We start from the raw sequence: 222,455 nt of genomic DNA, 5'->3' as shown, positions 1-222,455 counted from the left end.
GCTCGCGTCCAACCTGTTCGAGCGGCGGGCCGAAGCCGAGCACCGTGTACTCCGTCACGGACACCGTTCCTCTCCCGCCGGCGCCCTGCACGACCACCGCGCGCACGGCGCCGGCGCGATCGAATTTCAGCTGCGTGCCGACCGTGGCGTGACGCAGCGCCTCCAGTTCCTCGATCCGGGCGATCGCGAGCTTGCGCACCGCGCCGGACACGTACACCGGCAGGAACACCAGCGCGATGAAGATCGACACGGCTTCCTTCGACACGCTGTCCAGCACCGGCCGGCCCGACATCACGAGCGACAGCGACGTCGCGGCGACGCAGATCGCCAGCACGGTCGCACCGACGCCGAGCGACGCGAGCCGCTCGGCCGCCTTCTTCATGCGCGCCTTCACGAGCGCACGCGCGGTCGCGGACGTCACGAGCCATTCGCGCTGCGCGCCGTGGTAACCGGCGAAGCCGAGGAACAGCGTCGCGGCCGCGCTGACGGCGATGCTCGTGTACAGCGCGTCGACCATCATGCAGACGAATTCGAGCGCGAACACGATGACGAGCGGGACCAGCAGCAGACGGAACGAATAACCGTCGCGGCCGTGCCCGCGAATCCACCACCTCACCGGCGCAAGCTGCCAGAAGCGGCTTTCCGGGCGGAGCGAGAGTGCTTCGTTGTCGGTCAAGTTCCCCCCTGTCGGATGCTGCGCCGTGTCGGCGCGGGCCGTGGACCGGCACGGCCGCAACCGCATTCTCCCAGATGCGCGGCACGGCGAGAAAGGAACCACCGCCTGCCGCCCGGCTCCGGCCCGACTCCGGCATGCGCCTCGCCCGACCACCACATTTTGTGCATCGCACGACCGACCCTGAGCAAAAAGTATCGGTTTCCAAACTCTTTTGATGTGGTGATCGCATCGCCCGCGTCACACCATTGTTCCTGCCGTCATCGACGGCATTCGAACAAGCAGAATCAAGGAGACACGGGTGAACAAGATGCGAATCGTCGCAGCCGGCCTGCTGCTCGGCGCCTGTCTGCCGGGCGTCGCGGCCGCGCAAGCCTGCAAGGTGCCGACCCTTCGGGTGCTCGCGCAGAAGAGCCTCGGCCTGTCGGTGATGGAGAAGTCGCTGGCCGACTACGAGAAGAAGAGCGGCACCAGGGTCGAGATCAGCTATTTCGGCGAGAACGACCGTCGCGCGAAATCGCGGCTCGACGCGTCGACCGGCGCGGGTTCCTACCAGATCTACTACGTCGACGAAGCAAACGTCGCCGAATTCGCGTCGGCCAACTGGATCGTGCCGCTCCTCAAGTACTACCCGAAGGAATACGACTACGACGATTTCCTGCCCGGCCGCCGCGCGGTCGCGAGCTACAACGGCGTCGCGTACTTCGCGCCGCTGATCGGCGGCGGCGACTTCCTGTTCTACCGCCGCGACCTGCTCGACGCCGCGCACATCCCGGTGCCGAAGACGCTCGACCAGCTCGTCGCCGCGATCAAGAAGCTCAACGCGCCGCCGAAGCTGTACGGCTGGGTCGCGCGCGGCCAGCGCGGCTCGGGGATGAACGTGTGGCGCTGGTCGCCGTTCATGCTCGGGATGGGCGGCGCATGGACCGACAAGGGCGGCCAGCCCGCGTTCAACTCGCCGGCCGCCGTGAAGGCCACGCAGCTCTACAGCGACCTGTTCAAGTACGCGCCGCCGGGCGCCGCGACCTACGACTGGAGCAACGCGCTCGAAGCGTTCCGCTCGGGCAAGGTCGCGTTCATGATCGAATCGACGCCGTTCGCCGACTGGATGGAGGATGCGAGCAAGTCGAGCGTGGCCGGCAAGGTCGGCTACACGCGCCCGCCCGCGCCGCTGCCGTCGGCCGCGTACGGCCACGGCTTCGCGATCTCGGCGGTCGGCGCGAAGGACGACTGCACGCGGATGGCCGCCGGCCGCTTCATCGCGTGGGCGACCAGCAAGGACCAGGAACAGGCGCGGCTGCGCAACGGCGTGTTCAGCGACTACAACCGCTCGAGCACGATCGGCAGCCCGTACTTCAAGCAGCACGTCGCGCCGCAGATCCAGGCCGGACTGAACGACACCAACCCCGTCACGCAGGTGACGATCTGGCGCACGCCGCAGTGGCCGGACATCGGCGACAACCTCGGCATCGCGCTCGAACAGGTGTTCACCGGCACGCAGACGGATATCCGCGGCACGCTCGACGACGCGGCCCAGTACGCGAAGGATGCGCTCGACCATGGCGCTCGCAAATGACGGCGCGGGCGGGCGCGCGCTCGACGTCCGCCCTGCCCCTTACCCTCCTGCGGCCCGGCACGGCCGCGCGCGCCGCGACCGCACGAGCCTGCCGTGGGTATTCCTCGCGCCGACGCTCGCGCTGCTCGCGGTCCTGAGCCTCGTCCCGACCGTCGCCGCGATCAACCTCGCGCTGCGCAACCGCGTGCTGCGCTACCCGGACAGCGAATACGTCGGTCTGCGCAATTTCGTCCGGCTCGCGTCGGACCGCCGCTTCCTGAACGCGATCGAGGTGTCGGTGCTGTGGGAAGTCGTCACGGTCGCCGGCGCGGTGCTGGTCGGAATCGCGCTCGCCGTGTTCCTGTTCGAGCGCGTGCACGGCCGCTGGCGCCGTCTTGCGTCGCTGGTGCTAATCATGCCGGTGCTGCTGCCGCGCGTGTCGGCCGCGTTCATCTGGAAGTTCATGTACGCGCCGCTCACCGGCATCCTGAGCTGGCTGCTCGGCACGCTCGGCATCGAGAACACCGCGTTCCTCGCCGATCCGCATCTCGCGCTGTACGCGGTCGCGCTCGTCGACGTATGGCAATGGGGGCTGTTCTTCGCGGTCGTGATCCTGAAGCTGCTGGAGACGCTGCCGCCCGAGCCGCTCGAAGCCGCGCGGCTCGACTACGCGACGACGTGGCAGGTGCATGCGTACATCGCGCTGCCGATGCTGAAGGCGCCGCTCGTGAGCCTCGTGTTCATCAAGATGGTCGAGTCGCTGCGTTCGTTCGACCTGATCTACGTGATGACCAAGGGCGGCCCCGGCATCGCGACCGAGACGCTCGATCTCTACGCGTACCAGCAGGGCATCGGCCTCGCCGGCAAGGTGTCGTATGCGTCGGGCATGGCCGTGCTGATGATGGTCGCGACCACGCTCGTCTTCACGCTCATCTGGAAGAGGGTCAACAAATGGGACGACTGATGGCTCGCCGCGGCCCCGCCGCCGTTTCCACCGTCGCGATCGCCGGCGCGATCCTGCTCGTCGCCGCGTTTCCGCTGTTCTGGGCCGTGCTCAATTCGCTCAAGCACCTGCTCGACATCGTCACGCCGACGCCGCGCTTCATCTTCACGCCGACGCTCGCGAACTACGAGCAGGTGCTGTCGAGCCCGGAAGTGTTGATCGGGCTCGGCAACAGCATCGCGATCGTCGGCGCGGCCGTGCTGATCGGCGCGGTGCTCGGCGTGCCGGCCGCGTATGCAATCGCGCGCTACCCGGTACGCGGCAAGCGCGACATCCAGTTCTTCCTGCTGTCGCTGCGCTTTTTGCCGCCGGTCGCGGTCGCGCTGCCGCTGATCGCGATCTGGGTCGATCTCGGGCTGTACGACACGATGCTGTCGATGATCGTCACGTACCTGCTGGTCACGCTGTCGACCATCACGTGGCTGTCGATCCCGGTGTTCCGCCGGCTGCCGCGCGAGATCGAGGAAGCCGCCGCGCTCGACGGCTACGGCCCGTACGCGGTGTTCTGGCATATCGCGCTGCCGGTGTGCGCGAGCACGCTGCTCGGCGGCATCGTGTTCAGCTTCGTGCTGGTCTGGAACGAACTGATGATCGCGCTCGCGCTGACGTCGTCGCGCAGCGCGACGCTGCCGGTGGTCGCGTCCGCGTTCACGTCGCTCGGCCAGGAAGTGCCGTGGGGCGTGATCAATGCGTCGACGGTGCTGCTCGCGCTGCCGCCGCTCGTGTTCGTCGGCATGCTGAGCCGCCTGCTCAATTCGATGGTCAAGGGAAAATAAGGAGGAAACGTTGAAAGCGCTCGTACTCGAACGCACGCGCGAGCTCGCGCTGCGCGACATCGACCTGCCGCAACAGGTCGGCCCCGGCGATGTCCGGATCAAGGTGCATACGGTCGGCGTCTGCGGCAGCGACGTGCATTACTACGTTCACGGCGGCATCGGCCCGTTTCGCGTCGACGCGCCGATGGTGCTCGGCCACGAGGCGTCCGGCACCGTCGTCGAGACCGGCGCCGCCGTCACGCACCTGCGCGTCGGCGACCGCGTGTGCATGGAGCCCGGCGTGCCGCGCCTCGATTCGCCCGCGACGCTGCGCGGGTTCTACAACCTCGATCCCGACGTGCGCTTCTGGGCGACGCCGCCCGTCCACGGCTGCCTGACGCCGTTCGTCGTTCACCCGGCCGCGTTCACGTACCGGCTGCCCGACAACGTGTCGTTTGCCGAAGGCGCGATCGTCGAGCCGCTGTCGATCGGCCTGCAGGCCGCGAAGAAGGCGGCGATGAAGCCGGGCGACCTCGCGGTCGTGATCGGCGCCGGCACGATCGGCGCGATGACGGCGCTCGCCGCGCTCGCGGGCGGCGCCGCGCGCGTGATCCTCGCCGACGTCGTACCCGAGAAGCTCGCGCTGTTCGCCGGCAACCCGGCCGTCACGACCGTCGACGTGCGCACGCGGCCGCTTGCCGACGCGGTAGCGGAAGCCTCCGGCGGCTGGGGCGCGGACGTCGTGTTCGAGGCAAGCGGCAGCGCGAACGCCTATGCGGGCCTCGTCGACCTGATGTGCCCGGGCGGCTGCGCGGTGCTGATCGGCATGCCGGTCGCCCCCGTGCCGCTCGACGTGGTCGCGCTGCAGGCGAAGGAAGGCCGCATCGAATCGGTCTTCCGCTACGCGAACATCTTCCCGCGCGCACTGGCGCTGATCGCGTCCGGCGCGATCGACGTGAAGCCGTTCATCTCGCGCACGTTCCCGTTTTCCGAAGGCGTGCGCGCGTTCGAGGAAGCGGCGAGCGGCCAGCCGCGCGACGTCAAGATTCAGATCGAAATGGATTGAGCCATGGCCCAGATCACCTGCAAGGCTTTGTCGAAGCACTACGACGGCGGCCCCGCCGTGCTGCATCCGCTCGACCTCGAGATCGCCGACGGCGAATTCATCGTATTGCTCGGCCCGTCCGGCTGCGGCAAGTCGACGATGCTGCGGATGATCGCGGGCCTCGAGGCGATCACCGGCGGCGAACTCGTGATCGGCGATGCGGTCGTGAACGACCTGCCGTCGCGCGAGCGCAATGTCGCGATGGTGTTCCAGAACTACGCGCTGTACCCGCACATGACGGTGTACGACAACATCGCGTTCGGCCTGCGGCGCCTGAAGGTGCCGGCCGACGAGATCGACCGCCGCGTGCGCGACGTCGCGCGCATCCTGAGCCTCGACGCGCTGCTCGAGCGCCGCCCGCGCGCGATGTCGGGCGGCCAGCAGCAGCGCGCGGCGATCGCGCGCGCGATGATCAAGACGCCGGCCGTGTTCCTGTTCGACGAGCCGCTGTCGAACCTCGACGCGAAGCTGCGCACGCAGTTGCGCGGCGACATCAAGCGGCTGCACCGGCGGCTGAAGACGACGACGCTGTACGTCACGCACGACCAGCTCGAGGCAATGACGCTCGCGGACCGCGTCGTGCTGATGCGCGGCGGTCGCATCGAGCAGATCGGTACGCCGGCCGAGCTGTACGGCCAGCCGCATACCGTGTTCGCCGCCGGGTTCGTCGGCACGCCCGCGATGAACTTCGCGGACGGCACGATCGGGCGCCACGGCGCGACCGTGGTGCTCGACTGCAACGGCACGCGCTGGCCGCTCGCGTCGTCGCGCTTCGCGCGGCTGCAGGACGGCCAGCAGGTCAAGGCGGCGGTCCGCCCGAATCACCTGCGGCTCGTCGCCGAAAGCGATTCGACCCCCGGCACACACGCGCTGACCGGCACCGTGGAACTCGTCGAGCTGCTCGGCGCCGAGGCGCTCGTCACGCTCGACTGGCACGGCCAGCCGTGCGCGGCCCTCGTGCCGGCCCCGATGGCACCGGCCCCGGGCGCCGTGGTAGCGTTGCGCTTCGACGAAGCAGCCCTGCACCTGTTCGACGCCGGCACCGAGCGCAACGTCACGCTGCCCGACGCGAACCCGATCGCGCACGCGGCCCCGCCGGCGGCCGCGACGCGCGCCACGCCGCCTGCCGCGACGGGCTGGTCGATGTCCCGCTCGTAGCACGCCGGCACGCCCGACGGAGCACATGATGAACCCGGATCTCGAGATCGTTCCCACCCACCGCGACGAATCGTTCCGCGCGTGGGTCCACGACTATCCGCATTCGGTCGCGAAGTGGCACTTTCATCCCGAATACGAGATTCATCTGATCCAGGCGTCGCACGGCAAGGTGTTCGTCGGCGACCATATCGGCGATTTCGGCCCCGGCAACCTGATCGTCACCGGGCCGAACCTGCCGCACAACTGGGTCAGCGAACTCCCCGACGGCGAGCGTGTGCCGTCGCGCGACGTCGTGCTGCAGTTCTCGCGCGATGCGATCGAGAAGATGGTCGGCGCGTTCAGCGAGCTGCAGCCGGTGATCGACCTGATCGACGACGCGGCGCGCGGCGTGCAGTTTCCCGACCGCATCGGCATCGAGGTCGCGCCGCTGATGCTCGAGCTCGCGAACGCGCACGGCTGCCGGCGCGTCGAGATCCTGATGTCGCTGTTCGACCGGCTGTCGTCGTGCCGCGAGCGGCGCGTGCTCGCGGGCCCCGGCTACCGCAGCGACGCGCAGCACTACATGTCGTCGACCATCAACCAGGTGCTGTCGTACCTGCAGCAGAACCTGCCCGGCGTGCTGCGCGAGACCGACGTCGCCGCGTTCGCCGGCATGAGCGTCAGCACCTTCACGCGGTTCTTCCGCCGCCATACCGGCTCGTCGTTCGTGCGCTACCTGAACCGGCTGCGCATCAACGAGGCGTGCGAGCTGCTGATGTTTTCCGACCTGACGGTGACCGACATCTGCTACCGGGTCGGCTTCAACAACCTGTCGAACTTCAACCGTCAGTTTCTCGCGATGAAACAGGTGCCGCCGTCGAAGTTCCGCGCGCTGCATCGCCTCAACGAACCGCACGGCCGCGACGACGACGCGCCGCTCCCGCGACGCGCGCCGCCGCGCGCCCCAGACAGGACGCTTCATACGTGACATTTCTCGGCATCGACCTCGGCACGTCCGAGGTCAAGGTTCTCCTCACCGATTCCCGCTCGGTGCCCCTCGCGACCGGCTCGGCCACGCTGGCGATCAGCCGCCCGCATCCGCACTGGTCCGAACAGAGCCCGCAGGCGTGGTGGCACGCGATGCTCGATGCGATCGCGTCGGTGCGCGCCGCGCATCCGGCCGGCTTCGCCGCGCTGCGCGGCATCGCACTGTCCGGGCAGATGCACGGCGCGACGCTGATCGATCGCGCGGACCAGGTGCTGCGGCCCGCGATCCTGTGGAACGACACGCGCGCCGGCACCGAATGCGTCGAACTCGAGGCGCTGGTGCCGGAGTCGCGCGCGATCACCGGCAACATGGCGATGCCGGGCTTCACCGCGCCGAAACTGCTGTGGCTCGCGAAGTACGAGCCGGCCGTGTTCCGCGCGGTGCACAAGGTGCTGCTGCCGAAGGATTACCTGATCTGGCGCCTGTCCGGCGAATTCGTGTCCGACCTGTCCGATGCGTCGGGCACGCTGTGGCTCGACTGCGCGCGCCGCGACTGGTCCGACCGGATGCTCGCCGCGACCGAGCTGTCGCGCGCGCAGATGCCGCGCCTCGTCGAAGGCAATGCGCCGGCCGCGCAGCTGCGCGATGCGCTGCGGCGCGAATGGGGCATCGCGGGGCCCGTGACGATCGCCGGCGGGGCCGGCGACAACGCGGCGTCGGCGATCGGCATGGGCGTCACGGGCGCCGGCAGCGGCTTCCTGTCGCTCGGCACGTCCGGCGTGCTGTTCGCCGGCAACGACCGCTTCGCCCCGAACCCGGATGCGGCGGTGCACGCGTTCTGCCACTGCATCGAAGGACGCTGGCACCAGATGAGCGTGATCCTGTCGGCCGCCGCGAGCCTCGACTGGCTCGCGCGCGCGCACGGCACGACCGCCGGCGCGCTGGCCGCGCGCGCCGAGCACGCCGATCCGGCGCGTGCGCCGCTGTTCCTGCCGTATCTCGGCGGCGAGCGCACGCCGCACAACGACGCGCATGCGCGCGGCGTGTTCTTCGGGTTGGCCAACGAGCACGACGCGGACGACCTCGCCTATGCGGTGATGGAAGGTGTCGCGTTCGCGATGGCCGACGGCTACGACGCGCTGCGTGCGGCCGGCACGACGCTCGACACGGTGTCGTTCATCGGCGGCGGCTCGAAGAGCGCGTTCTGGGCGCGGCTGTGCGCGAATGCGACCGGGCTCGCGATGCAGCGTCATGCGGACGGTGCCGTCGGCGCGGCACTCGGCGCCGCGCGTCTGGCGCGACTGGCGGCGACGGGCGACCCGCTCGAGGCAGTCTGCGTCGCGCCGCCGGTGACGGAGACGGTCGCGCCCGATTCGGCGTCGGTCGATCGGCTGGCGGGGCGGCTCGCGCGGTATCGGCGGTTGTATCGGGCGTTGCGGGAGGAATTCGCGGCCGCCGACTGAGCGGCCGCGCCATCGCGCTTGACCCGGCCCTTGGGGTCGCCTTTATGCTGGACGCAACCAATCGACCGCAAAGAGGTGACGGATGGGTAGGTCCACGCCCCGTTTGAACGCATCCGCGGCCGCCGCGCAGCTTGGTGTTTCGACCAAGGCGCTGCGGCTGTATGAGCAGCATGGCCTCGTCATGCCGGAGCGCACGCCGGCCGGATACCGCGCGTACGGCCCGGACGACCTCGCCCGCGCCGCCGACATCGCGGCACTGCGCAAGCTCGGCCTCAGCCTCGCGCAGGTGGCGAACGTGCTCGACGGCGATGCGCGCAGCCTCGATGCCGCACTGGCGGCACACGAAGCCGCGCTCGATCGCGGCGTTCAGGATCTGGTGCGCAAGATGGACCGCGTGCGCGCGATCCGCGCCGGCCTCGCGCGCGGCCGGATGCCTGCCGGCGGCGAGCTGACGCGGCTGCTCGACGATTCGGGTACCGGCGTCGCGTTCAGCCTGCCGTGGCCGTGGGGCGGCGAGTGGTTCGAGTGTCGCGATATCCGGCCGCTGAACTACATCATCGGCTCGCTGGGAAGCGGCAAGACGCGGCTCGCGCTTCGGCTGGCCGACGCGCTGCCCGGTGCGGTGTTCGTGGGGCTCGATCGGCTGGAAAACGACTGTGCGGCGGCATGCGCGGCAGTGCGCGCCGATCCAGCGCTGAAGTCGTGCGTCGACCGCGCGCTGACCTCGCTTGCCGACAGGGGCGCCACGCCGTCGGCAGCGCTGACCGCACTGCTCGTCAACCTCGAAGCGGAAGGCCCGCGCACGCTGGTCGTCGACATGATCGAACAGGATCTCGACCGTTCCACGCAACTGGCCTTGATGGCCCATCTGCGTGAACGCGCCGCCGCCGGCAGGCGGCCGCTGTTCCTGCTCACGCGCTCGTCGGCGATCCTCGACCTGGCGGCCGTCGGCCCCGACGAAACCATCCTGTTGTGCCCGGCCAATCACAGCCCGCCTTCACGGGTGGCGCCTTACCCGGGCGCGCCCGGTTACGAGGCGGTGGCGACATGCCTGGCGTCGCCGGCGGTCCGCGAGCGGCTCGCCCGCCGGCCGGAAGCGGCGTGAGCAGGTATCAGGATTCCAGCCGCCCCAGCCTGCGCGCCATCGCCGGGCTCACCGCATGCACGGGATCGAAGCCGAAGAATTCGAGCACGTGCCGCGCGACGTCGTCGCGATCGTTGTCCGCGCAGATCATGTGATAGCTGTTTTCCAGCACGATACCGCGCGCGTCGGGCATCTTCTCCAGCAGGAAATCGGCCGAGCGCAGGCTCGTCAGTTCGTCCTCGCGCGCATGCAGCACGAGTGTCGGGCACGGCGTGCCTGGCGCGGCCTCGCGCACCCAGTCGCGCATCCGGTCGACCTGCCGCACGCACGCGAGCGGCACCCACGCATAGTGGAAACCGTCCTGCCGCTCGAACTTCTTCTTCACGATCGCGCGGATCGTCGCGTTCTTGATGCCGAACGGATCGCCTTCCTCGACGCGCATCCGTTCCGCCACCCCCGGCACGCGATACAGCACGTGCCGCAGCGACCGATACCACGGGGTCGACCAGCCGTCGATGAATACCGGCGCGGCCAGCAACGCGAGCCGGCCGCGCGCATGCTGCACGCGGTGGCACAGCAGCAGCGCGACCAGCGCGCCCATGCACATCCCCGCGACATGCAGCGTGTCGTACTCGCGTTCCAGCGCACGATACTGTTCGGTCACCGCGTCGAGCCACGCCTCCGCGCGCACGCCGACCAGATCCTCGGGGCGCGTGCCGTGCCCCGGCAGCGTGATCATGTGCGGGTCGGCGCCCGCGCGCCGCATCGCCTTGTGCAGCGAACCGAGATCGTATTGCGTGCCGCCGAGCCCATGGATCAGCAGGACGCCCGTACGCCCTGTCATGACGCGTGCCCGCTCATTCGTCCGCCGACCACACGCGCTCGATCTGCCAGACGCCCGCGACCACCGTCACGTCGACGTTCGAATCGAGCAGCGGCGCGCCGTGGTCGGTGATCGTCCGCGTGCCGCCGTCGCGCAGCACGATGCGCAGCGACAGCGACGCGCGGTCCTCGCCCGCGATCTCCGCGTTCCAGTAGTCGCTCAGTGCTTCGCGGTCGCCCGGCTGCACGCGTTCGAGCACGAGCGGCACGCTCGCGATCTGCGACGCGTCGACGCCGACGCCGAACACGCGCTCGACGTCGCCGCTCCAGTCGATCCGGCCCGACTCCGGATCGAGCACGTACGCGATCTGGCCGGCGCTCGCGAGCGCGAGCTCCATGTTGTTCTGCAGCACCGCCGCATGCTCGTGCACGCGTTCGCGGGTCGTCTTCAGCGTGCTGACCGCCAGCACCAGCAGCGATGCAACCGCGAGATAAAGCTGCGCTTCGAGCAGCGCGCTGCCGTAGTGTTCGTGGAACGACGAGAACGGGCCGTCGCCCTGCGCGGTCTGCTCGATCACGATCAGCGCGAGCACCAGCACCGACGACGAGCCCGCGCGGCCGCCGAGCAGCAGCGTGACCGCAACGGCCAGGAACAGCGGGACATAGGTGAGCGCGAAGCCGGCGCCCGTGCCGAATTTCCGCGACGTGTCGCCGTCGAAGATCGCGAGCGCGACGAGCGCGAGCAGCGCGAACGCGACGATGCCGAGCATCAGGTCGAAGCGCTCGTGGTCGCCGGAGCGGTGCGCGCGAAAGCGCGACCACGACGCGAGCACCGGCGTGACCAGCAGCACGCCGACGAAATCGGACGCGGCCCACACCGACCACACGTCGAAGAACGACGCGCCCTTGACCGTCGTGTACCACGCCGCGCCGCCGATCGCGCCGACGACGCCCGCGATCAGCCCGGCGAGGATCACCGAGCGCAGGAAGTACAGCCCTTCGAGCGAGAAGCGCACGCGCTGCACGAGCCAGACGGCCAGCGCGGCCGCGCCGACCTCGTCGACCGTGAACAGCACGGCGTTGACGAGGCTGCCGTGTTCGATCGCGGTCAGCGCGAGCTGGCCGACGAGGAACGCGCCGGCCAGCGTCAGCCAGTCGCGCACCGGGCGCAGCATGAACGCGCCGACCGTCACGCCGGCCGGCAGCCAGATATAGCCCGTCAGCCGGACGGGGCCGTTGAACTCGTGCGAGATGTAGCCGGTCGCGAGATACAGCGCCGCCCAGAGCAGCGCGGCGACGAGCCCCGGCCGCGATCGTTTGGTGTCCATCGAGAATCCCTGTATGCCGCGCCTGCGGCCTGCAGGTGCGCGATGTGCGAATGATATGCGGACGGCGCGGGCCGGGGAATACCGGGGGCCGGCGGCGCCGGCGTGCCCGCAAGCCGGCGGTTGTGACCGGGAAGATATCGGAAAAGTTCGCGGGTGGCCGGATGCTGTCGGGACACGTCCGCGTGTCCCCCTGGCCGAATGGCCAAATTCGCGCATGGCAGGTCGTTCACCCCCATCATGAAAGACATCCGGAAGCACTCGTTTCGGGTATCGTCCACCTTTCCAGCCCGCATTCGACATGACCACATGCAATGGAAACCGTCCCGGCCCGGCCGATCTCGGCCCCTTTGATGCCATGAGCCGATTTCGCGTCACGTACGACGGCCCCGCGCTCGAATCGTCCGAGATGGACGTGCGCGAACTCGCGCCCGCGCTGCTTGCATTCGGCGATTTGCTCGACGCGTCAACGCGTGCACTGTGCGGCGATCAGGTTCGGCCGCAAGTGAATGTGCGCGGCAGCTTCAAGACCGGCAGCTTCGGCATCGACTTCACGCTCGCGACCTCGCTGCTCGGCCGCATGCGCGACATGCTGAGCGGCAACGAAGGCACGGCGCTCGCCAATGCGGTCACGATCCTGGCGGCGCTCGGCATCGCCGCGCCCAAGGCGAGCAAGGGGCTTTTCGCCGTCCTCAAGTGGCAGCGCGGACGCGAGATCCGGCACGTGCGGGTGCAGGACCACGGCGCGGTGCTGCAGGTCGACGGCGACGAACTCGAGATCGACCTGCCCGTCCTCACGCTGTTGCGCGACGTCCGCGTTCGCCACGCAACCGCGCAGGTCCTTGCGCCGCTCGCGCACGAAGGCATCGAGATGTTCGCGGCCGGCACCGATACGCAAGTGTTCGAGACGGTCGCCCGCCACGAAATTGCGTGGTTTCACGCGCCCGAGCCAGCCGATGCGCTCCTGCTCGACGAGCATCGCAAGATGGCGTTCTCGATCGTGTCGCTCGCGTTCAAGGACGACAACAAATGGCGGCTGCACGACGGCACGTCGACGATTCATGCGGCGATCACGGATGCCGGCTTCCTGTCGCGCGTGAACAACAGCCAGATCAGTTTCAGCAAGGGGGACGTGCTCGTCTGCAATGTCCGCATGCAGCAATGGCAAACTTCGGACGGGGCAAAAACCGAATACGAAGTCACGGATGTCCTCGAACATCGTCCGGCCGGCCGGCAGATTCAGTTGCCCGGCCTGTGATCCGCGTCGCCGCTCCAATGCCCAACGCAATCCGTCATCCATCATGAAAACGGCGATCGATCTGCGTCCTGCCTCCGCCGCCGACCTCCCCTTCCTGCTGACGCTCCGTCGACTGACGATGACCGAGCACCTGCAGCGGGTCGGCGCGCCGACCGACGACGCAGCGCACGACCAGCGCATCCGCGCCCACTTCGAAGACGCGATGATCGTCTGCGAAGGTGCCGCCGCGATCGGCCTGCTGAAGGTGACGCGCACCGCCGTCGAGTGGCACGTCCACCAGATCCAGATCCTCCCCGCGCACCAGGGCCGCGGCATCGGCGAGGCCGTGCTGCGCGCCTTGCTGGCCGACGCCGCACGCGAGCACGTGCCGGTCTCGCTGAGCGTGCTGCACGGTAACCCGGCGCGAAGGCTCTACGAACGGCTCGGCTTCCGGCTCGCGTCGGAAACCGCCACGAGCGCGAATCTGATCTGGCGCGCATGACGCGCGCGATATCGCCGCCGCATTACTGCGTGATCTTCGCGTCCTTCAGCAGATCGCCGATCATCTGCGCGCTCGCCTTCTCGACCGCGATCGCCTGCAGCTGCTGCTGAAGTCCCGGCTTCGCGGCCTCGAAACCCGGCACCTGCGTCGGCCGCTTCGCATCCAGCTTCACGATCGCCCGCACACCGTCGACCGGAATCGAATCCTTGGTCGTCGCGCCGACGGCCAGTTTCTCGAGCGCCTGCGCGACCGGCAGCGGCAACCCGCCCGTCTTGCCTTCCGCCGCCGGCGTGTTGAAGCTCACCCAAGGCAGCTCGCCGCCGCTGTCGCGGCTCGGCGCCATGCTGTACTGCCGCGCGAGCCCGTCGAACGACTTGCCCGCTTTCAGTTCGCTCAGCACGGTCGCGGCCGTCACCGGATCCTTGACGACAATCACGCGCGGCTTGTATTCGCTCTTGCCGAGCATCGCGACGAGTGCGTCGTAGCGTGCCTTCACCTGCTCGTCGGTCACCGGCTCGGGCTTCACGTTGTCGCGCAGGTACAGCTGCACCTCGGCCGTCACCTTCGCCTGCTGCACCGCCGCCTTGACCTCGGGCTTGTCGCCGTAGTTCGCCTTTTCGGCGGCCTGTTGCACCAGCACGCGCGTGATCAGCTGGTTCTTGATCGCCTGCCGGACCTGCGGCGAGTCGGGTTGCCCGGACGCGCGCAGCAGCGTATCGACGTCGGCCTGCGTGATCGGCGTGCCGTTGACAGTCGCGACGGTCGCGGCCGTCTGCGCATGAACAGGGCCGCACAGTGCGCCGGCCAGCGCGGCAATCAGCACCAGGCGGTTCGGTGTCGTCTTCATCTTCATCGTTATCGTCGCTTCGAGCGTAAGAAGCGCGGCATGGAGCGCCGCGCCGGTTCATCGTGCACGCACACGCAGCGCCTGCGTGTGCCGCTGTCATTGTGCACGGAACCGCGTTTCCGCGTCGGGAGGTTGGGGAATGCCGCGCCGCGCAACGCGGCCGCACGCCCGGCACATCAAGGCGTCCAGCGGTACACGGTGATGCTGTTCCCCTTCACGTTGTTCTTCATCACCACGTACTCGCCGTTCGATCGACGGTACGCGCGGAGGCTGTACATCGCGTCGATCGCGCTGCTCGTATCGACCGTCGCGGGGCTCGCATTGACCAGCGTGGTGTCGAGATTGCCGGTGGCGAGGTTGAACGCGTCGACGTTCGGCCACAGCGGTCCGCTGCTGCTGAACCAGTAGCCGACGAACAGATGATTGCCGACCGCGTCGATCGATTTGGCGCCGCTGTGCGGCAGCGTGATCACCGGATCGGGCTTCGTCGTGTTGCCCGCGCTCCAGCCGTGGTACACCTCGATGCGCGTGCCGATCGACGTCCAGTCGTTGCTGCCGGGCGCACCCTGCGCGAGCACCATCGTGTCGCTGTCCGCGAGATAGACGATGCGCGTCAGCGGCAGGATGCTGACCGGAATGCGCGTCGCGACACCAGGCCCCCACGACGGCTTGCCGTTCGCGTCGAAGCCGGTCAGCGGGTAATGCGTGATCGCGCCGGTCTTGTCGAGGCCCGCCCACACGCCGCCCTTGCTGTCGATGCTGAAGCCGCTCGTCACGCGCTGCGTCGTGTTGAATGCGGGGCCCGGAATCGAGCCGTCCGGAATCGCGATATAGCCGTTCGCCGCGTTGAAATGGTAGAAGTAGAAGACCGGCGGATTCTGGCCGGCCGCGACGAGAATCCGGTTCGTGCCCACCGACGTGAGCAGACCGAAGTGTTCGTCGCGCTGCGTGTCGCTCATGTTGATGCGCGGGTCCGCCGGGTACGCGAACGGATCGACGGTGTTCGCGACGAACTTGCCGCCCGCGGTGCCGCTGTACACGTGCGTGCCGCCATAGAACAGCGCGCCGTCCGTGACGGGATCCGGCGCGGCGATGCCTTCGAAATTCAACGACTGCAGCGTATAACGCAGGCTCCCGGTGCTGCTGTACGCATGAATGTCGGTCGCGCCGTTGCGGCCGAGATCCCAGCTGCCGCCCCACGGATTGTTGAGCACGTACAGGTTGCCGCCGGTGTCCTTGCCGATCCCGACGATGCGCGTGAAGCGCTGCGCGCCGACCTGCCCCTTGATGCCCGTCGTCGTGTCGAGATAGCCGCCGCGCACGCCGAACGTGCCGGCCAGCGCCGGTCGGCCCGCCACCGTATAGCGCTTGATGTTCTGGTCGGGGCCTTCGTCGCCCGCCAGCAGCTGGCCGGCCGCCGCATCGAAATACAGCGCCGACGGCCGCGACCCGGCCGGCATCCGGATCGTGTTCAGCAACGCGCCCGCCGGGCTGAAGCCGACGATCGAGCCCGCGCTCTTCTGCGCGACCCACACGTTGCCCGCACCGTCCACCGCGAGCGCGCCCGGCGCCGACACGTCGATGTCCCGTTGCCACACGCCGTCGGTGGTGAATACGCGCACGCGATTGCCGTAGAAGTCGCTGGCATAGAGCAGCGAACCGGCCGTCGCGAGCCCGGTGACGACGTCGATGCGCGGCTGGTTGGTCGCCGCGCTGATCTGGATCACGCGGTCGCGATATTTCGTCGCGCGGTTGTAGCGCCCCACCGCGCCGCTGCCGTACGTCTTGCCGGGCTGCAGCGCGACGAAGAGCGACGTCGCGTTGCCGGTGATCGCGCTGCCCTGGAATTCCGAATGCGTGCCGATCGAGCCGATGCTCTTGCCGTTCTGGTAGATCGCCACACCGCCTTCATCCTCGTCCCACATCGACGCGGTATAGATCACGCCTTCGGGCGCGACCCACATCGCGCGCGCGACGTTGCCGACGTGCGCCGCGAGCGTACCGTAGGTGTTCGCCAGCCAGTCGGTGGTATTACCCGCGTGCGCGGCCGGCGCAATCGCGGTGATCGCCGCGGCAACAAGCGCAGCCTGGATTCGTTTGCTGGCGACCATGACGGTTGCTCTCCTGAATGATGCAGACATTCACCTGAGGGACCGGCCGGCCAGATGGCTTGAAATCCGCAATGCGTAAATTCTTCCCGTGAATCATCCGGCGCAATCGGTATTACGTACGGCATGCGTTCGATAATGAGCAGGGCGAGAATAGCGTTATATAAATCGAAAAAAATTGCGGTCCGCTCGTGCTTGCGGCAAGCACGAGTGCGCGACAGTGAATGTTCACTTACGCACCGGCACGGGAATGGGGAGAATCGGGCGTTCGCCTGCGGGAATATCGCCGCTCGTCCAGCGGCGACCGCTTGAAACGGCAAACGCTTTTAGCGGAGAATCGAAAAAGGCCGCCGAATGCGGCGCAAAATCATTGCACAAAACAAATCGCCGGCCAGAATCCGTCGCGAATCCTGGCCGGCGATTGTCATCGACTGCGGATCAGGCAACGCGTCGCCGCGCTGCCATGCATCATGCCGATGTCTCCCGCACTTTTACCTCGGTTACCGTGCCGCCGTCCGAATCATTGTCGTCGCGCGGTTCGCCGAGTTGCCCTTCCCACTTCGCGACCACCGCGGCCGCGATCGAGTTGCCGACCGCGTTGGTGGCCGAGCGCCCCATGTCGAGGAACATGTCGACGCCCATGATCAGCAGCAACCCGGCTTCGGGCAGGTTGAACTGGTTGAGCGTCGCCGCGATCACGACCAGCGACGCGCGCGGCACGCCGGCCATCCCCTTCGACGTCACCATCAGCATCAGCAGCATCGTGATCTGCGTGCCCAGCGGCAGATGAATGCCGTACACCTGGGCGATGAACAGCACCGCGAACGTGCAGTACATCATCGAGCCGTCGAGGTTGAACGAATACCCGATCGGCAGCACGAAGCTCGAGATCTTGCGGTTCACGCCGAAGCGGTCGAGCGCGTCCAGCAGCTTCGGATACGCGGCCTCGGAACTCGCCGTCGCGAACGACAGCAGGAACGGCTCGCGAATCAGCCGGATCAGCGTGAACGCACGCTTGCCGAGGAACGTCACGCCGGCGAGCGTCAGCACGCCCCACAGCAGCGCGAGCGCCAGATAGAAGCTCGCCATGAACTTCGCGAACGTCAGCAGGATGCCGAGCCCTTCGGTCGTGATCGTCGACGCGAGCGCCGCGAACACCGCGACCGGCGCAAACCACATCACCGCGCCCGTCACCTTCAGCATCACCTGCGCGAGATCCTCGATCACGCCAGTCAGGCGCTTGCCCGCGTCGCCGAGCGCGGACAGCGCGGTGCCAAAGAAGATCGAGAACACGACGATCTGCAGGATTTCGTTGTTCGCCATCGCCTCGGCGATCGACTTCGGCACCAGGTGGACCACGAAGTCCTTCAGCGTGAAGGCGCCCGTCTTCAGGTTGAGGGCCGCATCGGAAGGCGGCAGCGGCAGGCTCAGGTGGCTGCCCGGCTGCAGGATCGTCGCGGTCAGCAGGCCGAGCAGCAGCGACGTGAACGACGCGATGAAGAACCAGCCGAACGCCTTGACGCCCACACGGCCTACCGCGCTGCCGTCGCCCATCTGCGCAATGCCGACGGTCAGCGTCGCGAAGACCAGCGGTGCGATGATCATCTTGATCAAGCGCAGGAATACATCAGACAGCAACGACACGTAACCGGCGACTTCCTTCGCCATCTTCGGGTCGGGAAACGCGCTGTGGCATGCATAACCCACGGCGATACCAAGCATCATCGCAATGACGATGTACTTGGTAATGTTGTGCTTCTTCTTCATTAGTAATCCAAATCACAAAACGTATGTTGCTAACGGCTGGCAAATCATTCGCGTCCGGCTGCGAATCGGAACCTGTGTCGCCACGCGGGCGACCAGTCCGCCCTGGCGGTCGCCAGGGCGGACAAGGGGGGGGCATTCTAACGCAAATGGCGCACCGGCTTTCAAATCTGAAAGCGGCGCCGGTTGATCTGTGTCCGGATGTCGCCGGCAAAACAGGTTTTGTCGCGATCCAGCACACCCCTGGCGAGGGCCGGCCGGCGTGGAACAGCCCGGCCGGTCGGCGAGAAATCGGTCGGCGCCGCCGTGGCAAACGGGTTGCGCGCACGCACGCGTCAGCGCCACGCTCCGCGCAGGCGGCCGAGACGGTCAAGCGATCGCGACACATTCTCACAAAGATGCGCAGACCTCGACACTACGATACGTAAACGATATGTAATATTTGGAAATGATTCGCGTTGGCGCCATGCCCGGGCGTCGATCCGCGATCGCGAGCCGCAAACGCGGCACCGTGTTCGAGTCATTGCTCCCGACGGGTTGAGCCATTCATTTCATCAGTAGTCCTTTTAATGGACGATCGAGGAAAAGCGGCATCGTGATGAACATTCTGTACACCAACTTCCACGGCGACTACGGCGGCGGCCAGGATACCTACGTACGCGATCTCGCCGCCGCGATGAGCCGGCATCACCGCGTGACCGTCGCGTCGCCGGCGGGAAGCCGCCTGTCGCGTCTGTTGAAGGACAGCCCCGACGTGGCCATCTTCGACATGGAATTCAAGCCGCGCTGGAACCGGCTGTGCCAGGAAATCGTCCGGCTGCGCCGGCGCATCGTCGACGAGCGCTTCGACGTCCTCCACGTGAACGGGTCCGCCGACCACCGGCAGGTCATGCTCGCGCTGCTCGGGTGCCGCTACCGGCCCGCGGTCGTGCTCACCAAGCACAACACCTATCGGGCCGACAGTTTCGGCAACCTGCTGCGCGCACGGCTCGCCACCGACCACACCATCGCGGTCAGCGACTATGTCGCGAGCATGCTCGCGCTGCGTTCGCCGTATGGAAACGTCACGGTCGTGAAGCACGGCGTGCGCCGCCCGGCCGCCGAACGGCTGGCCGGCGACGAAATCCGCCGCCGCAAGATCGCGCTGTTCGGGCCGTCCGGCGCGGACGCAATCGTGCTGGGCAGCAGCGCCGGCACCGCGCCGGAGAAAGGCTGGATGGACCTGATCGCGGCGCTGGGCCGGCTGCCCGAAAGCGAGCGCGAGCGGTTTCGCGTGCTGCTGGTCGGCGCGGAGCCGTCCGGCGAGCAGCGCGAACAGATCGCGCGGCACAGCATGGCGTCGCGCACCGCGTTCACAGGTCGCCTCGACGACGTACGGGCGCCGTTCGCGATCGTCGACGTGTCGTTCGTGCTGTCGTACCACGAGAGCCTGTCGTACGCGTGCCGCGAAGCGATGTCGCTCGGCTGCCCCGCGATCGTCACACGCGTGGGCGGGCTGCCCGAGAACGTCGAGCCGGGCATCGACGGCTGGGTCGTCCCGCCGCGCGAGCCCGAAGCGATCGAGGCCATCCTGCGCGCGATCGTGCGCGAACCCGGCTGCGTCCGTTCGATGGGGCGCAGCGCGCGGCTGAAAGGCAAGCGCGAGTTCTCGTTCGACACCTTCGTCGACGCGACGCTGTCCGTCTATCAGAAATCGATTCGACACAACCCCTACCGCTGGGTGACATCCATGAGGTCCGCTTGATGGCAATGAATATCTGGAAGAAGTACTGGGATTTGCGGACGCAGGAATGTCCGTGCGACGTGCACTTCGTCGAATGGCTGGAATCCGTGCGTCTCAGGGGCGTGCGCATCTATCACTTCGGCACCGGCGGCCATCACCATGTCGGCATGGAATGCGCGCGGCCGCACCTGAACAACACCGTTTTCGGCGTGACGGCATCGCCGAAGGAATACAAGTCGTACGTCGAGCTCGTCACGCGGCAACCGGAGATCAGCAAGACCTACCTCGCGTATTTCGGCGACATCTATACGAGCAATTCGGGCCTGCTGCCGGCATTCGACGTCGTCACGCTGTTCCATCTGTGCGAATTCCGCGACGAGTCGAACAGCCGTTATGGCGCGAAAACGGACGAAGAAGTGCTCGACCTGTTCGCACGCCATACCGCGCCCAATGGTCACCTGTTGTTCTACAAGGGCTCGTCGGCATACCGCAAGGCCGAGCCGATCATCGCGCAGTGGGCGGCAAACGCCGATTTCGTCGAGATCGGCGACTTCAAGACCCTGCGGATCTTCCGCAAGGCCGCATAACGCCGCGTTTTTCCCGGGCTGCCGATGTTTCTTTCCGCCACGCGCCATCCGATCCTGATGTATCACCAGATACGCCCGTTGCCGCCGCCGGCCGACCGGCTACGCGGCCTGAGCGTCGCACCGGACGCGTTCCGCCGCCAGATGACGCTGTTCAAGCGGCTCGGCTACCGTGGGCTGAGCGTGCGTGAACTGCGGCCGTATCTGCGCGGCGAGCGCAGCGGCAAGGTCTTCGGCATTTCGTTCGACGACGGTTTTCGCAACGTACTGACCCATGCGATGCCGGTGCTCGACGCGCTCGGGTTCACCGCGACCTGCTATTTCGTCGCCGGCCGCTTCGGCGGCCAGAACGACTGGGATGCGGCTGACGACACCGCGCGCTCACCGCTGATGACATGCGAGGACATGCTCATGTGGCGCGACCATGGCCATGAAGTCGGCTCGCATACGCTCGATCACGTCGCGCTGTCGCAGGTGCCCGGGTTCGAGTCGGATCATCAGGTAAGCGAGTCGAAGCGGCGCCTCGAGGCATTGAGCGGCCAGCGCGTCGAATCGTTCTGCTACCCGTACGGCGACCTGGATGCGCGGGTACGCGACCAGGTCGCGGACGCCGGATACGACAATGCGACGACGACCCGGCGCGGATGTGCCGGCGCGGCCGACGATCCGTTCCTGCTGCCGCGGATTCCGGTCGCGGGCGGTGTCGGGGCCGCCCGGCTGTGGCTCAAGTGCGTGAAGGCGCGGGTCATCGCACGCGGGTAGCACGGCGCCGTCGCCGGCACCCGCATCGATACGCGAGCCGCTCACCACGACGGCGATCGGCCCGCCCATCCAACGCGTTCTTCACATGGACGGGCCTGCCGCCGGGTCAAACCGGCGAGCGAAACACACGCGTCGCGGAGGGTGCACGCACATGCTGCTTCAGGTACGCAAGCGCAGCGTCGATCGACAGCACGTGCTGCTCCCCGTTCCTCATCCGCAGCGACACCTCGCCGGCCAGCGCTTCCTTCCGCCCGGCCACCGCGACGATCGGCGCGGCGAGTTCCCGCGCGTCGAAGATCTTGCGCGGCAAGCGCTCGGCACGGAAATCCCGCAGCACCCGGCAACCGATGTCCTCGAACGCGAACGCCGTGTTGTCCGCAAATGCGCGTTCGTCCTGCCCGATGTTCGCGACGACGATCTGGTCGGGGGCCAGCCACGTCGGCAACCATCCCTCGTAATGCTCGAGCAGGATGCCGATGAACCGCTCGAGGCTGCCGAGCACCGCGTGATGCAGCATGACGGGCGTCGCGCGCACGCCGTCTTCCGCGACATAGGTTGCGCCAAGCCGCTCCGGCAACACGAAGTCGAGCTGGATCGTCCCGCACTGCCACTTCCGCCCCTGACGGTCGAGCAGGTGAAACTCGAGTTTGGGGCCGTAGAACGCGCCTTCCCCGGGCAGCATCGCGAAATCCAGGCCGGCCGCTCGGGCGGCGGACGCCAAAATCGCTTCCGCCCGATCCCAGACCGCATCGTCGCCCGCGCGAACCGCCGGCCTCGTCGACAGCGCGACGTCGAACCCGTCGAACCCGAAGTCCGCGTAGATCGTCTTCAGCAGCACGCAGAATCGCGCGACTTCGACCTCGACCTGATCGGGCAGGCACAGCACATGCGCATCGTCCTGCGTGAAGGCGCGGGCGCGCATCAGCCCGTGCAGCGCGCCCGACGGCTCCGCGCGGTGCACCGCGCCGAATTCCGCGTAGCGGACCGGCAGGTCGCGATACGAACGAACGCCCTTCCTGAAGAGCTGCACATGGCACGGGCAGCTCATCGGCTTGAGGCAGTATGGGTGGCTGTCGCTCTCGAGCGAGAACATGTTCTTCCCGAACTTCTCCCAGTGGCCGCTCTGCTCCCACAGGCCGCGCGACACGATCTGCGGTGTCCTGACTTCGGCGAAGCCGGCTTGCCGCATCCTGGCGCGGATGTATTCCTCGACGGTCCGGTAAAGGACCATGCCGCGCGGATGCCAGAAGATGGCGCCCGGACTTTCATCCTGCTGGTGAAACAGATCGAGTCTGCTGCCAAGCACTCGATGATCGAAATCGTCCATCACGTTCTCCGTTGACTGGGGTGCCGGTCGAACGGAGCATGAAAAAAGCCCCGTCCGTTGCCGGCGGGGCTCCTGGGGATGATGTGACGCATGAATCTACGACGTGCAACCTCCCCCCGGCCCGCCGTTGGCGGTCGTGGTGGTGGTCGTGGTGGTCGTGACGAAACGTGCGTTCATGGGGTGAATCTAGTCAACCTCGTGCGGCCTGTCAATCATGCGTTCGAATCGCGATGCGTTACGCGCGCCGCCCGCCGGTTCGGTATCGCGACAGCAAATCCTCACGCGCGTATGTTCGCCGCCTCACGACGACATGGCGGGCGGTAACCCCGATCGAGTGCCGGTTGCGTCTAATCCCGACCTCACTCGCAACGCAACGCCTCCCATGGATCTCCACCATTTCATGGCGGCGCTGCGCGGCCGCCTGGCATACCGGCATACACGCACCCGGCCGTACCCACACCATCGCGCGATCCACGGTCGACTCGATGCCGGCGTTCAACGCCACCGTCGAAACCGCACGCTTCAACCGCGAAGAAGCCGCTTTGCTCACGCGGCGTGCAGCGCGCGCAGCGCTTCGAACGTCACGATACGGCCGGCCAGCGCGCTCGCGGCAACCGTGTACGGACTGGCCAGCCATACGTCCCCGGGGCCGGAGCGCCCCGGAAAATTGCGGTTGATCGCACTGATCGTCACATCGTCCTTGGTGGCCGATTGACCCGGCCCGCAGTTCGCGCACGCACCGCAGCCCGGCATCACGAGCGTCACGCCGGCCTGCTCGAACGTGGGAAGATAGCCGCGTTCCGCGCAGTATTCGCGCACGTGCATCGTGCCGAACTGCAGGAACAAGCGTGTCGTCGGTGCCACGCGCATGCCGCGATCGACGCCCCACCGCAGCACTTCGTGATAAAAGTCGAAGTCCGCCTGCTTGCCGGCCGTGCACGATCCGCCGTAAGCCACGTCGATCGCGACGTTATCGGCCAGCCCGCTCACCGCGACACCGTTGCTCGGGTCGCCCGGCCGCGCCAGCATCGGCTCGATCTCGCGCGCATCGATGTGGATCACGTCGCGGTAGACGGCATCGGGGTCGCTTCTCATCCACGGCTCGAGCACGAAATCCACACCGCGACGTTCTTTCAGGAACGCAACGGTCCGCGCATCGGGTTCGACGATCCCCGTGAACCCGCCCAGTTCGGCGACCATGTTCGTCAGCGTCGCGCGCTCGTCGACCGGCAACGCGCGCACGGCTGAACCGCCGTATTCAAATACCAGGCCAATCGCGCCGCCGGAGCGGATCTCGTCCATCTGCAGCAGATAGAGCACGATGTCTTTCGCCGTCACGCCGGGACGCAGCGCGCCGTCAACCTCGATCCGCAACGTTTCCGGAATCCGGCAGCGAACATAACCCGTGACCCAACTGTTGGCGATCTCGGTGGCGCCGGCGCCGAATGCCAGGCTACCCAACGCACCCGCGTGCGGCGTATGCGAATCGGTGCCCGCGACGATCTGCCCCGGCAACGCGTACTGCTCCGCCATCATCGAATGGCAAATGCCTTCCGAGCCGGGCGCGTCCGGCAACGCACCGTGTGCGCGCACCGGGTAATCGCGTGCGAATTCGCTGTGCCCGGCGACGAGATTCGCGATCCCGGGCAGCAGCCCGTCTCTCACGTGCGGAATGCTCTGCCGCGCAAGTGCGAGATGATCGTGGAACGCGATGATGCGGTCCGGATCGTGCAGCTGCGCCGGTTTGCCGAACGCTCGGTGCATCAGATACGCACACATGCCGGTGAAGTAGTCGTGGCTGAAGCGCCAGTCCGCGGCGACGAAAACGCCGTCTCCTCGCGATGCCCCCTGCATTTCCGGATGAAGGTGGCGTGCGAGAATCTTCTCGACGAGCGTACGCGGCCCGTGCGCCGCGCCCGCGCCCGCGTCGGCCGGCACGGTGCGCTCGTCCGCGTTCGGCCATCGGACGGTCTTGCTGTAGGCGAGCAGCCCGCCGCTGCGGATAATCCGTTGCGTGAGCGCATCCCGGCCCTGCAGGAACACGTCGATCGGGATCGCTTCACCCGCGAGCAGGCGGTCCAGCACGGAGAAATCGGTCGTGGTGAGGATGCCGATGTTGTCGCAGTTCTGCTGGTAGATCCGCTCGAAGCTTTCCGCGACGATCAGGCGGATGCCGGCCGACAGTTCGGCCAGCGGTGCCGATTCGCGCGACGAGCCCTTGCCGTATCGCTTGCCGGCCACGGTCACCTGGAAGCCGCCGTCACGCACCGCGTGATTCCCGATCGGTAAGCGGCCGCCCGCCTTGAAGCCGACGTACGGAAACTCGCCGAGCCGCTCGTCGTAGGTCAGCATGACGGTGACCGGCGTGATCTCGTCGGTCGACACGTCATCGCGCAACGCACCGGCCTCCTGCCGCGTCAGCGCGCGCCCCGCGAACTGCGCATCGATCGTGTCCGGATCGCGAGTCAGGTACAACACCTTCCCCGTCAGTCGAAACGTATCTTCCATAAGTGCTCCTCGGTTGCATTCGGTCATCGGTGGCGCCGGGCAGTCCACGCTGTCGGCGGCGGTCGCTTACGGGTCGGCGTGGGGCAGGCGTACGGCAAGCCATGCCTGCACCATCGCGGCGATCCGGTCGGAATTGCGGTCCAGCATCAGCATGTGGGAGTTGCCATGGATACCGTGCGCGGGCAGCGACAGCGTTTCCAATCGCCCGCCCTGCTCCGCCAGCGCCCGCTCGTAGCGCAACGACACGCGGGTCAAACCACGCCAGAACGCCGATCCGTCCAGGTTGTCACCCCATACAAACAATTGCGGGATCGCGGCGATGGCGTGCAGGTCGGCCTGTTTCGTGTCGGGCATACCGGTCGGCTCGAGCGCGACGATGGCGCGGATCTTGTCGGGTGCGTGCAATGCGGCCACGAACGCAAAATTCGCGGCCTGGCTGTGCGCGATGACGACGCACGGGCATACGCGCTGCACGAGCGCGTCGTAGGCGGCCTGGGTCAATGCGTCGTTGGTGGCCCAGCGCGGCACGAACTGCTTGCTGAACGCATCGAAAGCGTCGACCGGAAACTGCGACTCCGGGTAGGCCGCGCGCGACGCTGGCGTATCCGAATAGGACGGCCCGATCCTGAAGAGCAGCCATGCTTCCCGCTTCGACCGGAAGAACGGCTCGTCCGGATAGAGATCCGGGTAACGCGCCCACGACGCCCGCCCGCGCTCCACGGCATCGCTGACATACACGTCGTAGCCCGCGCGCAGGAAGGCCATCTGCCAGCCGTCGCGCCCGTCCGGCGTCGTCTCCCAGTTCACGCCGGTCAGGCCGCCGCCGTGCCACAACAACACGGGCAACGCCTTGCGCGGATGGGCGAGCTTCACGTACTGCACATACATCTGGCCGACTTCGAACGTGCCGTTCGGGTCGACGACGGTCGGCGGCGCCCCGGGCGAGAATACGATGCTGCGCGACGGCAGGCCGGACAGCTCTGCCGCATGTCCGCCGATATGGAAACTGCCGATCGACGCGACCTCCAGCGTGCGCGCATCGCTGCGATACGTCGCCGTCGAATCGGCCGGCGTGTCGGCACAGCCCGTCAGCGTCAGACAGCCGGTCGCCGCGATCGACATCGCACCAAGCCACCGCATGCACGCGGCGAGCGCCGTTCGCATGCGGTGCGCCCGCCGGTCGATGTCGCCCCTGACGGGCACGCGCGCATGACTCACGGTGTGGCCTCGCCGGTGTCGACCGCCCGGTTCGCATGGAACAGCGCGCCCAGCGCAAGCAGGTACAGGCCGCTCAACCACAGCATCAGCGCCTGAAAGCCGGCATCGGCGAGCAGATAGGCACCGATCGCGAGCAATATCCCGTTGGCCACCCCGAAGTTGCGTTCCATGCGCGCAAACATCGCGACCCGCGCAAGCGGGTCGAGCGCCGACAGGTCGAGATTCGCCATCGTCGCCGGCCGCACGCCGCCCGAGCCGAGACCGAGCAGGCTGATGCCGACCAGCCCCGACACGAAATAGTCGATGCCGTGGTAGGCCAGCACGTCGCTGCACCCGAGCACGAGCATGGAGCTGAACATGCAGGCGAGCGTCGCGATCATCAGCGCTTTCACGCCGAAGCGTGCAATGAATCCGTTCACGGCCAGTGAAGTCGCGAACGCAGACAGCGTAAACAGGCCGAGCACGGCGCCGAACAGAAGCGGATCGACATCGACCATGATGAAATAGAACGGCAGGAAACCGACGAACGGTGCGAGGGTGAACGCGCGCGACAACGAGTAAAAGCCCATCCAGAAACGCTGTCTCGGGTCGAGCACGGCCGCCTCGGTCGCCGCTTCCGTTGCCGGCCGCGGCTCGGCCCGCGGCTCGCGAATCATCAGCACCAGCAGCGTCGACGCGATGCTTGCCGCGAGTGACGCATAGAACGGCCAGAACGGCTGATAGTCGAACAGGATGCTGCCGGTCGATCCCGCCACCAGCGTCGCGATGAACATCTGGCTTTGCGAGCGCGTCTGCGTGCGCATGAACAGCGTCGCGTCGCCGGCCGCGCCCGCCAGCGTGCGCAGCAGGCTTGAATCCGTCGACAACGCGACGCTGAATCCGGTGCCGCCGACGATCTGCGCCAGCACCAGCAGGTTCATGTCGACATCCGCGAGCCGCGTGCCGGCGAGCAACAGCACGATTCCGCCTGCCTTCATGGTTTCGCCGGCCGCCACGACTTTTTTTTCCGACATCACGCCGAGCAGCTTTCCGCCGAGCCCCGACGTGACGGTCGTCACCAGCCCGTAAATGGCCAGCAGTGCAATCACGCGATACAACCCGAGTTCCACCAGGTAAAGGTGGAGGAACAGCACCGGCAAATGGAAGTACAACCGCGAGACGACCCGGTACAGCACGAACAACCGGATGTCGCGGAGGCCGGGCGGCGGAGTCGGGACCGGATCGCTCATCGTCACGCGCAATCGCTAGGCGATCACGATGTCGCCCTGGCGCAGGACTTTCAGCGTACCGTCGAGCAGCGATACGATCGTGCTCGATTTCGTCGTCGTCGGCTTGCCGGGCGCCGGCGGGACAATGAAGTCGACCGCATCGGGAAAGGTCCGCGTGGCGAGATCGTAGTCGATCAGGCAATCGTGCTCGACGCCCGAGAGATTCGCGGAGGTCATCGCGAGCGGCCGTCCGAACGTTCCGATCAGTTCATTCAGCACCGGATTCCGGTTGCAGACGACCGAGATGGAATCCTCCTTCAGGTAGCGGTGATCCGGCGCGCGTGCCGACTTCGGCAACACGAAATTCAGCGGCCCCGGCCAGAACCGTTCCATCAGCGTGCGCACCGTATCGGCCTGCTCCGCTTCGAGACTCGCATATGCCCACAGCTCCTGCGGGTCGGACACGAAAAGCGTCAGCGGCTTCTTGACGTCGCGCTTCTTGATCTCGTACAGACGCGCGCAGGCGCGCTCGTTCCACGGATCCGCCGCGAACGCATAGTTCGTGTCGGTGGGCACCATCAATACGCCACCGTTTTTCAAGACCTGCGCGGCATGTGCGTTGGGTAACATGAATCCAGTCTCCTCTGGTTGAAGTCGTGGGCAGCGCGGCGACTCGCCGTCGCCGCGACATGCGCGTCAGATGCTCACCTCGACGCTGCGGCCGGCCAGGCAGTACTGGCTCGGCTGCAACGCCCGCTTCCAGTCGACCCGCACACGCACCGTGACCACCTTGACCGGCAGTTGCCGGCGAGCGATTTCGGGCGGCGGTGCCGCGACGTACTGGCCAACCGTCACGCGGCCGGAGCCTGACCGGACCGTCTCGATCACCCCCGTCCAATGTCGCGCATCGTGCGACAGCGACACCTTGACCGGCGCGCCGACCTTCAGGTCGCGCACGTCCGATTCGTCGAAAAACGCATCGACCCACACGTCGTTGCAGTCGATCAGTTGCATGATCGGCGCCCCCGCGGTCAGCGCTTCGCCGCTCTGCGCATCGAGCGACCAGACGACGCTCGGCCGGTCCGCGACGAGCGTTGCCATGCGCTGACGCGCGTATTCGGCGCTGACGCGGGCCAGCTCCTCGTTCGTCGACGCGCCAAGTGCCTTCGTTTCCTGCAACTGCTGACGCAGATCGACGAGTTCCAGCTCCAGTTGCCGGTTGCGCTGTTCGGGCTCGCTCAGCGCGCGCGGTCCGTCGAGTTGCAGGCCGACGCGTGCCGCGGCGTACGTGGCCTCGCTCTGGCTGACCTGTGCGCGCTGCGCCTGCACCTGCGCGACGCTCACCCGCGCATTCGCGATGCTGCGGTCGTATCCGGCGCGACTCAGGTAGCCTTTCTCGAACAACGCGGTGGCGCGGCGCATGTCGGCTTCCGACAACGCCGACATTGCATCGAGGCGAGAAAGCTCCGCATGCGCCTGCGCGATCTGCGCCCCCGCGTAGCGCGCCTGCAGCGTCTGCTGACTGCGGCTTTCGCTGCGGTACTGATCCTGCTGCTGTTGCCGATCCGCGATCCGCAAGGCGAGGCTGCGCTCGCGTTGCGCGAGATCGCTGCTCTGCACCTTCAGTTGCTGCTCGAGCACCCGCAACTCCGATGCACGCGGGTTCGACAGGTCGCCGGCAATCGTCGCGACCGGCTGCGACGCTTTCGCCAAATTGCCGACCTCGACACCGGGGACGAACGACAACGTCCCCGCAATCGGTGCCCGCACGACGATGACGGTGGCATTGATGAACGCCTGCTTGCTGGCTGGCCGCTTCAGCCACCACCAGCCTACCGCCAGGATCGCGACGATGATGGCGACCACGGGCAACGCACGCTTCCACGCCGCCCGGGCCGAATCGACGTGGAGCGCTACCCACGATTCGCGACGCATCGTGCTTCCCCTTTTTCTCTGGTTGGATTCCGTGCGATCGAGGCCCGGGCGCTCAACGTCCGTAGTAGGCGGTCGTCGACGCGCTGTCGATCGTGTTCGCGTGAATCAGGAACCGGGCGACCGCGTTCGGCGTGGTCCCGTCGATACCCAGCTTTTCGACGGACAACGCGTGCAGGGTGAACACGTATCGATGCGGTTCCGCGCCCGGCGGCGGGCATGCGCCGCCGAAGCCTTGAACGCCGTAGTCGTTCGTGCTCTGGATCGCGCCGGCCGGCAGCAGGCGGCCATCCTTCGCGCCGCTGTTGGCGGACAATCCTTCGGTATCCGGAGGAATGTCGAACGCAACCCAATGCCAGAACCCGCTGCCCGTCGGCGCGTCCGGATCGTACAGCGTGATCGCGAGACTCCGCGTGCCGGCGGGCACGCCAATCCAGCGCAAGGCCGGCGATCGGTTGTCGCCGTCACCGCCGAAATCGTTGTACTCGTGTGCCTTGGCGAGCTTGCCCTGCTCGGCGAATTCCGGCGAAGTAAGGCTGAACGTTGTCATTTTTCTGTCCTGTTCTAACGGTTGCGTACGGATTCGGATTCCGCCGGCGGCATCAGGCCAACGCGACGCGACGGGCCCGGCTTTCGATGCAGGGCCAAGATAGCACGCACCCGTTTTCCTTCGAACAATTGGATCGCCAGTACGTCGATTGTTTCTCCCAGAGGACAATCATTTCGCCAGGGAGTCAACGCTCGGCAGGCGCTGCAGGCTGTCCGTTCTGCGTTAGAGTCCGGAGCAAACGGCCCTCGAACGGTCGACGCTCAGGAGGCCTCATCGCATGACCGGACGACTCTCGACATCCCTGAAAGCCTGCGCGCTGCTCGTGCTGGGCGCGTGCGCGCAAGCCGCGTATGCGACCGACCTGATGAGCGCGTGGCAGGACGCGCAGGCGAGCGATCCTGGTTACGCCGCCGCGCGCGCTCAGCGAGCGGCGGGCGTCGAGGCGTTGCCGCAGGCACGCGCGGCGCTGTTGCCGCGCCTGCAGGCGGCGCTCGGCGTCGGATCGACCTGGGCGAGCGTGTCCGACCTGCCTCGCCAGGAATACACGACCAATGGCTATGGCGCGTCGCTCGTCGTACCGGTGTTCCACTGGGGCGACTGGCAGGGTTACGAGATCGGCAAGCTGAAGGTCGCGCGCAGCGAGATCGTGTTCGAGAAGGCCAGGCAAGCCCTGATGATCGACGTCGCGCGCGCGTACTTCGACGTGCTGCAAGCGCAGGATCAGCTCGCGTTTTCGCGCGCGCACGAGGCGGCACTCGATGAGCAGCTCAAGATCGCCCAGGCCGCCTTCGACGCGGGCACGCAGACAGTCGTGGATCTCGATCAGGCGCGTGCCGCGCTTGACCTCGCGCGGGCCGAGCGAGCCGGTGCGCTGAACGACTATCAGATCCGCACCGAACGCCTGAACAAGCTGGTCGGCCATCCGGTCGGTTCGCTGGCCGCATTGCCCGACGATGCGTCGGTATCGCCGCTCGCCGCGGCCGATCTCGACCAGTGGACCACGCTTGCGCGGCAACGCAACCTCGACGTCGCGACTTGCGAGATCGACAGCGAGATGGCCAGCCGCGAAACCCGCCGCGCGCAGTCCGCCGACCTGCCGACAGTCGATCTGATCGCCACCTTCAACCACAGCAGCCAGGGCAACTCGCGATACATGTACTCGGCGACGCTGCCCAGCCAGAACGGCATCGGTGTCGCGGGCGGCGCCGGCAACTCGTCGGTGATCGGCGTGCAGATCACGATCCCGATCTTCACCGGCGGCTACGTGCAGAGTCGCAAGCGCGAAACGCTTGCGCTCGAAAGCCGCGCCGGCAACGCGTTGCTCGATGCACGCGAAAACGCGGTCCTCGATGCACGGCAGACGTATCTGTCGTTGCTCAACGGGAGAGACATGATCGCGGCGCTGCGCTCGGCGGTCGTCTCGACCCGGACCTCGACCCGATCCGCGAAGACTGCCTACGAGATCGGCGATCGCACCAGCACCGACGTGCTCATCGCCGAGGACAAGCAGTATCGGTCGCGCACCGCATTCAGCCGCGCCCGCTACGACTACATGCTGCACTGGCTCGAACTCTCCCGTGCCGCCGGACAGTTGACCGACGCCGAACTCGCGAACGTCAACGCGCTGCTCACGACGTCGTTGCCGTCCGCGACGTCCGTCCGTTGAACCCGTCGGCGGCGCGGCCGGGTGACGCCCCCGCCCGACGCGTCACGCCGGTTCGAGCGAACGCGTACCAACCGAAACCCGACCCGTCAAACGAAAACGGCCGTCTGTCGTGCGGATGCATCGACAGACGGCCGGCGATCCGCCGGGCCGACGGCCCGGACGGATGGATCAGGCGGTTTCCGGCACGCGCGCCGGAATCTTGCCCACCAGGCGCGCGTAGGCGAACAATCCGCCCGCATCGACGATGTTGGCGAGCTCGCCGACCGGCTCGATCGGCGCACCCGGCCGGCCGTCGCCGATTCGGACGACCTGATCGTCGACCGAGATCTCGATGATGTCGCCGGTCCTGATCCGCTCGCACAGCCGTTCTTTCGACGCGACCGGCAGCAATTGCCCCGTCGATACGCAATTGCGGAAGAAGATCCGTGCGTACGACTGCGCGATCACGGCCCTGACACCGGCCGCGCCGAGCGTGACCACCGCATGCTCGCGCGACGAGCCGCAGCCGAAGTTCTGCCCGGCGACGACGATGCTGTACGGCGACTTGCCAAGCGCCGGATCGATGAACGGGATCGAACCTTCCGGCAGCCCGCACATCGCGAGCGACGCGAGTTGAGCGTACCCTTCCGCGCTAGACGGATTGATCTTCAGATACTCGGCCGTCAGGATCTGGTCGGTATCGATGTTGTCGCCGAGCACGTAGGCCATGCCCCGAATCGTTTTTTCGGTCATCTGTCGGGTCTCACAAAAATGCGTTGGGATTGACGAGCCGGCCGGCCACCGCGGCCGCGGCCACCGTATAGGGGGAACCGAGGTAGATATTGGCGCGCTTGTTGCCCATGCGGCCGACGAAGTTCCGGTTGGTGGTGGATGCCACCGACAGCGGTTCGTTGACGCGGCCGAACGTGTCGGCCGGGCCGCCGCAGCACGCCGCGCAACTCGGCTCGGATGAAAGCGTGACGCCCGAATCGGTCAGGATCGAGTAGATCGACGTGTCGCCGATCTGGGTCGTCACGATGCCATGGAAGACTTCCTTCGTCGCCGGCACGGCAAAAGTCGGCACGGCGACCTTGCGTCCTTTCAGCACCTTCGCAGCGGCGACGAAATCCTCGAGCTTGCCGCCCGTGCACGAACCGATGTACGCCTGCTCGATCCGGATATCGCCGACGTTGTCGACGCTGTCGACGTTGTCCGGCGAATGCGGTTTCGCGACGAGGGGCTGCAGCTTCGATACGTCGATGTCGAGTACGCGCGCATACCGTGCATTCGCGTCGGGCGTGATGACCTCGAACGGGATGTCGTTACGCGCGGCGAGATAGTCGAGCGTTGCCTGATTCGGCACCATGATCCCGTTCTTCGCACCGCATTCCACGACCATGTTGCAGAGTGTCATCCGCTCTTCGACCGACAGCGCATCGGTGACTTCACCGCCGAACTCGATCGCCTGATACGTCGCCCCGTCGATCGTCAGTTCGCCGAGCACGGCGAGAATCAGGTCTTTCGCGAGGACATGGCGCGGCAGTTCGCCGTGAAAGTTGACGCGGATCGTGTCGGGTACCTTCAACGGGATCTCGCCCGTGCCGAGCGCGAATGCGGCGTCCGTGATCCCGAGGCCGACCGCGAAGGTGCCGAACGCACCCGACGTGACCGTGTGCGAATCGGTGCCGAGCAACACTTCGCCCGGCCGGTTGTGGCCCCCTTCCGCGAGGCCGATATGGCAGACGCCGCGATACTTCGGCGTCCCGACGTCATAGAAATACTTGATCTGCTGCTCGCGCGCGAACTCCCGCATCACGCGGACGTTCTGGTTGGCAAGCACGTCGGCCGTATAGATGAAGTGATCCGGGATCATCACGAAGCGCGCCGGATCCCATACGCGCGCGTCGGCGCCGAACTCCTTCTTGAAGATGCTGATCACGCCCGGCGAACACGGGTCGTGCGACATCAGGATGTCCACCTTGGCCCAGATCACCTCTCCGGGCGTGATATGCGTCCGACCGCTCGCCTTCGCCAATACCTTCTGGCTCAATGTTTGTCCGTGGTTCATGCTCACCCTTTTTCTGGCATTGGGATATCGGCGCGGCCTCGATGAATGCATCGCCGTCGTATGCAAAAAAAGTAACACGGCACGCATACAGTCGAAAACAAATCGTTTATATTTCGAGCGTTTGTTTCCATGGAGAAACGAAGTGAATCAGCTCGATCAACTGAATTCGATGGCGATCTTCGCGAAGATCGTCGACACGTTGAGCTACACGGAGGCGGCGAAAGTGCTCGGCCTGTCCAAGTCGGCCGTCAGCAAGGAGATCAGCCGGCTGGAAACCGGGCTCGGGGTCACGCTGCTGAAACGTACGACCCGGCGTATCGAAGTCACGGAGGTCGGGCGCACCTATTACGCGTACTGTTCGCGATTGCTCGCGGAAGTGCGCGGCGCCGACGCGTTCGTGCGCCAGTATCACGAAGAGCCGATCGGCAATCTCCGTGTCGTCGCGCCGATGACCTTCGGCAATCACGCGATCGTGCCGACGCTGTGCCGTTTTATCTCGAACAACATCCACGTCCAGGTCGACCTCGAGCTGACCGACCGGATGGTCGATCTCGGCGAGCAGAACATCGACGTCGCGATCGTGATCAGCCGCGACAACCCGGAGCAGCCGGGCACCAACACGCACGCGTTGACCGACATCCATTGGGGCATCTATGCGTCACCGGATTACATCGCCGCACACCCGCCGGTCACGCGCCCGGAAGATCTCGCTCGACACCCGTTCCTGCTGTTTCGCGGCCCCGCGCACACGACCGCGCTGCAGTTGCGGCAGGGCAAGCGCCAGCTCGAGACGCGCGTGCGCTGCATCCTGCGCTCGAACAACAGCGTCGCGCTGCTGAACGCGGCCGTCGCCGGCGTCGGCGTCGCCTACCTGCCGCGCTACGTCGTGCGGGACGCCATCGCCAGCAACGAGCTGGTTCAGCTGCTGCCGAACTGGGCGTCCGAAGTGCGCACGGCCTACGTGCTGTATCGCGAAGACAATTTCCTGTCGCCTCGTGTCCGGATGTTCGTTCAGGATCTCACCCGCTTCTTCGCGACGGAAATGCGCGCGCTCGGCAACTAGTCACACGCCGGCCAATCGACGCCCGTCGCGCGTCGATTGGCGCCGCGCTGCCTCACGCTTCCCTGTCTCGCAGCCCCGCCTCAATCCCCCCTTCCTCGCATTCGCTCGTCCGGGTCGCTCGTCGATCAGGCATGCGTACGACTTTTCGTCGCGCCGATTCGGTTCAAGAGTTTCCCATTGGAAACAATTCAACGCCCACAAATGTTCGAGTAACGTCTCCAGCAATCCGGTGATAGTCTGAACTCCAATAAAGCGCGCCACGTCGTTGCGCACCAACCACCCACAATGGAACCTGAGAGATAAACCAGATGAAGACCATCAAACGGATCGAAACTTTACGATTCCATTAAAAAGCAGTCCTTAAATTATCAAATTTAAATATTCAATGTTTGTTTAAAAACAGACTGCTTTTGCACGCCTGTCGCCAGGAGAACGTTCCGTTGGCAAGGAACCGGCTCGCCTGCGACCAGAAATTCTCGAATACGGAAACAAAGAATTCGGTGCCCGTCATGAACCCTCATGCCGGGCGCGATGTAGTGTTCCCGCCCGGCCGGGCTGGAAATTCGCGTTGAAGTTTCTTACCTTATCGAGGATATTATGAAGTCGACGTTTGAATTTTCCGACCAAGAAAAAAGCGACCTATCGACCGCGCTACGAAAAATCGATAAAAGCCCCTACCAGGATTACTCGGGGTTTCATCGCGGTATCGGCGCCTTGGTCGAGAACGGCAGCATTCCGGTCTTCTTTCTGAACGTCTGCGAAACCATCCGCAACGAACGAACCGGCCAGAAGCGCTACGCGCATCTGCTGCGCAATGTCCCGCTCGACGACACGATTCCGGTCTTCGATCAGAATGATCCGGTCCAGGACAAGTACGCGAAGAAGAAATCCTACGTGGGCGAGGCGCTGCTCGAGTTGTTCGCCCAACTGACGCGGACCCCGCTGCTCGCGTACCAGACCCGCAACAACGGCGACTTCTTCCACGACGTCTACGCCCACAAGAAATATAGCCAGACCCAGACCCAGAAAACGGACGGCGAACTGTTCTTCCACAACGACCGCACGGCTCACCCGGTGCGGGCCGACTACCTCAGCCTGCTCGGCATGCGTTGCAACGACGCCAATCGCATCTACACGGGCTTCCTCGACGGCCGCGCGCTGCTCGATCACATCAGCGAGGCGCATCAGGCCTTGTTGCGCGAACCGCACTTCATCACGCCGTACGACGAATACTCCCGTGATTCGAACCTGAATCAGACGGTGTCGGACCGGCACGTGATCCTCGAGAACGCGCACAGCTTCCGTTATTACGACACGCGTACCACCTACGCCCCGGGCGCGCCGCTCGGCGCAATCGACGCACTGCTGTCGCTGAAAAACGCGATCGTGAAAGCCAACAAGGAACGCGTGCAGATCCGCACCGGCGACTTGTTCTCGTTCGCGAATCAGGATGCGCTCCACAACCGCGAACTGATCGAGGTCAACGATCACGAAGACGCGCTCAAGCGCTGGCTTCTGAAGACCTACAGCTTCCGCGACGACGCGAGCATGCACCGCTTCGACCACTACTTCGCGGAACAGCCCGGCCTCGTCCGGGAATCGGCCGCCCTCGCCTGATTTTCCAATCGACTGCCGTCGCGGTCGCACCCTGCCTTGCATCGCCAAGGCCGGAGTGGTTCGTCACGCGCGTACCGCGCGCGTGACGCAGCACGCCCTCGCCTATCCGGCGATCGGCGTCCCTGCCGCTCCTTCGTCCCACGCCAGTCCCCTCGGTCTTTCGTCATGCGTGACGCAGTAATCGTCACGCATGCCGCCAACGGCACAGGTCTCTCATCATGCATATCCTGATCATTCCCGGCGCGAATCGCGCCGCCCCGCTCGTCCGTCACGTGATCGCGCTGCTCGACGATCTCAAGTCGCGCAACGGCGCGCTCGACTACACGTGCGTCGACGCGGGCACGCCCGATGACGGCGCGTATTCGGCCTGTTTCGAATCGGACATCGTGCTTGCCACACCCGGCGCGAGACATGCGACGGCCGTCGCCGCATTCGCCAAGGTAGCCGGGCTGCATACCGAACTTCATGCGATCTCCATCCCGGCGGAGCTGAAGCGGTTTTCTCCCGTGTCCGCGCGGCATGCACGCGCAACGGATTGCCTGATTCTGGGCGATGCGTCGCGCGGCACGAAGAACACGCATACGAGCGGCGTCGTCGCGGGCGAACGCGAGCTCGTGGGCTGGTATACGCAGCGCTATACGGAGAGCGACATCCGTCGCCTCGCGCACCGGGCCTTCAGGCTGGCCGGCGCTCGCTCACGACGCCTGACCTCGGTCGACCGGTCGGATCGCCTGGACGTGATGGGGATGTGGCGCGACATCGTGTCCGAGACCGCGTTGCAGTACCCGGACGTTCAGCTCGAGCATCTGCTGGTCGAGCAGGCGATCGAGCGGTTCATCGTCGAGCCGGACGGCTTCGATACGGTCCTCGCAGGCGGCGACCTCGCGCCGCTGCTGGCCGCGCACGCGAGCGCACTGACCGGCTTTCCCGGTCTGCTCACCCGTGCCCGCGTGGGGGACGGCCCGGCCGTGCTGTACGAGATCGGCCTGCCGGTGCACATGGACCTGCCGGCCGGCCTCGAGGTCGACCTCGAGGCGCGCGCGGCTGCAAACGCGGTGTCGCTGCTGCTTCGCCACCCGCCGCAAGACGCGATGCCGGACCGTCCGGCGTACCCGCCGCAGATCCTCGACGCGATTCCGTCGCTACGCCACTGAATGCACGCGGCAACCGGTCACTTCCGGCCCGCTTCCTGCACGGAGAATTCGACATGTCCCCCGCCTTTTCATCATCGCCGACGCATCGGCCGGCCGCGCTCGAGCGCGCGTATCGAACCGCGACGCTACACATCATCCCGATCCTGTTCATCTGCTACATGTGCAACTATCTCGATCGCATCAACGTCGGCTTTGCCAAGCTGCAGATGCTCGATCAACTCCGAATGAGCAACACGGCGTTCGGGATCGGTGCCGGCGTATTCTTCGTCGGATATGTGTGTGCAGGCGTGCCGAGCAGCCTGGTATTGCGCCGCGTGTCGCCGCGCCGCTGGATGTGCATCCTGATGCTTTCATGGGGCACGCTGTCGGCCGCCCTGCTGTCGGTGAAGACACCCGCATCGTTCTATGCGCTGCGATTTCTGACCGGCGTGGCGGAAGCCGGCTTCTTTCCGAGCATCGTGCTGTATCTCGAGCAATGGTTCTCGACCAAGCATCGCGGCCGGGTATTGTCGCTGTTTCTGGTTTCGATTCCGGTGTCAGGCGCGGTCGGCGGACCGTTGTCCGGCTGGATGCTCGATTATTTCGCCGGCGGTCGCGCCGGCCTGTCCGCGTGGCAGTGGCTTTATCTGCTGCAGGGCGCGCCGACCGTCCTGTTCGGCATCCTGCTGCTGTTCGTGCTGCGTGATCGCGTCGAACAGGTGTCCTGGCTGACTGAGGCCGAAAAGCAGATGGTCCGCGAGGATCTCGACAGAGACGCGCGCACGCGTGCCCTGCCCGCACACCCGACAGGCTCGACGAGCCATGTGCTGTTCGACCGAACAGTCCTGTCGCTCGGCTTCGTGTACTTCTGCATCCAGATGGGCGCCTACGCGATGAACTTCTGGCTGCCGACGATCATTCACGCGCTCGGCGTCACGAAGCCGGGCCAGATCGGCCTCGCAAGCGCGGTGCCCTATCTTGCGGCGAGTATCTCGATGGTCGTCGTCGGCCGTTCCGCCGACTTCCGCCAGGAGCGCCGTCTGCATCTCGGGGTGCCGTTGTTGATCGGCTTTCTGGGACTCTTGCTCACGGGCGGCGCGGGCGGCGACATGATCCTGTCGATCGTCGGCCTGACGCTGGCGACCGCAGGCACGCTGACCGGCATCGCGATGTTCTGGCCATTCACGTCGTCGCTGCCCAATCGCCCACCCGCGGCCGGAGTCGCACTGATCAATTCGCTCGGGCAGATCGCCGGCTTCGTCAGTCCGTATTTCATCGGTTGGGTCCACGATACGATCCATTCGACGACGCCGGCACTCTATATGCTATCGAGCCTGATGGCGGCAGGTGCGCTGTTGATCGTGCTTCGACCGGGTCCCTCGCACGTCGTCCCCGGTGCGTCGACGCTGGAGACCGAATAGGCACGCGCGACCGGCGGGCCGACGTGAAAAAGTCGGGCCGGCGGCGGCGATCGGTCAACCGACGGCGGGCCGCATCTGGCCCGCCGTCGATAGCGAGATGCGCCAGCAACGCGATCTCGTCGAAACGATCCGGCGTGTGTCCGGGATCATCGCGGCCGCGTCGCGCGCGGTCGAGCTGACTACCCGACATGCTCTCGATCCTCGAGGCTGCTTGCCGGGCGGCCATTTACGGCCGCCCCGCCGCAGCAGGTCAGGCAGCGGGGTCCGGCAGGAAACCCGCATCGATCTCGATCTTCGACAGGTGCGCGACCGTGTTGACGAGCGTCTTGCCGGCCACGGCCATTGCAATCGCCACCGCCGCGCGGCGGTCGAAGCCCGCCGCCTTCAGCGCGTTCACGTCGCTATCCGATACCTGCGTGCGCTTCGATGCGATGGCTGTCGCGAACTGGCGCACCGCTTCGAGCTTCGGATCGGCAAGCGCGCTGCCGGTACGCAACGCGTCGACCACGTCCGCGGCGGCACCGAGCTTGCCGGCCAGTGTCGCGTGGACGGCCACGCCGTAGTCCGCGGCATTCACGCGGCTCGCGGCCGCCATTGCGACCTGCTGCGCCACCGCATCGAGGGGCGTCGCACCGAGAGCATGGAGCCACTGCAGGTAAGCCGACAGCACCGGCGGTTCGACCGCAAGCGCGTGGCCGAGATTCGGCACGAAACCGAATACGCCGCGCATCGCGTCGAACAGCGGCTGGGCCTCCGCCGACGCAGACACGTCGTCCAGTCCGCCAAACAGCGCCTGACCTTGTGCGACGTCCAGCGTGCGCGCGAAGAATGCGCGAATGATGCCGGCCACTTCGTCCAGATGCGACTCGAGCGGGAAATGACCGCCATCGACGAAATGCACCTCGGCATCGGGGATATCGCGCTTGAACGCCTCGGCTCCCGCCGGCAGGAAAAACGGATCGTTCTTGCCCCACACCGCCAGCGTCGGCGGACGATGCGTGCGGAAGTATTCGTGGAAGCGCGGATAGGCCGCGACGTTCGCCTTGTAGTCGGCGAACAGGTCGAGCTGGATCTCGTCGTTACCCGCGCGGTCGAGGAAGTGCTGGTCGAGCGTGTAGCTCTCCGGCGCAATGTGCGACGTATCCGCCTCGCCATGCCGGTACTGGAACTGCGTGGTGCCGGCCGTCAGGAAACCGCGCAGTTGCTCACGGTTCGCATCGGACGGGTTCTGCCAGTAAGCACGCATCGGATTCCAGCCGTCGCTCAGGCCTTCCTCGTACGCGTTGCCATTCTGCGAGACGAGTGCGGACACGCGATCCGGGCGCGACGCAGCCAGACGGAAGCCCACCGGCGCGCCGTAATCGAAAACGTACAGCGCGTAGCGCGTCAGGCCGAGCGTGTCGGTAAAGCGCTCGATCACTTCCGCGAGATGGTCGAAGGTGTAGCCGAACGCCTTCGCTTCCGGGGCGTCGGAGAAACCGAAACCGGGCAGGTCCGGCGCGATCACCCGGTACTTGTCGGCGAGACGCTCGATCAGCCCGCGATACTGATGGCTCGAAGTCGGGAAACCGTGCAGCAGCAGCACCGCGGGCGCGTCCTTCTGGCCGGCTTCCCGGTAGAACAGATTGAGGGCCGAGCCGGTACGACGATCGGCGACGGAGGCGGTTTGATAGGTCACGCGTGTGGACATCGAAAATCTCCTGGATCACGGAATGAGGCGTCGGCCTGAGTTTTCTGTACCGAACGATCGGTACAGTACATCCGGAAATGATGGTCGTCAAGGTTGATTTAACGAGCAAGGCAACTTACCCTTCCGCTTGTACCGAACGATCAGTACTTTTTTGGAAGCGAAAAGATCTATGGCCACCGCTCAGGCATCGAAAGACGAAATCATTGACCGGCTGTTCACGGTGTTCCGGGATCGCGGCTTCGACGGGGCGTCGATCGCCGATCTGTCGCGCGCAACCGGTCTCGGCAAGTCGAGCCTCTATCACCACTTCCCCGAGGGAAAGGAGCAGATGGCCGAGGCCGTGTTGGAGCGCGCGACAGCGGTAATCGACAGCGAAATCCTGAACGCGGCGCACTCGTCCGGCACGCTGAAAGCCCGCATTCGCAAAATCGTGGCCACGCTGGATCAGATGTACGTCGGTGGGCGCGCCCCCTGCGTGCTCGGTCAACTCGCCACGGCCAACATCGGCTCGGTTGCGAAACAGGGTTTGTTGCTGGCGTTTTCGCACTGGATCGACGCCATCGAAGCCCTGGCGCGTGAAAGTGGCATGTCGCCGGCGCGGGCGCGGCATTTCGCGGAGGACTGGGTCGCTCGCCTGCAAGGGGCACTCATCCTGCAGGCGGCAAACGGCGATCTCGGGCCGTACAAGCGGGCCATGGCCGCGTTGCTCGAACTTTCGAAGGAAGGCAGGGAACACGCTCCGGAGTAGGTCTCGTCGCCAGCTTCCGATGGCGTCTGGTGATTCCGGGGCGACATAGGGCATCGGCGGGCGAATCGCACGCATTGAACGGCCTTTTTCCATGCGCGGCATGTGACGCTCCGGCTTACCTTTCAGATATTTCCAGAATCAAACCGGACGACTCGCCCATGCCGCGTCGAGATAATCGTGTCCCGGTACATAAGGCCTCAGTAGAAAGGGATGACGCCGTGTCAGCCCGTCCGCGAAGAAGTACCAGTCGCCAATGGAGCGTTGATCCGCTTCGTACGTCTTGTCGCGGGGAACGCGTCGCTGGATCCGGGGCCACAGGTCGGCATGCAAATCGCGCCATCGCGACGGTCTGCCGTTGTCGATCGCCGGGATGAACGTCTTGATGCTGTAGCAGTCGTCTCGCACTTCGCCAACAAATACGCCTTCTTCGCACGCGAGCCCCAACTGCAACCATTTGTCCCGGTAGATCCACGGCTGCAACCAATAGATATTTGCCATGGCGGTATAGAGGCGTGTGCGGATCTCGTCCTCGCCGGTTCGGCCCGTCCGCTGAATGATCCGTTGCATTGCATGCTGGCTAACCTCGATCCGGTACATGAGACCGTCTTCCGGCCGCACAGCCGACGAACAGACGAAGAAGAAGAAATCCAGCCCGCCAGTGGCGCCACGTTGCTCGAACAATCCGCAGTACATGGTCATTTCGCCGAGGCGTATCAGCGGAAACGTGATCAGGTGCTTGTCGAGTTCCGGCTTCAGCACACGTTCCATGTAGCGGAATGCCTTCCTGCCGCTCATCCCGGGCCGCCACTGCTTTGATACCCGCTTTATCGCGCCATCAAATACCCTGGAAAACGCGAACTGAGACGTCGCATCTGAAATGACTCTTGCTCGTCCGTTCGCTATACGCGGATCAACGAAGCGCGGATGGTCCATGATTCATCGGGTCTCTGCTGCATGCAGTCGATCTGCCAGATCGGCCACAACGGGGAAGTCGATGTGGGTTTTTGCCACTTCGTCGAGGTCGTGGGTGAAGACATTCACGGCGGCGAGTGCAACGATTTCGACGCTCGGTGCGTCGTCGTAGCCCGCATGCCTCACTGCAGCGATGTCGGCATCGCCGAGATGACCAAGCTGCTTCGCTACCAGGCGCGACCATCCAGCGGATTGCATCAATAGAAGCGTTCCGACCAACCACGCGCGCATAGGGAATTGCGCGTGGCCAGAACGGAGCAGCCAGCCATCGAGGCCAGGCAGCCGGACGCTTCATAGGACGCCCGGACCACCCGGACTTCAGGCGGCCTGACGGGCCCGCGTCCGAAGCGGCGGGAACGTCGCGTCAATGTCGGTCTTGAACGTGTTGTTGAAGAGGTTGGTGATGAAGCTGAACGCGGTCTCGGCGACGATGTCGACGATCTGCTCGTCGGTGTAACCCGCGGCACGTACGGCTTCGACATCCGCGTCTTCGATGTGACCGCGCGACATGGCGATCTTGTAGGCGAACTGCAGCGCGGCGTCGGCCTTCGGATCGGTCGAATGGCCGTCGCGATTGAGCTCCATGTCTTCCGGCGTCAGCCCCTGCAGCTTGGCGCCGAGGTAGGTGTGGGCCGACAGGCAGTAGTTGCAGCCGTTCACTTCGGCGGTCATCACGTGGATGCGCTCCCGGGTCTTGTGACCGAGGCTCTTGCCGAGCGCGCCGTGCATGTCGGCGATCGCCTTCAGTGCGTCGGGGGATTGCGAGATCAGGGCGAAGAAGTTCGGGATCACACCGAGAACTTTCTCGTAGTTCGCGAGGATCGGTTGCGCTTTGGCGGGAGCGGCTTCTTTCGAGGGGATTGCAAGGCGGGCCATGAGATTTCTCCGTTAATCCGAGCCACCGTGGCTTCGGTAGGAGAGATAGTAGTGACTTCCACCCAAAACAATAATTGGCTATTTTCGAGAACCGACATTCCATCCAGTGAAAGTATTGAGGAATTGGAAAGAGCGCACTCCTTGGAGCGAACGCTCGTCAGGCCTTACCCAGCTCCGACATCGCCGAGCGCAACCGGTCGGTTGCGAAGTCGAGGAAGACTCTCATCTTGAGCGGCAACAGCCCGCGCTCTCCGTGGACGAGACTGACAGGAATCGACTCGACATCGAACTTCGGAAGGACGTGGACAAGCTCCCCGGTGCGGAGCGCGGCATCGCAGTGGTAGCGGTACACCCTCGTCAAACCGGTGTGACGGAGCGCCGCCTGTACCGCTGCCTCGGCGGTGGTCACGGACAGGCGCGGAGTGATGTTGACGTTGAAATCACGTTTGGTCGACGGATCCCGAAACCACCATGTTGCGGTGGAAGGGCCGGCGAAGACAACGCACGGAAGCTTTTCCAGATCGCTCGGGTGTTTTGGTTTGCCGTGCGCAGCCAGCAGGGCCGGCGAAGCGCACACGAGTGTATCCATGGCGCCGACACGCGTTGCAATCATGTTGCTGTCCGGCAGGGTGCCGATGCGAACTGCCATGTCAACGTGGTCATCGTAGAGATGAAGGTTCCGATCCGAGAGAACCAACCGGACGTTGATCTCGGGATAGGCAGCCAGGAAGTCCGTGACGATGGGCAAGATGTACACATGGCCGAACAGCACCGGCGCGGTGAGCACCAGCTCTCCCCGTGGAGTGGTGTACTCGCCAGCCGCGGCGCGTTCGGTTTCCTCGATGTCTTCCATGATGCGTCTGGCAGACGCGACGTATGCTTGGCCGGCATCGGTCAAGGTCAGCTTGCGCGTTGAACGATGCAGCAATTTCGTGCCGAGATACGCTTCGAGTTCCGTGACCTTCCGGCTCACGGTCGGCAGCGGCATATTCAAGGCTTTCGCGGCCGCAGTGAGGCTACCTTTTTCGATCGTGAGCAGCACGATCGACATTGCTTCCAGTTTGTCCACTTAATCTTCCACCCAATGAAAGATGATCTATGGATATGAAATTATCATTTTTCTGGGTGAAATATCGGAGAAGGCTCTGTCCACGCTGGCCGGGGCCGGACGAAGCCGCGTAGTCGGAGTAGATGCTGGCCATAAAAACGACATCGGGGGATGCACCGGAATCTCCTGGTTTTACAAACACGTGTGGGCTCTCAGAAAAGGTGTCTTTGGCCCCGAAATTCTCAGAAAAGTCGTCTTTGGGAATGTCACGGTCCTGCCTAGGCATCCCGATGGAACTTGGCGGCCAGCGGCGCCATGAACGGGCGTTTCGGCGGCCTGCACCGCCGACACTGCTCGTGCCATATGGGTTCAACCTTGCTAGATTGCACGCGACATGTGAACAGTCCAGCGGTCGCGACCAACATCAGCCGATGTGGCTTCAGGGTCGTCACAGCTGCCAGTGCGACTTTAAGTTGGCCGGTCCACAGGCTAAATTCGATAACCACCACCGCAGGTGGCTCACGTACCTTTATGTACGGAGCGAGTGGACAAGTAACGCAGGATTTCCGAGACTCCAGCGCCACATATGTGCTCAATGTGAACGCCGCCGGCCGTAATGCCGGCGCATCCCTGAACGGCACGGCCGTAGGTGCGTACCTCTACAACGCTTTCGGGCAGCGTGTGCAGAAGGTTGCCGGCGCAGACACAATCCAATTCGTTTATAACAGCGAGGGACATCTTCTGCTGGAGGCAAATACTGCGGGTGTTCCATTGCGAGAGTACATCTGGCTCGACGATACGCCAGTGGCAATGGTCGATTCGACTAAGGCAACTCCCGCTGTTTACTACATCATACCGATCAGTTGAGCACTCCCCGTCAGATGACCGATGCCTCAGCGAACGTTGTGTGGGATAACCTGTCTGATCCCTTCGGCAACCCTGTCGCGGTACAAGGTACGACATGGGCGAACGTCAACTGGAGAGGATCCAATTGGGCGTCGACTCAGACTTCGCTGAGCAGCATCCCATTTCCGGGACAGTATTTCGATTCGGAAACCGAACTAGCTCAAAATTGGTATCGGGACTACGATCTGTCTATTGGGCGCTACTTGCAATCGGACCCCATCGGACTAGCCGGTGGCATTAACACGTACGCGTATGTGGGCGGACAACCAACTCGGTACATTGACTCGACGGGGCTACAGGTGACTATACCGATGCCCGTGCCTCCCGCTTCTGGCGGCCCAGTTGGCTATCCGCGGCGACAAAATGGTGGTGTTGATCCGTTCCCTGGGGCATCAAACTCGCCATCGTCAAGGCCTTAAGTAAACATTCCGCCAACCGTCTGTATCATTATGCCGTGGGCCTGTGCGGCAGTCAGCGTTGCGGCGGGCGATCCACCAAAGGACGCATCCGATCCAAATGGCGCAAAGGCACCGGGAAAACCGGGCGAAGCAGAAGGATTTTGTGAACCCAAGAAAGGTCCAAGGTGGGGCAAGTCATCTAATGGTCGGGGCTCGGGTTGGGTTGATGCGGACGGTAATATATGGGTTCCCACCGGTTGGGGCTCTGGCGCTCACGGCGGGCCGCACTGGGATGTACAAGCACCGGATGGTAGCTATGAGAACGTCTACCCTGGCGGAAAGCGCCGATAGTTAGACGGAGAGACCAAATGAAAATAGATTTTGAGTTATCAAAATTTTATTCGCCCGGCGATGAGGCACGCTTCTTTTCCGGGCTCAGGGATATAAGGCCCGTGAAGGATGTGACTGGCGTTGGAAGAGGAATTCAAGTCTGTCTTGACGCTCGCCTACTGAGCAGAGATTCACTATGGGATTTGATTTCTTTGCTTTGGCGATATCAAATACCTCTTCGTCCGTTAGCTGTCTTGTCTAAGAGTAAAAAGTTTTTATGGATAAAAGGAAAGCAGTTCTATTGGCACGAAAGCATGTTTGAGAAAGAGGGGGTGGACCCGGGCATTAAGTGACGTGAAACGGCGATTGAGCGTCGTCAATGCGGCGACATCGATCTGACACCATCGACTAAACATTGCGTCGTAGGCCGTCATTGCAAAATATTCCCCCAATCATTTTCTGCCTATCCACACGGGTTACATTCCCAACGCATGAAAGGTAGCCAATTATTCAAAGACAACTTATTGAGACTGCGGACATCTTTTCTGAGAGCCAACAAACACGCACCACACCGAGCCCCCAAGCAGCCCCCCGTACCGGCATCCATCCACATAACTGTATCGGTACTGTACAGAAAACCGTCGCTAAACTGACCTCCATCCCAGTCCAGAACAGAAATGGAGAATCCGCGATGGAATTCCTCACCCTCAGCGCGTTGCCCGCCGGCATGCTGTTCGCGCTCGTCACGTCGATCACGCCCGGCCCGAACAACACGATGCTGCTCGCATCCGGCGTCAACTTCGGTTTCCGCCGCACGATGCCGCACCTGTTCGGCATCAGCATGGGCGTCGCAATCCTGATGCTCAGCGTCGGCTTCGGCCTCGGCGAGGCGTTCAAGCGCCTGCCGCTGCTGTATACGATCCTCGAGGCCGCCAGCGTCGCGTACCTGCTGTACCTCGCGTGGCGCATCGGCACGTCGGGCGAGGTGAAGGCGCACGGCGCCAAGCCGCGGCCGATGACGTTCGTCGAAGCCGCCGCGTTCCAGTGGGTCAACCCGAAAGCCTGGATGATGGTGCTGACCGCCGCGACGACGGTCCGCCTGTCCGCCGACTACGGGATGAACGCCGCATGGATGTCCGTCGTGTTCATCCTGATCGGCTTCCCGTGCATCTGCCTGTGGGCCGCGTTCGGCCTCGGCCTGCGCCGCTTCCTGTCGAATCCCCGCGCGCTGCGCATCTTCAACGTGACGATGGCCGTGCTGCTGATCCTGTCTCTGTATCCGCTCGTCGCGCACCTGCTGCCGCAGTAAGCGCTCACGGCGCGCCCGTTGAGATTCGCGCAAGGCAGGCGTACCCTTTTGGTACGGGCGCGCGCAACCGCTTCGCCGGTTGCGCCGCAGCTGTCGGGAGACAAGCCGATGAAGCCACTGCTGAGGGCGGGCGAACACATCGAGGGCGTGCACTGGATCGCCGAGTATCACCCGCTCACGCACGATATCCGCGTGCTGCGCGAGAACATCGAAGTCGGCACTTACTGCGCGCCGCCGACACTGTTCGGCGACGAGGAAGAGATGGGCGCCGCGAACCACGACGATCATCGCGGCCGGGAGGCCGCGCTGCGCGCGTATCTGCGCAATTTCGTCAAGGAACACGACGCGGAAGAATAGCGGCCCGAGCGGTGCCGCTGGAAGCGGGGCCGGCGCAACGCACCGGCCCTTGCGTCGCTCAATGCCCGAGCGACTCGATCTTGCCGGCCGGCTGCGCGACGCCATGCGGCCGCGCCGTCTGCTTGATCAGCAACGCGATGCACGCGAGCACGCCCGCAACGGCGATCGTCGCGAACACGCCCGCGAACGAGAAGTGCCGGCGCGTCAGTTCGGCGACGAGGAACGATCCCGCGATCCCGCCGAAGCGGCCGACGCCGAGCATCCACGCGACGCCCGTGCCGCGCCCTTCGGTCGGATAGAACGCGGCGGCCAGCGCCGGCATCGACGATTGCGCGGTGTTCATCAGCACGCCGGCCACGAACACGATCAGCACGAGCAGCCCGACGTTGCCGGCCGCCTGCCCGATCGCGTACACGCTCACCGCCGTCAGCGCGTAACACACGGCGATCACGCGGTTCGCGTTGAAGCGGTCCATCAGCACGCCGCACAGCACCGCGCCCACGCCGCCGAGCGGGAACAGTGCCGAGATCAGCGTCGCGCTCTTCGGCGTCAGCCCCGCATCCTTCAGCAGGATCGGCATCCAGTTGATCGACGCGTAGAAGATCACGAGGCCCATGAAGTACGCGAGCCACAGCATCACCGAGCCGACGATGTACGAGCGCGACAGCACGACGCCGAGGCCCTTGCTGCCGGTTTGCGGCGCGGCTTCGGTCATCGCGAACGAGCCGGCGTTCAGCGCGTCGCGCGAGATGCGCGCGAGCGTGGCGCGGATCCTGTCGATGGACTGACCGCTCGCGACCATGAAGCGCACCGATTCCGGCATCTTCAGCAGCAACAGCACGCCGAGCAGCAGCGGCGTCACGCCGCCGAGCACCAGCACGCTGCGCCAGCCGAAATGCGGAATCATCCACGCGGCCAGGAAGCCGCCGAACGCGGCGCCAAGCGGGAAGCCGCAGAACATCAGGTTGATCACGGTCGCACGGCGCTTGTCCGGGCAGAACTCGCCCATCATCGTGACCGCGTTCGGCATCGCCGCGCCGAGCCCGACGCCGGTGATGAAACGCAGGATCGTCAGATGCCCGATCGTGTTCGAGAAGGCGGACATCAGGCACGCGACGCCGAACAGGAACACCGAGCCGAGCAGCAGCGAGCGGCGCCCGAGCCGGTCGGACAGCGGGCCCGACACGAGCGCGCCGCACGCGAGGCCGAACAGCGCGGCACTCAGCACCGGGGCGAGATCGGGTTTGGTCAGGTTCCATTCGCCGAGCAGCGACGGCGCGATGAAACCGATCGCGGCCGTATCGAAGCCGTCGAGCAGCACGATCACGAAACACATGAGGAACACGAGCCATTGAAAGCCGCCGAACGGCTGCTCGTTGATGAAGGTCTGGACATCGACCACGGGTGCGCGATTCATCGCGAGTCTCCTGGATATAGGTACGAGCAAGACGGCATGAAGCCGTGCCCTTTCTTTGTTCGCGCACCGGCCATCCGGTGCGCCGCGTGCCGATGCTCTGCCGGCACGTTCATCGATCCCGTCGCGCGACCCGCTTGCGACAGCAGGCCGCGCGACGGCGGCCGGCCGCCCTCAGCCGGCCGCGCCTGACCGGCCGTCTTACGCGGCCGCGTCCTGTTCCTTGAAGATCTTGTCCGCGAGATGGAACGCGGAATTCGCGGCCGGCACGCCGCAATAGATCGCGGTCTGCAGCAGCACTTCCTTGATCTGGTCGCGCGTCACGCCGTTGTTGCGCGCGGCGCGCAGGTGCAGCGCCAGTTCCTCGCCGCGGTTCAGCGCGACCATCATCGCGATGGTCAGCAGGCTGCGCGTATGGCGCGGCAGGCCGTCGCGCGTCCAGATCTCGCCCCATGCATAGCGCGTGATCAGATTCTGGAATTCGTCTGTCACCTCGGTGCGGTTCTCGAGCGAACGGTCGACGTGCGCGTCGCCGAGCACCGCGCGGCGCACCTTCATCCCTGCTTCGTAACGTTCCTGGTCGTCCATCGTCGTTACCTCATGCGTTCAGGAAATCGAGCAGCGCACGGTTGAAGCCGTCGGTGCACTCGATGTTCGAAATGTGCGCGGCGTCGAATTCGACGTGCAGCGCACCGGGAATCGCGGCAGCAAGCGCGCGGCCCTGGTCGGGCGGCGTCGACATGTCCTTCGCGCCGGTCACGACGAGCACCGGCAGCGTGATGCCCTTCACCTCCTCGCGCAGGTCGGCGGCGTTCAGCGCGTCGCAGTTCGCCGCGTAGCCGTCCTTGTCGGTATGCACGAAGGTGTCACGGATCGCGTCGAACAGGCGCGGCTCGCGTTCGACGAATGCGTCGGTGAACCAGCGCGGCAGCACGGCGTCGGCGAGCGCGGCCATGCCTTCGGCACGCGCCTTCTGCGCACGCGGCACCCACACTTCCGGCGAACCGATCTTCGCGGCGGTATTCGACAGCACCGCGCGCACGATGCGTGACGGGTAGCGCGCGGCGAGCGCGGCGCCCGTCAGCCCGCCCATCGAAATCCCGCAGAAATGCGCGCAGTCGATGCCGACGTGGTCGAGCAGGCCGATCACGTCGCCGGCGAGCTGCTCGATCGTGTACGAACCGGCCGGCGCGTCGGAATGACCGTGGCCGCGCGTGTCGTAGCGCAGGATGTTGAAGTGCTGCGTGAGCGGGCGGATCTGCGGTGCCCACATCTGCAGGTCGGCGCCGAGCGAGTTCGAGAAGACGAGCCACGGCGCGTCGGCGCGCGCGGCACGGTCGATCCGGTAATGCAGTTTCACGCCGTTGACAGTGGCGAAAGGCATCAATGTTCTCCTGGTTGTTGCGCGCCCGCATGCAACGCGAGCACGGCGTCGACATAGGCCTGCGCCTCGCCGACGTAATGTGCGGGATCGAGCAGCCGCGCGAGCGCGTCGCGCGACAGGTGCGCCGACACGGTCGCATCGGCGGCGAGCACGTCGAACAGCGTCGCACCGGTGCGCACCGCTTCCTTCGACGCATGCTCGACGACATGGTGCGCATCGAGCCGGCCGATGCGGTCGCCGAGCGCGAGCATCACGGCTTCGCCGAGGATCAGCCCGTGCGTGAGGTCGAGGTTCGCGGCGAGGCGTTCGGTATTGACGTCGATCCCCGCGACGATCTGCGCGATCTGCGCGAGCGCGCCGCCCGTCAGGCGCGCGAGGTCGGGCAGCGCATCCCATTCGGCCTGCCAGCCGCCGAGCGCGCGCTCGTGCTCCTGCACCATCCCCGCGAACACGGTCGCGACGAGGCTCGGCGCGCGCACCGCGGCGGTCAGTACGGCCGCGCAGCCGACCGGGTTGCGCTTGTGCGGCATCGTCGACGAGCCGCCCTTGCCGGCGGCCGCCGGTTCGCCGAGCTCGCCGACTTCGGTCTGCATCTGCAGCGACACGTCGCGCGCGATCTTGCCGAGCGTGCCCGTCAGCATCCCGAAGCAGGACGCGGCTTCCGCGATGCGGTCGCGCTGCGTATGCCACGGCACGGCCGGCGCTTCAAGCCGCAGGTCGGCCGCAAGCGCGGCAGTGACGCCGCTCGCCTGCTCGCGCAGGCTCGCGAGCGTGCCGGCCGCGCCGCCGAACTGCAGCACGAGCGCCCGCGCGCGCAATTCGGCGAAGCGCGCGCGATGGCGCAGCAGCGCGTCGAGCCACTGGGCGAATTTCAGGCCGAGCGTGATCGGCAGCGCCTGCTGCAGCCACGTGCGGCCGATCATCGGCGTCGCGCGGTGCGTGCGCGCGAGCGCCGCGAGCGACGCGCACGCTTCGTCGAGCATCGGTTCGAGCACGTCGAGCGTGTCGCGCAGCTGCAGCACGGTCGCGGTATCGATGATGTCCTGGCTCGTTGCGCCCCAATGCACGAACTTCGCGGCCTCGGGGTCGTCGGCCTTCACCTGCGCGGTGAGCTGCTTGACGAGCGGAATCGCGAGATTGCCGCCGAGCGCCGCGCCATGCGCGAGCGCGTCGGCGTCGAGCCGGCCGGCGTCGCATGCGCGTTCGATCGGCGCGACCGCGGTGGCGGGAATCACCTGCCGCGCGGCGAGCGCGCGCGCGAGCGCGGCCTCGACGTCGAGCATCCGCTGGATCGTCGCGCGGGGCGACCAGATCCGGTTGAGCGGCTCGGTGCCGCAGATGAGGGAGGTCAGGCGGGCGCTGTCTTCAAGCATGGCATCGGATTGGGGAAACGGCGTGTGCCTATTGTCCACCCAAGCGGGCCGGCCTGCGCGCGAGCGCACGCGCCGGCACGTCGGCGGTTCAGGCAGCCGCCTTCTGCGTCGCGTCGATCAGCGGCACGCCGGTCAGCTTCTGCAGTTCGTCGAACGACAGGTCGGTGAAGATCTCGCTCACCGCGAGGCCGTCGGCCGTCACGTCGAGCACCGCGAGATCCGTATAGATACGGCTTACGCATTGCACGCCGGTGACCGGATACGAGCACTGCGCGACGATCTTGCTTTCGCCCTGCTTCGTCAGGTGCTCCATCATCACGAACACCTGCTTCGCGCCGATCGCGAGATCCATCGCGCCGCCGACGGCCGGAATCGCATCGGGTGCGCCCGTATGCCAGTTCGCGAGATCGCCGGTCGCCGACACCTGGAACGCGCCGAGCACGCAGTAGTCGAGATGGCCGCCGCGCATCATCGCGAACGAATCGGCGTGGTGGAAATACGCGCCGCCGGTGAGCAGCGTCACGTGCTGCTTGCCGGCATTGATCAGTTCGTCGTCTTCCTCGCCCGGCGCGGGCGCGGGGCCCATGCCGAGCAGGCCGTTCTCGCTGTGCAGGAAGATTTCCTTGCTCGGGTCGAGGTGGTTCGCCACCAGCGTCGGCACGCCGATACCGAGGTTCACGTACGCGCCTTCGGGGATGTCCTGGGCGACGCGCTTGGCCATTTCATCGCGGGTCAGTCGTTTCATGTCGGGTCTCCTGGCGACCGGGGCTGACGCTTCAGCGCTTGCTCCGGTCCCATACAAAGTTCGGTCAGGCAGCTTGCGAAGCGGCGTGTTCGGCGGCCAGCTCGGCCGCGTGCGCGGCCTGCGGCACCTCGACGACGCGCTGGACGAAAATGCCCGGCGTCACGATGTGTTCCGGGTTCAGCGCGCCGAGCGGCACGACTTCCGACACCTGCACGATCGCGACCTTCGCGGCGCTGGCCATGATCGGCCCGAAGTTGCGCGCGGTCTTGCGGTACACGAGGTTGCCCCAGCGATCGCCCTTGTACGCCTTCACGAGCGCGAAATCGGCGTGGATCGGCGTCTCGAACACGTACGGCTTGCCGTCGATCACACGCGTTTCCTTGCCTTCCGCGAGCTTGGTGCCGTAACCCGTCGGCGTGAAGAAGCCGCCGATGCCGGCGCCTGCCGCGCGGATGCGCTCCGCGAGGTTGCCCTGCGGCACGAGCTCCAGCTCGATCTCGCCCGCCCGGTACAGCCCGTCGAATACCTGCGAATCGCTCTGGCGCGGGAACGAGCAGATGATCTTGCGTACCTGCTTCGCCTTCAGCAGCGCCGCGAGGCCGGTCTCGCCGTTGCCCGCGTTGTTGTTGACGATCGTCAGGTCGCGCGCGCCCTGCTCGATCAGCGCGTCGATCAGCTCGGACGGCATGCCGGCCGTGCCGAAGCCGCCGATCATGATTGTCGCGCCATCGTGGATGTCGGCCACCGCCGACTGGAGCGATTCGAAAATCTTGTTGACCATGTCTCTTCCTGATACGAACCCGCGGCTCGATGCGCGGCCTGTCGAGGGGACACGCGCGTGCCGCGTGCCGCGCCGGGGCCGACGTCGATCCCGGCATTTGTTCGCTAATCGAACCTAGATTCGATTAGCGAACGATGGGCCGATCATAGAGGCGCGCACAGCGCGTTGTCAAGGCGGGTTCCCTCGGGGGCCGTCGCGTCGTCGAACGGCAATCCGACGTAGTTTTCGGCGAGCGACTGCGCGGCGGCCCGCGAGCGCGTCACGTATTTCAGTTCGGCAAACTTCAGGCGATTGACGAACGGCGAGTCGTCCGGCGACGCGTGCAGCATGTTCGTCATGAAGTACGAGAAGTGCTCGGCGCGCCACACGCGTTCGAGGCAGGTCGCCGAATAAGTGTCGAGCGGCGTCGCGTCGCCCGTCCGGTAGCGTGCGCCGAGCGCGCGAGACAGCGCGCGGACGTCGGCCACCGCGAGGTTCATCCCCTTCGCGCCGGTCGGCGGCACGATATGCGCGGCATCGCCGGCAAGAAACAGGCGCCCGTGCTGCATCGTCTCCGACACGAAGCTGCGCATCGGCGTCACGCTCTTCTGCGTGATCCGGCCCTCGGTCGGCGTCCAGCCCGTGTCGTTCGAGAAGCGCGTGTGCAGTTCGTCCCAGATCCGCGCGTCGGACCATTCGGCGAGATCCTCGTCGGGCTTGCATTGCAGGTACAGGCGCGTGACTGTCGGCGAGCGCATCGAGAACAGCGCGAAACCGTTGTCGTGATGGGCGTACACGAGCTCGTCGAGCGACGGCGCGGCGTCGGCGAGGATGCCGAGCCACGCGAACGGGTAGACACGCTCGAACGTCTTCAGCCGCTCCGCGGGAATCGTCTGGCGCGCGATGCCGTGGAAGCCGTCGCAGCCGGCGATGTAGTCGCAGTCGATGCGGTCCGCACGGCCGTCCGCATGCTTGAACGTGACGAACGGGTGCTCGCCTTCGACATCGTGCAGCGCGACGTCGCTGACCTCGAAGTGCATCGGGTGGCCGTGCTCGACGCCGGCCGCGATCAGGTCGCGCACGACTTCGTGCTGGCTGTAGACGGTGATCGCACGCCCGCCGGTCAGCTCGGACAGGTCGATGCGATGGCGCCGGCCGTCGAACAGGAGTTCGATGCCGTGATGTTCGAGCCCTTCGCGGCGCATCCGGTCGCCGAGGCCGGCTTCGTTCAGCGTGTCGACCGTACCCTGCTCGAGCACGCCGGCGCGGATGCGGTTCTCGCAGTATTCGCGCGAACGCGCTTCGACGAGGATGGAATCGACGCCTTGCAGGCGCAGCAGATGGGAAAGCAAAAGGCCGGACGGACCGGCGCCGATGATGGCGACCTGGGTGCGCATTGTTCGTCTCCTGAACATTGGTTCGAGTAATGGAACACATTTGAGCGCTTTCCCGACTATGCGGCAACGCGATTCAGGAGATATGTTGTATACGTTTTGACGATACTGGCCCGGCGATGGAAGCGCTCGATCTGAACCTGATTCCCTACCTCGTCGCGCTCGACGACACGCGCAACGTGAGCCGCGCGGGCGACCTGCTCGGCGTGAGCCAGCCGCGCGTGAGCACCGCGCTCGGGCGGCTGCGCGAGTATTTCGGCGATCCGCTGTTCGTGCGCACGTCGCGCGGGATGGAGCCGACGCCGCGCGCGCTCGCGCTGCTGCCGGCTGCTCGCGACGCGCTCGCGCAGATCGAGCGCGGCCTCGTCGCGCCGCACGACTTCGACCCGGCCGCGAGCACGCATACGTTCTCGATCGCGCTGTCGGACGTCGGCGAGATCGTGTTCCTGCCGAAGCTGCTGCAGGCGTTCGCGACGCGCGCGCCGTACGCGAACCTGCGTTCGGTCTCGCTCGCGCACGACGAAGTCGGGCGCGGCCTCGAAGCCGGGTCGATCGATCTCGCGGTCGGCTACTTTCCCGACCTCGACGGCAACAACTTCTTCCAGCAGCGGTTGTTCACGCACCGGTTCGTGTGCCTGATGCGGCGCGGTCATCCGTTCGAGCAGGCGCCGCCGTTCACGGTCGAGCAGTTCCTCACCTGCGGGCACGCGGTGGTGCGCGCCGAAGGCCGCAGCCAGGAGGTGCTCGAGAAATATCTCGCGAAGCAGCGCATGCAGCGCCGCGCGGTGCTCGAGACGCCGCACTTCATGAGCCTGCCGTTCATCCTGAGCCGCACCGACCTGATCGCGACGGTGCCGCATGCGATCGGCTATGCGTATGCGGCCGAGCACGCGTTCATCGTGCCCGTCGAGCCGCCGCTCGCGCTGCCGCGCTTCGACCTGAAGCAGCACTGGCACCGCAAGTACCACAACGATCCGCGCACCGCTTGGCTGCGCGGGGTCGTCGCGTCGCTGTTCAACGACGAGCAGGACGAATGGCCGAAGTGACGAAGGGTGAGCGCGGGGCCGCACGCACGACCCGCGAAAGCATGAAACAATGGCCGGATATCGGCCGCCGGAGGCGGCCTTCGATGGAGCCACTACATGGGTAAGGGAAAGAAAACCGTGCGGCCCGAGCCGGCCGTCACCCGGCCGAGCCGCGAAGAAGCGGAAGACGCCGTCCGCGTGCTGTTGCGCTGGGCCGGCGACGATCCCGCACGCGAAGGCCTGATCGATACGCCCGCGCGCGTCGTGCGCGCGTACGAGCAGTTCTTCGCCGGCTACGCGCTGGAGCCGCGCGACATCCTCGCGCGCACGTTCAGCGAAGTCGACGGCTACGACGAGATGATCGTGCTGAAGGACATCCGCTTCGAGAGCTACTGCGAGCACCACATGGTGCCGATCATCGGCCGCGCGCACGTCGCGTATCTGCCGAACCATCGCGTGGTCGGCATCTCGAAGCTCGCACGCCTCGTCGACGCATTCGCGAAGCGCCTGCAGATCCAGGAAAAGATGACCGTGCAGATCGCCGACACGCTGTTCGACGTGCTGCAGCCGAAGGGCGTCGGCGTGATCCTCGAAGCCGCGCACCAGTGCATCTCGACGCGCGGCGTGCACAAGCCGGGCGTCGAGATGGTCACGTCGCGCATGCTCGGCACGTTCCGCACCGATCCGTCGACGCGGCGCGAATTCCTGTCGATCGTCGCGAATCCTTCTTCAGTCAACCTCACGAATACCTGATGGCGCAGACGAAGCAAGCGGCGCACGCGCCCGTCGTGCTCGTGACCGGCGCCGCGCGCCGGGCCGGGCGCGCGTTCGCCGAGTATTTCGCGAAGCACGGCTATCGCACCGCGGTGCATTACGACCGCTCGGCCGATGCCGCGCAGGCAACCGCGCGCGCGATCGCCGAAAGCGGGCACGATGCGGCCGCGCTGCAGGCCGACTTGTCGGATGCCGCGCAGATCGCCGCGCTGATCGACCAGGTGTATGCGCGCTTCGGGCGCCTCGACGTACTGGTCAACAACGCGTCGGTGTTCTGGCAGGACCATTTCCCGAGCTTCGACCTCGCGGCGTTCGACCAGGCATGGGCCGTCAACTGCCGCGCGCCGATCCTGCTCACGCGGGCATTCTACGAACGGGCGCGCGCCGCCGGCACGCAGGGCGTCGTCGTGAACGTGGTCGACCAGAAGATCAAGGAAAACTTTCACCGCGACCACTTCAGCTACACGGTCGCGAAGGCCGCGCTCGGCAACCTCACGCAGATGCTCGCGCTGTCGTCCGCACCGGTGCTGCGCGTGAACGCGGTGTTCCCCGGGCTGATGCTGCCGAGCGACGACCAGACGCAGGCCGATTTCGAACACGCGAGCCGCGCGTCGACGCCGCTCGCGCGCATCGCCGGCCCCGACGACGTCGCGAGCGCGATCCTGCTGCTGACCGGCAATGCGTACAACGGCGTGGATTTCGTCGTCGATGCGGGACAGAACCTGATCCGCGTCGACCAGGACGTGCTGTACAAGCACCGCTCGCCGGACGGCAAGCACTGACGCACACGGCGCGCGCCCGTGCGAAGCGGGCGCGCCGCCGCCCGCCGCGTTACGGCTTCTCGGCGCTCCCGCCTTCGCGAACCTTGCCCTGCGCGACGCTGGTGCCAGGCGGCACGCTGTGCGTGAGCCACACGTTGCCGCCGATCACCGAGCCGCGCCCGATCGTCACGCGGCCGAGAATCGTCGCGCCCGCGTAGATCACCACGTCGTCCTCGACGATCGGGTGCCGCGCATTGCCCTTCACCAGCGCGCCTTCGCCATCGGCCGGGAAACTCTTCGCGCCGAGCGTGACGGCCTGGTACACGCGCACGCGCTCGCCGATGATCGCGGTTTCGCCGATCACCACGCCGGTGCCGTGGTCGATGAAGAAGCTCGGGCCGATCTGCGCGCCCGGGTGGATATCGATGCCGGTGGCCGAGTGCGCGATTTCATTGATGAAGCGCGCGAGCAGCGGCACGCCAAGCCGGTGCAGCGCGTGGGCGAGCCGATGGTGCATCATCGCGAACACGCCGGGGTAGCACAGCAGGATCTCGGTGATGTGCTGCGCGGCCGGATCGCCCGCATACGCGGCCTGGATGTCGCTGACGAGCAGCGCGCGGACCGCCGGCAACTGCCGGCCGAATTCGCGCGCGATCTCGAACGCGCGTTCGTCGAGCTCGGCGAACGGCGTATCGGCATGCTCGGGCAGGAACGGCAGCGCACGGCGAATCTGCTCGGCCAGGATGCGCAGCGTGCTTTCGAGCGTGTGGCCGACGTAATAATCGACGCTTTCGTCGGTCAGGTCCGGTGCGCCGTAGTGCGTCGGAAACATCGACGCGCGCAGGCCGGTCACAATCTTGCAGATCGCATCGCGCGACGGCAGTTCGCGGATGCCGCGCGGATGGCGCGTGCGATGGAGTTCCTCGCGCGACTCGCGCAAGCCGGCGACGATTTCTTCGAGGCCCCACTGACGGGCGGGTGATGTCGACATATGCCAATGCACGCGGCCGCGCTCGGTCGCACGGCCGCTAATAAAGTGACGGGTTCCGCAAGATTACCGCGTTTTTCGTCCGGGAGCGGGACACCGGGGCTCGACCGGACGGCCAGTGCTGCACCGGCGCGGCGGCGTCACATCGTGACGCTGCTCGCGTCGATCCATCGCACGGCCCAGTCGCGCGCGTGCGCGATCGCGTCGCCTTCGTCGTTGAACTGGAGCTCGATCGGAAAAAAACGGTTCGCAACGAGCTCCCCGTCGCTCGATCGGGAGATCACGACGTAGGGCTTGAACGACCCGTCGCTGGCGCGCGCGGGCGCGCAATTCAACAGATAACCGCGGTGCGTGAAGGCAGTAGTCGCTTGCATGAATCCGCCACCTCTAGTCCCTTGCTTTGTTGTTCACTACCCGTCTCCAAGGGGTGCGGCGGCGCCCCGGCGCGGGCAGAGGCGGCGCGTCTGCATCCCCTGTCGCCGCTTCGCAGGAAAAGAATCATACTCTGTAGAAAACGTGTCTTCTAGCTGAAATAAATCATGACAAATCAGTGCGCGCCGCGCGGCTGCGGCGGCCGCTCGCGCGCCTTTTCCCGTCGTGCCCGGAACGGGATTTGCTTCGATCCGGAGCGTTTCGCCGCCAGGAGAGCCGCGATGGAATCATCCGGTCAAACAGGTCGTGTGCATCCGCGCAGCATCGAGCTCGACAACGACGACACGCACGACAGCACGGTCGACACCGACGGCAAGAACCGCGAGGCGTCGCGCCTCGCCGGCGGCGGGCCGATCTCGCCCGACCAGATCACGCGCAGCAATGCGTCGCTCGTCAACGCGATGCCGGAAGCCGGCGACGGCTTCGCCGGGTTCGACAGCCGCCCCGGCGGCAACCACCCGGCATTCGCGCTGCGCGCGGGCTACATGGTGATCGAGAAAGGCTTCGACGCGCCGGCTCCGGGCGACGCGCCGTTCGGCCCCGTTCACAGGATGTACGGCAGCGCGTACTGGCCCGGCCATGGACGGCGGCCGGAACGCATCATCGAACTGACGGCCGTACCGCGATAGCCGGCGCGCCGTTTGAATCGATCGTTCGTTTGCGCAACGGCATCGGTCGGCGACCGGTGGCGGCGGACCGGCGTGCGCGACCGATGCTCGATTGAACGATTTCACGCATCGGCATCCACGGCTTCATGCACGCCGCGAATCGTGCCAATGCCCATGCGTTGATCGAAGTCATGTCGAAACGGCCCGGTTGCGATTGAATGGCGACACGGGCGGTGCATCGACGTGTCTGTCGCGCCCGGCTGGTGCATGTCCTCATGCGTTCCCGCCGCCGACGCGCGCGGCGGCCACGACCGAGCCGCACGCGACGCACCCCGCGTCGCGCGGTGCGGCATGCGCCGCGCGCCTGGCCGTTCGCCGCAGCGGCAGGCGCCGTGCGGCCGCGCGACCCGGCGGGCGCCGCACTGCAAAGTCCCCGCCGTTGGTTTACCCTGCCTCGCAGCATCGCGCATTGCCCAGCCCGATCGGCCATCCGGCCGACTTCGTTTCAACCCGCCATTCGGAGACACTATGTACAAGCGTATTCTGGTTGCCGTCGACGGCAGCGACACGTCCCGCCACGCGTTCGATGCCGCGCTGGCGCTTGCGAAAGCGCACGGCGCCGAGCTGCAACCGTTCTACGTCGTCGAGAACGCCGCGATCTACTACAACGTGCCCGGCTACGATCCGTCCGTGCTGCGCGATCAGCTCGTCGCGCAGGGCAACGCACTCGCGCAGGATTTCACGAAGCTGATGCAGGCCGCCGGCGTGAAAGGCGAAACACGGCAGAACGAAGCGACGTCGCTCAACGATGTCTCGTCGTTGATCCTCGATGGTGCAAAGGCGTTCGGCGCCGATCTGCTCGTGCTCGGCACGCATGGCCGCCGCGGCTTCCGCCGCCTCGTGCTCGGCAGCATCGCCGAACAATGCGTGCGGCACGCCACCGTGCCCGTGCTGCTGATCCCCGCGGCCGCGAACGTCGACGAACAGCCTGCCTGAAAGGTATCCGGCACGCGCCGCCGGTCGCGACGTTTTGTCACCCGACAGCGGCAACTTGCGGTGGGACAATGATTCCGTCGATCCAACGCCGGAGTAAACGATCATGCTGACGCCCGTCGCCACACGTCCCGCCGCCACGCCGCACACCGGTAGCTGGGCGCCTCGCCAGGCCGCGCACTGCTCGTCGTGCGCAATGCGGCACCTGTGCATGCCGCAGGGCCTGGCACCCGAAGCACTCAGCCGCCTCGAGTCGGTCATCTGCGCGGCACGCCCCGTCAAGCGCGGCGAAGCGCTGTTTCGCGAAGGCGACGCATTCGACAACCTGTACGCGGTGCGCTCGGGTTCGCTGAAAACCGTCGCGACCCGCCACGACGGCCGCGAACAGGTCACGGGCCTGCATCTCGCCGGTGAAGCGCTCGGCCTCGACGGCATCTGCGACGATACCCACCCGCGTACCGCGGTCGCGCTGGAAGACAGCTCCGTCTGCGTGATCCCGTACAGCGCGCTCAAGGCACTGTGCTCGGAAGCCGGCTCGATGCAGCTGCGCATGCACAAGCTGATGAGCGAACAGATCGTGCGCGAAACGTCGCAAACGATGCTGCTCGGTTCGCTGAATGCGGAAGAGCGCGTCGCCGCCTTCCTGCTCGACGTGTCGTCGCGCTACCTGAAGCGCGGCTACTCGCCGTCGGAATTCAACCTGCGGATGACGCGCGAAGACATCGGCAGCTATCTCGGCATGACGCTCGAAACGGTCAGCCGCACGCTGTCGAAGTTCCAGAAGCGCGGCTTGATCGAAATGCAGGGCCGCCACGTGCAGATCGTCGACTTCGACGGCCTGCAGCACGTCTGATCCCGCTCGGCGCGCACGGCTCGCGCGCCGCCGGCATCGCCTGCCGAATCAATCGAGAAACAGCGCGGCGCGCGTCTTCAGCGCCGCGCTGAAATCGTCGAGCCAGCCGATCGACAGGCGCCAGCTCTGCCAGTAGAGATCGATGTCGACGGTGCGCCCGCGCGACATGTCCACGAGCTCACCCGCCGCCAGCTGGCGATCGACCATCCGGTCCGGGCACATCCCCCATCCCAATCCCGTTTCGCACGCGCGCAGATAGCCTGCCACGTGCGGTATCCAGTGCTGCGGCGGATCGAGATCCGCGCGTGTCACGCGCCGAATGAAACGCGCCTGCAGCCCGTCCTTCGGATTGAACATCACGCACGGCGCGCGGCGCAGCGCGTCGCGCGTGATGCCCGCGCTGAAATAGCGGTCGTAAAACGCCGGCGAGCACACCGCGCGATAGCGGATGCGGCCGAGCCGTTCCGACCGGCATCCCTGGATCGGCTCGGCCTGCGCGGTCACGGCGCCCTGCACGCTGCCGTCGCGAATGCGCGACGCCGTGTAATCCTGGTCGTCGATCACGAGGTCGAGCAACGTCTCGCGCTCGGTGCAGAACGGCCCGACCGCATCGATGAACCACGTCGCGACGCTGTCGTCGTTGACGGCCACGCGCAGCGTCGGCCACGCGCTCGCGATCTGGCCCGGCAGCGCCGGCATCCGGCCGCCCAGTTCGGCCTCGAGCAACTGCACGCGTTCGGTATGCCGGCACAGCAGCGCGCCCGACGTCGTCGCGACGCACGGCTGCCCGCGCTTGACGAGCACGCTGCCGACGCGCTCCTCCAGCAGCTTCACGCGCTGCGACACGGCCGACGGCGTGACATTCAGCTCCTTGGCCGCCCGTTCGAACGAACCATGCCGGATCACGGCCGCGAGGGCATCGAGCAACGCGTAGTCGAGCATTAGATTTCCTTAATCCGCATTAGGTGAATTAGCTTCTCTTATCTTCATGCTGACCGCAGACTAGCGCTACCCGATTCATTCGTCTACTGCCCATCCCGCTGCCCATCATCATGAACTGGCTCGCTTTTTCCCACGGCGCCGCCCTGTGCGGATCGCTCATCGTCACCATCGGCGCGCAGAACGCGTTCGTCCTCCGTCAGGGCATCATGCGCGCGCACGTCGGCAAGATCGTGCTGCTGTGCGCGCTGTCCGACATGATCCTGATCGGCGCGGGCGTCGGCGGCGCATCGGTGCTCGTCGAACGCTATCCGGCCTTCGTCCATGCGGTGCTGTATGTCGGGCTCGCGTATCTCGCCTGGTTCGGCATCAACGCGCTGCGCCGCGCGTTCAAGCCGGGCCACGCCACGCTCGACGTGCGCGGCGACGCGGTCGCGCCGCCGTCGCAGGGCGGGCTCGCGATCGTGCTGATGACGCTCGCGTTCACGTGGCTCAACCCGCACGTGTATCTCGACACGTTCCTGCTGATCGGCACGGCCGGCGCACGCGAACCGGAAGGCGCACGGCTCGCGTTCGCGATCGGCGCGATGACGGTCAGCGTCGTGTGGTTCCTCGGGCTCGGCTACGGCGCGCGCCTGCTGGCGCCGTGGTTCCGCAAGGCCGTCGCGTGGCGCGTGCTGGACGGCGCGATCGGCAGCATGGTGCTGTTTCTCGCGGCGGTGCAGTTGCGCTGACGGCCCTCCCCGGACGGGCGGCCGACTGCCGCCCGTCCTTCCCACCGCGCCGGCACCCCGCCCGCGCAGCCTGCCTCCTCGTCGCACACGCCGCCGTAAAAAATTCGCTCCCGATCGAACGCAGCCGCACGAAACGCTCACGTAACGGACGGCGCATCCGCCATCTGCCGCGAGCCATCCATCATCGCGGCGACGCACCGGCTGCACGAACCGGAGCGATCGGCGAGAATGTCCGGTGTCCCGCGACAACGGCGGAACCGCATCGCGCACGCCGCCGTCCCGCCGCATTCGTATCGCCCCATCCGCAGTTCAATCCCGTCACCCGCAGTTATCGGAGAGGAACATGGCATACCGCACCCTCGGCACATCGACCATCCAGGTTTCGCCGCTCGCGTTCGGCGGCAACGTCTTCGGCTGGACCGTCGACGAAAGCACGTCGTTTTCGCTGCTCGACGCGCTCTCCGACACCGGCATCAACTTCATCGACACGGCCGACGTCTATTCGGCCTGGGTCCCCGGCAACAGCGGCGGCGAATCGGAAACCATCATCGGCAAGTGGCTCAAGCGCTCCGGCAAGCGCGAGCAGGTCGTGATCGCGACCAAGGTCGGCCTGCTGGCCGCGCGCGCGGGGCTGACGAAGGACAACATCCTGAAAGCCGTCGACGATTCGCTCGGCCGCCTGCAGACCGACTATATCGACCTGTATTTCTCGCATCGCGATCTCGCCGATACGGCCCCGCTCGAGGAGACGCTCGGCGCGTATCAGACGCTGATCGACGCCGGCAAGGTGCGCATCATCGGCGCGTCGAACTACAGCGGCGCGCGCCTGCGCGAAGCCGCCGCGATCAGCCAGCGCGACGGGCTGCCCGCATACCAGGTGATCCAGCCCGAGTACAACCTGATCGACCGCGCCGGTTACGAACGCGATCTCGAGCCGGTCGTGCGCGACCTGAAGCTCGGCGTCGTCAACTACTACGCGCTCGCGAGCGGCTTCCTGTCGGGCAAGTACCGCAGCGAGGCCGACCTGAAGAAGAGCGTGCGCGGGGATCGTGTCGCCGGCTATCTGAACGAACGCGGCCTGCGCATCCTCGCGGCACTCGACGCCGTGTCGGCGAAGCACCGCACGCAGCCGGCCGCGATCGCGCTCGCGTGGCAGATCGCGCGGCCGACGATCACCGCGCCGATCGCCAGCGCGACGTCGCTCGCGCAGCTCGACCTGCTCGGCGAGGCGATCCGCCTGCAACTCGATCAGGACGATATCCGCCAGATCGACGAGGCCAGCGCGCCCTGAGACCCGTCGCGGCAGCAGGCCGGCCGGAGAAGTCGCGCGATTCGCGCGGTTGCACGGCCGGCCTGTGTCATATGTACGCCGGTATCACCGTCCGCGCGGACACGGACAATCGCGGAATCACGGATGGATACAATGGCGAGCATCCCACGCACCCGGACCGCCGATGAACCGCATCCCGCGCCGCGCCCGATTCTCCCGCCCGCTCGCCGCGGCGATCGCCGCGCTGCTCGCCTGCGCGCCGGCCGTGTCCGTCGCCGGCTGGTACGAAATCGCGAACTACACGGGCACGATCGGCCACGCACCCGTTCACGTATCGCTGCAGACCTACGACGCCATCAACCGCAACGACGCAGGCCGCTGGCGCGTCGACGGCAGTTATTACTACGACGCGCACCGCAAGCCGATCCCGTTGCAGGGTCGGCGCACGCCCGACGGCCGCATGACGTTGTGCGAAGCATCGCAGCCCGCGTCGACGGCCGACTCGCCGGTCGTGCCGGCCGCGTCGCCGACGCGGCCGAAGCCTTGCCCGATCGCGCTGAACCTCGCCGGCAAAACGGTGACCGGCACGTGGGACGACGGCCGCCACACCTTCCCGATCACGCTGAACGAAGTCGGACGGCTGAACGACAACGACCAGGATCATCTCCAGCTCGACGGCGTGGTCGATATCCCGATGTGGTATCGCACCAGGACGCACATGCTGGTCGGTGTTTATGCGCTGTCCGACACGTGCGGCATCGCGATGCGGTCGCTGCGCGCCGTGAACATCGCGACCGGCCGCGCCGACCGCACGATCGCGCTCGGCTGCGACGCGGGGATGCTGATGACGTCGATCTACGCGAACGTCACCGACGCACGGCGTGCCGGCTACGTGAGCGTCGCGTTCCGCGGCGGCAAGATGGGTGACGAGCGGGACGTGCCGCTCGGGCTGCCCTCGTCTTCGTCGAAGTGAGCCCGCGCCGGCTGCCCGAAAATCACGGCCGTGTCTTGACTCGTACGGCCGCTTCCGTTGACTCGGCCGGACATCGATCGCGCAACCGCCCGCCGCGCCCCGCTGCAAGCGCGTGACGCGCCGGCCCCGGGTCTTTCACGGATTGACCGCGCCGTTCGACGTGCCCGAGACTGCGCCGCTCGGGCGGTCATTGGGAGAACGTCATGCCGGATACCAGCACGGAGATCGCCACGGTCTCGACGCGCGCCGTACGCGGTGCCGAGCGCGTCGACTTCTGGGTCGACCATGTCGCGCGCACGCTCGTGCGGATCGAATGCAGCGGAAAGTCGTCCGAAGGCATCGATGCGTCGATGCGCACGCGCGATCTCGGGCTGTTCCGCGCATGCGACATCGTCGCGAACCGGCATGCGGTCGTGCGCACGCCGCACAACATCCACACGGATCAGCGCGACGCCATCTTCATCTGCCTGATGCACGCGGGGCAGGGCTATACGTTCCAGGACGTCGACTGCATGCAGCACGCGCCCGGCGACCTCGTGCTGTACGACACGTCGATGCCGTACGGTCACGGCTTTCCGGCCGACATGGCGATGACCGTGCTCGACGTGCCGCGCGACGTGTTCGAAGCGCGCGTCGGCCCGTGGCGCTACCGCAGCCTCGTCAAGATCGATCGCGACGACGGCGTGACGTCGTGGGCCGTGCGGCAGGTGGTCGGGCTGCTCGCCGCGCCGCACGAGCCGACGCCCGACGCGCGCGAACGGCGCGCCGCCGCGCTCCTCGATCTCGTGCAGTCGATGCTGCGGCTACGCGACGGCGACACGTCGCCGACCAAGTCGACCGTCCACACGCTGTCGCGCGCGAAGGCCTTCATCGACAGCCATCTCGCCGACGACGATCTCGACAGCCAATCGGTGAGCCGTGCGATCAACCTGTCGCCGCGCCAGCTTGCGCGCGTGTTCGAGATCGAAGGGATGCCGCTCACGCGCTACATCCTCGCGCGGCGGCTCGAACGGTGCCGTGCCGACCTGCGCGACCGGTCGCTGAAGCACCTGACGGTCAGCGAAATCGCGTTCCGCTGGGGCTTCAATAACAGCGCGCACTTCAGCCGCAGCTACCGCGCGCGATTCGGCGAGACGCCGAGCGCGTCGCGCGCACCCGCCGACGCCCGCTAGCGCCCGTTCGCGCGCCGCCACCCGCCGCCGTGTCCGGGCGAGGCAAGCACGGCGGCCGTCCCGGTCAAATGGGGCCGCAACCCGTTCGCTAAGCTGGCTTCCTGCGCGGCGGCACGCGTTCCGCCGCCCGACAACAAGGAGAAGAAGCGGGATGGAGACGTACGACCACATCGTCGTCGGCGGCGGTTCGGCCGGCTGTACGGTCGCGCATCGGCTGGTGACGGCCGGCAGGCGCGTACTGCTGCTCGAGGACGGCCCGAAGGACGACAGCCTGTTCATCCGGATTCCGGCGACGTTCATCCGCGTGCTCGGCACACGGCGCACGGTCACGTTCGAGAGCGAGCCACAGCCCGGCGCGGCCGGCCGCAAGACCTATGTGCCGCAGGGCCGCACGCTCGGCGGCGGCAGTTCGGTCAACGCAATGCTGTACGTGCGCGGCACACGCGACGACTACGACGACTGGGCCGCGCTCGGCTGCACGGGCTGGAGCTGGGACGACGTGCTGCCCGTGTTCAAGCGCGCCGAATCGCACCTGCGGCTGTCCGAGCCGTTCCACGGCACCGACGGGCCGTTGAAAGTCGGCGACACGCGCTTCCGGCATCCGCTGAGCCTCGCGTTCGTGAAGGCGGCGCAGGAAACCGGCATCGCGTACAACGACGACTTCAACGGCGCCGCGCAGCACGGCGTCGGCTTCTATCACACGACGATCTTCGACGGGCAGCGCGGCAGCACCGCGGCCACCTATCTCGCCGAGGCGCTCGCCCATCCGAACCTGCGCGTGCTGACCGGCTGCCGCGTGACGCGCATCCGGTTCGACGGGCGGCGTGCCGCCGGCGTCGAATGGCGCACCGAAGGCGGCGCAACGGGCGCGGCCGCCGCACGCGCCGACGTCGTGCTCGCGGCCGGCGCGCTGAGCACGCCGAAGCTGCTGATGCTGTCGGGCATCGGGCCCGGCGCGCACCTGCGCGCGCACGGCATCGACGTGCTGCACGACAGCCGTGACGTCGGCGCGAACTATCAGGATCATCTCGAGGTGTCGATCTACGGCCGCAGCCACGCGCCGGTCAGCCTGCTCGGCGAGGATCGCGGGCTGAAGGCGCTGCGGCACGGACTGCAGTGGATGCTGTGCCGCACGGGCCTGCTGACGTCGAACGTGGTCGAATCGGGCGCGTTCGTCGATACGACGGGCGGCGGCCGCCCGGACATCCAGTTCCACGTGCTGCCGACGCTCGTCGGCGACGTCGACCGCGCGCCGCTGCCCGGCCACGGACTGTCGATCAACCCGTGCCTGCTCAGGCCGCGCTCGCGCGGCTCCGTGCAACTGCGCGGCAACGATCCGGCCGCGCCGATCCTGTTCGACAGCGGTGCGCTGTCGGATCCGGCCGATGTCGACGGCCTCATGCGCGGTGTCGCGCTCGCGCGGCGGATCATCCGCGCACCGTCGCTCTCGCGCATCGTCCGCGAAGCCGAGACGTTGAGCGACGCGACGCTCGCCGATTACGTGCGGCGCCGCGCGAAAACCGTCTATCACCCGGCCGGCACGTGCCGCATGGGGAACGACGACGAGGCGGTCGTCACGCCGCACCTCAACGTGCGGGGCGTCGACGGATTGCGGATCTGCGATGCCTCGGTGATGCCGCGCATCGTGTCCGGCAACACGAACGCGCCGACGATCATGATCGCGGAGCGCTGCGCCGAGTTCATGCTGGCGGAGTGACGCGGCGCGCGTGCGGCATGCGGCACCGCGCCGAAAGCAAAAGCGGCGCGTGACCCACGCGCCGCCGAACCTGCGAAAGCCGGGCCTCAGCCCCCGGCCGCACGCGCCGCATCGCGCAGCGCCATCGGCGACGCGCCGTAGCGCTCGCGGATCGCGCGGCTGAAGTGCGCCTGGCTCGAAAACCCCCAGCGAAACGCGATCTCGCCGATGCTCGTCTTGCGCAGCCGCGCGTCGGTCAGCTCGCGATGCGCGTGCGACAGCCGCTCCGACCAGATGTGCTGCGTGATCGACTCGCCTTCGGCCGCGAAGAGCCGGCCCAGATGCCGCAGCGACAGCCCGACCGCGTCCGCGACGGCCTGTGGCCCGAGTTCCGGCTCGCCGAGATGCGTCGCGATGTACTGCTTCGCGGTCAGCAGGTACGACAGCGACGCACGCGACGCGCCCGCGCCGTTGACTTCCGTGTCGATGAGTTCCGCGATCAGCGTGCGCGTATGCTCGACGAACCGCGCGGCATCGTGCGCCACCGGATCCTTCATGAAACGCTCGACGCTCGCGCGCAACGTCGCGCCGAGCATCGCGCCCGCGCCCGGTTTCGGCGCGATCCGCAGCGGCAGCGCGGCCAGCTCCGCGTCGAGCCGCTCGTCGAACGACGTGACTGGCATGTCGATCAGCAGCTGCCGCATCGGCGTCAGGAATCCGAACAGATAGGGCACGCGCGTGTCGTAGACGACGACATCGCCGGCTTCCGCGAGCAGGCACCGGTCGCGCTGGATGAAATACGCGCGCCCGCTCAGGATCTGGCACGCGAACAGCGATTCCTTCGGCAACTGGCGCACCAGCGCGGGGCTGCGCTCGATCACGTGATCCTGACCGCTGATGTCGGCGATGCCGAGGCCCGGCAGCGCGATGTCGGTCTTCTCGACCTCGAGCCCGGCCGGCGACAGCGACGAGCAGCGCAGCCCGACCAGCGTCGCCGCATTGAACGCATCCCAGTACGCCATCCTGTCGCGCGCCGGCACGTCGGCCGTCGAGCCTCGCGTGCGTGAAAAAACGGTCGAATTCGTCACGTCGCCTCCTGCGGGCGCCCGCCGCGCGGAGCGGCACGGATTGGGGGATGGTTCGTCTGGATTTTGGTGCGATGCAATGTCCGGCGCGGTCAAGCAATTCGTCCAGCCCAGTCAAGAGCGGCGCGCACCGGCTGGCTAAAGTCGAGCCCACGACAACCCATAGAAGGAGACAAACCGTGGTCGACCAAGCCGTATCCGAATTCTGGCAAAACATTCCGGCGATTGCCAATCCGTTCAAGCCCGATGCGCTGCCCGAAGCGTACATCCCGAACGCGGCCACCGACGACGAACGCTATTACGTTCCGTTCACCGAAACGGTTTCGTCCCGGCCGCTGTGGATCTCGCCGTCGCAGAACAAATGGTGCGACATCCTGATGGCCAAGGAAGCCGGGCTCGTGAACCGGCACTATCACCCGCACGAGGTGTTCGCGTACACGCTGTCCGGCAAATGGGGCTACCTGGAACACGAATGGACCGCGACGAAGGGCGACTTCGTGTACGAAACGCCCGGCGAAGGCCACACGCTCGTCGCGTTCGATCACCCCGAGCCGATGCGCGCGTTCTTCATCGTCAAGGGGCCGCTGATCTGGCTCGACGACGAAGGCAACCCCGACGGCTACTTCGACGTGCATTCGTACATCGCGATGTGCAAGGCGCATTACGAGAAGGTCGGCCTCGGCGCGAAAGCGATCGAGAAGCTGTTCCGCTGACGCACGACGAGGCGCCCCATGACATCCCCGTCCTCCTCCCGGTCCCCCTGGACGTACGAGAACAGGCTGCTGCTGATCCTGTTCATGACGTTCGGCTTCGTCTTCTTCGACCGCCTCGCGCTGTCGTTCCTGTTCCCGTTCATGTCGGCCGAGCTGCACCTGACGAACACGCAGCTCGGCATGGTGTCGTCCGCACTGGCGCTCACGTGGGCGCTGTCGGGCGCCGCGACCGGCGCATGGTCCGATGCGCGCGGCACGCGCAAGCCGCTGCTGATCGCCGCCGTGCTCGGCTTTTCCGTGTGCTCGGCTCTCTCCGGGCTCGTCGGCGGCTTCGCGAGCCTGATCGCGTTCCGCGCGCTGATGGGCATTGCGGAAGGCCCCGTGCTGCCGCTGTCGCAATCGCTGATGGTCGAAAGCTCGACGCCGAGCCGCCGCGGCTTGAACATGGGCCTGCTGCAGGGTTCGGCCGCCGGCCTGCTCGGCGCGATGATCGGCCCGCCGGTCGTGATCGGCATCGCCACCGCGTACGGCTGGCGCGAGGCGTTCTACGTGTCGTGCATCCCGGGCTTCCTGATCGCGTTCTGCATCTGGCGCTGGGTGCGCGAAGTGCCGCCCGGCGGCGCGCGGCACGTGCAGGCCGACGGCACCGGCGCGCCGGCCGCGAGCGGCGCGGCGATCAACCGCTGGGCGCTGCTGAAGGAACGCAACATCCTGCTCTGCGTGCTGATCAGCTGCTTCTTCCTCACGTGGTTCGTCGTGATCATCTCGTTCGCGCCCGTCTTCCTCGTGGAAAGCCGCCACCTGTCGCCGTCCGACATGGGCATCGTGATGACCTGCCTCGGCGCCGCGTGGGTGTTCTGGGGCTTCGCGGTGCCGGCGATCTCCGACCGGATCGGCCGCAAGCCGACGATGATCGTGTTCGCGCTGATCGCGGCCGTGTGCCCGCTGGTGATGATCCATGTCGGGTCGGTCTGGGCGCTCGGTGCGCTCGTGTTCGTCACCTATACCGGCCTCGGCTGCTTCACGCTGTTCATGGCGACGATCCCGGCCGAAACGGTGCCGCCGCGCGCGATCGCCAGCGCGCTCGGGCTGATCATGGGCGCCGGAGAGCTGATCGGCGGCTTCGTCGCGCCGACTGTCGCAGGCTTTGCCGCGGACAAGTATGGCCTGCAGTTCGCGATGTGGACGTCGGCGACCGGCGCGATCCTCGCATGCGTGCTGTCGTTCGGCCTCGTCGAAACCGCGCCGGCCGTGCTGCGCAAGCGCGCGCTCGCCGGTGCCGCCGCCAGCCGCCTCGACACGCCAAACCTCGGAGGGCGCTGACATGCGGGCACTTCAATGGCATGGCCCGCGCGACGTCCGTCTCGTCGACATCGACACGCCGCGCGTCGGCCCCGGCGACGTACGCATCGCGATCGCGTATTGCGGGATCTGCGGCAGCGACCTGCACGAATATGCGGACGGCCCCCACGCGATTCCCGTCGACGCGCCGCACCCGCTGTCGCGCCGCACCGCGCCGCTGACGCTCGGCCACGAGTTCTGCGGCACCGTCGTCGAAGTCGGCGAAGGCGTGACGGCGCTGCGCGCGGGCGACCGCGTCGCGGTCGAGCCCGAGTACCGCTGCAGCCAGTGCGCGTACTGTCGCACCGGGTCGTACAACCTGTGCGTGTCGATGGGCTTCGCCGGGCTGATGGGCGACGGCGGGATGGCCGACTTCGCGGTCGTGCCGGCCTACATGCTGCATCGCCTGCCCGACGGCGTGAGCCTCGAGCAGGCCGCCGTGATGGAGCCGGCCGCCGTCGCGCTGCATGCGCTGCGGCGCGGCGCACTGCGGCTCGGCGAGACCTGCGCGGTGTTCGGGCTCGGACCGATCGGCCTGCTGCTGATCATGCTCGCGAAGCTGCAGGGTGCGACGACGATCGTGGCCGTCGACGTGTCGCCCGAGCGGCTCGCGGCCGCCACGCGCGTGGGCGCGACGCATGCGTTCGACGCGCGTGCGCTCGACGCCGGCACGTTGCAGGATGCAATCCGCACGGCGACAGGCGGGCTCGGCGTCGATGCGAGTTTCGAGGCGGCCGGGCTGCCGGCCACGTTCGAGTCGGCGATGCAGGCGCTACGCAAGGGCGGCCGCCTCGTGATGGTCGGCCTGATGCCGCATGCGGGCTTCGACGCGTTCCGCGCGGTCAACGACGAGCTGACGTTCACCGCGAGCGTCGGTTACCGACACGCGTACGAAGACCTGCTGCGCATCGTCGCGTCGGGCGCGCTCGATCTCACGTCGATCGTCACGCGCACGGTGTCGCTCGAGGACGCCGTCGCCGACGGCTTCGATGCGCTGCTCGCAGACCGCACGCAGATCAAGATCCTCGTTTCACCCGCGCAACGGCCCGCCCGTCGCGCCCAACTCACCGGGAGTGCCGAGCATGAGTCGTCAGTGGGCGTTTGAAGGCCAGTCCGTCGTCGTGACGGGCGGCACGTCGGGCATCGGCGCGCGCACCGCGTTGCGGTTCGCGCAAGCCGGCGCGTCGGTCGTCGCACTCGGGCTCGACGCCGCCGGCCCGCATGCGCCCGTGCATGCGGGCATCCGCTGCGTGGCGCTCGACGTGACCGACAGCGATGCGCTCGCGCGTACGATCGCGGCGCTGCCGCGGCTCGACGTGCTCGTCAACGGCGTCGGCATCAGCCGGCACGCGGACGAATACCGGATGGACCAGTTCGAGCTCGTGCTGAACGTGAACCTGACGTCGGTGATGCGCGCGTCCGACGCCGCCCGGCCGGCGCTGTCGGCACACGGCGGCAGCATCGTCAATATCGCGTCGATGTACACGTACTTCGGCAGCAAGGACCGGCCCGCGTACAGCGCGAGCAAGGGCGGCATCGCGCAGCTCACGCGCTCGCTCGCGCAGGCGTGGGCCGATCGCGGCATCCGCGTGAACGCGGTCGCGCCCGGCTGGATCGACACGCCGCTCAGTACCGGCCTGAAGGCCGACGCGCAAGCGTCGCGCCGCATCCTCGAGCGCACGCCGCTCGGGCGCTGGGGCACGGCCGACGAGGTCGCGGAAGTGATCCTGTTCCTCTGCTCGCCCGGCGCGTCGTTCGTGACCGGCGCGGTCGTGCCGGTGGACGGCGGGTACTCGACGGTCTAGCGCTCGGCGCGCGGGGTATCGGCGGATTCGCGAAACCCGCCGATACCCGTCGCGCGGCCGGCTCTCTTCCGTTGCCGCCGAACCGGGATTCTCCCGGTTCGGGTTTGTTCATATCAATCAGTAGTCCGATCAAAAAAATATCCGATCCGGTCGGAAACATGTGAGGAGCACATTGGAGATGACGAAAAAGACCTTACTGGCACTCGCGGCCTGCACGCTTCCGGCTGCGGCGTTTGCACAGAGCAGCGTGACGATGTTCGGGCTGATGGACGCCGGCATCAGCTATGTCAGCAATCAAGGCGGCCACGGCGCCGCGAAATTCGACGACAACATCTTCTTTCCGAACCTGCTCGGCTTCGAGGGCAAGGAGGATCTCGGTGCGGGCACGCGCGCGATCTTCCGGCTCGTGAACCAGTATTCGCTCGGCAACGGCTCGATCATCGGCGGCGGGCTGTTCGCGCGCACCGCCTACGTCGGGCTGCAGAACGACCGGTACGGCACGCTGACGCTGGGCAACCAGTACGAGTTCATGGTCGATTCGCTGGCCGCCAGCGGCAACGAGATCGCGCAGGATCTCGTCGGCCTGTACGGCTTCCGCAACGGACCGTTCGACAAGCTCGCGCTGCCGAACAACCCGACGGGCGCGTTCGACTGGGACCGCGTCGCGGGCAGCAATCGCGTCGCGAATTCGGTCAAGTACACGAGCCCGTCGCTGTCGGGCCTGACCTTCGGTGCGCTGTACGGCTTCGGGAACGTCGCGGGGTCGATCGGCGCGAACAACACGGTCAGCGTCGGTGCGAGCTACGACAACGGCCCGTTCGGCGCGGGCGCGGCCTATACGAACCAGAAATACGGCGCCGTCGGCGGACTGCCGCCCACCAGCGTGCGCAACTGGGGTGCGGGCCTGCATTACACGGTCGGCACGGTCACGGGGAAGGCGCTCTTCACGACCGTGCACAACGCGCAGAACGGCGCGGGCGCATGGTCCGCCGAAGCCGGTGCCGCATGGCACCCGTCGCCCGCCTGGGTCGTCGGCGCGAGCTATACCTACATGAAGGGCAACGACACGCTCGACAACGCGCATGCGCATCAATTCCTGGCCGCCGTCCAGTACTGGCTGTCGAAGCGCACGATGGTGTATGTCGCCGGCGTGCATCAGCGCACCGGCCACAGCAGCAACGCGCAGATCAACGGCGTGATGGATGCGGACGGCGCATCGAGCGGCGCCCGGCAGTCGATCGCGCGGATCGGGTTCAGTACGCGGTTCTGACAGCGGGGGCTGGAGGGGGGAAGCTGCCCCTTCCGTCTGCCGTGAAAATACGGTGCAACGGCAAGCGACGCATGCATCGGGAATAAATCCGGCCCGGTCCCGGTCCATCGGGTGTCGCCACGCCGTTCGCTGCGCCGGACGCGCGGGTGCGCGGCACCCTACCCGAATCTGCGAGACCGCTCATGTCACAGCCCAACCACGCCGCCTACGCACGCTTCGCGATCGCCATGCACGGGTCGATCGCGATCCTGATCCTGTTGAACCTCTCGATCGGGCTCTACATGGATACGTTTCCGCACAACTCGCCGCAGTTCAACGGCATCCTGTTCTATCACGCGTCGATCGGCAGCCTGATCTTCATGCTGACCGTGCCGCGCCTCGCCTGGCGCGCGACGCACACCCCGCCGCCGCTGCCGGACAACGTCCCGGCCTGGCAGGCGCGGATCGCCGGTGCGTTGCACGGCGTGCTGTACCTGCTGCTGCTTCTCGTGCCGCTGACCGGCTACGTGCACCGCCTCGCCGGTGCGCACGCGGTCAGCTTCTTCGGCATCACGGACCTGCCGATGCTCGTCGGCCGCGACGAACCGTTGCGACTCCTGACCGATACGCTGCATCGCGCGCTGGTGCTGACGCTCGGCCTGCTGCTGGCCCTGCACGTCGGCGCCGCGATGAAGCACAAGTTCGTGGATCGCGACGGGGTGGCGGAGCGGATGGGCATCTGAAGGAAACGGGCACACGCGCCGGCCCGCGGCGCGTCGTTCGGCTGCCGCTCACCGCGCACCGCAGCGATTCCGGTGGACGATCTCGGGATCGACGCTCACGCGCCCCGGCGAAATCCGCATCATCACCAGCTTGGCATCGCCGCCCGGCGTCGACCACAGGCTCACCTGCGTCAGGTCGGTCCCGTTCGACGACCTCAGCCAGCGCACCATGCGGACCTGATCGGGAAAGCAGGTCGTCGCGCCTTCGTTGTCTTCGACGATGGTCCCGTACGCTTTCAGCGTCGCACGCATCGCGTCGACGGCCTGCGCGCGTGATACGGTCGCGCGCATCGCGTCGGCCGCGTCGTCGTAGATCGCGTCGAACGCCTGCGCGTTGAAGCGCTGCACGACCAACGCTTCCGCCCGAAGCGCGGCCTGCCTGTCGTCGGCGTAGTAGCCGAAGTGGATGCGCATGCCGAGCGCGAACCATGCGACGCCCGCCAGCGCAACCAGCGCCAGCGCGACCTGCCACGTACGGTTCGCGGCTTTCGATCCCATGGTCGGCGACCTCTTACGAGACATCGGCGCCGTCGTGCACGTCACGCGGCGCCGCACCGATAGTCAACACGCGCGAATCCTCGATGCGCTGCCTGGCCTCGGCGACGATACGCAACGATTCGCGGACGAATGCGTCATCCGCGGCCGCCTCGAGCAGCAGCGCGTCGGCGCGTTGACGCCGGTCTTGGCGTGGATTGTGCGGCAGGATGAACGTCATTCGAATTTTCCAGGGCGCGGAAAGCGAGAGCCGCTTCTCAAGCGCGCTCGTCCGGGCGAGCGCGCCGATTGTCGCCACTGAGTGCACGGACCACAACACACCGGCATCGGAATTGACCATTGTTGACATGGGCGACGGTGCGGGAGGTCATCGCGCGATGCACGGCGTCCCCTTCGCAGACCCAATCCAACCCCAAATAAATCCCCTTGACGCCCTATCTTTCGATATATATCTTTAGATATGTTTTTCGACATATAGGACAGGATCATGCGACACAATCACTTCCGCGGCCATGACCGTTGCGACGGTCATGGTGCGCATGCCCGCCCCGACTGGTTCGCCGGTCTCTGGTACGCGATCGGCCGCCACCGCCGCGGCCACGACATGTTCGGTGGCGGCCCGTTCGGCGGCCGGGGCGGCCGGGGCGGCTTTGGCGATTTCGGCGACGACGGTATGCCGCGCGGCCGCCAGTTCAGCTCGGACGATCTCCAGTTGCTGCTGCTCGCGCTGGTCGCCGAACAGCCGAGCCACGGCTACGAGCTGATCAAGGCGCTCGACACGCGTTCCAACGGTTTCTACAGCCCGAGCCCCGGCATGGTGTATCCGGCGCTCACGTATCTGGAAGAAGTCGGCTTCGTCGCATCGCAGGCGGAAGGCAACCGCAAGCGTTATGCGCTGACCGACGCCGGCCGCGCGCATCTCGATGCGCAGCGCGAACGCGTCGACACGCTGTTCGCTCGCCTCACGCACCTCGCACGCAAGATGGAATTCATGCGCCGCGCGTTCGCCGGGGAATCGGCGGGCAACGACGCACCGGACGAATCGCAGGCCGGCTGGCTGCCGGAGTTCGTCGAGGCGCGCCTCGCGCTCAAGCGGGCGCTGCTGCACAAGAGCGCAGCCGACGCCGACGAACAACGCCGCATCGTGGCCATCATGCGCCGTGCGACGGCCGAAATCGAAGGCGGCTCCGGCGCGTGATCCGCGCCGCCCCGTCAAACCTCAAGGAGAACGGATTGATGCAGAACCTATCCGAGCGCACCGTGACCCGCGTGCGCCATACCCTCAAGTTCCGCCTGCTGCAGGTCCTGCGCGTGCGTGCCGTGACGCCGCACCTGCTGCGCGTCACGCTCGGCGGCCCCGATCTCGCGGATTTCGAGTCCGCGTCGTTCGACGATCACGTGAAGGTGTTTTTCCCCCCGCCCGGTGCGGAACGGCCCGCGATGCCGACGCTCGGCGCGAACGGCCCCGAGTTTCCGGAAGGCGAACCGAAGCCGGTCGCGCGCGACTTCACGCCGCGCCGCTTCGATCGCGCCGCCCGCGAGCTCGATCTGGAATTCGTGCTGAACCATCCGGGCCCCGCGTCGCAATGGGCCGCACAGGCACGTGTCGGCCAATGGCTCGGCATCGGCGGCCCGCGCGGTTCGTTCGTCATCCCAACCGGTTTCGACTGGCATCTGCTGATCGGCGACGATACGGCGCTGCCGGCCGTCGCGCGGCGTCTCGAGGAATTGCCGGCCGGTGCGCGTGCGGCCGTCGTGCTGGAAGTCGCCGATCGTGCCGCGCAAATCTCGTTCGACACGCGCGCCGACGTGCATGAAGTCTGGCGCTTCCGCGCCGAAGCCGACGCGGCGAACGGCGATGCGCTGTTGGATGCCGTCCGCGACCTGCCGTTGCCGTCGTCCGGCGACGGCTACGTGTGGGCGGCCGGCGAAGCGCTGTCGATGCGGGCGGTCCGCCAGCACCTGACCGGCGAGCGCGGCGTCGACAAGTCGCGCATCCGCGCGGCGGCCTACTGGAAGCGCGGCGCGGCGGCCGTGCACGAAACGCTGGAAGACTGACGGGGGCGGGTACCCGGTAAACGGGCGCCCGGTCGGCCGGCGGATGACACAATCGTGGCGTCCGCGCACCAGCGGGCTTGGCACCGGTATCGCGGCTGGTATATATCTGTATCTGCGACGCCGCTGTCAGGCGACAGCCGCCGCAGCCCGCCCAGGAGCGCCCGGTCATGACAAAAGAAAGCCACGCTTCGCCTTTCCTTCGCCACCTGAAGATCGTCGGCTATTGCGGCCTCGCCGCGGTAGTGCTCGCGCTGTTCGTCGCGATGTGCGCGATCCTGAAGGAAAGCGCCCTCGAGCGCGATGCCGCTCAGCACCCGACCGATACGTCCGAACTGCACGATGCGGGCGGCGGCCCGTCCGCCTCGGCCGATTCGGCCAAGACACCCGGCTGACGGCGTCCTGCCCGATTTCCGTTCATTCAGGGCGCGTGCCGGCGCCCCATCACGACCGCGTGTACCGAATCGCCGATCCGTTCGAGCAGCGCGATCGCGCGTTGCCCGCACAGGTGCGCGGCCAGCGCGCCGGCCGTACCGACCAGCACGCCGCCTGCCATGTCGAACGGCCAGTGCACACCCGCATACACGCGCCCCCATGCAATCACCACGGCCAGCGCGGCCATCACGAACCCGGTGACGCGGGTCGTGCCGCCGAGCATCAGACCGACCGCCATGCTCCACGCAAACGTCATGTGATCGCTCGGAAACGAGCTGTCCGGCGCGTGCGGAATCAGTTGCGTGCCGACGCCGGCCATGAACGGGCGCGGCGAGAACCAGACATGCCCGATCACTTGCGCGAGCACGAGCGCCACGCACACGCCGACGCCGGCTTCGATCGCCTGGCGTCGTGTCGGGCGCGCGCCGAAGATCCAGGTGAGCAGCAGCATCGCCGGCAGCGCATAGACCAGCCAGTCGGCAGCGAAGATCGCGAGGCGGGCGACGCCCGGCTGCGGCGCAACCCCGGCGTTGAGGGCGGAAAAGAGGGTGAGATTGAGGTTCTGCATGAATCCGGTTGCGTGGGGCAAAAAAAACGACCGGTTGCCCGGCCTGATACGAACGATGCTAGGGCGCGCCCGCTTAAGCGATGCTTAATGCGTTCGCCGCCGGGGCGAAGGCCGCCGCGGCGAACGCACTTAGAGCATGCACCGCAACACAAGTTCACACAATTGTCATATTCCCGCGCGACCGTCTCCCGCAAAGGCTCACCCCGCCTCCCGAAAAGGCTCACCTTTTTCACATCGTGGTGTCATCGGCGCGTGCGACCATCGGACCGCCGGGCGCCTTCCCCGCCGTTGGTATCGTTCATCTCAATATTTACGCCGCAAATCATTCGAAATCGGCAACAATTAATTCCAGATGCGGCATCGCACAACGGCAACGCACAGGCATACGATTACGAGCACTCATCCACGAAGCGATCAACAACAAGGAGTCCGCATGAAAGCCAGCGATGTCCGATCGAAAGCGTTTGCGATGCCGTTGACCAGCCCTGCCTTCCCGATGGGTCCGTACCGTTTCGTCGATCGTGAGTTTCTGATCATCACGTATCGCACCGATCCGGACCGTCTCCGTGAAATTGTCCCCGAGCCGCTGCAGGTTACCGAGCCGCTCGTGCATTACGAATTCATTCGCATGGCCGATTCGACCGGTTTCGGCGACTACACCGAAAGCGGCCAGGTCATCCCCGTCGAATACAACGGCCAGCCGGGCGGCTATACGCTCGCGATGTATCTCGACGATCACCCGCCGATCGCCGGCGGCCGCGAGCTGTGGGGCTTCCCGAAGAAGCTCGCGTCGCCCACGCTGCACGTGAACACCGATCACATCCTCGGCACGCTCGACTACGGCAAGGTGCGCGTCGCCACCGGCACGATGGGCTACAAGCACAAGGAACTCGACATCGACGAGCAGACGAAGCGGCTCGCCGGCCCCAATTTCCTGCTGAAGATCATCCCGCACGTCGACGGCACCGCGCGCGTCTGCGAACTCGTGCGCTATTACATGCAGGACATCAAGATGAAGGGCGCGTGGACGGGCCCCGCGTCGCTCGAACTGGCGCCGCATGCGCTTGCGCCCGTGGCCGACCTGCCCGTGCTCGAAATCGTCGAGGCCCGGCACCTGGTCGCCGATTTGACGCTGGGCCTCGGCGAAGTCGTCTACGATTACCTGGCCAAGTAACACGTCCGCAGTCCTTTCTCCCTGTCAAACCTTTCATCACGGGAATTCGAACATGAGCAACCTGAATGGCAAGACCGCAGTCGTCACGGGCGCCGCGAGCGGCATCGGCAAGGAAATCGCCCTCGAGCTCGCCAAGGCGGGCGCGGCCGTCGCGATCGCCGACCTGAACCAGGACGGCGCGAACGCGGTCGCCGACGAGATCAACAAGGCGGGCGGCAAGGCGATCGGCGTCGCGATGGACGTGACGAACGAGGACGCCGTGAACAGCGGCATCGACAAGGTTGCCGAAACGTTCGGCTCGGTCGACATCCTCGTGTCGAACGCCGGCATCCAGATCGTCAACCCGATCGAGAACTATTCGTTCTCCGACTGGAAGAAGATGCAGGCGATCCACGTCGACGGCGCGTTCCTGACGACGAAGGCCGCGCTCAAGCACATGTACAAGGACGATCGCGGCGGCGTCGTGATCTACATGGGTTCGGTGCACTCGCACGAAGCGTCGCCGCTGAAGTCGGCGTACGTGACGGCCAAGCATGGCCTGCTGGGCCTCGCCCGCGTGCTGGCGAAGGAAGGCGCGAAGCACAACGTGCGCTCGCACGTCGTGTGTCCGGGCTTCGTGCGCACGCCGCTGGTCGACAAGCAGATTCCGGAGCAGGCGAAGGAGCTCGGCATCAGCGAAGAGGAAGTGGTGAAGAAGGTGATGCTCGGCAACACGGTCGACGGCGTGTTCACGACGGTGCAGGACGTCGCGCAGACGGTGCTGTTCCTGTCGGCGTTCCCGAGCGCCGCGCTCACGGGCCAGTCGTTCATCGTCAGCCACGGCTGGTTCATGCAATGAAGCCGCACGCCCGCACGGAAAAGCAGGCCGTCGATGCGGCGGACCTGCAACACGAAGCCGGCGCGCCGGCCCCCGCGCGATCGCTGCCGTACGAAACGATCGCGCTCGTCCTGCAGGGCGGCGGCGCGCTCGGCGCGTACCAGGCCGGCGTGTTCGAAGGACTGCACGAGGCGGGCGTTCCGCTCGACTGGATCGCGGGCATCTCGATCGGCGCGCTGAACACCGCGCTGATCGCCGGCAATGCGCCCGAGCATCGCGTCGAGCGCCTGCGCGAGTTCTGGGAAACGATCTGCCAGCCGGCATTCTTTCCGACGGTTCCGGCCGCGTTCGAATTCGCGCTGTTCAACAGCATCGACCAGATCCGCACGTTCTTCACGGCGTCGCAGGCGGCCAGCGCGATGATGCAGGGCCAGCAAGGCTTCTTCGTGCCGCGCTTTCCGCCACCGCTGCCGGGCGTGTCCGACCATCCCGAGAAAATCAGCTGGTACGACACGTCGGCGCTGCGCACGACGCTGCTGAAACTGTGCGATTTCGACCGGATCAATTCGGGCGAGACGCGCGTGTCGGTCGGCGCGGTCAACGTCGGCACCGGCAACTTCGTGTACTTCGACAACTCGCGCATCCGCCTCGCGCCCGAGCACTTCATGGCGTCCGGTGCGCTGCCGCCCGCGTTCCCGCCCGTCGAGATCGACGGCGAGTATTACTGGGACGGCGGCGTCGTGTCGAACACGCCGCTGATGGAAGTGCTCCGCGCCCGGCCGCGCCGCGACACGCTCGCGTTCCAGGTCGATCTGTGGAGCGCACGCGGGCCGCTGCCGCGCACGATGGCCGACGTCGCCGAACGCACGAAGGACGTACAGTATTCGAGCCGTACGCGTTTCGTCACCGACACGCTGCAGCGCGAACAGCGCTATCGCAACGTGCTGCGTCACGTGCTCGAACAAGTGCCGGAAGAGCAGCGCAAGAACGACCCGTGGTGCGTCGAGGCAGAAGCGATGTCGAGCGGGAAGAAGTACAACATCCAGCACCTGATCTACCAGCAGAAGGCGTACGAGCATCACTACAAGGACTATCAGTTCGGTCTGTCGACGATGCGCGACCATTGGTCCGCGGGGCTCGACGACATCCGCAAGACGCTCGCGGTGAAGGACGGCCTCGCGCTGCCCAACAACGACGCGGGCTTCGTCACGCACGACATTCACCGCCGCCGGTAATGCCGTGTACGGCGGCCCGGCGCGATGCATGCGCCGGGCCGTTCTCCTTTCAGATTCACCATGCCGATTTTCATTGCACTATTCGCGCTCATCGCGATTGGATGGGGCGCGGTTCACCTGTTTCACGTCATCGCCGCGCAGTTCGGCCAGCCGGTCGCGATCGCGGCCGCCGTGCTCGCCGCCGCCATCGCGATCGCACTGGTCGCGTGGTGGATCAAGCGCCGCCGCGACATCGCACCGAATACGAAGGAAGAGGGCTGGACGCACATCGTGCATCGCGCGTGGGGCGAGTTGCGGCTGTCCGCGACGCAAGGGCTGCTCTGGCTGTCGCACGACGGCGCCGACGGTCGTTATACGCTGTCGCAGCTCGACGGCTGCCAGGCTGCCCCGATCGGCGGCCGCTGGCATCTCGTCGTACGTGTGCGCGACGCCGGGCGCGGCGAATGGAAGCTGCCGATGACGGACAAGCGCGACGCGCAGCGCTGGGCACGCGTGCTGATGCTCGCGAAGGACAACCGGCTCTGAACAATGCGCGCCCGGCGCGCGCGGGCAACCGCGCCGCGATCCGCTATCGCGCGCCGACCGCCCGCAGCGCATCGAGCACGTGCTGCGTCGCTCGTTCGACGGGGCCGGCCCGATGGGCAATACCCAGTTCGCGCCACAACGCCGGGCGCAGCGGCCGCATGACGATGCGCGCATCCGGCAGCGGCGCCCCGGCCTCGTGCGGCAGCAGCGTCGCCCCATAACCCGCGGCGACCAGGCTCTTGATCGCATCGTTGTAGTTGAGCTCGATCCGCGGCTCGGGCCGATGGCCGCCGAGCGCGAACCATTCCGTCGTGAGCCGTGACAGGCGCGTGGTCGCATCGTTGAGAATCAGCGGACGCGCCGCCAGATAGGCCGGCGTCACACGCGCCGGAAGCCGCCAGTCCGCAGGCAGGAAGGCCATCACCGGATCGCGCCGCCATGCGCGGATCGACAGCCCCGCGACCGGCGCCTGTGGCAGCGCCACCAGCCCGACGTCGAGCGTGCCCTGCGCGATGCGCGCCAGCGTGTCCTGCGACGTGAGCACCGCGATCTGGACGTCGATATCCGGATGCTGTTCACGCAGCCGCGCCACCGCCTGCGGCAACAGGTGCGCGATCGCACCGGTCGATGCGCCGAGGCGTACCCGCCCGGTCAGCCCCTGCACCTGTCGCTGCACGTCGTCCAGCGTGGCCTCGACCTCGGCCAGCAGACGCCGCGCCCGCTCCACCAGCACTTCACCGATCGTCGACGGCCGCACGTTTCCGCGCGTGCGGGACAGCAGCGGCGCGCCGACGCGGCTTTCCAGCTCGGCGATATGAAGACTGACGGTCGGCGGCGCGAGATGAAGCCATTGCGCCGCCGCGACGAAGGATCCCTGGTCGGCAATCGCGACCAGCGTACGCAGGCGATCGAGACTGATCTCGCGCATCAAGCACCTCTCGTTCAGAAAAACTGAATCGGATAGTCAGTAAATTCAACTTTTCCTATTCTAGGCGTTCGATGGACGATACGGCTTTCCCCCGACGACCGAACGCGAGGAACACGACCATCATGCGCTTTCCCACTGTCTTCATCGACGGCGACCAGGGCACGACCGGACTGCTGATTCACGAGCGCCTGCGCGACCGCGCCGACGTGCGGCTGCTCACGCTGCCGGCTGCCGAACGCAAGGACCCCGTACGCCGCGCCGACGCGCTCAACGCGTGCGACATCGCGATCCTGTGCCTGCCCGATGCGGCCGCGCGCGAGGCGGTCGGTTTCATCCGGAACCCGGCGGTACGCGTGATCGATGCGAGTTCCGCTCACCGCACGCAGCCCGAATGGGTCTACGGCTTTCCGGAGATGGCCGACGGACACGCGCAACACATCGCGCACGCAAAGCGCGTCACCAATCCGGGCTGCTATCCGACAGGCGCGATCGGCCTGCTTCGCCCGCTGCAACAGGCCGGCCTGCTGCCGCGCGACTACCCGGTGAGCATCCATGCGGTTTCCGGTTACTCGGGAGGCGGACGGGCGGCCGTCGAAGCATTCGAATCGGGTGATGCCGCCGCACGCGGGCGGCCGCTGCAGGTGTACGGCCTGGCACTCGAGCACAAGCATGCGCCCGAGATCCGGCTGCACGCCGGGCTCGCACACCGCCCGTTCTTCGTGCCGGCCTACGGTGCCTACCGGCAAGGTATCGTGCTCACCATACCGATCGAACTGCGCTTGCTGCCGGCCGGCGTGACCGGTGAACAGCTGCATGCGTGTCTCGCGCACCATTACGCCGGCGCGCGTCACGTCGACGTCACGCCGCTCGCCGAGGCGCGCGCGATCACGCATCTCGATCCGCAAGCGCTGAACGGCACCAATGACCTGCGGCTCGGCGTATTCGTCAACGAGGATCACGGTCAGGTGCTGCTGTCCGCCGTGTTCGACAATCTCGGCAAAGGGGCATCCGGTGCAGCCGTACAGAATCTCGACCTGATGCTCGGTGCGTCGAGCGCGGCGTAATTTGCGCGCAGGCATCGTCGAAGGCCTGCCCGCCAGGCCGATCGGCGTCGCATCCGGCGCTGTGCCGATGCCTGCGCACGCCCCCGTAAAAGCTCACCTTTAGCCTATTTCAGGCCGTATCGCCGCCCGCCGCGGCATTCATGCCGGCCAGCGTCTCCGCCAGAAAGTCCACGCACACGCGCACCTTCGCCGACGCCGCCACGCGTTCCGGATACACGGCCCAGATGTTCGCGGGCTGAATCGCGTCCGGCAGCACGCGACACAGTTCACCGCGTTCGATCAGCGGCGCGGCCTCCCAGATCGAGCGCAACACGATCCCGCGCCCGGCAAGCGCCCACTGCACGGCCACCTCGCCGTGGTTCGTCGACAGCGCGCCGCCGACCTTCACCGTGACCGTCTCGCCGCGCACGTTCAGTCGCCATACACCCAACGGATGGTCGCGCTCCTTGATCGCCAGACAGTCGTGCGACGCGAGATCCGCGAGCGAGCGCGGCGTGCCGCGTCGTGCGAGATAGTCGGGCGACGCGCACAGCACGCGATGGTTCGCGGCGAGGCGGCGCGCGATCAGGTGATCGGCGATCTCGTCGCCGATGCGCACGTCGAGGTCGTAGCCTTCGCCCGCGACATCGACGAGCCGGTCGAACAGATCGAGCCGCACGTTCAGTTGCGGGTAGCGCGCGCTGAAGTCGAGCAGCGCCGGCGCGACGACATGCCGGCCGAAACCGAAGCTGCTCGAGATGCGCAGCGTGCCGCGCGGCACCGTGCGCGTGGTCGACACGTCCTCGACGAGATGATCGACGTCGTCCAGAATCTTCTCGGCACGCGCGAACACGCGTTCGCCGGCTTCCGTAACCGTCACGCGGCGCGTCGAGCGATGCAGCAGGCGCGTACCGAGCTGCGCCTCGAGCAGCGCGATGCGCTTGCTGACGTACGCGGGCGACACCGCGAGCTGCTCGGCGGCCGCGCTGAAGCTCGTCAGGCGGACGACCAGGCTGAACACGCGCAGGTCGTCGAGATTCGGTGATTTGTTCACGATTCGTGGAAAGTCGATTAACCTTTCACACGATTCTAATCCGAATGGAAATAAATAGAATGACGTGACGGGCCGCCGCCTCCCTCGGCAGCCGGCCGACCAGCCAAGGAGATTTGCATGACCGACAGGACTTACAGAATTGCCGTGATTCCCGGCGACGGCATCGGCCGCGAAGTGATGCCCGAGGGCCTGCGTGCGCTCGCGGCCGTGACCGCGCGCTTCGGCATCCGCTTCGACTTCGTCGAGATCGACTGGGCGAGCTGCGACTACTACGCGCAGCACGGCAAGATGATGCCGGACGACTGGAAGGCGCAGCTGTCGGGCATGGACGCGATCCTGTTCGGCGCGGTCGGCTGGCCTGCAACGGTGCCCGATCACATCTCGCTGTGGGGCTCGCTGCTGAAATTCCGCCGCGAATTCGACCAGTACATCAACCTGCGGCCCGCGCGCCTGTTCGACGGCGTGCCGTCGCCGCTCGCCGGCCGCCGCCCGGGCGACATCGACTTCATGATCGTGCGCGAGAACACCGAGGGCGAATATTCGTCGGTCGGCGGCACGATGTTCGAAGGCACCGATCGCGAAGTCGTGATGCAGCAATCGATCTTCACGCGGCACGGCACCGAACGCGTGCTGAAATTCGCATTCGAGCTCGCGCAGCGGCGCGCGAAGCGCCTCACCGTCGCGACGAAGAGCAACGGCATCGCGATCAGCATGCCATGGTGGGATGCTCGCGCGGCCGACATGGCCGAACGCTATCCGGAGATCGCCGTCGACAAGCAGCACATCGACATCCTGTGCGCGCGCTTCGTGCTGCAGCCGGACCGCTTCGACGTCGTCGTCGCATCGAACCTGTTCGGCGACATCCTGTCGGATCTCGGGCCGGCCTGCACGGGCACGATCGGCATCGCGCCGTCGGCGAACCTGAACCCGGACCGCACGTTCCCGTCGCTGTTCGAACCCGTGCACGGTTCCGCGCCCGACATCACGGGGCAATACATCGCGAACCCGGTCGCGATGATCTGGTCGGCCGCGATGATGCTCGATTTTCTCGGTAACGGCGCGGGCCGCGAACGCGAAGCCCACGACGCGATCGTCGCCGCGATCGAGGATGTGCTGCGCACCGGGCCGCGTACGCGCGATCTCGGCGGTGACGCAGGGACGCAGGCCGTGGGTGAGGCGATCGCCGCGCGGATCGCGGGCTGACGGTCATGCCCGGCGCGGGCCGGGCAGCACTTCGTGCATCCGTGCGCGGTGAGCAACACGCGATGCGTTCGCGCACTCGTGCAGCCTCGCCGGACGCGTGCGCAACGAAGTCGATCCGATCGGTGAGTGGCACGTCACGCGCGCGCACACCGATCGGCGATGCCTGACCCGGTGAGATCGGTGAGATGCATCACGCGGCGGAACACACCGATGCGCATCGACGTGCCTGCGTCACCCGCGCCATGTCGCGTCGATCTGCGCGAAGTACACAGTCCGACGCGACATTTCACCTCCTCCCGAATAATCTCACCTCAGCGCATCGACTCCCGAATTTCCTCACCATTGAACCTCGGCGAGGCGTGCGGCGTTCCGCCGAGTCGACACGCATCTCACAGCCCGAGGTCGGACAGCCCCGGATGATCGTCCGGGCGACGGCCGAGCGGCCAGTGATAAAGCCGATCCGCCTCGCGAATCGGCAGATCATTGATGCTCGCATGACGATGCGCCATCAGGCCGTTCTCGTCGAACTCCCAGTTCTCGTTGCCGTACGAGCGGAACCAGTTGCCCGCATCGTCGCGCCATTCGTACGCAAAACGCACCGCGATGCGATTGCCGTCGAACGCCCACAGCTCCTTGATCAGCCGGTAGTCGAGTTCGCGCGTCCACTTCCGCTGCAACAGCCGGACGATCTCGTCGCGGCCCGTCACGAACTCCGCGCGATTGCGCCATCGGCTTTGCGGCGTATAGGCGAGCGACACGCGTTGCGGGTCGCGCGTATTCCACGCGTCCTCGGCGGCGCGCACCTTCTGGCGTGCCGTTTCGAGCGTGAAGGGCGGAACGGGCGGGCGGACTTCGGGGGAAGCGGACATGGGTTGCTCCTGTTCAGGTTCTGGCCGCGAACGAACGCAGCCGGTTCGAATTCGCTGCGTCGGCTACCGCGACACGGTATCGAGCAGCAGTTCAGCCGTCGCGCGCGCATCGCGCGCGACGTTTGCATCGCCGCTGACGAGCGCCACGCCGATCGCGCCATCGATCAGCACGAGCCACTGGCGCGCGAGGCGGGCGAGCCCGCGGCGCTCGATGCCGGCTTCGTCGGCGTACGCATCGAAGCACGCGCGCACGAATGCCAGCAGCCGTGCCTTGTGCTCGCGCGCGACGACACGCACGGGATCGTCGGCGTCGGGGATCTCGCCCGACGTATTCAGGAACGCGCAGCCGTGAAAGTCGGGCTGCCCGAACCAGTCGCGCAGCACGTCGAACATGCCGAGCAGCTGCGCGCGCGGCGCCTTGCCGCGTGCCTGCGTGGCATCGACGAACCAGCGCATCCAGCGCTCGTCGCGGCGTTCGAGGGCGGCGACCACCAGCGCCTCTTTCGATTCGAAATGCGAATAAACGCTCTTGCGTGCCGCGCCGGATCGCTTGACGATCGCATCGATGCCCGTTGCGTGGATGCCGCCCGAATAGATCAGCGCTTCGGCCGCGTCGAGCAGCCGGTCGCGAACACCCGGTTCGCCGGAGGAGTCGTGAGATGGGTTCATGCGTTTACGGTAGAACGATCGTTCTCCATCGTCAACCCCCGTGTGAAAAAGCCCTGTCGGCGAAAGGGCTGAAGCGCGGCCTGACGGCGCGCGTTTACGACATTTTTTCTTGAAGGCGATACGGGGCGCTCACTACACTTCGGTCACCCTGTCTGGGCACAAGGACATCATGCAGCGACCGGAATCCGCGCGCCCCGCGCGCGCTCATGCGGCTTATGCAAAGCGGCTCGTCGGCCGCGTCGTCGTGCGGCAAGCAGGTGCCGCGTCATGAAGCACGACGTGCCGAAACGCGACGGCGGCAACGATCGCGCACCGCTCGACGTCCGCCAGGCGCGCGTGCGTGCTGCGCTGCGGCTGCGCGGCGTGATGAAGCTGACGATCGTCACGATCGCGGTTGCGCATGTGCTGACGTTCGCGTTCGACCGCCTGCTGGTCGCGGCCGGTTTCGCGCCGGACGCCGCAACGGTGCTGCTATTCCGTTTCGTGACGTGCGCGCTCGTCAGCTTCTGGCTGCAGGCGGATGCCCTGCGCGCGTATCGGTACGCGGCGCAGCACGGGTTCGTCACCGTTCCCGGTGCACACGGCGATCCCGTTGACGTTGCGCCGCAATGCCCGAAACGCTGGCTCGTCGTGCTGAATCTTCAGCTCGAACCGCGATGGTTGAAGGGTGAAGAAAGCAGGTAGCGATCCGCGCACCGTCGAACGCCGTGCGCGACGCGTATGAGTGAGTCGCAACGACGTTCGCAGGCTCACGGTTGATGGCGCGATTCGATTCGGCCTCGCAGGCGGCGCATCGCGAACGAGCCCTCGGCGAGCGAAGCAGGGAAGCACGTGGAAAGGGAGGGCAGGCGCCGAACGGCGTAAACGGAAGAAGCGAAGCAGAGGCTGACAGGTGAAGCGAACGGGCAATCGCAAGTCACCGATGTGCGATTCGCGCCCGCAAACACAGCTCCCGAATAGTCTCACCTCAAGCGTTGAATCACGCACGTCGATGCCGACCATGTGCATGTCAACGAAAGCGGGGCAGGCGGCAAACGCGCCGCCCTGCCCCGTCTCGATACTCGACTCAGGCCGTCCAGTCGAGAATCACCTTGCCGCTTTCGCCGGACAGCATCGCGGCGAAGCCTTGCTCGTAATCGTCGGCCGCGAAGCGATGCGTGATGATCGGCGACAGGTCGAGGCCGCTCTGCAGCATCGCGACCATCTTGTACCAGGTCTCGAACATCTCGCGGCCATAGATGCCCTTGATCTCGAGCCCCTTGAAGATCACCTGGTTCCAGTCGATCGCCGTCTGCGCGGGCGGGATGCCGAGCAGCGCGACCTTGCCACCGTGGTTCATCGCCTCGAGCATGCTCGTGAACGCGCTCGGCACACCCGACATCTCGAGACCGACGTCGAAGCCTTCGGTCATGTGCAGGTCGGCCATCACGTCCCGCAGCGACTCCCGTGCGACGTTGACCGCACGCGTCGCCCCCATCTTGCGGGCGAGTTCCAGCCGGTAGTCGTTGATGTCGGTGATCACGACGTTGCGCGCGCCGACGTGCTTCGCGATCGCGACGGCCATGATGCCGATCGGGCCCGCGCCGGTGATCAGCACGTCTTCGCCGACGAGGTTGAACGACAGCGCCGTATGCGTCGCGTTGCCGAACGGATCGAAGATCGACGCGAGATCGTCGGAGATCTCCGGCGGAATCTTGAACGCGTTGAATGCCGGAATCGCCAGATACTCGGCGAACGCGCCTTCGCGGTTCACGCCGACGCCGACCGTGTTGCGGCACAGATGCCGGCGCCCCGCGCGGCAGTTGCGGCAGAAGCCGCACGTGATGTGCCCTTCGCCGGACACGCGATCGCCGATCGCGAAGCCGCGCACTTCCTGCCCCATCTCGACGATCTCGCCGACGTATTCGTGACCGACGTGCATCGGCACGGGGATCGTCTTCTGCGCCCAGTCGTCCCACTTCCAGATATGGATATCGGTGCCGCAGATCGCCGTGCGGCGGATCTTGATCAGCACGTCGTTGTGGCCGACTTCCGGACGCTTCACGCGCGTGAGCGTGAGACCGGGGCCGCGTTCGAGCTTTGCCAGTGCTTTCATGGTCGCGCCTCCGTCAGATGATGCCGAGCGACTGGCCGACGCGCACGAACGCGGCGACCGTCTGGTCGATCTGCTCGGGCGTATGCGCGGCGCTCATCTGCGTACGGATGCGCGCGCGGCCACGCGGCACGACCGGGAACGAAAAGCCGATCACGTAGACGCCTTCATCGAGCAACTTGTCGGCCATGTTCGTCGCGAGCTGCGCGTCGCCGAGCATCACCGGGATGATCGGATGCGCGCCGGGGACGAGCGTGAAGCCCGCTTCGGTCATCTGCTGGCGGAAACGCACGCCGTTCTCGCGCACGCGCGCGCGCAGCTTCGCGCCTTCGTCGCTGCCGAGCAGTTCCAGCACCTTCAGCGATGCCGCGGCAATGCTCGGTGTGAGCGTGTTCGAGAACAGGTACGGACGCGAGCGCTGGCGCAGCAGTTCGATCACCTCGCGACGCGCGGCGACATAACCGCCCGATGCGCCGCCGAGCGCCTTGCCGAGCGTGCCCGTGATGATGTCGACGCGGCCTTCGACGCCGCAGTGCTCGGGCGTGCCGCGGCCGTGCGCGCCGATGAAGCCGACCGCGTGCGAATCGTCGACCATCACGAGCGCGCCGTAGCGATCGGCGAGATCGCAGATGCCTTTCAGGTCGGCGATGATGCCGTCCATCGAGAACACGCCGTCGGTCGCGATCAGCTTGTGGCGCGCGCCCGCCGCGTCGGCTTCCTTGAGCTTCGCCTCGAGGTCGGCCAGGTCGTTGTTCTTGTAGCGGAAGCGCTTCGCCTTGCAGAGGCGAATGCCGTCGATGATGCTCGCGTGGTTCAGCTCATCGCTGATGATCGCGTCGTTCTCGTCGAGCAGCGTCTCGAACAGCCCGCCGTTCGCGTCGAAGCAGCTCGAATAGAGGATGCTGTCCTCGGTGCCGAGAAACGCGGCCAGCGCGCGTTCCAGTTGCTTGTGGACGGTTTGCGTGCCGCAAATGAAGCGCACCGATGCCATGCCGAAGCCGTCCTGGTCGAGGCCGGCCTTCGCCGCATCGATCAGGCGCGGATCGTTCGCCAGACCCAGATAGTTGTTCGCGCAGAAATTGAGCACGCCGGCACCGCCGGCGAGCGTCACGGCCGCCGCCTGGGGACTCGCGATCTCGCGCTCGGTCTTGTAAAAACCGTCCGCGCGGATCTGGTCGAGCGTCCCGCGCACCTGGGCGAGAAAGGCATCACGCATCGCAAAGCTCCTGACAGGGATTCGCATTCCGCAGCGCACCGCTCGTGGCGGCGGCGCAACGGCCTGCTACTGTTATAGTCGGTCGTTCGGTTGACCGCATTTATCCGATATTCCGAACTAGAATTCGAAATATCGAACAACTCTAAGCGAACGGAATCCAAATGGCAAGTTCCCCCGGATCGCGGCGCACGCCTGCCGGTGCCGCACCGCAGCCGCCGGCCGCGACACCGCCGCGTGTCGGCGAACAGATCCAGCGGCTGCGCAACGAGCGCAAGCTGACGCTCGACGACCTGTCGCGCGCGGCCGGCGTATCGAAATCGATGCTCTCCGAGATCGAACGCGACAAGGCCAACCCGACGATCGCCGTCGCGTGGCGGCTGACGAATGCGCTCGGCATCACGCTCGACGAATTGTTCTCGCAGCCGAAGGCGCCCGAGACGATCCGTGTGGACGGCCCGCACGACATTCCGACGCTCGCCGGCCACGACGGCCGGTACCAGCTGCGCGTATGGGGCCCGATCGACCTCGCCGGCAAGTTCGAGTGGTACGAACTGACGCTGCCGGGCGGCGGTGCATTGGTATCGAACGCACACGAACCCGGCACGCGCGAGCACCTCACCGTGCTGCAGGGCGCGATGGAAATCGAAGCCGCCGCGGCCAGCCGGCGCCTGAAAGTGGGCGACACCGCACGCTACCCGGCCGACGAGCCGCACGCGATCCGCAACCCCGGCAAGGCCGAAGCGCGGGCACTGCTGATCGTGATCCATCGCTGACGGCACGGATAGCTGGCCAACAGGCCATGCAGGCCATGCAGGCCAGTTGCGGAAAACACTGTATGTTTGTACAGTATACGGACATTCCGCCATGCACGGGCCGGAGCCGGCGCACCGAGGCGCCCGCCCCGGTCGACAGGAGCCTGCAATGACAGAAGAACAAGATTTGGCCGCGCTCAGCTTCAAGGCTGCCGCGCACGATCTCGAACTGATCGTCCGACATATCGCCGGGCGCTACATCCGCCAGCGCGTGCCGCTCACGTGGCGCCTGCTGCACGCGATCGAAGCCGAGGCGCTCGCCGACCTCGGCTTTGCCAGCCGGCACGAAGCCGGCATGCGTCAACTGTTCGAACGACCGTCGGACATGACGTTTCCCGAAACGGACGACCCCATCGACTTCGGGCGCTCGAATGCGCTGCCCGCCGTCTTTTCGTTCGCGGTCCTCGCGTATGAAGCCGCGGCCGCGTCGCACGACAAGGCGCCTCGCGAGCGTGCTCATCGTCCGTCCAAGGCGTGGGGCGACTGATGGCCGAGCCCCGGCCGTTGCGCACGGCGGCCGGTTCAGCCTCCTGCTGCCCGAGACGTTGCGGAAAGGGCTACCATATACGCAACTAACGGAATAAATACCATGTCCCTTCCCACCTCGCCCGGCACCGCCGCACGCCCGGAAGAACCGGATCTGTTCGACCGCGGCGCATCCGACTGGATCATCTCGCCCGAAGCCGCGTTCGACGCATGGCTTGCGATGCAGGACTATCGTCGCTCGTCGGCCGACGTCTATCGCGCGCAATGGGGCGCCTTTCTCACGTGGATGCGTGCACATCAAAAGAATCTGGCAACGGTCGACACGGCAACCATCGCCAACTTCGTCGGCGAGCTGCCGATCAGGAAAACGCAGCGCATGCGCTATCTGCGCCTGATCGAGCGTGTGCTCGACCACATCCGGCGCACCGAATACGCATCGACGAACCCGGCCCGCTTCATTGCTCAGGATGGCGAAGCGAACTGGCGCAAGGCACGCGACAACGAGCCGACCGGCTTCCTCACCCCGGCCGAGCGCGCGACGCTGCTCGCCTATCTGTTTTCGCCGATCGGCGTATCGGGTTCCGCGTACTGGAAAGAACGGCGCGACCGGGCGCTCGTCGCCGCGTTTCTCGGCGCCGGCATCAAGACCGGCGAAGCGCGGGCACTCACGATTAGTTGCATCAATACGAGCGGCACGTCGCTGCGGATCGAGGCGGCGCATCCGGATTACGCGCGCGAGACCCATCTGGCGTCGTTTGCGATCGCGCTGCTCGAGGCATGGCTCACCGAACGCAAGCGCCAGGACATCCCCGGAGAGCTCGTGTTCCCGGCATCGCACGCCGGGCGGCCGATGCACAAGGCGACGATGCTGCGCGCGATCGACGCGATCGTCGAATCGGCCGGGCTCACGTCATCGCGCACCGCGCGTGCGAGCCCGCAAACGCTGCGCAATACCTATGCGGCCGAACTGTTCGAACACGATGTGCCACCCGAGCGCGTCGGTAAATGGCTGGGCTTCATGCGGCCGGTCTCGTCGAACCGCCTGCATCGCGCGTGGAAAAACTGGCGCGATGGCCTGGCCGCGCACAACGGTGACGCAACCGATAGCGACGAAACTCACTGATCCGGAAACGGCTGCTCACGCGACACGATCCGTGAGCAGCCTTGCGTGACGCAGCCTCACCGTTTCACGGCTCCCGAAAAACCTCACCTCAAGCGTCCCGGATCCTCTCACCTGTGCAGGCCCTGCCGATCTTCGGGTCAGGAACGCGCAAAACGCGCGACGGCTTCGAACCGGGACGGCCATGCGCCCGACGCGTGTTCGCATTCCGGACACGCCACTTCAAACCCTTCTTCACTGTGTGACAGCTCGGGTTCCCCGTCGCAATGCGGACACTCGGCCGGCACCGGAATGTCCTGATCCAGTGCGGTGCCGATCGCGGAAAACGCTTCCGCATCCAGCTGCCCGGCATCCGCCAGGCGCCGGATCAGCGCGGCGATTTCCGGATTCATTCCTCGGCTCGCGCGGAGCGCATTCGCGTCGCGAGTCGCGCGTTCCAGCTCATCGCCCTGGGTGCGCAGCTGTTCTTCGAGCCGGTCCGCGCGGGCCTTGGCCGAACTCAGTTGCTGCAGAAAATCGAATTCCTTGCGCTGAACGTCGCGTAACCCGCTCTGATAGCTCGACGCCATGCTGCGCAACGAGTCCAGCTCGACCAGCATCGGCTTGACGCGGCGTTCGGCTTCGGCCACGGCGTCCTTGATTTGCTGCGCGTAGTGCTCGGTGCGCTGCTGCAATTCGGCCTGCAATGCATCGATCCGGTCGCGCAACGCAGCGTTTTGCGCCTGCTCGGTGTCGATGCGGGCCGCTGCCGCGGCCAGTTCCTTTTCCAGTCGGGCGATTGTGGTGAGCAACGTGGCTTCGCTTGCCGAACCGTGCGTCGATTGCGACACGAGTTGAACTTCGAGTTCGGTCACGCGGGCCTGCAGTTGCTCGTTCCGGGCTTCGCCGCGGGCGAGCGCCTCTTCCAGCGTCTCCTGGCGGATGGTTGCGTCGCGCAACCGCCGTTCGGCGTCGGCCATGCCGGCGCGAACCTGTTCACGATCGCCATCGAGGCTGTCGCGCGCGGCTTTCAGCGCTTCTTCATAGAGTGCGCCGAGCAATGCACCGGCTTTTTCCTCGACGGCCTTCGGGATCGCCGCACCGTCGAGCCGAATCTTGGACGCGGAACGGATGCGCTCCCAGAAATGATCGATGTCTTTCGGAATGTCGCTGGCGCTGCCGGTCTGGGTGAGATCGCGGACATTGGCGGCCGATGGCCGGATGCCGAGATCGAAGAACAACCGCTTGCATGCATGCAGCGACAATTCCTGACGACGTGCACCGCTGGCACGCAGCGATTCCAGTTCGTCGCGAATGACTTGGCGCATTTCATCCAGGGTCATGACCAGGCTCACAAACGTTGAAGTGTGGCAATCATAACGAAATACGTATTTCCTGATACCAATTTTGTGCAGGCGTGGTGAATTTACGTCGTAATGCACAGAAAGCGGGTCTGTGAGCCTATCCGGACGAATGTGGTTCGGGATTCCGTGAAACAAAGCGAAGAAAAGCAGCCAAGTCTTTGTTGTACAAGCATTTTCCTGCGGACCCCGAATCTGGGCATTTGTTTCACATGCCGACGGATCCGTTTGCCGGCGGGTGTTCAGGGGTTGGGGTGTCTGTGGAAAACTCGTCAGCCGATGTCTTGAGAGTATTAGAAGTAAACACCCTTGAACCCTTAGTTAAAAACGTTAACGCCACGGCACAGCCTTATGTAGCAAGGCTTTCCAGCCGACAAGGTGAAGTTTTACGGGAGCCAAGGTGATCGTCTGCGGGAGCCGACGTGATGGGGTTCAGGGAGCAGCGTGAGCCGTTGCAGGAAAGGTCGTGAGCGGATTCGGGATCACAGTGAAACACGAGATTTCCCAAAGGTGAGCGTTTTCGGGGCCGCACAGCCACAGAACCCGCGCGCTGCCTGACTGCACAGTTTTCTGCCTGTGCAGACACAGGTGAGAATTTGCGGGACCTTCTTTGCGCCCCGATTCTGCCCATCTTTTAGGCAGTTTGGGCGAAAGGTGAGGTTTCACGGGACTCCGCGAGATTTTGCTGTGAGGATTTCCGGGAACCGAGCGCCATTTTGCACAGCAAAAGTGCGTTCAGGGGCCCGTGATGCCCTAAAGGTGAGGTTTTTCGGGAGGGAAATCCGGGTTTTCCTGCCCTGATCCCGCTGAGGTGAGCTTTTTCGGGGCATGGATCACAGGCTGTGCGCTCGCTCACAGGTGAGACTTTTCGGGAATGGAATTTGCCCGAAAAATGGGCAAAGGTGAGTCTTTTCGGGACCCTTGAGCGGCCGAATTCGCCGAAAAGCCCGCCAGGACTGGAAGAAATCTCGTTTTTGCTGTGCCACTTTTTGGCACAGGTGAGATTTTTCGGGGGCAGACCCAGGGTCGTCGTATGAAGGATTCCCGCCGAAAGGTGAGGCTTTTCGGGGGACATCTACCGCGCACAGCCAAATGCCTTCTGTGCATAAGTATCGGAACGCATTGAGGTTTTTGATACCGCGGTGGTTACGGTGAGGTTTTTCGGGAGCCATTCCGGTGCCTGTCGACGCACAGCCTTTTTTCGGCAAGGTGAGCGTTTTCGGGAGGCGGTACCGATCAATCCCGCGTGAGTCGGGCCTTCGTCGGCATCCAGGTAAAAGAACAAGCTGTGCTCAAGGTGAGTATTTTCGGGACCTGATCCGACTGGGCCGCTGTACAATGCGCGCCCGGACCTGCAAATCAGGCCCGATCGGGCCGCACGAGCCGGTTTCGACGGCGCCGTGTCGAACGCCGGACCCGATTCCGATCTTCCCGCGAGCCGCGCCTGTACATGCATACAGGCCGCCGCGAGGCGATCCGGAACGCAGGGTGCAAGGCAATCGCAACCCTGTGCCGAACCCCCGGCCGTGAAGTCGCAAAATTACGACAAATCGAAAGGTGAGCCGATACGGGAGCGAATCCCGCACGTGTCGAGCACAGGTGAAATTCTGTGAATCCGCGCATCCCGCGGCACGTCTGGAAGAGTCCGGAACGCCGCAATGACGGACCGGTGAGGGTTTTCGGGAGTCGCTGGGGTGAGTGCTGTTTTGCACGCGTGCTTCACCGGCTATGGTGAGCATGTCGTTCTGGACGCACATCACCGCAGGCGCTATCCTTCCGGGAAACTTCACCTCCGACCCGACGTATGGCCACGACGAAGCGCGCCAAGAAAACCGATGTGGATGTGGTGAGTGCCAGTTCCGCCGAATTGCGCAAGGCCGTCGAGGCGATTGCCATTCAGCCGAAAAGCGGCAAGATCACGCTCCTCACTCGCAAGCTGTTCAATGTCCTGCTGGCCGTCGCGCAGCAGGCCGACGACTCGGGCGATACCTACCGCGCGCTGCTGTCGGACATCGTTGCCAACTCCGCTTTCGATTCGAACGACACCGCACTGGTGAAGGAACACCTGCGCCGCATGGTGTCGGTGCAGGTCGAATGGAGCACGGGGACGTCGAGCCAGAAGCCTGGCCGCAAGTGGGGGATCTCGACGCTGATCGCCGACGCCGAAATTCTCGAGGATCCGACGACCCGCCGCGTGTGGGTCGAATTCTCGTTCGCGCCGAAGATCAAGAAGAAACTGCTCGACCCGGTCCAGTACGCGCGCCTGAGCCTGCAGTTCCAGAGCCAGCTGCGCAGCAGCGCGGGTCTCGCACTGTACGAGATCTGCGTGCGCTACCTGACGAACCCGAGCCACCTGACGATGCGCGAGCCGTGGGAATGGTGGCGGCCGATCCTGTCGGGTACGCCCGATACGGAAGCCGGCGACGAGGCGAAGCGCGAGTACAAGTACTTCAAGCGCGACTACCTGCGCCCCGCGATCGCGGAAGTCAACGCGGTCACCAACATCTTCGTCGAGCTGATCGAGCACCGCGAAGGACGCCGGGTGGCCGAGATCCAGTTCCGCGTGACCGAGCGCAAGCAGCCGATGCTCGCGCTCGACGAACACCCGAACGTGTTCGACAGCACGCTGGTCGACCGGATGGTGAAGCTCGGGATCCCGCTGAAGGAAGCGCAGACGCTCTATGCGGACAGCGAGGAGAACCGGATTCGCGCCGCACTGCAGATGACCGAACAGCGGATGCGCAGCACGACGCTGCCGCCGGTGCGCAGCGCGCCGGCGTTGTTCAAGGATGCGCTGAAGAAGGGGTATGCGCCGCCGGTCGAGTCGGTCGATGCGCTGCCGGCCGGCACGCCGTCCGCGAAGGTCGCGGCGGCCCAGCCTGACGACCTGAAGGCGCGCCTGCTGAGCGAGTTCTCGGCGTTCCGCCGCAAGGAAGCGAAGGTGTTGTACGAAGAGCAGGGCGACGCGGAGCGCGAAGTGGCGCGCGAATCGTTCGAAGCGGAGGCGCTGCCGACGATGGGTTCGCATCTGCGCGACGACTGGCGCAAGCGCGGCCTCGATTCCAAGCTGGCCGAGACGGCCTTTTTCGACTGGCTGGCCCAGAAGACCTGGGGCGAGCCGACGGACGGCGACCTGCTGTCGTTCACGCTGAACCAGTCGCGGGCCGCCTGAGGCCCGCTCAGGCCCGCTGACGGGCCGCCGCCGGCCCCGACCCTCGATCGGGCGGGCCCGGCGTCCTCACCAGGCCCTGCCGGCCGTTTCCATCACTCCGACAACAGCATCCGCTCGAGCTGCTCGAGAATCGCGTCGCGCTTGTCCTTCGGGAGGCCGCGCAGGCGCAACTCGATGCGATCCTCGCCATACGACTTCAGGTCGCCGACCGACTTGCCGCCGAGCTTGATCTCGAGACGCTGCGCATAGCGCTGGCGGCCCGCGGCCTTCGGCGTTTCCTGCGCCGCGACGCGGCCCTTGACGATGTCCGACACCTGGCGCGTGCTGAGATCGTCCGACACGATCTTGTTGATCAGCCGCAGCGTCGCCTCGGTCCCGCGCGCATTGTGATAGCGGCCGACCTGATACGCCATGTTCGAACCGAAGCGGTCCGGACGCGCGACCATTTCCTGCATGATCGCTTCCGGCAGCTTGCCGATCGACAGCGCAACGGCCACCGTCGACTCGTCGAGCCCGAGGTGCTCGGAGAGCTCCTTCTGGCTCTGGAAATGCTTGTCGTCGAGGAAGCGGCGCCACACGACGGCGTTGTCGAACACCGTCTGCGAATCGCGCTGGACGTTGAGGTCGTAGCCGAGCTTGTAGCTCTGGATGCCGATCGGCACGTCGATCACGATCGCCTTGACCGACTCCTTGTTCGCTTCCTTGAGCGCCCGCACGCGGCGACCGCCGTCGCTGACGAAATACGTGCCCGGATTGTCGTAATCCGGAATCACGTGGATCGCCTGCTGTTGCCCCTGCTTCGCGAGGTTGACCGCGAGTTCGGCAATCGACGCCTTCAGATAGAAGTGCCGCGGGTTGAACGGGCTGTGCTTGATCGCCTTCAGCGACAGCTCGATCACCTGGCCCGGTGCGTAACGATTCTCGAGGCGCCACGCACGATATTGCGGCGACTCGTCGATCGACGGATCGATCGTGAATTCCGGAGCAGGCGGCGAAGCGATGTCTTTCTTTGCGGATTTGGTCGGCGTCGGCGTGGGCGTCTCGGACTTGACGATGCCGTCGATCGCATTGAGCCGATCAAGCGCGGTGCGCTTCTCGCTCGTCGTGATATCCGGGCGCGCTTGGAATCCTTTGGCAAATTGGGAAGGTTTCATGTGACTCCTTTATGCGCATAAAGTCAGGGCAGCATGGCGACGATTTCGTCGGCACATGCGCGAATTTCGGCGGCGGCCAGCTTGCCGCCGCGATCGTTCATCTGCAGCACGGTCTGACCGAGCGCCATCGCCTGCTTGTACGCTTCCCGGGTCGGGATCTGCGTTTTCAGCAACGGGAAGCCGAGTTCCTCGAGCGCGCGCTTGAGCTCGCGGGTCAGCATGCGCTTCTCTTCGGTCTTGTTCAGCAGGAAGACCGCGCGGAGGTCTTCGTTCATGACCTGCGCCTGCTGGATCAGCTTGACCAGCCCGACGCTCGACCAGTAGTCGGCCGGCGACGACGAAGTCGGGATCACGGCAATCGACGCGGCGAGCAGGACGACACCGGACACCTTCTCGGTGATCGACGGTGGGCAGTCCACGACGATGATGTCGTAGTCGTTGATGAACTTCTTGATCTCGCGATGGATCTGGCCGTCGGCTTCGGCGAGGTTGACGACCGGAAACGGGATGCCGTTGTCGCTGTCGCCGGATGCGCTCGACCAGTGAACCAGCGTGTTTTGACGGTCTGCGTCGATGACGAGGACGCGCTTCCCTTTTTCATGGAACGCGGCGCCGAGGTGCATGGCAATCGTGCTTTTGCCGACGCCGCCTTTTTGTTGAGTGACTGCAATGATTTCCGCGGCCAATTTTCACTCCTGTTTTGGTCGTTGGAATTCTACAGGACGATATTTGAATTTCAATGAAATTGTCGTTCGACAACTACGCATTAGCCATTCGGGCTATCGGTTTATGCGCATAAACGGGACGGAGGAGATCGATGGCTCGATCGGATCGTGTGGCGGATGCCTGGCGATGTCGATGGACTACTCGATGGATGTGTCGCGGCGATCGATGTCAGCGAGATGGGTGGGTGCGCGCTACGATGTCCCGAAGCACTGCCCTTTCGATGGATGGGGGGACGCTTGCCAGAGAGTCGGGGAGTTTGTGCGCATAAACTCGGCGGGGATCGAGCGGATCAACATCGAGGTCAAATGGGCTGTCGTTCACGAGCGAGGGGCGTGAGCGGCGTACCCTGACCAAGCGTGCGGCCTTGATGGTGCGTGTGGTTTGAGCGCGTCGGCATCGATGCGACGGCCTGTTCAGGCGCGACACGTTTATGCGCATAAACCGGTGACGCTCGATGGCGATGAGCGACGGGCCACGCGCAGTCTCCGCCTGAGTCCGATGCGCGATGATGCCGTGGCCAAGCCGCATATCGATACGGCGGTCCATCGAGGCCGTGGAGTATCGACATGCAACCATGCCGTGAATCGCGACGCACCTCCTTCGGCGAGCGGAATTTATGCGCATAAACCAAGCGGCTCACGCCATTCCCCGCCCCCTCTCTCAATGCAAAGGGAGCCTCGATGCATTGGCTCGCATATCCCGCGCCTCATCCCGCGATCGCACGCTGCCGACTTTATGCGCATAAACACATCCATTCTTTGACTCGAGTTCTCCGGATAGCACCCCCCTCTCGCGGCTCGCATCGACGAGGCGCCACCTGTCCGATCGCCGCGGCGATACACAAGCCCACTCGCGATCGCCCCCTGACCACCTTCGGGGCCCCCAGCACAGACTGGCTACAATACCGGGCTCTACCCTCCAGGCCTGAATGATGATCACGATCTACCACAACCCCCGATGCTCGAAGTCGCGCGAGACGCTTGCGTTGGTCGAGTCGCTGCATGCCGCCGGCACGCCGCTGAACGTCGTCGAGTACCTGAAGACGCCGCCGACGGTCGAGGAACTGGAAACGCTGCATCGGCAGCTCGGCCGCCCGGTTCGCGACATGCTGCGTGATGGCGAGGAGCCGTACAAGGCGCTGAATCTGGCTCGCGCGGATCTCACCGACGCCGAAGCCTATGCCGCGATTGCCGCGCACCCGATTCTGCTGCAGCGGCCCATCGTCGTGTACCGCGGCAAGGCGGCCATCGGCCGGCCGCCCGAATCGGTGAAGGCGCTGTTCGAATAATTATTACCCGGCGTATTTTTCTTATTGCATCAGCCCGACGTTCGCACCGGCATCCGACGCCGACGCGATCGCCGGGCATCGGCCGCCCGCGACGCGACGAACGACGGCGGCAACACGACGAACCGGATCCTAGCGTTCACCGGACGGCGCACCGTCATCGTCCGGCGCCCGCCCCGCCGCCGCTTTCGCGGCCGTCCGCAACAGCGAAATCTGTCCGCGATAGGCCCTGCATCCGCTGCAGGTCGGCAGATGCACGCGCACCTGCAGTCGCTCGTGCAGTGTCAGATGCCGATCGAGCGCATCCGACAGCAGTCGCGTGATGTCAGTACATTTCCCCGGCAGCATCTTCGGTCGTCATCCCTTTTTCGCTCAGGCAGGTTCGCAGGCGCGTGCGCGCCCGATACAGCAGCACGCTGCAATGATTCGTCGTCAGCGTCAATTCGCTGCAGATGTCCGTGATCTCGACGTCGAGAAACTCCCGCATCATGAACACGCGCCCGATCTGTTCCGGAAGGTGGTCGAGACAGGCCTGGAACAGCGTCCAGAACTGCTGCTGCTGCAACAGCGTCTCGGGCTTCGGCCACGGTCGCGGCTTCGCATGCGCGGCCCAGTGCCCGTTTTCCTTGAACAGTTCGCGGTCGAGCACCGATTCGCCGTCGAGTTCGGCGTCGAGCGCGGACAGGTTGACCGTCCGCTGCCGCGCGCGCAGCACGTCGAGCAGCTTGTTGCGCAGGATACCGAACACCCACGTCTTGTGAGCCGACAGCCCGGCGAAATCGCCCGCGTGCGACCACGCGGCGGTCAGTGCCTCCTGCACGGCGTCTTCGGCCGCGTCGGCATCGCGGAGCTGGAGTCGCGCGAAGCGCAGCAGGTCGCGCCGCAGTTGTGCGAGATAAACGGGATCGTCGTAGGCGGACGGCATGTCTGGGTTGCAGTGTGTCGAAACGGTCGCGCCTGCGCGACAGAGCGCGCGCATCGCGGTGCGAGCAGCTTACTGGGCGCGCCGCTTGCCCGCAACGCATGTTCCGTCACGATTTCACGAAACCGGCCTGCCGGCTGCGCTATGCTTGCCGAACCCCGGCTCGCGCGTCGACGGCGTCGCGCGGCGGGCAATCTGTAACGTCGGAACATAACGGTCGAGTTATCCACAATTTCTGTGGAAAACCTTGTGGAAAGTCGGCCGGACGGCCCCGTGGGACGGCTCGCGGGCTGGCTTGCCTATAAACAGACCTTTGTCGCCCATTCGGAAGCAATCGATCCGATTCCTCACTCACCGGAAGGAGAATGCTATGTCCTATCGTGTTGCGGTCGTCGTCGGCAGCCTGCGCCGTACTTCGACGAACCGTGCGCTCGCGCACGCCGTGATCTCGCTCGCCCCCGCCGATTTTTCGTTCGAGTTCGTCGAGATCGGCGAACTGCCGCTGTACAGCCAGGACTACGACGCGGATTTCCCGGACGTCGCCAAGCGCTTCAAGCAGTCGATCGAAGCCGCCGACGCGCTGCTGTTCGTCACGCCCGAATACAACCGGTCGATTCCCGGCGTGCTGAAGAATGCGCTCGACTGGGGCTCGCGCCCGTGGGGTTCCAACTCGTGGTCGGGCAAGCCGGGTGCGGTGCTCGGCACGTCGCCGGGCGCCGCGGGCACCGCGCTCGCGCAGCAGCACCTGCGCAACGTGCTCGCGTACCTCGACGTGAAGACGCTCGGTCAGCCCGAGATGTTCATCAAGCACGATCCCGCCCGTATCGACGATCAAGGCCAGATCGTCAGCGAGGACACCCGCAAGTTCCTGCAGGGCTTCGTCGATCGCTACGCGGGCTGGGTGCGCCTGCTCAAATCGGCCTGAGCGTCACGCCCGCCCCGCCGCCGGCGCCGGCCCGCATGCAGCGGGGTCACGCGCCGGCGTGCCGTGCGTCGCGCGCCTCACGGATGCCCAGCAGGATTTCGTCGAGCAGCGCGATGTCGAACGGCTTCGACAGCACGCGGACGTTGACGGTGCGCGTGCGGTCGAGTTCCTCCGCATAACCCGTGACGAGAATCACGGGCAACTTCCCCGGCCGCTTGTCGACCGCTTCCGCGAGGTCGATGCCGTTCAGGCGGCCCGGCATGTGGATATCCGAAATCACGAGGTCGAACGCGTCGTTCGCGGCCGCGCCTTCGATCAGGCGCAACGCGTCGTCGGCGGTGGGCGCATAGGTCACGCGGTGCCCGAGCAGCGACAGCAGCGCTTCCGTGCCGGCCGCGACCTCGCTGTTGTCCTCGACGAGCAGCACGTGCAGGCCGGCGAGCGTGCCCGAACCGGCATCGTGCGCGACGGCCTGCGGCCGCGCGACGACGTCCTCGGCGCGTGCGCGCGGCAGGTAGAGGCGCACCGACGTGCCGGCGCCAACCGCGCTGTCGATCGTCGCCAGGCCGCCCGAGCGCTCGCAGAACGCGAACACCTGCGGCAGGCCGAGCCCCGTCCCCATCCCCGGCGCCTTGGTCGTGAACAGCGGCTCGAAGGCGCGCGCGAGCACGTCGGGCGCCATGCCCGAACCCGTATCGTCGAGCGAGATCTGCACGAAGTCGCCGGTCAGCGGGAAGCCGTCCTCGCGACGCAGCGTCACGTTGCGCGCGCCGACCGTGAAGCGCCCGCCGGCCGCCATGGCGTCGCGTGCGTTGACGGCGAGGTTGATCACCGCGAGCTCGAGTTCCGCGACGTCGACACGGATCGGCCAGACGCCGGGCTCGATCGCGACGACCAGCGACGACTTCGAACCGAGCGACGTCTTCAGCAGTTCGCGGCACGTGCCGAGCCATTGGCCGACGTCGATCGTCTCGTTGTGCAGCGGCTGCTTGCGCGCGACGCCGAGCAGCTGGCGCGTGAGCGATTGCCCGTTCTTCAGCGCTCGCTCGATCGCGCCGAGTTCCTTGTCGAGATGCTGGACACCGCGCCGCCGCGCGATCTGCACGTTGCTCGAGATGATCATCAGCAGGTTGTTGAAGTCGTGCGCGACGCTGCCCACGAGGTTGCCGAGCGCCTGCATCTTGCGCGACTGCCGGTATGCCGACTCGATCGAACGCCGCATCGATGCTTCGGCCTGCCAGCGATCCCATGCCTCCTCTTCCGCCTTCAACCGCTTGAGCGACAGCCAGATCACCGACCACAGCGCGATCGACGGTGCGAACATCGAGATGAACAGCACGCTCAGGTGTTCGTACCATTCATGCCAGATCGCCGACGTGCGGTACGCGCACGTCACGTACACGGGATAGCTGCCGACCTGGCGGTACGCGACGATCTCGCTGCTCGCGCCATCGTGGCGCACGCGCACGACGCCCGCGCGCGGATCGTTGCGCGTGTCGCCGAACGTGACCGAGCGATCGGTGTGCGCGAGCGACGGCGGCGGCGGATACGATGCGATCACGGCGCCGTCCGAGCGTGCGAGCGCCATCGTCATCGGCGTGCTCGCGCCGCCGAGCAGGTCGCGATAGAACGCATTGAAATACGACGACTTCAGCGCGATCGACACCATCCCGGCGAACGAACCGTCGCTATGACGGCGCGCGACGCCCGTGTTGAACACCGGAATGTTCTCGAGCTTGAGCGGACCCATCATCAGCCGCGAGATGTGTTCGATGACCTTGCCGTCGCGGATGCCCGCGAAGTCGTCGCGGTTCGCGATCGACGCGTACGGCGCCGGGTAGTAGAGGCTGTTGGCGAGCAGCATCCCGCTCGCGCCGAAGATCGACACGGCGGCCACCTGCGGATAGCCGCCGCCGATCGTGTTCAGCGCTTCGTGGATGTCGGACTCCTTGTCGCGCACGGTGGCGTCGTCCATGTCCTGCACGAGGTCGACGATGCGCGCGTCGAGCGTCTCGCTCAGGTCGAACACCTTGAGCGCGTGTTCCTCGGCGACCCGCACGGTGCGCATCGTCACGTCGCTCGCGGCGGCCTCGCGCGTCTTCAGGTCGTTGTACGCCATCACCACCACGTAGATGCACGGCAGCACGATCGCCGCGACCAGCAGCACGATCAGCGTCACGCGGCGGACCGCGAAATCGTGTTCGGGTGCGCCGGACGCGTAGCCGCCGTCGTCCTGCCAGTCATCGGCGGGCGGGGAGGCGGGAGCGTGGGAGTCGGCGGGCCGGTCGGACGTCATCGAAGAGGCGGGCGAAGCGGAGGTGCCTGCCATCATAAACGAGTTGCGGCGGCCGGCCGCGCAGCCCCGCCGCGCCGCGATCCTGTCGATTCCGACAGGGGGAGATTGTCAGATTGAAAACGCGACGAATCCGGCAGCGCAAACGTACACAAGGAAAAATTTTGCGTGCTTATCTCGAAAATGATCGCGGCTGTTTTCGGAATGACGGGCGATCGGACCAATTCTGTTCGAAATGGTGAAAATGGCGAGTTGCATCGCCTCCGGTTTACTCCGAGAATCGCGCCTTGCTTTCCCTATGACAGATAGATGCGCCCGCCGGCGACCGCCGCGCGGGCATCGCGCGCACCCGCGTCGCGATACCCGCGCACGGCCGCAAGGCGGTTGCCCCGCGCCCGAACGCATGGCCCCCCTAAAGAAGTGCGCCGCGCGGTCGTTAACGCGAGAGAGACCATTCCGTATACCGCATCGCCCCATGCCTTTGCCGATTGTAATTGCCGACGATTCGCTGCTCGCTCGCAAACTTCTGACAAAGGCGCTGCCGGGAGACTGGGACGTTGAAGTCGCGTATGCCGCGAATGGTCGCGAGGCCTTGGCGCTTTATCGTGACGGCAAAGCTTCCGTGATGTTTCTGGACCTGACGATGCCCGACATGAGCGGATATCAGGTCCTCGAGACACTGCGCCACGAAGATCTGAACACGTTCGTGATCGTGGTATCCGCCGATATCCAGCCGCAGGCGCAAGCACGCGTGCGTGAATTGGGCGCGATCGCATTCGTTGCCAAGCCCGTGACGTCGGAGGCATTGCTGCCCATTCTCAAGGAGTATGGGTTGTATGCCTGAATCGGTGTTCACGGCGGAGCAACGCGACGCGTTGCAGGAGATCGCCAACCTGGCAATGGGCCGCGCCGCCGCGCGGCTTGCGTTGTTGCTCGGGCGCTTCATCGAATTGTCGGTGCCGCGCGTGCGCGTCGTGAAAGCGGCCGACGCAGGCAATGCGCTGCGCGAGATGACGGGCATTCACGATAACGTGACCGCCGTGCGCCAGGGCTTCCGTTCCGACATCAAGGGCGAGGCGATCGTACTGTGCCGCAGCGCGAGCGTCGCGCGGCTCACGTCGGTCGTCGACCGCACGTTCGGCGATGGTGTCTACGGCGGGATGGCGAGCCCGGACGAACTCGTGTTCGACGTCGCGAACGTGCTGATGGGCGCGTGCGTCGCGTCGATCCTCGACGAGCTCGGCCGCAAGCCCGTGTTCTTCCCGCCGGGGCTGCTCGGCGCGAACGTATCGTTCGACGACGTGTTCGAGCCGAACATGCTCGCGTGGAGCGTCGCGCTGCTGCTCGAGGTGAACTTCGGGCTCGAGGACCACACGTTCCGCGCGCACTTCGTGATGCTGATGGCCGAGGATTCGATCCGGCTGATGGGCGACGCGCTCGACGCGTTGCTCTCCGCGCTATGACGGCCGCCGCTCCGTCGCTGAGCGACCTCGTGATCGAGCGGGTCGGCTTCGGGCTGTTCGTGCTCGACCGCTCGATGACCGTGCTGATGTGGAACCGCTTCATGCAGGATCACAGCGGCATTGCGGCGGCCGACGTGATCGGCCGCAACCTGTTCGACTGCTTTCCGGACCTGCCGCGCGCGTGGCTGTCGCGCAAGCTCGAAAGCGTGTTCCAGCTCGGCAGCTTCGCATTCAGTTCGTGGGAGCAGCGGCCCTACCTGTTCCGCTTCGAGCATGACCGCCCGATCACCGGCGGGGTCGACTACATGCAGCAGGACTGCACGTTCATGCCGCTCACGCGCGGCCGCGACGTCGAGGCCGTGTGCGTGACGATTTCCGACGTCACGCATGTGAGCGTGATGCAGCGCGAGCGCGAGGAAGCCGTCGCGAAGCTGCGCGAACACGCGAATCGCGACGGGCTGACCGGCATCGCGAACCGGCGTTTCTTCGAGGCGCGGCTCGGCGACGAATTCGCGCGCTGGCAGCGCTACGGCGGCGACCTGTCGGTGCTGCTGTTCGATCTCGACCATTTCAAGACGATCAACGACCGCTTCGGGCATGCGGCGGGCGACGCCGTGCTGCGCGAGACGGCGCGCCGCGTCGCGTCGATCGTGCGCGGACAGGATACGTTCGGCCGCTTCGGCGGCGAGGAATTCGCGCTGCTGCTGCCGTGCACGAATCTCGATGAGGCGATGCGGGTGGCCGACAAGGTGCGCGACGCGATCGGCAGCATGCCGGTCGATGCCGAGGGCGTCAGCGTGCCGGTGACGGCGAGCGTCGGCGGCGCATGCGCGAGGAACGGCGCGCCGACCAGCGACGTGCTCGTCAGCGAGGCCGACGCCGCGCTCTATCGCGCGAAGCGGCTCGGGCGCGATCGTTCGGTCGCCTACGCGTAGACCGCGCGCGCCCCTCGCTCAGCTTTTCGCGATGTCGGCGAGCACGCCGGCCAGCACGGCCGGTTGCGACACGAACGGCGAGTGGCTGCTGTCGAGCTGGTGCACGTGGGTGGGATTGCCGGGCGCGAGCGTGTCGGCTTCGTCAATGAAGCGCTGCTGCAGCGCGGGCAGGATCACGCGATCCTCGAGACACTTGATGTAGTGGCGGTCGATCGCACCCCAGCGCGCGGCGGTGGTCGGGATCGCGGTCGCGAACGGCGCGGCCGGCACGTCGCAGGTCATCAGGTTCGTGACGGCGTCGAAGTCGGCCTGCGACACGTCTTCATAGAGCGCGCGTTTCATGGTGTCGCGATACGCGGCGTCGCCGCTGCGCGGATCGATGCGCAGCGCGCCGGCCACGCGCGGGCTTGCGAGCATCAGCGGGCCGAGCATCTCGCCCTTGTTCTCCGGCGCGCGCACGTAGTCGAGGCCCGGCACGCCCGAGCCCGGCATGAAGGCCGCGAGATAGACGATCTTCGCGATCTTCTCCGGCGCGCGCTCGGCGGCCGCCGTGATCGCGAGGCCGCCCATGCTGTGGCCGACCAGCACGACCTTGCCGCGGCCGAGCGCGTAGGCGTCGTCGACGGCCTGCATCACCTGTGTCGCATAATCGTCGAGCGTCGTGTTCGCGACCGGCGACGGTTCGGCGCCGAACGCATCCTTGTCGAGCGGCCGTTCGAGATACGACGCGGGAAAGCGGGCATTGATGCCGTGCGCGGGCAGGTCGCGCGCGATCGACAGATAGCCGCGCGCGGCCAGCGCCGCCGCGACGTGTGCGTAACACCAGGCGCCGTGCCAGGCGCCGTGCACGAGCACGAAAACGGGATGGCCGGACGGCGGGGTGGCGGTATCGTTCGTCTCCATGATGTCCGTATTTTTTCGAGAAAGGTGTCATCTTAGACGAACCGGCCGTCATCCAGACGCGAACGCGCAGGGCGATCGCGTGACGGGCCTCGATCCGTCCCCTTTGTCTCGTGCAGGCCACATTTCGTCCGGATCCGATAGGCATTTGTGCCGAAGCACGCTACTTTGTCGCTTTACTTGCGATTGCGCCCCATGAACGTCGACTATCTTTTCTACCGGAAGCCTGACAAGCCCGGCCCCTATTCGCTCGACGACCTGGGCGACATCGCGCCGCCGATCGGCCCGGGCGACGTGGTGCGCGCGGGTATCGCGCGCGTGTTCGAGCAGATCGACTGGCAGGAATCGCCGGACGTGCCGGGCGCATGGTTCGGCACCGGCGGTGCGGTGTTCCAGTTCACCGCGGAGCCCGACGGCGGCGTGACGAGCTTCATGGGCTCGCGCCTCGAACGCCGCTCGATGCTGCAGCTCACGCGTGAAATGGGGCTCATCGCGCTCGATCTGCAGCGCGACATCGTTTACGGCTGACCCGCCGCCGGCGCCCGGTCCCGCCGGGGCCGGCCGCGCCCGGCTGCCGGCGGCCTCCGGCGCCCCGCCGGGCTTGGCGCGTGTCCGCCATCGAACTTCAAAGATTGCTATACTTTCGCCCAATTCCGGCTTCCGGCCGGTAATTTGTGCCTGTCTGTGTCGATCGTTCGCATATCTCGCACGCATTTGACACCCTGACCATCCCAGCCGGGCATGGCTTCTTCAATCGCCCCGCGTGGGTGTCTCCGTGGAGCTCGTCTTGGCCGTTTCCCATTCCGTCGTGGACGAACAAGAAACCGACGCCGCTGCCGTCACATCGGGCAGTTCCTTCTATCTGGCGATGCGCATCCTGCCGGCCGTGCAGCGCGACGCGATGTTCCAGGTCTACGCGTTCTGCCGCGCGGTCGACGACATCGCCGACAGCGACCTGCCGCGCGCCGAGCGCAATGCGGGCCTCGACCGCTGGCGCGCGGACATCGACGCGTGCTTCGCGGGCCGCCCGCCGCGCCACCTGGTCGCGCTCGACCGCGAGATCCGCGCGTTCAACCTGCAGCGCGCCGATTTCCACGCGATGATCGACGGGATGGCGATGGATGCGGTCGAGGATATCTGCGCGCCCGACGAGCCGACGCTCGACCTCTTCTGCGATCGCGTGGCGAGCGCCGCCGGCCGGCTGTCGGTGAGGATTTTCGGGATGCCGGAAGCCGAAGGGATCAAGCTGTCGCACCACCTCGGCCGCGCACTGCAACTGACGAACATCCTGCGCGACATCGACGACGACGCGGCGATCAACCGCTGCTACCTGCCGCGCGAACTGCTCGCGCGCGAAGGCATCGCGATCACCGACCCGGCGACGATCGTGCGCGATCCGGCGCTGCCGCGCGTGTGCGCGACGCTCGTCGAGCGCGCGCTCGAGCACTTCCGCCAGGCCGACGCGGTGATGGATACCTGCCCGCGTGCACAGGTGAAGGCGCCGCGCATCATGTCGGGCGCGTATCGCTGCATTCTCGAAGCCGCGATCGCACGCGGCTTTGCCACGCCGCGCGCGCCGCTGCGCAAGCCGAAGGCGCGCATGCTGATGATCGCCGCGCGCTACGCGCTGTTCTGAGCCGATCGCGTCGATGCCCAGAACCGTCCACGTGATCGGCGCCGGACTCGCGGGCCTGTCGGCCGCGGTCGAGCTGCAACGCCGCGGGCGGCGCATCGTGCTGCACGACGCGCACGCACACGCGGGCGGCCGCTGCCGTTCGTGGTTCGACGGGACGCTGAACGCGACGCTCGACAGCGGATTGCACACGGTCTTCGCGGGACAGCCCGCGACGCAGCGCTACCTGCGCGCGATCGGCGCGGCCGATCAGCTCGCGGGGCCCGCGCTGCCTGAATGTCCAGTCGTCGACGTCGCATCGCGGCAGCGCTGGACGCTGCGCTTCGGCGACGGGCGCTGGCCGTCGTGGCTGTTCGACGCCGCGTCGCGCGCGCCGGGCACGACGCCGCTCGACTACCTCGCGCTCGCGCCGCTCGCGTTCGCGCGCACGGGCCGCTCGCTCGCCCAGACGATGCGATGCGACGGCGTGCTGTGGGATCGTTGGCTGCGGCCGTATTTCCTCGGTGTGCTGAACGTCGAGCCGCGCCACGCAAGCGCCGAGCTGGCACGCGCCGCACTGTGCGGCACGTTCGGCGCGGGTGGCCCCGGCAGCCGCCCGCTCGTCGCGCGCCACGGGCTCGGCAGCGCATTCGTCGAACCGGCGCTGCGGATGCTGCAGCACGGCGGCGCGCAGATCCGGCTGAATTCGCGGCTCGACGCATTCGAATTCGGCGCGCACGGCAATGCGGTCGATGCGGTTTCGGTCGGCGGCGAGCGCGTCGATCTCGCGCCGGGCGACGCCGTGGTGCTGGCCGTGCCGCCCGAGGTCGCGCGGCCGCTGGTGCCCGAACTCACCGCGCCCGACACGTTCAGCGCGGTCGTGACCGCGTATTTCGCTGTGGAGTCTCCAGCCGGCCATCCGCTGCAGACGGCCGTCGTGAACGGCATCGTCGATGCGGTGCGCACCGGCGGCGGCCAGCTTGCGGCGACGATCCGCGACGCGGGCCGCTGGCTCGACACGCCGCGCGACACGCTCGCGCGGCGCATCTGGGAAGACGTCGCGCGCGTGACCGGCGCGAACCCGGAAACCATCCCCGCGTGGCAGCTCGTCGTCGAGCCGCGCGCGGGTTTTGCGGCGGTGCCGTCGCAGGAAATGAAACGTCCGGCCGTGCGTACGCGCTGGACCAATCTCGTGCTCGCGGGTGACTGGATTGCCACCGGCCTGCCCGCCACGATCGAGGGCGCGATCCGTTCCGGCCAGCTGGCCGCGGACGTGCTCCAGACGCAATAAACAGAGGGACCAATGAACGATCTCACCGAAATGGCTACCCTGTCCGCCGGCGCGGTGCCGGCCGGCGTCGACGCGGCCGTCGCGCGTGCGACCGACGCGCTGCTGGCCGCGCAGCAAGCGGACGGACACTGGGTCTACGAACTCGAAGCCGATTCGACGATTCCCGCCGAATACGTGCTGCTCGTCCACTATCTCGGCGAGACGCCGAACCTCGCGCTCGAGCAGAAGATCGGCAACTATCTGCGCCGGATTCAGCAGGCCGACGGCGGCTGGCCGCTGTTCACCGACGGCGCGCCGAACATCAGCGCGAGCGTGAAGGCGTACTTCGCGCTGAAGGTGATCGGCGACGACGAGAACGCCGAGCACATGCAGCGCGCCCGCAAGGCGATCCACGCGATGGGCGGCGCCGAGATGTCGAACGTGTTCACGCGCATCCAGCTCGCGCTGTACGGTGCGATTCCGTGGCGCGCGGTGCCGATGATGCCGGTCGAGATCATGCTGCTGCCGCAGTGGTTCCCGTTCCACCTGTCGAAGGTGTCGTACTGGGCGCGTACCGTGATCGTGCCGCTGCTCGTGCTGAACGCGAAGCGCCCGATCGCGAAGAACCCGCGCGGCGTGCGCATCGACGAGCTGTTCATCGATCCGCCCGTCAACGCCGGGCTGCTGCCGCGCCAGGGCCACCAGAGCGCCGGCTGGTTCGCGTTCTTCCGTGTGGTCGACCATGCGCTGCGCGCGGTCGACGGCCTGTTCCCGAGCTATACGCGCGAACGCGCGATCCGTCAGGCCGTGTCGTTCGTCGACGAGCGCCTGAACGGCGAGGACGGCCTCGGCGCGATCTATCCGGCGATGGCCAACGCGGTGATGATGTACGACGCGCTCGGCTACGCGGAAGATCATCCGAACCGCGCGCTCGCGCGCAAGTCGGTCGAGAAGCTGCTCGTCGTGCACGAGGACGAGGCGTATTGCCAGCCGTGCCTGTCGCCGGTGTGGGACACGTCGCTGGCCGCGCATGCGCTGCTCGAGACGGGCGATGCGCGCGCGGAAGAAGCCGTGCTGCGCGGCCTCGAATGGCTGCGTCCGCTGCAGATCCTCGACGTGCGCGGCGACTGGATCTCGCGCCGCCCGCACGTGCGGCCAGGCGGCTGGGCGTTCCAGTACGCGAACGCACACTACCCGGACGTCGACGATACGGCCGTGGTCGTGATGGCGATGGATCGCGCGCAGAAGCTCAAGCAGTCGGACACCTATCGCGATTCGATGGCGCGTGCGCGCGAATGGGTCGTCGGCATGCAGAGCAGCGACGGCGGCTGGGGGGCGTTCGAACCGGAAAACACGCAGTACTACCTGAACAACATCCCGTTCTCCGATCACGGCGCGCTGCTCGATCCGCCGACGGCCGACGTGTCGGGCCGCTGCCTGTCGATGCTGTCGCAGCTCGGCGAGACGCCGCTGAACAGCGAGCCGGCCCGCCGCGCGCTCGACTACATGCTGAAGGAACAGGAACCGGACGGCAGCTGGTACGGCCGCTGGGGGATGAACTACGTGTACGGCACGTGGACGGCCCTGTGCTCGCTGAACGCGGCCGGCCTGACGCCGGACGATCCGCGCATGAAGCGCGGCGCGCAGTGGCTGCTGTCGATCCAGAACAAGGACGGCGGCTGGGGCGAGGACGGCGACAGCTACAAGCTGAACTACCGCGGCTTCGAGCAGGCGCCGAGCACGGCGTCGCAGACGGCCTGGGCGTTGCTCGGCCTGATGGCGGCCGGCGAAGTGAACCACCCGGCCGTTGCACGCGGGGTCGACTACCTGATCGCGCAGCAGAACGAAGAAGGCCTGTGGGACGAGACGCGCTTCACGGCGACGGGTTTCCCGCGCGTGTTCTACCTGCGCTACCACGGCTATCGCAAGTTCTTCCCGCTGTGGGCGCTCGCGCGCTACCGCAACCTGAAGCGCGACAACGCGACGCGCGTCACGGTCGGGATGTAACGCGTGGGCGTGTCACGACACAACGGCGCATTGCCCGTCATCGCGGTGACGGGGATGGCGTTCGAGGCGCGCATCGCGCGCGGCGACGGCGTCGAGGCCGTGTTTGCCGCGCGGGCCGACCGGCTCGAACGCGCGCTGGCCGACGCGACCGCGCGCGGTTGCGCGGGCATCGTCAGCTTCGGTACGGCCGGCGGGCTCTCGCCCGATCTGGCGCCCGGCGCGCTCGTGATCGCGAACGCGATCGACGGGCCGTTCGGCCGTGTGGAGACCGACGCGGGCTGGAGTACGCGGCTCGTCGCCTCGCTGCACGACACGCCGGTGTGGGCGCGTGTCACGCGCGGCACGATCGCGGCCGTCGGCGCGCCGGTCGTCAGCGAACAGGAGAAGACGTCGCTGCACCACGCGAAGGGCGCACTGGCCGTCGACATGGAGTCGCACATCGCGGCGGCCTTCGCGGCGGCGCGCGGCGTGCCGTTCGCGGTGTGCCGCGCGATCGTCGATCCGGCGTGGCGCACGCTGCCGCGCGCGGCGACGGCCGGCCTGCGCGACGACGGCAGCACGGCGATCCTGCCGATCCTGCGCGAACTGCTGAAGCAGCCGTCGCAGCTCGGCCCGCTGCTGCAGGTCGCCAGCGACGCGCGCGCGGCGCGTACGACGCTGATCCAGGCGCGGCACGCGTTCGAGCGGACGGGCGCGATGCGGATCGTCTGAGCGGCCCGCGCCGCGGCTGTCTCCCCTCCTCCCGGATTCTCCGTTTCGTACGGACAAAAAAAGAGCGCTGCGTGATGCAGCGCTCTTTGTCCTTGCGCGGCCGCCGGTGCGGCGTTACTGCGCGGCCGGACTGCTTGCGGGTGCCGCCGGAGCAGCCGGCACGGTCGCCGCCGGTACCACGGCCGACGCCGCGGCAGGCGCGCTCGCGGGCATCGCATTGTCCGCGCCCGGGTCGTCGTACTGCGGCAACCCCGGCGCAGCCGGCGCGGGGTTCGGCGCGGCGCTCGATGCGCCGCCCGCATCGCCCGGATCCTCGTAGTTCGGCAGCCCCGGCACGGCCGGCGTCGCGGCCGGCACGGCGCCCGCTTCACCCGGCTCGTTGTAGGTCGGCAGCACGGCCGACGACGACTGGCTGCGGTACGTCAGCGACTTGCGCTGCTGCAGGTATGCGTCGCGCACGAACGAATACGGATCGAGCGCGGCCTGCTTCAGCAGGTCGGTCGCGCCGAGCAGGTCCGAACGCGCGCTGATGAACTGCGCGATGTACATCGGGTTGCGCGCGGCCGGCTCGATGTAGTTCAGCAGGTTGAAGCGCACGTCCACCGCGCGGCCGACGCCGTCGCGGACCGTGCTCGGCCCGAACACGGGCAGCACGAGGTACGGGCCGGACGGCATGCCCCAGCGCGCCATCGTCAACCCGAAATCCTGGTGATGCTTCGGCAGCCCGGCCGGCGTCGCGATGTCGATCAGGCCGGCGACGCCGAACAGCGAGTTCATCGCCACGCGCATCAGATCCTGCGTCGCATCGGTGATGCGCAACTGCAGCAGGTTGTTCGCCATGTTGCCGAGATCGCCGAGGTTCGAGAAGAAGTTGCTGATCGCGGTCCGCACCGGCGTCGGCGTGACCTTCTGGTACCCCTTCGCGATCGGCTGGGCGATGTTCGTGTCGACCGTGTCGTTGAACTTGTACATCGCCCGGTTCATCGGCTCGAGCGGGTCGTCGGGATTGCGGTTCGGTCCCGTCGCGCAGCCGGACAGCATCGCGCTGGCGGCGACGGTCGCCGCAATGATTCGCACCTTATTCATTGATTCCTTGCGATTGGTTCTTGGCACGTTTGACGCGCGGTTTGCCCATCAGGACGGGCTGGAACACCACGGCGCCGATCAGCGTGCAGGTCAGGGCCAGCGCGAGCAGCTTGCCCATGCTCGACGTGCCCGGATGGTGTGACAGCCACAGGCTGCCGAATGCGGTCGCCGTCGTCGCGGCGCTGAACAGCACGGCATGCGTGAGGCTCGAGTGCAGCAACCCCGTCTGCCCCGCGCGCCATGCCATCACGAAATACACCTTGAACGCGACGCCGACGCCGAGCATCAGCGGCAGCGCGATGATGTTCGCGAAGTTGAGCGACATGCCGAGCACGACGCACATCTCGAGCGTCACGATGCCCGACACGAGCAGCGGCACCAGCGTGCGCAGCACGTCGCCGAAACGGCGCAGCGTGATCCACAGCAGGATCGTGATCGAGATGATCGACCACAGCGCCGCGTGCAGGAACGCGTTGATGATCGTGTCGGCCGAATGCAGGATCGAGATCGGCCCGCCGGTCGCGCCCGGTTCCGCGGCCTTCACCGCCTTCGCGAAACGGCGCAGCATCGTGTCGTCGTTCGGATCGACGCCCTTCGGCACCTTCGGCGAGATCTGCACGAGCGCGTGGCCGTCCGGCGCGACCCAGTCGCGCACGAGTTGCGGCGGCAGCGATTCGCGCGTGATGTCCTGCGGCTGCAGCAGCGACGCGAGCTGGTTGAGCGCGATGCGCAGCGTGTCGGCGAACGCGCGCTCGGCGCGGTCGCGCGTCGCGCTGTCGGCCGCCGCGAGCTTCGCGAGCGACGCGGACAGGTGCTGCGCGGCGGCCGCGCCGGGGCCCGGGTGATCTTCGGCCGCGTAGCCGAGCAGGTCCGACACGCGCTTGAGCGCGGCCACGCGCTGCGCATCGGTCGCGGGCGGCGCGGCCGGCTGCGTCAGCGCCGGCAGCAGGTCGCTCGCGGCCGCGGCGATCGCCGCGCGCTTGGCCGGCTGGTCGGCGGGGATGAAGGTCGACAGCGTGGTCGTGCGGCCGACTTCGGGCAGCGTGTCGAGGCGCTTCGCGGCCGCGTCGGCTTCGGCGAGCGACGGCGCGAGCAGCGTGACATCGTTGACCGCGGCTTCCGGCGAATCCTTCAGCGCGAGCAGCGTCGCCATCGATTCGCTGTTCGGATCCTTCAGGTGCAGCGGGTTGAAGTCGAAGTGCAGGAACGCGAGCAGCGGCAGCGCGCCGATCACGACCGCGAGCGTGCCGATCAGGATCGGCTTGCGATGACGATCGAGGTAGTCGTCGACCGGCGCGAGCCACGGGAAGCCCGGCGTCTTCGATTCGCCCGGCGGCGCGAACAGGCGCAGCAGCGCGGGCAGCAGCGTGAGCGTGGTCAGCAGCGCGACGAACATCCCGACGCCCGCGATCAGCCCGAGTTCGGACACGCCGCGATAAGCCGTGGGGATGAACGAGAAGAAGCTCGCGGCGACGGCCGCGGTGGCCAGTGCGAGCGGCATGCCCATCGAATGCGCGGCGCCGATCAGCGCGTGATCGATGCGCGGATCCCGGAAGCGTTCCTCGCGGTACTTCACGCCGTACTGGATCGAGAAGTCGACGCCGAGGCCGACGAACAGCACCATGAACGCGACCGAGATCATGTTCAGCGAACCGACCATCGCGAGGCCGAGCGCGGCGGTCACGACGAGACCGACGAACAGCGTGACGAGCACCGAGCCGATCATCCGCTTCGAGCGCAGCGCCAGCCACAGGATCACGAGCACGGCGAGCAGCGTGAGCACGCCGTTGAGTGCGGCGCCGTCTTCGACCGACGCGAATTCGTCGTCGGCGAGCGGCTGCTCGCCGGTCAGGCGCACGGCCGCGCCGTAGCGCTTCTCGAGGTCGAGCGAACGGGCCGCGTCGCGGATCACCTGGCTCGTTTCCGCGCCGGCCTTCAGCGCGCCGTAGTTGACCACCGGCTGCACGGTGACGAACGCGCGCGCGGGCAGCCGCGCGGCATCGTTGTCGACCAGCGCGCGCCACGAGAACGCGGCCGGCTTGCCGGCCAGCACGTCGTCGACCGTCGCCGCGCTGCGCGCGAGCAGCTTCGCCATCGCGGGCAGTTTCACCTGGCCCGTCAGCAGCGGCTGGCCGAGCGTGGTGGCCAGTGTCGTGGCGAGCCCGGTCAGGCTCGGGTTCTTCGCGAGTTCGTTGACGAGCGGGCGCGCGCTCGCGAGCTGCGACGTCGTATCGGCGACTTCCTGCGGCGACAGGAACAGCAGGCCGTTGTGCTCGAAGAACGGCCCGCCGCCGGGCTCGGCGACCTGGCCGATGCGGCCGGCGGCCGCGTCCTTCCGCAGTGCTTCGGTCAGCGCATGCGCGGCGGCATTCGCGAATTCGGGCGCGGGTGCCTCGACGACCGCGAGGATCGTGCCGTTGCGTTGCGGGAACGCCTTGTCGACGGCCTGCCCGAGGGCGGCCCATTGCGGCTCGGCATCGACGAGCTTGCTGATGTCGGTGTTGATCTTGAAATGCTGCGCGACGTAGACGCCGCTGACGGCGGCGATGACGAGCGACAGGACGACGACCCAGACGGGGCGGCGCACCGACCATGCGACGAGTCGGACGATGAGAGATGTCACCATGTGGCGGTGGGGAGCGGCTGGCAAGGGCAAAGTAGCCAAGTATACCGGCGCGGCGTGGCGGCGGTCGTGACGTTGCGGGTTTCGGGGCGGGAAGGAGATTTGCTCGTGGCGGCGAAATCGGTACCGATGACCGGTTCGTTTGTATGGGGATATTTACATAATCGGTGCGGGGCCGCGCGGCCTGTGACAAATGCGGCTGAAAGGTAACAGTCGGTCACCGTGAGGCACCGGGGCGTCGGGCCCGGTATACTTTGCTTCACCGGCCGATGCAAGGAGCCGGTCGTTTTTTCCCATCGAGTGCGATATCCGTATGAAACGTCATCTGTTTGCTTTCGTCGCGGCCGCCGCCGTGTCGGTTTCCGCTTTCGCGCAGAGCGCGCCGGTCGACATCGTCCGCAATGCGGTCGAGGGCACCGTCAATGCGATGAAGGCCGACCCGGCCGCGCGCGGCGGTGACATGGCGAAAGTCTCGCAAGTCGTCGAGCAGCGCTTCCTGCCCGCGACCAACTTCGAGCGCACGACCCGCATCGCGGTCGGCGATGCGTGGAAGCAGGCCACGCCGCAACAGCAGCAGGAGCTGTACAAGCAGTTCCGGCTGCTGATGACGCGCACCTACGCCGCGTCGCTCGCGCAGCTCGGCAGCCAGGACGCGAAGTTCTCGTTCAAGGCCGGCGGCGCGTCGGGCGCCGACGCGCTCGTGCAGTCGACGGTCACGACGCCGGGCGACAGCCAGTCGGTCGGCTACCGTCTCGGCAAGGTCGGCAACGACTGGAAGATCTACGACATCGACATGTCGGGTGCGTGGCTGATCCAGGTGTACCAGGGGCAGTTCAAGAGCCAACTGTCGTCGGGCGGGATCGACGGGCTCATCGCGTATCTGCAGAAGCACAATTCGCGGACGAACTGACGGCTGATTCAAGGCCGCGGTCCGGATGCATGAAGGGCGCCCTCGGGCGCCCTTTTTTCATGGCTGCGCGTTGACTGTGCGTCATGTGCCGATGCCGAGCATCCGCAGGCAGTCGTCGACCACCACATCGACGAATGCCGCACGATTCGTTTCCGGTGACGACGCTTCATTTTTGGCCGCGTGTCCGAGAATTAACGTGATTTCCTGCGAGTTACGATGCTCGCCGAGACGATCGCAACGATGACAGACAGCCCACCCCATCCTGCGAAGAATGCATTCGCGATTTCCGGGTTCGTATCGAAAAGACTGCCCCTGCCATGCAGGACGAACGTTCCGTATGCGTAGAGCGCGCCCCAGCAGAACAAGGTCGCGCAGGCTGCGCCGACAAGTGCGCCCGCTACAGCGGCAACGAGTTTCATTTGACGGGAAAGAACAGGATGGTTTTTGAGTGACGGAAATCAGACCAGAAGCCCGCTATGACTATATTCCATGAAATCCGAATGCCTGATGCGAAACCGGTGAGCCTGCGTCCGTTCCAGAGGTCGATATGCCCGCCGCTCAAATTATCTGGCGAATCGCCGTCCTGCAACCAGTAGCCATCGAAAAAGACAATTCCGGTTCGGCCTGCTACTTTGCGTGCCCAATCGGGTCCCGTAATGTTCTCGGGAGGCAGCACGCCGGCGACCGGCCGCAGCTTCAACCATTCGGCGAACTCGTATGCACGAGTCGCGGCCGGTTTACCGTCGATGAGAAGGCGGCCTATCGTCGGTTTGCCCGGCATCGGCCGAACCCGCTTCTGCGAAAACGACTTCATTGCGATGCCGACCTTGTGCAGCGTCACGCTCATCCGGATTGCACACTGGTTCTTGTATTGTCCGTTCGGATCGTCGTACGGGTTGCCGTGAGCATAGTTGTTCCAGAGCTCGGAAAACGTCACGGACTTCAACTCGACTGCCTTGTGCGATTCCGGCACGGCGGTTGTCTTCACGGTTGTCCTCGGGTTCGGCACTATGCGTCCCCGCTTGATCGGGCGAGGGCTTCGTCGCCCCAATAGACGACGTATTCATCCTCACTGGCAGTGTGAATGCGCGGCAGATGCCCGCTGTCATCGAGGTGGCCCGAGTGGATGCGTCCGTCCGACGTTTCGATAACGTACGGATAGCCTGTCGACGCACCACTTCCGATGGCGTGAACGGATTCGTCGTAAGCGCCCGCGATGATCGACACGACACCGCCTTTCCGATTTTCGCCGGACGTCACAATGCCTGCCGTTTCCGCCATGTCATCGCACCATGATTCGCCGGCGAGGACCGCGACGATGCGCGGCGGTGTTGGGCAGCCGCATAAGACGACGTCACCATCGGCGGCCGTTTCACCCATGAATTCGAGACGTCGCGGCCCGCCGGCCTTGGCGATCGGTCCGGTGCCTTGGCATGCATCGCAGAATGCGAGACCGCCGATCAACGCAACCTGGCGACCGGGGCTGCCGAACGTGAATGTCGGCCCCGCATAGGCAAGGATGCTTCCCCCGGTCTCCAGCGCGTCGCCGACCACCGCGATACGGCGTTTCATGATTTCGCTCCCCGGTTCCAGTCGCCGACCCGTGCCGGCGATACCGCGTGCCGCGTGACGACGTCACGCGCGGGAGGGCGCGGCTCATGACGATGTCGCCTGCTGCGGCAAGCGAAAGGATTCCATCGACCCGGGGAGCGGTCGATTGGACGAGTATGAAATTGAACGGCGAATCGTGAGGGGATGCGCTTGGGGTACCGACCTACCGCCGCCGATGCTCGACCGCGAACTTGATCAGCTCGGCCTGCCCTTCGATCTCCAGCTTGCGCTTCAGGTTGAGCCGGTGCGTTTCGACCGTGCGCACCGACAGCCCCGTCTGCTGCGCGATCTGCTTGCTCGACAACCCTTGCGCCAGCGCATCGAGGATGTCGCGTTCGCGCGGCGTCAGCCGATCGAGCGGCGACGCGGTCGCGCTCGCGTGGATCATCCGCGCGGCCAGCCCTTCGCTGAAGAACGTCTGTCCGGCCAGCACCGCGCCGATCGCGCGGACGATCTCGCTCGCGGGCGAATCCTTCAGCAGGTAGCCGCTCGCGCCGGCCCGCACGGCTTGCGTCACGTATTCGACGTTGTCGTGCATCGACAGCATCAGCACGCGGATGCCGGGAAACCGATCGTGGAACACGCCCGCGAGCGTGATGCCGTTCATCCCGTTCATGCCGACGTCCATCAGCGCGAGATCGGGTTCGAGCGACGCGGCGAGCGCGAGCGCCTCGTCGGCGTTGCCGGCTTCGCCGACCACCGACAGGTCGGCCGCCTCGAGCCGCATCCGCAGGCCGTCGCGCACGAGCGGATGATCGTCGACGAGCAGCAGTCGGGCGGCGGGCCGGGCGGAGTCGGGGGCGCTCATGCGTGAAAGTCTCCTGTCATGGGGCGTGTCGTCACGCCGCGCAGCGGCACGCGCGCGGCGACGATCGTGTGGCCGACCTGCGACGCGATCGTCAGCGTGCCGCCGAGCGCGTCGAGGCGCTCGCGCATGTTGCGCAGGCCGATGCCGCGGCGCGCGTCGGCCTGCGAGCGTTCGGCGTCGAAGCCGCAGCCGTTGTCGGCGATGGTCAGCGTGACGGCGTGCGCGCCGACGTCGAGCGTGACGGCCGCGCGCGACGCCTGCGCATGATGCACGATGTTGCTCAACGCTTCCTGCGCGATCCGGAACAGCGCGGTGTTGACGGCCTCGGGCAGCGGCTGCGCGCCGCTGTGCGCGACCTGCGTATAGCCGATGTCGATGCCGCTTTCGGCGCCGAGTTCGCGCACGAGTTGTTCGAGCGCGGCCGCGAGGCCGAGATCGTCGAGCATCGACGGCCGCAGCGCATGCGAGATGCGCCGCACTTCGCGCAGCGTGTCGCCGAGCCGACCGACACCCGACGCGAGCGCCTGCTCGGCTTCGGGCACGCGCGCCGTGCCGCGCTCGAAGCGCGCGAGCGCGGATTCGAGCATCAGCTTTGCGGACACCATCATCTGGCTGATCCCGTCGTGCAGCTCGCGCGACAGCCGCGCACGCTCCTGCTCCTGCGATTCGACGACGCGCTGCGCGAGCAGCTTGAGCTTCGCGTCGGTGCTGCGCGACTCGCTGACGTTCAGCACCAGCGCGCACACGGCGATCGCCGCCGCGCCGGTCAGCGCGATCGCGGTGAGCCAGCTCATCGTGCGCTCGATGTTCGCGGATGCCCGCGCGTCGATGCGCTGCAGCGCGGTGTCGACGTCGTCGAGATAGATGCCGGTGCCGACCATCCAGCCCCAGCGTTCGAGCGCGACGACGTAGCCGAGCTTCGGCGCGACGCGGCCCGTCGACGGTCGCTGCCATGCGTAGCGCACGTAGCCGCCGCCGCTCGACGCCGCGCCGATCAGCTTCTGGATCGTCAGCGCGCCCTGCGGGTCGCGCATCGACCAGTAGTTGTGGCCGACCCGTTCGGGCTCGCGCGGATGCATCAGCGCATTGCCGTGCAGGTCGTACACGAAGAAATAGCCGTCCGGGCCGAAATCCATTTTCTGCAGCATCGCGAGCGCCTGCGTGCGCAGCAGCGCGTCGTCGCGCGCATTGCGGCCGCTCGCGTCGTAGAGCGGCATGATCGCGCTCGTCGCGAGCTCGACATAGTGCTTCAGCTCGACTTCCTTGCTCGACAGGTACGCGGCCTGGATCGTCGCGTGCTGCGTGCGCGCGAGCGACGTCGCCTGCTGGCGCACGCCGAAGCCGATGCCGGCGATCGCGAGCAGGAACGGCACGACGGCCAGAAGGAAGATCTTTGCCTTGAGTCTCATGGTGGTGCGAAGCGGCCGCGAACCGGCGCGGGCCGGCCGGGCGCGTCAGCCGCGCGGCGGCGCGGCGGCGGATCGAGCCGACATTGTCGGCGATTTTGCGCGCGGGCGGCGCCGCCGCCGGGCACCCGGGCGTTCAGGCCCGCCGCGATTCGAAATGGTCCGGCGGCGCGGCCGTCTGCACGACGATGCGATTGCGCCCGGTTTCCTTCGCGCGATACAGCGCGTCGTCGGCGAGCTTCAGCGCGGCCTGTATGTCGTCGTCGCGTTCGGGGTAGCTCGTCGTCACGCCGATGCTCACGGTCAGGCGGCCGGCCGTGCCGGCGTCATGCCGGATGCCGAGATCGAGGATGCCCGTGCGGATCGCCTCGGCGATCGTCACCGCGCCGTCCGTGTCGATGTCGGGCAGGACGACGACGAACTCCTCGCCGCCGTAGCGCGCCGCATAGTCGGCCGGGCGGCGCAGGCAGCCGGCGATGCAGTGGCCGACCGCGGCGAGCGCGTCGTCGCCGGCCTGGTGGCCCTGCGTGTCGTTGTAGCGCTTGAAGTAATCGACGTCGATGAACAGCAGCGACAGCGCGTGCTGCTCGCGCGCGGCGCGGCGCCATTCGCGCGCGAGCGTGACGTCGAGCATCCGGCGGTTGTCGAGGCCCGTGAGGCCGTCGGTGCGCGCGAGCGCCTGCAGTTCGGTTTCCGCGCGGTGGCGCTTGCGCAACTGCACGTCGAGCAGCAGCGACAGGCCGACGAAGCCGATCGCGAGCACGGCCATCGCGGAGCCGATCGGAATCGCGCGGTCGTACCACGCGGCGTAGGTGTCCGCCTCCGAGCGCGCGACCATGATGATGAGCGGCAGGTGCTCGAGGTGCCGGAACACGTACAGGCGCCGCACGCCGTCGATCGTCGCGGTGTCGGCGAAGCTGCCTTCGTTGGCCGTCATGAAGCGCCGGAACGTGCTGGCATGGCTGATGTCGCGGCCGACGATCTTGGGGTCGTACGGCTCGCGCGCGACCATCTTGCCGTCCGTGTTGATCAGCGCGATCGAGCCGCGATCGCCGAGCGACAGGCGCGAGAACAGGTTCTGGAAATATTCGAGCCGGATCGACATCACGGCGACGCCGCCGAACGACCCGTCGGGCTTCGCGATCCGCCGGCTGAGGGCGATGCTCGGGGAGCCGCCGCGCAGCCGGGAGTGATACGGCGGGCTGACGTACAGGCCGACGTCGGGATGGTCGCGGTGCACGGCGAAATACGGCTCGTTGGCGAAATTGGCCTTGCGCGGCACATCGCTCTTGCCGTCGACCGCGATGTCGCCCTTCGCGTCGAGCACGTAGATGCCGCCGAGGTACTTGGCGGTCGTCGCGCGGTCGAACAGCACCTGGCGGCGCAGCGGCATCGGCAGCTTGACGACTTCGGGGTCGGTCGCGCCTTCGACGACGGCCTGCAGCGACAGCGAATAGATCTCGATGTTGCGCTCGATGTCCCACGACGCCATCAGCGCCAGGTTCTGCTGCATCGCAATGGAACGGTCGCGCGCGTCGATGCGGCCTTCGTACAGCACGATGCCGCACAGGAGCAGCAGGAGCAGCGCGATCAGCAGCCCGGTATAGAAGATCAGGTGCGGCAGCAGGAACCTGCGCAGATGAGCGGCGACACGGCGCGTCGGGCCGGATTCGCTGGGCATTGCGTAGTCGGTTTCTGCCATGGTCCGTGTGGATCGATGGGCATCGCCGCCTGGCGGCGGGCCGATGCGATTGTTCGTATGACGTGTCGGCGGCGATCCGGTGCGCGGCCCTTCCGGCGCCTTCCCGCCGTTCGGCGGAGAAAGTTGACACCGATTATCGGCAATCGCGGCCGGATTAACCGGTAAATCATCGATTCACCGGTGGCATCTGCCGCGATTCGACGATCCGGCGAATCGGGTGGCGTGGATTCAACGGAGTATAACGCGCGCGTTCGTGTGCGCGGAAAATGTTGCGACCCGTTGATCCGGATCAAATTATAGTGAATTCACGGACTTGCAAATATCGGGCAGAGCGTTGCGGTACAAGGCTTTGCGGTATGCAAAAGGGTGCCGCGCCGCGTATGGCCGGCGATTCCACTGGTTTAACGGCGGGCGTCCGAGATACTTGAATGCACGTGGTATGTACCGATTATCGGTTTCAGCGGACGATTGCAGTGGCCGTGTCAACGCGAATATGAAAACGGGCGGCCGCGAGGGCCGCCCGTTTGGTCAGGCCGGCATGCGGACCGGTCCGCATGCGCAGGTTTAGGCGCCGTGCTGTTGCGCCTTGAACGCGAGGCGGAACTGGTGCAGCAGCGGCTCGGTGTAACCGCTCGGTTGCGACGTGCCCTGCAGCGCGAGCGCGCACGCGGCCTTGAATGCGGTCGACTGGTCGTAGCCGGGCGCCATCGGGCGATAGTTCGGGTCGCCGGCGTTCTGCTGGTCGACGACGCGCGCCATCCGCTTGAACACGTCGAGCACGAAGGCCTCGGTGATCACGCCGTGGCGCAGCCAGTTGGCGATGTGCTGGCTCGAGATGCGCAGCGTTGCACGGTCTTCCATCAGGCCGACGTCGTGGATGTCGGGCACCTTCGAGCAGCCGACGCCCTGTTCGACCCAGCGCACGACGTAGCCGAGGATGCCCTGCGCGTTGTTCTCGACCTCGCTCAGGATCTCGGCCTCGCTCCACGCGGCGCGCTCGACGACCGGCACGGTCAGCAGCCCTTCGAGCAGCGTGTCGCGTTCGCTCGCGTACGGCGTCTTCTCGAGTTCCTGCTGGACGGCCTGCACGTCGACGAGGTGGTAGTGCAGCGCGTGCAGCGTCGCGGCGGTCGGCGACGGCACCCAGGCGGTGTTCGCGCCGGCGCGCGGATGCGCGATCTTCTGCTCGAGCATCGCGTGCATCAGGTCCGGCATCGCCCACATGCCCTTGCCGATCTGCGCGCGGCCGCGCAGGCCGGCCGACAGGCCCGCGAGCACGTTGTTGCGCTCGTACGACTGGATCCACGCGGACGATTTCATGTCGCCCTTGCGGATCATCGGGCCCGCTTCCATCGCGGTGTGCATCTCGTCGCCGGTGCGGTCGAGGAAGCCGGTGTTGATGAACGCGACACGCGCGGCCGCCGCGGCGATACACGCGGCGAGGTTTACGCTGGTGCGGCGCTCCTCGTCCATGATGCCCATTTTCAGCGTGTTGCGCGGCAGGCCGTACAGATCCTCGATGCGCGCGAACAGCGTATCGGCGAACGCGACTTCGACCGGGCCGTGCATCTTCGGCTTCACGATGTAGATCGAACCCGTGCGCGAATTGCGCTTGGCCTTCAGGTCGTGCAGCGCGCACAGCGTCGTGACGACGCCGTCGAGGATGCCTTCCGGGATCTCGTTGCCGTCGCGGTCGAGCACCGCGCCGTTGGTCATCAGGTGGCCGACGTTGCGCACGAACAGCAGCGAGCGGCCGTGCAGCGACAGCGTGCCGCCGTCGGGCGTGGTGTACTCGCGGTCGGCGTTCAGGCGGCGCGTGAAGTGCTTGCCGCCCTTCGCGACTTCCTCGGCCAGCGTGCCCTGCATCAGGCCGAGCCAGTTGCGGTAGAGCTGGACCTTGTCGTCGGCGTCGACCGCCGCGACCGAATCCTCGCAGTCGATGATCGTGCTGACCGCGGCTTCGAGCACGATGTCCTTCACGTTCGCGAGATCGGCGCGGCCGATCGGCGTCGACGCGTCGATCTGGATCTCGAGGTGCAGGCCGTTGTGCTTCAGCAGGATCGCGGACGGCGCGTCGGCCGTGCCCTGGTAGCCGACGAACTGCGCCGGCTGCGCGAGCGATACGTTGCCTTTCGCGGTTTCGACGGCGAGCTGGCCGTCCTGCACGCGATAGCGCAGCGCGTCGCGGTGCGAGCCGCTCGCGAGCGGCGCTGCGTTGTCGAGCACGTTGCGCGCGTAGTCGATCACGCGCTGGCCGCGCGTGGGGTTGTAGGCCGCGGTGCGTTCGGCGCCGCCGTCTTCGGGCAGCGCGTCGGTGCCGTACAGCGCGTCGTACAGGCTGCCCCAGCGGGCGTTCGCGGCGTTCAGCGCGTAGCGCGCGTTCGACAGCGGCACGACGAGCTGCGGGCCGGCCTGCGTGGCGATCTCGCTGTCGACGTTCGCGGTGGCTGCCGCGACGTTCGACGGGACCGGCACGAGGTAGCCGATTTGTTCGAGGAAGGCACGGTACGCGGCGTGGTCGCGTACGGGGCCCGGGTGGGCACGGTGCCACGCGTCGAGTTCCTGCTGCAGGCGGTCGCGTTCCGCGAGCAGTTCGCGGTTGCGCGGCGCGAGGTCGTGCACCAGGGCCGAGAAACCGCTCCAGAACGCGGCCTTGTCGATGCCGGTGCCCGGCAGCGCTTCGTTTTCAATGAACTGGCTCAGCGCTGGCGCGACTTGCAGTCCTGCTTGGTCGATCATCGTTAATCCTCCCGGGGAAAAATGCGCGCGCGGCTTGGCTGGTTATTCCGCGACGCTCTGTGTGCCGGCGCGGGCGATCTGCGCGTCCTGCTCCGACTTTACGCCAGACACGCCGATCGCGCCCGCAATCCGGCCGCCGACCGTGACCGGCACGCCGCCTTCGAGCAACCCGCTCAGCGGCGCGCTGAGAAACGCGGTGCGGCCACCGTTGATCATATCCTCATACGCCTTCGTCTCGCGACGGCCGAGCGCCGCCGCGCGCGCCTTGTCCTGCGCGATGTCGCTGCTGGCCGGCGACGCGCCGTCCAGCCGCGCGAACGCGAGCAGGTGGCCGCCGTCGTCGACGACGGCGATCGACACGGCCCAGCCGTGGCGTTCCGCTTCCGCGCGGGCGGCGGCGAGCATGCGGTCGGCATCGGCCAGTTCGAGTTCGGGTTTCGTCTGCATGGCATTCCTCCGGAATCCGGTCAGTTGACGAGCCGGTTGTCGACGAGCTCGATCCAGTGGCGTACGGGCGTGCGACCCGCGCCGTTCAGGTGAGTCTGGCAGCCGACGTTGGCCGTGACAATCAGGTTCGGCCGCGCGGCTTCGAGCGCATCGAGCTTGTTGTCGCGCAGCGTCGTCGCGAGCTCGGGCTGCGTCAGCGAATACGTGCCGGCCGAGCCGCAGCACAGATGGCCGTCGGCGACATTCGTCAGATCGAAGCCGAGCCGCGTCAGGACGCTTTCGACCGCGCCGCCGAGGCGCTGAGCGTGCTGCAGCGTGCACGGGCAGTGGACCGCGATGCGGCGCGGCGTCCCATCGGCCAGCGCGTCGAGCGGCTCGGCCGCGATCACTTCGGCGAGATCGCGCGCGAGCGTGCTGACGCGCCGCGCCTTCTCCGCATAGACGGGGTCGGAGCGCAACAGGTCGCCGTATTCCTTGACGAACGCGCCGCAGCCGCTCGCCGTCAGCACGATCGCTTCCGCGCCGGCTTCGATCGCCGGCCACCACGCATCGATATTGCGGCGTGCGCGGACCAGGCCCGCCTCCTGCGCGTTCAGGTGATATTCGGTCGCGCCGCAGCAGCCGGCCTCGCGCGCCGGCGTGACGCTGATGCCGAGCCGGTCGAGCACGCGCGCGGCGGCCGCGTTGGTGTTCGGCGACAGCGACGGCTGCACGCAGCCTTCGAGCATCAGCACGCGCCGGACGTGACGCGCGGCGGGGCGCGCGGCTGCCGCGGGGACGGCGGCCGGGATCTTGTCCCGCAGCGTGCCGGGCAGCAGCGGGCGCAGCGCGCGGCCGGCCTTCAGCAGCGCGGCGAACGTCGCCGGACGCGGCACGACGTGACGCAGCCCCGCGCGCAGCCATCGTTCGCGCGCGGGCCGCGGTGCGCGCTTCTCGGCTTCCGCTCGGCCGATGTCGAGCAGCGTGTGGTAGCGCACGCCGGACGGGCAGGTGGTCTCGCAGTTGCGGCACGTCAGGCAGCGGTCGAGATGCCGTTGCGTGCGCTCGCCGCACGGCTCGCCTTCGAGCAGCTGCTTGATCAGGTAGATGCGGCCGCGCGGCCCGTCGAGCTCGTTGCCGAGCACCTGGTAGGTCGGGCAGGTCGCATTGCAGAAGCCGCAGTGCACGCAGGCGCGCAGGATCGCTTCCGCTTCGTCGGCCCGGGCGAGGGCCTTGCTTGCTTCGCTGAGATTGGTTTGCATCGGCGGGTCGGGGTCGGGTTCGCGTCAGAAGTCGGCGTAGAGCCGGCCGGGGTTGAAAATCGCGTACGGGTCGAGCTGCGTCTTGAGCTGCCGGTGGACGCGCAGCAGCGCGGGCGGCAGCGGCTGGAACGGCGCGTGTGCGGCGCCCGCCGTGAAGCAGGTCGCGTGGCCGCCCCATTGCGCGGCGAGCCGCTGCACGTCGGCCGGCGCGGCGTCGCTCTTCAGCCAGCGCTGCGCGCCGCCCCAGTCGACGAGCTGCGCGCCCGGTAACGCGTCGAGCGGCGCGGCAGCCGGCACCGATACGCGCCACAGCGGGCGCGGATCGTCGAAGAACGGCAGCGCAAGGTCGCGCAACCGTGCCCAGAACGCGTCCCCGGCGTCGTCCATCGGATCGCCGCCGATCGTGTCGCGCGCGGCCTTGACCGAGCCGTCGCCACCCTCGATGCGCACGCGCAGCACGCCGTCCGCGTGGCACGCGCCCGCGAGCGGCAGCCCCGCGCGCCGCCATGCGGCGACGCGCTGAACGGCTTCGCCGGCCGCGAGCGTCAACGCGAGATCGCCGGTCGCGCGCGGTTTCGGCAGCACCTTCAGCGACACCTCGGTCACGACGCCGAGACAGCCGAAGCTGCCCGCGAGCAGCCGCGACACGTCGTAGCCCGCGACGTTCTTCATCACTTCGCCGCCGAACCGCAGGTGCTTCGCGTGGCCGGTGATCACGCGGCAGCCGAGCACGAAGTCGCGTACCGCGCCGGCCCACGGGCGGCGCGGTCCCGACAGCGCCGCCGCGAACATCCCGCCGACCGTCGCCGCGCCGCCGAACGACGGCGGCTCGCACGGCAGCATCTGGCCGGCCGTGTCGAGCATTGCTTCGAGATCGGCGAGCGGCGTGCCCGCGCGCGCGGTGACGACGAGCTCGGTCGGGTCGTACGAGACGACGCCGCGATGCATGCGTACGTCGAGCGTGCGGCCTTCGACGGGGCGGCCGAGGCACGCCTTCGTGCCGGCGCCGCGGATGTGCAGCGGCTGGCGATCGTGGATCGCCGCGTCGACCTGCGCGACGAGCGCCGCGCTGTCGTCGATCGATTCGATGTCGCGTCGCATCAGAAGCGCTCCAGTTCGGGAAACGGCAGCTGGCCGTGATGGACGTGCATCGCGCCGAATTCGGCACAGCGGTGCAGCGTCGGGATGTTCTTGCCGGGATTGAGCAGCCCCTGCGGGTCGAACGCGGCCTTCACCGCGTGGAAGAACGTGATTTCGTCGGCGTTGAACTGCACGCACATCTGGTTGATCTTCTCGCGCCCGACGCCGTGCTCGCCGGTGATGCTGCCGCCCGCCGCGACGCACAGCTCGAGGATCCTGCCGCCGAGCGCTTCCGCGCGATCGAGCTCGCCGAGCCGGTTCGCATCGAACAGGATCAGCGGGTGCATGTTGCCGTCACCCGCGTGGAACACGTTCGCGACCGGCAGCCCGTATTCGGCCGACAGCGCGGCGATCCCTTCGAGCACGCGCGGCAGCTCGCGACGCGGGATCGTGCCGTCCATGCAGTAGTAGTCGGGCGACATGCGGCCAACCGCGGGAAACGCGTTCTTGCGGCCGGCCCAGAAGCGCTGGCGCTCGGCCTCGTCGCGCGCGACGCGAATCTCGGTGGCGCCCGCGTCGCGCAGCAGCGCGGCGACGCGCTCGGCATCCTCGTCGACGTCGCTCGCCGCGCCGTCGAGTTCGCACAGCAGGATCGCCTGCGCATCGACCGGGTAGCCCGCATGGATGAAATCCTCGGCCGCGCGGATCGCGAGGTTGTCCATCATCTCGAGGCCGCCGGGAATCACGCCCGCGCCGATGATTCGCGCGACCGCGACGCCGGCCTCGGCGACGTCGTCGAAGCTCGCCATCAGCACCTTCACGCTCGGCGGCTTCGGCAGCAGCTTCACGGTCACTTCGGTGACGATGCCGAGCATGCCTTCGGAGCCGGTGAACAGCGCGAGCAGGTCGAAGCCGGGCGCGTCGAGCGCATCGGCGCCGAGCGTGAGCGTGTCGCCGTCGATCGTCAGGATCTCGACCTTCAGGATGTTGTGCACCGTGAGCCCGTATTTCAGGCAGTGCACGCCGCCCGCGTTTTCGGCGACGTTGCCGCCGATCGAGCATGCGATTTGCGACGACGGATCGGGCGCGTAGTAAAGGCCATGCGGCGCGGCCGCCTGCGAGATCGCGAGATTGCGCACGCCGGGCTGCACGCGTGCAATGCCGGCATCGGGGTCGATGTCGAGAATCCGGTTGAACTTCGCCATCACCAGCAGGAGGCCTTTTTCGAGCGGCATCGCGCCGCCCGACAGCCCCGTGCCCGCGCCGCGCGCGACGACCGGCACGCCGTGCGCGGCCGCGACGCGCAGCACCGCGCGCACCTGGTCGACCGTGTCGGGCAGCACGACCGCGAGCGGTACCGTGCGGTACGCGGCGAGGCCGTCGCATTCGAACGGCTTGAGCGCCTCGCGTTCGTGCAGCACGTCGAGGCCGGGCGCCGCCGCATGCAGCGCGGCGACGAGCGTGTCACGGTCGACGGTCGCCAGCGCGCCGTCGATCCGTTCGTCGTAGATGAAACTCATCGGTCTGTCTCCACCATGCAGGCGGCCGCGCGATGCGCGGCACGCCGGAAGGAAGGGATTCTTGGCGGGCCGCGCGGGCGTGTCCAGATGTCTTCAAGGTGGTCGTACCAGTTTTTCGATCGAGCCTTTTGAGATAGTCGTGGCGGGCCAGGAAAAACCAGTAGGAACAAGGCTTTGTGAGAAAATCGGCGATATCCGTCCAAAGTGGTCATACCAGTATGGGAATGCAGGATCGAGAAGGGCCGGCGCGGCGCGTGGCCGATGTCGTCGCCGAGCGGATCGAGCAGCTGATCGTCGACGGCGTGCTGAAGGCCGGACAGGCGTTGCCGTCCGAACGGCGGCTGACCGAGAAGCTCGGCGTGTCGCGTACGGCCGTGCGCGAAGGGATGAAGCTGCTGCACGCGCGCGGGATCATCGACACGGCGCACGGCAAGGGCTCGTTCGTTGCGAGCCTGACCCCGCAGCGCGAGGTCACGCCGATGATGCATCTGCTCGGCTCGCAGCCGCGCACGCTGTACGACCTGTTCGAGGTGCGCGGGATGCTCGAGGCCGAGGCCGCGCGGCTTGCGGCGCTGCGCGGCACGCCGGCCGATTTCATCCTGATCCGGCGCCGCTACGAGGAAATGACGGCGGCCGACGCGCAGGATCTCGACCCCGCCGCGCGCGCGAAGCTCGATCACGCGTTCCATCTCGCGATCTGCGAGGCGTCGCACAACCCCGTGCTCGTCAATACGCTGCAGTCGCTGACCGACCTGCTGCTCAGTTCGGTGTTCGCGTCGGTGAACAACCTCTATCACCGCGAGCCGTTGAAGAAGCAGATCGACCGCCAGCATGCGCGGCTCTACAACGCGGTTACCGGGCGGTTGCCCGACCAGGCACGCAAGGCCGCGAGCGAACATATCCGCCAGTGCGTCGAGTATCTGCGCGAGATCGAGCAGGAGGAACAGCGGCTCGTACGTTCGACGTTGCGGCTCGAAGGGTGGACTTGAGCAAGCGCTGGTGCGTTCGGGCGATGACGTCGATCAAGTGACGTGCGTTGACGATGCGGGTTGACACGCCAATGCATCATGATGTGACGTATCCGGCGAGCAGCGCGCGCTGATTGGCACATTCGTGCAATACGCGCCGTGTACCGTCGAGCGTGTTACGCCATCGATCCCGACAGGAGGATGCTGCATGTCGATGCCGACGCATGGCGGCGGCCCTGATACCCACGCCGGCCCGAATCCGCAAGATGACCGCACGGCGCTGCTGGCGACGCTCGACGAACTGCTGGAGGCCGAGCGCGCGAGCGTACGTGTGGCTTCCGAAACGGCAGCCGAGGTAACCGGCGATCCGGAGCTGCATCGGCTGATCGCGCACATTCGCCAGGACGACGCGCACGGGTGCAGCGTGCTCGTCGACGCGATCCGGTCGCTCGATGCCGTACCGACGCGCGCGACGGGCGCGTTCCACGAGCAGGCGATGGCGATCGACGATCTGGCGCAGCGGCTGGCATTCCTGAACCGCGGCCATCGCTGGGTCGTGCGCAAGCTGCAGACGTTGCTGCCGACGCTTGCCGATCGGGACATGCATCACGCGCTGTCGTTGATGCTGGTCGCGCACGAGAAGAATATCGGGGCGGTGGCGGCGTGGCTGCGCGGCGCGGCGCACGGGGCGCAACCCGCGCCGTAACCGCTAGAATTGCGGTTTTAGCCCGGAATACGTCCATGTCTTTTGCCTCGCTTGGCCTGATCGAGCCGCTGCTGCGTAACCTGCAGGGCCTCAATTACCAGACACCTACGCCGGTGCAGGCCAAGGCGATTCCTGCGGTGCTGAACGGCAAGGACGTCATGGCCGCGGCACAAACCGGCACCGGCAAGACGGCAGGGTTTGCGCTGCCGCTGTTGCAACGGCTCGTGCAACACGGCCCGGCGGTATCCAGCAACCGCGCGCGCGTGCTGGTGCTGGTGCCCACGCGCGAACTGGCCGAACAGGTGCTGCAAAGCTTCGTCGAGTACGGCAAGGGCCTCGATCTGCGTTTCCTGGCCGCCTACGGTGGCGTGAGCATCAACCCGCAGATGATGAAGTTGCGCAAGGGCGTGGACGTGCTCGTTGCCACGCCGGGCCGCCTGCTCGACCTCAATCGCCAGAACGCGGTGCAGTTCGATCAGGTGCAGACGCTGGTGCTGGATGAAGCCGATCGCATGCTGGATCTCGGCTTTGCGCGCGAGCTCAATGCCGTCTTCGCCGCGTTGCCGACGCGGCGCCAGACACTGCTGTTCTCCGCCACGTTTACCGACGATATCCGCGCGATGGCGGCGGGCATCCTGCGCAATCCGGTCGATATCAGCGTCAGCCCGCCCAACGTCACGGCCAGCAAGATCAAGCAGTGGGTGGTGACGGTCGACAAGCGGAACAAGCCCGATCTGTTCATGCACCTGGTGGCCGAGAACAACTGGGAGCACGCGCTGGTATTCGTCAAGACCCGCAATGGTGTCGACTATCTGGCGGCCATGCTGGATGAAGCCGGCTATGCGGTCGACACCATCCACGGCGACAAGCCGCAACCCGCGCGCCTGCGGGCGCTGGAGCGCTTCAAGGCACGCGAAGTACAGATGCTGGTCGCCACCGATGTGGCGGCGCGCGGGCTGGATATCGACGATCTGCCGCTGGTGATCAACGTCGATCTGCCGATCGTCGCGCAGGACTACGTGCACCGCATCGGCCGGACCGGCCGCGCGGGTGCCAGCGGGGTGGCCGTGTCGCTCGTGTGTGCCGATGAAGCGCCGCAACTGGCCGCGATCGAAGCGTTGATCCGGCAAACGCTGCGGCGCGAGGAAGAGCCGGGTTTCGAAGCCGAACACCGCGTGCCGGAGACGAGCGCGACGGGGCAGATCATCAAGAAACCTAAAAAACCGAAGAAGCCCAAGGTGCAGCACGCCGCGCCGGTTGCCAAGCCGGCGCCCGGCAAGAAGCCGCGATCGCCGGGCGGCGAAGGGCAGCGCAAGCCTGCGGCGCAGCATGCGAAGCCGGCCGACGGCGGGCCGGACTACACCGTCGGCAGTCCGTTCAGCGTGAAAAAGCCGCGCGGCAAACCTGGCGGCAAACCTGGCGGCAAGCCAGCGGGCAAGCCTGCCGGCGGCCGGGGCAAACCGTCCAGGTAATCCGGATCGGTCCTTTCAAAGTCGGTCAGCCGATCCGGCTGCATCCGGCAACTGCGGCCTGTTCGGCGTGCGTCGACGTTTGCTGAAACAGGTCGTGCGTACGTCGCGCGCGGACGGGCGTAGCCATGGCCGACGGCCACGACAAACCGTCAGGCGGTGGACGTGCTTGAAGCCCGTCGTTGCATGCGTGCCATGACGCGCGTTGCTCGACCCGTTGTCCAGGCCGTCACTTCGGCCATCGCCAGGTCGGATCGCTCAGATGTTCGGCGAAGTAATCGGACAGCGCCGCGACCTTCGCCGGTCGCGCGCGCGCCGACGGCGTCACGAAGTAAAGACCGCCCTTCGTCAGCGACCAGTCGGTGAGGATCGCTTCGAGACGCCCGTCGGCCAGATATTCGCCGGCGATGAACTCGGGCAGTTCGGCAATCGCCAGGCCGTCGAGCAGCGTGGGCAGCAGCGCATCGGCGTTCGTCACGCGCAGCGGGCCCGCCGGCATCACCGGTTCCTCCTCGCCCGCGTCGTTCGTGAAGCGCCACACGGCGCTGCGTGCACGGTACGCGTACGAGAGACACGGACGGTTCGCCAGTTCGCGCGGATGCGCGGGCCGCCCTTCGCGCCGCAGATACTCCGGCGACGCCACCACGTATTGCGTGACCGCGCACAGCCGCCGGGCGACCAGCGACGAATCCGGCAGCGCGGCGATACGCAGGGCGGCGTCGAACCCGTCGCCGACCAGATCGACCGACGCGTCCGACAGATGCAGGTCGATCGACACCTCCGGGTATGCGCGAAAGAAGCCGGGCAGCAACGGCGCGACCCAGCGCAGCCCGTACGACATCGGCACGGCCAGCCGCACCAGCCCGCGCGGCTGTACCGACATTTCGCGCGCCGAGCTTTCCGCCTCCTCGGCCTGGCGATAGATCTCGCCGGCTTTCTCGCTGATCGTCCGGCCGAACTCGGTGAGCGAGAGCTGACGCGACGTGCGATTGAACAGCCGTGCACCCAGCCGGTCCTCCAGGCGGGCCACGCCGCGCGAGACCGTGGCGACCGATACGCCGGTCGCGCGCGCCGCGGCTGCGAACGATCCGTGCTCGGCCACCTTCGCGAACATCGCGAGCCCTTCGAAATCGGGAAGTTGAGCCATGTCCTTGTCTTTTCATTTATGCAACGTTTGATTGCAATCAATTCTATTTCGAAAAGATAAGGCCGTCGATATTCTCCTCACATCGCAGCAAGCCGCTGCGACGCAAACATCACCGACTCATCGAAAGGAGCAATACCATGGCACGCAAACTCGACAACAAGATCGCACTCGTCACCGGCGCAACCAGCGGCATCGGCCTCGCCACCGCGCAACGCTTCGCGGCCGAAGGCGCGCACGTCTATCTCACGGGCCGCCGACAGGCGGAACTCGATGCCGCCGTGAAAGGCATTCGCGAAGCCGGCGGCAACGCGACCGGCGTCCGTTCGGATTCCACCCGGCTCGATGAACTCGACGCGCTGTATGCGCAAATCAAGGAAGAACAGGGCCGCCTCGACGTGCTGTTCGTGAACGCCGGCGGCGGTTCGATGCTGCCGCTTGGCAACATCACCGAAGCGCACTACGACGACACCTTCGATCGCAACGTGAAGGGCGTGCTGTTCACGGTGCAAAAAGCGCTGCCGCTGCTTGCCGAGGGCGCATCGGTGATTCTCACCGGCTCGACGGCCGGTAGCGCGGGCACTGCCGCGTTCAGCGTGTACTCGGCTTCGAAGGCGGCGGTGCGGGCGTTTGCGCGCAGCTGGATTCTCGACCTCAAGGACCGCCGTGTGCGCGTGAACACGATCAGCCCGGGCGCGACCCGTACGCCGGGCCTGCTGGATCTTGCCGGCGACGACGCCGCGCAGCGCCAGGGGCTGGCCGATTATCTGGCTGCGCAGATCCCGATGGGGCGGCTCGGCGAGCCCGGCGAGATCGCCAGCGCGGCGCTGTTCCTGGCCTCGGACGACGCGAGCTTCGTGAACGGCATCGAACTGTTCGTCGATGGCGGTCAGCAGCAGATCTGAGCGTTGCCGGGGCGCCCGGGGTGTGGGGGACGCGGTCTTCGACGATCGCGATCCGCACCCGGCGTACCCGAATCGAGCTTCATCATGATCGAACATCGGCCTTTTCTTGCGCTGGGCGTGCTGCGGCGCGGCGGTGTCGACGCCCGCCGGCATTTCCGCGAGGGCGTCGACCCTGCGCTGCCCGGCCCGCTCTACGGATGGGACGACGTCGAATTCGCGCCGCACTCGGGCCTCGGCATGCAGGTTCACCGCGACGTCGAGATCGTCACATGGGTGCGTTCGGGCGCCATCACGCACGAGGACGACGCGGGCAATCGCGTGCGTCTGGTCGCCGATTCCGTCCATGTGACGAGTGCCGGCGCGGCGTTTCATCACGCCGAGCGCAACGAGGAAAACGTACCCGCGCGGCAGTTCCGGATCTGGCTGCGTCCGCGCACACCGGCCGGCACCGCGCGCTGCGCGACGCGCGTCTGTTCGCCCGGATGTCGCGACGGCCGATTCGTGACGGTGGCGAGCGGCGATCCAGACGATGTTCGCGCCGGCGCGCTGCCCCTTCACGCCGACGCACGTGTGCGTATCGCGATGCTGCGCGAAGGCACGACGATGCAGCACGGGTTGCCGCTACCGGGCGCCGCCTATCTGGTTGCGGATCACGGGCGGCTGGACGTCGGGCCGATCAGGCTGGCGCAACGCGACGGCATCGCCGTTCGCGATGAAACGTGGCTCGCGTTGCGGGCGCGAGACGACACGGAGGTCGTGATCGTCGAGCGCCTGCGCCAGGGCAGGCGCGCTGACAGGTGACATCGAGCGGCATCGCCTTCCAATCCGCACGGCATGAAAAAAGCCCGCCGAAGCGGGCAACCTCACGATGCGGAGGGGGAGATGCGAAAAACGCTTGCGGCGCGCGTTCAGCCTTTCGTCGCGCCGAACGTGAGCCCCGCGACGAAATGCTTCTGCATCGCGAAGAACATCGCGACCGACGGCAGCGCGGCGAGAATCGACCCGGCCGACACGAGATTCCACGACGTCGTCCATTGCCCCTTCAGCGCCGCGACGCCGGCGGTGATCGGCGCGGCCTCGTCGCCCTGCGTGAGACACAGCGCCCAGAAGTAGTCGTTCCACACGAACGTAAACACGAGAATCGCCAGCGCGGCCAGCGCGGGCCGGATCAGCGGCAGCACGATGCGCCAGAACACCGTCCATTCGCCCGCGCCTTCGATGCGCGCCGCCTCGATCAGCTCGAACGGCAACTGCTTGATGAAGTTGCGCAGGAACAGCGTGCAGAACCCGGTCTGGAACGCGACGTGAAACAGGATCAGCGCTTCGACCGTATTGAACACGCCGAGCCTCAGCGACAGGTCGCGCACCGGAATCATCAGCACCTGCACCGGCACGAAGTTGCCGGCGACGAACGTGCCGAACAGCGCGGTATTGCCGCGGAACCGGTAGGTCGCGAGCGCGAAGCCGGCCATCGCCGCGAGCGCGATCGAGCCGATCACGGACGGCACCGTGATCTGCACGCTGTTCCAGAAGTAATGCAGCATCGGCGACGTCGTCAGCGCGTCGTGGTAGTTCTCGACCATCGCGAAGCGGCGCGGCCAGCCCCAGTAGTGGCCTTCGACGAGTTCTTCGGTCGAGCGCACCGACGTGACGAACACGGCGATCATCGGCATCAGCCAGATCAGCAGCGCGACGGGCAGCGACAGCTTGTACAGCCGGCGCGAGACGGGCTTCCATTGGGCAACGGGCGTCGGAAACATGATGAAGCCTCTCTGGTGGGTCACTGCTCGTTGCGCAGCATGCGGCGCAACTGGAACACGATGTAGACGAGCATGATCGCGAACAGCACGGCGGCGATCGACGCGGAATAGCCCAGCCGGTAATACTTGATCGCCTGGTCGTACATGTAATACGCGAGCACGGTCGAACTCTCGAACGGGCCGCCGCTCGTCATCACCGAGATCAGGTCGAAGCTGCGCAGCGCGCCGATCACCGTGACGACGATCGCCATGAAGGTGGTCGGCCGCAGCTGCGGCAGCACGACGTGCCACAGCAGCGCGAAGCCGCGCGCGCCTTCCATCCGCGCGGCCTCGATCTGTTCCGGGTTGACCGACGTGAGGCCGGTCAGGTACAGGATCATGCAGTACGCCGTCTGCGGCCACAGCGCGGCGAACACGACGCCGAGCGTCGCGTAGCGTGCGTCGCCGAGTACCGGGATGCCGTGCCCGACGATCAACGCGAGCAGCCCGAAGGTCGGATCGTAGAACCACGAGAAGATCAGGCCGACGACCACGCCGGACAGCACGAACGGCGCGAAGAACAGCGATTTCACGAGGCGGATGCCGCCGACCGCCTGGTTCAGGTACAGCGCGAGCGCGAGGCCGAGCGGCGGCGCGAGCATGAAGAGCGCGAGCCAGATCACGTTGTTGCGCAGCGCCGTGTAGAAGGTCGGCGCCTGCACCAGTTCGGCATAGTTCGCGAGACCGACGAACGTGCGCTCGGTCATCCCGTCCCAGTTGTACAGGCTCAGCCACAGCGTCGACAGGATCGGCCAGATCACATAGACGGCCACCATCGCGCAGGCCGGCGCGAGAAACAGCCACGCGGCGCGCCGTTGCCGCCGCACGGCGGGCGACGGGCGGCGCGCGGGCAACGCGGCGGCGGATGTCCCGCGCGGCGGCGGCGCGGTGCCGGCGCGCGGGGGGGACGTGATCGGACTGGACACGGCAAGCCTCCTGAACGGACAGGGCGGCGCGCGGCCGCCGGTTGGGTCACGCGGTCACTTCTTGTAGATCCGCTTGCGGGTCTGTTCGAGTTGCGCGAGCACCGTATCGAGCTGCGCGGGATTCGCGACGAACTGCTGCATGCCTTTCATCCCTTCGTCGGCCATTTCCTTCGTCATGTCGCGGTCGTAGAACTGCGCGACGCCGCCCTTCGTGTCGGCGAGAATCCGGAACCCGATGCGCGAGACCGGATCGGCCGGCTCGGGCGACTTGCTGTTGGCCGACAGCGAGCCGAGCCCTTCCGCGAGCTTCGCGCCCATCTCGGGCGTTTCGACGAATGCGAGGAACGTGCGCGCATCGGCCTTGTTCTTCGCCTTGGTCGGGATGTGCAGCGATTCGACCGGGCCGTCCTCGGCGGTCGGCACCTTCGGGTCGATGATCGGGAAGCGGTAGTAGCCCATTTCCGGTTTCACGTTCGGCGGAAAGCCCGCCGCGATGAAGGTGCCCATCAGCATCATCGCGGCCTTGCCCTGGAACAGGAACGGCTGCGCGCCGTCGAGATCGTAGGACAGCGCGTTGTCGATGAAGTAGCCGGCGTCGATCAGCGACTTCCACGTCGTGTAGACCTTCTTCACGCGCGGGTCGGTGTACGGCACGTCGCCGGCCATCAGTTGCTGGTGGAACGCGTTGCCGTTCAGGCGCAGGTCGAGATAGTCGAACCAGCCGGCAAGCGTCCACGCGTCGCGGCCGCCGATCGCGACCGGCGTGATGCCGGCCGCCTTCAGCTTCTTGCACGCGTCGAGAAACTGGTCCCACGTCTTCGGCTCGTCGGCGATGCCGACCTTGCGGAACAGGTCCTTGCGGTAGAACAGCCCCCACGAGTAGTAGACGGTCGGCGCCGCATACTGCTTGCCGTTGTACGACGAGGCATCGCGCGTCGACGCGTACATCGCGCCCCAGCCGTTCTTGGTCCAGTCGCCGCTCAGGTCCTCGAACAGCCCGCGCTTCGCGTAGTACGCCATCCGCTCGCCCGCGTGCCAGTTCACGACGTCCGGCGCGACGGTCGTCAGCCACGCGGGGAGTTGCACCTTGTACGCTTCCTCGTCGACGAAGGTCGCCTTCACGTCGATGTCGGGATGCGCCTTGTGGAACGCGTCGAGCGTCGATTGCCAGACCGCGCGCTGGCTCGCGCCCTTGAACGCGATATTGATGGTCAGCGTGCCGGCATCGGCGGGCGCCGTCGTGCCGAGCGATGCGAACGCGACGGTGGCGGCCGCGGCGAGCCGGGCGGCGGCGCGAAGGGGGCGATGTGTCATGCGTGTCTCCATTCCAGTGTGTCGTCTTGTGCGTGACCGGCGCGTCGCGGCGCCGGTGGCGGGGGGCTACGAACGGCTTCGATACACGGCCACGTCCTGCGGCTCGACTTGCGCGGCGCCGAGCACGAACGCCGACGGCGGCACCGCATCGATCGTGTGCGGCGCGTTGCCGTAGTTGAAAACGTAGGTCAGGCCGCCGCGCCGGCTCACCCGCACGCCGTCGCCGAGCGGCGTCGGCGCGAGGCCCGCGTCGGTCGCGACGTCGGCGAACAGCTTCGCGGTGGTCGCGGCGTCGAACAGCGCGGCCCAGTAGTGCAGCGCGCCATGCGACACGCAGGCCGGATGACCGTCGGCGAAACGCGCATGCACGACGCTGCGCGTTTCGTCGTGGAGCTCGACGAAGTCGCGCCAGTGGCGCGCGTCGCCCGCGAGCGGCGAGCCGTCGCGCAACGTGCCGTCGATCCGCTCGGTCACGTTCGGCCGCAGCGATTCGACGCGCCACACGCGCACCGGCAGGATCGACGCGAGCGGGCCGGGCGGCAGCGTCGGCGGAATCTGCAGGTCGACGGTCTTCGAACCCGTACGCGGCCCGAATACCGCATGCGCGCCCGAGGCGGCGAGCCGTGCCGCGAAATCGTCCGGCACGACGGGCAGCGGCGGCACGACGACGAGGCGATAGCCGTCGAGCGGCGCGTGCGGCGACACGATGTCGACGTCGAGGCCGAGCGAGCGCAGCGCCGAGTAGTAGTCGAACGCGACACGCGGGTAGTGGAAATCGGCGCCTTGCGGCTGCACTTCGAACAGCCACTTCGCTTCATAGTCGAACACGAGCGCGACCGGGGCGCGCACCGTGCCGTTCGCGTCGGCATCGGCGCCGGCATCGAGCACGATGGCGATTTCGCGTGCGACGCGCTGCGCCTCGCGGCCGCCTTCGTCGAGCCGGTTGTCCGGCGTATTGAGGCCCGCATGCATCTGCTCCTGCGCGAACGGCGCCTGCCGCCAGCGGAAGTAGGACACGCAGCCGGCGCCATGCGCGAACGCTTCCCAGCTCCACAGGCGCACCATGCCCGGCAGCGGCGCGGGGTTCCACTGGGCCCAGTTCACGGGCCCCGGCTGCTGTTCCATCACCCAGAACGGCAGCTTCGACATCCCGCGATACAGATCGTGATTGAACGACGCGAAATCCGGATGGCCGGTGCGCAGCCAGCGCGCCTTCACGTCGGGCGCGAACCAGAGCTCCTCGAGCGCGCCGAGCGGGTAGCTGTCCCACGTCGCGATGTCGAGGTCGCGCGCCACCTCGTAGTGATCGAACTCGGTGAACAGCTGCATGAAGTTGTGCGCGACCGGCCGGCCCGGCGAATGCGCGCGGATCACGTCGACCTGCATCCGGTGATAGCGCGCGACTTCGTCGGATGCGAAGCGCCGGTAATCGAGACGATGCGACGGATGGGCTTCGGTCACGGTGCCGACGGGCGCGTCGATTTCGTCGAAATGGCGATACTCCATGCTCCAGAACACGGTGCCCCATGCGCGGTTCAGCGCGTCGATCGTGCCGTAGCGCGCCTTCAGCCACGCACGGAAGCGCGCGAGCGCGGCCGGCGAGTAGCTGACGACGGTCTGGTGGCAGCCGAGTTCGTTGTCGGTCTGCCAGTGGCGCACGGCGGGATGGCGGCCGTAGCGTTCGGCGACGGCCGTGCAGATCTGCCGCGACGCTTCCAGATAGGTCGGCGACGAGAAGTCGTAGTGGCGGCGCGAGCCGAACGCGCGCGGCCGGCCGTCGGCACCGATCGCTAGGATGTCGGGATGGCGGTCGACCAGCCATTTCGGCGGCGTCGCGGTCGGCGTGCACATCACGATCTCGAGGCCGGCCGCGCCGAGCACGTCGACCGCGCGGTCGAGCCAGCCCCAGTCGTATTCGCCCGGCGACGGCTCGATGCGGCTCCACGCGAATTCGGCGATCCGCACCTGCTCGATGCCGAGCGCTTTCATCCGGCGGGCGTCATCGGCCCACATCGATTCCGGCCAGTGTTCCGGGTAGTAGCAGACTCCGAGGCGCATGCCGATCCTTATGCGTAGTGGTGGACGTGGACGTCGGCGCACGCGGGCACCGCGCGGCCGTCTTCGGTGAAGAGATGGCAGGCCGCGGCCGGCGCATGCAGGTGCACGCGCTCGCCGGTGCGCACCTGCGCGTCGCCGGGCACCTTCGCGATCAGCGGTGCGCCGCCGGGCCCGTCGAGGTGCACGTAGGTCTGTTCGCCGAGGCGTTCGACGAGCGCGACGTCGCGCGCGAGCGTCGTGGCGTCGAGCGCGACGCCGAGCGTCAGGTGTTCGGGGCGAATGCCGAGCGTCACGGCGGCGCCGGCGCCAAGTGCCGAGCCGTCGCGCGGCAGCGCGAAGGTCTCGCCGGACGGCACGAGCGTGACGGTCGTGCGATGCGCGTCGCACGCGGTCACGACGGCCGGCAGGAAGTTCATGCGCGGCGACCCGATGAAACCCGCGACGAAGCGGCTGGCCGGATGGTGGTAGAGGTCGAGCGGCGCGCCGACCTGCGCGATGCTGCCGTGCTGCGCGGTATCCGCGCCGGCGTGCAGCAGCACGATCTTGTCGGCGAGCGTCATCGCTTCGGTCTGGTCGTGCGTCACGTAGACGACGCTCGCGCGTTCGAACTGCCGGTGCAGCCGCGCGATCTCGATGCGGGTCTGGCCGCGCAGCGCCGCGTCGAGATTCGACAGCGGTTCGTCGAACAGGAACACGCCGGGCTCGCGCACGATCGCGCGGCCGATCGCGACGCGCTGCCGCTGGCCGCCGGACAGCGCCTTCGGCTTGCGGTCGAGCAGCGTGTCGAGCTGCAGGATGCGCGCGGCGTCGCGCACCTTGCGGTCGATCTCGGCTTTCGGCACCCGTGCGAGCTTCAGCCCGAACGCCATGTTCTCGTACACCGTCATGTGCGGAAACAGCGCGTAGCTCTGGAACACCATCGCGACGCCGCGCTCGGCGGCCGGCACGTCGTCGACGCGGCGGCCGTCGATCGACAGTTCGCCCGCGCTCAGGTCCTCGAGCCCGGCGATCATGCGCAGCAGCGTCGACTTGCCGCAACCGGACGGCCCGAGGAACACGCAGAACTCGTGCGCACCGATCTCCAGATCGACGTCGCGTATCACCGGTGCGTGATCGCCGTAGGCTTTCTGCACGCGCCGCATCGAGATGCTCGCCATTGTCTCCGCTCCATGTTTTAATGCGCCGTATTGCATGATTAAGCGCTTAATCATCGCGATCAAAAAAAGGGGCGATGCGATCGCGTCCGAGTCGCGCCCGTCGGGCGGCGGCAAGGTGTGCGGCGATAGTGCGCCGCTTCGGTAAGCGAAGCAAATATTGGATCGACGTCTCATATAGTGAGCAAACGATGGCAACCCTGGATGAAGTGGCGCGTCGCGCCGGCGTGACGGCCGCGACGGTGTCGAACGTGCTGCGCGGCCGCGGCCGGGTGGGCGAGGCGACGCGGGCGCGCGTGCTGGAAGCCGTCGAGGCGCTCGGGTACCGGCCGCATCTCGCCGCGCGGGCGCTGGCGGAAGGGCGCGCGCCGACGGTCGCGCTGATGGTGTCGAGCATCGCGAACCCGTTCTACCCGGAATTCGCGCTGGCGGTCGAACGGGCGGTGCGCCGCAACGGGCAGTTCCTGATCGTCTGCAATACGAATGAGGATCCGTTGCAGGGGCGCGCGTATCTCGACCAGATCGCCGGCACGATCTCGGAAGGGATTCTCGTGACCAACGCGAACCTGCACCTGCCGGATCTGCTCGACGTCGCGCGGCGCGGCGTGCCGGTCGTGCTGTGCCTGTGGGAGCGGCCCGAGGCGCCGCCCGACGGCCTGCCGTGCGTGGCGATCGATTTCCGCGAGGCGGGACGGATCGCGACACGGCATCTGCTCGAACTCGGCCACCGGCGGATTGGCGTGATCGTCGGCGGGTCGGCAAGCGGCGTGCAGGCGGCGCGCTACGACGGGTTCGTCGACGTGATGCGCGAGGCCGGGCTCGACGCGTCGGTCGTCGCGGCCGAGCCCGATTCGATCGAAGGCGGCGTGCGCGCGGCGGGGCGGCTGCTCGATGCGCATCCGCGCCTGACCGCGCTGGTGGCCACCAACGACCTGCCGGCGATCGGCGCGATGCATGCGGCGGCCGACCGTGGCAGGCGCGTGCCCGACGATCTGTCGATCGTCGGGATGACCGACATTCATCTGGCCAGCGACACGCGCCCGACGCTGACGACCGTCGCGATCCCGACTGCCGAGGCGGCCGGCCTCGCGGTCGAACTGCTCAATACATTGCGCGAGGCGGGCGGATGGAGCGACGAGGCGCCGCGCATGCGTGTCGCGTCGTTGCCGAAACTGAGGGTGCGCGGCACGACCGGGCAGGCGCCGCGCGCGGCATAGCGCGGGGCGAACCGGCGCGCACCGGTCTCAAGCGCCTTCGACGAGCCGCATCACGATGCGTCTCGCCGACTCGAGATGCGCGACCGTCATCGAGCGTGCCGCCCGCGCATCGCGTGCGCGGCACGCCTGCAGAATCGCTTCGTGCTCGACCTGGAACGACGGCGTATCGGCGAGCAGCGTCGTCTGCAGGCGCTCGTAACGTTCGACCTGGCTGCGCAGTTCGGCAATCGACTTCAGCTGCCGCGCATTGCCGCAACCCGCATACAGCAACGCGTGGAATTCGCGATTCAGTTCGCCCTGCCGGCGCGGCACGCTCGCGTCGCCGAGCAGGCGATGCACGAGTTCGGCGCGCGCGAGCGTCTCGTCGTCCAGACGTTTCACGCTCCGATAGATCGCGTCGCCTTCGAGCAGCACGCGAAGATCGTAGATGTCCTGCACGTCGGACGCACTCAGCATCCGCACGACGGCGCCGCGATTCCTGAAGATATCCAGCAATCCTTCGCGTTCCAGCCGCTGGATCGCCTCGCGCATCGGAATCCGGCTGATGCCGAACCGTTCGGCGAGATCGCGCTCGACCAGCCGTTCGCCGGCCGAAAGCTCGCCGTTGATGATCATGTCGCGCAGCGACGCTGCGACCGCGTCCGCCGTGGAGTCGAGTTTGGCTTCCATGCCTGCGTGTTTCGTCGATTTGGAATAATGGTATACCAAATGGCCATCCAGTGCCACAATGGCGGCCAGGCAGGCGGATGCTGCAAAACGGCATCCGACACGGTCGAGGCAACCGACATCAATGGAGAGCGAGATGGCAGCAGGCGAGCACAAATATCGCGTCGCGGTGGAGTGGACGGGCAATCGCGGCACCGGCACGTCGGGGTATCGCGAGTACGGGCGCGATCACGTGATCCGGGCGGGCTCGAAGCCGGATATTCCCGGTTCGTCGGATCCGGCGTTCCGCGGCGACGCGTCGCGCTGGAACCCCGAAGACCTGCTGCTCGCGTCGGCATCGGCGTGCCACAAGCTCTGGTATCTGCATCTGTGTTCCGAGGCCGGCATTCGCGTGCTGGCCTATGCCGACAACGCCGAAGGCACGATGCTCGACGGCGCCGGGGAAGGCCGTTTCACCGAAATCGTGCTGCGCCCGCATGTGACCATCCAGGCCGGCGACGATCGTGAACTGGCCGGGCATCTGCATCACGATGCGCATGCGAAGTGCTATATAGCTAACTCGGTCAATTTCCCGATCCGCTGCGAACCGGTGATCGAGTTCGCCGCGGCGTAGGGAACCCCCGCCGCATCGTCACGGCGCGACGCCGTACACCTCCCGCGCAGCCGCGCGAATCGCGTCCGCCATCACCGCGACGGCCGGCGAATGGAGCCGGTCGGTGCGCGTGATGATCCCGAAATCGTCCATCCGGCAATCCATTTCCAGCGGCAGCACCGTGACGATCCCGTGCCGCGCGTAGTAGTGCGCGACGTCCTCGGCCAGCACCGCGATCATGTCGCTCTGTTCGAGCAACTGCGTGATGAACAGCAGCGCCGCCGTCTCGACGAGGTTCGCGGGCGGCGCAAGGCTCGCGCGCTGGAACACGAGCTCGAAGCGGTGACGCAGCACGCTGCCGGCCGGCGGCACGACCCACGCGGCGCGCTGCACGTCGGCGAGCGACAGCGGCGCGTGTGCGAGCAGCGGGTGGCCGGGCCGCACGACGGCGGCCACCGACTCGCCGGTCAGCGGCTCGTAGCGCAGGCGCAGCTTGTCGTGTTCGGCGGAGAGCCGGCCGAGCACGATGTCGATCTTTTCCTGCGCGAGATGTTCGAGCAGCACGTTGCTGGTGTCGATCTCGACCGACACGTGCAGGCCCGCATGCGTGCCCTTCACCGCGGCGACGGCCGGCGGCACGAGCCGCAGCCCGGGCGACGTGATCGCGCCGACCGCCACGTGGCCGAGATGGCCGGCCTTCAGCGCGGCCAGCTCCTCGTGCGCCTGGTCGAGGCTGCCGAGCGCCGCGCGCGCATGGCGGATCAGCGCGTCGCCGTAGAGCGTCGGCCGCATCCCGCGCGGCAGCCGCTCGAACAGCACCGCGCCGATCGATTCCTCGAGTTCGCGCAGCAGCTTCGACGCGGCCGGCTGCGTCATGTTCAGCGCGGCCGCCGCGCGATGAATGCTGCCTTCGTCGGCGAGCGCGACGACCAGCAGGAGCTGGCGCGTCTTCAGGCGGCCGCGGTTTCCCCACGGACTGGCTTCGGGCATCGTACGGGTTTATATCGATATTGGAATTGATATCGTAATCGCCAAAAACGTCATTAGCCAGTTATCAAAATTCTGCCTAGACTGCGCCGGTATCCCGTCACCACAGGACTGACGATGTCGGCAACAAAACCCAGGCTGCGCTCCGCGCAATGGTTCGGCACGAACGACAAGAACGGCTTCATGTACCGGAGCTGGATGAAGAACCAGGGCATTCCCGATCACGAGTTCGACGGCCGGCCGATCATCGGCATCTGCAACACGTGGTCCGAACTGACGCCGTGCAACGCGCACTTCCGCAAGCTCGCCGAGCACGTGAAGCGCGGGATCTCCGAGGCGGGCGGCTTCCCGGTCGAGTTCCCGGTGTTCTCGAACGGCGAATCGAACCTGCGGCCGTCGGCGATGCTCACGCGCAACCTCGCGTCGATGGACGTCGAGGAGGCGATCCGCGGCAACCCGATCGACGCGGTCGTGCTGCTCGCCGGCTGCGACAAGACGACGCCCGCGCTGCTGATGGGCGCGGCGAGCTGCGACGTGCCGGCGATCGTCGTGTCGGGTGGCCCGATGCTGAACGGCAAGCTGGAAGGCAAGAACATCGGGTCGGGCACGGCCGTATGGCAGCTGCACGAAGCGCTGAAGGCCGGCGAGATCGACCTCCATCACTTCCTGTCGGCCGAAGCCGGCATGTCGCGCTCGGCCGGCACCTGCAACACGATGGGCACCGCGTCGACGATGGCGTGCATGGCCGAGGCGCTCGGCGTCGCGCTGCCGCACAACGCGGCGATTCCGGCCGTCGATTCGCGTCGCTACGTGCTCGCGCACATGTCGGGCATCCGCATTGTCGAGATGGCGCTCGAAGGGCTCGTGCTGTCGAAGGTGCTGACGCGCGCGGCGTTCGAGAACGCGATTCGCGCGAACGCGGCGATCGGCGGCTCGACCAATGCGGTGATCCACCTGAAGGCGATCGCGGGCCGCATCGGCGTGCCGCTCGAACTGGAAGACTGGATGCGCATCGGCCGCGACACGCCGACGATCGTCGACCTGATGCCGTCGGGGCGCTTCCTGATGGAGGAGTTCTATTACGCGGGCGGCCTGCCGGCCGTGCTGCGCCGCCTCGGCGAAGGCGGGCTGCTGCCGCATCCGGACGCGCTGACGGTGAACGGCAAGTCGCTGTGGGACAACGTGCGCGAAGCGCCGAACTACGACGACGAAGTGATCCGCCCGCTCGACCGGCCGCTGATCGAGGACGGCGGCATCCGCATCCTGCGCGGCAACCTCGCGCCGCGCGGCGCGGTGCTGAAACCGTCGGCGGCGAGCCCCGAACTGCTCAAGCATCGCGGCCGCGCGGTGGTGTTCGAGAACCTCGACCACTACAAGGCGACGATCAACGACGAAGCGCTCGACATCGATGCGAGCTCGGTGATGGTGCTGAAGAACTGCGGGCCGCGCGGTTATCCGGGCATGGCCGAGGTCGGCAACATGGGACTGCCGCCGAAGCTGCTACGCCAGGGCGTGAAGGACATGGTGCGGATTTCCGATGCGCGGATGAGCGGCACCGCATACGGCACGGTCGTGCTGCACGTCGCGCCGGAAGCGGCCGCCGGCGGGCCGCTCGCGGCGGTGCGCAACGGCGACTGGATCGAGCTCGACTGCGAGGCCGGCACGCTGCATCTCGACATTCCGGACGACGAACTGCAGCGCCGCCTGTCGGACGTCGATCCGACCGCCGCGCCGGGCGTGGCCGGCCAGCTCGGCAAGGGCGGTTACGCGCGGCTGTATATCGATCACGTGCTGCAGGCCGACGAGGGGTGCGACCTCGACTTCCTGGTCGGCACGCGCGGCGCGGACGTGCCGAGCCATTCGCATTGAGCGGCAGGCGGCGCGACGTGCGCCGCCGGTTGCGGACCTTCCCGGTCCGCGCTTCGTGAAACCGTGAACGCAAGACGGCCGGTCGCTACCAGGGCCGGCGCAGGACGCGAAACATGACATCGAGCAGCACGCCGCGTTACCGCGGCATCTTCCCCGTCGTCCCGACGACGTTTACCGATACCGGCGAGCTCGACCTCGCGAGCCAGAAGCGTGCGGTCGACTTCATGATCGATGCCGGCTCCGACGGGCTGTGCATCCTCGCGAACTTCTCCGAGCAGTTCGCGATCACCGACGACGAACGCGACGTGCTCACGCGCACGATCCTCGAACACGCCGCGGGCCGCGTGCCGGTGATCGTCACGACGTCGCACTACAGCACGCAGGTGTGCGCGGCACGCAGCCTGCGCGCGCGGCAGCTCGGCGCGGCGATGGTGATGACGATGCCGCCGTATCACGGCGCGACGTTCCGCGTGCCGGAAGCGCAGATCTTCGACTTCTATGCGCGCGTGTCCGACGCGATCTCGATCCCGATCATGATCCAGGACGCGCCCGCGAGCGGCACCGCGCTGTCCGCACCATTCCTCGCGCGGATGGCGCGCGAGATCGAGCAGGTCGCGTACTTCAAGATCGAGACGCCGGGCGCGGCGAACAAGCTGCGCGAGCTGATCCGGCTCGGCGGCGACGCGGTCGAGGGGCCGTGGGACGGCGAGGAGGCGATCACGCTGCTGGCCGATCTTCACGCGGGCGCGACCGGCGCGATGACGGGCGGCGGCTTTCCGGACGGCATCCGGCCGATCCTCGAAGCCTTCCGCGAAGGGCGGCACGACGACGCGTTCGCGCATTACCAGACATGGCTGCCGCTGATCAATCACGAGAACCGCCAGTCCGGGATCCTCACCGCGAAGGCGCTGATGCGCGAAGGCGGCGTGATCGCGTGCGAGCGGCCGCGGCATCCGATGCCGGAACTGCACCCGGACACGCGCGCGGAACTGCTCGCGATCGCGCGGCGGCTCGATCCGCTCGTGCTGCGCTGGGCGCACTGAGCGATTCGCGAAGGAGACACGCACGATGAGTGATCGGATTTCGCTGGGCGTCGTCGGGATCGGCAAGATCGCGCGCGACCAGCATCTGCCGGCGATTGCCGCCGAACCGGGCTTTGCGTTGACCGCGTGCGCGAGCCGCCACGCGGAAGTCGCGGGCGTCCGCAACTATCAGGACCTGCGCGCGCTGCTGGCCGCCGAGCGCGAGCTCGACGCCGTGTCGCTGTGCGCGCCGCCCCAGGTGCGCTACGCACAGGCCCGCGCCGCGCTCGAAGCCGGCAAGCACGTGATGCTCGAGAAACCGCCGGGCGCGACGCTCGGCGAAGTGGCCGCGCTGGACGCGCTCGCGCGCGAACGCGGCCTCACGCTGTTCGCGACCTGGCATTCGCGCTGCGCGAGCGCGGTCGAGCCCGCGCGCGCATGGCTCGCGACGCGCACGATCCGCGCGGTGCAGGTGCGCTGGAAGGAGGACGTGCGGCGCTGGCATCCGGGGCAGCAGTGGATCTGGGAGCCGGGCGGCCTCGGCGTGTTCGACCCCGGCATCAACGCGCTGTCGATCGTCACGCGGATCCTGCCGCGCGAGCTCGTGCTGCGCGAGGCGACGCTGTTCGTGCCGAGCGACGTGCAGACGCCGATCGCGGCCGACCTCGACTGCGCGGATACCGACGGCGTGCCGGTACGCGCGGAATTCGACTGGCGGCACGGCCCCGTCGAGCAATGGGAGATCGCGGTCGACACGGCCGACGGCGTGCTCGCGATCAGCCGCGGCGGCGCGCAATTGTCGATCGCGGGCGAGCCGGTCGAGATCGGGCCGGAACGCGAGTATCCGGCGCTGTATGCGCACTTCCATGCATTGATCGCGCGCGGCGAAAGCGACGTCGACGTGCGGCCGCTGCGGCTCGTCGCCGACGCCTTCCTGTTCGGCCGGCGCGTGCAGACCGACGCGTTCGGCCGCTGAACCCGCGCGCGTCGGCACGACGCGCGTCCGACGAATCTTTACGGCACACATCACGGCACCCGCCGATACCAAGGAGACATCCCATGAACCGCACGACTCACACGATTCGCCGACATACCCTGCGCGCGCTCCTCGCCGCGCTCTGCATCGCGCCGCTCGGCATGCAGGGCGCCGCGCGCGCCGACGCGCCGCTGAAGATCGGTTTCCTCGTGAAGATGCCCGAGCAGGCGTGGTTCATCAACGAGCAGAACGCGGCGTCCGCGCTCGGCCAGAAGGAGAACTTCTCGGTCGTGAAGATCGGCACGCCGGACGGCGAGAAGGTGCTGGCCGCGATCGACAACCTCGGCTCGCAAGGCGCGCAGGGCTTCGTGATCTGCGCGCCGGACGTGCGTCTCGGGCCGGCGATCGCGTCGCGCGCGAAGCGCTACAACATGAAGTTCGTGACGGTCGACGACCAGCTCGTCGATTCGAGCGGCAAGCCGCTGCCGAACGTGCCGCACCTCGGGATGTCCGCGACCAAGATCGGCAACCAGGTCGGCCAGGCGATCGCCGACGAGATGAAGCGGCGCGGCTGGAAGCCCGAGGAAGTCGGCGCGCTGCGGATCACCAACTACGAACTGCCGACCGCGAAGCTGCGCACCGACGGCGCGACGCAGGCGCTGCTCGCGAACGGCTTCCGCAAGGAGAACATCTTCGATGCGCCGCAGAAGACGACCGACGACGAAGGCGGCTTCAGCGCGGCGGCGCCGGTGCTCGCACGCCATCCGAACGTGAAGAAATGGGTCGTCTACGCGCTGAACGAGGAAACCGTGCTCGGCGCGGTGCGCGCGACCGAGCAGCTGCACATCCCGGCGGCCGACGTGATCGGCGTCGGCATCAACGGCGCGGGCGAGGCGTTCGCCGAATTCCAGAAGAAGGAGCCGACCGGTTTCTACGGGACGATCGCGGTCAGCTCGACCAACCACGGCAAGGACAGCACGCAGAACCTCGTCGACTGGATCCGCAACGGCAAGACGCCGCCGGCCGACACGCAGACGAGCGGCAAGCTGATGACGCGTGCGAACTGGCAGGCCGTGCGCGCCGAACTCGGTATCTGAGCGGGCGAGGCGAGAACGCGATGACGATGCAGACGATGACGGCCGTGCCCGGCCACGACGCCGAAGCGGGCACGCCGCCGGACGGCCCGCTGCTCGCGCTCGACGGCATCACCGTGACGTTCCCGGGCGTACGTGCGCTCGATGCGGTGTCGCTGTCGGTGCGCGCGGGCGAAGTGCACGGGCTGATGGGCGAGAACGGCGCGGGCAAGTCGACGCTGCTGAAGGTGCTGTCCGGCGTGAACCAGCCGCAGGCCGGCACGCTGACGCTGAACGGCACCGTCCAGCGCTTCGCGTCGACGCGCGCGGCGCTCGAGGCCGGCATCGCGATCATCTACCAGGAGCTGCATCTGGTGCCCGAGCTGACGGTCGCGGAGAACCTGATGCTCGGGCAATTGCCGAGCCGGCTCGGCGTGGTCGACGAGCGCACGCTCGCCGCGCGCGCGCTCGATGCGCTGGAGCGGCTCGGCGAGCGCATCGACCCGGGCATTCCGGTGAAGTATCTGTCGATCGGTCAGCGGCAGATGATCGAGATCGGCAAGGCGCTGATGCGCGATGCGCGCGTGATCGCGTTCGACGAGCCGACGAGTTCGCTGTCCGCGCGCGAAACCACGCAACTGTTCCGGATCATCCGTGCGCTGCGCGCGGAAGGGCGCGCGATCATCTACGTCACGCACCGGATGGAAGAGGTATACGAGCTGTGCGACCGCGTGACCGTGTTTCGCGACGGCCGCCGCATCGACACGTTCGATTCCGTCGCCGATCTCGACCGCGACCGGCTGATCGGCTGCATGGTCGGCCGCGCGATCGAGGACGTCTACGGCTATCGCCCGCGCACGGCCGGCGACGTGCTGATCGAGGCGAAAGGGCTGGCGGGGCCCGGCCTGGCGGAACCCGTGTCGTTTACCGCGCGGCGCGGCGAGATCGTCGGCTTCTTCGGGCTCGTCGGCGCGGGCCGCTCGGAGCTGATGAAGCTGCTGTACGGCGCGGTGCGCCCGAGCGCGGGGCACGTCGAGCTGAACGGGAAACGCGTCGCATTCGGGAGCCCGCGCGACGCGGTGCGCGCCGGCATCGCGCTGTGCCCGGAAGACCGCAAGCAGGAAGGCATCGTCGCGATCGCGTCGGTGGCCGACAACCTGAACATCAGCGCGCGCCGCCATTTCAGCCCGGCACGCGTGCTGCTCGACGGGCGGCGCGAGCGCGAGCTTGCACAAAGCTACATCGAGCGGCTCGCGATCAAGACCCGCGACGGCGACACGCCGATCGGCGCGCTGTCGGGCGGCAACCAGCAGAAGGTCGTGCTCGCGCGCTGGCTGGCCGAGCGCATCGACGTGTTCCTGATGGACGAGCCGACGCGCGGCATCGACGTCGGCGCGCGCGCGGAAATCTACAACCTGTTCTACGAACTCGCGGAAGCGGGCCGCACGGTGATCCTCGTGTCGAGCGATCTGGCCGAGGTGATCGGCGTGTCGGACCGCATCGTCGTGATGAAGGAAGGACGGATCGCGGGCGAGGTCGCGAAGGCGCATGCGACGCCCGACACGCTGATCAAGCTCGCGCTGCCGCGCTAGCGGCGAGCAGTCAACCGGAAAGCAACCGATATGAGCCAGGCAATGCAACCCCAACGCACTTCCCCGTCCCCCGATGCCGCCGCCGTGCCCGCACGCGCGCGCGGCGGCGTGTGGCAACTGATCAACCGCTCCGGCATCGTGATGGTGTTTCTCGTGCTGTTCGCGGTGCTGTCGTTGACCGTGCCGGACTTTCTCACGCCGCGCAACATCCAGGGCCTCCTGCTGTCGGTCACGCTGATCGGTTCGATCGCGGTGACGATGATGTTCGTGCTCGCGCTCGGCGAGGTCGACCTGTCGGTCGCGTCGATCGTCGCGTTTTCCGGCGTCGTCGCGTCGACGCTGATCACCGCGACGCACAGCGTCGTGCTCGGTATCGCGGCCGGCGTGCTCGCGGGCGGCGCGGTCGGGCTCGTGAACGGCGTGCTGATCGCGCGCTACAGGATCAATTCGCTGATCGTCACGCTCGCGATGATGGAAGTCGTGCGCGGGCTCGCGTTCATCACGTCGAACGGCGACGCGGTGATGATCTCCGAGGAGCGCTTCTTCGATCTCGGCGGCGGGTCGTTCCTCGGCATCTCGTATCCGATCTGGAGCAACATCGTCGGTTTCGTCGTGTTCGGCTTCCTGCTGCGCAAGACGGTGTTCGGCAAGAACGTGCTGGCCGTCGGCGGCAACGGCGAGGCCGCGCTGCTCGCGGGGCTGCCGGTGATGCGCATCAAGATCACGGTGTTCGTGCTGCAGGGGCTCGTGACCGGCTTCGCCGGCGTGATGCTCGCGTCGCGCATGAGCCTCGGCGACCCGAAGACGTCGGTCGGCCTCGAACTCGGCGTGATTTCCGCGTGCGTGCTCGGCGGCGTGTCGCTGACGGGCGGCGTCGCGACGATCTCCGGCGTGCTGGTCGGCGTGCTGATCATGGGCGCGGTGCAGGATGCGATGAGCCTGCTGAACGTGCCGACCTTTTACCAATATCTGATACGCGGCGGAATTCTGTTGCTCGCGGTGCTGTTCGACCAGTATCGTCGCAACCAGCGGCGCGCGATGAAGATCTGACCGGCAGCGCGGCCGCCCGCGAACGCGACGGTCATTCGCGACAGATATCGGGAGACGGCATGCAACAGACTCATCCGGCCGCGCACGCGACGCTGCTGGCAGACACCCGCAACACGCTCGGCGAAGGCGCGACGTGGTGCGACAAGGCCCGCGCGCTGTACTGGGTGGACATCGAAGGCGCGCAACTGTGGCGCTGCCGCGCGGACGGCACCGACCTCACGCCGTGGGCGATGCCCGAGCGGCTCGCGTGCTTCGCGCTGACCGACGATCCGGACGTGCTGCTCGTCGGGCTCGCCACGCATCTCGCGTTCTTCGACCTGCGCAGCGGCGCGTTCACGCGGATCGTCGACGTCGAGCCCGATCTGCCGACGCGCCTGAACGACGGGCGCTGCGATCCGTCCGGCGCGTTCGTGTTCGGGATGAAGGACGAAGGCGCCGAGCCGCCGCGCGCGGTCGGCGGGTTCTACCGGCTCAATGCGGACCTCACGCTCGAACGGCTCGCGTTGCCGCCGGCCGCGATCGCGAACAGCATCGCGTTTTCGCCGGACGGCTCGACGATGTACTTCTGCGATTCGCTGGTGCGCGAGATTTTCGCGTGCGATTACCGTGCGGGCGGCGACGTTGCGAACGTGCGGCCGTTCGCGCGGCTGACCGATGCGGACGGCGACCCGGACGGCTCGACGACCGATCGCGACGGCGGGCTGTGGAACGCGCAGTGGGGCGGCCGGCGGGTGGTGCGCTACGGGCCGGACGGGATCGAGACCGATCGCGTCGACGTGCCGACCGCGCAGCCGAGCTGCGTCGCCATCGACGGTGAAGGCCGGTTGTACGTGACGAGCGCACGCGTCGGGCTCGGCGACGATGCGCTGGCGAACGATGCCGCCGCCGGCGGCGTATTCGTCGCCCGCACCCGCTACGCGGGGCTGCCGACCGCGCGGTTCGCGGGCAAGCCCGCGAACTGAGCGCGCCGGTGCGGCGGGTGCGGGCGGCGGCGCGGTCGGTCGGGCCGCCACGCGCTGCCGGCCGCCGTCACGGCCGGACGGGTCACGACTGCCGCGCGGCCTGCAGCCCCAGCAACGCGACCGCGTTGTCTTTCAGAATCAGCGAATGCACGTCGGGCCGGAAGCCGGCGCCCTGAAAATCCTCGAGCCAGCGGTCCGGCCGGATCAGCGGAAAATCGGACGCGAACAGCACCTTGTGCCTGAGCAGCGTGTTCGCGTATTTCACCAGCTCGGGCGAGAAGTACTTCGGCGACCATCCCGACAGGTCGATGTAGACGTTCGGCTTGTGCAGCGCGATCGACAGCGCCTGCTCCTGCCATGGCCATGAAGGGTGCGCGATCACGATCTTCATGTCCGGGAAGTCGACCGCGACGTCGTCGAGGTGAATCGGTTCGGAATACTTCAGACGCAGCCCGCCGCCGCCGCGCATCCCCGATCCCATCCCCGAATGCCCGCTGTGGAATACGGCCGGCAATCCGTATTCCGCGATCACCTCGTAGATCGGATAGGCGAGCCTGTCGTTCGGGAAGCATCCCTGCATCGTCGGGTGGAACTTGAAGCCCTTCACGCCGTGCTCGTCGATCAGGCGGCGCGCCTCGCGCGCGCCGAAGCGGCCCTTGTGCGGGTCGATGCTCGCGAACGCGATCATCACGTCGGCGTTGTCCCGCGCGAATTGCGCGATTTCCTCGTTCGGAATGCGCCGCCGGCCGATGTTCGTCTCGCAGTCGACGGTGAACATCACGAAGCCGATCCGGCGCTCGCGGTAATACGCGATCGTCTCCGGAATGGTCGGCCGACGGCCTTGCTTCAGCACGGTGCCGAAGTACTTGTCGGCCGCGTCGTCGAATGCCTTCGCGAACAGGTCCGGCGGCTGGCAGCACGACACTTCAGCATGCACGTGCGTGTCGATGGCGATCAGGTTGTCGATGTCCAAGCGTGTCTCCTCATGTCGTGATTCGTCGGCCGGCACGGCGCGAAATCGGCTGTCCGGGCCCGTTTAGGGGTTTGTCCGGAGCCGCTTCCATTCTACTTTACATATCAGGTTACCTGATAGTAAATTGGTCGCGAGTCGCACAGGGCGGCATTGTCATTGGAGAACGAAAATGGGTTACGAAGGGCGCTGGAAAACGGTGAAGGTCGAGGTCGAGGGCGGGATCGCATGGGTGACGCTGAACCGTCCGGACAAGCGCAACGCGATGAGCCCGACGCTGAACGCGGAGATGATCGACGTGCTGGAGGCGATCGAACTCGATGCCGAGGCGCAGGTGCTCGTGCTGACCGGCGAGGGCGACGCCTGGACGGCCGGGATGGACCTGAAGGAATATTTCCGCGAAGTCGACGCGGGCCCGGAAATCCTGCAGGAAAAGATTCGCCGCGACGCGAGCCGCTGGCAGTGGCAATTGCTGCGCATGTATGCGAAGCCGACGATCGCGATGGTCAACGGCTGGTGCTTCGGCGGCGGCTTCTCGCCGCTCGTCGCGTGCGACCTCGCGATCGCGGCCGACGAAGCGGTGTTCGGCCTGTCGGAAATCAACTGGGGCATCCCGCCGGGCAACCTCGTCAGCAAGGCGATGGCCGACACCGTGGGCCATCGCCAGGCGCTCTACTACATCATGACCGGCGACACCTTCACCGGCCCGCAGGCCGCGCAGATGGGGCTCGTCAACAAGAGCGTGCCGCGCGCGCAGCTGCGCGACGAGGTGCGCGCGCTGGCCGCGAAGCTGCTCGACAAGAACCCGGTCGTGATCCGTAACGCGAAGCACGGCTTCAAGCGTTGCCGCGAGCTGACCTGGGAGCAGAACGAAGACTACCTGTACGCGAAGCTCGACCAGGCGAACTACCGCGATCCGGAAGGCGGGCGCGAGCAGGGCCTCAAGCAGTTCCTCGACGACAAGAGCATCAAGCCGGGCCTGCAGGCGTACAAGCGCTGACGCGCGCCGCCGCACGCAACCGGATCCGAGTGGAGACACGGAAATGCACGAAGTGAGTTTGTTGATCGACGGCGTGTCGCGCGGCGCGTCGGACGGCGGGACCTTCGACCGGATCGATCCGGCGACGGGACAGGTGGCGTCGCGCGCCGCCGCGGCGACGCTTGCCGACGCGGACGCCGCGGTCGCGGCAGCGGCGCGCGCATTCCCCGCGTGGGCCGCGCTCGCGCCGACCGAGCGCCGTCGGCGGCTGCTCGCGGCGGCCGACCGGATGGACGCGCGCGCGGGCGAATTCATCGAAACCGGCCGCGCGGAAACCGGTGCGATGGCGAACTGGTACGGCTTCAACGTGATGCTCGCGGCGAACATGCTGCGCGAGGCGGCCGCGATGACCACGCAGATCGACGGCGCGGTGATCCCGTCGGACGTGCCCGGCAGCCTCGCGATGGCCGTGCGCCAGCCGTGCGGTGTCGTGCTCGGGATCGCGCCGTGGAATGCGCCGGTGATTCTCGCGACCCGTGCGCTCGCGATGCCGCTCGCCTGCGGCAACACGGTGGTGCTGAAGGCGTCGGAGGGGTGTCCGGGCGTGCACCGGCTGATCGGCAGCGTGCTGCACGACGCAGGGCTCGGCGACGGCGTGGTCAACGTGATCACGCATGCGCCGCGGGACGCGCCGGCGATCGTCGAGCGGCTGATCGCGAACCCGGCGGTGCGCCGCGTGAACTTCACCGGTTCGACACGCGTCGGCCGCATCGTCGCGACGCTCGCCGCGCAGCACCTGAAACCGGCGCTGCTTGAACTCGGCGGCAAGGCGCCGGTGCTCGTGCTCGACGACGCCGATCTCGACGCGGCGGTCGAGGCGGTCGCGTTCGGCGCGTTCTTCAACCAGGGGCAGATCTGCATGTCGACCGAGCGCGTGATCGTCGATCGCAAGGTTGCCGATGCGTTCGTCGAACGGCTCGTCGCGAAGGCACGCACGCTGAAGGCCGGCAACCCGGCCGCGCCGGGCGTCGTGCTGGGCACGCTCGAAAGCGCGGCCGCCGCGCGGCGGATCGCGGCGATGGTGGACGACGCGCGCGCGCACGGCGCCGCGCTGCCGCTCGGCTGTGAAGTCGACGGCGCGGTGATGCAGCCGACGATCGTCGACGGTGTCACGCGCGACATGCAGCTGTATGCGGACGAATCGTTCGGGCCGGTGGTGACCGTGCAGCGCGTCGACGGCGACGCCGCCGCGCTCGCGGCCGCGAACGACAGCGAGTACGGGCTGTCGGCGGCGGTGTTCAGCCGCGATATCGCGCGCGCGATGCAGGTCGCGAAGCAGATCGAATCGGGCATCTGCCACATCAACGGGCCGACGGTGCACGACGAGGCGCAGATGCCGTTCGGCGGCGTGAAGGCAAGCGGCTACGGGCGGTTCGGCAGCAAGGCGTCGATCGCCGAGTTTACCGACCTGCGCTGGATCACGGTCCAGACCACGCCGCGTCACTACCCGATCTGAGCAGTCCCGGGCGCCGCGGCGCCCCCGTTAAGACAACGACACAATGAAGTCTCCGCCCGGCGCGCGTACGCGCGCGGGGCGGAACCGACCGGAGACAGAACTTGGATGCGGATCCGACCCAACTGCGCGACGCGGCTGCCGCACAGCGCGTTCCCGCCGGCTATCGCCCCGTGGCGATCGGCACGGCACCGCCGGAGATCGTGCAACGCGACGGCTGCTGGACCTTGCGCGCGACGACCCCGCTCGGCGCGTACCCGCACCGGCTGACCGACCGGCTCGCGAGCGGCGCGCGCGCGCATCCGGACCGCTGGCTGGTCGCGCGGCGCGGGCCCGACGGTACGTGGATCGGCATCACGTATGCGCAGATGCTCGAGCGCGCCCGCGCGATCGGCCAGGCGCTGCTCGATCGCGGGCTGTCGGCCGAGCGGCCCGTCGCGATCCTGTCGGGCAACGACCTCGAACATCTGCAACTCGCGTTCGGCGCGATGTGGGCCGGCATTCCGCATGCGCCGCTGTCGCCCGCGTATTCGCTCGTGTCGAGCGATTACGGCAAGCTGCGCCACGCGCTCGCCGTGCTCACGCCGGGGCTGGTCTTCGCGTCGGACGGCGCGGCGTTTCGTGCCGCGCTCGACGCGGCGGTGCCGCCTGATGTCGAGCGCGTGGTCGTGTCGGCACCCGACGGGATGGACGGCGTCACGCGTTTCTCGTCGCTGCTCGACACGACACCGGGCAGCGTCGATGCCGCGCACGGTGCGATCACCGGCGACACGATCGCGAAATTCCTGTTCACGTCGGGGTCGACACGGCTGCCCAAGGCGGTGCCGACCACGCACCGGATGCTGTGCAGCAACCAGCAGATGCTGCTCGAGACGTTTCCGCAGTTCGGTCTGGAGCCGCCGGTACTGGTCGACTGGCTGCCGTGGAATCACACGTTCGGCGGCAGCCATAACGTCGGCATCGCGCTGTACAACGGCGGCACGCTGTACATCGACGACGGCAAGCCGGTCGCCGGCAAGTTCGGCGAGACGCTGCGCAACCTGCGCGACATCGCGCCCACCGTGTATTTCAACGTGCCGAAGGGCTGGGAAGAGCTGACCGCGGCGCTCGAGACGGATGCCGCGCTGCGCGAAACCTTCTTCTCGCGCGTGAAGATGTATTTCTTCGCGGGCGCCGGACTGTCGCAGGCCGCGTGGGACCGGCTCGAGCGCGTGACGCTCGCGCACTGCGGCGAGCGCATCCGGATCATGGCGGGCCTCGGGATGACCGAGGCCGCGCCATCGTGCATGTTCACCACCGGGCCGATGTCGGGAGCCGGCTACATCGGCCTGCCCGCGCCCGGCTGCGACGCGAAGCTGGTGCCGGTCGACGGCAAGCTCGAGGCGCGCTTTCGCGGGCCGAACGTGATGGCCGGTTATTGGCGCGCGAGCGGCGACGACGCGCGCGAGGTATTCGACGAGGAGGGCTACTACCGCAGCGGCGATGCCGTGCGTTTCGTCGATCCCGCGCGACCGGAGATCGGCCTGATGTTCGACGGGCGCATCGCGGAGGATTTCAAACTGTCGTCCGGCACCTTCGTGAGCGTCGGGCCCATGCGCGCGCGGATCGTATCGAACGGCGCGCCGTACGTGCAGGACGCGGTCGTCACGGGGATGAACCGCGACGACGTCGGCGTGATGATCTTCCCGCGCATCGACGATTGCCGTCGCCTGGCCGGCGCGGCACCGGATGCCGATGTGCGCACCGTCCTGCAGGCGCCCGCGGTGCGGGCGTTCTTCGCGGACCTGCTCGAGCGCCTGAACCGCGACGCGACCGGCAGCGCGACGTTCGTCACGCGGCTGTGCGTGCTCGATACGCCGCCTTCGCTCGATCTCGGCGAAGTCACCGACAAGGGCTCGATCAACCAGCGTGCGGTGCTCATGCACCGTGCGGCGGTGGTCGACGGGATGTACGAGCCGGGCGCGGCCGACGCGGGCGTGATCGTCGCCGGCACGGCGTACCGGGCATGAGGTGCGCGCGATGAGCAACGCGTATTGCGCGCCGTTGCGCGACATGCTGTTCGTGATCGGCGAATGGCTCGATGCGCCGGCGCTGTGGCGCCGCGTGCCCGACTGGGCGGAGCTCGACCTGTCGACCGCCGGGCAGGTGCTCGACGAAGCCGCCCGCTTCGTGGTCGAACGCATCGCGCCGCTCGATTCGACCGGCGATCTCGAGGGCTGCCGGTTCGACGGTACCGGAGTGACGATGCCGGCGGGCTTTCGCGATGCGTACCGCGACTACGTCGACGCCGGCTGGCCGACGTTGGCGCTCGACGCCGATTGCGGCGGCCAGGGGCTGCCGCATCTGCTCGACGTCGCGCTGCAGGAGATGCTCGCGGGGGCGAACCATGCGTGGCTGATGTCGCCGGGGCTCACGCACGGCGCGGTGGCCTGCCTGCGCGCGCACGGCGGCGAGCGCCTGAAGCGCGACGTGCTGCCGAGGATCGCGAGCGGCGAGTGGCTGACGACGATGTGCATCACCGAGCCGCAGGCGGGCAGCGATCTCGGCCTGCTGCGCACGCAGGCAGTGCCGGACCCGGCCGCCGACGGCTACCGGATCAGCGGCAGCAAGCTGTTCATCACCGGCGGCGAGCACGATCTGACCGACAACATCGTGCACCTCGTGCTCGCGCGGCTGCCCGATGCGCCGGCGGGAACGAAGGGGCTGTCGCTGTTTGTCGTGCCGAAGTGGCTCGACGCGCCGGGCGGCCGCGTGCGCAACGGCGTCTGGTGCGACGGCGTCGAGAAGAAGATGGGGCTGAAGGCCAGCCCGACCTGCACGATGCGTTTCGACGCGGCCGCGGGCTGGCTCGTCGGCGAGCCGCATCGCGGGCTCGCATCGATGTTCGTGATGATGAACGCGGCGCGCCTGCAGGTCGCCATGCAGGGTGTCGGGCATGCGCAGAGCGCATGGCAGGCCGCGTCGGCCTATGCGCGCGAGCGCGTGCAGGGCAGGGCGGCGCCGATCGCGCAACACGCCGCGATCCGCCGCATCCTGCTCGATGCGCAGGCGATCGTCGAAGGCGAGCGCGCGATCGGCTACTGGATCGCGCACTGGCTCGACGTCGCCGCGCACGATCCGCAGCCGCCGGCGCGGCTCGCGGCGTCGCGGCTGGCATCGTTGCTCACGCCGGTTGCCAAGGCGTTCTTCACCGCGAACGGCTTCGCGGCCGCGTCGAACGCGCTGCAGGTATTCGGCGGCTACGGTTACGTTCACGAATACGGGATCGAACAGACGGTGCGCGATTGCCGCGTGTCGATGCTGTACGAAGGGACCAACGAGATCCAGGCGATCGATCTGCTGGTGCGCAAGGTGCTGGGGGATCGCGGCGAGGCGCTGCACGCGCTGCTCGAGTTGATTCGCGCGGAAGCCGCGCAGGGCGTCCAGGCGGCAGCGGACGAGCGGGTGAGGGACGCCGGGGCGCGCGTCGCCACGCTGTGCGCGGAGCTCGAGCGCGTGACGGCCGGCGTGATCCGCGCGAGCGAGCACGATCCGGATCTGCCCTACCGGGTCGCGGACGACTATCTCGCGCTGGTCGGCTGGCTGCTGCTCGCGTTCGCGTGGGCGCGCACGCTGCGCATCGTCGGCGATTCGCCGGGAGACGATTCGTTCCGTGCGGGCAAGCGCGCGGTCGGCACCTACTTCTTCGACTATCCGCTCGCGGCGTTCGCACACCGGCTCGCGCTGGTGGACGCGGGCTGCCGCGCGGCGTTGCCGGTTGCCGCGGCATAAGGTTTGTCCGAGCCGGGCGTGGATGGCCCGGGGCGGCTCGCCGGCCGGCACGAGCCGCCGTGCGGGCCGATATACGGGCCGATAGACGGACCGCGTGAGGTAAGATGGCCCGCGATCCTCCTTCCGACACGTTCATGAGTTCGACACCCGTCAAACCGGCCGGCACGAAACGCACGGCCCGCGCCAGCGAAGCCAGGCCGCGCATGCGTTCGCAGCAGCGGCTTACCTACCTGATCGGCAATCTCGACCGGCTGCTGCGCCGCCAGATGAGCGATGCGCTCGCGCCGCTCGGTGTGACGCTCGCGCAGTACACGGCGCTGTCGGTGCTCGAGGCGCGCGGCGCGCTGTCCAATGCGCAACTCGCGGTGCGCTCGTTCATCACGCCGCAATCCGCGAACGAAGTGATGGTTGCGATGGCCGCCCGCGGCTTCGTGACGCGCGAGGCCGATCCCAGCCATGGCCGCGTGATCCTGCTGCGTCTGACCGACGAGGGCTCGGCAATCCTGCGCGACTGCGAGCGGGTGCTGCGGCCGCTCGAGCGCCGGATGCTCGGGGACGACGTGAACGCCGACGACGTCGAGCAGGTTCACCGCACGCTCGAGCTGTTCGTGCGCAACCTGCGCGACTGAGCACGCCGCCGCGTCTTTCGTTCCGGTTTCTCCGGCCGCGCCGGGCCACGCCGCGGCGTGGCCCGGGTTGCGAACGGGTTGCGGGTTAACACCGCGCTCGCGACACTTGAAATATCAGGTTACCTGTTATTAAATCATCCCGTCCCTCGACGGGATTTTCTTTCGGGTTATTAATCAGGCTACCTGATAAAGTAACGAGACCCGATCACGATAAAGCAAGGACACCGCGCATGCGTTCCGCGTATGCCGCGCGAGTCACGGTTAGGAGACGACATGGATACTTCCGTTGCCGCAAGGCCGGCCGTCGCGACGACGCTCGGCCTGTGTTTCGCGATCGCATTGCTCGAGGGGCTCGACCTGCAGTCGGTCGGCGTCGCGGCACCGCGCATGGCCCACGAATTCGGGCTCTCGGTTTCACAGATGGGACTCGCGTTCAGCGCGGGCACGTTTGGCCTGCTGCCGGGCGCGATGCTCGGCGGCTGGCTGGCCGACCGGATCGGCCGCAAGCACGTGCTGATCGCGTCGGTCTGCCTGTTCGGGCTGCTGTCCATCGCGACCGCGCAGGTGTCGAGCTTCGCGATGCTGGTCGCCGTTCGCGCGCTGACCGGCCTCGGCCTCGGCGGCGCGATGCCGAACCTCATTGCATTGTCGTCGGAAGCGGTCGACGCACGCTCGCGCAGCAGCGCGGTGGCCGTGATGTATTGCGGGATTCCGTTCGGCGGCGTGATCGCGTCGCTGATCGGCGTGCTGCTCGCAGGCGACACCGAATGGCGGCACATTTTCTATGTCGGAGGCGTCGGCCCGCTGCTGCTCGCGCCGCTGCTGCTCGCCCTGCTGCCCGAATCGCGTGCGTTCCTCGACGTCAGCGCATCGGGCGCGGCGCGCCCCAGCGTCGGACAGACGCTGTTCGGCGGCTCGCGCACCGGCACGACGCTGGCGTTGTGGCTCAGCTACTTCTGCACGCTGATCGTGCTGTATTTCCTGCTGAACTGGTTGCCGTCGCTGATGGCCGCGAAGGGGCTCGCGCGCAGCCAGGCCGGAATCGTGCAGATCTTCTTCAACATCGGCAGCGGCCTCGGCGTGCTCGGCATCGGCATGTCGATGGACCGCTTGCGTCCGTCGCGCGTGGTCGGCGGCATGTACGCGGGGATCGTGCTGTCGCTAGCCGCGCTGGCGATCGCGCCCGGACTCCTGTGGCTGTCCGCCGCCGCGTTCGCGGCCGGGATGTTCGTCGTCGGCGGCCAGTCGGTGCTGTATGCGCTGGCCGCGATCTATTACCCGACCGCGATGCGTGGCACCGGCGTCGGCTCCGCCGTTGCCGTTGGCCGCCTCGGCTCGGTGGTCGGGCCGCTCGCCGCCGCCGAGCTGCTCGCAATGGGCCGCAGCGCGTCGGTCGTGATCGGCGCGAGCATTCCCGTCACGCTCGTCGCGGCCGTGGCCGCGCTGCTGCTGATCCGCCGCCCGCAGGCGGAGGACTGAGGTTTCGCTTTTTTCGATACGCGCCGTCAGAGCGCGCCATTCAACATGGTCTGGAGACGCAACGATATGAAGACGAAGACAAGGAACGGCCTGCTGGCCGCCGGCGCATGCTGCGCGCTCGCCGCAACCGGCGCGCACGCGCAGTCGAGCGTGACGCTGTACGGGATCATCGACACGGGCGTGGAGTTCGTGTCGCACGCGAACGCGGCCGGCGATCACGTGGTGCGCATGCCGGGCGTGACGGGCGAGCTGCCGTCGCGCTGGGGGCTGCGCGGCACGGAGGATCTCGGCGGCGGTTATCAGGCGGTGTTCACGCTCGAAAGCGGCTTCAACGTGCGCGGCGGCGATCTCGGCCAGGGCGGCCGGCTGTTTGGCCGGCAGGCGTTCGTCGGGCTGAAGGGCGGCTTCGGCACGCTCGCGTTCGGCCGCCAGTACACGATGACCTACCTCGCGCTGCAGGGCGCGGACATCATCGGCCCCGACATCTACGGGCTCGGCTCGTTCGACGCCTACGTGCCGAACGGCCGCGCCGACAACGCGGTGACCTACCTCGGCACCTATCGAGGCGTGACGCTCGGCGCCGCGTATTCGTTCGGCCGCGACGGCGCGGGCACCGGCAACTCGCCGGGGCAGGGGACGTGCGCCGGGCAGGTGCCGGGCGATGCCACCCAGTGCCGTAACTGGTCGGTGATGCTCAAGTACGACAGCGCGTATTTCGGCGCGGCCGCGTCGTACGAGGAACAGCGCGGCGGCACCGGCGCGGCCGCCAACTTCTTCGACGGCATCGCCCCCGTCGCCTTCACCAGCAGCGGCGGCAAGGATGCCCGCACGCACGTGAGCGCGTACGCGCAGGCCGCCGGCGCGCGGATCGGCGCGGGCTGGATCGGGCGGCGCGTGTCGACCGGTTCGCCGGCCGCGCCCGGCGCGCATTCGGACCTGTTCTTCGTCGGCGCGTCATATGCGGTGAAGCCCGATTTCGTCGTCGACGGCGAAGGCTACCGGATCGTCAACACCGCGCACGACACGCGCGCGACGATGGCGACGCTGCGCGCGACCTATCTGCTGACCAAGCGCACGGCCGTCTATGCGCAATCGTCGTATCTGTGGAACAGCGCGCACGCACGCTACGCGGTCAGCGGCGGCGGGCCCGGCACGACGCCGGGCGAAGGGATGGGGCAGCTCGGCGCGATGGTCGGCGTGCGGCACATGTTCTGATCCGGCAGCCAGACAAACGGGAGATATCTTGAACAGGAAATCTGCATTCCTCTGCATCGCGCCGCTCTCTGCGGCGGCCATGCTCGCCGGTTGCGGTGGCGACGACTCGGTCAGTTCCACGCCGACCCACCTGAGCGCCGCGACGCCGGCCGCGATGGCGCAGACCTGCGACGCGCTTGCCGCGAAGCTCGCGTATGCGAACACGTCGTTCACGTCGGTGACGACCGCGGCCGCCGGCGCGCTGACGGTGGCCGGCAAGCCGATCGCCGAGCACTGCGTGATCGAAGGGAAGATGAACGAGCGCGTGAGCGCGGTGGACGGCAAGACCTATGCGATCGGCTTCGAGATGCGCTTGCCGAAAGCGTGGAACGGCCGCTTCTTCTACCAGGCGAACGGAGGGCTCGACGGCAACGTCGTGACCGCGACCGGCGAGATCGGCGGCGGCGGGCCCCTGACCGACGCGCTGAACCAGGGTTTCGCGGTGATCAGCTCGGATTCCGGGCACAGCGCCGCGCAGAACCCGCTGTTCGGCCTCGATCCGCAGGCGCGGATCGACTACGGCTACGGCGCGGTCGATGCGCTCACGCCGATGGCGAAGCAGGTGATCCGGCTCGCGTACGGCAAGGCGCCCGATCGCAGCTATTTCGGCGGCTGCTCGAACGGCGGCCGTCACGCGATGGTCACCGCCGTGCGCAACCCGGCCGACTACGACGGCATCATCGCGGGCGATCCGGGTTTCCATCTGCCGAAGGCGGCGATCGGCGAGATGTACGGTGCGCAGCAGTTCGCGAAGATCGCGTCGGCGACCGGCGCGAACGGGCTGCCGGATATCCGCAGCGGCTTCAACGATGCGGAGCGGCAGTTCGTCGGCGCGAAGATCCTCGAGAAATGCGATGCGCTCGACGGCGCGGCCGACGGGATGGTGCAGGACGTCGCCGCGTGCCAGGCGCATTTCAGCGTCGAGGCCGATATCCCGACCTGCGCGAACGGCACCCGCACGGGCGCCTGCCTCACGCCCGCGCAGAAGACCGCGCTGGAGAACGTGTTCACGGGGGCGCGCAACAGCGCGGGCACGGCGCTCTACGCGAGCTTTCCGTACGATCCGGGCGTGGCCGGCGGCGGCTGGGCCGCGTGGAAGCAGTCGAATTCGGTCTCGCTCGATCCGGCCGCGATGGCGTTCACGTTCATGACGCCGCCGAAAACCGCCGCGGCGCTCGCGAACCTGCCCGGTTTCGCGCTCGGCTTCGACATGGACAACGATGCACCGGCGATCTTCGCGACGAACGGCGTGTACACGCAATCTTCATGGTCGTTCATGACGCCGCCCGACGAGACGAACCTGTCCGCGCTGAAGGCGCGCCGCGCGAAGCTGCTCGTCTATCACGGCACGGGCGACCCGGTGTTCTCGTTCAACGATACGCGCGACTGGTATGCGAAGGTCGCGCAGGCGAACGGCGGCGATGCGTCGGATTTCGCGCGTTTCTATCCGGTGCCGGGGATGAACCACTGTTCGGGCGGGCCGGCGGCCGACCAGTTCGACATGCTGACGCCGCTCGTCGCGTGGGTCGAGCAGGGCCAGGCGCCTGCCGCGATCGTGGCCGCCGCGCGCGACACGACCAACGCGGTGCCGAATGCGGACGTGCCCGCCTCGTGGGGCGCGGGACGCACGCGGCCGTTGTGCCCGTATCCGCAGGTCGCGCGCTACAACGGCTCGGGCGACGTGAATTCGGCGGCGAGCTTCAGTTGTCGTTGACGTAGCCGTCGACGGGAAGCGGCCGGCGCGGGTAGTCTCGCGCCGGCCGTTTCATTTTTGCCGGCAGGCGCGTACTTACTCGCCGAGATCGAGCGGCACGTCGAGCCCGACCTTCACGCGGCTCATGCTCACCAGCGTCTTGAACCGCTTCACGTTGTTGTTCGCGAAGAACAGCTCGCGCGTGAGCGCGTTGTACTGATCCATGTTGCGCACCGCGAGGATCAGCACGAAATCCCATTCCCCCGTCACGTAGTAGCACTGCTGGATCTGCGGGCAGCGCTCGAACGCGCGCTTCATCGCATCGAGCTGATCGATCTGCTCGCTCTCGACCTCGACGTTCACGACGATCGTCAGCGGATGGTCGACCTTGTCCGGCGCGATCACGGCCGTATAGCGCTCGATCACGCCGTCTTCCGCGAGGCGCTTCAGCCGCCGGTTCACGGCGGCGGTCGACAGGTTGACGCGCGCGCCGAGCTCGGCCTGCGGCGTGTGCGCGTCGCGCTGCAGCTCCGCCAGCAGCTTGCGGTCGAACGCATCGAGTGGGGTCGTCATGATCGCGCGTGAGCCTTCGAAAGAATGAGAAATTTTTGCGTTGAAGCCGTCGATTTGGCGATTTTATTGACCGGCCCGCGCAATATTATTTTTCGAACCGACGGCGAGCGCAACTGGCGCTCGCCCGATCCGACCCACCCGACGGACCGCCCGCGCGGTCCCGCCCCAGGAGCCCTCCGCCATGCTGATCGCCAACCCGCGCGCGTCGCGCACCGCGTACCCGAACGCGCTGCGTCGCGTGATGAACATCGCATCGGCCGACGAAAGCGGCGCATGGCTGTCGCACTGGCCGCTCGTCGGCAACGCGCGCACGCCGCTGCGCGCGCTGCCCGATCTTGCCGCGCGGCTCGGCGTCGCGAGCGTCCGCGTGAAGGACGAGTCGTGCCGCTCGCCGCTCGGCAGCTTCAAGGCGCTCGGCGCGCCGATCGCGCTGGTGCGGCTCGTGAAGCGGCTGCGGCGCACGCGGGATCTCGAGCCACGTGGGCTCGTCACCGGCGCGTACGCGGCGGAGCTGGCCGACCTGACGGTGATCAGCGCGACCGACGGCAACCACGGCCGGGCGCTGGCCGCCGCCGCGCGCGCGATCGGCTGCGGCTGCGTGATCGTGCTGCACGCGAACGTCGACGCCGAGCGCGAACGCGCGATCGCGGCGTACGGCGCGCGGATCGTGCGCATCGCGGGGAACTACGACGAATCGGTCGTCTGCGCGGCGCAGCTCGCGCAGGCGAACGGCTGGCATGTCGTGTCGGACACGTCGTACGACGGCTACGAAGCGATTCCGCGCGACGTGATGCAGGGTTACGGCGTGATCGCCGCCGAAGCGGCCGCGCAGGCGGCGCAGGACGACGGGCGGCCGTTCACGCACGTGTTCCTGCAGGGCGGCGTGGGCGGCCTCGCCGCGGGCGTCGCGAGTTATCTCTGGGAACGCGACGGCGTGCGGCGGCCGCGCTTCGTCGTCGTCGAGCCGCGCCAGGCCGATTGCCTGTACCAGAGCGCGTTGGCCGGCCGTGCGACGAAGGCGACCGGCAGCGTCGATTCGGTGATGGCCGGGCTCGCGTGCGGCGAGGCGTCGCCGCTTGCATGGGATTTCCTCGAGAGGTGCATCGACCACTTCATGCTGATCGACGACGAAGACGCGGTGCAGGCGATGCGCGGCCTTGCGGCCGGCAGCGCCCGCGACGTGCCGGTCGTCGCCGGCGAATCGGGCGCGGCCGGCGTGGCTGGCCTGACGGCACTGATGCGCGACCCGGCGCTCGCGCGGCAGGCCGGGCTCGACGCGAACGCGCATGTGCTGGCGATCAATACGGAAGGCGCGACGGCGCCGTCCGTGTACCGGCACTGCGTCGGCGAGACGGCCGACGCGGTGCGCGCGCGGCAGCGCGACTGGCTGGACCGCGTGGCGGTGGCGGCCTGAACGACATGACGACCGACGAGGCGAACGCAATGGAAACAATCGAGGAAAGCACGCTGCAGGCGCGACTGAAGACCTGGCGCCGCCATCTGCACCAGTATCCTGAAACGGGTTTCGAGGAAGTGAACACGTCGGACTACGTCGCGCGCATCCTGACGACGCTCGGGCTCGACGTGCATCGCGGGATCGGCGGCACGGGGCTCGTCGCGAACCTGACGGCCGGCACCGGCAAGCGCGCGATCGGCATCCGCGCGGACATGGACGCGCTGAACATCGCCGAGCACGCGCCGGGCCGCGAACATGCATCGCGCACGCCGGGCAAGATGCATGCGTGCGGGCACGACGGCCACATGTCGATGGTGCTCGGCGCCGCGCAACTGCTGGCCGAGCGCAAGGATTTCGACGGCACCGTGCGTTTCGTTTTCCAGCCGGCGGAAGAGCACGGCCGCGGCGCGAAGGCGATGATGGCCGACGGATTGTTCGAGCGTTTTCCGGTCGACGCGATCTTCGGCGCGCACAACATGCCCGGCATGCGCGCGGGCACGTTCTCGACGCGCGCGGGCGGCATCATGGCGAGCGAGGACAATTTCGTGATCCGGATCGACGGGCGCGGCACGCATGCGGCGCGGCCGCACATGGGCATCGATCCGATCGTGATCGGCGCGCAGGTCGTGCTCGCGCTGCAGACGATCGTGTCGCGCAATCTCGACCCGGGCCAGCAGGCGGTGATTTCGTGCACGGAGTTCATCACCGACGGGCTGCGCAACGTGCTGCCGTCAACCGTGACGATCAAGGGCGACACGCGCAGCTATTCGCGGGACGTGCAGGCGCTGCTCGAAACGCGGATGCGCGAGATCAGCGAAGGAATCTGCCGCACGCATGGCGCGACCTGCACGTTCGAGTACACGCACGAGTTCGCGCCGACGGTGAATTCGCCGGAATGGGTCGACACGGCGGTGCGGGCCGCCGCGCAGGTCGCGGGCGCGGAGGCGGTGAATGCCGACGTGCAGCCGATGATGATCTCGGAGGATTTCGGCGGGTTCCTGCAGGTGGTGCCCGGCAATTTCGTGTTCATCGGCAACGGTGAAGCGGGTGGCCTCGGCGGCGTGCCGCTGCACAACGCGACGTACGACTTCAACGACGCGATCCTGCCTGTGGGCGCGCGGTATTTCGCGGAAGTGGCGCGGCGGGCGTTGCGGGCCGCGTAGCGCGTGCTGCGGGACGGTACGCGCTCGCGCGAGCACCGTCCCGCGCGTCGTCACGTCACACCAGTTCGCCGAGGCACGCGTCGAACTGCGCGACGAGCCGGTCGACATCGTCGGCCGTCGTCTGCGGACACACGAGCATCATGTTGTGGAACGGCGTGATCAGCACGCCGCGATTCAGCAGGTACAGGTGCACGATGTGCTCGAGTTCGCTGTCGAGTTGCGCGCCGGCCAGCGTGCCGTTGCGCGGCGGCGCGGACGCGAACTGGAATTCGGTGCGCGCGCCGATGCGCGTCACGCACCACGGCAGCCGGTGTTTCGCGATCGCCTGCTCGAGCCCCGTCGCCAGCCGCGCGGCGAGTTCGAACATGTGTGCATACGCGGCGTCGGTCGCGACGTCGGCCAGCGTCGCGCGCATCGCATGCATCGCGAGCATGTTCGCGGTAAGCGTCGTGCCGATGCCCGAATGGCCGGGCGGCGCGTTCAGCTTGGCCTGCTTCGCGCGTTCCGCGAATTCGGCGCTGAAGCCGTACACCGCGCACGGCACGCCGCCCGCGATGGGTTTGCCGACCACCAGCATGTCCGGTTCGAGAGCGTGCGCGACCGCGTAGCCACCGGGGCCGCTGCTGATCGTGTGCGTCTCGTCGATCACGAGCAGCGTACCGTAGCGGCGCGTCAGTTCGCGCGCGGCCGCCCAGAAGCCCGGGTCGGGCAGCACCATCCCGATGTTCGTCATCGCGGGCTCGGCTAGCACGCACGCGACGTCGCCATCCTTCAATGCGGCTTCGAGCGCGGCCAGGTCGTTGAATTCGACGACGCGCGTGTTGGCGAGCAGGTCGTAGGATTGCCCGAGCAGGCTGTCGCGCTGAACCGGGCGGCCGTCGACGAGATCGACGAATACGTCGTCGACCGTGCCGTGATAGCAGCCGTTGAACACGACGATCGTGTTGCGGCCGGTGGCCGCGCGTGCCCAGCGCAGCACGAAGCGGTTCGCGTCGCTCGCGCTCAGCGCGAATTGCCAGACCGGCAGCCTGAAGCGGCGCGCGAGTTCGCGCGACACCCATGCGGCGTCTTCGCTCGGCAGCATCGTCGTATAACCGCGCGTGGCCTGTTCGACGAGCGCGCGGGCGACCGGTTCGGGCGCGTGGCCGAACATCGCGCCCGTATCGCCGAGGCAGAAATCGACATAGCGATGGCCGTCGACGTCGGTGAACGTCGCACCGCGCGCCTCCTTCACATACAGCGAGAACGGTGTCGACCAGTCTTGCATCCAGTGCAACGGCACGCCGAACAGCAGGTGCTCGGACGCTTCCGCGGACAGCGCGCGGGAGACCGGCATGGCTTCGGTGAACGCTTGGCGCTCGCGATCGAACAAGGCGCGGGCGCGGATGAGGTCGACTCCGTGGCGGGAAGGCAAAGGCAGCTCCTGGGCTGTGAACAAGGAGAAACGATAGCGCGGGCGGCAGGGGGCTGAACAGGGGCGGAATTCCCGAGGCGTGATGGCGGGGGAACGCCCGGGCGCGTCCTGTTCGATTTCAAGATGGCGCGAGTGAATCGAAGCTATGCTGGATACTGACCGGCGCGCGAATTGGCGCGGGAGGCGATCGAATTCGACGAGGATTTTTAGCTGAAGTTTTTGCGCATAAAGGTACGACAACGTATCTTTAGAGGCAGTCTGTCAGAAGTGAGTGTGCGCACACATTCATAGCATCGAACCGATGAGAGTGCAGTCGAAGACAGGAATCTGCCTTGATATGATCCTGCCTGGACGGTGTGATGCGGTACGACGACGTATGAATTGACGCCGAACGGCGGGACCCACCACGCTTCCAGGCGATCGTCGCGCAGGGGCCGGGTCGCGTCCGACTGCAACGGCACGCCGCCCACGCCTGCCGTGCGGCCGATCCCCGGCGCGACGACGGGCAACTGCGACTTCGGCACGCCCGTCGCAACGCGCACGCCGACAGTCACATCGCCGGGGCCGGTCCAAACGTTCAACGTGAGCGCGATGACGCCGACGAACGTGACGATCACCGACAAGCGGCGATGCCATGAGGCGAGGGAGGAGGGGCATTCGCGTGCGGCGTGGTCGGCCGATGCACGCGAACGCAACGGCAAATACGGAAGCGGACGAACGTGAACGCGTTACGCGAGCGTCTTGATCATGTAGTGCTCGTCGTAGAACCGGCCGTCGACGAACATCGAGCGCGGCTCCGTGCCGAACCGCACGAACCCTTGCGACGCATACAGCCGCTCCGCGTTGCCGTTGACCTCGTTTACGCACAGCATCAGCTGCTTGCACTGCCACGCCTGCGCGGCATGCTCGGTCGCGCTTTCGAGCAGCGCCTGCGCGATGCCGCGGCCGCGATACGCGGGCTCGACGAACACGCCCCAGATCGTCGCCTTGTGCGCGATCTTCGCGCGTGCATCGCGGCGCACGCCGGTGATGCCGACGAGCGTCTCGCCGTCGAACGCGCCGAACACCGCGCGCTCGTGGTTCGGCGTGAGGCGCGTCGCGAATTCGTCGACCGGCACCTGGGATTCCTCGTCGAGCGTCGGCAGGAAGGACGTGGGCGCGGTATCGACCGCACGCAGGCGAACGGTCTGGAAACGGGCGGCGTCGGCCGCATCGAGCAGGCGGGTCGTGATCGTCATCGGCGGGATTCCGGTTGAGGGGCGTGCATGCCGGCGCGGGCTGCCGTAGCCGCGGGATGCATCGTCCTCATCCTAATGGGAATTCGGATGTCGCGTGGCGCCGTTCGGCGCGTTGCGCATTTCGGCGGCACCGGAGCGTTGCGGGCCGTGCGCGCATGGCGGGTCACGCGGCCGTGCCGGCGTGACGGAAGGGACGACGTGCGCGCGATCAGATCACGCGCACGCAACGGGCATCAATCAATACCGCGACAGCTGATTGCCGTTGATCTGCACGCGGTCACCCGGACGCAGGTTGCCGGGCGACTGCACGTCGAACGAGCGCATCGAGCCGTCGCTGACTTGCACGTCGATCCGGTAGCTGCTCGGGCCCTGCGCGGCACCCATCTGCTGACCGATCTGGTTGCCCGCCACCGCGCCGCCGAGCGCGCCGATGACGGTCGCCGCATCGCGGCCGTGACCGCGGCCGACCTGGTTGCCGAGCACGCCGCCGATGAGCGCGCCGACGACGGTACCGGCCACGCCCGACGGGCCGACCGAGCCGTTGACCGGCTGGATGTTCGCGACGGTGCCGTATTGCGTGCCGTACGGATTCGCGTATTGCTGTTGCGGGTTGCCGTACTGGTCATACGGCTGCGAGCCGTATTGCGACGGGTTGCCGTATTGATCGTACGGCTGCGGCGCCGGGTTCGGATACGCCGGTTGCTGCTGCACGTAGCCCGGCTGCGAATACGCGGGCTGCGCGTAGCCGGGCGTCGCGTATTGCTGCTGCTGCGGATAGCCCGGCTGCGCGCCGTAGTAGCCGGGTGCGACGCAGGCGGTCAGGGGAAGCGCCGCCACGGCGACGAGCGAGGCGAACAGAACGGTCTTCGTGGAGGGCATGCGCATCATGATGTTTCCTGCATCGGCAACGTGTCCGCCGATGGATTCCCGTCATGGGTGGCGAACTCGGCGTGAGTATAAGGAATGGCCGGATGCGCGTCCGGTGCGGCCGGGTAACAACGTGTAAAGTCTGTTGCCGCGTAAATCGCTGCGCCGGCGCGGCGTTCGAGCCAGGCCCGACAACGGCGCGAAGCGGTTTCCAGTCATCCGCGTGCCGGTGATGCGGCCCGCTTGTTTCATGCGGCGTGTCGGCCCTCCGTTGCGATCGAACCCCTGCGTCACGCGAGACCCGGCGGGCGTGTGCGGCACACATCGCGAAATCGAATGCGCGGCATCGCGACATTTAATTGGCCGCGGGCGGCAGCGTCCGATATCGTGGCCGGATTCTCTGCCAGCGGTCGCGTCGCGCCGGCTACGGATCCTTCCCTGTCCGCGCCGGCGGCGCGCCGCGACCGCCCCACCTTCCAGGCCATGACCGAACGATTCTTCATCAATGCCGTCGATGCCGGCGGCCAGCCCGTCAACCTCGTCGTCCGCGACGGCCGCTTCACGGCGATCGGCGCCGATTGCGCAGCCGCGCCCGGCGCGGAGACCATCGACCTCGACGGCCGCGTCGTGCTGCCCGGCTTCGTCGACGGCCACATCCACCTCGACAAGAGCTTCGTCGGCGCTCGCTGGGTGCCGCACGAATCGGTCGGTTCGCTGCGCGAGCGGCTCGCGGTCGAGAAGCGCCAGCTTGCCGCCGCACCGCCGATCGTCGAGCGCGCGAACGCGCTGATCGCGCAGGCCGCCGCATTCGGCACGATCGCGATGCGCAGCCACGTCGACGTCGATGCGACGACGGGCCTGTCGAACCTGCAGGCCGTGATGGCCGCGCGCGAGCAATGGCGCGGGATCGTCGACATCGAACTGGTCGCGTTTCCGCAGGCCGGCGTCGTGACGTGCCCGGGCACGGCCGCGATGCTCGACGCGGCCGTGCGCGAGGGTGCGGACGTCGTGGGCGGGATAGATCCGACGACGCTCGACGGCGACGCGGACGGCCAGCTCGACATCGTGTTCGGCATCGCGGAGAAACGCGGCGCGAAGATCGACATCCACCTGCACGAGCCGGGCGAGATCGGCATCGCGCAACTGCTGCGGATCGCGGCGCGCACGCGTGCGGCCGGGCTCGGCGGGCGCGTGAACGTGAGCCATGCGTACGCGCTCGGCCAGGTGAGCGATGACGATGTCCGGCGCACCGCGGCGGCGCTGGCCGAAGCGGGCGTATCGATCCTGACGAATGCGCCGGGCGATTGCGCGTTTCCGCCGGTGCGGTTGTTGCGCGACGCGGGCGTGCACGTGTTCGCGGGCAACGACAACATTCGCGACGCGTGGTGGCCGTACGGCAACGGCGACATGCTGCAGCGCGCGATGATGGTCGGCTACCGGTCGGGTTTCTACACCGACGAAGCGCTCGGCATCGCGCTCGACATGGCGACGTACGCCGGCGCGCGCGTGATCGGCAACGCGCACTACGGCATCGCGGTGGGCTGCGATGCGAGTTTCGTCGCGGTGCGCGCGCCGAACGCGGCGGCGGCCGTCGCCGGCGTGCCGGCCGAACGGTGGGTATTCCGCCGCGGCGAAAGCGATACGGGGGCGCCGTTCGCGCCGTCGCTGCGCTTCACGCGCTGACCCACCGGCCGGCGGCACGGCATGCGCCGTGCCGGCCTTGCACTGACCGACTTCACCGGAATCGACATGACGAACCTGCTGATCCGCAACGTCCGCACGAGCGCCGACACGGCACTCGACATCCTGATCGAAGGCGACCGCATCGCGCGTGTCGGCCCGTCGCTCGACGCGCCCGCCGGCTGCGCGATCGAGGACGGCGCGGGCGCGCTCGCGCTGCCCGGCCTCGTCGAAGGCCACACGCACCTCGACAAGACGCACTGGGGGATGCCGTGGTATCGCAACCAGGTCGGGCCGCGTCTCGTCGACCGCATCGAGAACGAACGCCACTATCGCGCGACGAGCGGCCACGACGCGGGCGCCGCGTCGCTCGCGCTGGCACGAGCCTTCCTCGCGGCCGGCACGACGCGCATCCGCACGCACGTCGACGTCGATACCGAAGCGGGCCTGCGCCACCTGCACGGCGTGCTCGCGACGCGCGAGACGCTGCGCGGGCAAGTCGACATCCAGATCGTCGCGTTTCCGCAGTCGGGCGTACTCAAGCGGCCGGGCACCGATGCGCTGCTGTCCGATGCGCTCGGCGCCGGCGCCGACCTGCTCGGCGGACTCGATCCGTGCGCGATCGAAGGCGATCCGGTCGAGGCGGTGGACGTGCTGTTCGCGATCGCGGAGCGTCACGGCCGCGGGCTCGATATCCATCTGCACGAGCGCGGGTCGATGGGCGCGTATTCGCTCGACCTGATCCTGCAGCGCACGGCCGCGCACGGCATGCAGGGGAAGGTCACGATCAGTCATGGTTTCTGTCTGGGCGATATCGCCGAACGCGAGCGCGATACGTTGCTCGCGCGAATGGCCGCGCTCGGGGTGGCGATCGTCACGACCGCGCCGGCGGCGGTGCCGGTGCCGCCGGTCGCCGCGTGCCGGGCGGCGGGCGTGACCGTGATCGGCGGCAACGACGGCGTGCGCGACACGTGGACGCCGTACGGTTCGCCCGACATGCTCGAACGTGCGATGCTGATCGGCATGCGCAACGATTTCCGCCGCGACGATGCGCTCGAAGTCGCGCTCGACTGCGTGACGCACGGTGCGGCGCACGGCTGCGGTTTCGCGGATTACGGGCTGCAGCCGGGCAGCCGTGCGGACGTCGTGCTCGTCGACGCGCTGACGTTCGCCGAGGCCGTCGTCGCGCGGCCGGTGCGGCGTCTCGTCGTATCGTCGGGGGCGATCGTCGCGCGCGACGGCGCACTCGTCTGAGCATGGCGTCGCGCCGGTATGATCGGGTTTTCAGCCGGATTTCCGGGGAGACGACGATGCGACGCACGACAGCGGCACGGGCCGCACGATGGACGGCGGCGGCCTTGTTCGCCGTGACGGCCGCGTACGCGGTGGCGGCCGATCCGGCCGATGCGCGGCAGGAAGCCAACCGGCGGACGGTGCTCGCGTTCTACGAGAAGGGCCTCAACGAAAAGGATGCGGACGCCGCGCTCGCGTACGTCGGCGATCGCTACGTGCAGCACAACCCGAACGCGGCCGACGGCCGCGACGGTTTCCGCAAGTTCGTCGCCTTTCTGCGCGACACCTATCCGCAGTCGCACAGCGAGATCAAGCGTTCGTTCGTCGACGGCGACTACGTGATCCTGCACGTGCACGCGGTGCGCGAACCCGGCACGCGCGGCAGCGCGATCATGGACATCTTCCGGCTCGAGCACGGCAAGATCGTCGAGCACTGGGACGTGAACCAGCCGGTGCCCGAGCAGGCCGCGAACGGCAACACGATGTTCTGACATGCCCGGGGCAGTGCGCCCCGTGCGTGGCGCCCGGATGAAACCCGCGCGGCTTATCGCCCCTCGAGTTCCAGCATCGCCGCGAGCGCTTTCGTCAGCTCGCTGACCATCGGGTCGGCCGTCGGCCGGTGCAGGATCGCGATATCCATGTTCTCGATCGGCGCGAAGCCCTGCTTCGCGGTCAGCACGACGTGCTCGTCGGTCACCACGCGCGCGGGCAGCACGCTGATGCCGAGCCCGTCCGCGACGGCCGCCTGGATGCCGCTCAGGCTCGACGTCGTGAAGCTGATGCGCCAGCGGCGCCCGCGCTCCTCGATCGCCTTGATCATGTCGTCGCGGTAGAGCCCGCGCGGCGGAAACACGACGATCGGCACCGGGTCGAGATCGATCGACGGATGCTTCGCGCTGTCGATCCAGCGCAGCTTCTCGGGCCAGCGCACGACGGCCTCCCGGCTGTCGCGCCGCTGCTTGATCAGCACGAGATCGAGTTCGCCGCGATCGTACGCGGCGCAGATGTCGCGGCTCAGTCCGCACGTCACTTCGAGCTTGACCTGCGGATGCTCGCGCTTGAATGCCGCGAGCGCGTGCGTCGTGCGGCCCGCCGCGAAATCGTCGGGCACGCCGAGCCGGATCGTCAGCGCGACCGTGGCGCCCGACAGCGCTTCCAGCATTTCGTCGTTCAACGCGAGCATGCGCCGCGCATAGCTGAGCACCGTCACGCCCGCATCGGTCGGCCGGACATCGCGCGTGCCGCGATCGAGCAGGCGGTGGCCGGCGATTTCCTCGAGCCGGCGCACCTTCTGGCTGACCGTCGACTGCGTCGAATGCAGGCGCGCGGAAGCCGTCGTGAAGCTGCCGCAGTCGGCGACCATCACGAGCGCGCGCAGCAGGTCGAGGTCGAACAGGGGTCTATTCATTTTTGCACTTTTGCAGATTCGAGCATTGCATTTCCACATGCATGCGACGACTTTTAACATGCGCGGACGGCGCGGGCAATCGCGGTTTGGCCGGACTTGGGGCGGCGCGTTTCGCGGGCTTTTGAGGCGCCTGACGACATCCTGCGGATGACGCTCGCGCCCGGCGCCGACCTGCGCGGCACGCACCGGTATCGCGACACCGCATTGAATCCGGCGGCCGAACGCGGTCGTGTCGAGACGGTGCGCAGGCTGATCGATGCGGGCGTGGCCGGGGTTAGCGGCGGCGCGATTTGGGCTCGGGCGTGCCGCCGGGGAGTTTTCGCAGGAAGGCGTCGGCGAGTTCAACACAAGAGTCGAACGACGGCGTGTAGCCGAGTGTCCGGATGTCGTCGAACCGCGGCCGTACGAACGTGCGAGGCTCGTTGAGCAAACGCAGAAACGTGTCGCGATGCCGAACGGGAAACGCAGCGGTTTCGATCAAGCTTGCCGGCTCCCGCTCGATGACCAGGCACAAGTCGAACAGGTCCCGCGCGGTCGGACGATCGCCGCGGAAGTCCACTGCGGTATGGGGCGCGTGACCGGCAGGTTCGATGAAACATCGGGCAACCTATCGCCACGGATACCGGTATAGACCGCTATCTCTTGCGTTTCGTCGCGGACGGGTGTCGCGCACGGGAGCACCTGAATTCCGCATAGAAATGCGTTGAATCGAAGGCTCCCCTGCCTCCCTGGTCCTCATCTCCGGTCGGTCCATCGCGCTCCCTTGTTTCCCCTGCTTGCACTCGAAATTTAGGCGGTCTAGACTGCATTCCAGTCTCATCGAAGTCCCGCCTTTCGCGCACCGCGCCGGCTCTCCGGCGCGGCGCCTCCACCGGACGCCGGCGTCGCCCGCCGCGTCGAGACCTGCAAGGACCCGCCATGAACTGCACTGCAACGCTCCTCGTTACCGCGCTGGCATTCGCGCCGCTCGTGTCGTTCGCCCAGGACACGTCGACGATCCGCTGGGGCATCGACCCCACGTATCCGCCGTTCGAGGCGAAGCAGCCCGACGGCTCGCTCGCCGGTTTCGACATCGACCTGCGCAATGCGATCTGCGAGCAGCTGCATGCGAAGTGCGTGTGGGTCGAGCAGGGCTTCGACGGGATGATTCCGGCGCTGCGCGCGCGCAAGTTCGACGTGATCATGTCGGCGATGACGGCCACCGACGAGCGGCTCAAGCAGATCGACTTCTCGAACAAGCTGTATGCGTCGCCGGGTGCGCTCGTCGCGCCGGTCGGCTCGAAGCTGCTGCCGACCGCCGCGTCGCTCGCGGGCAAACGCATCGGGATCGACCAGGGCACGACCCAGGAGGCGTACGCGAAAGCCGAATGGGCGACCCGGGGCGTGACGATCGTCTCTTACCAGAATCAGGACCAGGTGTACCAGGATCTCGTCAACGGCCGCCTCGACGCGACCTTCCAGGACAAGACGCAAGCCGGCTACTCGTTCCTGAAGACGCCGCGCGGCAAGGGCTACGCGTTCGCCGGCCCCGACGTGACCGACGCACGGATCACCGGCTACGGCGTCGCGATGGGCGTGCGCAAGGGCGACGCGGACATGAAGAAGCGGCTGAACGACGCGATCGTCGCGATCCGCGCGAACGGCACATACCAGAAGATCGCCGCGAAATATTTCGACTTCGACATCTACGGCGCGAAGCAGCAGCTGACTTCGGCGCCGTGACCCGGTGATTCATTCAATGGACAGGCACACCATGACGAGTATCCAGGATCGAGTCGCGCAAGCCGTGACGCCCGAACTGATTGCCGCGTTCCGCGAGGAAGGCGCGGTCTGCATCAAGGGCATCTTTTCGCCCGACGAAGTGGCCGCGCTGCGGGCCGGCATCGACGTGAATCTTGCCCGGCCGAGCGCGCGCGCGAAAGTCGCGAGCCGGCCCGACGATCCCGGCTGGTTCTTCGAGGATTTCTGCAACTGGCAGCACAACGACGCGTATCGCGACTTCATCGTGCGCTCGCCGGCGCCGTCGGTCGCCGCCGCGCTGATGGGAACCGGGCGCGTGCGACTGCATCACGACCACCTGCTCGTGAAGGAGCCCGGCACGCGGCAGCGCACGCCGTGGCACCAGGACCAGCCGTACTACAACATCGAAGGCGACGACAACGTCAGCATGTGGATTCCGGTCGATCCGGTGCCGCTCGAATCGACGCTGGAATTCGTCGCGGGCTCGCATCGCGGGCCGTGGCTGATGCCGCGCACGTTCATGGACAAGGAAGCGAAGTGGTTCCCGGAAGGCAGCCTGGCCGACCTGCCCGATATCGAAGCCGACCGCGCGGCGTTCCCGATCCGCCGCTGGGCGCTCGAGCCCGGCGACATGGTGTGCTTCCGGATGCTCACGCTGCATGCGTCGGGCGGCACGCGGAACCGCCGGCGCGCGTTCTCGATCCGCTTCGTCGGCGACGATATCCGTCACGCGCCGCGCCGCTGGAAAACGTCGCCCGACTTCCCCGGGCTCGCGGAGCAGCTGGCCGACGGCGCACCGCTCGACCATCCGCTGTTTCCGGTCGTGTGGTCGCGCGGCGCGGGGCAGGTCGGCGCGATCTGACCGGCGCGGCGAACGAACGCGGCGGCCGTTTCGTCATGAAACGGCCGCCGTGTCCATTGGCGCGTACGGGGAAAGATCAGGTCGGGTGGCGCCCGGCGCCCGGCTTGAAGCGCGAGCCGAGCCGGTAGCGGTTGCCCGGATGCAGGAAATGCACGAACGTGACGGGCAGCCCGTCGGTCCACGTGCGGCGCGTGAGCGTGAGGCACGGCTCGTCGGCGCGCATGTCGAGCAGCCGCGCCTGCTCGACGGTCGGCAGCGACGCGTCGACGACGTGCTCGATTTCCAGTTCGTAGTGCGACACGTTGTTGTACAGGTACTCGGACGGCGGCTCGGTCTGGAAATCCTGGTCGATGAAGCCGGGCGCCGCGGCCGGGTTCACGTAGCGGTCCTCGAGCTGGATCGGGCGGCCGTTTTCCTCGTGCACGCACACCACATGAAAGACCGGCGTATTGACCGGCAGCCCGAATGCGGCCGCGACGTCGAACGATGCCGGCTCGCTCGCCCGGCTCAGCACGCGACAGCGATATTCGTGCCCGCGCGCGCGGATTTCGTCGCGGATGTGCGCGATCATCAGCAGGTTCGACTGCGGCTTCACCTCGGCGACGAAGGTGCCGACGCCCGCGATGCGCTTCAGCACGCCTTCCTCGGTCAGCTCGCGCAGCGCGCGGTTGACCGTCATGCGCGCGACGCCGAACTGCGCGGCGAGATCGAGCTCGGACGGGATGCGGTCGCCCGGGCGCCAGTCGCCGGACTCGACGTTCTGGCGAACGAGCGTCTTGATCTGCTGGAACGGTGCGGCGGCCTTCGTGACCATCAAGGAGGTTTCCGTGGGTGAAATACCAGCGGGATTCTATCGTCTTTGCCCGGTGGCGCTCCGGACGCGGCCTTGCGGGCGGCCGCTGATCCGACGACTCCTTTCCGTCCGTCGACAGGGGGGGCGATGTCGATTACAGGTTCCGCACGTCGGCCGTCGGCTCGGCGCCGAACGCATCGCTCAGCGCATAGCCGATCAGCTGGCGTGCGGCGGCCTCGGGCGTCGCGAGCGCGCCGCTCGATTTCAATTCGTCGAACTTCTCGCGCATCGGGAAGTTGTCTTCGCTGGTCGAGCGGATCGTCGCCTGCATGCCCGTGTCGACGACGCCCGGCGCCACGCTGCAGATCCGCAGCGCGCCGTTCGCATCGAGCGCGACCGCGCGTGCATGGTGATCGAGCGCGGCCTTGGTCGCGCAGTAAACGCTCCAGCCCGCGTATGCGTTGCGGGCCGCGCCGCTCGACAGGTGCAGGATCCGGCATTCGGTCGCGGCCGAAGCCGCTTGCGCGAGCGCGGCCGACAGCATCAGCGGTGCCGCGACGTTCAGGCCGACCGCACGCGCGACGATCGCCGGATCCTGCGTGGCGAGCGGGCCGATCGGATCGACGATGCCTGCGTTGTTGAACAGCAGCACGAGCGACGCGCCGTCGACGAAGCGGCGCAGCGTGTCGCCGGCGAGCCAGGCTGCGACGGCCGTGGTGTCGGACAGGTCGATCTCGACTTCGGAGAAGCGGTCGCCGGCTTGCGACGCGAGCGACGGATGGCGGCTGCGCGACACACCGAGCACGGCGACGCCTTCCAGCAGCAGTTGTTCGGCGAGCGACGCGCCGAGGCCGCGCGTGTGTCCGGTGACGATGGCGCGCACGTGCGGCGCGGAAGAGGATGCAGTCATGGCAGTGAACCGGTGAAGGCGTGAACGGTGTTGACGGGCGGCGTGCATGCGCGGCGGCAGCACGATAAGGACGGGCGACGCGTGGCATCGGCGGGCGAAGACGATCGTGTGCGGCGCCACGGATACCGGGGTGAACGCATATCGTAGCGCCGGCATGTGTATCGCGCAAATGCCGGTGAGTGCGCGCAGGCGTTGCCGCGCGGTATCGGGCGCGCCGACAGGCTGGACGACAGCCCGCTGCGGCAAGTGCGCGCGCCGGCGCAGCGCGCGGCGCCGGGCCGTGCGTCGCGAGCTATCATATGGCTCGCCCGTGCGCGATGCCGGACGGGCCGCGATCGTTTCCCTTCACCTGCTGCACGCTGCGACGCCACTCATGAACACCACGCCGGATACGCCCACGCCACGCGCCCTTCGCGAACTCACGCCCCTCGAGGCCCGCATTCTCGGCGTGCTCGTCGAGAAACAGCACACGGTGCCGGATACGTACCCGCTGTCGCTGAACGCGCTGACCGCGGGCTGCAACCAGAAAACCGCGCGCGCGCCGGTGATGAACGTCAGCGAGGACGAGGTCACGACCGCGCTCGACGGGCTGAAGCACCTGAGCCTCGTGATGGAGGGCAGCAGCAGCCGCGTGCCGCGTTTCGAACACAACATGAACCGCGTGCTGGGCATCCCGAGCCAGGCGATCGCGCTGCTGACGATCCTGCTGCTGCGCGGCCCGCAGACGGCCGCCGAGCTGCGCCTGAACAGCGCGCGCCTGCACGGCTTCGCGGATATCTCGTCGGTCGAGGCGTTCCTCGACGAACTCGCGGCGCGCGCGCCGGCGCTCGTCGTCAGGCTGCCGCGCGCACCGGGCGCGCGCGAGAACCGCTGGATGCACCTGATGTGCGGCGAGGTGAACGTGGCCGATTTCGCCAGCGCGGAGGCCGGCGGCGCGGATTCGGTGCCGCCTTCCGAGTTCGAGGCGCTGAAGGCCGAGCAGAAGCGACTCGCGGATGAAGTGGCGCGGCTGAATGCGCTGGTTCAGCGGATGGCGAGCGAACTCGGCATCGACGTCGACGCGCCGGGCGACGCCGGCTGACCGACAGCCTGCAACGCGCTCCTCGCTACCAGCGGCGCCCCGATTTCGCCGAAGCGTCGATATCCGGCGCCCACGCGAAATCGGTTTTCCTGCCCGTGCGCGCGCTGGTGTAGGGCATCGAATAGACCATCGCACCCTGGCTCATCATTTCGTATTCGCCGTCGATCGTGCCGTCGACCATTCCCCACCACGTCGTCGTGTATTGATACGACCGGTCGGCTGCCAGCATTTCCGCGTCCCGGTGCTTGAACAACAACGGAATGGCCGTGTTCGATTTCGCATGACGGACGACGCCACCTGACCATTTCGCGACGTCGTCGTGGTACATGCGCGGTTCGACGCGCACGGGTTGGTCGCCGGCTGTCCGGAAGCACGGCACTTCCGTGCTCACTTCGGCCGAGGCGGGCAATGCGATGCAAAGCATCAGCAGCGCGAGCGCTTTCTTCATGAGCGTATGTGAACGACGATGCGCCATTTCAACCCACGCTGATCCGCGTCGCACCTGCGTCGACGAGCCGGAACAGCAGATCCTCGACGGCCGTCTCGGGCGCCGAGCCGAGATCCGCATTGACGCGCCACCCGTGTTCCGTGCGAACCGGTTCCGACAGGTAATGCACGATGCCGTGCAGCCCGTCTTCGGCCGGATCGTTCTCGTCGTCGACATCGAACCACGCGAGGAACCACGTCTTGAACGCATCGGCCGCCGCGCTTTCGTCGAGACCGTCGGCCTCGATCACGACCCAGTCCCATACGAACGGGCGGACTGACACGGCTGCCGTTTCGAGGTCGAACTCGAACGGGTCGAAATCGAGTTGCGTGGTCGAATCGATCATCACGGGCCGGCCGGCCGCTTCGCCTTCGGCCGCGATGGTGTCGGCGCGGCACGGCAGCGCGAGCGGCCCTTCAGTGGCGAGCGTGCCGTCGGCCTTCCGGTAGGCGGGCTCGACGATCACCGACGGTCGCGTGGCCGCTTTCGCGAGCAGATCGGCGTAGGGTTGGCGGATGGCACTGAGCAGTTCGGATACGGTCATCGTGGCGAGTCCGTGGGGCGAGGAGCGAACGGTTGCAGAGCAGGCGGTGGACGGCGCGGACCGCCTCCTGCGACGGGCCGCTTCGTTACCGGACAGCGCCGATCGTACGGTACCCCGGCAAAACGCGAACAGTCGGCCGAACGGCCGGTGCGCATGCGTCGGCCGGCGAGGGTTTTAGACGTTTACCTTCAAACAATCGAAAACGCGCGTCGAACGCGTTCGCGTTGTGCTTCAATGAATCCGGTTTGTACTCCTACTAAAACGACAGGTTCAGAACAGGCCGGATCATTCATTCACAGGAGACAGTCGATGGCACGGAAACGGTTTTGATGCGGCAGGCACGATGGTCTGCAATACCGCCGAACTTCCTTCGATGAAAGCAGGTTATCCCAGAGGCCCCCACCCATGTCCTCCAGACGACTCATGACCGTCGCGGCCGCCGTGTGCGCCGCGCTGGCCATCGCCGCACCGTCGGCCGGCGCCGCCGCGCCGACCGTGTCCGATCCGTTCTACACGTACACCGGCACCACGCCGCTGGCGTCGATTCCGCCGGGCACGGTGCTCAAGACGCGCAACGTCACCTATCACGTGGCCGGCATTCCGACCGCCGTGACCGCGCAGCAGTTGCTGTACCGCACCAACAACGCGCGGAACCAGCCCGTCGTCAACGTGACGTCGGTGATTCGCAGCCAGGTCAGCAACGGCCACGCCATTTCGTACCAGTCGGCCTACGATTCGCTGAACCCGTACGACGAGCCGTCGCAGGTGATCGCCGGCGACCGCGACGTGACCAAGGTCATCAACGTCGGCACGCTGCTCTACAGCGCGGAATCGATCCCGCTGTCGACGCTGCTGCTGCTCGGCTACAACATCATCGTGCCCGATACGGAAGGCCAGACGGCAGACTTCGCGGCCGGCCCCGAATACGGGATGACGACGCTCGATTCGATCCGTGCGGCGCTCAATACGCCGTCGACCGGCCTGAATCCGTCGAGCAAGGTCGCGATGATCGGTTATTCCGGCGGCGCGATCGCGACGAACTGGGCCGCGCAGCTCGCGCCGAGCTATGCGCCCGACGTCAACAAGCAGCTCGTCGGCGCGGCGGAAGGCGGCGTGCTGGTCGATCCCGCGCACAACCTGCGTTACGTCGACGGCAGCATCGTGTGGGGCGGCGTCGCGGCGGCGGCGCTCGCCGGGCTGGTGCGCGGCTACGACTTCGACCTGACGCCGTATCTCAGCGATACCGGCGTGGCCGTGTTCAAGGACATCCAGAACCAGTCGCTCGCGTACATCCTGCCGAAGTACACGGGGCTGCGCTGGGGCACGCTGTTCAAGCCGCAATACGCGAACGACATCAACAGCATCCCGGCGTACGTGACGTATGCGAACAAGGTGAATGCGGGGCTGGCCGCATCGCCGACGATCCCGATGTTCATCGGCCAGGGCACGGCCGGGGCGCTCGACGGCACCTTCAGCAGCCAGGTGGGCGACGGCGTGATGCTCGCGTACGACGTGCGCGCGCTGGCGCAGAAGTTCTGCGCCAGCGGCACGCGGGTCACGTACACCGAGTATCCGCTCGAGCATGCGGGTGCGATCGTGCCGTGGGTGGCCGGGATGCTGCCCTGGCTCTACGACCGCTTCAACGGGAAAGCCGCGCCGAGCAATTGCTGGCTGACGTCGCTGCTGCCGAGCAACTCGCTGGCGCCCGAGACGTTGCATTAGGCGCGACGGCGTACGACTGGATGCATGGCCGGGCGATCTTTTTCGGGTCGCCCTTTTTTACGATGTTTCGACGTCGGTCGCGTGACCGCGGTGACGACTGTCCGCCTTCCCCTGCCGTCCCCCGCTGCCGCCTTCTCCGGGTGCCATAATCGAGCCTGCCCATCATTCCAGACGTCCCCCGGAGAATCACCATGCAGAACCTCGACAATCCTTCCCACGATCGCGAGGTAGGCAGCGCCGACGCGACGCAGGACACCACGCGCATCGACGACGTCCGCATCGGCGCCGTGCGCCCGCTGATTTCGCCGGCGCTGCTGCTGGACGAGCTGCCGGTGCCGGCCGGCACGCAGACGCTCGTCGAGGACACGCGCCGCGCGATCGGCGACATCCTGCACGGCCGCGACGACCGGCTGCTGCTCGTCGTCGGCCCGTGCTCGATCCACGATCACGACCAGGCGCTCGACTACGCGCGCCGCCTGAAAGCCGCCGCCGACGCGCTGAAGGACGACCTGCTGATCACGATGCGCGTCTACTTCGAGAAACCGCGCACGACGGTCGGCTGGAAGGGCTACATCAACGATCCGCGCCTGGACGGCAGCTTCCGCATCAACAAAGGGCTGCGCGCCGCGCGGCAGCTGCTGCTCGACATCAATGCGCTCGGCCTGCCGGCGTCGACCGAATTCCTCGACCTGCTGAGCCCGCAATACATCGCCGACCTGATCGCGTGGGGGGCGATCGGCGCGCGCACGACCGAGAGCCAGAGCCATCGGCAGCTCGCGTCGGGCCTGAGCTGCCCGATCGGCTTCAAGAACGGCACCGACGGCGGCGTGCAGGTCGCGTCGGATGCGATCGTCGCGGCCGCCGCGAGCCATGCGTTCATGGGGATGACGAAGATGGGGATGGCCGCGATCTTCGAGACGCGCGGCAACGACGACGCGCACGTGATCCTGCGCGGCGGCAAGACCGGCCCGAACTACGACGCCGAGCATGTCGAGGCATGCTGCGCGGTGCTGCGCAAGGCCGGGCTGCGCGAGCAGGTGATGGTCGACTGCTCGCACGCGAACTCGAACAAGTCGCACGACCGGCAGGTCGACGTCGCGCAGGATCTCGCGCGGCAACTGTCGCAGGGCGAGCATCGGATCGTCGGCGTGATGGTCGAGAGCCACCTCGAAGCCGGGCGCCAGGACCTGAAGCCGGGCGTGCCGCTGAAGTACGGCGTGTCGATCACCGATGCCTGCCTGAGCTGGGCGCAGACGGAGCCGGTGCTCGACGTGCTGGCGGAGGCCGTGCGGCACCGGCGCACCTATTCGCGGAATGCGTGACGCCGCGTGGCGGCGCGGCGTCGGCCGCGCCGTTCGAGGCGCCGCGAAGATCGGGGGACCATCCGTGAGGTTGTCCTGATCGACGGGCATCGATGCCATTTTTTCCGCGCCGCCCGCCCGGTCTGTCCGCACGATCATTGATCCTGATCCGGCTCGTCCGGCGTGTCACGTTGCACCCTGGGCGCACGATCCGCCGAATGCCGCTACCATGAAGCCGTGTCGCACGCTGCGGCCCGGCTGCGCCGGTCCGTCACGTACACATGGCGTGGTGGTGCGGCCGGCCGCCACGCGACCGACGAAGCGCGGGGCGCTCACCGATCAGCCGTTGCGTCCGCGCCGCTTCGTCCCCGGAATCAACAACAACCGAACCGGAGTGCAACGCATATGAAGTTTTACAAGACCCTCATCGCAGCAACCGTCCTCGCGTCGAGCGTCGGCGCGCACGCGCAGATCGCGGGCGCGCAGCCGATCAGCGTGACCGTCGAGCAGTCGCAGGCGCTGCTCGAAGGCTGGAGCGTGAAGAAGAGCGTGCTCGGCAAGACCGTGTACAACGACGAGAACCAGAAAGTCGGCAAGGTGCGCGACCTGATCGTCGCGCCGGACGGCTCGGTGTCGGCCGCGATCGTGTCGGCCGGCGGCTTCCTCGGCGTGGCCGCGCACGACGTCGCGGTGCCGATCGCGTCGCTCGACGTGCGCAACGGCAACATCTACCTGCCGGGCGCGACGAAGGAAGCGCTGAAGGCCACGCCGGCATTCCAGTACGCGAAGGTGCCGTCGCCGCCGAAGCCGAAGAAGCTCGACGAAAAGCACTGACCTGCGTTACCGGCGCGGGGCCCGCTGCGCGATGCGGCGGGCCCCGCGTTTTCATTTTCGCTCAGCGCTGCGATGTCTCGTCCGGCGGCGCAAGCGCCACGACATGACTGATCCCTTCGTGCGCCATCTTCGTATACGGGCTGAAGCGCTCCGTATTGCGCACAAGCTCCGCCGCCACTGCGCGTTCGACACCCGGCAGCCGCACGCGAATGTTCGCGTTCAGCATGAACAGCCCGTCCACCGGATCGCGACAGAAGTCGATCGATGCGGACACCGATGCCCCGGCGATCGACACGCCCGCCCGTGCAGCCAGCAGGCTCAGCGCGCCGTGAAAGCACGCCGCATAGCTCGCGGCGAACAGTTGCTCCGGATTCGGGCCGTCGCCGGGCCCGCCGAGCGCGGGCGGCAGGCGCAGCTCGACATCCAGGCGCCCGTCGTCGGAACGCGCGACGCCGGAGGCGCGGCCGTGCTCCGCCGTCCCGCCCGTGACGGTCACCGTCGTCGAGTACAGCGTTTGCGGTTCCCGACCGCGATACCGGTCGAGCAGCGAGAGGGGCGGCGGGCGCAGCGGCGTCATGGTGTGCGATCCGGCGGCGGCGTTCAGCGCGCGAGCGCGTTCTGCCGGAACCACGTGTCGAAGGTCGTCGCGCCGAGGCGCGCACCGGGCGCCGGCACGAGCGTGTCGTCCTGCAGCACCGCGCCGAAGTAGTCGGCGTCCGCATCCCGCGTCACCGTGTGCGCGTCGTGCGTGGCCGACAGAAAACGCTCGACCAGATCGGCGATCCGCACGCGCTCGGGGCCGCCGATTTCGGCGATGCCGTTGCGCGGCGCGTCGAGCGCGAAGTCGGTCACGGCGGCCGCGACGTCGTCGGAGGCGATCGGCTGGAAGTGCGCGGTGGTCAACCGGACCGTGTCGCCTTGCGCGCCGGCCTGAGCGATCGCCCCGACGAATTCGAAGAACTGCGTCGAACGCACGATCGTGTACGGCACGCCTGCCGCGCGGATCAGGTCTTCCTGGATGATCTTGCCGCGGAAATACGCGCTCTGCTGCAGTCGGTCGGTGCCGACCACCGACAACGCGACGTGATGACGCACGCCGGCCGCGCGCTCCGCGGCGAACAGGTTGCGCCCCGACGCCTCGAAGAACGCCTTCACGGCCGCTTCCTCGAATGACGGCGAATTCGCGAGATCGACGACGACCTCCGCGCCGGCGAGCGCGGCGTCCAGTCCCGCACCCGTGATCGTATCGACGCCCGTCGACGGCGCAGCCGCCACCGCGTCGTGGCCGCGTGCGATCAGGTTCCTGACGACCTTGCTGCCGATGAGGCCGGTACCACCAATCACGACGATTTTCACGATTGCTCTCCTTGAACGGGCGCGCGACATGCACGCCGCTTGAATGTGCCGAAACCGGCGCCCAGCGCGTTCGCGCGACGGGGCCTGGACCTTGCCGAGCGGTGCACCGCCGTATCGGCATGCCGGTCGAACAGCCCGCATCGTAGGCATGCGCCGCGCGATCCGCCAGCGTCCCGCAAGCCCTCATCATGTTGCCGCGAATGCATCAATCGATCGTCTCCAGCGGCGCGATCGTCGTCATCGTCGTTGGGCACTGCAGGTCGCGCGCACGCGTCTGCTCGATCATGTAGTCGATGAACGCGCGGATGCGCGTGGGCAGGTGCTTGCGGCTCAGGTAACAGAGATAGTGGCCGCCGTCGTCCGGCGCATGCTGGCCGAGACAGCTCACCAGCCGGCCGTCGGCGAGCAGGTCGCACACCTGGTACGCGGGCAGTTGCGCGATGCCGAGCCCGTCGAGCGCCGCGCGCACGACGAGATCGATGTCGTTGAACGTGTGATGCGCGGCGAGCTGGCGCTGCTGCGTCACCCCGTCGATCCTGAATTCCCATTCCGTCACGCGGCCCGACGCGGTGCACAGGTTGATGCAGCGATGCCGCGCGAGTTCGTCGACGTGGCGCGGCAAGCCGTGCCGGTGCGCATACGACGGCGACGCGCAGACGATCATCTGCATCGGAATCAGCCGGCGCGCGACGATCGCGCTGTCCTCCATGCGACCGTCGCGAAACGCGACGTCGATGCGGTCGGCGGAGAAATCGGCCGGCCGGTCGTTCAACAGCAGGTCGAGCGTGATGTCCGGATAGCGTGCATGGAAATCGCGCAGCAGCGGGGCGATGACCTTGCGGCCGAAGCCTGGCGTCGAGCCGATGCGCAGGTGCCCGCTCGGCGGTCCGCTGCGCAGCTCGCGCATGTCCTCGAGCGCCTGCGCCAGATGCTCGATGCCGGGCCGGCAGTTTTCGTAGAAGAGCTCGCCTTCGCGCGTCAGCGACATGCTGCGCGTGGTGCGCTGGAACAGGCGTGCGTCGAGCCGGTCCTCGAGCCGTTGCACGTGACGGCTGACCGACGAGCGGCCGACGCCGAGGCGATCGGCGGCGCGCGCGAAGCTGCCCTCGGTGACGACGGCCAGGAACGTGACCACGCCGGCATAGCAGGTCGAGAAGCTGCGCGCGAATGGATCGTCGGCGTCGGGGCGGCGGATGGAGGTATCGGGCATGGAGGCGCTGGAATCGTGGTGTCCGTATGCGACTAGACGTTTCAGCGCTGCCGCCTGTGACACCGCCCGCCGCATTTTTTTCAAAAAGGTCGCGGCGGCGTGCGGGCCGGCTATTTTTCCGGCACGAGCACGGGCGCGCCCTTGTCCTTCAACAGCAGCACGATGAACTTCGCGGGCCGGGTCCGGCTCGCGTTGCGTCCGACCGTGTGCAGGTCGTCCGGACCCTCGTAGAAGGTCTGGCCCGGTTTCAGCGTGACGGGCTCGCCGCCCTTCACCTGCATCACGATCGACCCCTCGACGACGTAGACGAACGCGTCGGCGTGGTGGCGGTGAACGGGGTCGACCGCGCCGGGCGGGTACTCGACCGAGATCATCTGCGCTTCCTTGCCCGGGTAAGCGTCGAGCGGCTTCGTCATCAGCGGCGTGACGATGGCCGAGGGCGCCGCGCGAACGGCGCCGGTCGCGTGGGCCGCGACGACGAGCGCGGACGCGATCACGTGTTTCATGCGAATCATGGTGGTGGCTTCCGGTGGGCCGCCGGCCGACGGCCGGCAGCGAGAGAGGGGGGGCGGCCGTCAGGCGAGGTTGGCCTTGTCGAGCCCGAACGCCTTGTCGGACGAGCCCGGCACGGTCCGGAACGCGACGTTCGCGCGATTCCAGCCGTTGATCGCCATCACTTCGAACGTCAGGTCCGACAATTCCTTCTCGGAGAGCTGGCCGCGCACGCGGTCGTAGACATCGTCCGGCACGCCGTGCGCGGGCAGCGTCGTCAGCACTTCGGTCCATGCGAGCGCGGCCCGCTCGCGCGGCGAGAACAGCGTCGATTCGCGCCAGGTCGCCAGATGATGCAGGCGCAGTTCGCGCTCGCCGTGGATGCGCGCTTCCTTCACGTGCATGTCGAGGCAAAAGGCGCAGCCGTTGATCTGGGACGCCCGGACGGACACGAGATCCCGGATCGATTCCTCGATCGCGCTGCTGCGCAGCAGGTTGCTGAGTTCGAGGAGTTTCCGGAACAACTCGGGGGACTGTTGAATGTAGTTGAGACGCTGCGTCATGATTTCTCCTGGCGACGAAGAGGCTGGCCCGCATGGCGCGGGTGTCGTGGGCGGCAGGGCGCCGCGCGAAATCATCTTAGGGGTGTGCATCCGTGCGCGGTAGCCACGCACGGGGACGCATCGTGTTGCGCGCGCTGCACCAATCCGCGCTCGACGGCGGGCGCGGTCGGCGCGGGCGCGCGATGCGCGCGTCAGCCGGCGGCGCAGGCGGCCGCGATGCGGGCGAGCTTCTCGGGATTGCGCTGCACGAGAAGCCGGACGATACGCGTGCCGTCGGTCTCGAACGACATCGCCGCTTCGAGCTGCCCGTCGATGAAACGCAGCATTGCCCACTGGCCGTTCAGCACGACCGGCCGCATCTCGACACCGCTGCCGCAGCGCAACCACGTCGCATAGAACAGTTGAGCGATCCGCCGGCCGCCGACCATCGGTTTCGGGAAGCTCTGGACGTGGCCGCCGCCGTCGCCGATCAGCATCGCGTCCTCGGCGAGCAGCGCCTGGATCGACGGGAAATCGCCGTGCGCGAGCGCATGCGTGAACGTCTGCAGCAATCGGCGATGCGTTTCGTGCGGCACCACGCGCCGCGGCTGGGGATCGTCGCGCAGCCGCGCCCGGGCCCGGCTGACGAGCTGCCGGCACGCGGCTTCGGACTTGCCGATCGCGTCGGCGACCCGGTCGTAGTCGAACTCGAAGATTTCATGCAGCAGGAACGCCGCGCGCGCTTCCGGTGTCAGCCGTTCGAGCAGCAGGAGGTACGCGACCGACACGTCGTTCGCGCGCTCCGTCATTTCCTCGGGCGTTGCAGGCGATTCGCCGAGCTCCGGTTCCGGCAGCCAGATGCCCGCATAGTGCTCGCGCCGGAGCTTCGCCGCGCGCAGGCGGTCGATCGACGTGCGCGTCGTGACCGCGACGAGCCAGGCCTCGGGGTTCTCGATGCTGCCGCGCGCCGCGTCGTGCCAGCGCAGCCACACGTCCTGCACGATGTCCTCGGCATCCGCGACGGAGCCGAGCATCCGGTACGCGATCTTCTGCAGGCGCGGGCGCAGCGCGTGGAAGGCTTGTGCGTCGTCGGTCGTCACAGCCACACCCCGCTGAACCCGAACGTGACGGGCCCGCTCAGGAACACGCTGCCGGTGCCGTCCCATTGAACGGTGACGTCGCCGCCGTCGCACGTCACCCGCACGGTATCGTCGAGCAGCCCGCGCCGGATGCCGTTGACCGCCGCGCCGCACGAACACGAGCCGGACCCGAGCGGCACGCCGCCGCCGCGCTCCCAGATGCGAAGACGAATGTGCGTGCGATCGATGACCTGTACGACGTGCACGTTGGTTTTCCGCGGAAACAGCGGATGCGTTTCGATGGCCGGACCGAGCGCTTCGAGGTCGACCGCATCGACGTCGTCGACGAAGAACGTGCAGTGCGGATTGCCCATGCTGCACGCGGCCGGCGCGCCGGGCAACGGCAGCGCGAGCGTATCGACGGCTTCGGCGACGGGCACGTCCCGCCAGCCGACGCGCGGCACGCCCATCTCGACCTTGATCGACCCGTGCGCGTCGTACGCACACTGCAGGGGCCCGCGATTCGTGCGCAGCACGATCGACGCCGCGCCGGTTTCCCGCATCAGCTGCCACGCGACGCCGCGTGTCGCGCTGCCGCAGGTATCGAGCGTCGAGCCGTCGGGATTCCAGAACGCGACCTGTGCGGCCGCGTCGTCGCAGTCCGTCACCACCGCGAGCTGGTTGAAGCCGATGCCGCTGTGCCGGTCGCCCATGCGCCGCACGAGGTCGCGATCGAGGCGGGGCACGCGATCCCGATCCTGACCGCGCAGGTCGACGATGACGAAGTCATCGCCGTTTGCGTTCATCTTCTGAAATCGGATCGGCATGGCGGTTCCGGAATGGAGACAGGCGAACACTGTACGTGGCTCGCCGTCCACGATCAATCGCATGCCGGCCGATCGCCACGCAACCGGCATCTACGTAATTCTACGTAGTCGCGCGTACGTAGTTATCCGCTTGTAAGCCGCCCCCGTCGCGCGGAATACTACGGCCCATCGTCGCGGCCTTTGCGAGGCCGCGGCACGACGCATCGACGTCACGTGTGCGCGGCCCCTGCGCCGCACGCCATCTAAAACCACATTGGAGACCAGGAGACGCCATGAATCGGGCTTCCAGTACCCTGCTCTGGATCGCGGTCGCGCTGCTCGGCGCGTTCTCGTTCGGCACCATCGCACTCGCACACGGCGAGCGCGTGAGTGCCCTCTGGATCGTGATCGCCGCTGTCTGCGTGTATCTGATCGCGTATCGCTTCTACAGTCGTTTCATCGCCAGCAAGGTCATGCAGCTCGACGGGCTGCGGATGACGCCGGCGGTCAAGTACAACGACGGCCTCGACTACGTGCCGACCAACAAGTACGTGCTGTTCGGCCATCACTTCGCCGCGATCGCCGGCGCCGGGCCGCTGGTCGGCCCCGTGCTCGCCGCGCAGATGGGCTACACGCCCGGCATGCTGTGGATCCTGGCCGGCGTCGTGTTCGCCGGCGCGGTGCAGGACTTCATCGTGCTGTTCATCTCGACGCGCCGCGACGGCCGTTCGCTCGGCGATCTCGTCAAGATGGAACTCGGCACGGTGCCCGGCGTGATCGCGCTGTTCGGCGCGTTCCTGATCATGGTGATCATCCTCGCGGTGCTCGCGCTGATCGTCGTGAAGGCGCTGACCAACTCGCCGTGGGGTACGTTCACCGTCGCCGCGACGATTCCGATCGCGCTGTTCATGGGCATCTATACGCGCTACATTCGCCCGGGCCGCATCGGCGAAGTGTCGGTCATCGGCTTCATCGGGCTGATGGCGGCGATCGCGTTCGGCCAGAACGTGGCCGCGTCGCCGACCTTCGCCGCATGGTTCACGTTCACCGGCACGCAGCTCACGTGGATCCTGATCGGCTACGGCTTCGTCGCGTCGGTGCTGCCGGTGTGGCTGCTGCTCGCGCCGCGCGACTACCTGTCGACGTTCCTGAAGATCGGCACGATCCTCGGCCTCGCGATCGGCATCCTGGTCGTCGCACCGGAACTGAAGATGCCCGCGCTGACGAAGTTCGTCGACGGCACGGGCCCGGTGTGGTCGGGCAACCTGTTCCCGTTCCTGTTCATCACGATCGCGTGCGGCGCGGTGTCGGGTTTCCACGCGCTGATCTCGTCGGGCACGACGCCGAAGCTGATCGACAACGAAACCAACGCGCGCTTCATCGGTTACGGCGCGATGCTGATGGAATCGTTCGTCGCGATCATGGCGCTGGTCGCGGCCTGCGTGATCGAGCCGGGCATCTACTTCGCGATGAACGCACCGGCCGCCGTGCTCGGCTCGACGCCCGAAGCCGTCGCGAACACCGTCACGCAATGGGGCTTCGTGCTGACGCCCGACATGCTGACGCAGACCGCGAAGGCCGTCGGCGAAACGACGATCATCGCGCGCGCGGGCGGCGCGCCGACGCTGGCCGTCGGCATGGCGCACATCCTGCACCAGGTGATCGGCGGCGAAGCGATGATGGCGTTCTGGTATCACTTCGCGATCCTGTTCGAAGCGCTGTTCATCCTGACGGCCGTCGACGCCGGCACGCGGGCGGGCCGCTTCATGCTGCAGGACCTGCTCGGCACGTTCCACCCGGCGCTCAAGCGCACCGAGTCGCTGCCCGCGAACCTCGTCGCCACCGCGCTGTGCGTGGCCGCGTGGGGCTACTTCCTGTACCAGGGCGTGGTCGATCCGCTCGGCGGCATCAACACGCTGTGGCCGCTGTTCGGCATCTCGAACCAGATGCTCGCCGCGATCGCGCTGGTGCTCGGCACCGTCGTGCTGTTCAAGATGAAGCGCGAACGTTATGCGTGGGTGACGGTCGTGCCGACCGCGTGGCTGCTGATCTGCACGCTGACGGCCGGCTGGCAGAAGATTTTCGATGCGAACCCGAAGGTCAGCTTCCTCGCGCACGCCGCGAAGCTGCAGGCCGCGGTGGATGAAGGCAAGGTGCTCGCACCGGCCAAGTCGATCGCGCAGATGAAGCGGATCATCTTCAACGATTACATCGATGCGGCGCTGGCCGGGCTGTTCATCTTCGTCGTCGTGAGCATCGCGGTGTACGGCGTGATCGCCGTGCTGCGCGCGCGCCGCGAGTCGAAGCCGACCGTGCGCGAGACGCCGTACGAAGCGATGCCGGCCGCGCAGGCGCTCGGCAGCGGACGTTAAGGGGAGGCCGCGATGTTCAGCGAACTTGGCAGCGACCTGCGCAGCGCGGGGCGTTACCTCGGGCAGGCGTTGCGGCTGATGGTCGGCCTGCCCGACTACGACACCTACGTCGCGCACATGCGCGACACCCATCCGGACCGCGAGCCGATGACGTACGAGGAATTTTTCCGCGAACGCCAGAACGCGCGGTACGGGTCGGGCGCCGGGAAGTGTTGCTGAGCCGGACTGTCCAGTCGGTTCGACGATCGAAACGGAAGCGCCGCGATGGCAGTCGCGGCGCTTTTTTCTTTGGCGGCCGGCGACGCACGTCGCGTGACGGCCGCTTCGCCGTTTGCCCGGGCGCAGCACGGCAAAATCCGGCCGCCGGTATCATAGGGGTCCCTCTTTTCCCCGATGGACCGCAGGAGAACACGTCGTGCATGTCGGTGAGCGTTTCAACAGCATTTCCCATCTCGTCGGCGCGGTGCTGTCGGTGGCCGGCCTCGTGGCGCTCGTGACGATGGGCGCGCTCGAAGGCGATCCGTACAAGGTGGTGAGCTTCAGCGTGTACGGCGCGATGCTGTTCCTGCTCTACGCGATCTCGACGCTGTATCACAGCGTGCGCAACCCGCGCCTGAAGGCGATCCTGCAGAAATGCGACCATTCGGCGATTTACTTGCTGATCGCCGGCAGCTACACGCCGTTCACGCTGGTGACGTTGCGCGGCCCGTGGGGCTGGTCGCTGTTCGGCGTGAGCTGGGGGCTCGCCGTGTTCGGCATCGTGCAGGAGCTGACGCTCGGGCGCCGCACGCGCATGCTGTCGATGATCCTGTACGTGCTGATGGGCTGGCTCGCGCTCGTCGCGGTGCGTCCGCTGATTCATGCGCTGCCGCCGGTCGGCACCGCCTGGCTCGTGGCCGGCGGCGTGATCTACAGCGCGGGGATCTACTTCTTCATCAACGACGAACGCATCCGCCACGGGCACGGTATCTGGCACCTTTTCGTGCTGGCCGGCAGCCTGTGCCAGTTCGTCAGTGTCGCGATGTATGTCGCGTGAGCGCGTTGTCTGCCGCGGAATGCGCTAGCGGCGCGTAGCGGCCGCCTGCAGGTGCGCGGCCGCTTCGCCGGTTGCCGGTGTCGGCCGCGTCGCGAACCGCCACGATACCGCGGCAAGCGCCGACAGCGCGATCGCCATGACCAGCGCCACCCGCATCGCGACCGAAAACGGCTGCAGCGTCGCGATGCATGCACCGAAGATCGCCACGCCGAGCGCCGATCCGCTCTGCCGCGCCGCGTTCAGTGCCGCCGCCGCGACGCCGGCGCGGTGCCGGTCGATCGTTCCGAGCGCCGGTGACGTCGCGGCCGGCGAGATGAATCCCGAGGCGAAGCCGATCGCGAGCATCGGCGCGACCGCGAGCCACGCCGGTGTCGTCGCGCCGATGCCCGTCATGCCGAGCGCGCCTGCCGCATACAGCCCGAACGCCGAGCACATCGGCCCGCGCGTCCCGAAGCGCGCGACGATCCGCCCCGAACACAACCCGCCGAGCGCAACCATCGCGGTCATCGGCAGGAACGCGAGCCCCGTGTCGAGCGGGCTCGCGCCGCGAACCTGCCGATAGAACAGGCTGAGCACGAACAGCAGGCCGTAGAACACGAACGCCGACGCCATCGACACGAACGTCGATCCCGCGAACAGCCGGTTGCGGAAGAACGCGAGCGGCAGCATCGGTTCGCGGCGCCGCGCTTCGATCGCGACGAAGGCGATCCATGCGGCGACGCTCGTCGCGGCACCGCCGACGATCGGTGCCGAGCGCCAGCCGAGCGACGGGCCTTCGATCAGCGTGCCGATCAGCGCGGCGATCGCGACGACGGCGGCGGCCTGGCCGGCCCAGTCGAACTGTCGCGACGCGTCGGCGGCGGCGCGCACGACCGTGCGGCCGAGCCAGATGCCGGCGAGCCCGAACGGCAGGTTCACGAAGAACAGGCTGCGCCATCCGAACAGGTCGACCAGCAGCCCGCCGATCAGCGGGCCCGACGCCATCGCGATGCCGCCGCAGCCCATCCACAGGCTGATCGCCGATGCGCGCGCGGCCGGTGCGGGGAAGGCGCGGTTGATCAGCGCGAGCGAACAGGGCACCAGCATCGCGCTGCCGACGCCTTGCAGCGCACGCGCGACGGCAAGTGCCGGAAGGGTCGGCGCGATGCCGCACAGCGCCGACGCGGCGACGAACACCGCGAGCCCCCCGACATGGACGGTGCGATCGCCGAGCCGGTCGCCGAGCGTGCCGCCCGTCAGCAGCAGGCTCGCGAACGCGAGCGTGTAAGCGTTCACTATCCATTGCAGGCCGGCCACGCGGCAGCCGAAGGTGTGCGCGATGTCGGTGAGCGCGACGTTGACGATCGACGCGTCGAGCAGCACGAGCGTGTAGCTCACGCAGGTCGCGGCGAGCACGCGGCGGGCCGCGGCCCGGTCCGGCTCGGCGGCCGTCATGCGCGCTCGGGCGCCGGCGTGGCGGCCCGCAGCGCACTGAATCCGACCCATCCCCAGTACACGCGATGATGCGCGATCCGGCCGTCGCGCAGATCCATGACTTCGACGAGATCGACCTGATCGCCGTCCGGCGTGGCGCGCGGATACTCCCAGACGAGCTGGCGGCCGTTCGAGAAGAACAATCCGGTCCGGTACCAGCGTCCGAGCGGGCTGCCCGGATTTTGCAGGCCGGTCGCGAAGAATGCCCCGATCGCGGCCTTGCCGTGCAGCACGCCCGAGCCGTGCGCGGGCAGCGTGACGACGACGAGCGGCGTTTCGAGCACCGCGTCGTCGGCATACAGCGCCATCAGCGCGTCGAGGTCGCGCGCGACGACGGCCGCGTGCCAGTCTTCATGGATGCGCCGGGCATCGGCGTCGGTGTCTGCGGGTGTCATGGCGGGTGTCCGGAAGCGTCGTGAGCGGAAACCCACTGTATGGGCGCACCGCCGCGGGACGTTTCACGTCGACCCGAAACGTGGATGCAGCCTCGGGAAGGCTGCGCCGCGGGCCGCCGTTACCCGGTGAGCGCGTCGAGATTCAGCCCATACGACTTGCCGAGCCACACCGCGCAATCGCGATGGTCGCGCAGGTCGTCGCCGGTATTCGGATGCAGGAAGATGTCGAGTACGCCGTGGTTCAGCACGAGCCACGGCACGATCTCGTCGAAGCGCGCGGCATCGAACGCGATCTGGTATGACCAGGCCGGATGCGGACCGACGAGGCGCTCGTGAAAGCGGCCGAGCTCGATGACCGCGCCGAACCGTTCGTCGACGACCTGGCGAAACGCCCAGGCCGCGTCGCGGCTGGCCGCATCGAAATAGACGTGCGCGTGCCAACTGTCGATGGCGGTGGTGTCGAGGGCAGCCATGGAAGGACTCGATGAAAATGGGAAGGTATGAGAGACCGTGCGAAACGAAGCGAATGGCCGATGCGTGATTATCGCGCGTCCTTGCCGGGCACGTCGTGTGGCGATCCGGCGATTCGGCGCCGATGGCTTGTCCTGTGTCAGAAGAACCGTTGGTCCGATGCAATCGTTTCCGCGGTATCCGCATGCGCGATATCACGCCGGGACCCTTGCCGGCAGGTGCGCACGCCACGAGCGCGCCGGCAACACGTCATTTCGGAAACTGAAAAAACGGCGGGCGTGCCGCCTGCGATCGGGCGCAAAAGCGCGATCAGGTCGTTGAATGAAATAGAGAAATTCCCGTGCGAAGCGATTCGCGAATGGCGCGCGCGCACACCGGATTCCGAAGCCGAAAATATCCATTGCGGAATCGGCTATTCAAGCGGCATGCGGCACGACATACGATGGTTTCAACGCATCGACGATCACGATCGATGCGGGGACAACCATCTGGAGGCCACTATGCGATCCCTCGTTCCCGTTGCGGTTCTTTCCTGCGCACTCGTTGCGCTGCCCGCCGTCAGCTTTGCGCAGTCGGCCGGCCCCGACTGGTCGTCGTATGCCGCGCAGTCGACCTGGTCGGCGGCGCGTGCCGAAACCGACGCGCAACTGATGCAGATGACGCGCGCCGGCTATCGTGCGACGTCGGTCGGCAACCAGAACTATCCGCTTGCGATGCAGCGTGCGCTCGCACGCGTTCACAATCCGGTGCCCGACCAGTCGCGTGAGGAGCGGGCCGCGATGGAAGCGCGCGCCGCGCGCGACGCCCAGAGCGGTCATCCGGTGAAGGCGTTCTTCGTGAAGACCGCGTTCTACCTGAAGGGCGAGAACACCTTCTGATGCGGGAGACGAGCATGGGATGCCCGATCCGCTCGACCGGCGTCGCGCGTGCGGCGTTGCCGCGCGTTGAAGTGCCCGCAAGCGGGCACGAAGCATGAAGGCCGCACGCAAAAACCGTCGTCGCGTGCCATTGACGCGCGAGTGGCTGCTGCCGCTGCCTCCCGCGCATGCACGCGACATCTCGCTGAAATGCCACATGGCGCTCGTCGCGTTGCGTGGCGGGCACGGCAACGAGGCGCTGCTGACGCGGTTGCGCACGAGCGTCTACCTGGTGTTCCTCGCGCTCGACGATACGCGGTACGCGGAAGCGGACATCGACCTGTGCGTCGACGCGGAGCGGGCGCTCGAAGCGAGTGTGGCGCGCGCGGCGCAAAGCGGCGCATGGACGCTGCACGATGACGAATGCGCGGTGCTCGAGCGCGTGCTCGCCGCGCACGACACCTGCGTCGCGACGCTCACGCGGCATCGGCTGGCCGAACTGTGGCGTGATGTCTGCACGTTCGCGTCGTGCGGCCAGCCGGCGCTCGTTGCGAGCGCGGCGGAGAAGATGCGCGCCCACGTGCCCGACTCGCTGGCCGCGTAGCATCGTGCAGCGGTTTCGCAGGGAGGATGGAGGAGACAGGGTCGGCCGAGCCGGCACGGCGACGGCGTAACGCGGCCCAAAACAAAAGCGCCACGGAGCGAATCCGTGGCGCTTTATTTTTATCACCTGCGCGGAGGCACCGCCTCCGCGTGGCGCAACGCGTTTAGGCGGCCGTTGCCGGCTTCGCCGGCTTCTGCAGCTTGCCCTTGCCGGCGCGCTGGATTTCCTCGAGCTTGATCTCGACGTGGCGCGAGAACACGTACTCGGCCGGACGCTGCTTTGCGATCGAGATGTCCGGGGCGAACGGGCCGTCGGTCCGGATGCCCTTGCGGCTCACCTTCAGCGCCTTCAGCGGGTTCGAGATCGTGTCCATCACGGCCGTTGCCTCGAAGCCGCAGTGGACCATGCAGTCCGCGCACTTCTCGTAGTTGCCGACGCCGTAGTTGTCCCACTCCGTGGTTTCCATCAGTTCCTTGAAGGTCTTCACGTAACCTTCGCCGACCAGGTAGCACGGCTTCTGCCAGCCGAACACCGTACGCGCCGGGTTGCCCCACGGCGTGCACTTGTACGTCTGGTTGCCGGCCAGGAAGTCGAGGAACAGCGACGACTGGCTGAACGACCAGCGCTTGCCGCCTTCGCCGCGCTTCAGGATTTCGCGGAACAGGTTCTTCGTCTTGTCGCGGTTCAGGAAGTGCTGCTGATCCGGCGCGCGCTCGTACGCGTAACCCGGCGACACCGTGATGCCGTCGACGCCGATCGGGCCCAGCGTGTCGAAGAACTTCGCGACGCGCTCCGGCACCGCATCGTTGAACAGCGTGCAGTTGATGTTCACGCGGAAGCCGCGGCGCTTCGCTTCCTTGATTGCCGCGACGGCCTTGTCGTACACGCCTTCCTGCGACACCGAGTGATCGTGCGCTTCCTTGTCGCCGTCGAGGTGGACCGACCAGACGAAGTACGGGCTCGGCGCGTAATCGTCCATCTTCTTTTCCATCAGCAGCGCGTTCGTGCACAGGTACACGAATTTCTTGCGCTTCATGATGCCCTTGACGATTTCCGGCATCTCCTTGTGGAGCAGCGGTTCGCCGCCGGCGATCGACACGACGGGCGCGCCGCACTCGTCGACGGCCTGCAGGCATTCCTCGACGGACAGGCGCTGGTTCAGGATCGGATCCGGATAATCGATCTTGCCGCAGCCGTTGCACGCGAGGTTGCAGCGGAACAGCGGCTCGAGCATCAGCGCGAGCGGATAGCGTTTGTTGCCGGACAGGTGCTGGCGCACGATGTACGCGCCGACACGGACTTGCTGGAGCAGCGGAATAGACAAGGGATGTCCTCCTTAAACTTCGCGGGCGACGGCTTGCGTGAGCTTCGCCGGCAGCTTGAATTCGACTTTTTCCTCACGGCCCGCCATCGTCGCGACATCGACGGGCCCCAGCGCGCGCAGCGCGCCGATTACATCCTCGACCATCTCTTCGGGCGCCGACGCGCCGGCCGTCAGGCCGACCGTCTGCACACCCGCGAACCATTCGGCCTTCACTTCCGAGCCGTCGGCGACGAGATAGCTCGGCACACCGCTTTCGGTGCCGATCTCGCGCAGGCGGTTCGAGTTCGAGCTGTTCGTCGCACCGACGACGAGCAGCACGTCAACCTGTTCGCTCAGCTCGCGCACGGCGGCCTGGCGATTTTGCGTGGCGTAGCAGATGTCGCGCGTGTCCGGGCCGACGATGTCGGTGAACCGGCGCTGCAGCGCCTCGATGATGCCGCGCGTATCGTCGACCGACAGCGTGGTCTGCGTGATGTACGCAACCGGCGTGTCGACGGGCAGCGTCAGCGTATCGACTTCGGCTTCGCTCTGCACGAGGATCACCTCGGCCGGAATCTGGCCGATCGTGCCCTCGACCTCCGGATGGCCCGCGTGGCCGATCAGGATCAGCCGGCGGCCCGCCGCGACGTACTGGCGGCCCTGCACGTGCACCTTCGTGACGAGCGGGCAGGTCGCGTCGAGCACGTCGAGCCCGCGCGTTTCCGCGTCGCGCTCGACCGTCTGGGCGACACCGTGCGCGCTGAAGATCGCGACAGCGCCGTGCGGCACCTCGTCGAGTTCCTCAACGAATCGTGCCCCTTTATTACGCAGATTTTCTACGACGTGCCGGTTATGCACGATTTCATGACGCACATAAACCGGCGCACCGTGCTGTTGCAGCGCGCGATCGACGATTTCGATCGCACGGACAACCCCCGCACAAAAGCCGCGGGGCTGGGCAAGGATGACTCGCATAGGTGAGCGAACTCCGACGACAGACGCCGGGGTTCGAGGAGCTGGCACTCGCTCGCTCGCCCCGGCTTGATGTTATGAAGGCAGGAACGAACCGGCCGGCCAGGCCCCGGAACCCCGAATTAATCGCGCATTTTAACCCTATCGCGCCGTCCGTGCTTTGGTGCTGTATCGGCGCTGTTGCAATTGCGGGAGAGCCGCGTCGGCGCTGGCGCGCGCGGAACCCGGTAAACTGCGCGGTTTCGCGGGCGGCCGCTCCGGCTGCCCGGCGTCGCGCTCATTTCAAGGCCATTCGATGACCGTCGATTCTCACGCATATTGCCCGTCCGCCCGTGCGGTGTCGGGTGTTTTGATCCTGACCCCCATTGATATCGGGCATGCCGGCGCCCGGCAGGAGGCGTGCCGATGATGCTGGCGATCGCTTTCCTGGTGTCCGGCCTGTCGCTCGTGATCTGGATCGTGCTGCTCGTCGCGCGCGGCGGCTTCTGGCGCGCGGTGCCCGCGCGGCCGCTGCCGCCCGAGGCGCGGGGCGCCGAGGCCGAGGCCGGCTGGCCGGCCGTCGTCGCGGTCGTGCCGGCGCGCAACGAAGCCGACGTGATTGCTCGCGCGGCGACTTCGCTGCTCGAGCAGGACTATCCGGGCGACTTTCATCTGATCATTGTCGACGACCACAGCGACGACGGCACCGCCGACGCGGCGCGCGCGGCGGCGCTCGCGATCAACCGCGCCGACCGGCTGACCGTGCTGGCCGCGAAGCCGCTGCCGGCCGGCTGGTCGGGTAAGGTGTGGGCACAGTCGCAGGGGATCGCCGCGGTGCAGACGCTCGGCCTGCCAGCCGACTACCTGCTGCTGACGGATGCCGACATCGGCCATCCGCCCGACGCCGTCGCGCAACTGGTCACGCGCGCACAGGCCGAGCAGCGCGATCTCGTGTCGCTGATGGTGCGGCTGCGCTGCGATTCGTTCTGGGAAAAGGCGCTGATTCCGGCGTTCGTGTTCTTCTTCGCGAAGCTGTACCCGTTCTCGTGGATCAACAACCCGCGCAACCGGACGGCCGGCGCCGCCGGCGGCTGCATGCTCGTGAAGCGCACGGCGCTGGAGGAAGCGGGCGGCATCGAGTCGATCCGCGGCGCGTTGATCGACGATTGCAGCCTCGCCGCGCAGATCAAGCACCGCGGCAGCGGCCGCCATCCGATCCGTCTCGACCTGGCCGATCGCAGCGTGTCGCTGCGCCCGTACGACAGCTGGCGCGACATCTGGAACATGATCGCGCGCACCGCGTTCACACAGCTGCACTATTCGCCGCCGCTGCTGGCCGGCACGCTGCTCGGGATGACGATCATCTATCTCGTGCCGCCCGCCGCGGCGCTCGCGTACGGCGCGCGGGCGTGGCCGGCCTGGCTCGCGTGGGCGTCGATGTGCGCCGCGTATGCGCCGATGCTGCGCTACTACCGGCGCTCGCCGCTGTGGGCGCCCGCGCTGCCGCTCGTCGCGCTGTTCTACGTGGGCGCGACGTTCGCGTCCGCGTGGCGCTACTGGCGCGGCAAGGGCGGCCAGTGGAAGGCGCGCGTGCAGGCGCCGGTGGAGCGCTGAGGATCGGCCGGGAGGCGCGCCTCCCGGCAGCCGGAAAACGAACAGCCCGATCGGTGAACCGGTCGGGCTGTTGCGTTTTGGGGCGGGCGGCGGCTTACCGCTGCGTCAGCATCATGTACATCTGGACCACGACGTCCGGCGAGAACGTGAACGGCACCCAGCCGTAGCCCGTGTGGCGGGCGACCAGCAGGCGGTCGCCATTCGACTGCTTCTGCACCGCCATCATCGGGTTCTTCGTCGTCACGAAACGCCAGCCGGCCGGGATCCCGGCCGGCGGCTCGGGCTGCATCGACGCGCGCGCATGCGCGAGTTCCTCGATCAGCTGGCCCAGTTGCTCCGGATGCAGCGTGATCGACTGGCCGTTGATGGTCAGCGTCAGTTCGTTCTGGGACGGGCGCGCGACGTGCAGCGTCGCCTTGTCGGCCGGTGCGGCGGCCGTGTCGGTTTCAGCGGCGGATGCGGCTTGGGCCGCCGGGACGATCGCGGTGTCGGCCGCCGTCGCGCCGGCAACGTCGGCCGTTTCGGCCTCGGCCGGTGCCACTGCGCTCACGATCGGTTCCGCCGGCGTCGGTTCGACGACCTCGGCCGCCACGGCCGGGGCGGCCACCGCGTTCGTCGCGGCTTCCTTGACGACGGCCTCGACCAGCGCCTCCGCGTCGGCGATGGCCTTCGCGTGGTGCTGCGCGGCCGCTTCGGCTTGCGCGATCGCTTCGGTATGGCGCTGCGTGACGGCCTCGGCCGCGGCGGTCGCGTCGGCATGACGCTGCGCGGCCGCTTCGGCCTGCGCGATCGCTTCGGTGTGGCGCTGCGTGACGGCTTCGGCCTCGGCGGCCGCATCGGCATGACGCTGCGCGGTGGCTTCGGCTTCGGCGATCGCCTGCGTGTGACGTTGCGCGAGCGCTTCGGCTTCGGCGATCGCGGCCGTGTGGCGCCGTGCAGCCGCTTCGGCTTCGGCAGTCGCTTGCGCGTGACGTTTCGCGGCGGCCTCGGCTTCGGTGATCGCGGCCGCGTGGCGCTGCGCGGCCGCCTCGGCTTCGGTTGCCGCGGCGTGATGGCGTTGCGCGGCGGCCTCGGCTTCGGCGATCGCGGCCGCGTGGCGCTGCGATGCGGCTTCGGCATCCGCGTGGCGCTGCGCGAGCGCTTCGGTCAGCGCGGTGGCTTCCGCATGGCGCTGCACGGCCGCTTCGGCCTGCGCGGCGGCATCGGTATGACGTTGGGCGGCGGCTTCGGCGGCAGCGGTTGCGTTGGCGTGGCGCTGCTGCGCGGCTTCGGCGTCGGCGGCAGCGGCCGTGTGGCGCTGCGCGGCGGCCTGCGCTTCGGTTTCCGCGGCGGCGTGACGCTCGGCCGCGGCCCGGGCTTCCGCCGCGGCGGCGCGCGCGAAGGCTTCCGCGCTGCGGGCCGCCTGCTGCGCGGCGTGGTGATCGTGGAGGAGCTGATCGACGCCCGTGGCGAGCGAAGCGATCTGATCGTTCAGGTTCATGCGTGTCTTCTCTGCGTAAGACCCGCGATTTTAACCGCTGCGCGGATGTCGGTCCGCGCGGGTCGTGTAACAATGTGCGCAAGGCGGCGCGCCGCGCGCCGCTTTGTGTTACTTCAGGTAGCCCGCCGAGCCGAACCAGTCGAGCGCGTCGCGCAGCCCTTCGCGGTACGGACGCGCACGGTAGCCGAGCTCGCGCTCGGCCTTCGCGGACGTGAAATACATCTTGTTCTTCGACATCCGCAGCCCGTCCACGGTGACGAACGGCTCCTTCTTCGTGAACTTCGCGACCGCTTCGGCGCCGACCGCGAGCGGGTACAGCGGCCAGCGCGGCAGCGCGATCGTCGGCGCCTTGCGTCCCGTCATCTGCGCGATGTCGGCGAGCATCTGCTGCAGCGGCAGATTCTCGCCGCCGAGGATGTAGCGCTCGCCGATCCGGCCGCGCTCGAGCGCGAGGAAGTGGCCGTGCGCGACGTCGTCGACGTGCACCAGGTTCAGCCCCGTATCGACGAACGCGGGAATCTTGCCGAGCGCGGCCTCGACGATGATGCGGCCGGTCGGCGTCGGCTTCACGTCGCGCGGGCCGATCGGTGTCGACGGGTTGACGATCACGGCCGGCAGCCCTTCGTCGGCGATCATCCGCTCGACCGCGCGCTCCGCGCGCACCTTGCTGCGCTTGTACACGCCGATCGCCTGCTCGGCCGTGAGCGGCCGGTTCTCGTCGGACGGATCGCCGGCGCTCGTCACCTTCAGCGTCGCGACGCTGCTCGTGTAGACGATCCGCTCGACGCCCTCCGCGCGGGCCGCGCGCATCGTCGCGACCGCCCCCTCGAGGTTCGCGCGTTCGATTTCGTCGGGATCGGGCGCCCACAGCCGGTAGTCGGCCGCGACGTGCAGCAGGTAGCGCACGCCGCGCAGCGCGACGCGCATCGACGCCTCGTCGCGCATGTCGCCGGTGACGATCTCGGCATCGAGATCCGCGACGTTCGTGCGCGGGCTGGTCGGGCGCACGAGCACGCGCACCGCATAGCCTTTCTGCTGCGCGATGCGCGCGACGGCCGAGCCGACGAAGCCGGACGCGCCGGTGACGAGAACGAGATCGCGGGAGGTATCAGTCATGCGTTTCCTTCAGGGCCGCGCGCGGGCGGCGCGGCGGTTGAGCATCGGCGAGATTGTACGTGGTCGGCGCACGCGGCGACGCCTGGCCGGCGCGTGTGCGAAGCGGCCGGCGCGACTACAATGCCGGGCTTGAATGCAACGGGAGGGCGACGCGATGAGCCGCAATGAACTGGACGAACGGATCGAAACCTACTACGTGCGGGTGCGCGGCGTCGTGCAGGGCGTCGGCTTCCGTCATGCGACGGTGCGCGAGGCGCATGCGCTGAAACTGCGCGGCTGGGTCGCGAATCTCGAGGACGGCAGCGTCGAGGCGATGATCCAGGGCCCCGGCGCGCAGATCGACCGGATGCTCGCGTGGCTGCGTCATGGGCCGCCGGCCGCGCGCGTCACCGAAGTGACGTTCGAGGAGCGCCGGACCGAGCGGCGCTTCGAGCGTTTCCAGCAGCAGTAAGCGGCGCGGAACGACCATGACGGGGTATCCGGAAGCCGGTCGCGGCCTCATGTTGTCGGTGACGGCGTCGACGCTGTTCGCGCTGATGTCGGTTTACGCAAAACTGCTCGCGCCGCTCACGGGGCTCGACATCTTCGCGTGGCGCGTCCTGTGGACCGCGCCGGGCGCGCTCGCGCTGATCGCGCTGCGCGGCCGCTGGCCGGCGCTCGTCGGTCTCGTGCACCGCACCGCGCGCGACTGGCGCCTGCTGCTCGCGCTGCCGGCGAGCGCGGCGCTGCTCGGCGTGCAGCTGTGGCTGTTCCTGTGGGCGCCGCTGCACGGCCGCATGCTCGAGGTGTCGCTCGGCTATTTCCTGCTGCCGCTGACGATGGTGATCGTCGGCCGCTTCTACTATCACGAGCGGCTCGACCCGCTGCAATGGGCGGCGGTCGCGTGCGCCGCGCTCGGCGTCGCGCACGAAGTGTGGGCGACACGCGCGTTCGCGTGGCCGACGCTCGTCGTCGCGCTCGGTTATCCGCCGTATTTCGTGCTGCGCCGACGGATCAACGCCGATTCGCTGGCCGCGTTCGCGGTCGAGATCGTGCTGCTGTGCCCGATCGCGTTCGTGATGGTCGCGACGAGCGCGACGCGGGTCGACGGCCATCCGGCGCTGTGGGCCGCGCTGCTGCCGGGGCTCGGCGTGCTCAGCACGCTCGCGCTCGCCAGCTACCTGAAGGCGAGCCGGATGCTGCCGATGGCGCTGTTCGGGATCCTCGGCTACGTCGAACCCGTGCTGCTCGTCGCGGTGTCGCTGCTGCTGCTCGGCGAGACGCTGAGCGTCGCGAAGCTCGCCACCTACGGGCCGATCTGGGCCGCCGTCGCGCTCACCGCATGGCACAGCGCGATGCTGATGCGGCGCCTGCCCGCACGCGGATGAGCGCCGGTCGCGATGGCGCGGCCGCGCGGAACGTGCATCGCACCGCGCTTCCCGCCGCGATCGAACGGCGGCGATCCGGTGGCCGAACGAGGCGATGCAGACCGCAAGCTGGCGTCGCGCTGACGTGAATCTGGCGACGCCGACCGCCGCGCTCCGTCAGGCTCGCGCGTGTAATCGAACAGAAGATTCGGTTGCACTTTGTTACTTAGGGTCTTCCCCGATCGGCCATTAGACTGACCTGACCGACTACCCTTCGTATGCAGCTTTTCGATGAACGGTCATCTCCGTGCCGGGCCAGCCGGGTTGGTGCGATGCGGGCATACGCGTATCGCCGCTGACCGCGCTCGCCAGCTTCTTCCCGATCCCTTCCCCGGTGCCCGTCGCACCGCCGTCGTGCCGGTGCGCTCATGTCGTTGAGCCCGTCGCCGTCCGTCACGGTCCTGCCGCCGCGCGGCGGCCGCCTGATCGAAATCGACTTCTTCCGCGGGCTCGTGCTGTTGATGATCGTCGTCGATCACATCGGCGCGAGCGTGCTGTCGCGCGTGACGCTGCATGCGTTCGCGCTGTGCGATGCAGCCGAGGTGTTCGTGTTTCTCGGCGGTTTCGCGACCGCGAGCGCGTACGGGGCGATCGCCGAGCGGCACGGCGCGCGCGCCGCGCAGCAGCGGTTCGTGCGGCGTGCGATGCAGATCTACCGCGCGTTTCTCGCGACGTCGACGCTGATGCTGGTCGTGTCGGCCGTGCTCGACCATTACGGAATCGATGCCCCGAACCTCGCGCTCGACGACGTCAGCGTGATGCTCGCGTCGCCGCTCACGGGCGCCGCCGAGTTGCTGACGTTCCAGCGCCAGCCATATCTGGCGTCGGTGCTGCCGATGTACGTGCTGTTCGCGCTCGCGTCGCCGGTGATCGTGCCGTTCGCGCGTCGCCATCCGTGGCTGCTCGTTGCGTTCAGCGTCGTGTCGTGGGGCGCGGCGGGCTGGCTCGGCCCCGAGCTGCTGGATACCGACGGCTTCCGCTGGAGCTTCAACCCGTTCGCGTGGCAGCTGATGTTCGTCGCCGGCGTGCTGGCGCGCTGCCAGCCGTTCTACCGGCGCATCGCGCTGGGGCGCTGGGGCGCGGCGGCGACCGGGCTCGCATGCGCGGTCGTGCTCGGTTGCGCGAGCTACAAGCTGTTCTCGGGCTTGCCGTTGCCGGAAGGCGTGTTCAAGCGCGACCTGGCGCTGCCGCGCGTCGTGAGCTTCGCGGCCGTCGCATGGCTGATGGCCGATTGCGTGCGCTTCGGCTGGATCGCGCGGATCGCGCAGGGCGTGCGACCTGTCGTGGCGGTCGGCCAGCGCGGGCTGATCTGCTTCGTGGCGGGCGCGGCGATCTCGCTCGTCCTCGATTCGCTGCTGCATCCGGTCGTGGGCGGCGCCGACCTGCGGCATGTCGGCGTGGGCCTCGTGGCCGACGCGTGCGCGCTCGGGCTGATGATGGCCGTGGCCGGTTCGGGGACGTGGATCGCGCGGTGGCGCGGCGCGGCTGCGTGAGCGGCGCGGAAGGCGGCGCGTGCCGGCCGAGGCGTCAGTGAGGTGAGCCGATACGGGAGCGGGGCACGGCGATTGCGTCGTCGGATTCGGCGTCGTCGCGTTCGTCCGGTGCCGGATCGTCGCGCTCGGCGAGCACCGCGTCGGCTTCGGCTGCGGCCCGGGCGGCGCGTATCGCGGTGCAGCGCTGCGCGTGCCGGATGTCCGACAGTATCCTCAAGAGCCGAGTCGTCTTGTTTTTCATGATCTTCTCCCGCCAGTGCGCATCGCGACGGAGCGGATGCGCCGTTGCAACCAGTGTAGGACGTGCTGGCCGCGCTGGCGGGAGAATATGGCGTGCGGGCCGCACGCCGAGGGATAGTACTTACTGGGCCGGGGCGACGCCCTGCGCCTGCAGCGCTTCCTCGCGGCGCTCTTCCGCACAGCGCTGGTGCTGGCGCGACAGGCGGTTCATCAGCGGCAGCAGCAGCAGCGCGAGCACCATGCCGATCGCGGCGAGCCAGCCGAGCTTCTCGAACAGCGACAGGTAGAGCGGCAGCGATTCGGTGGCCGGCAGTTCGTGCGACGGCATCTGCGCGAAGTTCGCGACGACGCTGCCCAGATACTGCGACACGCCCGTCGCGACGAAATACGCACCCATCATGAAGCCGCTCATGCGCGCCGGCACGTAGCGGGCGATCATCGCGAGGCCGAGGCCGCTCACCAGCAGTTCGCCGAGCGAGTACAGGCCGTAACCCCACACCATGAACCACGACGACACGCGGCCGTCCACGGCATAGCGGCCGCTGATCGTGAACACCAGGTAGCCCGCGGCCACCGCGCCGAAGCCGAGCGCGTACTTCGCGGCGACCGGCAGGTCGCGGCCGCCCTTCGCGACGGCGTTGTAGACCCACACGAGCAGCGGGCTCAGCAGCATGATCCAGATCGGGTTCAGCGCCTGGAACTGCGCGGCGCTCCACGTGAACAGCGTCGTGCCGAACACGATGAAGCGCGGATCGACGTTGCGCAGCGCGAACAGCGTCAGCGACGTCGACATCTGCACGTAGAAGATGAAGAACAGGATCACCTGGCCGATCAGCACGAGCGCCGCGATCAGGCCCGCGCGCTCCGAGCGCTCCGACTTCGCGATCATGTACGCGAAGATCGCGAGGATCGCGAACGCGGCCGTCCATACGCTGGCCACGGCGAGCTGCTTGTGCTGCAGCACGTACAGCGTGACCAGCGCGAGCGCGACGCCGCCGGCCGCGACCGCGCCGAGGCGCTTCCAGCGGATCGGTTCGTCGTCCGGCTGCGAGCCGACGTGCGCGAGCGTGCGATGCATCAGCATGAAGTTGAGGATCGCGAGCAGCATGCCGCCGCAGCAGACCGCGAACGCGGTGTGCCAGCCCCAGTGATCCTTGATCCACGGCGTCGCGAGCATCGACACCGTCGAGCCGATGTTGACCGCCATGTAGTAGATCGTGAACGCGCTGTCGATGCGCGCGTCGTCGCCTTCGTAGATGCGGCGCACGAGGTTCGCCGCGTTGGCCTTGAACAGGCCGTTGCCGACGACGATCACGCCGAGCGACGCGTACATGTACGTCAGCTGGTCGTTCGGCACCGACAGCATCAGGTAGCCGGCACACAGCACGGACGCGCCGACGATCATCGTGCGGCGGGCGCCGAGCACCTTGTCGCCGATCCAGCCGCCGATCGACGGCGCGGCATAGACGAGTGCGGTGAACGCACCCCAGGTCAGGTTCGCATGGCTGTCGGTGAAACCGAGCCGGTCGACCATGAAGAGGACCAGGAGCGCGGCCATGCCGTAGTAGCCGAAGCGCTCCCACATTTCGATGAGGAAGACCGTCGTGAACGATCGGGTTTGTGAAACAGGTGAATGCATCATCAATCTCGGTTGAAACGGACGGCACGGATCACGCGTCGTCTTGGGGTCGAACTGGCGCCGGAGCACTGAGGCCGGGTAGGCTTGCGTCGGCGATGGAGCAGTCGGGCGGTTAGCCCGGGCCGGGGTCGGACTCCGCCCGACAAGGCGGTGCGCGGCCCCGACCGGCGCGCGAATGGTAACGTTTGCCGGTCCGGTGCGTCGGGTCCGTGCCACTTAGGGAAACTCCCGATATGGCAGCAGCTTTCAGGAACATTCGTCTCATCATGTATTTGTAAGCTTGACGCCCGTTCTCCGCAAATTCCCGGAGAGCCGCTTGCAGCTTGCCTGTGAAGCCCGCGAGTCTGGCAAGATAGCGCGTCGTTTCGTTCGCTTCGGGCCCTGTTTAGTGCACCGGGCTCAACGCCGAAGGCGTGTACGAACCCGAAGATTAAGCTATCTCCAATTAACTTAGTTACTTTCCATCAAACATTTTTTGACGACCACTTTTCGGCCTGCTATGGTTCCCCCCACTGAAAACTCGCGATCGGCAGACGCTGTCGCACTGGGCAGCAAGATTCGCGCGTTGCGCCAACGTCTGAAGCGCACGCTCGACGACACCGCTTCCGCCGCGGGGATTTCGAAACCGTTTCTGTCTCAAGTCGAGCGCGGGCTCGCGTCGCCGTCACTGACGTCGCTGGCCGGTATTGCCCACGCGCTCGGTGTGACGGTGCAGTACTTCGTGGATACGCCGAGCGAGGAACGCTCGGTCTGCCGAGGCGATCAGTTGCGCTTCTTCGGGTTTGCCGATTCGGCGAACCTGTTCGCGCGGCTGACGAACGTGTCCGAAGGGCGCCAGCTGGAGGCGATCCTCGTGAGGATGCCGCCGGGGCAGAAGCGGTCGGAGGTGACGACACATGCAGGAGAGGAGTTCCTGTATGTGATTGAAGGGGAAGTGTCGCTGACGCTGGAAGGCAAGACGTTCGTCCTGCAGGCCGGCGACAGCTCGCACTATCAGTCGACGGTGCCGCATAGCTGGGTCAACACCGCGAAAATCGAGTCGGTGGTGGTCTGGGTCGGTACACCGAGGCTGTTCTAACGCACAGGTATTCCTTCGTTTCCAAGACGGAATGCCTGTCGAAAGAAACGTAAGGAATACTAAAATGCTACACGAGAATCACGGGCCTCCTCAATCGCTGCGCCCGTCAGCGTCTCACGCGTAATCCGCGGCATCCGCCGCGCGACGCGCACCGAACCAACCTTCTCAAGACTGCCACGATGAAATCCTTGCATGCCATGTCGGCCGTGCTGGCCGCGCTCGCCCTGACGACGCCTGTTGCCCACGCCGTTACCGTCCCGTCGAACGTCGCGCTCGCTCCTCAACAGGACCTGACGCGGCAGGTGCCCGCCGAAGTCGAGTCGCTCGATCCCGCGCACATCGAGTCGTGGACCGGCAACACGATCGGCCTCGACCTGTTCGAAGGGCTGGCCCGCATCGATGCAGCCGGCCAGGTCGTGCCGGGTGTCGCGCTGTCGTGGGAACGCAAGACGCCGACGACGTGGATCTTCAAGCTTCGCCATGACGCGAAGTGGAGCAACGGCCAGCCGGTGACGGCCGCCGATTTCGTCTATTCGTGGCAGCGCCTCGTCGATCCGAAGACGGGTTCGAAGTACACGATCCTCGTCGAGTTCGTGAAGAACTCGAAGGACATCATCGCGGGCAAGGCCGCGCCGTCGACACTCGGCGTGCGCGCCGTCGATCCGTATACGCTGGAAGTGACGACCGACGTGCCCGTCGCGTTCTTCCCCGAACTGACCGCGATGGTGCCGCTCGCGCCGGTGAACAAGGACACGGTGACGAAGCTCGGCGACGCATGGACGCGCCCGGGCAACATCGTCAGCAACGGCGCATACCAGCTCGTCGACTGGCAGCCGAACAACCGCATCGTGATCTCGAAGGATGCGAAGTACTGGAACGCGCCGAAGGTCGTGATCAACAAGGTCACGTACCTGCCGATCGAGAGCGACGAGACGGCGATGCGCATGTACCAGGCCGGCCAGATCGACTACAGCTACTCGATCCCGTCGGGGATTTTCCAGCAGGTCAGCAAGCAGTTCGGCGGCGAACTGCGCCAGGGCCTGCAGCTCGCGACCTACTACTACTACCTGAACAACAGCGATCCGGTGCTGAAGGACAAGCGCGTGCGCCAGGCGCTGTCGATGGTGCTCGATCGCGACGTGCTGACGCAGAGGCTCACGCAGGCCGGCGAGAAGCCGATGTACGGCCTGATGCCGAACGGCACGAAGGGCGTGCAGCCGTTCACGCCGGACTGGGCGTCGTGGCCGATGGCCAAGCGCGTCGAGACCGCGAAGAACCTGCTGAAGCAGGCCGGCTATTCGGACGCGAAGCCGCTGTCGTTCACGCTGACGTACAACACCAACGACCTGCACAAGAAGGTCGCGCTGTTCGCCGCGTCGGAATGGCGCACCAAGCTCGGCATCAACACGAAGCTCGAGAACGTCGAGTTCAAGGTGCTGATGAAGGAGCGTCACGACGGCAAGGTGCAGATCGCGCGTGACGGCTGGTTCGCCGACTACAACGACGCGATGACGTTCTTCGACCTGCTGCGCTGCGGCAGCGCGCAGAACACCGTCGGCTACTGCAACAAGCAGGCCGACGCGCTCGTCGACGAAGGCAACCAGAAGCTCGACGACAAGGCGCGCGCCGCGCTGCTCACGCAGGCGCACGACCTCGCGCTGAACGACACGCCGATGGTGCCGCTGTTCCAGTACTCGGCCGATCGTCTCGTGAAGCCCTACGTGGGCGGTTATTCGCTGAAGAACGTGATCGACATGCGTGCTTCGCAGGACATGTACCTGATCAAGCACTGAGCGGAGCGATCATGCTGGCCTACGCATTGAGGCGCACGTTGTGGGCGGTGCCGACGATCCTCGCGGTCGTCACCGTCTGCTACCTGCTGCTGCACTTCACGCCCGGCGGTCCGTTCGATACGGAAAAGCAGTTGTCCGCCGCGACGCTCGCGAACCTGAACGCGAAGTATCACCTCGACCAGCCGCTGTGGAAGCAGTACCTGATGTACCTCGATTCGCTGCTGCACGGCGATCTCGGTCCGTCGTTCCGCTACGTCGACTGGTCGGTGAACGACCTCGTGAGGAAGGCGCTGCCCGTGAGCCTCGGCGTGGGCGGCGTGTCGATCCCGATCTCGATCGGGCTGGGCGTGCTGCTCGGCACCGTCGCGGCGGTGCGCCGCGACAGCTTCATCGACCGCATCGTGATGCTGATCGGCAACGTCGGCAACGTCGTGCCGCCGTTCGTGCTCGGCCCCGTGCTCGTGTGGATCTTCGCGATCCTGCTGAAGACGTCGGCCGGCAACGGCTGGCTGCCGGCCGGCGGCTGGGGCGACGGCGGCTGGCAGTACCGGCTGCTGCCGATCGTGCTGCTGACCTTCATCAACATGTCGCTGCTCGCGCGCGTGATGCGCGGCTCGATGATCGAGACGCTGTCGAGCAACTACATCCGTACCGCGCGTGCCAAGGGCCTGCCGGGCTCGACGATCGTGCTGCGCCATGCGCTCAAGCCCGCGCTGATGCCGGTCGTGTCGCTGTTCGGCACGGTCTGCATCTCGTCGATCACGGCGGCCGTCGTCACGGAATCGGTGTTCGCGCTGCCGGGCCTCGGTCAGCTCGTCGTGAACGGCGCCATCAACCGCGACTACACGCTGGTGCTCGGCCTCGTCGTCCTGACCACCGTCTGCGCGGTGCTGTTCAACCTGCTGGTCGACCTCGCGTATGCGTGGCTCGATCCGCGCATCCGTTATTGAGCGAGGCACCGCGATGACTCCGACTACTCCCGTCGTCGGTCTGCCCGTGCAGACCGATTCGCCGCCGCGTTCGCGCTCGCCGCTCGCGCTCGCGATGGCGCGTTTCCTTCACAACCGCGCAGCCGTGTTCAGCCTCGTGCTGCTCGCGCTGATCACGCTCGCCTGCTTCGTCGGCCCGTGGCTGCTCGCGGCCGATCCCGCCGCGAGCGACTGGGGCGCGATCAGCCTGCCGCCGACCTGGGCGAACCAGCACTGGTTCGGCACCGACGAGCTCGGCCGCGACCTGCTGGTGCGCACGCTGATCGGCGGCCGCGTGTCGATCGAGGTCGGCGTGCTCGGCACGCTCGTGTCGGGCCTGTTCGGCGTCGCGTGGGGCGCGACCGCGGGCTTCGCGGGCGGCCGCGTCGACTCCGTCATGATGCGCGTCGTCGACATGATGTACGCGATCCCGTACCTGCTGATCGCGATCCTGATGATGACCCTGTTCGGCCGCTCGTTCATGCTGGTCGTGCTGACCATCAGCGCGTTCTCGTGGATCGACATGGCGCGCGTCGTGCGCGGCCAGACGCTGTCGCTGCGCAACCGCGAGTTCGTCGACGCGGCGCGCGCGATCGGCGTGACGCCGGCCACGATCGTGCGGCGCCACGTCGTGCCGAACCTGCTCGGCGTGGTCGTCGTGTACGCGACGGTCTCGGTGCCGGGCATCGTGCTGACCGAATCGGTGCTGTCGTTCCTCGGCCTCGGCGTGCAGGAACCGATGACGAGCTGGGGCGTGCTGATCCAGGACGGCGCGCAGAAACTGGAATCGATGCCGTGGCTGCTGCTCGCCCCGGCCGTCATGCTGTGCGTGACGCTTTATTGCGTGAATTTCGTCGGCGATGGCCTGCGGGATGCGCTTGACCCGAAGGATCGTTGAGATGGCCGCATTGCTCGAAGTAGACAATCTCGGCGTGCGCTTCACGCGCAAGGATGCCCCGCCGATCGACGCCGTCAGCGGCGTGTCGTTCTCGCTCGAAGCCGGCAAGACGCTCGGCATCGTCGGCGAATCGGGCTCGGGCAAGAGTCAGACCGTGATGGCGCTGCTCGGCCTGCTGGCCGGCAACGGCACGACGACCGGCGTCGCGCGCTACCGCGGCGACAACCTGCTCGACATGGACACGCGCGCGCTGAACGCGGTGCGCGGCGACCGGATCGCGATGATCTTCCAGGATCCGATGACGTCGCTCAATCCGTTCCTGACGATCGAGCGGCAGATGACCGAGACGCTGCAGCTGCACCGCAAGCTGTCGCGCAAGGAAGCCACGAAGCGCGCGATCGAGGCGCTCGAATCGGTGCGCATTCCCGACGCGGCGCGACGCATCCGCATGTATCCGCACGAGTTCTCGGGCGGCATGCGGCAGCGCGTGATGATCGCGATGGCGCTGCTGTCCGAGCCGGAAATCCTGATCGCCGACGAGCCGACCACCGCGCTCGACGTGACCGTGCAGGCACAGATCATCGACCTGCTGCGCGAGCTGAACCGCGAACGCGGCACCGCGATCGTGCTGATCACGCACGACATGGGCGTGGTCGCCGGCCTCGCCGACGACGTGATGGTCATGTACTCGGGCCGCACCGTCGAATACGCGCCGGCCGAATCGATCTTCGCGGCGCCGTCGCATCCGTACACGATCGGCCTGCTCAATGCGCTGCCGCGCCTGACCGACGCGGACGATGCGCCGCTCGTCGCGATTCCCGGCAATCCGCCGATGCCCGGCACCGCGCCGGCCGGCTGCGCGTTCGCGAAGCGCTGCACGTATGCGGAAGAGCGCTGCGGCGCGGCGCGCCCCGCGCTCGAAACCTATGGCGCCGCGGGCGCGGTGCGCGCATGCCACCGCCCGGTGGCCGATCTGACGGGAGGTCTGCGATGAGCGTCAATGAACGCCGCGATGCCGGCGCGACGGACGACACGCTGCTGTCCGTCGACAATCTGAAGGTGCATTTCCGCGTGCCGCTCGGCGGCTATCCGTGGTCGCCGAAGGGCACGCTGCGCGCGGTCGACGGCGTGTCGTTCGACGTGAAGCGCGGCGAGACGGTCGGGCTCGTCGGCGAATCGGGCTGCGGGAAGTCGACGCTTGCGCGTGCGCTGATCGGCCTCGTGCCGATGACGGCCGGTACGGTGAAGTGGCGCGGCGAAGCCGTCACGCCCGATCACCTGCGCGGCTCCACGATGCGGCGCGAAGTGCAGATGATCTTCCAGGATCCGCTCGCGTCGCTCGATCCGCGCATGACGATCGAACAGGTCGTCGCCGAGCCGCTCGTCACGCACCAGGCCGGCCTCGGCCGTGCCGAGGTGCGCCGCCGCGTGGTCACGATGCTCGAACGCGTCGGCCTGAACGCGCATCACCTGCTGCGTTATCCGCATGAATTCTCCGGCGGGCAATGCCAGCGCGTCGGCATCGCGCGCGCGCTGATCGGCGCGCCGAAGCTCGTGATCTGCGACGAGCCCGTGTCGGCGCTCGACGTGTCGATCCAGGCGCAGATCGTGAACCTGCTGCGCGACCTGCAACGCGAACTGTCGTTGTCCTATCTGTTCGTTGCACACGATCTCGCCGTGGTGAAGGCGATCAGCCAGCGTGTGCTCGTGATGTATCTCGGCCGCGTGATGGAGTTCGGCACTCGGCATGACGTGTACGGCGTGCCGCAGCACCCGTACACGAAGGCGCTGCTCGATGCGGCGCCGACGCCGGAGCCGGCGCGCGAGCGTGCTCGCCGTCCGATGCTGCTGGCGGGCGAGATGCCCTCGCCGCTCAACCCGCCGTCCGGCTGCGCGTTCCGCACGCGCTGCCCGGTCGCGATCGACGCATGCGCGCGGGACGTGCCGCTGCCGGAAGTTCGGCAGGGGTCGGCGGCGCGTGTCGCGTGCATCCGCGCGGGCGTGGCGTGAAGTGAAGTAACTCGGCAAATAAAACCAGGCAGGTCAACAGGGGCAGTGGCGGCGCGAATGATCTTCGCGTCGCGGGTACAGGCGCGTCCTTAACCGGGCGTGCCGGGGGGCCGGGAGCGGATCGCGACCGGCGTGGACGGATATCAACACAAGACGAGAATGACGATGAAAAAACAGAAGACGATCGGGACGGCATCGAAGATGCTGCTTGCATGGGGACTGCCGGCACTCGCAGGCGTCTCGCTGACGGGCGTTGCGCACGCCGACGACGCGGCGCCCGCGCCGCTGACGGTCGCGCAGGCCGCACCGGCCGCCGGTACGGCCGCGACCGTTGCGCAGGCATCGACCCCGAACGCCATCATCAACGCCGAAGCGAACCAGGCCGTCACGCCGCCGGACGAGCCGTCGGCGCAGTCGAAGTCGAATGGCTTCATTGCCGACAGCCATCTCGACTTCCTGTTCCGCAACTATTCGGACGTGCTCGACAGCAAGGGCGGACCGCATCGCCACGCGTGGGTCCAGGGCGCGATGGCGAACTTCGAGTCGGGCTACACGACGGGCCTGATCGGCATCGGCTTCGACGCATCGCTGTATGCGGCGCTGAAGCTCGACGGCGGCCAGGGCGCCGGCAGCATGGTGCACATCGCGAAGGGCGGCGGCGGCGGCAACCAGCTGGCGTGGGCGTACCCCGGCATCTACGACATCAAGGCGCGGATCTCGAACACGGTGGTCAAGTACGGTCTGCAGGCCGTCGACAACCCGTTCATGGAGCAGCACGACAACCGTGCGCTGCCGCCGACGTTCCTCGGTGCGACGATCGTCAGCAATGAATTCAAGAACGTGATGCTCGAGGCCGGTAGCTTCACGAAGACCGACGCGCGCGGTCACACGACGCTCACGAACCTGACGACGCAGTACGGTGGCACGCGCATCAATCGCCTGTCGTATGTCGGCGGCACGTGGGACTACTCGCCGAACGGCGAAGTCGCGCTGTATGCGAACCAGGCCGACGACGTGTGGCACCAGTACTACGCGTCGGTGAAGCACAGCATCGGCAGCCCGCAGACGATCAAGTGGACCGGCTTCGGCAACGTCTACTCGACGCACGACACGGGCGATGCGCTGCAGGGCAAGATCGACAACAACGCATACAGCCTGTCGGTGGCGGCGCAGCACGGCCCGCACGAGCTGCTGCTCGGCTTCCAGCAGGTGCTCGGCGACCAGTTCTTCGACTACCTGAACGAAACGAACGGCATCTTCCTGACCAACTCGATGGACGTCGACTACAACGCGCCGCACGAAAAGTCGCTGCAGCTGCGTTACACGTTCTACGGCAAGGAAGCGGGCCTGCCGGGCTTCAAGGCGATGGTCTGGGGCGTGACGGGCTGGGGTGCGGACGGCAGCGCGGGCGCGGCCAACGACCCGAGCAAGTCGAGCATCTACTGGAGCAACGGCGCGCCGGTGCAGGGCCGTCACCACGAGTTCGGCTTCATCCCGTCGTACACGTTCCAGAGCGGCAAGCTGAAGAACACGAAGGTCACGTTCATCGCGATGTGGCACAACGGTTCGGCACACTACTCGGACGCGACGAACAGGGAGTACCGCCTGGTCGTGAACCTGCCGCTGCACGCGTTCTGATCGACGGGGGCATCGCGCCCCCCGCATCGCGCGGCCGGCCTGCGGGCAGTGTGCTCAGGCCGGCTTGTGCAGCCCCGCGACCGGATCGTTCGCCGCGGGCATCTCTTCCGCGAGCGACGTGAGCTGGCGGCCCGTGTCGCGCCATGCGTCGAGGCCGCCGCGCAGCGCAAGCGCATCGGTGAAGCCCGCGTCGAGCAGGCGCTTCGCCATCAGCGCGGCCGTCACTTCGTTCGGGCACGAGCAGTACACGACGAACTTCTGCGAGAACGGATAGCGCGCGACGATGTCGGCGATCTGCCGCTCGTCGGCGAACTGGGCGCCGGG

211 protein-coding genes and 3 pseudogenes (2 of these 214 cut by a window edge) are annotated in these 222,455 nt (G+C 67.3%); 118 read left to right on the top strand and 96 right to left on the bottom strand.

Annotation, left to right across the window (positions count from 1 at the left end; translation table 11 throughout):
• On the bottom strand, positions 1-676 hold the 5' portion of the coding sequence (locus tag AC0KUR_RS13515) for a hypothetical protein (protein WP_200086965.1). 11 nt of this gene lie to the left of the window's left edge; only the first 676 of its 687 coding nucleotides appear in the window; its start codon is at positions 674-676; the stop codon falls past the left edge of the window.
• 307 nt (positions 677-983) lie between these two features.
• Here AC0KUR_RS13515 and AC0KUR_RS13510 point away from each other — a divergent pair, with 307 nt between their 5' ends.
• The 8 genes from AC0KUR_RS13510 to AC0KUR_RS13475 all read left to right on the top strand — a co-directional run bounded on the left by AC0KUR_RS13510 (position 984) and on the right by AC0KUR_RS13475 (position 9,784).
• The gene (locus tag AC0KUR_RS13510) at positions 984-2,249 is read left to right on the top strand and encodes an ABC transporter substrate-binding protein (protein ID WP_473376050.1); all 1,266 of its coding nucleotides are present in this window, start codon (positions 984-986) and stop codon (positions 2,247-2,249) included.
• Positions 2,233-3,192 (top strand): carbohydrate ABC transporter permease, encoded by a 960-nt coding sequence (locus AC0KUR_RS13505; protein WP_473376012.1) that lies wholly within the window; start codon positions 2,233-2,235, stop codon positions 3,190-3,192. Before AC0KUR_RS13510 ends, AC0KUR_RS13505 begins: the two co-directional genes overlap by 17 nt.
• Entirely contained in the window at positions 3,180-4,007 is an 828-nt protein-coding gene (locus AC0KUR_RS13500) for a carbohydrate ABC transporter permease (RefSeq protein WP_473376011.1), read from the top strand. Before AC0KUR_RS13505 ends, AC0KUR_RS13500 begins: the two co-directional genes overlap by 13 nt.
• A 10-nt stretch (positions 4,008-4,017) precedes the next feature.
• A complete protein-coding gene (locus AC0KUR_RS13495) occupies positions 4,018-5,052 on the top strand; it encodes an NAD(P)-dependent alcohol dehydrogenase (protein WP_175027231.1) in 1,035 nt (344 codons plus the stop codon).
• A gap of 3 nt (positions 5,053-5,055) precedes the next feature.
• Positions 5,056-6,249, top strand: coding sequence for an ABC transporter ATP-binding protein (locus tag AC0KUR_RS13490; protein ID WP_473376010.1), 1,194 nt, complete (start codon positions 5,056-5,058; stop codon positions 6,247-6,249).
• Positions 6,250-6,277: 28 nt separating this feature from the next.
• On the top strand, positions 6,278-7,216 hold the full coding sequence (locus AC0KUR_RS13485; protein WP_049030664.1) for an AraC family transcriptional regulator: 939 nt from the start codon (positions 6,278-6,280) through the stop codon (positions 7,214-7,216).
• Positions 7,213-8,679: a xylulokinase gene (gene xylB / locus AC0KUR_RS13480; protein WP_473376009.1), complete on the top strand. Its 1,467-nt coding sequence runs from the start codon at positions 7,213-7,215 to the stop codon at positions 8,677-8,679. Before AC0KUR_RS13485 ends, xylB begins: the two co-directional genes overlap by 4 nt.
• A gap of 82 nt (positions 8,680-8,761) precedes the next feature.
• Positions 8,762-9,784 carry a MerR family transcriptional regulator gene (locus AC0KUR_RS13475; RefSeq protein ID WP_226227091.1) on the top strand — a complete coding sequence of 341 codons (1,023 nt, stop codon included), beginning with the start codon at positions 8,762-8,764 and terminating at the stop codon, positions 9,782-9,784.
• Between the two features lie 7 nt (positions 9,785-9,791).
• On the opposite strand, the gene AC0KUR_RS13470 is transcribed toward AC0KUR_RS13475, so the two are convergent.
• The gene (locus AC0KUR_RS13470) at positions 9,792-10,607 is read right to left on the bottom strand and encodes an alpha/beta hydrolase (protein ID WP_034189715.1); all 816 of its coding nucleotides are present in this window, start codon (positions 10,605-10,607) and stop codon (positions 9,792-9,794) included.
• 13 nt (positions 10,608-10,620) lie between these two features.
• A complete protein-coding gene (locus AC0KUR_RS13465) occupies positions 10,621-11,913 on the bottom strand; it encodes an MASE1 domain-containing protein (protein ID WP_473376008.1) in 1,293 nt (430 codons plus the stop codon).
• Between the two features lie 298 nt (positions 11,914-12,211).
• Here AC0KUR_RS13465 and AC0KUR_RS13460 point away from each other — a divergent pair, with 298 nt between their 5' ends.
• Both AC0KUR_RS13460 and AC0KUR_RS13455 read left to right on the top strand, forming a co-directional pair.
• Positions 12,212-13,168, top strand: coding sequence for an LAPAL motif-containing putative phage structural protein (locus AC0KUR_RS13460; RefSeq protein ID WP_473376007.1), 957 nt, complete (start codon positions 12,212-12,214; stop codon positions 13,166-13,168).
• A gap of 43 nt (positions 13,169-13,211) precedes the next feature.
• Entirely contained in the window at positions 13,212-13,649 is a 438-nt protein-coding gene (locus AC0KUR_RS13455; RefSeq protein WP_059556374.1) for a GNAT family N-acetyltransferase, read from the top strand.
• Positions 13,650-13,671: 22 nt separating this feature from the next.
• Here AC0KUR_RS13455 and AC0KUR_RS13450 read toward each other — a convergent pair whose 3' ends face one another.
• The 4 genes from AC0KUR_RS13450 to AC0KUR_RS13435 form a co-directional block, all read right to left on the bottom strand.
• Positions 13,672-14,502: a peptidylprolyl isomerase gene (locus AC0KUR_RS13450; RefSeq protein WP_473376006.1), complete on the bottom strand. Its 831-nt coding sequence runs from the start codon at positions 14,500-14,502 to the stop codon at positions 13,672-13,674.
• Between the two features lie 170 nt (positions 14,503-14,672).
• Positions 14,673-16,607, bottom strand: a complete 1,935-nt coding sequence (locus AC0KUR_RS13445; protein ID WP_473376005.1) for an SMP-30/gluconolactonase/LRE family protein — start codon at positions 16,605-16,607, stop codon at positions 14,673-14,675.
• 465 nt (positions 16,608-17,072) lie between these two features.
• Complete coding sequence (locus tag AC0KUR_RS13440) at positions 17,073-18,371, bottom strand: dicarboxylate/amino acid:cation symporter (RefSeq protein WP_034189721.1); 1,299 nt, start codon at positions 18,369-18,371, stop codon at positions 17,073-17,075.
• Positions 18,372-18,532: 161 nt separating this feature from the next.
• Positions 18,533-18,700 carry a hypothetical protein gene (locus AC0KUR_RS13435; protein WP_154233782.1) on the bottom strand — a complete coding sequence of 56 codons (168 nt, stop codon included), beginning with the start codon at positions 18,698-18,700 and terminating at the stop codon, positions 18,533-18,535.
• Between the two features lie 266 nt (positions 18,701-18,966).
• On the opposite strand from AC0KUR_RS13435, the gene AC0KUR_RS13430 reads away from it, so the two are divergent.
• The 3 genes from AC0KUR_RS13430 to AC0KUR_RS13420 are packed head-to-tail and all read left to right on the top strand — an operon-like array spanning position 18,967 to position 21,437.
• A complete protein-coding gene (locus AC0KUR_RS13430; protein ID WP_473376049.1) occupies positions 18,967-20,112 on the top strand; it encodes a glycosyltransferase in 1,146 nt (381 codons plus the stop codon).
• Between the two features lie 5 nt (positions 20,113-20,117).
• The gene (locus tag AC0KUR_RS13425) at positions 20,118-20,678 is read left to right on the top strand and encodes a hypothetical protein (RefSeq protein ID WP_049031011.1); all 561 of its coding nucleotides are present in this window, start codon (positions 20,118-20,120) and stop codon (positions 20,676-20,678) included.
• Between the two features lie 24 nt (positions 20,679-20,702).
• Entirely contained in the window at positions 20,703-21,437 is a 735-nt protein-coding gene (locus AC0KUR_RS13420; RefSeq protein WP_059556377.1) for a polysaccharide deacetylase family protein, read from the top strand.
• A gap of 106 nt (positions 21,438-21,543) precedes the next feature.
• On the opposite strand, the gene thrS is transcribed toward AC0KUR_RS13420, so the two are convergent.
• The 7 genes from thrS to AC0KUR_RS13385 all read right to left on the bottom strand — a co-directional run bounded on the left by thrS (position 21,544) and on the right by AC0KUR_RS13385 (position 30,180).
• Positions 21,544-22,764 (bottom strand): threonine--tRNA ligase, encoded by a 1,221-nt coding sequence (gene thrS, locus AC0KUR_RS13415; protein ID WP_124609191.1) that lies wholly within the window; start codon positions 22,762-22,764, stop codon positions 21,544-21,546.
• 546 nt (positions 22,765-23,310) lie between these two features.
• Entirely contained in the window at positions 23,311-25,272 is a 1,962-nt protein-coding gene (locus AC0KUR_RS13410) for an aconitase family protein (RefSeq protein ID WP_049033758.1), read from the bottom strand.
• A gap of 66 nt (positions 25,273-25,338) precedes the next feature.
• Entirely contained in the window at positions 25,339-26,436 is a 1,098-nt protein-coding gene (locus AC0KUR_RS13405; protein ID WP_226252429.1) for an alpha/beta hydrolase, read from the bottom strand.
• Between the two features lie 50 nt (positions 26,437-26,486).
• Entirely contained in the window at positions 26,487-27,719 is a 1,233-nt protein-coding gene (locus tag AC0KUR_RS13400; protein WP_034189790.1) for an MFS transporter, read from the bottom strand.
• Positions 27,720-27,734: 15 nt separating this feature from the next.
• On the bottom strand, positions 27,735-28,328 hold the full coding sequence (locus tag AC0KUR_RS13395; protein WP_034189725.1) for an L-threonylcarbamoyladenylate synthase: 594 nt from the start codon (positions 28,326-28,328) through the stop codon (positions 27,735-27,737).
• Between the two features lie 66 nt (positions 28,329-28,394).
• The gene (locus AC0KUR_RS13390) at positions 28,395-29,633 is read right to left on the bottom strand and encodes an HlyD family secretion protein (protein WP_049033755.1); all 1,239 of its coding nucleotides are present in this window, start codon (positions 29,631-29,633) and stop codon (positions 28,395-28,397) included.
• Positions 29,634-29,685: 52 nt separating this feature from the next.
• Entirely contained in the window at positions 29,686-30,180 is a 495-nt protein-coding gene (locus tag AC0KUR_RS13385) for a YbhB/YbcL family Raf kinase inhibitor-like protein (RefSeq protein WP_034189727.1), read from the bottom strand.
• Between the two features lie 277 nt (positions 30,181-30,457).
• On the opposite strand from AC0KUR_RS13385, the gene AC0KUR_RS13380 reads away from it, so the two are divergent.
• Complete coding sequence (locus AC0KUR_RS13380; RefSeq protein WP_034189728.1) at positions 30,458-31,846, top strand: TolC family outer membrane protein; 1,389 nt, start codon at positions 30,458-30,460, stop codon at positions 31,844-31,846.
• A gap of 168 nt (positions 31,847-32,014) precedes the next feature.
• Here AC0KUR_RS13380 and AC0KUR_RS13375 read toward each other — a convergent pair whose 3' ends face one another.
• Both AC0KUR_RS13375 and AC0KUR_RS13370 read right to left on the bottom strand, forming a co-directional pair.
• Positions 32,015-32,554, bottom strand: a complete 540-nt coding sequence (locus tag AC0KUR_RS13375) for a LeuD/DmdB family oxidoreductase small subunit (RefSeq protein ID WP_245169493.1) — start codon at positions 32,552-32,554, stop codon at positions 32,015-32,017.
• Between the two features lie 34 nt (positions 32,555-32,588).
• Positions 32,589-33,893, bottom strand: a complete 1,305-nt coding sequence (locus tag AC0KUR_RS13370; protein WP_034189730.1) for a 3-isopropylmalate dehydratase large subunit — start codon at positions 33,891-33,893, stop codon at positions 32,589-32,591.
• A gap of 142 nt (positions 33,894-34,035) precedes the next feature.
• On the opposite strand from AC0KUR_RS13370, the gene AC0KUR_RS13365 reads away from it, so the two are divergent.
• The 4 genes from AC0KUR_RS13365 (at position 34,036) to AC0KUR_RS13350 (ending at position 39,127) form a co-directional block, all read left to right on the top strand.
• A complete protein-coding gene (locus tag AC0KUR_RS13365) occupies positions 34,036-34,956 on the top strand; it encodes a LysR family transcriptional regulator (protein ID WP_034189731.1) in 921 nt (306 codons plus the stop codon).
• 714 nt (positions 34,957-35,670) lie between these two features.
• Positions 35,671-36,573 carry a TauD/TfdA family dioxygenase gene (locus tag AC0KUR_RS13360; protein WP_226227098.1) on the top strand — a complete coding sequence of 301 codons (903 nt, stop codon included), beginning with the start codon at positions 35,671-35,673 and terminating at the stop codon, positions 36,571-36,573.
• 218 nt (positions 36,574-36,791) lie between these two features.
• On the top strand, positions 36,792-37,727 hold the full coding sequence (locus AC0KUR_RS13355) for an isocitrate/isopropylmalate family dehydrogenase (protein ID WP_473376004.1): 936 nt from the start codon (positions 36,792-36,794) through the stop codon (positions 37,725-37,727).
• A 53-nt stretch (positions 37,728-37,780) separates the two neighbouring features.
• Entirely contained in the window at positions 37,781-39,127 is a 1,347-nt protein-coding gene (locus AC0KUR_RS13350; protein WP_473376003.1) for an MFS transporter, read from the top strand.
• Between the two features lie 250 nt (positions 39,128-39,377).
• Here the strand turns inward: AC0KUR_RS13350 and AC0KUR_RS13345 are convergent, their stop codons facing one another.
• Positions 39,378-40,817, bottom strand: a complete 1,440-nt coding sequence (locus AC0KUR_RS13345; protein WP_473376002.1) for an alpha/beta fold hydrolase — start codon at positions 40,815-40,817, stop codon at positions 39,378-39,380.
• A gap of 169 nt (positions 40,818-40,986) precedes the next feature.
• Between AC0KUR_RS13345 and AC0KUR_RS13340 the strand changes: the two genes are divergently transcribed.
• A complete protein-coding gene (locus tag AC0KUR_RS13340; RefSeq protein WP_034189735.1) occupies positions 40,987-41,565 on the top strand; it encodes a TetR/AcrR family transcriptional regulator in 579 nt (192 codons plus the stop codon).
• 138 nt (positions 41,566-41,703) lie between these two features.
• Here the strand turns inward: AC0KUR_RS13340 and AC0KUR_RS13335 are convergent, their stop codons facing one another.
• The 4 genes from AC0KUR_RS13335 to AC0KUR_RS13320 all read right to left on the bottom strand — a co-directional run bounded on the left by AC0KUR_RS13335 (position 41,704) and on the right by AC0KUR_RS13320 (position 44,482).
• Entirely contained in the window at positions 41,704-42,498 is a 795-nt protein-coding gene (locus AC0KUR_RS13335; RefSeq protein ID WP_124609194.1) for a hypothetical protein, read from the bottom strand.
• A 3-nt stretch (positions 42,499-42,501) separates the two neighbouring features.
• Positions 42,502-42,735 carry a hypothetical protein gene (locus AC0KUR_RS13330; RefSeq protein ID WP_124609195.1) on the bottom strand — a complete coding sequence of 78 codons (234 nt, stop codon included), beginning with the start codon at positions 42,733-42,735 and terminating at the stop codon, positions 42,502-42,504.
• Between the two features lie 120 nt (positions 42,736-42,855).
• Positions 42,856-43,413 carry a carboxymuconolactone decarboxylase family protein gene (locus AC0KUR_RS13325; protein ID WP_069705952.1) on the bottom strand — a complete coding sequence of 186 codons (558 nt, stop codon included), beginning with the start codon at positions 43,411-43,413 and terminating at the stop codon, positions 42,856-42,858.
• 157 nt (positions 43,414-43,570) lie between these two features.
• On the bottom strand, positions 43,571-44,482 hold the full coding sequence (locus AC0KUR_RS13320) for a LysR substrate-binding domain-containing protein (protein ID WP_473376001.1): 912 nt from the start codon (positions 44,480-44,482) through the stop codon (positions 43,571-43,573).
• A gap of 510 nt (positions 44,483-44,992) precedes the next feature.
• Here AC0KUR_RS13320 and AC0KUR_RS13315 point away from each other — a divergent pair.
• The 6 genes from AC0KUR_RS13315 (at position 44,993) to AC0KUR_RS13290 (ending at position 47,761) form a co-directional block, all read left to right on the top strand.
• Complete coding sequence (locus AC0KUR_RS13315; protein ID WP_473376000.1) at positions 44,993-45,328, top strand: hypothetical protein; 336 nt, start codon at positions 44,993-44,995, stop codon at positions 45,326-45,328.
• A gap of 14 nt (positions 45,329-45,342) precedes the next feature.
• Positions 45,343-45,786: an RHS repeat-associated core domain-containing protein gene (locus AC0KUR_RS13310; RefSeq protein ID WP_226252435.1), complete on the top strand. Its 444-nt coding sequence runs from the start codon at positions 45,343-45,345 to the stop codon at positions 45,784-45,786.
• Positions 45,787-45,816: 30 nt separating this feature from the next.
• Positions 45,817-46,116, top strand: coding sequence for a polymorphic toxin type 37 domain-containing protein (locus AC0KUR_RS13305; protein WP_226252436.1), 300 nt, complete (start codon positions 45,817-45,819; stop codon positions 46,114-46,116).
• Positions 46,117-46,133: 17 nt separating this feature from the next.
• On the top strand, positions 46,134-46,448 hold the full coding sequence (locus tag AC0KUR_RS13300; RefSeq protein WP_367188907.1) for a hypothetical protein: 315 nt from the start codon (positions 46,134-46,136) through the stop codon (positions 46,446-46,448).
• A 338-nt stretch (positions 46,449-46,786) separates the two neighbouring features.
• Positions 46,787-47,404 (top strand): LysE family translocator, encoded by a 618-nt coding sequence (locus AC0KUR_RS13295; protein ID WP_049029386.1) that lies wholly within the window; start codon positions 46,787-46,789, stop codon positions 47,402-47,404.
• A gap of 108 nt (positions 47,405-47,512) precedes the next feature.
• Complete coding sequence (locus AC0KUR_RS13290) at positions 47,513-47,761, top strand: hypothetical protein (protein ID WP_034189741.1); 249 nt, start codon at positions 47,513-47,515, stop codon at positions 47,759-47,761.
• A gap of 58 nt (positions 47,762-47,819) precedes the next feature.
• Here AC0KUR_RS13290 and AC0KUR_RS13285 read toward each other — a convergent pair whose 3' ends face one another.
• The 7 genes from AC0KUR_RS13285 to pobA all read right to left on the bottom strand — a co-directional run bounded on the left by AC0KUR_RS13285 (position 47,820) and on the right by pobA (position 54,834).
• Positions 47,820-49,178 carry an MFS transporter gene (locus AC0KUR_RS13285; RefSeq protein WP_034189742.1) on the bottom strand — a complete coding sequence of 453 codons (1,359 nt, stop codon included), beginning with the start codon at positions 49,176-49,178 and terminating at the stop codon, positions 47,820-47,822.
• 198 nt (positions 49,179-49,376) lie between these two features.
• The gene (gene pcaC / locus AC0KUR_RS13280) at positions 49,377-49,763 is read right to left on the bottom strand and encodes a 4-carboxymuconolactone decarboxylase (RefSeq protein ID WP_034189743.1); all 387 of its coding nucleotides are present in this window, start codon (positions 49,761-49,763) and stop codon (positions 49,377-49,379) included.
• A 10-nt stretch (positions 49,764-49,773) separates the two neighbouring features.
• Positions 49,774-50,559, bottom strand: a complete 786-nt coding sequence (pcaD, locus tag AC0KUR_RS13275) for a 3-oxoadipate enol-lactonase (protein WP_059556389.1) — start codon at positions 50,557-50,559, stop codon at positions 49,774-49,776.
• Positions 50,559-51,932, bottom strand: coding sequence for a 3-carboxy-cis,cis-muconate cycloisomerase (locus tag AC0KUR_RS13270; protein WP_473375999.1), 1,374 nt, complete (start codon positions 51,930-51,932; stop codon positions 50,559-50,561). Before AC0KUR_RS13270 ends, pcaD begins: the two co-directional genes overlap by 1 nt.
• An 88-nt stretch (positions 51,933-52,020) precedes the next feature.
• Complete coding sequence (locus tag AC0KUR_RS13265; protein WP_034189746.1) at positions 52,021-52,677, bottom strand: CoA transferase subunit B; 657 nt, start codon at positions 52,675-52,677, stop codon at positions 52,021-52,023.
• Positions 52,678-52,741: 64 nt separating this feature from the next.
• Positions 52,742-53,458: a 3-oxoacid CoA-transferase subunit A gene (locus tag AC0KUR_RS13260; protein WP_021157587.1), complete on the bottom strand. Its 717-nt coding sequence runs from the start codon at positions 53,456-53,458 to the stop codon at positions 52,742-52,744.
• 143 nt (positions 53,459-53,601) lie between these two features.
• Positions 53,602-54,834, bottom strand: coding sequence for a 4-hydroxybenzoate 3-monooxygenase (gene pobA, locus AC0KUR_RS13255; protein ID WP_034189748.1), 1,233 nt, complete (start codon positions 54,832-54,834; stop codon positions 53,602-53,604).
• 116 nt (positions 54,835-54,950) lie between these two features.
• Between pobA and AC0KUR_RS13250 the strand changes: the two genes are divergently transcribed.
• The 3 genes from AC0KUR_RS13250 (at position 54,951) to AC0KUR_RS13240 (ending at position 57,412) form a co-directional block, all read left to right on the top strand.
• Positions 54,951-55,877, top strand: coding sequence for a LysR family transcriptional regulator (locus AC0KUR_RS13250; protein ID WP_473375998.1), 927 nt, complete (start codon positions 54,951-54,953; stop codon positions 55,875-55,877).
• 96 nt (positions 55,878-55,973) lie between these two features.
• A complete protein-coding gene (folE, locus tag AC0KUR_RS13245) occupies positions 55,974-56,609 on the top strand; it encodes a GTP cyclohydrolase I FolE (protein WP_034189750.1) in 636 nt (211 codons plus the stop codon).
• Positions 56,609-57,412, top strand: coding sequence for an SDR family oxidoreductase (locus AC0KUR_RS13240; protein ID WP_124609200.1), 804 nt, complete (start codon positions 56,609-56,611; stop codon positions 57,410-57,412). Before folE ends, AC0KUR_RS13240 begins: the two co-directional genes overlap by 1 nt.
• Before the next feature lie 49 nt (positions 57,413-57,461).
• Here the strand turns inward: AC0KUR_RS13240 and epsC are convergent, their stop codons facing one another.
• Both epsC and AC0KUR_RS13230 read right to left on the bottom strand, forming a co-directional pair.
• Positions 57,462-58,382, bottom strand: coding sequence for a serine O-acetyltransferase EpsC (gene epsC / locus AC0KUR_RS13235; RefSeq protein ID WP_034189752.1), 921 nt, complete (start codon positions 58,380-58,382; stop codon positions 57,462-57,464).
• A 137-nt stretch (positions 58,383-58,519) separates the two neighbouring features.
• Complete coding sequence (locus tag AC0KUR_RS13230) at positions 58,520-58,753, bottom strand: hypothetical protein (protein ID WP_034189753.1); 234 nt, start codon at positions 58,751-58,753, stop codon at positions 58,520-58,522.
• A 279-nt stretch (positions 58,754-59,032) separates the two neighbouring features.
• Between AC0KUR_RS13230 and AC0KUR_RS13225 the strand changes: the two genes are divergently transcribed.
• From AC0KUR_RS13225 to fnr, 3 genes are all read left to right on the top strand, one after another.
• Positions 59,033-59,440 carry a DUF3005 domain-containing protein gene (locus AC0KUR_RS13225; protein ID WP_034189754.1) on the top strand — a complete coding sequence of 136 codons (408 nt, stop codon included), beginning with the start codon at positions 59,033-59,035 and terminating at the stop codon, positions 59,438-59,440.
• A gap of 507 nt (positions 59,441-59,947) precedes the next feature.
• Positions 59,948-60,415, top strand: a complete 468-nt coding sequence (locus tag AC0KUR_RS13220) for a universal stress protein (protein WP_034189755.1) — start codon at positions 59,948-59,950, stop codon at positions 60,413-60,415.
• Between the two features lie 103 nt (positions 60,416-60,518).
• A complete protein-coding gene (fnr, locus tag AC0KUR_RS13215) occupies positions 60,519-61,265 on the top strand; it encodes a fumarate/nitrate reduction transcriptional regulator Fnr (RefSeq protein WP_034189756.1) in 747 nt (248 codons plus the stop codon).
• Positions 61,266-61,313: 48 nt separating this feature from the next.
• Here the strand turns inward: fnr and AC0KUR_RS13210 are convergent, their stop codons facing one another.
• Positions 61,314-62,207: a LysR family transcriptional regulator ArgP gene (locus AC0KUR_RS13210; RefSeq protein WP_034189757.1), complete on the bottom strand. Its 894-nt coding sequence runs from the start codon at positions 62,205-62,207 to the stop codon at positions 61,314-61,316.
• A 110-nt stretch (positions 62,208-62,317) separates the two neighbouring features.
• On the opposite strand from AC0KUR_RS13210, the gene AC0KUR_RS13205 reads away from it, so the two are divergent.
• From AC0KUR_RS13205 to AC0KUR_RS13185, 5 genes are all read left to right on the top strand, one after another.
• A complete protein-coding gene (locus AC0KUR_RS13205; RefSeq protein ID WP_034189758.1) occupies positions 62,318-62,938 on the top strand; it encodes a LysE/ArgO family amino acid transporter in 621 nt (206 codons plus the stop codon).
• 343 nt (positions 62,939-63,281) lie between these two features.
• Positions 63,282-64,229: an aldo/keto reductase gene (locus tag AC0KUR_RS13200; protein WP_473375997.1), complete on the top strand. Its 948-nt coding sequence runs from the start codon at positions 63,282-63,284 to the stop codon at positions 64,227-64,229.
• A gap of 163 nt (positions 64,230-64,392) precedes the next feature.
• A complete protein-coding gene (locus AC0KUR_RS13195) occupies positions 64,393-65,181 on the top strand; it encodes a hypothetical protein (RefSeq protein ID WP_473375996.1) in 789 nt (262 codons plus the stop codon).
• A 203-nt stretch (positions 65,182-65,384) separates the two neighbouring features.
• The gene (locus AC0KUR_RS13190; protein WP_034189760.1) at positions 65,385-66,353 is read left to right on the top strand and encodes a helix-turn-helix domain-containing protein; all 969 of its coding nucleotides are present in this window, start codon (positions 65,385-65,387) and stop codon (positions 66,351-66,353) included.
• A gap of 151 nt (positions 66,354-66,504) precedes the next feature.
• Complete coding sequence (locus AC0KUR_RS13185; RefSeq protein ID WP_473375995.1) at positions 66,505-68,070, top strand: GMC family oxidoreductase; 1,566 nt, start codon at positions 66,505-66,507, stop codon at positions 68,068-68,070.
• Positions 68,071-68,156: 86 nt separating this feature from the next.
• Here the strand turns inward: AC0KUR_RS13185 and AC0KUR_RS13180 are convergent, their stop codons facing one another.
• Entirely contained in the window at positions 68,157-69,137 is a 981-nt protein-coding gene (locus AC0KUR_RS13180) for a helix-turn-helix domain-containing protein (protein WP_034189762.1), read from the bottom strand.
• A 176-nt stretch (positions 69,138-69,313) separates the two neighbouring features.
• On the opposite strand from AC0KUR_RS13180, the gene AC0KUR_RS13175 reads away from it, so the two are divergent.
• From AC0KUR_RS13175 to AC0KUR_RS13150, 6 genes are all read left to right on the top strand, one after another.
• A complete protein-coding gene (locus AC0KUR_RS13175) occupies positions 69,314-69,847 on the top strand; it encodes a 2,4'-dihydroxyacetophenone dioxygenase family protein (RefSeq protein WP_473375994.1) in 534 nt (177 codons plus the stop codon).
• An 18-nt stretch (positions 69,848-69,865) separates the two neighbouring features.
• Positions 69,866-71,170, top strand: a complete 1,305-nt coding sequence (locus AC0KUR_RS13170; protein ID WP_034189764.1) for an MFS transporter — start codon at positions 69,866-69,868, stop codon at positions 71,168-71,170.
• Position 71,171: 1 nt separating this feature from the next.
• Positions 71,172-72,293 (top strand): 2,3-butanediol dehydrogenase, encoded by a 1,122-nt coding sequence (locus AC0KUR_RS13165; RefSeq protein WP_473375993.1) that lies wholly within the window; start codon positions 71,172-71,174, stop codon positions 72,291-72,293.
• Positions 72,271-72,993, top strand: a complete 723-nt coding sequence (locus AC0KUR_RS13160) for an SDR family NAD(P)-dependent oxidoreductase (protein ID WP_034189766.1) — start codon at positions 72,271-72,273, stop codon at positions 72,991-72,993. Before AC0KUR_RS13165 ends, AC0KUR_RS13160 begins: the two co-directional genes overlap by 23 nt.
• Before the next feature lie 178 nt (positions 72,994-73,171).
• Positions 73,172-74,263: a porin gene (locus AC0KUR_RS13155; RefSeq protein ID WP_473375992.1), complete on the top strand. Its 1,092-nt coding sequence runs from the start codon at positions 73,172-73,174 to the stop codon at positions 74,261-74,263.
• 182 nt (positions 74,264-74,445) lie between these two features.
• A complete protein-coding gene (locus AC0KUR_RS13150; RefSeq protein ID WP_034189768.1) occupies positions 74,446-74,985 on the top strand; it encodes a cytochrome b in 540 nt (179 codons plus the stop codon).
• A 48-nt stretch (positions 74,986-75,033) separates the two neighbouring features.
• On the opposite strand, the gene AC0KUR_RS13145 is transcribed toward AC0KUR_RS13150, so the two are convergent.
• Together AC0KUR_RS13145 and AC0KUR_RS13140 are read right to left on the bottom strand one after the other, a co-directional pair.
• Positions 75,034-75,522 (bottom strand): hypothetical protein, encoded by a 489-nt coding sequence (locus AC0KUR_RS13145; protein ID WP_049030293.1) that lies wholly within the window; start codon positions 75,520-75,522, stop codon positions 75,034-75,036.
• A 13-nt stretch (positions 75,523-75,535) separates the two neighbouring features.
• Positions 75,536-75,739, bottom strand: coding sequence for a hypothetical protein (locus tag AC0KUR_RS13140; protein ID WP_473375991.1), 204 nt, complete (start codon positions 75,737-75,739; stop codon positions 75,536-75,538).
• A gap of 267 nt (positions 75,740-76,006) precedes the next feature.
• Between AC0KUR_RS13140 and AC0KUR_RS13135 the strand changes: the two genes are divergently transcribed.
• The 3 genes from AC0KUR_RS13135 to AC0KUR_RS13125 all read left to right on the top strand — a co-directional run bounded on the left by AC0KUR_RS13135 (position 76,007) and on the right by AC0KUR_RS13125 (position 77,969).
• Complete coding sequence (locus AC0KUR_RS13135) at positions 76,007-76,717, top strand: PadR family transcriptional regulator (RefSeq protein ID WP_473375990.1); 711 nt, start codon at positions 76,007-76,009, stop codon at positions 76,715-76,717.
• A gap of 38 nt (positions 76,718-76,755) precedes the next feature.
• A complete protein-coding gene (locus AC0KUR_RS13130) occupies positions 76,756-77,577 on the top strand; it encodes a siderophore-interacting protein (RefSeq protein WP_473375989.1) in 822 nt (273 codons plus the stop codon).
• Between the two features lie 167 nt (positions 77,578-77,744).
• Complete coding sequence (locus AC0KUR_RS13125; protein ID WP_034189771.1) at positions 77,745-77,969, top strand: hypothetical protein; 225 nt, start codon at positions 77,745-77,747, stop codon at positions 77,967-77,969.
• 26 nt (positions 77,970-77,995) lie between these two features.
• Here the strand turns inward: AC0KUR_RS13125 and AC0KUR_RS13120 are convergent, their stop codons facing one another.
• Positions 77,996-78,577: an undecaprenyl-diphosphatase gene (locus tag AC0KUR_RS13120; RefSeq protein WP_226252448.1), complete on the bottom strand. Its 582-nt coding sequence runs from the start codon at positions 78,575-78,577 to the stop codon at positions 77,996-77,998.
• Between the two features lie 433 nt (positions 78,578-79,010).
• Between AC0KUR_RS13120 and AC0KUR_RS13115 the strand changes: the two genes are divergently transcribed.
• The 4 genes from AC0KUR_RS13115 to AC0KUR_RS13100 are packed head-to-tail and all read left to right on the top strand — an operon-like array spanning position 79,011 to position 82,328.
• Positions 79,011-79,751, top strand: a complete 741-nt coding sequence (locus AC0KUR_RS13115) for an acetoacetate decarboxylase (RefSeq protein WP_034189773.1) — start codon at positions 79,011-79,013, stop codon at positions 79,749-79,751.
• A gap of 52 nt (positions 79,752-79,803) precedes the next feature.
• Entirely contained in the window at positions 79,804-80,589 is a 786-nt protein-coding gene (locus AC0KUR_RS13110; protein WP_226252449.1) for a 3-hydroxybutyrate dehydrogenase, read from the top strand.
• Positions 80,586-81,803, top strand: a complete 1,218-nt coding sequence (locus AC0KUR_RS13105) for a patatin-like phospholipase family protein (RefSeq protein ID WP_034187538.1) — start codon at positions 80,586-80,588, stop codon at positions 81,801-81,803. The genes AC0KUR_RS13110 and AC0KUR_RS13105 overlap by 4 nt, the downstream gene beginning before the upstream one ends.
• Before the next feature lie 60 nt (positions 81,804-81,863).
• On the top strand, positions 81,864-82,328 hold the full coding sequence (locus AC0KUR_RS13100) for a hypothetical protein (RefSeq protein ID WP_034187539.1): 465 nt from the start codon (positions 81,864-81,866) through the stop codon (positions 82,326-82,328).
• 43 nt (positions 82,329-82,371) lie between these two features.
• Here AC0KUR_RS13100 and AC0KUR_RS13095 read toward each other — a convergent pair whose 3' ends face one another.
• Positions 82,372-83,256, bottom strand: coding sequence for a LysR family transcriptional regulator (locus AC0KUR_RS13095; protein WP_049036010.1), 885 nt, complete (start codon positions 83,254-83,256; stop codon positions 82,372-82,374).
• Between the two features lie 122 nt (positions 83,257-83,378).
• On the opposite strand from AC0KUR_RS13095, the gene argC reads away from it, so the two are divergent.
• Positions 83,379-84,320: an N-acetyl-gamma-glutamyl-phosphate reductase gene (gene argC / locus AC0KUR_RS13090; RefSeq protein WP_069705635.1), complete on the top strand. Its 942-nt coding sequence runs from the start codon at positions 83,379-83,381 to the stop codon at positions 84,318-84,320.
• A gap of 109 nt (positions 84,321-84,429) precedes the next feature.
• Here argC and AC0KUR_RS13085 read toward each other — a convergent pair whose 3' ends face one another.
• A complete protein-coding gene (locus AC0KUR_RS13085; protein ID WP_059559284.1) occupies positions 84,430-85,353 on the bottom strand; it encodes a LysR substrate-binding domain-containing protein in 924 nt (307 codons plus the stop codon).
• 117 nt (positions 85,354-85,470) lie between these two features.
• Between AC0KUR_RS13085 and AC0KUR_RS13080 the strand changes: the two genes are divergently transcribed.
• On the top strand, positions 85,471-86,556 hold the full coding sequence (locus AC0KUR_RS13080; protein WP_034187543.1) for a tartrate dehydrogenase: 1,086 nt from the start codon (positions 85,471-85,473) through the stop codon (positions 86,554-86,556).
• Between the two features lie 389 nt (positions 86,557-86,945).
• On the opposite strand, the gene AC0KUR_RS13075 is transcribed toward AC0KUR_RS13080, so the two are convergent.
• Together AC0KUR_RS13075 and AC0KUR_RS13070 are read right to left on the bottom strand one after the other, a co-directional pair.
• A complete protein-coding gene (locus AC0KUR_RS13075) occupies positions 86,946-87,425 on the bottom strand; it encodes a nuclear transport factor 2 family protein (RefSeq protein ID WP_034187544.1) in 480 nt (159 codons plus the stop codon).
• A gap of 63 nt (positions 87,426-87,488) precedes the next feature.
• Positions 87,489-88,094 carry a TetR/AcrR family transcriptional regulator gene (locus AC0KUR_RS13070; RefSeq protein WP_059559282.1) on the bottom strand — a complete coding sequence of 202 codons (606 nt, stop codon included), beginning with the start codon at positions 88,092-88,094 and terminating at the stop codon, positions 87,489-87,491.
• 267 nt (positions 88,095-88,361) lie between these two features.
• Between AC0KUR_RS13070 and AC0KUR_RS13065 the strand changes: the two genes are divergently transcribed.
• A complete protein-coding gene (locus AC0KUR_RS13065) occupies positions 88,362-88,778 on the top strand; it encodes a hypothetical protein (RefSeq protein ID WP_049036016.1) in 417 nt (138 codons plus the stop codon).
• A 382-nt stretch (positions 88,779-89,160) separates the two neighbouring features.
• Here AC0KUR_RS13065 and tdh read toward each other — a convergent pair whose 3' ends face one another.
• Both tdh and AC0KUR_RS13055 read right to left on the bottom strand, forming a co-directional pair.
• Complete coding sequence (gene tdh, locus AC0KUR_RS13060) at positions 89,161-90,189, bottom strand: L-threonine 3-dehydrogenase (RefSeq protein WP_034187547.1); 1,029 nt, start codon at positions 90,187-90,189, stop codon at positions 89,161-89,163.
• Between the two features lie 13 nt (positions 90,190-90,202).
• The gene (locus tag AC0KUR_RS13055; protein WP_049036018.1) at positions 90,203-91,402 is read right to left on the bottom strand and encodes a glycine C-acetyltransferase; all 1,200 of its coding nucleotides are present in this window, start codon (positions 91,400-91,402) and stop codon (positions 90,203-90,205) included.
• Positions 91,403-91,563: 161 nt separating this feature from the next.
• Here AC0KUR_RS13055 and AC0KUR_RS13050 point away from each other — a divergent pair, with 161 nt between their 5' ends.
• The 3 genes from AC0KUR_RS13050 (at position 91,564) to AC0KUR_RS13040 (ending at position 93,823) form a co-directional block, all read left to right on the top strand.
• Positions 91,564-92,175, top strand: coding sequence for a helix-turn-helix domain-containing protein (locus AC0KUR_RS13050; RefSeq protein WP_034187549.1), 612 nt, complete (start codon positions 91,564-91,566; stop codon positions 92,173-92,175).
• 148 nt (positions 92,176-92,323) lie between these two features.
• Positions 92,324-92,701, top strand: coding sequence for a DUF2471 family protein (locus AC0KUR_RS13045; RefSeq protein WP_034187550.1), 378 nt, complete (start codon positions 92,324-92,326; stop codon positions 92,699-92,701).
• Between the two features lie 102 nt (positions 92,702-92,803).
• Positions 92,804-93,823, top strand: a complete 1,020-nt coding sequence (locus AC0KUR_RS13040) for a tyrosine-type recombinase/integrase (RefSeq protein ID WP_473375988.1) — start codon at positions 92,804-92,806, stop codon at positions 93,821-93,823.
• Positions 93,824-93,960: 137 nt separating this feature from the next.
• Here the strand turns inward: AC0KUR_RS13040 and AC0KUR_RS13035 are convergent, their stop codons facing one another.
• Positions 93,961-95,142, bottom strand: a complete 1,182-nt coding sequence (locus AC0KUR_RS13035) for a DNA-binding protein (RefSeq protein ID WP_175028850.1) — start codon at positions 95,140-95,142, stop codon at positions 93,961-93,963.
• A 1,822-nt stretch (positions 95,143-96,964) separates the two neighbouring features.
• Between AC0KUR_RS13035 and AC0KUR_RS13030 the strand changes: the two genes are divergently transcribed.
• Positions 96,965-98,332, top strand: coding sequence for a replication initiation protein (locus AC0KUR_RS13030; protein WP_034187552.1), 1,368 nt, complete (start codon positions 96,965-96,967; stop codon positions 98,330-98,332).
• Positions 98,333-98,424: 92 nt separating this feature from the next.
• On the opposite strand, the gene AC0KUR_RS13025 is transcribed toward AC0KUR_RS13030, so the two are convergent.
• Entirely contained in the window at positions 98,425-99,486 is a 1,062-nt protein-coding gene (locus tag AC0KUR_RS13025; RefSeq protein ID WP_069705640.1) for a ParB/RepB/Spo0J family partition protein, read from the bottom strand.
• Positions 99,487-99,509: 23 nt separating this feature from the next.
• Positions 99,510-100,172, bottom strand: coding sequence for a ParA family partition ATPase (parA, locus tag AC0KUR_RS13020; protein WP_006480195.1), 663 nt, complete (start codon positions 100,170-100,172; stop codon positions 99,510-99,512).
• Between the two features lie 971 nt (positions 100,173-101,143).
• Here parA and arsC point away from each other — a divergent pair.
• Positions 101,144-101,500: an arsenate reductase (glutaredoxin) gene (gene arsC, locus AC0KUR_RS13015; protein ID WP_034187837.1), complete on the top strand. Its 357-nt coding sequence runs from the start codon at positions 101,144-101,146 to the stop codon at positions 101,498-101,500.
• A 129-nt stretch (positions 101,501-101,629) separates the two neighbouring features.
• Here the strand turns inward: arsC and AC0KUR_RS13010 are convergent, their stop codons facing one another.
• Both AC0KUR_RS13010 and AC0KUR_RS13005 read right to left on the bottom strand, forming a co-directional pair.
• Positions 101,630-101,845: a zf-HC2 domain-containing protein gene (locus tag AC0KUR_RS13010; RefSeq protein ID WP_049036026.1), complete on the bottom strand. Its 216-nt coding sequence runs from the start codon at positions 101,843-101,845 to the stop codon at positions 101,630-101,632.
• A complete protein-coding gene (locus AC0KUR_RS13005; protein WP_473375987.1) occupies positions 101,823-102,422 on the bottom strand; it encodes an RNA polymerase factor sigma-70 in 600 nt (199 codons plus the stop codon). The genes AC0KUR_RS13010 and AC0KUR_RS13005 overlap by 23 nt, the downstream gene beginning before the upstream one ends.
• Positions 102,423-102,789: 367 nt before the next feature.
• On the opposite strand from AC0KUR_RS13005, the gene AC0KUR_RS13000 reads away from it, so the two are divergent.
• Entirely contained in the window at positions 102,790-103,344 is a 555-nt protein-coding gene (locus tag AC0KUR_RS13000; protein ID WP_034187555.1) for an NADPH-dependent FMN reductase, read from the top strand.
• Positions 103,345-103,390: 46 nt separating this feature from the next.
• Here AC0KUR_RS13000 and AC0KUR_RS12995 read toward each other — a convergent pair whose 3' ends face one another.
• The gene (locus AC0KUR_RS12995; RefSeq protein ID WP_034187556.1) at positions 103,391-105,640 is read right to left on the bottom strand and encodes a hybrid sensor histidine kinase/response regulator; all 2,250 of its coding nucleotides are present in this window, start codon (positions 105,638-105,640) and stop codon (positions 103,391-103,393) included.
• Positions 105,641-106,112: 472 nt separating this feature from the next.
• Between AC0KUR_RS12995 and AC0KUR_RS12990 the strand changes: the two genes are divergently transcribed.
• Genes AC0KUR_RS12990 through AC0KUR_RS12980 form a run of 3 tightly spaced genes read left to right on the top strand, consistent with a single transcriptional unit; the run spans position 106,113 to position 108,035 of the window.
• Positions 106,113-106,481: a response regulator gene (locus tag AC0KUR_RS12990; RefSeq protein ID WP_034187557.1), complete on the top strand. Its 369-nt coding sequence runs from the start codon at positions 106,113-106,115 to the stop codon at positions 106,479-106,481.
• Positions 106,474-107,100, top strand: a complete 627-nt coding sequence (locus tag AC0KUR_RS12985) for a chemotaxis protein CheC (RefSeq protein ID WP_034187558.1) — start codon at positions 106,474-106,476, stop codon at positions 107,098-107,100. Before AC0KUR_RS12990 ends, AC0KUR_RS12985 begins: the two co-directional genes overlap by 8 nt.
• Positions 107,097-108,035, top strand: coding sequence for a GGDEF domain-containing protein (locus tag AC0KUR_RS12980; RefSeq protein WP_059559274.1), 939 nt, complete (start codon positions 107,097-107,099; stop codon positions 108,033-108,035). Before AC0KUR_RS12985 ends, AC0KUR_RS12980 begins: the two co-directional genes overlap by 4 nt.
• 18 nt (positions 108,036-108,053) lie before the next feature.
• On the opposite strand, the gene AC0KUR_RS12975 is transcribed toward AC0KUR_RS12980, so the two are convergent.
• The gene (locus AC0KUR_RS12975) at positions 108,054-108,938 is read right to left on the bottom strand and encodes an alpha/beta fold hydrolase (RefSeq protein WP_301741339.1); all 885 of its coding nucleotides are present in this window, start codon (positions 108,936-108,938) and stop codon (positions 108,054-108,056) included.
• 192 nt (positions 108,939-109,130) lie between these two features.
• Here AC0KUR_RS12975 and AC0KUR_RS12970 point away from each other — a divergent pair, with 192 nt between their 5' ends.
• The 5 genes from AC0KUR_RS12970 to AC0KUR_RS12950 all read left to right on the top strand — a co-directional run bounded on the left by AC0KUR_RS12970 (position 109,131) and on the right by AC0KUR_RS12950 (position 114,535).
• Positions 109,131-109,463 (top strand): hypothetical protein, encoded by a 333-nt coding sequence (locus tag AC0KUR_RS12970; protein ID WP_034187561.1) that lies wholly within the window; start codon positions 109,131-109,133, stop codon positions 109,461-109,463.
• 259 nt (positions 109,464-109,722) lie between these two features.
• Positions 109,723-110,571, top strand: coding sequence for a presqualene diphosphate synthase HpnD (hpnD, locus tag AC0KUR_RS12965; RefSeq protein WP_473375986.1), 849 nt, complete (start codon positions 109,723-109,725; stop codon positions 110,569-110,571).
• 13 nt (positions 110,572-110,584) lie between these two features.
• The gene (gene hpnE, locus AC0KUR_RS12960) at positions 110,585-111,838 is read left to right on the top strand and encodes a hydroxysqualene dehydroxylase HpnE (protein ID WP_059559269.1); all 1,254 of its coding nucleotides are present in this window, start codon (positions 110,585-110,587) and stop codon (positions 111,836-111,838) included.
• A gap of 12 nt (positions 111,839-111,850) precedes the next feature.
• Positions 111,851-113,824, top strand: coding sequence for a squalene--hopene cyclase (shc, locus tag AC0KUR_RS12955; protein WP_034187564.1), 1,974 nt, complete (start codon positions 111,851-111,853; stop codon positions 113,822-113,824).
• Between the two features lie 54 nt (positions 113,825-113,878).
• On the top strand, positions 113,879-114,535 hold the full coding sequence (locus AC0KUR_RS12950) for a phosphorylase (protein WP_051700964.1): 657 nt from the start codon (positions 113,879-113,881) through the stop codon (positions 114,533-114,535).
• 114 nt (positions 114,536-114,649) lie between these two features.
• Here AC0KUR_RS12950 and AC0KUR_RS12945 read toward each other — a convergent pair whose 3' ends face one another.
• Both AC0KUR_RS12945 and hpnN read right to left on the bottom strand, forming a co-directional pair.
• A complete protein-coding gene (locus tag AC0KUR_RS12945; RefSeq protein WP_473375985.1) occupies positions 114,650-115,621 on the bottom strand; it encodes an MlaA family lipoprotein in 972 nt (323 codons plus the stop codon).
• Positions 115,614-118,247, bottom strand: coding sequence for a hopanoid transporter HpnN (gene hpnN / locus AC0KUR_RS12940; protein WP_059559265.1), 2,634 nt, complete (start codon positions 118,245-118,247; stop codon positions 115,614-115,616). Before hpnN ends, AC0KUR_RS12945 begins: the two co-directional genes overlap by 8 nt.
• 310 nt (positions 118,248-118,557) lie before the next feature.
• Here hpnN and AC0KUR_RS12935 point away from each other — a divergent pair, with 310 nt between their 5' ends.
• Positions 118,558-119,154 carry an MlaC/ttg2D family ABC transporter substrate-binding protein gene (locus AC0KUR_RS12935; protein WP_034187567.1) on the top strand — a complete coding sequence of 199 codons (597 nt, stop codon included), beginning with the start codon at positions 118,558-118,560 and terminating at the stop codon, positions 119,152-119,154.
• A gap of 415 nt (positions 119,155-119,569) precedes the next feature.
• On the opposite strand, the gene AC0KUR_RS12930 is transcribed toward AC0KUR_RS12935, so the two are convergent.
• From AC0KUR_RS12930 to glcD, 10 genes are all read right to left on the bottom strand, one after another.
• A complete protein-coding gene (locus AC0KUR_RS12930; protein WP_069705644.1) occupies positions 119,570-120,163 on the bottom strand; it encodes a type VI secretion system amidase effector protein Tae4 in 594 nt (197 codons plus the stop codon).
• Entirely contained in the window at positions 120,163-120,726 is a 564-nt protein-coding gene (locus tag AC0KUR_RS12925; protein ID WP_059559258.1) for a PAAR domain-containing protein, read from the bottom strand. The genes AC0KUR_RS12930 and AC0KUR_RS12925 overlap by 1 nt, the downstream gene beginning before the upstream one ends.
• A gap of 202 nt (positions 120,727-120,928) precedes the next feature.
• The gene (locus tag AC0KUR_RS12920; protein WP_049028717.1) at positions 120,929-121,573 is read right to left on the bottom strand and encodes a response regulator; all 645 of its coding nucleotides are present in this window, start codon (positions 121,571-121,573) and stop codon (positions 120,929-120,931) included.
• Positions 121,570-122,982: a cache domain-containing protein gene (locus AC0KUR_RS12915; RefSeq protein ID WP_051700965.1), complete on the bottom strand. Its 1,413-nt coding sequence runs from the start codon at positions 122,980-122,982 to the stop codon at positions 121,570-121,572. Before AC0KUR_RS12915 ends, AC0KUR_RS12920 begins: the two co-directional genes overlap by 4 nt.
• Before the next feature lie 133 nt (positions 122,983-123,115).
• The gene (locus AC0KUR_RS12910) at positions 123,116-124,681 is read right to left on the bottom strand and encodes a sensor domain-containing diguanylate cyclase (RefSeq protein ID WP_034187571.1); all 1,566 of its coding nucleotides are present in this window, start codon (positions 124,679-124,681) and stop codon (positions 123,116-123,118) included.
• A gap of 564 nt (positions 124,682-125,245) precedes the next feature.
• Positions 125,246-127,420, bottom strand: a complete 2,175-nt coding sequence (locus AC0KUR_RS12905) for a malate synthase G (protein ID WP_034187572.1) — start codon at positions 127,418-127,420, stop codon at positions 125,246-125,248.
• 42 nt (positions 127,421-127,462) lie between these two features.
• On the bottom strand, positions 127,463-127,867 hold the full coding sequence (locus AC0KUR_RS12900; RefSeq protein ID WP_059559247.1) for a GlcG/HbpS family heme-binding protein: 405 nt from the start codon (positions 127,865-127,867) through the stop codon (positions 127,463-127,465).
• 20 nt (positions 127,868-127,887) lie between these two features.
• Entirely contained in the window at positions 127,888-129,108 is a 1,221-nt protein-coding gene (gene glcF / locus AC0KUR_RS12895) for a glycolate oxidase subunit GlcF (RefSeq protein ID WP_473375984.1), read from the bottom strand.
• Between the two features lie 24 nt (positions 129,109-129,132).
• Positions 129,133-130,209 (bottom strand): glycolate oxidase subunit GlcE, encoded by a 1,077-nt coding sequence (gene glcE / locus AC0KUR_RS12890; RefSeq protein WP_473375983.1) that lies wholly within the window; start codon positions 130,207-130,209, stop codon positions 129,133-129,135.
• Positions 130,209-131,708: a glycolate oxidase subunit GlcD gene (gene glcD / locus AC0KUR_RS12885; RefSeq protein ID WP_473375982.1), complete on the bottom strand. Its 1,500-nt coding sequence runs from the start codon at positions 131,706-131,708 to the stop codon at positions 130,209-130,211. Before glcD ends, glcE begins: the two co-directional genes overlap by 1 nt.
• A 218-nt stretch (positions 131,709-131,926) precedes the next feature.
• On the opposite strand from glcD, the gene glcC reads away from it, so the two are divergent.
• The 3 genes and pseudogenes from glcC (at position 131,927) to AC0KUR_RS12870 (ending at position 134,854) form a co-directional block, all read left to right on the top strand.
• Positions 131,927-132,697 carry a transcriptional regulator GlcC gene (gene glcC / locus AC0KUR_RS12880; RefSeq protein ID WP_049030349.1) on the top strand — a complete coding sequence of 257 codons (771 nt, stop codon included), beginning with the start codon at positions 131,927-131,929 and terminating at the stop codon, positions 132,695-132,697.
• Between the two features lie 247 nt (positions 132,698-132,944).
• A pseudogene (locus tag AC0KUR_RS12875) lies at positions 132,945-133,382 on the top strand (DUF6306 domain-containing protein); the annotation flags it as partial.
• 35 nt (positions 133,383-133,417) lie between these two features.
• Positions 133,418-134,854 carry a DEAD/DEAH box helicase gene (locus AC0KUR_RS12870; RefSeq protein WP_473375981.1) on the top strand — a complete coding sequence of 479 codons (1,437 nt, stop codon included), beginning with the start codon at positions 133,418-133,420 and terminating at the stop codon, positions 134,852-134,854.
• Positions 134,855-135,080: 226 nt separating this feature from the next.
• Here the strand turns inward: AC0KUR_RS12870 and AC0KUR_RS12865 are convergent, their stop codons facing one another.
• Positions 135,081-135,998, bottom strand: coding sequence for a LysR family transcriptional regulator (locus AC0KUR_RS12865; protein WP_034187580.1), 918 nt, complete (start codon positions 135,996-135,998; stop codon positions 135,081-135,083).
• A 137-nt stretch (positions 135,999-136,135) separates the two neighbouring features.
• On the opposite strand from AC0KUR_RS12865, the gene AC0KUR_RS12860 reads away from it, so the two are divergent.
• Positions 136,136-136,900, top strand: coding sequence for an SDR family NAD(P)-dependent oxidoreductase (locus AC0KUR_RS12860; RefSeq protein WP_034187581.1), 765 nt, complete (start codon positions 136,136-136,138; stop codon positions 136,898-136,900).
• Positions 136,901-136,984: 84 nt separating this feature from the next.
• Positions 136,985-137,701 carry a pirin family protein gene (locus AC0KUR_RS12855; protein ID WP_034187582.1) on the top strand — a complete coding sequence of 239 codons (717 nt, stop codon included), beginning with the start codon at positions 136,985-136,987 and terminating at the stop codon, positions 137,699-137,701.
• Between the two features lie 107 nt (positions 137,702-137,808).
• Here the strand turns inward: AC0KUR_RS12855 and AC0KUR_RS12850 are convergent, their stop codons facing one another.
• From AC0KUR_RS12850 to AC0KUR_RS12830, 5 genes are all read right to left on the bottom strand, one after another.
• Entirely contained in the window at positions 137,809-138,660 is an 852-nt protein-coding gene (locus AC0KUR_RS12850) for a carbohydrate ABC transporter permease (protein ID WP_473376048.1), read from the bottom strand.
• A 20-nt stretch (positions 138,661-138,680) separates the two neighbouring features.
• Positions 138,681-139,625, bottom strand: a complete 945-nt coding sequence (locus tag AC0KUR_RS12845; RefSeq protein WP_473375980.1) for a carbohydrate ABC transporter permease — start codon at positions 139,623-139,625, stop codon at positions 138,681-138,683.
• A gap of 54 nt (positions 139,626-139,679) precedes the next feature.
• A complete protein-coding gene (locus AC0KUR_RS12840; protein ID WP_473375979.1) occupies positions 139,680-140,939 on the bottom strand; it encodes an ABC transporter substrate-binding protein in 1,260 nt (419 codons plus the stop codon).
• Between the two features lie 66 nt (positions 140,940-141,005).
• Positions 141,006-142,997 carry a beta-galactosidase gene (locus tag AC0KUR_RS12835; protein ID WP_473375978.1) on the bottom strand — a complete coding sequence of 664 codons (1,992 nt, stop codon included), beginning with the start codon at positions 142,995-142,997 and terminating at the stop codon, positions 141,006-141,008.
• 8 nt (positions 142,998-143,005) lie between these two features.
• Entirely contained in the window at positions 143,006-144,154 is a 1,149-nt protein-coding gene (locus AC0KUR_RS12830; RefSeq protein ID WP_034187587.1) for an ABC transporter ATP-binding protein, read from the bottom strand.
• 188 nt (positions 144,155-144,342) lie between these two features.
• On the opposite strand from AC0KUR_RS12830, the gene AC0KUR_RS12825 reads away from it, so the two are divergent.
• Positions 144,343-145,368: a LacI family DNA-binding transcriptional regulator gene (locus tag AC0KUR_RS12825; protein WP_034187588.1), complete on the top strand. Its 1,026-nt coding sequence runs from the start codon at positions 144,343-144,345 to the stop codon at positions 145,366-145,368.
• Positions 145,369-145,395: 27 nt separating this feature from the next.
• Here the strand turns inward: AC0KUR_RS12825 and AC0KUR_RS12820 are convergent, their stop codons facing one another.
• Positions 145,396-146,037, bottom strand: a complete 642-nt coding sequence (locus tag AC0KUR_RS12820) for a GntR family transcriptional regulator (protein WP_049031899.1) — start codon at positions 146,035-146,037, stop codon at positions 145,396-145,398.
• A gap of 133 nt (positions 146,038-146,170) precedes the next feature.
• On the opposite strand from AC0KUR_RS12820, the gene AC0KUR_RS12815 reads away from it, so the two are divergent.
• Positions 146,171-146,647, top strand: coding sequence for an OsmC family protein (locus tag AC0KUR_RS12815; protein WP_124608478.1), 477 nt, complete (start codon positions 146,171-146,173; stop codon positions 146,645-146,647).
• A gap of 18 nt (positions 146,648-146,665) precedes the next feature.
• Here the strand turns inward: AC0KUR_RS12815 and AC0KUR_RS12810 are convergent, their stop codons facing one another.
• Positions 146,666-147,616: a LysR family transcriptional regulator gene (locus tag AC0KUR_RS12810; RefSeq protein ID WP_034187591.1), complete on the bottom strand. Its 951-nt coding sequence runs from the start codon at positions 147,614-147,616 to the stop codon at positions 146,666-146,668.
• A 114-nt stretch (positions 147,617-147,730) separates the two neighbouring features.
• Here AC0KUR_RS12810 and AC0KUR_RS12805 point away from each other — a divergent pair, with 114 nt between their 5' ends.
• From AC0KUR_RS12805 to AC0KUR_RS12775, 7 genes are all read left to right on the top strand, one after another.
• Complete coding sequence (locus AC0KUR_RS12805) at positions 147,731-149,482, top strand: IlvD/Edd family dehydratase (RefSeq protein WP_034187592.1); 1,752 nt, start codon at positions 147,731-147,733, stop codon at positions 149,480-149,482.
• A 113-nt stretch (positions 149,483-149,595) separates the two neighbouring features.
• Positions 149,596-150,525: a dihydrodipicolinate synthase family protein gene (locus AC0KUR_RS12800; protein WP_473375977.1), complete on the top strand. Its 930-nt coding sequence runs from the start codon at positions 149,596-149,598 to the stop codon at positions 150,523-150,525.
• 25 nt (positions 150,526-150,550) lie between these two features.
• Complete coding sequence (locus AC0KUR_RS12795) at positions 150,551-151,480, top strand: Gfo/Idh/MocA family protein (protein ID WP_034187594.1); 930 nt, start codon at positions 150,551-150,553, stop codon at positions 151,478-151,480.
• An 83-nt stretch (positions 151,481-151,563) separates the two neighbouring features.
• Positions 151,564-152,577, top strand: coding sequence for an arabinose ABC transporter substrate-binding protein (locus tag AC0KUR_RS12790; protein ID WP_034187595.1), 1,014 nt, complete (start codon positions 151,564-151,566; stop codon positions 152,575-152,577).
• 20 nt (positions 152,578-152,597) lie between these two features.
• Positions 152,598-154,145 (top strand): L-arabinose ABC transporter ATP-binding protein AraG, encoded by a 1,548-nt coding sequence (gene araG / locus AC0KUR_RS12785; protein ID WP_034187596.1) that lies wholly within the window; start codon positions 152,598-152,600, stop codon positions 154,143-154,145.
• Between the two features lie 30 nt (positions 154,146-154,175).
• Entirely contained in the window at positions 154,176-155,195 is a 1,020-nt protein-coding gene (gene araH / locus AC0KUR_RS12780) for an L-arabinose ABC transporter permease AraH (protein ID WP_034187597.1), read from the top strand.
• Between the two features lie 59 nt (positions 155,196-155,254).
• Positions 155,255-156,157 (top strand): SMP-30/gluconolactonase/LRE family protein, encoded by a 903-nt coding sequence (locus tag AC0KUR_RS12775; protein WP_473375976.1) that lies wholly within the window; start codon positions 155,255-155,257, stop codon positions 156,155-156,157.
• A gap of 82 nt (positions 156,158-156,239) precedes the next feature.
• Here the strand turns inward: AC0KUR_RS12775 and AC0KUR_RS12770 are convergent, their stop codons facing one another.
• Positions 156,240-157,130, bottom strand: coding sequence for an amidohydrolase family protein (locus AC0KUR_RS12770; protein ID WP_034187599.1), 891 nt, complete (start codon positions 157,128-157,130; stop codon positions 156,240-156,242).
• A 169-nt stretch (positions 157,131-157,299) separates the two neighbouring features.
• On the opposite strand from AC0KUR_RS12770, the gene AC0KUR_RS12765 reads away from it, so the two are divergent.
• From AC0KUR_RS12765 to AC0KUR_RS12730, 8 genes are all read left to right on the top strand, one after another.
• Positions 157,300-158,127, top strand: coding sequence for a p-hydroxycinnamoyl CoA hydratase/lyase (locus AC0KUR_RS12765; protein ID WP_021163522.1), 828 nt, complete (start codon positions 157,300-157,302; stop codon positions 158,125-158,127).
• Positions 158,128-158,170: 43 nt separating this feature from the next.
• On the top strand, positions 158,171-159,622 hold the full coding sequence (locus AC0KUR_RS12760) for an aldehyde dehydrogenase (RefSeq protein ID WP_034187600.1): 1,452 nt from the start codon (positions 158,171-158,173) through the stop codon (positions 159,620-159,622).
• A 101-nt stretch (positions 159,623-159,723) separates the two neighbouring features.
• Positions 159,724-161,628, top strand: coding sequence for a feruloyl-CoA synthase (locus AC0KUR_RS12755; RefSeq protein ID WP_059559209.1), 1,905 nt, complete (start codon positions 159,724-159,726; stop codon positions 161,626-161,628).
• 10 nt (positions 161,629-161,638) lie between these two features.
• Complete coding sequence (locus AC0KUR_RS12750) at positions 161,639-163,390, top strand: acyl-CoA dehydrogenase (RefSeq protein ID WP_034187840.1); 1,752 nt, start codon at positions 161,639-161,641, stop codon at positions 163,388-163,390.
• 134 nt (positions 163,391-163,524) lie between these two features.
• Positions 163,525-164,019 carry a MarR family winged helix-turn-helix transcriptional regulator gene (locus tag AC0KUR_RS12745; RefSeq protein ID WP_034187602.1) on the top strand — a complete coding sequence of 165 codons (495 nt, stop codon included), beginning with the start codon at positions 163,525-163,527 and terminating at the stop codon, positions 164,017-164,019.
• 273 nt (positions 164,020-164,292) lie between these two features.
• Complete coding sequence (gene mhpT, locus AC0KUR_RS12740; RefSeq protein ID WP_034187603.1) at positions 164,293-165,498, top strand: 3-(3-hydroxy-phenyl)propionate transporter MhpT; 1,206 nt, start codon at positions 164,293-164,295, stop codon at positions 165,496-165,498.
• Positions 165,499-165,564: 66 nt separating this feature from the next.
• Positions 165,565-166,713: a porin gene (locus AC0KUR_RS12735; protein WP_034187604.1), complete on the top strand. Its 1,149-nt coding sequence runs from the start codon at positions 165,565-165,567 to the stop codon at positions 166,711-166,713.
• A 28-nt stretch (positions 166,714-166,741) separates the two neighbouring features.
• Positions 166,742-168,466: a tannase/feruloyl esterase family alpha/beta hydrolase gene (locus tag AC0KUR_RS12730; protein ID WP_049033783.1), complete on the top strand. Its 1,725-nt coding sequence runs from the start codon at positions 166,742-166,744 to the stop codon at positions 168,464-168,466.
• A gap of 75 nt (positions 168,467-168,541) precedes the next feature.
• On the opposite strand, the gene AC0KUR_RS12725 is transcribed toward AC0KUR_RS12730, so the two are convergent.
• Positions 168,542-169,018, bottom strand: coding sequence for an Lrp/AsnC family transcriptional regulator (locus AC0KUR_RS12725; protein ID WP_059559204.1), 477 nt, complete (start codon positions 169,016-169,018; stop codon positions 168,542-168,544).
• Between the two features lie 181 nt (positions 169,019-169,199).
• Here AC0KUR_RS12725 and AC0KUR_RS12720 point away from each other — a divergent pair, with 181 nt between their 5' ends.
• Positions 169,200-170,432, top strand: a complete 1,233-nt coding sequence (locus tag AC0KUR_RS12720) for a diaminopropionate ammonia-lyase (protein WP_124608483.1) — start codon at positions 169,200-169,202, stop codon at positions 170,430-170,432.
• A gap of 29 nt (positions 170,433-170,461) precedes the next feature.
• Positions 170,462-171,637, top strand: coding sequence for a M20 aminoacylase family protein (locus AC0KUR_RS12715; protein ID WP_473375975.1), 1,176 nt, complete (start codon positions 170,462-170,464; stop codon positions 171,635-171,637).
• Positions 171,638-171,692: 55 nt separating this feature from the next.
• On the opposite strand, the gene AC0KUR_RS12710 is transcribed toward AC0KUR_RS12715, so the two are convergent.
• Positions 171,693-173,051, bottom strand: a complete 1,359-nt coding sequence (locus AC0KUR_RS12710; protein ID WP_473375974.1) for an aspartate aminotransferase family protein — start codon at positions 173,049-173,051, stop codon at positions 171,693-171,695.
• Positions 173,052-173,461: 410 nt separating this feature from the next.
• On the opposite strand from AC0KUR_RS12710, the pseudogene AC0KUR_RS12705 reads away from it, so the two are divergent.
• Positions 173,462-173,678: pseudogene (locus tag AC0KUR_RS12705) on the top strand (endopolygalacturonase); the annotation flags it as partial.
• A 101-nt stretch (positions 173,679-173,779) separates the two neighbouring features.
• Here the strand turns inward: AC0KUR_RS12705 and AC0KUR_RS12700 are convergent.
• Both AC0KUR_RS12700 and AC0KUR_RS12695 read right to left on the bottom strand, forming a co-directional pair.
• On the bottom strand, positions 173,780-174,289 hold the full coding sequence (locus tag AC0KUR_RS12700) for a GNAT family N-acetyltransferase (RefSeq protein ID WP_034187608.1): 510 nt from the start codon (positions 174,287-174,289) through the stop codon (positions 173,780-173,782).
• A 237-nt stretch (positions 174,290-174,526) separates the two neighbouring features.
• Positions 174,527-175,177, bottom strand: coding sequence for an outer membrane lipoprotein (locus tag AC0KUR_RS12695; RefSeq protein WP_034187609.1), 651 nt, complete (start codon positions 175,175-175,177; stop codon positions 174,527-174,529).
• Positions 175,178-175,639: 462 nt separating this feature from the next.
• On the opposite strand from AC0KUR_RS12695, the gene AC0KUR_RS12690 reads away from it, so the two are divergent.
• From AC0KUR_RS12690 to AC0KUR_RS12680, 3 genes are all read left to right on the top strand, one after another.
• A complete protein-coding gene (locus AC0KUR_RS12690) occupies positions 175,640-176,839 on the top strand; it encodes an amidohydrolase family protein (RefSeq protein ID WP_124670751.1) in 1,200 nt (399 codons plus the stop codon).
• A 66-nt stretch (positions 176,840-176,905) separates the two neighbouring features.
• Positions 176,906-178,090 carry an amidohydrolase family protein gene (locus AC0KUR_RS12685; RefSeq protein ID WP_034187844.1) on the top strand — a complete coding sequence of 395 codons (1,185 nt, stop codon included), beginning with the start codon at positions 176,906-176,908 and terminating at the stop codon, positions 178,088-178,090.
• A gap of 56 nt (positions 178,091-178,146) precedes the next feature.
• A complete protein-coding gene (locus AC0KUR_RS12680; protein WP_059559194.1) occupies positions 178,147-178,620 on the top strand; it encodes a nuclear transport factor 2 family protein in 474 nt (157 codons plus the stop codon).
• Between the two features lie 53 nt (positions 178,621-178,673).
• On the opposite strand, the gene AC0KUR_RS12675 is transcribed toward AC0KUR_RS12680, so the two are convergent.
• Entirely contained in the window at positions 178,674-179,537 is an 864-nt protein-coding gene (locus tag AC0KUR_RS12675) for a LysR family transcriptional regulator (protein WP_059559191.1), read from the bottom strand.
• A gap of 135 nt (positions 179,538-179,672) precedes the next feature.
• On the opposite strand from AC0KUR_RS12675, the pseudogene AC0KUR_RS12670 reads away from it, so the two are divergent.
• Positions 179,673-179,807: pseudogene (locus tag AC0KUR_RS12670) on the top strand (ankyrin repeat domain-containing protein); the annotation flags it as partial.
• A gap of 4 nt (positions 179,808-179,811) precedes the next feature.
• Here the strand turns inward: AC0KUR_RS12670 and AC0KUR_RS12665 are convergent.
• Positions 179,812-180,096 carry a nucleotidyl transferase AbiEii/AbiGii toxin family protein gene (locus AC0KUR_RS12665; RefSeq protein WP_083286544.1) on the bottom strand — a complete coding sequence of 95 codons (285 nt, stop codon included), beginning with the start codon at positions 180,094-180,096 and terminating at the stop codon, positions 179,812-179,814.
• A gap of 359 nt (positions 180,097-180,455) precedes the next feature.
• On the opposite strand from AC0KUR_RS12665, the gene AC0KUR_RS12660 reads away from it, so the two are divergent.
• Both AC0KUR_RS12660 and AC0KUR_RS12655 read left to right on the top strand, forming a co-directional pair.
• Complete coding sequence (locus AC0KUR_RS12660) at positions 180,456-181,259, top strand: ABC transporter substrate-binding protein (protein ID WP_059559189.1); 804 nt, start codon at positions 180,456-180,458, stop codon at positions 181,257-181,259.
• 31 nt (positions 181,260-181,290) lie between these two features.
• Positions 181,291-182,139 carry a phytanoyl-CoA dioxygenase family protein gene (locus AC0KUR_RS12655; protein WP_034187614.1) on the top strand — a complete coding sequence of 283 codons (849 nt, stop codon included), beginning with the start codon at positions 181,291-181,293 and terminating at the stop codon, positions 182,137-182,139.
• Between the two features lie 76 nt (positions 182,140-182,215).
• Here the strand turns inward: AC0KUR_RS12655 and hutC are convergent, their stop codons facing one another.
• Complete coding sequence (gene hutC / locus AC0KUR_RS12650; protein ID WP_034187615.1) at positions 182,216-182,953, bottom strand: histidine utilization repressor; 738 nt, start codon at positions 182,951-182,953, stop codon at positions 182,216-182,218.
• A gap of 133 nt (positions 182,954-183,086) precedes the next feature.
• Positions 183,087-183,842 carry an SDR family oxidoreductase gene (locus AC0KUR_RS12645; RefSeq protein WP_049036792.1) on the bottom strand — a complete coding sequence of 252 codons (756 nt, stop codon included), beginning with the start codon at positions 183,840-183,842 and terminating at the stop codon, positions 183,087-183,089.
• A gap of 373 nt (positions 183,843-184,215) precedes the next feature.
• Between AC0KUR_RS12645 and AC0KUR_RS12640 the strand changes: the two genes are divergently transcribed.
• The gene (locus AC0KUR_RS12640) at positions 184,216-184,923 is read left to right on the top strand and encodes a YceH family protein (RefSeq protein ID WP_034187617.1); all 708 of its coding nucleotides are present in this window, start codon (positions 184,216-184,218) and stop codon (positions 184,921-184,923) included.
• Between the two features lie 25 nt (positions 184,924-184,948).
• Here AC0KUR_RS12640 and AC0KUR_RS12635 read toward each other — a convergent pair whose 3' ends face one another.
• Both AC0KUR_RS12635 and AC0KUR_RS12630 read right to left on the bottom strand, forming a co-directional pair.
• The gene (locus AC0KUR_RS12635) at positions 184,949-185,371 is read right to left on the bottom strand and encodes a hypothetical protein (RefSeq protein ID WP_473375973.1); all 423 of its coding nucleotides are present in this window, start codon (positions 185,369-185,371) and stop codon (positions 184,949-184,951) included.
• Between the two features lie 28 nt (positions 185,372-185,399).
• Positions 185,400-185,954: a hypothetical protein gene (locus tag AC0KUR_RS12630; RefSeq protein ID WP_069705666.1), complete on the bottom strand. Its 555-nt coding sequence runs from the start codon at positions 185,952-185,954 to the stop codon at positions 185,400-185,402.
• A 405-nt stretch (positions 185,955-186,359) separates the two neighbouring features.
• On the opposite strand from AC0KUR_RS12630, the gene AC0KUR_RS12625 reads away from it, so the two are divergent.
• From AC0KUR_RS12625 to AC0KUR_RS12615, 3 genes are all read left to right on the top strand, one after another.
• Positions 186,360-187,676 carry a lipase family protein gene (locus tag AC0KUR_RS12625; RefSeq protein WP_226228943.1) on the top strand — a complete coding sequence of 439 codons (1,317 nt, stop codon included), beginning with the start codon at positions 186,360-186,362 and terminating at the stop codon, positions 187,674-187,676.
• A 191-nt stretch (positions 187,677-187,867) separates the two neighbouring features.
• The gene (locus AC0KUR_RS12620) at positions 187,868-188,998 is read left to right on the top strand and encodes a 3-deoxy-7-phosphoheptulonate synthase (protein WP_473375972.1); all 1,131 of its coding nucleotides are present in this window, start codon (positions 187,868-187,870) and stop codon (positions 188,996-188,998) included.
• A gap of 384 nt (positions 188,999-189,382) precedes the next feature.
• Positions 189,383-189,811 carry a PRC-barrel domain-containing protein gene (locus AC0KUR_RS12615; RefSeq protein ID WP_034187621.1) on the top strand — a complete coding sequence of 143 codons (429 nt, stop codon included), beginning with the start codon at positions 189,383-189,385 and terminating at the stop codon, positions 189,809-189,811.
• Between the two features lie 61 nt (positions 189,812-189,872).
• On the opposite strand, the gene AC0KUR_RS12610 is transcribed toward AC0KUR_RS12615, so the two are convergent.
• The 7 genes from AC0KUR_RS12610 to dapF form a co-directional block, all read right to left on the bottom strand.
• Positions 189,873-190,388, bottom strand: coding sequence for an Ohr family peroxiredoxin (locus tag AC0KUR_RS12610; protein WP_049034434.1), 516 nt, complete (start codon positions 190,386-190,388; stop codon positions 189,873-189,875).
• Between the two features lie 23 nt (positions 190,389-190,411).
• Positions 190,412-191,167 (bottom strand): SDR family oxidoreductase, encoded by a 756-nt coding sequence (locus AC0KUR_RS12605; RefSeq protein ID WP_473375971.1) that lies wholly within the window; start codon positions 191,165-191,167, stop codon positions 190,412-190,414.
• A 205-nt stretch (positions 191,168-191,372) separates the two neighbouring features.
• Positions 191,373-192,377: a LysR family transcriptional regulator gene (locus AC0KUR_RS12600; protein ID WP_049034435.1), complete on the bottom strand. Its 1,005-nt coding sequence runs from the start codon at positions 192,375-192,377 to the stop codon at positions 191,373-191,375.
• Between the two features lie 110 nt (positions 192,378-192,487).
• On the bottom strand, positions 192,488-192,892 hold the full coding sequence (locus tag AC0KUR_RS12595) for a cupin domain-containing protein (protein ID WP_069705668.1): 405 nt from the start codon (positions 192,890-192,892) through the stop codon (positions 192,488-192,490).
• Between the two features lie 60 nt (positions 192,893-192,952).
• Positions 192,953-193,432 carry a carboxymuconolactone decarboxylase family protein gene (locus AC0KUR_RS12590; protein WP_049034437.1) on the bottom strand — a complete coding sequence of 160 codons (480 nt, stop codon included), beginning with the start codon at positions 193,430-193,432 and terminating at the stop codon, positions 192,953-192,955.
• A gap of 191 nt (positions 193,433-193,623) precedes the next feature.
• Complete coding sequence (locus tag AC0KUR_RS12585) at positions 193,624-194,511, bottom strand: RNA polymerase sigma-70 factor (RefSeq protein ID WP_473375970.1); 888 nt, start codon at positions 194,509-194,511, stop codon at positions 193,624-193,626.
• Positions 194,508-195,317, bottom strand: a complete 810-nt coding sequence (dapF, locus tag AC0KUR_RS12580) for a diaminopimelate epimerase (RefSeq protein ID WP_124608493.1) — start codon at positions 195,315-195,317, stop codon at positions 194,508-194,510. The genes AC0KUR_RS12585 and dapF overlap by 4 nt, the downstream gene beginning before the upstream one ends.
• A gap of 272 nt (positions 195,318-195,589) precedes the next feature.
• Here dapF and AC0KUR_RS12575 point away from each other — a divergent pair, with 272 nt between their 5' ends.
• The 3 genes from AC0KUR_RS12575 to trhA all read left to right on the top strand — a co-directional run bounded on the left by AC0KUR_RS12575 (position 195,590) and on the right by trhA (position 198,704).
• Entirely contained in the window at positions 195,590-197,668 is a 2,079-nt protein-coding gene (locus tag AC0KUR_RS12575) for a carbon starvation CstA family protein (protein WP_034187628.1), read from the top strand.
• Positions 197,669-197,680: 12 nt separating this feature from the next.
• Entirely contained in the window at positions 197,681-197,887 is a 207-nt protein-coding gene (locus AC0KUR_RS12570) for a YbdD/YjiX family protein (RefSeq protein ID WP_473375969.1), read from the top strand.
• A gap of 196 nt (positions 197,888-198,083) precedes the next feature.
• Positions 198,084-198,704 (top strand): PAQR family membrane homeostasis protein TrhA, encoded by a 621-nt coding sequence (gene trhA, locus AC0KUR_RS12565; protein ID WP_034187629.1) that lies wholly within the window; start codon positions 198,084-198,086, stop codon positions 198,702-198,704.
• Positions 198,705-198,728: 24 nt separating this feature from the next.
• Here trhA and AC0KUR_RS12560 read toward each other — a convergent pair whose 3' ends face one another.
• From AC0KUR_RS12560 to AC0KUR_RS12550, 3 genes are all read right to left on the bottom strand, one after another.
• On the bottom strand, positions 198,729-200,138 hold the full coding sequence (locus AC0KUR_RS12560; RefSeq protein WP_473375968.1) for an MFS transporter: 1,410 nt from the start codon (positions 200,136-200,138) through the stop codon (positions 198,729-198,731).
• Positions 200,135-200,572 carry a nuclear transport factor 2 family protein gene (locus tag AC0KUR_RS12555; RefSeq protein WP_049034447.1) on the bottom strand — a complete coding sequence of 146 codons (438 nt, stop codon included), beginning with the start codon at positions 200,570-200,572 and terminating at the stop codon, positions 200,135-200,137. Before AC0KUR_RS12555 ends, AC0KUR_RS12560 begins: the two co-directional genes overlap by 4 nt.
• Positions 200,573-200,691: 119 nt before the next feature.
• On the bottom strand, positions 200,692-201,045 hold the full coding sequence (locus tag AC0KUR_RS12550) for a DOPA 4,5-dioxygenase family protein (protein ID WP_473375967.1): 354 nt from the start codon (positions 201,043-201,045) through the stop codon (positions 200,692-200,694).
• A gap of 498 nt (positions 201,046-201,543) precedes the next feature.
• Between AC0KUR_RS12550 and AC0KUR_RS12545 the strand changes: the two genes are divergently transcribed.
• Positions 201,544-201,921: a hypothetical protein gene (locus tag AC0KUR_RS12545; protein WP_124608555.1), complete on the top strand. Its 378-nt coding sequence runs from the start codon at positions 201,544-201,546 to the stop codon at positions 201,919-201,921.
• A 94-nt stretch (positions 201,922-202,015) separates the two neighbouring features.
• Complete coding sequence (locus AC0KUR_RS12540) at positions 202,016-202,504, top strand: hypothetical protein (protein ID WP_069705673.1); 489 nt, start codon at positions 202,016-202,018, stop codon at positions 202,502-202,504.
• 163 nt (positions 202,505-202,667) lie between these two features.
• On the opposite strand, the gene hpnH is transcribed toward AC0KUR_RS12540, so the two are convergent.
• Both hpnH and ispH read right to left on the bottom strand, forming a co-directional pair.
• A complete protein-coding gene (gene hpnH, locus AC0KUR_RS12535; protein ID WP_034187634.1) occupies positions 202,668-203,828 on the bottom strand; it encodes an adenosyl-hopene transferase HpnH in 1,161 nt (386 codons plus the stop codon).
• 12 nt (positions 203,829-203,840) lie between these two features.
• Positions 203,841-204,782 carry a 4-hydroxy-3-methylbut-2-enyl diphosphate reductase gene (gene ispH, locus AC0KUR_RS12530; RefSeq protein WP_034187635.1) on the bottom strand — a complete coding sequence of 314 codons (942 nt, stop codon included), beginning with the start codon at positions 204,780-204,782 and terminating at the stop codon, positions 203,841-203,843.
• A gap of 402 nt (positions 204,783-205,184) precedes the next feature.
• Between ispH and AC0KUR_RS12525 the strand changes: the two genes are divergently transcribed.
• A complete protein-coding gene (locus tag AC0KUR_RS12525) occupies positions 205,185-206,372 on the top strand; it encodes a glycosyltransferase (protein ID WP_473375966.1) in 1,188 nt (395 codons plus the stop codon).
• A 94-nt stretch (positions 206,373-206,466) separates the two neighbouring features.
• Here the strand turns inward: AC0KUR_RS12525 and AC0KUR_RS12520 are convergent, their stop codons facing one another.
• Both AC0KUR_RS12520 and hpnA read right to left on the bottom strand, forming a co-directional pair.
• Positions 206,467-207,852: a phage tail protein gene (locus AC0KUR_RS12520; RefSeq protein WP_473375965.1), complete on the bottom strand. Its 1,386-nt coding sequence runs from the start codon at positions 207,850-207,852 to the stop codon at positions 206,467-206,469.
• 108 nt (positions 207,853-207,960) lie between these two features.
• Complete coding sequence (gene hpnA, locus AC0KUR_RS12515; protein WP_473375964.1) at positions 207,961-208,968, bottom strand: hopanoid-associated sugar epimerase; 1,008 nt, start codon at positions 208,966-208,968, stop codon at positions 207,961-207,963.
• Between the two features lie 154 nt (positions 208,969-209,122).
• Between hpnA and AC0KUR_RS12510 the strand changes: the two genes are divergently transcribed.
• From AC0KUR_RS12510 to AC0KUR_RS12500, 3 genes are all read left to right on the top strand, one after another.
• Positions 209,123-209,419, top strand: coding sequence for an acylphosphatase (locus tag AC0KUR_RS12510; RefSeq protein WP_034187849.1), 297 nt, complete (start codon positions 209,123-209,125; stop codon positions 209,417-209,419).
• A gap of 16 nt (positions 209,420-209,435) precedes the next feature.
• Complete coding sequence (rarD, locus tag AC0KUR_RS12505; protein WP_124670742.1) at positions 209,436-210,335, top strand: EamA family transporter RarD; 900 nt, start codon at positions 209,436-209,438, stop codon at positions 210,333-210,335.
• 407 nt (positions 210,336-210,742) lie between these two features.
• Positions 210,743-211,867: an OpgC domain-containing protein gene (locus AC0KUR_RS12500; protein WP_059559149.1), complete on the top strand. Its 1,125-nt coding sequence runs from the start codon at positions 210,743-210,745 to the stop codon at positions 211,865-211,867.
• A 34-nt stretch (positions 211,868-211,901) separates the two neighbouring features.
• On the opposite strand, the gene AC0KUR_RS12495 is transcribed toward AC0KUR_RS12500, so the two are convergent.
• The gene (locus AC0KUR_RS12495; protein ID WP_034187641.1) at positions 211,902-212,108 is read right to left on the bottom strand and encodes a hypothetical protein; all 207 of its coding nucleotides are present in this window, start codon (positions 212,106-212,108) and stop codon (positions 211,902-211,904) included.
• A 120-nt stretch (positions 212,109-212,228) separates the two neighbouring features.
• Complete coding sequence (locus tag AC0KUR_RS12490; RefSeq protein WP_473375963.1) at positions 212,229-213,749, bottom strand: peptide MFS transporter; 1,521 nt, start codon at positions 213,747-213,749, stop codon at positions 212,229-212,231.
• A gap of 496 nt (positions 213,750-214,245) precedes the next feature.
• On the opposite strand from AC0KUR_RS12490, the gene AC0KUR_RS12485 reads away from it, so the two are divergent.
• From AC0KUR_RS12485 to AC0KUR_RS12455, 7 genes are all read left to right on the top strand, one after another.
• Positions 214,246-214,824 carry a cupin domain-containing protein gene (locus AC0KUR_RS12485; protein WP_034187643.1) on the top strand — a complete coding sequence of 193 codons (579 nt, stop codon included), beginning with the start codon at positions 214,246-214,248 and terminating at the stop codon, positions 214,822-214,824.
• Between the two features lie 179 nt (positions 214,825-215,003).
• Positions 215,004-216,617 (top strand): peptide ABC transporter substrate-binding protein, encoded by a 1,614-nt coding sequence (locus tag AC0KUR_RS12480; protein ID WP_034187644.1) that lies wholly within the window; start codon positions 215,004-215,006, stop codon positions 216,615-216,617.
• 11 nt (positions 216,618-216,628) lie between these two features.
• Positions 216,629-217,567 carry an ABC transporter permease subunit gene (locus AC0KUR_RS12475; protein WP_034187645.1) on the top strand — a complete coding sequence of 313 codons (939 nt, stop codon included), beginning with the start codon at positions 216,629-216,631 and terminating at the stop codon, positions 217,565-217,567.
• A 13-nt stretch (positions 217,568-217,580) separates the two neighbouring features.
• Positions 217,581-218,483, top strand: coding sequence for an ABC transporter permease (locus tag AC0KUR_RS12470; RefSeq protein WP_034187646.1), 903 nt, complete (start codon positions 217,581-217,583; stop codon positions 218,481-218,483).
• Between the two features lies 1 nt (position 218,484).
• Positions 218,485-219,477 carry an ABC transporter ATP-binding protein gene (locus AC0KUR_RS12465; protein ID WP_034187647.1) on the top strand — a complete coding sequence of 331 codons (993 nt, stop codon included), beginning with the start codon at positions 218,485-218,487 and terminating at the stop codon, positions 219,475-219,477.
• Positions 219,474-220,493 carry an ABC transporter ATP-binding protein gene (locus AC0KUR_RS12460; RefSeq protein ID WP_034187648.1) on the top strand — a complete coding sequence of 340 codons (1,020 nt, stop codon included), beginning with the start codon at positions 219,474-219,476 and terminating at the stop codon, positions 220,491-220,493. The genes AC0KUR_RS12465 and AC0KUR_RS12460 overlap by 4 nt, the downstream gene beginning before the upstream one ends.
• Positions 220,494-220,658: 165 nt before the next feature.
• On the top strand, positions 220,659-222,131 hold the full coding sequence (locus AC0KUR_RS12455; protein ID WP_034187850.1) for an OprD family outer membrane porin: 1,473 nt from the start codon (positions 220,659-220,661) through the stop codon (positions 222,129-222,131).
• A gap of 54 nt (positions 222,132-222,185) precedes the next feature.
• Here AC0KUR_RS12455 and AC0KUR_RS12450 read toward each other — a convergent pair whose 3' ends face one another.
• On the bottom strand, positions 222,186-222,455 hold the final stretch of the coding sequence (locus AC0KUR_RS12450; RefSeq protein WP_059559142.1) for a DedA family protein/thiosulfate sulfurtransferase GlpE. Its footprint extends 723 nt past the window's final position; 270 of the gene's 993 nt are visible here — the last part of the coding sequence; its start codon lies off the right edge, out of view — the gene reads right to left on this strand; it ends in the stop codon at positions 222,186-222,188.

This window comes from Burkholderia sp. YHN3-13, assembly GCF_055810675.1.
Note: the sequence above shows the minus strand (reverse complement) of the source record. Positions and strands in the feature narration are given on the sequence as shown.

What these genes read in the sequence shown, in the direction of transcription:
- AC0KUR_RS12905 (WP_034187572.1), bottom strand. Translation starts at nt 127,420, where the DNA reads ATGATCGACCAAGCAGGACTGCAAGTCGCGCCAGCGCTGAGCCAGTTC.
- AC0KUR_RS13230 (WP_034189753.1), bottom strand. Translation starts at nt 58,753, where the DNA reads ATGCAAGCGACTACTGCCTTCACGCACCGCGGTTATCTGTTGAATTGC.
- AC0KUR_RS12685 (WP_034187844.1), top strand. Translation starts at nt 176,906, where the DNA reads ATGACGAACCTGCTGATCCGCAACGTCCGCACGAGCGCCGACACGGCA.
- AC0KUR_RS12560 (WP_473375968.1), bottom strand. Translation starts at nt 200,138, where the DNA reads ATGACGGCCGCCGAGCCGGACCGGGCCGCGGCCCGCCGCGTGCTCGCC.
- AC0KUR_RS13025 (WP_069705640.1), bottom strand. Translation starts at nt 99,486, where the DNA reads ATGAAACCTTCCCAATTTGCCAAAGGATTCCAAGCGCGCCCGGATATC.
- AC0KUR_RS12485 (WP_034187643.1), top strand. Translation starts at nt 214,246, where the DNA reads ATGGTTCCCCCCACTGAAAACTCGCGATCGGCAGACGCTGTCGCACTG.
- AC0KUR_RS12860 (WP_034187581.1), top strand. Translation starts at nt 136,136, where the DNA reads ATGGCACGCAAACTCGACAACAAGATCGCACTCGTCACCGGCGCAACC.
- AC0KUR_RS13200 (WP_473375997.1), top strand. Translation starts at nt 63,282, where the DNA reads ATGGCATACCGCACCCTCGGCACATCGACCATCCAGGTTTCGCCGCTC.
- AC0KUR_RS12480 (WP_034187644.1), top strand. Translation starts at nt 215,004, where the DNA reads ATGAAATCCTTGCATGCCATGTCGGCCGTGCTGGCCGCGCTCGCCCTG.
- AC0KUR_RS12615 (WP_034187621.1), top strand. Translation starts at nt 189,383, where the DNA reads ATGAAGTTTTACAAGACCCTCATCGCAGCAACCGTCCTCGCGTCGAGC.
- AC0KUR_RS12735 (WP_034187604.1), top strand. Translation starts at nt 165,565, where the DNA reads ATGAAGACGAAGACAAGGAACGGCCTGCTGGCCGCCGGCGCATGCTGC.
- AC0KUR_RS12990 (WP_034187557.1), top strand. Translation starts at nt 106,113, where the DNA reads ATGCCTTTGCCGATTGTAATTGCCGACGATTCGCTGCTCGCTCGCAAA.
- AC0KUR_RS13195 (WP_473375996.1), top strand. Translation starts at nt 64,393, where the DNA reads ATGAACCGCATCCCGCGCCGCGCCCGATTCTCCCGCCCGCTCGCCGCG.
- AC0KUR_RS12995 (WP_034187556.1), bottom strand. Translation starts at nt 105,640, where the DNA reads ATGACGTCCGACCGGCCCGCCGACTCCCACGCTCCCGCCTCCCCGCCC.
- AC0KUR_RS12800 (WP_473375977.1), top strand. Translation starts at nt 149,596, where the DNA reads ATGACATCGAGCAGCACGCCGCGTTACCGCGGCATCTTCCCCGTCGTC.
- AC0KUR_RS12490 (WP_473375963.1), bottom strand. Translation starts at nt 213,749, where the DNA reads ATGATGCATTCACCTGTTTCACAAACCCGATCGTTCACGACGGTCTTC.
- AC0KUR_RS13340 (WP_034189735.1), top strand. Translation starts at nt 40,987, where the DNA reads ATGGCCACCGCTCAGGCATCGAAAGACGAAATCATTGACCGGCTGTTC.
- AC0KUR_RS13010 (WP_049036026.1), bottom strand. Translation starts at nt 101,845, where the DNA reads ATGCTGCCGGGGAAATGTACTGACATCACGCGACTGCTGTCGGATGCG.
- hpnA (WP_473375964.1), bottom strand. Translation starts at nt 208,968, where the DNA reads ATGACTGATACCTCCCGCGATCTCGTTCTCGTCACCGGCGCGTCCGGC.
- AC0KUR_RS12985 (WP_034187558.1), top strand. Translation starts at nt 106,474, where the DNA reads ATGCCTGAATCGGTGTTCACGGCGGAGCAACGCGACGCGTTGCAGGAG.
- AC0KUR_RS12555 (WP_049034447.1), bottom strand. Translation starts at nt 200,572, where the DNA reads ATGACACCCGCAGACACCGACGCCGATGCCCGGCGCATCCATGAAGAC.
- fnr (WP_034189756.1), top strand. Translation starts at nt 60,519, where the DNA reads ATGCTGACGCCCGTCGCCACACGTCCCGCCGCCACGCCGCACACCGGT.
- AC0KUR_RS12760 (WP_034187600.1), top strand. Translation starts at nt 158,171, where the DNA reads ATGCACGAAGTGAGTTTGTTGATCGACGGCGTGTCGCGCGGCGCGTCG.
- AC0KUR_RS12595 (WP_069705668.1), bottom strand. Translation starts at nt 192,892, where the DNA reads ATGATTCGCATGAAACACGTGATCGCGTCCGCGCTCGTCGTCGCGGCC.
- araH (WP_034187597.1), top strand. Translation starts at nt 154,176, where the DNA reads ATGAGCCAGGCAATGCAACCCCAACGCACTTCCCCGTCCCCCGATGCC.
- AC0KUR_RS12600 (WP_049034435.1), bottom strand. Translation starts at nt 192,377, where the DNA reads ATGCCCGATACCTCCATCCGCCGCCCCGACGCCGACGATCCATTCGCG.
- AC0KUR_RS13490 (WP_473376010.1), top strand. Translation starts at nt 5,056, where the DNA reads ATGGCCCAGATCACCTGCAAGGCTTTGTCGAAGCACTACGACGGCGGC.
- AC0KUR_RS12975 (WP_301741339.1), bottom strand. Translation starts at nt 108,938, where the DNA reads ATGGAGACGAACGATACCGCCACCCCGCCGTCCGGCCATCCCGTTTTC.
- AC0KUR_RS13410 (WP_049033758.1), bottom strand. Translation starts at nt 25,272, where the DNA reads ATGGAAGATACGTTTCGACTGACGGGGAAGGTGTTGTACCTGACTCGC.
- AC0KUR_RS12825 (WP_034187588.1), top strand. Translation starts at nt 144,343, where the DNA reads ATGGCAACCCTGGATGAAGTGGCGCGTCGCGCCGGCGTGACGGCCGCG.
- AC0KUR_RS13445 (WP_473376005.1), bottom strand. Translation starts at nt 16,607, where the DNA reads ATGGTCGCCAGCAAACGAATCCAGGCTGCGCTTGTTGCCGCGGCGATC.
- AC0KUR_RS13425 (WP_049031011.1), top strand. Translation starts at nt 20,118, where the DNA reads ATGAATATCTGGAAGAAGTACTGGGATTTGCGGACGCAGGAATGTCCG.
- AC0KUR_RS12855 (WP_034187582.1), top strand. Translation starts at nt 136,985, where the DNA reads ATGATCGAACATCGGCCTTTTCTTGCGCTGGGCGTGCTGCGGCGCGGC.
- AC0KUR_RS12630 (WP_069705666.1), bottom strand. Translation starts at nt 185,954, where the DNA reads ATGACCGTATCCGAACTGCTCAGTGCCATCCGCCAACCCTACGCCGAT.
- AC0KUR_RS12510 (WP_034187849.1), top strand. Translation starts at nt 209,123, where the DNA reads ATGAGCCGCAATGAACTGGACGAACGGATCGAAACCTACTACGTGCGG.
- AC0KUR_RS12470 (WP_034187646.1), top strand. Translation starts at nt 217,581, where the DNA reads ATGACTCCGACTACTCCCGTCGTCGGTCTGCCCGTGCAGACCGATTCG.
- AC0KUR_RS12655 (WP_034187614.1), top strand. Translation starts at nt 181,291, where the DNA reads ATGACGAGTATCCAGGATCGAGTCGCGCAAGCCGTGACGCCCGAACTG.
- AC0KUR_RS12935 (WP_034187567.1), top strand. Translation starts at nt 118,558, where the DNA reads ATGAAACGTCATCTGTTTGCTTTCGTCGCGGCCGCCGCCGTGTCGGTT.
- AC0KUR_RS12820 (WP_049031899.1), bottom strand. Translation starts at nt 146,037, where the DNA reads ATGGAAGCCAAACTCGACTCCACGGCGGACGCGGTCGCAGCGTCGCTG.
- AC0KUR_RS12830 (WP_034187587.1), bottom strand. Translation starts at nt 144,154, where the DNA reads ATGGCGAGCATCTCGATGCGGCGCGTGCAGAAAGCCTACGGCGATCAC.
- AC0KUR_RS12945 (WP_473375985.1), bottom strand. Translation starts at nt 115,621, where the DNA reads ATGAATAAGGTGCGAATCATTGCGGCGACCGTCGCCGCCAGCGCGATG.
- thrS (WP_124609191.1), bottom strand. Translation starts at nt 22,764, where the DNA reads ATGGACGATTTCGATCATCGAGTGCTTGGCAGCAGACTCGATCTGTTT.
- AC0KUR_RS12950 (WP_051700964.1), top strand. Translation starts at nt 113,879, where the DNA reads ATGGCGTTCGAGGCGCGCATCGCGCGCGGCGACGGCGTCGAGGCCGTG.
- AC0KUR_RS12835 (WP_473375978.1), bottom strand. Translation starts at nt 142,997, where the DNA reads ATGCGCCTCGGAGTCTGCTACTACCCGGAACACTGGCCGGAATCGATG.
- AC0KUR_RS13115 (WP_034189773.1), top strand. Translation starts at nt 79,011, where the DNA reads ATGAAAGCCAGCGATGTCCGATCGAAAGCGTTTGCGATGCCGTTGACC.
- AC0KUR_RS12795 (WP_034187594.1), top strand. Translation starts at nt 150,551, where the DNA reads ATGAGTGATCGGATTTCGCTGGGCGTCGTCGGGATCGGCAAGATCGCG.
- AC0KUR_RS13185 (WP_473375995.1), top strand. Translation starts at nt 66,505, where the DNA reads ATGGAGACGTACGACCACATCGTCGTCGGCGGCGGTTCGGCCGGCTGT.
- AC0KUR_RS13500 (WP_473376011.1), top strand. Translation starts at nt 3,180, where the DNA reads ATGGGACGACTGATGGCTCGCCGCGGCCCCGCCGCCGTTTCCACCGTC.
- hutC (WP_034187615.1), bottom strand. Translation starts at nt 182,953, where the DNA reads ATGGTCACGAAGGCCGCCGCACCGTTCCAGCAGATCAAGACGCTCGTT.
- AC0KUR_RS12750 (WP_034187840.1), top strand. Translation starts at nt 161,639, where the DNA reads ATGAGCAACGCGTATTGCGCGCCGTTGCGCGACATGCTGTTCGTGATC.
- AC0KUR_RS12925 (WP_059559258.1), bottom strand. Translation starts at nt 120,726, where the DNA reads ATGAAACGCCGTATCGCGGTGGTCGGCGACGCGCTGGAGACCGGGGGA.
- AC0KUR_RS13285 (WP_034189742.1), bottom strand. Translation starts at nt 49,178, where the DNA reads ATGAATCGCGCACCCGTGGTCGATGTCCAGACCTTCATCAACGAGCAG.
- AC0KUR_RS13390 (WP_049033755.1), bottom strand. Translation starts at nt 29,633, where the DNA reads ATGCGTCGCGAATCGTGGGTAGCGCTCCACGTCGATTCGGCCCGGGCG.
- AC0KUR_RS13120 (WP_226252448.1), bottom strand. Translation starts at nt 78,577, where the DNA reads ATGCAGAACCTCAATCTCACCCTCTTTTCCGCCCTCAACGCCGGGGTT.
- AC0KUR_RS13220 (WP_034189755.1), top strand. Translation starts at nt 59,948, where the DNA reads ATGTACAAGCGTATTCTGGTTGCCGTCGACGGCAGCGACACGTCCCGC.
- AC0KUR_RS12675 (WP_059559191.1), bottom strand. Translation starts at nt 179,537, where the DNA reads ATGAATAGACCCCTGTTCGACCTCGACCTGCTGCGCGCGCTCGTGATG.
- AC0KUR_RS13375 (WP_245169493.1), bottom strand. Translation starts at nt 32,554, where the DNA reads ATGGCCTACGTGCTCGGCGACAACATCGATACCGACCAGATCCTGACG.
- hpnE (WP_059559269.1), top strand. Translation starts at nt 110,585, where the DNA reads ATGCCCAGAACCGTCCACGTGATCGGCGCCGGACTCGCGGGCCTGTCG.
- AC0KUR_RS12635 (WP_473375973.1), bottom strand. Translation starts at nt 185,371, where the DNA reads ATGAAGAAAGCGCTCGCGCTGCTGATGCTTTGCATCGCATTGCCCGCC.
- AC0KUR_RS13150 (WP_034189768.1), top strand. Translation starts at nt 74,446, where the DNA reads ATGTCACAGCCCAACCACGCCGCCTACGCACGCTTCGCGATCGCCATG.
- AC0KUR_RS12540 (WP_069705673.1), top strand. Translation starts at nt 202,016, where the DNA reads ATGAAGGCCGCACGCAAAAACCGTCGTCGCGTGCCATTGACGCGCGAG.
- AC0KUR_RS13345 (WP_473376002.1), bottom strand. Translation starts at nt 40,817, where the DNA reads ATGTCCACACGCGTGACCTATCAAACCGCCTCCGTCGCCGATCGTCGT.
- AC0KUR_RS12745 (WP_034187602.1), top strand. Translation starts at nt 163,525, where the DNA reads ATGAGTTCGACACCCGTCAAACCGGCCGGCACGAAACGCACGGCCCGC.
- pcaD (WP_059556389.1), bottom strand. Translation starts at nt 50,559, where the DNA reads ATGCCTTTCGCCACTGTCAACGGCGTGAAACTGCATTACCGGATCGAC.
- AC0KUR_RS13455 (WP_059556374.1), top strand. Translation starts at nt 13,212, where the DNA reads ATGAAAACGGCGATCGATCTGCGTCCTGCCTCCGCCGCCGACCTCCCC.
- AC0KUR_RS12915 (WP_051700965.1), bottom strand. Translation starts at nt 122,982, where the DNA reads ATGAGACTCAAGGCAAAGATCTTCCTTCTGGCCGTCGTGCCGTTCCTG.
- pobA (WP_034189748.1), bottom strand. Translation starts at nt 54,834, where the DNA reads ATGCGCACCCAGGTCGCCATCATCGGCGCCGGTCCGTCCGGCCTTTTG.
- AC0KUR_RS12810 (WP_034187591.1), bottom strand. Translation starts at nt 147,616, where the DNA reads ATGCCCGAAGCCAGTCCGTGGGGAAACCGCGGCCGCCTGAAGACGCGC.
- AC0KUR_RS12525 (WP_473375966.1), top strand. Translation starts at nt 205,185, where the DNA reads ATGATGCTGGCGATCGCTTTCCTGGTGTCCGGCCTGTCGCTCGTGATC.
- AC0KUR_RS13075 (WP_034187544.1), bottom strand. Translation starts at nt 87,425, where the DNA reads ATGTCCGCTTCCCCCGAAGTCCGCCCGCCCGTTCCGCCCTTCACGCTC.
- AC0KUR_RS13295 (WP_049029386.1), top strand. Translation starts at nt 46,787, where the DNA reads ATGGAATTCCTCACCCTCAGCGCGTTGCCCGCCGGCATGCTGTTCGCG.
- AC0KUR_RS12865 (WP_034187580.1), bottom strand. Translation starts at nt 135,998, where the DNA reads ATGGCTCAACTTCCCGATTTCGAAGGGCTCGCGATGTTCGCGAAGGTG.
- AC0KUR_RS12500 (WP_059559149.1), top strand. Translation starts at nt 210,743, where the DNA reads ATGTCGTTGAGCCCGTCGCCGTCCGTCACGGTCCTGCCGCCGCGCGGC.
- AC0KUR_RS13355 (WP_473376004.1), top strand. Translation starts at nt 36,792, where the DNA reads ATGCATATCCTGATCATTCCCGGCGCGAATCGCGCCGCCCCGCTCGTC.
- AC0KUR_RS13380 (WP_034189728.1), top strand. Translation starts at nt 30,458, where the DNA reads ATGACCGGACGACTCTCGACATCCCTGAAAGCCTGCGCGCTGCTCGTG.
- AC0KUR_RS13145 (WP_049030293.1), bottom strand. Translation starts at nt 75,522, where the DNA reads ATGGGATCGAAAGCCGCGAACCGTACGTGGCAGGTCGCGCTGGCGCTG.
- AC0KUR_RS13055 (WP_049036018.1), bottom strand. Translation starts at nt 91,402, where the DNA reads ATGCGTGATGCCTTTCTCGCCCAGGTGCGCGGGACGCTCGACCAGATC.
- AC0KUR_RS12465 (WP_034187647.1), top strand. Translation starts at nt 218,485, where the DNA reads ATGGCCGCATTGCTCGAAGTAGACAATCTCGGCGTGCGCTTCACGCGC.
- AC0KUR_RS13505 (WP_473376012.1), top strand. Translation starts at nt 2,233, where the DNA reads ATGGCGCTCGCAAATGACGGCGCGGGCGGGCGCGCGCTCGACGTCCGC.
- folE (WP_034189750.1), top strand. Translation starts at nt 55,974, where the DNA reads ATGGGTAAGGGAAAGAAAACCGTGCGGCCCGAGCCGGCCGTCACCCGG.
- epsC (WP_034189752.1), bottom strand. Translation starts at nt 58,382, where the DNA reads ATGTCGACATCACCCGCCCGTCAGTGGGGCCTCGAAGAAATCGTCGCC.
- AC0KUR_RS12590 (WP_049034437.1), bottom strand. Translation starts at nt 193,432, where the DNA reads ATGACGCAGCGTCTCAACTACATTCAACAGTCCCCCGAGTTGTTCCGG.
- AC0KUR_RS12575 (WP_034187628.1), top strand. Translation starts at nt 195,590, where the DNA reads ATGAATCGGGCTTCCAGTACCCTGCTCTGGATCGCGGTCGCGCTGCTC.
- ispH (WP_034187635.1), bottom strand. Translation starts at nt 204,782, where the DNA reads ATGCGAGTCATCCTTGCCCAGCCCCGCGGCTTTTGTGCGGGGGTTGTC.
- glcD (WP_473375982.1), bottom strand. Translation starts at nt 131,708, where the DNA reads ATGAGTTTCATCTACGACGAACGGATCGACGGCGCGCTGGCGACCGTC.
- AC0KUR_RS13095 (WP_049036010.1), bottom strand. Translation starts at nt 83,256, where the DNA reads ATGCGCGAGATCAGTCTCGATCGCCTGCGTACGCTGGTCGCGATTGCC.
- AC0KUR_RS12870 (WP_473375981.1), top strand. Translation starts at nt 133,418, where the DNA reads ATGTCTTTTGCCTCGCTTGGCCTGATCGAGCCGCTGCTGCGTAACCTG.
- AC0KUR_RS13290 (WP_034189741.1), top strand. Translation starts at nt 47,513, where the DNA reads ATGAAGCCACTGCTGAGGGCGGGCGAACACATCGAGGGCGTGCACTGG.
- AC0KUR_RS12700 (WP_034187608.1), bottom strand. Translation starts at nt 174,289, where the DNA reads ATGACGATCACGACCCGCCTGCTCGATGCGGCCGACGCCGCCCGTTTC.
- glcF (WP_473375984.1), bottom strand. Translation starts at nt 129,108, where the DNA reads ATGCAAACCAATCTCAGCGAAGCAAGCAAGGCCCTCGCCCGGGCCGAC.
- AC0KUR_RS13470 (WP_034189715.1), bottom strand. Translation starts at nt 10,607, where the DNA reads ATGACAGGGCGTACGGGCGTCCTGCTGATCCATGGGCTCGGCGGCACG.
- AC0KUR_RS13110 (WP_226252449.1), top strand. Translation starts at nt 79,804, where the DNA reads ATGAGCAACCTGAATGGCAAGACCGCAGTCGTCACGGGCGCCGCGAGC.
- AC0KUR_RS13140 (WP_473375991.1), bottom strand. Translation starts at nt 75,739, where the DNA reads ATGACGTTCATCCTGCCGCACAATCCACGCCAAGACCGGCGTCAACGC.
- AC0KUR_RS13450 (WP_473376006.1), bottom strand. Translation starts at nt 14,502, where the DNA reads ATGAAGATGAAGACGACACCGAACCGCCTGGTGCTGATTGCCGCGCTG.
- AC0KUR_RS13165 (WP_473375993.1), top strand. Translation starts at nt 71,172, where the DNA reads ATGCGGGCACTTCAATGGCATGGCCCGCGCGACGTCCGTCTCGTCGAC.
- AC0KUR_RS13385 (WP_034189727.1), bottom strand. Translation starts at nt 30,180, where the DNA reads ATGACAACGTTCAGCCTTACTTCGCCGGAATTCGCCGAGCAGGGCAAG.
- AC0KUR_RS13325 (WP_069705952.1), bottom strand. Translation starts at nt 43,413, where the DNA reads ATGGCCCGCCTTGCAATCCCCTCGAAAGAAGCCGCTCCCGCCAAAGCG.
- AC0KUR_RS13225 (WP_034189754.1), top strand. Translation starts at nt 59,033, where the DNA reads ATGGAATCATCCGGTCAAACAGGTCGTGTGCATCCGCGCAGCATCGAG.
- rarD (WP_124670742.1), top strand. Translation starts at nt 209,436, where the DNA reads ATGACGGGGTATCCGGAAGCCGGTCGCGGCCTCATGTTGTCGGTGACG.
- AC0KUR_RS12775 (WP_473375976.1), top strand. Translation starts at nt 155,255, where the DNA reads ATGCAACAGACTCATCCGGCCGCGCACGCGACGCTGCTGGCAGACACC.
- AC0KUR_RS13270 (WP_473375999.1), bottom strand. Translation starts at nt 51,932, where the DNA reads ATGCTTGAAGACAGCGCCCGCCTGACCTCCCTCATCTGCGGCACCGAG.
- AC0KUR_RS12900 (WP_059559247.1), bottom strand. Translation starts at nt 127,867, where the DNA reads ATGCAGACGAAACCCGAACTCGAACTGGCCGATGCCGACCGCATGCTC.
- AC0KUR_RS13205 (WP_034189758.1), top strand. Translation starts at nt 62,318, where the DNA reads ATGAACTGGCTCGCTTTTTCCCACGGCGCCGCCCTGTGCGGATCGCTC.
- AC0KUR_RS12610 (WP_049034434.1), bottom strand. Translation starts at nt 190,388, where the DNA reads ATGACGCCGCTGCGCCCGCCGCCCCTCTCGCTGCTCGACCGGTATCGC.
- glcC (WP_049030349.1), top strand. Translation starts at nt 131,927, where the DNA reads ATGGGAATGCAGGATCGAGAAGGGCCGGCGCGGCGCGTGGCCGATGTC.
- AC0KUR_RS13070 (WP_059559282.1), bottom strand. Translation starts at nt 88,094, where the DNA reads ATGAACCCATCTCACGACTCCTCCGGCGAACCGGGTGTTCGCGACCGG.
- AC0KUR_RS12840 (WP_473375979.1), bottom strand. Translation starts at nt 140,939, where the DNA reads ATGACACATCGCCCCCTTCGCGCCGCCGCCCGGCTCGCCGCGGCCGCC.
- AC0KUR_RS13040 (WP_473375988.1), top strand. Translation starts at nt 92,804, where the DNA reads ATGTCCCTTCCCACCTCGCCCGGCACCGCCGCACGCCCGGAAGAACCG.
- AC0KUR_RS12680 (WP_059559194.1), top strand. Translation starts at nt 178,147, where the DNA reads ATGCGACGCACGACAGCGGCACGGGCCGCACGATGGACGGCGGCGGCC.
- arsC (WP_034187837.1), top strand. Translation starts at nt 101,144, where the DNA reads ATGATCACGATCTACCACAACCCCCGATGCTCGAAGTCGCGCGAGACG.
- AC0KUR_RS13485 (WP_049030664.1), top strand. Translation starts at nt 6,278, where the DNA reads ATGAACCCGGATCTCGAGATCGTTCCCACCCACCGCGACGAATCGTTC.
- AC0KUR_RS13465 (WP_473376008.1), bottom strand. Translation starts at nt 11,913, where the DNA reads ATGGACACCAAACGATCGCGGCCGGGGCTCGTCGCCGCGCTGCTCTGG.
- AC0KUR_RS13080 (WP_034187543.1), top strand. Translation starts at nt 85,471, where the DNA reads ATGACCGACAGGACTTACAGAATTGCCGTGATTCCCGGCGACGGCATC.
- AC0KUR_RS13130 (WP_473375989.1), top strand. Translation starts at nt 76,756, where the DNA reads ATGCAGAACCTATCCGAGCGCACCGTGACCCGCGTGCGCCATACCCTC.
- shc (WP_034187564.1), top strand. Translation starts at nt 111,851, where the DNA reads ATGAACGATCTCACCGAAATGGCTACCCTGTCCGCCGGCGCGGTGCCG.
- AC0KUR_RS13335 (WP_124609194.1), bottom strand. Translation starts at nt 42,498, where the DNA reads ATGGACCATCCGCGCTTCGTTGATCCGCGTATAGCGAACGGACGAGCA.
- AC0KUR_RS13160 (WP_034189766.1), top strand. Translation starts at nt 72,271, where the DNA reads ATGAGTCGTCAGTGGGCGTTTGAAGGCCAGTCCGTCGTCGTGACGGGC.
- AC0KUR_RS12625 (WP_226228943.1), top strand. Translation starts at nt 186,360, where the DNA reads ATGTCCTCCAGACGACTCATGACCGTCGCGGCCGCCGTGTGCGCCGCG.
- AC0KUR_RS13305 (WP_226252436.1), top strand. Translation starts at nt 45,817, where the DNA reads ATGCCGTGGGCCTGTGCGGCAGTCAGCGTTGCGGCGGGCGATCCACCA.
- AC0KUR_RS12495 (WP_034187641.1), bottom strand. Translation starts at nt 212,108, where the DNA reads ATGAAAAACAAGACGACTCGGCTCTTGAGGATACTGTCGGACATCCGG.
- AC0KUR_RS13350 (WP_473376003.1), top strand. Translation starts at nt 37,781, where the DNA reads ATGTCCCCCGCCTTTTCATCATCGCCGACGCATCGGCCGGCCGCGCTC.
- AC0KUR_RS12970 (WP_034187561.1), top strand. Translation starts at nt 109,131, where the DNA reads ATGAACGTCGACTATCTTTTCTACCGGAAGCCTGACAAGCCCGGCCCC.
- AC0KUR_RS13310 (WP_226252435.1), top strand. Translation starts at nt 45,343, where the DNA reads ATGACCGATGCCTCAGCGAACGTTGTGTGGGATAACCTGTCTGATCCC.
- AC0KUR_RS12815 (WP_124608478.1), top strand. Translation starts at nt 146,171, where the DNA reads ATGGCAGCAGGCGAGCACAAATATCGCGTCGCGGTGGAGTGGACGGGC.
- AC0KUR_RS13100 (WP_034187539.1), top strand. Translation starts at nt 81,864, where the DNA reads ATGCCGATTTTCATTGCACTATTCGCGCTCATCGCGATTGGATGGGGC.
- AC0KUR_RS13460 (WP_473376007.1), top strand. Translation starts at nt 12,212, where the DNA reads ATGACCACATGCAATGGAAACCGTCCCGGCCCGGCCGATCTCGGCCCC.
- AC0KUR_RS13400 (WP_034189790.1), bottom strand. Translation starts at nt 27,719, where the DNA reads ATGAGCGATCCGGTCCCGACTCCGCCGCCCGGCCTCCGCGACATCCGG.
- AC0KUR_RS13135 (WP_473375990.1), top strand. Translation starts at nt 76,007, where the DNA reads ATGCGACACAATCACTTCCGCGGCCATGACCGTTGCGACGGTCATGGT.
- AC0KUR_RS13065 (WP_049036016.1), top strand. Translation starts at nt 88,362, where the DNA reads ATGAAGCACGACGTGCCGAAACGCGACGGCGGCAACGATCGCGCACCG.
- hpnN (WP_059559265.1), bottom strand. Translation starts at nt 118,247, where the DNA reads ATGGTGACATCTCTCATCGTCCGACTCGTCGCATGGTCGGTGCGCCGC.
- AC0KUR_RS12715 (WP_473375975.1), top strand. Translation starts at nt 170,462, where the DNA reads ATGGAAACAATCGAGGAAAGCACGCTGCAGGCGCGACTGAAGACCTGG.
- AC0KUR_RS12805 (WP_034187592.1), top strand. Translation starts at nt 147,731, where the DNA reads ATGTCGGCAACAAAACCCAGGCTGCGCTCCGCGCAATGGTTCGGCACG.
- AC0KUR_RS13125 (WP_034189771.1), top strand. Translation starts at nt 77,745, where the DNA reads ATGACAAAAGAAAGCCACGCTTCGCCTTTCCTTCGCCACCTGAAGATC.
- AC0KUR_RS13210 (WP_034189757.1), bottom strand. Translation starts at nt 62,207, where the DNA reads ATGCTCGACTACGCGTTGCTCGATGCCCTCGCGGCCGTGATCCGGCAT.
- AC0KUR_RS13000 (WP_034187555.1), top strand. Translation starts at nt 102,790, where the DNA reads ATGTCCTATCGTGTTGCGGTCGTCGTCGGCAGCCTGCGCCGTACTTCG.
- AC0KUR_RS13300 (WP_367188907.1), top strand. Translation starts at nt 46,134, where the DNA reads ATGAAAATAGATTTTGAGTTATCAAAATTTTATTCGCCCGGCGATGAG.
- AC0KUR_RS13045 (WP_034187550.1), top strand. Translation starts at nt 92,324, where the DNA reads ATGACAGAAGAACAAGATTTGGCCGCGCTCAGCTTCAAGGCTGCCGCG.
- AC0KUR_RS13430 (WP_473376049.1), top strand. Translation starts at nt 18,967, where the DNA reads ATGAACATTCTGTACACCAACTTCCACGGCGACTACGGCGGCGGCCAG.
- AC0KUR_RS13260 (WP_021157587.1), bottom strand. Translation starts at nt 53,458, where the DNA reads ATGGTCAACAAGATTTTCGAATCGCTCCAGTCGGCGGTGGCCGACATC.
- AC0KUR_RS13240 (WP_124609200.1), top strand. Translation starts at nt 56,609, where the DNA reads ATGGCGCAGACGAAGCAAGCGGCGCACGCGCCCGTCGTGCTCGTGACC.
- AC0KUR_RS13440 (WP_034189721.1), bottom strand. Translation starts at nt 18,371, where the DNA reads ATGAAGAAGAAGCACAACATTACCAAGTACATCGTCATTGCGATGATG.
- AC0KUR_RS12570 (WP_473375969.1), top strand. Translation starts at nt 197,681, where the DNA reads ATGTTCAGCGAACTTGGCAGCGACCTGCGCAGCGCGGGGCGTTACCTC.
- AC0KUR_RS13005 (WP_473375987.1), bottom strand. Translation starts at nt 102,422, where the DNA reads ATGCCGTCCGCCTACGACGATCCCGTTTATCTCGCACAACTGCGGCGC.
- AC0KUR_RS13170 (WP_034189764.1), top strand. Translation starts at nt 69,866, where the DNA reads ATGACATCCCCGTCCTCCTCCCGGTCCCCCTGGACGTACGAGAACAGG.
- AC0KUR_RS12620 (WP_473375972.1), top strand. Translation starts at nt 187,868, where the DNA reads ATGCAGAACCTCGACAATCCTTCCCACGATCGCGAGGTAGGCAGCGCC.
- AC0KUR_RS12850 (WP_473376048.1), bottom strand. Translation starts at nt 138,660, where the DNA reads ATGTTTCCGACGCCCGTTGCCCAATGGAAGCCCGTCTCGCGCCGGCTG.
- mhpT (WP_034187603.1), top strand. Translation starts at nt 164,293, where the DNA reads ATGGATACTTCCGTTGCCGCAAGGCCGGCCGTCGCGACGACGCTCGGC.
- argC (WP_069705635.1), top strand. Translation starts at nt 83,379, where the DNA reads ATGCGCTTTCCCACTGTCTTCATCGACGGCGACCAGGGCACGACCGGA.
- AC0KUR_RS12690 (WP_124670751.1), top strand. Translation starts at nt 175,640, where the DNA reads ATGACCGAACGATTCTTCATCAATGCCGTCGATGCCGGCGGCCAGCCC.
- dapF (WP_124608493.1), bottom strand. Translation starts at nt 195,317, where the DNA reads ATGCCGATCCGATTTCAGAAGATGAACGCAAACGGCGATGACTTCGTC.
- AC0KUR_RS13420 (WP_059556377.1), top strand. Translation starts at nt 20,703, where the DNA reads ATGTTTCTTTCCGCCACGCGCCATCCGATCCTGATGTATCACCAGATA.
- AC0KUR_RS12460 (WP_034187648.1), top strand. Translation starts at nt 219,474, where the DNA reads ATGAGCGTCAATGAACGCCGCGATGCCGGCGCGACGGACGACACGCTG.
- AC0KUR_RS13395 (WP_034189725.1), bottom strand. Translation starts at nt 28,328, where the DNA reads ATGTTACCCAACGCACATGCCGCGCAGGTCTTGAAAAACGGTGGCGTA.
- AC0KUR_RS12660 (WP_059559189.1), top strand. Translation starts at nt 180,456, where the DNA reads ATGAACTGCACTGCAACGCTCCTCGTTACCGCGCTGGCATTCGCGCCG.
- AC0KUR_RS12790 (WP_034187595.1), top strand. Translation starts at nt 151,564, where the DNA reads ATGAACCGCACGACTCACACGATTCGCCGACATACCCTGCGCGCGCTC.
- AC0KUR_RS12980 (WP_059559274.1), top strand. Translation starts at nt 107,097, where the DNA reads ATGACGGCCGCCGCTCCGTCGCTGAGCGACCTCGTGATCGAGCGGGTC.
- AC0KUR_RS13330 (WP_124609195.1), bottom strand. Translation starts at nt 42,735, where the DNA reads ATGCAATCCGCTGGATGGTCGCGCCTGGTAGCGAAGCAGCTTGGTCAT.
- AC0KUR_RS13035 (WP_175028850.1), bottom strand. Translation starts at nt 95,142, where the DNA reads ATGACCCTGGATGAAATGCGCCAAGTCATTCGCGACGAACTGGAATCG.
- AC0KUR_RS13405 (WP_226252429.1), bottom strand. Translation starts at nt 26,436, where the DNA reads ATGCGAACGGCGCTCGCCGCGTGCATGCGGTGGCTTGGTGCGATGTCG.
- AC0KUR_RS13105 (WP_034187538.1), top strand. Translation starts at nt 80,586, where the DNA reads ATGAAGCCGCACGCCCGCACGGAAAAGCAGGCCGTCGATGCGGCGGAC.
- AC0KUR_RS13155 (WP_473375992.1), top strand. Translation starts at nt 73,172, where the DNA reads ATGACGAAAAAGACCTTACTGGCACTCGCGGCCTGCACGCTTCCGGCT.
- AC0KUR_RS12475 (WP_034187645.1), top strand. Translation starts at nt 216,629, where the DNA reads ATGCTGGCCTACGCATTGAGGCGCACGTTGTGGGCGGTGCCGACGATC.
- AC0KUR_RS12695 (WP_034187609.1), bottom strand. Translation starts at nt 175,177, where the DNA reads ATGATGCGCATGCCCTCCACGAAGACCGTTCTGTTCGCCTCGCTCGTC.
- AC0KUR_RS12725 (WP_059559204.1), bottom strand. Translation starts at nt 169,018, where the DNA reads ATGACGACCCCACTCGATGCGTTCGACCGCAAGCTGCTGGCGGAGCTG.
- AC0KUR_RS12640 (WP_034187617.1), top strand. Translation starts at nt 184,216, where the DNA reads ATGAACACCACGCCGGATACGCCCACGCCACGCGCCCTTCGCGAACTC.
- araG (WP_034187596.1), top strand. Translation starts at nt 152,598, where the DNA reads ATGACGATGCAGACGATGACGGCCGTGCCCGGCCACGACGCCGAAGCG.
- AC0KUR_RS13265 (WP_034189746.1), bottom strand. Translation starts at nt 52,677, where the DNA reads ATGAAACGACTGACCCGCGATGAAATGGCCAAGCGCGTCGCCCAGGAC.
- AC0KUR_RS13050 (WP_034187549.1), top strand. Translation starts at nt 91,564, where the DNA reads ATGGCAAGTTCCCCCGGATCGCGGCGCACGCCTGCCGGTGCCGCACCG.
- AC0KUR_RS13370 (WP_034189730.1), bottom strand. Translation starts at nt 33,893, where the DNA reads ATGAACCACGGACAAACATTGAGCCAGAAGGTATTGGCGAAGGCGAGC.
- AC0KUR_RS13250 (WP_473375998.1), top strand. Translation starts at nt 54,951, where the DNA reads ATGGAAGCGCTCGATCTGAACCTGATTCCCTACCTCGTCGCGCTCGAC.
- AC0KUR_RS13475 (WP_226227091.1), top strand. Translation starts at nt 8,762, where the DNA reads ATGGGTAGGTCCACGCCCCGTTTGAACGCATCCGCGGCCGCCGCGCAG.
- AC0KUR_RS13315 (WP_473376000.1), top strand. Translation starts at nt 44,993, where the DNA reads ATGTACGGAGCGAGTGGACAAGTAACGCAGGATTTCCGAGACTCCAGC.
- AC0KUR_RS12455 (WP_034187850.1), top strand. Translation starts at nt 220,659, where the DNA reads ATGAAAAAACAGAAGACGATCGGGACGGCATCGAAGATGCTGCTTGCA.
- AC0KUR_RS13510 (WP_473376050.1), top strand. Translation starts at nt 984, where the DNA reads ATGCGAATCGTCGCAGCCGGCCTGCTGCTCGGCGCCTGTCTGCCGGGC.
- AC0KUR_RS12720 (WP_124608483.1), top strand. Translation starts at nt 169,200, where the DNA reads ATGCTGATCGCCAACCCGCGCGCGTCGCGCACCGCGTACCCGAACGCG.
- AC0KUR_RS12550 (WP_473375967.1), bottom strand. Translation starts at nt 201,045, where the DNA reads ATGGCTGCCCTCGACACCACCGCCATCGACAGTTGGCACGCGCACGTC.
- AC0KUR_RS12545 (WP_124608555.1), top strand. Translation starts at nt 201,544, where the DNA reads ATGCGATCCCTCGTTCCCGTTGCGGTTCTTTCCTGCGCACTCGTTGCG.
- AC0KUR_RS12520 (WP_473375965.1), bottom strand. Translation starts at nt 207,852, where the DNA reads ATGAACCTGAACGATCAGATCGCTTCGCTCGCCACGGGCGTCGATCAG.
- AC0KUR_RS13190 (WP_034189760.1), top strand. Translation starts at nt 65,385, where the DNA reads ATGCCGGATACCAGCACGGAGATCGCCACGGTCTCGACGCGCGCCGTA.
- AC0KUR_RS13030 (WP_034187552.1), top strand. Translation starts at nt 96,965, where the DNA reads ATGGCCACGACGAAGCGCGCCAAGAAAACCGATGTGGATGTGGTGAGT.
- tdh (WP_034187547.1), bottom strand. Translation starts at nt 90,189, where the DNA reads ATGAAAGCACTGGCAAAGCTCGAACGCGGCCCCGGTCTCACGCTCACG.
- AC0KUR_RS12910 (WP_034187571.1), bottom strand. Translation starts at nt 124,681, where the DNA reads ATGGCAGAAACCGACTACGCAATGCCCAGCGAATCCGGCCCGACGCGC.
- AC0KUR_RS12920 (WP_049028717.1), bottom strand. Translation starts at nt 121,573, where the DNA reads ATGAGCGCCCCCGACTCCGCCCGGCCCGCCGCCCGACTGCTGCTCGTC.
- pcaC (WP_034189743.1), bottom strand. Translation starts at nt 49,763, where the DNA reads ATGGACGACCAGGAACGTTACGAAGCAGGGATGAAGGTGCGCCGCGCG.
- AC0KUR_RS12765 (WP_021163522.1), top strand. Translation starts at nt 157,300, where the DNA reads ATGGGTTACGAAGGGCGCTGGAAAACGGTGAAGGTCGAGGTCGAGGGC.
- glcE (WP_473375983.1), bottom strand. Translation starts at nt 130,209, where the DNA reads ATGCGACGCGACATCGAATCGATCGACGACAGCGCGGCGCTCGTCGCG.
- AC0KUR_RS12645 (WP_049036792.1), bottom strand. Translation starts at nt 183,842, where the DNA reads ATGACTGCATCCTCTTCCGCGCCGCACGTGCGCGCCATCGTCACCGGA.